The organism is Blautia faecicola, assembly GCF_004123145.1.
GTDB classification, from domain to species: domain Bacteria; phylum Bacillota; class Clostridia; order Lachnospirales; family Lachnospiraceae; genus Oliverpabstia; species Oliverpabstia faecicola.
The window spans coordinates 2,615,858-2,846,543 of sequence record NZ_SDKC01000001.1 but is presented as its reverse complement, the minus strand read 5'-3'; the positions used below and the strand labels follow the sequence as shown (position 1 = coordinate 2,846,543).

Below are 230,686 nucleotides of genomic sequence, written 5' to 3'. Positions count from 1 at the left end.
CCGATACAGGCAGAGTTTCCTCCATCAAAAGCTCGCTGTATAACAGCAGGTTTGCAATCGGCGTTTTCGTCTGGTGGGAGATGTCCGCAATCAAGGTCTTAATTCTGTCCTTCTCCTGTGCTACATTTCGAGAGGAAGTTTCTGCGGCGGAAAGATAGTGCGCAAACTTCGTTTCCAATGCAGACAGCCGGCGTTCATTAAAATTGGTTTCAGAAAAGGAGCCGGTCATGGCAGCGTCCAGCATCCTTTCGATTTCTTCCATCGTTTTTCTGACCTTTCTCCGATTCCATAATACAACAGCTGCCGCCGCCAGAAAACATAGCAGTATGATCACAATGCCGGTTTTATTCATCTTTTGTCACCCAGCTATAACCGATTCCATAGACGGTTTTAATGTATTTCTGTGCACCAAGCTTATCCCTCAGACGCTTGATCGTAACAGACAAAGCATTTTCATCCACATATTCCGCGCCATCTGTCCAGATCCGGTCGACAAGGTCTCCACGGGTCATGGTTCGACCACGATTTTCAACAAGCAGACGCAGTAATTTTTGTTCTGTTTTACTCAATTCCACTTTTGAATCTCCCACATAAAAGGTCATAGCCTCAAAGTCAAAGTGAAACGGATCCATATGGATTGGCGCATTTTTATGGTTTGACGCTTGCTTTCGCAGTTGGGTATTCACCCTTGCCCGCAAAACCGAAAGAGAAAAGGGTTTGGTAATGTAATCATCAGCGCCCCGCTCCAGTCCGTCTACGATGTCCAGATCGGTGTCATTGGCAGTCAGCAGAATAACAGGAATACCGGGCATGTTTTCCTTGACCTCCCGGAGCAGCTCAAGCCCACTGCCATCCGGCAGATTGATATCCAGCAGGATCAGGGATACACCGCCGCAAAGCAGCTGCTCCTTCGCCGTTTTTAGGTCTTGGCAGGAAATGATTTTCCGATCATCTACTTTCAGTGCTTTGCATAAGCCTTGATTCAAACCGATATCATCTTCAACAATCAGTAATGGTTCCATATATCTCACTCCCTCGTTATTCAAATGCCACCATTATTTCCTTGGGCAATTTTTCGTTCTCACAGTTCAAAAGATAGGCTATTGCTCTGTTTGCAAATTTGTGTGTTTTCACTGTATCTCAATCAGCAAGCCGGATGATCTCTGCTGTCCCGTTTTTTACTTTCTTAATTGTATCATGCTAATGTAAAGAAATCTATATTATCTGAAAAGTTATCCTGTTTTTTGAAAAATCAGGCATATCATAGTAGAAAGAGTCAAACACCTGCCAATCACGGCGGGTATGGGGATTTATGGACGTGAAAGCTGTTGCATCTGGGAAATAAAAAGATTAACAAGATGCTGAAGGAATTGAAAGTACATAATCGATTTATCGAGCCATCCGTTCAAAGTAGAACGAAATCAGGAGTTGTTTGAATTAAGATGCAGTATTGAGAAAGAAGGGGTATTAGTTCCGCTTATGATGAGAAAGAATCCGCATGGTGATGGATATGAAACAAGAATTGCAAAAGCAAATAATATGAGACTTCTGCTCATCTTTATACAATCTTAATTTCAAAACAAACTTACTTACGCCCATTTAATACAAATAAAGATAGAATAAAGGCAATATAAAAAAGAAATTAAGATTATGGGGATATAGTTATGCAACAGAAAAACAGGTCAAGACATCGGCATATGACATCATTTCAAGTGATTAGTTTAGGGTTTTTATCCGTGATTCTCTTAGGCAGTCTGCTTTTGATGCTGCCAATTGCTACAAAAAGCGGCCAGTGTACCTCCTTTTTGGATGCTTTGTTTACCGCAACTTCTGCGGTTTGTGTGACGGGACTGATTATTAAGGATACGGCAACCTACTGGTCTTTATTTGGCCAAGGAGTTATTTTACTGCTGATTCAAATCGGGGGTATGGGAATTATTACGATTGCTATTGCGATTGCTGTTGTTTCCGGGCGTAAAATCGGGTTGATGCAGCGAAGTACCATGCAGGAGGCAATTTCGGCTCCAACGGTGGGTGGTATTGTGCGGAGAACGCAATTTATTATTCGGACTACTATTCTAATCGAAATCATTGGTGCGGCTCTTTTAGCCCCTGTTTTTTGCAGGGATTTTGGTTTTTGGAAAGGAATATGGTATTCGCTGTTCCATTCTATTTCTGCTTTTTGCAATGCAGGATTTGATCTGATCGGTATAAGAACACCTTTTTCCTCGTTAACATCCTATTCTGTACAGCCGATTGTAAATCTTGTGATTATGGTGCTGATTGTTGCAGGAGGTATTGGATTCCTTACCTGGGAGGATATAAAGAATCATAAATGGCATTTCAAAAAATACCGAATGCAAAGCAAGGTAATTTTTACGGTAACAGGATTATTGATATTCTTACCGGCTCTTTACTTTTTTTATTTTGAGTTTTCAAATGTGCCACTAAAGGAAAGAGTATGGGTTTCCTTGTTTCAATCCGTTACGCCGAGAACTGCAGGATTTAATACGGCAGATTTGACTTTATTCAGTGAAGTTGGGCAAATGCTTATCATTATGCTGATGCTCATCGGTGGCTCGCCCGGTTCCACTGCAGGTGGTATGAAAACGACGACTCTTGCAGTTCTCGTTTCATCGGCATTATCTGTATTTAGAAAAAAGGAACACACTCATTTTTTTGGCAGACAAATTCCGGATGGCACTATCAGAAATGCAGCTACGATTTTTTTGATGTATATCGTTTTATTCCTTGTCGGAGGAATGGTAATTAGCAGCACAGAAGATATTCCACTTATGACCGCTTTGTTTGAGACGGCGTCGGCAATCGGAACAGTAGGGTTATCGCTGGGAATAACTCCTGATCTGGGGTTTGTTTCCCATATAATCTTGATTTGCCTGATGTTTTTTGGCAGAGTGGGAGGATTGACCTTGATTTTTGCCACCGTTTCTGAAAAAAAGGCTAACGGTTCAAAATATCCTCAGGAAAAAATTACAGTAGGTTAAGGAGAATAAAAAAATGAAATCAATATTACTTATCGGTCTGGGAAGATTCGGACGGCATATCGCTATAAAATTAGATGAATTGCATCATCAGGTGATGGCGGTAGATAAAGAAGATACTCGAGTTGATGCTGTACTTCCCTTTGTAACCAACGCTCAGATTGGGGATGCGACGAATGAGGATTTTTTGAGTTCGCTTGGTGTTGGGAATTTTGATGTTTGCATTGTGGCTATCGGAGATAACTTTCAGAATTCATTGGAAGTAACGTCCCTTTTGAAGGAACTCGGTGCAAGAATGGTGGTGTCTCGTGCCGCTCGTGATGTTCATGCAAAATTTCTTTTACGAAACGGCGCAGATGAAATTGTTTATCCCGAAAGGCAGCTTGCCGATTGGGTTGCGATCCGTTATAGCGCTGATCATATTTTCGATTACATAGAACTAGATGAAGGACATGCAATCTTTGAAATATCTATACCGGGAGAATGGATAGGAAAAACAATCGGTCAGTTGGATATACGAAAAAAATATAACATCAATATTATGGCACTGAAAACAAATGATATTATGAATCTGAAAATAAGTTCCGATACGCAGTTGTTAAAGGGCAGTACCATGCTTGTTCTTGGGGAGACGAAACATATTCAAAAATGTTTTCATATTTAATTTTTGAAAGAAGTTGGTGATATGAAAGACTTTGCTTTACTTATAGTGGTGTTGGTAGCATTTAGTTATGGTTATTTTCTTATGGGAAAACTGGATAAATTTCTCGAGGAAAACCAATCCCAAAAACTTATTTCAGGTTCTAAGCTCAGGATTGGATTTGAAACACCTGTAATTATAGATTCTATTGCAGATCTATTAGAACAATTTTCAAGCGAATACCCAAACTATGAGCTGAATCTGTTCTACGGTTCTGTAAGTGAAATAATAAATGGGCTAGGAAATAATAAACTTGATTTTGGCTTTATCATAGAAAGCTCCAACGATATTCTGAAAGATGAGTATTGTTCCTTATCCCTTCAAATAAAGCAAAGTGTCATTAATCCAGACTCTGTAGACATTACGGTACATCCCATCAACACGATTGAGAAACCAGCGAGAGTGATATGGCAAAATGACATTGATTGTATGAAGAGTCTATTTGTCGAAAAATTGCGTGATTTTTCGGAGCATTTTCCGCTTTCGGCTACACGCCCGAATGGAAAAAGAGAAGAAAAGGTGTTATAATCTTTATGCAATTTTAATGTCAGTGCTAAAATACTTTTCTGAAATTTACTTATTATTCGTAACTGTTCAGTACCTTCACAGTGGGTTCTGAATAGTTACTATTATTTTATATAATGTTTTTGTACAAGGAGATGACCGTATGGGTGAAAGCAGACACAATCCGGATCAGTTATTAAAGGGAATTCAAGCGGATGAAGAAAACCGTAATAAAGGACTTTTGAAAATCTTTTTCGGATACGCAGCTGGTGTGGGTAAAACCTACGCCATGTTAGAAGCGGCGCATATGGAAAAACAGCAGGGAATTGACGTGGTAGCCGGTTATATAGAACCTCATGCATGCCCCAAGACAGCAGCTCTTTTGAATGGCTTAGAAGTTCTTCCTACAAGAGAAGTTCTCTATAATGGTATGATACGGAACGAATTCGACATTGACATGGCGCTGAAAAGAAAACCACAGATTATTCTTGTGGATGAACTTGCGCATACGAATGCCGAAGGATGCCGTCATGCAAAACGGTATCAGGACATTAAAGAACTTTTGAATGCAGGGATTGATGTCTATACGACTGTCAATGTCCAGCATATTGAAAGCCTTTGTGATACAGTTGCATCCATTACGGAAATTGTTGTACGGGAACGCATCCCGGATTCTATTTTTGATAATGCAGATCAGGTTGAATTAATAGATATTGAACCACAGGATTTGATCAACCGTTTGAATACAGGAAATGTATACAGACAGACACAGGCAAAACAGGAGGTAGAAAATTTTTTCACAATAGAAAATTTGACAGCTCTTCGGGAGATTGCACTGCGGCGATGTGCGGACCGGGTGAATATCCTCACAGAAAATGCCCGCATTAAAAACCATGGAGATTATCATACAGACGAACATATTCTTGTTTGTCTATCTTCTTCTCCATCCAATGCGAAAATTATCCGTACCGCCGCAAGAATGGCTTCTGCTTTCAAAGGAAAGTTTACGGCTCTGTTTGTAGAAACACCTGATTTTTCGGTGATGAGCGAGGAAAATATAAAACGCCTTCGTTCAAATGTTCGTCTTGCTGAGCAACTTGGGGCAAAAATTGAAACAGTTTATGGAGAAGATATTCCGTTTCAGATTGCGGAATTTGCCCGTTTGTCCGGTGTGTCAAAGATTGTGATCGGGCGAAGTTCTGCTACAAAACGGCATTTGCTCAGCAAACCGACACTGACAGAAAAACTGATTGATTATGCCCCTAACCTGGATGTGCATATTATTCCGGATACGGTTTCTAATGCTGCAGTGTATCAGTTAAGAGGGGGCAGGAAAAAGAACCATATCGTCTTCTCTGCCACTGATACATTAAAATCTACTGCGATTCTGATTTTATCCAGTTTAGTCGGAATGATTTTCCAGAATCTTGGATTTGGCGAAGCAAATATCATTACTGTTTTTGTTTTAGGCGTTCTTGTCACCGCTGTCATCACGAAACATCAGGTATACAGCCTAATTTCCTCGATTGTAAGTGTTTTGATTTTTAATTTCCTGTTTACGGAACCTCAATTTACCTTGCAGGCGTATGATCAGGGTTATCCTGTTACCTTTATTATCATGTTTTTGGCGGCATTTTTAACCGGTTCTCTTGCTATACGGATTAAAAACCAGGCAAAACAGGCGGCACAATCTGCTTACCGTACCAAAGTGTTATTTGACACAAACCAGCTATTGCAACAGGCAAAAGATAAAAATGAAATTGTATCTGCAACTTCAAATCAGCTCATTAAACTCTTGGGAAAAGATATCGTTTTTTATTTAGCTGATGGAGAAGTGTTGGATACGCCGCATATTTTTTCTGTAACTGAGGAAAATTTGGAATCGTGTATTTCCGAAAATGAAAAGGCCGTTGCCGGCTGGGTATTGAAAAACAATAAACGTGCCGGAGCTACAACAGGAACGCTTTCCAATGCAAAATGCCTGTACCTTGCTGTTCGCAGCAGTATGGTATATGGAGTTGTTGGAATCGTGATGGGGGAAATACCTCTTGATCCATTTGAAAACAGTATTCTACTGTCCATTCTCGGAGAATGTGCCCTGGCTTTGGAAAATGAGAAAAATGCCCGTGAGAAACAGGAGGCGGCTATCCTTGCAAAAAATGAACAGTTGCGAGCGAACCTGTTGCGTGCTATTTCACATGATTTGAGGACACCGCTGACATCCATTTCCGGTAATGCCAGTAACCTTTTGTCCAATGGCGATTCCTTTGATAATGATACAAAAAAGCAGCTATATACGGATATTTATGATGATTCCATGTGGCTGATTAACCTTGTAGAAAACCTGCTGGCTGTAACCCGGATTGAAGAAGGACGGTTGAATCTCCATATAACGGAAGATTTGATGGAGGACGTGATCACAGAAGCGTTACATCATATTAACCGAAAGAGTGAAGAACATCATATTTCCGTTGAAAGCAAAGAAGAATTTCTTCTTGCAAAAATGGATGCAAAGCTTATTGTTCAGGTAATCATCAATATTGTTGATAATGCTATCAAATATACACCTAAAAACTCTCATATTGTTATTCGGACAGAAAAGAGGGGAAAACAAGCAATCGTATCTATATCGGATGACGGAAACGGAATTGCTGACGAAATAAAGCCACGGATATTCGACATGTTCTACAGCGGTGCAAATCAAATTGCAGACAGCCGCCGAAGTTTAGGACTTGGATTATCTTTGTGCAAGTCCATTATTAACGCCCACGGCGGAGAACTTACTGTTTCAGATAATCTGCCGCACGGAACAGTATTTACATTTACATTACCGGCAGGGGAGGTCAAAGTATATGAGTAAGTTACTAATATTAGTTGTAGAAGATGACACATCTGTCAGAAATTTAATTACAACAACCTTAAAAGCGCACGAATACCGATATCTGACGGCGCCCGATGGTCAATCGGCAATTTTAGAAGCATCTTCACACAATCCTGACATTGTTTTACTTGATTTAGGACTTCCTGATATGGATGGCGTTGAGATTATTAAAAAAATCCGTACTTGGTCAAACATGCCAATTATCGTAATCAGTGCTCGCAGTGAAGATACCGATAAAATTGATGCGTTGGATGCTGGTGCAGATGATTATTTAACAAAGCCATTTTCTGTTGAAGAACTGCTTGCCAGACTACGAGTCACGCAAAGAAGATTATTGATGATGCAAAAAGTATCCCCTGCCGAAGCGGTTGTTTTTGTAAACGGAAAACTTCGTGTAGATTATGCTGCAGGTTGTGCTTATTTGAATGAAGAAGAGTTGCATTTAACACCTATTGAATATAAGTTGCTTTGCCTGTTGACAAGAAATATAGGAAAAGTTCTGACCCATACTTTCCTTACGCAAAGCATTTGGGGAAGTAGTTGGGATAATGATATTGCCTCCCTTCGTGTGTTTATGGCAACACTTCGTAAAAAAATCGAGAAAGAACCGAACTCTCCACAATATATCCAAACACACATTGGTGTTGGGTATCGGATGCTGAAAGTTGATTGAACTTCACAACACCATAGTTAAAGTTGGAATATAAGTTATAAACTGACATTTGTACTCAAATGCAATCAGACATTAAAGGTAGAGAATGCGAAAGCAGACTACAGAGCAAATCAGAAAGGGAAAAAGATGTCATAAATGGAGCAGAATAAGGCAAAGTGATTGAATGAAAATGTAACTGAAAAAATGTGTTCATCAGATGGTAACGTGGTTGGGGAAAGATGTTCCCAAGCCGATGCCGACACATGTGGAAACAGTCTGCTTATTATCACGTAAATAAGCGATTTTACAGGCTTTTACGAATGAAGTTCAGTCTATTTGCCACCGTAATTTTTAAAATTATCACTGAATAAATATTGGGAGTGAACACGCTGAACAATCAGCGGATTCACTCCCAATATTTGTTAGGGCAAGGCCCTGTTTTACATTGTGGAGTTTTTCGTTAATCCGAAAAACGGAACTTTGGAAAACAAATAAACCACCTGCTGTGCGGATGGTTGAAGTTGCTTCATCTTACAGTATAAAACCTCCTTTGTTAAATAATGTTAGGTTCGCCAACCGCATTATTTAACAAAGGAGGTATCCATATGGATAGTAATAGTTTATCACATACGAAATGGAATTGTAAGTATCATATCGTTTTTGCACCAAAATACAGAAGAAAAGTAGCATATGGAAAGATTAAGCAAGATATTGCAAATATATTAAGTATGCTATGCAAAAGAAAAGGTGTAAAAATTGTAGAAGCAGAAATATGCCCAGATCACGTGCATATGTTGGTTGAAATTCCACAAAGCATAAGCGTATCGTATTTTGTCGGATATCTAAAAGGTAAGAGTACATTAATGATATTCGAACGCCATGCAAATTTGAAGTACAAATACGGAAATAGACATTTCTGGTGCAGGCAGTGCTTGCTATTCTTGATTAGTTAAAGGTTTTTAACTTTTCTGATTTTAAAATAATACCGATCAATAATATCCTGCAATGTAATGGATTTCATTTTTTCATCTACCATATTTTGAATTTCATGATAGAAGTCCCCAATAGCGAATTGAATGTTGATACCGATTCCACAATCCGGATTGGTATCTGTGTCCAGGTGAAGTAGCGGCTTATCGCCCTCTACGGCTCGGTAGATGTCATACATAGTGATTTTATCTGCCGATTTTGCAAGAGCGGCATTCGCATGACCTTGTGTGTTGACAACAATGCCTGCATTTTTCAGGGTTGCCATAAGCTGTCTGACATAAGCCGGGTTTGTCTTGATGCTTTCTGCAATTTTTGTGCTTGAGAGTTGTTCGTCATCTCCAAGAGCAATAAATATAAGAATATGAATGGTGTCACTAAGCTTTGTGGAATATTTCATTTGTCACCTCGAATTTTCTTCTTGCAATTTTTAAAATTACATGATAATATGATTTTAATGTTTGATGTAAATTTAATTTTAACAAGTAAAAAAATAAAAGTCAAGCGAAATAAAAAAGTGTGGAATCTGATATAAAAAGGAGATAAAGTGGTGTATGCAAAAGGAGGGGGTTGGTGAGATGACACCCAGTATTATTAAACTTCCTTTTTGGAAAATGGCATACAAAAATGAAAAGGTGTTTTATGCCTGTCTGAATCAGATGAAATCCTCAGCTCCAGAGCATATAAAAGACAAAGGCATTTATATAGCAGGAGATTTGGCAGAAACTCTACGGGATTTAAAAGAAAATATAGCAGGAAAGGAAATGTGATGAAGATGAATGTATATCAAGAGATAAGTCAAATCATCAAAGAAGCAGATGGTATTTTGATTGGAGCCAGTAATGGTTTGTCTATCGCAGAGGGATATAATATTTTTGCAGATGACGCATGGTTTCAGGAAAATATGGGAGATTTCAGAGAAAAATACGGACTGCGTTGTGTTTTACACGGATTTTCAGTGCCAATGAAGGTAGAAGAAAAGTGGGCATTTGTAAGCAGACTTGTTAAGGCAAAAGCTATGCAGGATGAGCCGAGTGAGATTATGAAAAACATCTATGCACTAGTAAAAGATAAAGAATATTTCGTAGTAACTTCCAATGCGGAGGATCATTTTGTGCCGGCAGGTTTTGAGGCAGACCGTGTTTTTGAAATGGAAGGGAAATTAACCCAGATGCGGTGCAAGAACAGATGTCATGACGAGGTCTATCCTGATCAAAAAGCAGTTCTCGCCATGACAGAAGAGGAAGTAAACGGAAGAGTACCCAAAGAGTTACTGCCGAAATGTCCAAAATGCGGTGGAGATATGGAAGTAAATTGGGGTGAGATATCCTCGTTTACAGCAACGAAAAATTGGAAGGAAAAGGCTGCCCGCTATCAAGAATTTATTCAGAATTTACATGGAAAGAAGCTGGTAATTCTGGAATTTGGCATTGGTTGGAGAAATCAGATGATTAAAGCTCCTTTGATGCAGCTTGCAGCAGTAGAACCGCAGGCAAGATATATCACATTTAACAAGGGCGAAATTTACATTCCAGAGGAAATCAAAGAAAAATCCATCGGTGTGGATGGTAATCTTACGGTAGCGTTAAAGGAAATCAGAAAGGAAATCTAAGGAAAATGACAAGAGAAGAAAAAGCAGTATATTACAAACATAATGGATTTAATTGCTGTCAGTCGGTTATCAAGGCAATGATCGATTCATCAGATTCTGATAAGGAAATACTGACGAATGCTGCATCCGGATTTGCGGTAGGTATGGGAGGTATGGAAGCAACTTGTGGTGCATTGATTGGAGCAACCATGATGGCGGGAATTGTAAAGCCAGGGAGGAAAAGTGCGATAACGGCACGGGAGATATTAAACAAATTTCAGGAATATTCAGGAGCAACTATATGTAAAGACCTAAAGGGAAAGGATACAGGTGTTGTACTCTGTGAATGTGATGATTGCATTCGCAATGCAATACGGGCTTTTAACGAGGTGTTGCCGATGGAATCAGAAAGGGAAGGATAGACTAAGTAAGGTGGTTAAAGATATTACAGTTGTGAGATAGGAGAATGAAAAAAATGAGCTGTTATGAAAATTTGGTAATGAAAACACAAATGAACTATTCCAGACACTATAGTACCTATGCATCCGGCGGTACTGCTGTAGTGTTGAGCAAACAAAAACCACTTCCTTATGGGGAACAGATTCAGGAATTTGTTCGCAGAGTGCAGGAGGCAGAGTGTATCATAGTAGGCGGAGCATCCGGTTTATCAGCGGCTGGAGGTGGTGACTTTTATTATAGTGATACCCCTTCTTTTCGTGAGCATTTTGGAAAATTTGCAGATAAGTATGGATTCAAGGGTGCTTTTAGCGGCATGATGCATCGGTTTTCTACAAGAAATGAACACTGGGGATATGTGGCAACCTTTTTAAATACTACACAAAATGCCCCTATCAGAGAGCCATATCTGGATTTGGATAGAATCTTGCAGGGAAAGGATTTTCATATCTTAACGACTAATCAGGATACACAGTTTGTAAAGATTTATCCGGAAGAAAAGGTCAGTGAGATTCAGGGAGATCATCGTTTCTTCCAGTGTTCCCAGTGTTGTCAGGATGAAACATGGGATGCCGTACAACCTGTGGCAGATATGATTGCGGCTATGGGAGCGGGGACAATGGTGCCGGATGAACTGATTCCTCGCTGCCCTCATTGTGGTGCGGAAATGTTTCCGTGGGTAAGAGGATATGGGAATTTTCTGCAAGGGAAAAAATACGAAGAAGAATATGAGAAAATCTCAAAATACATTCAAAAGAACAAAGATAGAAAAATCCTTTTGATAGAACTTGGAGTAGGGCGCATGACACCGATGTTTATACAGGAACCGTTTTGGGAACTGACAAACAGCTTGAAAGATGCATATTATATTTCCGTAAATTCAGAATATCAGTTTTTGCCGGAATTCATTGAAGATAAGGGGATTGCTATTTTGGGAGATATAGGAACAGTGTTAAAAGATTTGCTGAAAGCAAAAGAGGAAAGTGCATTTGTATAGGATACTTGTTCTTGATATTCCACTTGATGGAGAAACATTAGAATATTGATTGATACAAAACTGCACTCAGGGATATTGTGGGTGCAGTTTTGCATTAAAATTATTGATTACGATACAGTTTCTGATATCAGGATGATTTTGCAAAAGCAATAAGAGTGTCAGTCAGATCTTAATGATCTTGAACTATGTGATGTGATTGAAACTATTGCAGAAGTGATACAAGAGAACTTTTGGGATGAGTTTTCCAAAATTATCACAAAATGTTTCCTGCCTATTTCTCCAGTCATATAATGTTTTGCAAATCGTTTTGCATGGATGTTCGCTGATAATAGGTATTTATGATATCCTGTAAAGTAATCGTATTCATTTTTTCTTCAGCATTTTTTTGGATTTCATTATAGAATCCCTGCAAAGACAACTGAATATTCATGCCAACGCCGCAATCAGGGTTGGTATGAGTATCTAAATGAAGCAATGGTTTATCACCTTCAACTGCTTTATAAATATCCAGCAATGTAATCTGATCTGCTGGTTTTGAAAGAGAAGGACGGGCATGTCCGGCTACACTGGTCATAAGTCCGGCTTTTTTTAGTTTTAACATAAGCTGGCGTACAAATCCGGGATTTGTATGGACACTTTCTGCAATTGAGGCACTGGAGAGAGATTTTTCCTTGTTGATGGCAATCAGAACCATCACATGAACAGTATCGCTTAATTTCGTTGAGTATTTCATGATAAGAAACTCCTTGTAGTATGATATAATGATTTTGGTTTCACGTTTTTGAGGCGAAAATATTTCTGGTTTGTCAAAAACATCCCAAGTTCTCAACAGCTCTTTTTAATGTGTTGAGAAACTGTACATATTTTTTATTTTGATGATTGTAAATAATATAATTACAACTATAATGAAATTTAAAGGAAAAGTCAACATAGTAATAAAACTTACGGAGGATTGTATAATATGCTGATTGTGGACAAATTAAAAGGAAATTTATATACCAGAATCAAAAAACATATGACTAAAAAAATGTATCACCTTTATTATCGTGAAAACAGGGAAGCTTCACAGTCTAAAGAAGAATATGAAGCAAATTTATTAAGAGCATACCGACATTTAGACGCATGCAGATTCAAAAATAAGGGATGGCCATGTCCAACATGCCCAAGTTGCTGTTTTTGTGGAAAAGATTATGAAACTATGACTGAGGTAATGGATTTTGCCCGGGAATGGATGAAAGAGAATCCGGACAAAGCCAGATTTATGAAACCACCCAAATTCTTGCATAAACATTGATTATTATATGATGCGATAAAATGTTCGCAAAGGAGAAGTTATGGAATACAAAAATCAAACAGAAAATCGTGCATTTCAGGAAATGTTGCAGGCAGCAGTAAAACGGCTGCAAAATCGTTCCGGAGAGGATCTTGCTGCAAAAAGTGGGGCTGCTTTTCATAGCAGCCGAAATGTGCTTGAAGTACTGAGTTTTAATGAAACGATTGAAATTCAACTCCCTGAGTTTCGTATTAACTCAAACATGGACGAATGGCATTATCTGACATTGCTGCATTATCTGGATATGGCCGATGGAACAGAAGGTTCACAGAAGCTCATTACTTTTGGTAATCTGAAAGATGGATTGATTCGAGGAACCAGGTTTGACCGGACTGCAGAGCAGAAACTGGAAAAGCTTTTGCAGGATAAAGATCCTGAGAAAATTCAGAAAGCATGTAAAAACCTAGGTGCAGAATTCACAGAGACAAAGGCGGATCTGTGTGCTGTTTTTCCAGTTCTGCCAAGATATCCGGTAACTTTAAAGATATGGTTTGCAGATGAAGAATTTCCTGCATCTGGCAAAATATTTCTTCAGGATCATGCCGATCATTATCTGAGTGTAGAAGATGCGGTAACAGTTGGAGAAATTTTGCTGCAAAAATTATCGGAAGTCTTTTCTTCTCTCTGATCATGAATCAGAAAACTTTCCAGCCCGGCTTTGATAAATTTGTCGATTACTGTCTGAATCTGTTTCCAGTCATTACAGTGATTGCGGAGCATCAGTCTGTTGATGGAAAGGCAGCCATTCATTTGAAAATAAAAAACCGATTCTGCCTGTTCAAAGGTCAGGAGGCTGTGTGACATAAGCCAGGTCACATAGCCTTCTTTTGTATTTTCTGCTATTTTTTCCAGAAGAATAGGGGCAATTGCATCATCCAGAAACAGTGCTCTGTATTGTGATTCCATCTGTATTTTCTGACAGAACGGATAGGAACAGCTTTTTTGATTTAGACAAAATAAATGATCTACCGTTGTTAACATATCCTGAGTCATATCATTAAAAATATCTGATAATACATCATAGATATCGTAGTAATGAAGATAAAAAGTGCCACGGTTGATTTCAGCATTTTTGCAGACCTCTGTAACTGTAATTTTCGTAAAACTTTTCTGATTTAACAACTCTAAGAACGTATCTTTTATGGTTTGCCTGGTATAGCGGGTACGGCGATCTTGTTTTCTCGTTTTTTCTGACATTATATACTCCTGTATTAGAGCGTGTCTGAAAAATCATTTCCGCAATCTGCAAGCCCCACTTTGCGGTATATTTTACCCTCATTCGGTTGCCGTAGCCCGCTACGCCGCCCTCATTCGGATAAAATCTCCCACAAACTGGGACTCGCAGCTCACGAAAAGCCTTTTTCAAACACGCTCTAGTTAGTATCATATGATTTCTCAACAATTTTTCTGATGTGTTGAGTAACCATACAAATCTCACAGACTGATTATTGTAATTCATATAGTAACAACTATAATGAGGTTTAAAGAAAAAGTCAACAGATTGTTCAGAAATTTAGGAGGAAAAATATGGGACATGTAATTGCAGTATCAGGAAAAGGTGGCGTAGGAAAAACAACTCTTTGTGGATTGTTGATCCAGTATTTATGTGAAAGCGGAAAACGTCCGGTCCTGGCGGTGGATGCAGATGCAAATGCAAATTTGAACGAAGTGCTTGGTGTTGAACCGGAGATTACACTCGGAGAACTGAGAGAAGAGATTGAACGTGCAGGAGTTGATCCACGATATCAGATTCCGGCAGGAATGACAAAACAGGCATATCTGGAAATGCGTCTTTCTGATGCGATTGCAGAAGAAGACGATTATGATTTGATGGTAATGGGACGAACCCAGGGACAGGGCTGCTATTGTTTTGTAAATGGTCTTGTGCAGACCCAGGTTCAGAAACTGCAAAGCCATTATCCATATATTGTGGTTGATAACGAAGCAGGTATGGAACATATCAGCAGAGGAATCCTGCCAATGATGGAAGTTGCCATTCTTGTAAGTGACTGTTCCAGAAGAGGTGTTCAGGCAGCCGGACGTATTGCAAAGCTGATGAAGGAGTTAAACTTTAAACCACAGAAAACTGGGTTAATCGTGAATCGTGTTCCGGATGGAAAACTGGATGCCGGAACTCTGGAAGAAATCCGAAATCAGGGACTGGAACTGTTAGGGGTTGTACCACATGATGACCAGGTATATCAGTATGACTGTGATGGAAAGCCGATCATACGGCTTCCGAAAGATTCTCCTGTAAGAAGTGCACTGGGAGAAATTGTAAAGAAGTTGGGATTGTGAGTTGGAGGATTGAAAGTATGAAGATTGAGTAAACAGAAATATTGTCTGATTTGGTATAACCAATTGCAAAGAAAGGAAAATCTTCATGAGAAATCATTGGACAGAAATAGAAAAATATTTAGAAGACCAGAAGATAGCGCAGGAACTAATTGGAGAACTGAGAGATTTTCACATGCGTTATGAGGTAGAGGATCAGGTAAAGGAACGGGTAGAAAAACCGAATATCCTATTTTATGGGAAAAAGATTCTGGAAATGTCAATGGCAGCGCTTCTTCAGGGAGATAACCTGTTACTTTCCGGTGCGAAAGCTACAGGAAAAAATGTGCTATGTGAGACACTGGCATGGATATTCGGAAGACCGGAATACGACATTTCTTTTCATGTAAATACAGACAGTGCCGATCTGATTGGAACGGATACCTTTATAAATAATGAGGTTCGCCTTCGGAAAGGCCCCATCTACCAATGCGCGGAATTGGGAGGATTTGGAATCCTGGATGAAATCAATATGGCAAAAAATGATGCCGTTTCTGTACTGCATGCCACATTGGATCATCGGCGCAGAATTGATATTCCAGGATATAACAGGATTTTACTTCATCCGGCAACACGATTTATCGGTACGATGAATTATGGTTACGCAGGTACCAGAGAGTTAAATGAAGCATTGGTTTCAAGGTTTATGGTAATTGATATGCCTGAAATGGATGAGGATAGTGTCCTTTTTGTATTAAGACAACATTTTCCAGAGGGAAAAAAAAGTGCACTGAAGGCTTTTGCAGGATTGTTTCTGGATTTGCAGATCAAAGCTTATCATGGAGAAATCTCAACAAAATCTCTCGACCTGAGAGGATTGGTTTCTGCTGTAAAGGCAACAAGAAGCGGACTTTCTCCAATTGAGGCAATCCAGATGGGGATCATAAATAAAAGTTTTGATGTATTTGAAAAAGAGATCGTAGAAGATGTGGTTTCTACCAGAATCCCATCTTCCTGGACCGGAAAAGACATATGGGGGTAAACTTGTATGGAGGATGTCAGATGGCCGGCGGAACAACTGGAAGAACATCGTCTGGAGATCAGCAATCGTATCAGAAATCTTTTTTGGACAGTCAGTGGTGATTATGATATAGAATTTGAACCGGACACAGAAAAATATGTGTATTCAAAACAAACGGTTTTATATGAGGCAGTGAAGCAGGGTGCCTTTGCACGATATTTTGATCAGAAGAAACTTGGCATGTATTTGATGAAAAAATTACATTTTTCTGCTGGAGAAGATGTGCTTTTGCCTCTTGCTGGATTATGCATGGATGCTGCAGTGAATCGTTTTATTATTCGAGAACGTTTGGGAACAAAGGAAATCAGAGAACAGGCGTTCAGAGAATTGGAAAAGGCCGAGGAAGAGCAGGTATCAGACAAAGCTGGAACAGACCTGATTCACAGGATTAGGCTTCTGTATATAAAGCATGCTCTGGAGGACACAGACGATGAGGGAATGGATCCACAGGCAGAGATTGCATTGTACAAGATTTTTTCTCTGAAGGATGCGGAAAATACGGAAGATGTCATAAACGTGATAGATGAGATTTATAATCATGTTCTGGATCCCTCTTTTGAAAAAAGGAATGGGAATCTGGAGAAAATTCTAAATTTACCGGATATGGCATTGGCCAATGACGCGTGGCAGGAATGCATGACGGATGAACAGATGGAAGACATCATTCAAAAATATCTTTCTAATCTCAAAAAAAAGATGATGAGTCTGGATATCAGAAACAAAAAGAAAAAAAGATTTTATTTCTCTCCGGAAAATGAAGAAGTTCCGGAAAGCTCGGAGAATATAAATCCACAGGCAGTGCGACGGATACGGGAATATGTGGAATTGAATTACGGGAAATCGTATCTAAGTGAATCGGAGCAGGCCAGAATCAACAGGAAATTTTGTACAGGAATCCACAAAAACTGTATCCTGTATCTTACAGATGGAATTTTACAGAACCCTGTCATAAAAAATAATCAATACCGTTTTGCTCAGCTGCAGTTTGAAAAAAATAAAGCCTATTATGGAAATAATCACTGGATCATCAAAAGAAATATTTCTGTGTTGGCAGAGTCACTGAAACGGGCATTTATAATCCGAAAGGATGATTTTGTCAGCAGATCTGATGCAGGGCAGCTTGTTCCAGAACGGTTATGGAAAATTGGAAGAACAGACGATGACAAGCTATTTAATAGAAAAAAGAGATCAGAAGATTCTGAATTTGTAATAGACGTCCTGATTGATTCCAGTGGTTCCCAGGCTGGCAGACAGGCTCAGGTAGCGGCGCAGGGATATATTATCAGTGAAGCATTAAGTCAGGCAGGAATTCCTCATCGGGTGACAGGATACTGTGCCTTCTGGGGATATACAGTACTTCAGAGATTTCGGGATTATGAAGATCCAAGGGAAACAAATGAAAGAATCTTTCAATTTCGGGCGTATGCCAATAACAGAGATGGGCTTGCACTGAAAACAGTCTCTTCCTCTCTCATGGAGCGACCGGAAAAAAATAAGATTTTAATCGTATTAAGTGATGGAAAACCCTGTGATATGAGCATACAACGACCAGGAACCCGCCAGCCCAGGATCTATGACGGAGAAGGAGCTGTGAAAGATACTGCTTATGAGGTGCGGCGGGTCAGAAATCAGGGAATTTTCGTAATTGGTATTTTTGTAGGGAATGAAGAAGAACTCTCCGTGGAAAAGAGAATCTATGGAAAAGATTTTGCCTATATTCGTAATATCAGCAATTTTTCCCGTATGGTAGGAACTTTTTTGCGAAGACAAATTGATATGGAATGAAAAGGGAGGAATCACTATGGGTAAAATTGAATTTGCCAATTGCCAGGATGTAAGAAATCAGAAAAAGATACAGGAATTAGATTGTCCACGCTGTCATGAACCGGAAGGCATTGAAGCCTTTGTGAAAGACGGGATACTCGCAGAGGACGGAGTATGTGATAACTGCGGATATATTCTTCCGGAAGGAACAGAACTGGAGGAAGTGGAGTAAGAAGCATTTAAGGAGATATTTGATGTAATGGCAAAATAGACATTATATTAATTTAATTATTTTTCGAAAACAGTTTGAAGTATGGTCATATGTAATGCTTATTATTTAGAAAAAGAAAAGGAGTAAATATAGAGATGAAAATAGCAGTTTGCGGAAAAGGTGGATATAGGATAAAAGAAAAGCATATTACACAGCTGTAATTTGCAAAATTACATCATCTTGACGCAAGAAAAAAGCAGTGATATAATCCCGTCTTTGACAGTTAAAAAAATAAAAACTGCTGTAAGTCCAACGTTTATCGGATTTACAGCAGTTTGGATGCGATTTTTAAAATATAGTAATGTTTTCATTACAGATAAAAAATTGAAAAACACTGTAAAATTAAGGGATTCCAATACTTATCGAAGAATAGATAAGTGCTTATAAAGAGAATACTATTTTATTCACGAAAGGTTAATTATTATAGACATTACTATAATTTAAAACAAATTATTTGACAAAGAAAAAGTAGAGTTTATGCGGGTTTAACGGACTTTTTGATAGATGCAACTGTCAAACTCCCGGGAGTGAACAGTAACAATTGCCGGAAAGATTCCGGATGTAATGGCTTTTGTTGTGTTGACAGTGTATTTGAGATGACGTATACTGAGTTCAGTGATCGTTCTGTGGAAACTTGCGAAGCCTGCAGGCGCGGGGGGAGGGGCTGAGAGTCTCTTCCTCTTTTTGTTTTATGAAATGCTAGAGCGTGTCTGAAAAATCATTTCCGCAATCTGCAAGCCCCACTTTGCGGTATATTTTACCCTCATTCGGTTGCCGTAGCCCGCTACGCCGCCCTCATTCGGATAAAAGCTCCCACAAACTGGGACTCGCAGCTCACGAAAAGCCTTTTTCAGACACGCTCTAGGCAGATTCCGAAGAATTCGTTTCTTTCAGCAAACAGTTTTTCAGGATCAGTGACGGAAAGAGAATAGAATAAAAGACAGGAAAGAGAGGGAAAAGCATGAAAATTTACTATCAGCATCCACAGACCTGGTTTGGCGATTGTATGCCTTTTGGAAAGGGTGATACTTTTTACCTTTTTCATCAGAGAGATACCAGAGTGCCGTGCCCTTTTGGAGAGCCGTTTGGCTGGGATCTGGCAACCACAAAGGATTTTGTGACTTATGAGGATTGCGGTGTGGCGATTCCGAGAGGAACGGATGAAGAGCAGGATCAGTTTATCTTTGCCGGAAGTATCTGCGAAGACAGAGAAGGAAAATATCATGCATTCTACACCGGTTACAACAGAGATTATCCAAAACAGGGAAAACCATCTCAGGTACTGATGCATGCGGTCAGTGAGGATCTGAAACACTGGACAAAGACGCAGGATGCAGTGACCTTTGTTCCGCAGCCGGGATATGATCCGGATGACTGGAGAGATCCGTTTGTACTGTGGGATGACGAATCTGAAAAATATATTCTGATCCTGGGGGCACGTCTGGAAGGAGACAAGCATAAAACAACAGGAAGAACCGTTTATTTTACATCAGATGATCTTGCAGACTGGGAGTTTCAGGGGGATTTCTGGGCACCGGATCTGTTTACCATGCATGAGATGCCGGATCTTTTCAAGATGGGAGACTGGTGGTATCTGATCACAACAGAATATTCCCATGCATCCACACAGGTATACCGTATGGCAAAAAGTCTGAAAGGACCGTGGATCGCACCGGATGACGATGCTTTTGACGGAAGAGCTTATTATGCAGGAAGAACCTTCATGCTGAACAATCAGAGGATTCTGTTCGGATGGGTTCCGACACGTGCCAACGAGACAGACAGTGCAAATCTCTGGTACAGACCGGAGGCAGATAAAGAAGATTTTATCTGGGCAGGAACCTTTGTAGCACATGAACTGTACCAGAGAGAAGACGGCACATTAGGCTGCCGGATCCCGGATACGGTATGGAATGCATTTAAGGATGAGAAAAAGCTGGATGATGTAAAACTGGAAAAAGAATCAGGAAGAGCATTACAGCATGTAGTAACGAAGACCGGTGACTGCTATCGATACGAAGCAGATGTCACATTTGCTGAAGGTACCCGTGGATTTTCAATCGGAGTACGGGCTCAGGAAGCGGATGATGAATTCTATTCCTTTACATTTGAATGCCCGAAGGATCGTGTGACCTTCGAGAAATCTCCGAACTGGCCATGGCCACAGATGAATAACATGGGACTGGAACGTCTGATTCGTCTGGTTCCTGGAAAGAAATATCATGTACAGATTATCGTGGATGATACGATTGCTACACTGTATGTGGACGGAGTTGCCTTGAATACCCGCATGTATACAAATCCTGGGGAGGGAATCTGCCTGGGAGTTACAGATGGAAGTGCGGTATTTGAGAATCAGAGTATTGCATATCTGTAAAAGGGAATCGGGCCGCCGTACTGTTTTTGGTGCGGCGGCCCTGATTTTATCTCGTTCTTTTCAGAACACTTCGCGGGATATCACCTGCCGGACAGTTACAATATTTTAAAAGAGAAACGATGTACTGGTGATTCGAGGGTAAGTATAATTCACAAAATGGGGTCTGAAAAAACAGGCTCCATTTTGCAATTGTTTACTGGTGAAAAGAAAAAAGTATGTTATAATAAAAAGAATACTGTAAAAAAAGAAATGCAATAAGGAGATGGAAATCCATGAAAGTATCTTTGTGCAAAACCATAAGACCTTATGAGTGGAAAAACCTGCCGAAAGATCTTCTGGCGGGGCTTGTGATCATGGCGGTGTCGATCCCGATATCGATGGGATACGCGCAGATCGCGGGGCTTCCGGCGGTGTACGGACTGTATGGCTCGGTATTTCCAATCTTACTGTTTGCGCTGTTTTCCACTTCACCGCAGTTTATCTTCGGGGTGGATGCGGCTCCGGCGGCACTGGTGGGATCGGCACTGGTAAGTCTGGGGATTGAGGGCGGATCGCGGGAAGCGCTTGCGGCGGTTCCGGTGCTGACCTTTTTTGTGGCAGTCTGGCTGCTGGTCTTCTATCTGTGCCGGGCAGGAAAACTGGTGAATTATATCTCGGCTCCGGTGATGGGCGGATTTATCAGTGGTATCTGTACCACGATCATTCTGATGCAGGTGCCGAAATTATTTGGCGGCAAAGCAGGCGTCGGCGAACTTCCGGAACTGCTGGAACATATCTGGGAGAGCCGGACGGTCTTTCATCTGCCATCGCTGCTTCTGGGCGTCGGTGCACTGGTGATCCTTCTGGTATCCAAAAAGATCATTCCCAAATTTCCGATGGCAGTGCTTCTGATGGCGCTGGGAGCAATTGGCACGGTGGTATTTCAGCTGGAAGATCTGGGGATTCAGACACTCGCGGCAGTGAAACCGGGACTTCCGGCATGGAGTATTCCGGATTTTGGATCGGTTCCGTTAAAAGAAGCTGTGACGGTCAGCCTTTCGGTAGCAGTTGTCATCATGGCAGAAACATTACTCGCGGAGAACAGCTTTGCACAGAAAAACCGTTACCGGATCAATGACAATCAGGAGATTCTTGCATTTGCCATGGGAAATCTTATCGCATCGTTTACCGGATGCTGCCCGATCAACGGATCGGTGTCAAGAACGGCGATGGGGGAGCAGTATCAGGCGAAAACTCAGCTGACCGGTATCGTGGCTGGGCTGTCGATGATCGTACTGTTGCTTTGCGGAACCGGATTTATCGGGTATCTTCCGATTCCGGTGCTGACAGCGATCGTGATTTCAGCGTTATTGGGAGCGACAGAATTTGATCTGGCGGTGCGGCTGTGGAAGGTGAGCCGCACGGAATATCTGATCTTTGCTGGAGCATTTTTCGGTGTACTGATGCTTGGGACTATCAACGGAGTATTGATTGGAATCATCCTTTCTTTTTCAGAGATGATTATCCGGACATCCAAGCCTTCCAGAGGCTTTCTTGGGATTCAGCCGGGACACCGGCATTTCCGGGATCTGAAAGAAAGCGATCAGATCCATGCGATTGAAGGGGTGTTGATCTACCGGTTCAGCAGCAATCTGTTTTTTGCCAATATTCAGGTATTGCAAAGTGACATTGAGGATAATCTGCGGGAAGATACCAAAGCAGTGATTTTGGATGCCAGTGGAATCGGAAGTATGGATATTACAGCGGCAGATCGGTTAAAACTTTTATATGAGTCACTGAAAGAAAAAAATATACGTTTTTATATCACAGAACATATTGCAGGATTGAATGAACAGATGCGTCAGCTGGGACTTGGATGTTTGATTCAGGAAGGCTGTGTGCGAAGAACGACACATATTGCTTTGAAAGATATGGGTATTACCCGTCCGTATCCCTTAGAGGGCGGTGTGGATAACGAACAGCGCAGTGCGTCCAGAAAACGTGCCGACAACAGGGTGCAGGAATTTGTCTGGGCGTTTGGAAGTCAGGCAGAAGAGGAGATCGAACGACAGATCAGGTGTCAGATTGAACAGTTGAAGAAAACCGGTGATGTGGAATATCTGCTTCACGGCCGATGGTCTCATATGGAGGATCTTGATCAGGATGAGTGGCTGGAACATCTGGAAGAGCATCTCAAAGAAATTGTCAATATTTCCGGAAAAGATGAAAAAACCCTGGCAATTCGACTGGAAAAACACCGTCAGGAAGTGCATGACCGTATTGCCAGAGAACATCCGGAACTTGCGGAGCGTTTCCGGGAGAGGCGTCATCTGTTGGATGAACATCTGAAGGAAAAGAGACCGGAAGTTTATGAACTTGTAATTCAGTTGCGCAAAAAGATCAGCGATGAGCAGAGAGAAAAAGAGGAACAACAGTTACATTAGAGGGTAGTAAATGATGACAGAGCAAAAGAAAACTAGAACAGAGCAAAAGAAAACCATGACGATGGAGCAGGTGGAAGAGGAGATGGAAGAGTATCGCAGGATTTTTGACGTGGTGCGGCTCATCGAAGAAGAAACGATCCAAATGATGGAAGCGGGCAGGGAGGAAGAAATTGATCCTGAGAAAGTGGCCTGCTATTCATTCTGGAAGAAGAACAGGCAATGTAAGAACTGTATATCTGCAAGAGTACTCAGGGAAAAGAACCAGGGGACCAAACTGGAGTTCGCGGGAGAAGATATTTATCAGGTAACTGCCTGCTATATGGAAATAGATGGAAAAGCATATGTAATGGAACTGGTGAAAAAACTGAACGAAGAATTCCTTCTGGACGCAGAGGGATGTGAAAAACTGGTTCGAAAACTGGACGGATATAACCAGGATCTTTACAGTGATGCTCTGACAGGCTCTTACAATCGAAGATATTATGAGGAACGACTGAAAGAAAAAGAAACTTCTGCCGGTGTGGCAGTTATAGATCTGGATGATTTTAAACTTTGGAATGATACATATGGACATGGAGCAGGAGATGTGGTACTACAGACAGTGGTGAAAGCAATCCGTCAGTCCATACGGAAAACAGACAGTCTGGTACGCTATGGAGGGGATGAATTTCTTCTGGTTATGCCGGATGTTTCCGAAGAAGTTTTTCTGAAAAAACTGGAATATATTCAGAAGCAGATCAGGGATGCGGATATTCCCGGATTTTCCAGAATGCGTCTTTCCGTCAGTATCGGAGGTGTGACAGTACGGCAGGAAGTTATGGAAGAGGCAGTACGAAAAGCAGACCGGCTGATGTACCAGGCGAAAATTCAGAAAAATATGGTGGTGACTGAAAGAAAATCAATTGATGCGGATGGAACGATTCATCTGGAAGAAGAGACAAAGCGGGCAAAGCAGCTGATCCTGATCGTAGATGATTCTGAGATGAACCGTGAGATCCTTGCGTCGATTCTGGAAGAAGATTATCAGATCATTGAAGCAGAAAACGGAGAAGACTGTCTGCGGCTTTTGCAAAAGTATGGAACTGAGATATCGTTGATTCTTCTGGATATTGTAATGCCTGGAATGAATGGATTTCAGGTTTTGCATGATATGAACAAAAATCACTGGATCGAAGATGTTCCGGTTATCATGATTTCCAGTGAAGACTCCGAAAAGAGTATACGACGGGCTTACGAAATGGGAGTATCGGATTATATCAGCCGGCCATTCGATGCAAAGGTTGTTTATCAGAGAGTATTCAATACGATCAAACTGTATGCAAAACAAAGAAGACTGATCACACTGGTAACGGATCAGGTTTATGAGAAGGAGAAAAACAACCGGATCATGGTAAGCATTCTGAGCCAGATCGTAGAGTTCCGAAATGGAGAAAGCGGACTGCATGTGGAACATATCAACAAGCTGACCGGTATGCTTCTGGAACGGCTGGTGCAGAAAACGGACAAATACCATCTGACCTGGGAGGATCAGTATCTGATCACGGTAGCCTCCGCCCTTCATGATATCGGAAAGATCGGAATCAATGAAGAAATTCTGAACAAACCGGGAAGACTGACGCCGGAGGAATTTGAACTGATGAAGATGCATACGATGATAGGGGCGTCCATGCTGGAACGGCTGGAGATCTATAAAGAAGAACGTCTGGTACAGATCGCGTATGAGATCTGCCGCTGGCATCACGAGCGGTACGACGGAGGCGGCTACCCGGACGGTCTGAAAGGGGAAGAAATTCCGATTGCAGCGCAGGTGGTTTCAATCGTGGATGTATACGATGCCCTGACCAGCAAAAGAGTTTACAAAGAGGCATATTCGCATGAAAAGGCGATGCAGATGATCCTGACAGGGGAATGTGGTGCATTTCAGCCGCTGTTACTCGAATGTCTCTGCGACATTCAGGAGGAGGTGCAGCGGGTGACAGAGGCGAAAAGTGAAAAAGATGGAAAAATATCGGGATTTGAACTGACCAGTCTGGAAGAGACACTGAAAAACAGTCATCTGATCGGCGGATTAAAATCAGAAAAGAATCACTGACAGGGTAGAAAAACCGATCATTATGTGATAAGATAAATGCAACGTGTTAAAGTGAAAAAGTGCTAAAGGAGGAGTAACGTTATGTATATTACATGTCTGGATGTAGAAGGGGTACTGGTTCCTGAAATCTGGGTGGCATTTGCCGAGGAAAGTGGGATCCCGGAGTTGAAGAAAACGACCAGAGACGAGCCGGATTATGATAAACTGATGAAATGGAGACTGGGAGTGCTGAAAGAACACGGACTGGGACTCAAAGAGATCCAGGAGACGATCGAAAAGATCCAGCCGCTTCCGGGAGCAAAAGAATTTTTAGATGAACTGAGAAGCTTCAGCCAGGTGATCCTGATCAGCGATACCTTTGCAGAATTTGCCAGCCCGCTGATGGAAAAACTGGGACGCCCGACGTTGTTCTGCAATAGTCTGGAAGTCGCTGAAAACGGAGAGATCATCGGATATAAGATGCGTGTGGAACAGACAAAACTGACCACCGTAAAAGCGTTACAGTCCATCGGATATGATACGATCGCCAGCGGAGATTCCTATAATGACCTGGGGATGATCCAGGCGAGCAAGGCGGGATTCCTGTTCCGAAGCACCGATAAGATCAAAGCAGATTACCCGCAGATCTTGGCATATGAGACGTATGACGAACTGCTTGGCGCGATCCGGAAAGCAATGGCGGACTAAAAATGCTTTTGATAAAAGAAAGCATGGAAATCATAGAAGAGAAGTATGGTTCTGTGCAAAAAAACATATTGACATAGTATGTAATTAATAATATGATAGCAATATCCGGTTCAGTTGCAGAAGAGACTGAAAAAACGAGACAACAGACAGCTGAGCAGGATATCCTTATGACCGGGAGTATGACTGCCCGGTTATAATTTTATGCAATCATAAAGATTCCGAGAGTACATTATCAGAACAGGGAGAATGATATGTTAAATCAGTTTTCAAGAACACAGCTGCTGCTGGGTGAAGAAGCGATGGAAAAGCTGAAGAATTCAAGGGTGGCTGTTTTTGGTATCGGCGGTGTCGGCGGATATGTCTGTGAGGCACTGGTGCGAAGCGGTGTCGGAGCTTTTGATCTGATCGATGACGACAAGGTATGTCTGACCAACCTGAACCGGCAGATCATCGCTACGAGAAAAACCGTAGGAAAATATAAAGTAGATGTGATGAAAGAAAGGATGCTGGAGATTAATCCGAACGTGGATGTGCGTATCCATAAATGTTTCTTTCTTCCGGAAAATGCGGATGAATTCCCGTTTGAGGAATACGATTATGTCGTGGATGCGGTAGATACCGTGACCGCAAAAATCGAGCTGGTTATGAAATGTAAGGAAAAGAATGTGCCGATCATGAGCAGCATGGGCGCCGGCAATAAATTGGATGCCAGCCAGTTCAAAGTAGCCGACATTTACAAGACAAAGGTATGCCCTCTGGCGAAAGTAATGCGTCGGGAGCTGAAAAAGAGAAGGGTAAGAAAATTAAAGGTGGTATATTCCGAAGAACTGCCGAAGCGTCCGATCGAGGATATGTCCATCAGCTGCAGAACACACTGTATCTGCCCGCCGGGAGCCGCACACAAGTGTACGGAGCGAAGAGATATTCCCGGCAGTGTGGCTTACGTGCCGTCAGTAGCCGGACTGATCATTGCCGGAGAGGTTGTAAAAGATCTGACCACTGTAAAGAAAACGAAATAGATTAAGAAAGGAAACGAAACAGCATATGGAAGAAATGATTACAAGAGAACAGATGGAAAAACTGAAAAAGCTGCAGGATTATCTGAGAAGTCTGGAATCTGTTGCAGTAGCTTTCTCCAGTGGTGTGGACTCCACATTTTTATTAAAAGTGGCAAAAGATACACTGGGAGATAAGGTGATGGCGGTGACTGCCCAGTCCTGTTCTTTCCCGAAGAGAGAGTTAAAAGAAGCGATTGCGTTCTGTGAAAAAGAAGAAATCAAACATGTGATCTGCGAATCCGAAGAACTGAGCATCGAAGGATTTGCCCAGAACCCGAAGAACCGCTGCTATCTGTGTAAAAAAGAACTGTTTGAAAAAATTCAGAAGATCGCAGACGACAATGGCATGAAAGCCATCGTGGAAGGCTCCAACCTGGATGACAATGGAGATTACCGTCCGGGACTGCAGGCGGTAGCGGAACTTGGAATCAAAAGCCCGTTACGCCACTGTGATCTGAGCAAAGCGGATATCCGTGCGCTGTCTCATTATCTGCACCTGCCGACCTGGGAGAAACAGTCCTTTGCCTGTCTGTCTTCCCGTTTTGTATACGGAGAGACCATCACTGAAGAAAAACTCGGTATGGTAGATAAAGCGGAGCAGCTGCTTCTGAACATGGGATTTCATCAGGTACGCGTCCGTATCCATGGCATGATGGCACGTATCGAGATCGAGCCTTCCGAGTTTGGAAAACTGATGGAAGACGAAAATAGAGAGAAAATTGCGAAATCACTGAAAGAATACGGATTTACTTATGTAACGCTGGATCTGATGGGCTATCGTACCGGAAGTATGAACGAGACATTATAAGTATATAGTATGCGTATTAATATGATACCAGGGTCAAAAGGTCTGAAATCTGACGCAAGCTTGCTTGCAGGAAGATTTCTGAACTTGGGACCCGCCAAAAACATGAGTAAGTAGCCATTTTTCGAAGAAAAATGAGAAAGACAGAAAGAACCCCGACAACGGAGAAATTTTCCGATGCCGGGGTTCTTTTTATTATTTATTGTTCAAACCAATCAGACACTGGCTTTCCGGTAGACCGTGTACGAGATCACAGCAGTGATTGCCTCACAGATCCAGAACGCATGCCAGACTCCGGTCGGTCCAACGATGCGGCTCAGAAGAAATGCCAGAGGAAGGATCAGGATCGTATAACGGCAGAGCGAAATCATCAGAGACGGTACGCCTTTTCCCAGACCTTCGAGTGCCCCGCAGGAAGTGATGGATACCGAAGATACGATAAATCCCAGACTGATGATACGAAGTGCCGTGCTTCCGGCTGCAATCGTCTGCGGGGTGGTGGTAAAGAGTCCAAGTAAAGTACCCGGGATGATCATGCAGAGCAAAGTTCCCGCAAGCATGATTCCGGCAGACAGATACAGTGTGTAGGAGTAAAGTTTGTGTACCCGTTTCTGCTCGCCGGCACCGTAATTGTATCCGATCAGCGGACGCATTCCCTGGATGATTCCGTTTGCCGGAAGATACAGGAAGGTCTGCAATTTATAATACACGCCGAGGATCATCACATACATCTGTCCGTATGCAGCGAGGATCGCGTTCAGGGAAGAAATCAGCAAGGAAGACAGTGCCATATTCAGTGTAGCCGGAATTCCGACGGCGTAGATTTTCTTTAAAAGTGCCCGGTCGAATTTCAGGTTTTTCAGAGAAATTTTTACCGGCAGCGGACGGATCCATGCGAAAAACAGATACGCTACAAGAGTAAGCAGCTGTCCAAGACCGGTAGCCCACGCAGCACCCCGGATACCCATCCGCGGAACAGGTCCGAGTCCGAAGATCATGATCGGATCCAGGATAATGTTCAGGATACAGCCGCTCATCATACAGAACATCGTGGTCTTCATCCGTCCTACAGACTGGAAAATCTTTTCATAAGCAATTCCCAGAGAAATAATAATGGAGAAACCAAATGTGATCCGGGAGTAGGTAATTCCCATGGAGAGCACTTCCTGATCTTTTGTAAACATGGAAAGAAACGTTGGCATAATGGCAATCGTCCCGATGGTCAAAAGCACGCCGTGGAGAAACGAACGGGCAACGCCGAGTGTAGCACTAGTATCCGCTTTTTCCTGTTTCTGCGCGCCCAGAAAATAAGCAATTGTCGCATTGATACCGATGCCGAAGCCGACACCCACGGCAGTGATCAGATTCTGAACCGGGAAGACCAGAGAGAGCGCGGTCATCGCATTTTCATTGATCTTTGCCACGAAATAACTGTCGATAATGTTGTACAGAGAGTTCACCATCATCGAGAGCACCATGGGAAGCGCCATGGATAAAAGCAATGGCAGGATCGGTTTTTCTTTCATGTAAGTTTGTTCCATAAAATATATCCTCCTTGAATTTGAAATCTTGATACCGGATGGTTCCGACCTTTTGCCCCTGGTATCATAAAAAAAGCCACATAACCGTAACTGCCGAAGCAGAAAGGTTATGTGGCGAAAAATAGATGCAGCCTGAAACCAGGATACATCCAGAAAAATCCACATGGGTTTTGGATGTCGTTTAGGACAGTCGTATTCTATGGGAAAATGAAGGATTTGTCAATGGATTTAAAAAAATTTATAAAATCTTTCAGAAAAAGGTAGGCAGATGCAGAGAAACCAGATATAGTTATTATTTATCAGAGAAACAAAATATCAGAGAACATAAAGGAGAAACAATGGAACATTTGGCGTGGTATGAACTGCTGTTGTTATTCTTTGCGGCGTCCTTTCTTGGCTGGGTGCTGGAGACCGCAACGGCAGATATCAAACAGAAAAAATTCGTAAACCGTGGTCTGGTGACCGGACCGTTCTGCGTGATGTATGGTATCACTACGGTACTTCTGACCGTGGGACTCGGAGAACTGCGCGGTATTTGGCTGTTTTTATTTTCCGCAATCTACGCGACTGTGGTGGAATGGATCGGCGGTCATCTGATCGAGCGGTTATTTCACCAGCGATGGTGGGACTATTCCGGCAGAAAATGGAATCTGGACGGCTATATCTGCCTGAGCGCTTCGGCGTTCTGGGGCGTGCTGGGATTCGTGATGGTGACCTGGGGAAATGACCTGCTGTTTCGGTTGATGGCACTGTTGCCGTTATTGCTGGTAAAAATTTTGCTTCTGGTACTGGCTGGTGTCCTGGTGGTAGATATTCTGGCTTCGTATATTCTGCTTCGCGGCTACGGAAAAAATATCCGCCAGTGGGAAGAGGCAGATAACCGGATCCGCAAAGTCACGTTACGATTGCAAAACTGGATCGGAACGGTCATTGCACGACGAATCCGAAAGGCATACCCGAAAGCAGTGGAGACAAAAATCGAAGAGAAAGAGGAAGCGAAAGCAGCCTCCACGGTATTTGCCGCCGGATGCAGTTTTTATAAAATTGTTCTGTTATTTTTCTGCGGCGCCTTTCTGGGAGATCTGACAGAAACCGTTTTCTGTCGGATCACTGCCGGTGTCTGGATGAGCCGCAGCAGTGTGGTCTGGGGACCGTTCAGTATCGTGTGGGGACTGGCGATCGCGCTGGTGACAGCACTTTTATATCGCTATAAAGATCGCTCCAATACGTTCCTTTTCGGGATGGGAACCTTTCTGGGCGGCGCTTACGAATACCTGTGCAGTGTCTTTACGGAACTGGTATTCGGTAAAGTATTCTGGGATTACAGCGATATCCCGTTCAACCTCGGCGGCAGGATCAATCTGTTGTACTGCTTTTTCTGGGGATTTGCAGCGGTCGTCTGGTTCAAACTGCTGTATCCACGCCTGTCCGACTGGATTGAAAAGCTCCCGATGAAACCGGGAAAAATCATAACCTGGGTACTGATCGTCTTCATGTGCTGCAACATCGTGATGTCCTGCATGGCACTGATCCGCTACGATGCTAGAGGAAAAGGCACAGCCCCGGAAAATACACTGGAAGAGTGGCTCGACGAACACTACGACGATGCCCGGATGCAGCGGATCTATCCGAACGCGATCACTGCATCCTGATGTGCCCGGCATCTGTGCAGTTTGAATAAAAAAGACAGAAAAAAATCATGACAATCGCCTATAAAAGAAAACAACTTCTCATGCTAAGATAATAACAGTGTGATTTTCGAAATCATGTAGGAGAATAAAAGAGGAGAAAAGCAGCCGGGAAGCGTGCTGCAAAAGAAAAAGGAATGATAACAACATACATAAAAAACACAAACTGGTACCGCGTACTGCTGATGTTTGCCGGTAATGTATTTCTGTCGATGGGAGTGGCAATCTTCAAACTCTCGAGCCTCGGAAATGATCCCTTTAACGGAATGGTCATGGGACTATCCGACTGCCTGGGAATGGCATATGCAAACTTTCTGGTGATCATCAACCTTCTGATCTTCGTTGTGGAAATTATCTTCGGCCGCCATCTGATCGGCTGGGGAACCATTGTAAATGCCTTTATCAACGGTTACATGGCAACCTTCTTCTACAACACTTTCAGCGCCGCTATCCCCGCCAGCCAGATGTGGCAGAGAGTCTTGTGTGTTCTGATCGGTGTCGTAGTATGCAGCTTCGGTCTCTCCATGTATCAAGGCTCCGACGTAGGCGTAGCCCCCTACGACGCCCTGTCCCTGATCATGAACAAACGCCTGCACATCCCCTACTTCTGGTGCCGGATGTCCAACGATGTCGTCTGTGCCCTGATCTGCTTCTTCAGCGGCGGAATCGTCGGCCTCGGAACTATAGTCTGCGCCTTCGGCCTCGGCCCGGTCATCCACTTCTTCGATGACTACTTCACAAACAAAATATTACAAAAACCAATCTTCGCCCAAAGATAAACCAAACTAAAAGCCGGAAAGTTCTGAACACAAAAATGTGCAGAACCTTCCGGCTTACTTTATATCAAAATAAAAACCAAAAAACTCAAGAATTTTCCCCTTTAAGCGCCTGCGTAATCCCCTTCACCGAAGAAGCATACTTCATCGGCGCCATCCCCGTAGCCTTCTTAAACTGCTTTGAAAAATAAGGCAGTGAACTATAAGATAAAAACCCCGCGATCTCCGTCAGATTCTTCCGGCCATCCCGGATCATATCCTTCGCCCGCTGGATCTTCATCCGATTAAAAAACTCCATCGGTCCACAGCCTTTTTCCTTCTGAAACAACTTCTGGATCGAAGAACGGCTCAGCGAAAAATGCTCGCAGAGTTCATCCAGCGAAAGCTGCTCACAGATCCGAAACTCCATAAACTCCGTGATCTCCTGTAACCGCTTCTCCCGCGTCCCCGAAAGTTCCACCGGACTTACAAACGTCCCCGTGATCCGACGACGCGGAGAAACATCCGGCTTTGCCTCATTTTGAAGCACCGTGACAAGAAACAACTCCAGATACAGCAAAACCATCTGCTGCGAACCAATCGGTGCATCCGTGCGAAGTTCCACCTGCTCCACCGAAGGAACATTCATCGGTGTGGATAACACTTTCCGGGCGGCGTCGAGAATGTGGGAAACCAACGTCCGTTCCTCCATATTTAATGTCATCTTTTTTTTACGAAATTCATCCATTGCCGGAGAATGGCTGACAAAAGAGACAGCAACAAGATTCGGTGAAGAATTTCCGACTGAGCGGATCGCATGAAACTCATTTGGTTCATGAAAAATAATATCTCCGGCGTGAAGCGTAAACTGATGTTCTCCGCCCTGAACGATCACACTGCCTTTATCAACATACATAAATTCCCAGAAATCATGGGATTCCCCACGGAATACAAAATCCCGCATATATTCAAAATAATGAATCGTGATGATCGAATCAATCACAATCTCGCGTTTCAGCTTTGTTTCAATATAAGTCATAAGTGAACACATACCTCCGAATACCCCTATTTTACCAGAGAACCGGATAATCCACAACAAAAGGAACAGTCTGATTTCGTGCAAAATAATCGCTTTACTATGATAAAACACTAAAAAACATACGCAATCAGACAATAAGAGTACACAATAAGATAACTCAAAAACAAAAAAACTGGTTATAATGAATAAAACAAAAAACAACTGTCTGAGTGACAAAGACGGACAGTTGACAAACGAAAAGAAATAAAGAGGCAAACACCTATGATGAAAATTGAAAAAGGAAATACGAAAGTCTGTCTCTGTCAGGAAACCTTGGCGGTGACTGTAGAAAAGGGTCAGACCCGTTGGGAATGGACCGAAGGCTTTCAGCCGGAACTGATCTGCAAAGAAGGAAGCTTTCATTTTCTGGATGCAAAAAACATCACCCATGAAGCCTATACGATGGGCGTGGGAACCGGAATTCGGAGCTGCTTCGAAGGATTTGAAAAAGACGGCGTGACTTACCCGTATGCTTTTGAGACACTGATCTGGATCGAAGATACGACCGAACAGGTATACTTTGAATGGGTTCCGTTAAAAGAGGAAGGACTTCAGGTAGAAAAAGTACTCTGGCCGGGTCAGATGGCTTTCGAAGAAAAGAAAGACAGCTGGTATACACTGCTGACACATCAGCAGGGCATCCTGATCCCGAATGACTGGGAGACACCGTTATCCGCGATTCCATTTGCCGGATTTTTCGAGACTGCCGGCGGATACATGCCATGGTTCGGACAGGTGAAAGACAGACAGGGGTACATCGCAATCTGCACCACACCGTGGAACGCAGGATACTATGCCGAGCATCCGGCAGGCGGTCCGTACACTCATGTCGGTGTATACTTTGAACCGAGTCTTGGAAAGATGGATTATCGCAGAGTGATGCGATATACCTTCTTAGATGACTGTGATTACAATGATCTGTGTAAAGAATACCGGTCTTATGTAAATGAGCAGGGAAGATTAAGAACCCTGGAAGAAAAGGCGGCAAGAAACCCTTCCGTCAACGATCTGATAGGATGTGCTTTCGCTCACAAGGGAATCAAAACCCAGGTGCAGCACAATTCCGATTTCTTCGATCCGGCAAATCCGGAAAAGAACAATCATCTGACACCTTTTGCACAGCGTACAAAAGAGATCAGAGAACTCCATGAGCAGGGAGTGGAAAAACTGTACCTTCATCTGGATGGATGGGCACAGCCGGGATACGACAATCAGCACCCGGATTACCTGCCGGCATGTAAAGAGGCCGGTGGCTGGGAAGATATGAAAGAACTGGCAGACACCATGCACGAATGTGGTTACATGTTCGGAATCCATGATCAGTACAGAGATTTCTATAAAGCTGCTCCAAGTTTTGATGAAAATTATGCCTGCAGATTACCGGATGGAAGCATTCCGGAGCACCAGAGATGGGCGGGGGGTCCACAGTCGTATCTGTGTGCAACACAGGCACCGTATTATGTGAAGCGCAATTTTACCGAGATCAAAAAACACGGAATCCGGTTGGATGGTGCTTATCTGGATGTATTCACCTGTAACGAAGGAGATGAATGTGACAATCCGGAACATCGCATGACACGTAGAGAATGTTATGAATTCAGAGGAAGATGCTTTGAGTATCTGCTCTCCCAGGGTATCCTGCCAAGTTCCGAAGAGGTAAGCGACTGGGCAGTCCCGAGTCTGGTTTTCTGTCATTACGCACCGTATGATTTTATGATGAAGAAACCGGGAACACCGAAAGAAGGAGTTCCGGTACCGTTATACAATCTGGTATATCATGACTGTGTGATTCAGCCATGGATGATGGATAAAGTAAGCGACGAGGAAGATTACATGCTGTACGCCCTGTTAAACGGCGGTGCACCGTATCTGATCCGTGATGCGGCTTATCCGAATATCGACGGAGCTTTTGACGATAACGTAGCATTGAGTCGAAAAGAAGAAATCGAACGCAGCAAGGCAGTGGCAGAATTACATAAACAGGTGGCAAAATGCGAGATGCTGCATCATGAGATGGTAAATGGAGATTATATGGTACAGGAGACAACGTTCTCCGACGGAACCGGTGTACTGGTGGATTTCAGAAAACAAACGTACCAGATCTTCCATAAATAAAACGATTCAATACGAAAAGACAACGAGAGGGAGCCAAAGCGGGCATATGTACAGGGAGACTGTGCATACCCGCTTTTCCCGTATCAGGCTGAGAAAATTATGGCATTTTCAAAAAAAGATGTTATAATGATGCAGAATAAATAGTTAAAACAAATACGTATGTAAGTGAGTAACCCTTTTGGCTCGTTACGGCGTAAGTACGGAACAGTTACTCATTTTCATAATAGAGTAACCCGACAACGAATATTCCAACAAAGGTAAAAAGGAGAGAAAAGTCATGAAAAATATGAAAAAAATTGCAGCACTGGGTATGTCTGCTGTCATGGTAGCAGGTATGATGGCCGGATGCGGAAGCAGCAGTGATTCTTCCGGCAGCGACAGCAAGGGAAGTTCCAAATCCGGTGACAAAGTAGAACTGACACTGGGTATCTGGGATGAAAATCAGAGAGATGCCATGCAGAAAATGATCGATGCATATGAAGCAGAAAATGATAACGTATCCATCAGCATCCAGCTGACACCATACAAAGGTGGAGAATACTGGACAAAACTGGAAGCATCTGCAGGCGGCGGAACAGCTCCTGACGTATTCTGGCTGAATGTTCTGCATCTGGATTCTTACGTGGAAGGTGGTATCCTGGATGATCTGTCTGATGCAATCGCATCTTCCGACATCAAAGATAACTTCGCTGAGACTCTGGTAAACAACTATGTTCGTGACGGTAAAAACTACGCAGTACCGAAAGACTTCGATACCAACGCTCTGTGGTACAACAAAGACCTGTTCGATCAGGCTGGTGTGGAATATCCGACCGATGATATGACATACGATGATCTGGTTGCTCTGGCAACTGAACTGAAAGACAAACTGCCGGATGGTGTATATCCGTTCGCCTGCCCGGTTGACTTCCAGACATGGTATTATCAGACTGTATACGCAAACGGCGGCTGGATCCTGAACGATGACGCTACCGAAACAGGATACGGTGATGCAAAAACACAGGAAGGTATCCAGTGCTGGATCGACATGATCGATGCCGGTCTGTCACCAAGTGCCTCTACTCTGTCTGAGACAGGTTCCGATGCCATGTTCGAAGGCGAGCAGATCGCTATGACACTGGCTGGTTCTTACATGGTTCCGGAATACGCTTCCAACGATACCATCAAAGACAAAATCGACTGTGTAGAAGTTCCTACCTTCAATGGTGTAGAAGACAACTGTATCAACGGTCTGGGATTCGCAGTATATGAAGGATCCAAACAGAAAGAAGAAGCTGAGAAATTTGCAATCTGGATGGGAAGCTCTGAAGCTCAGAAAATCCAGGGCGAAACTGGTGTAGTAATCTCCGCAAGAGAAGATGCACAGCAGTATTTTGCAAAAGCAAATGAGCAGTACAACCTGGCAGCATATACAAACCACTCCGCTGAAGCTTATCCACTGCCGGTATGCGGCAAAGCAGCAGAACTGTATGATATGGAATCTACCTGGTTAACAAAAGCTTATACGGGCGAAATGTCACTGGCAGATGCCTGCTCCGGCCTGAAAGAAGAAGCAGACGCTCTGTTAGCAAAGTAATAAAGTAGGTGAAAGAATGGCTGACGTGAAAGCAAAAGTAAAGACGCCGAAGAAAAAAGCGTCGAAAAGAGAGAAAAAAGACTGGATTGCCGCATATATCCTGATTGCACCCGTTACCCTGGGTCTGCTGGTGTTTTATATCTGGCCGTTTATCCAGAATGTCTGGTTCAGTTTTAATGATGTAAACAAATTTAATATGTCTACTTTTGTAGGTCTTGCGAACTACAAAGAAATGATCGGTGACAAAGAAGTATGGAGAACCTTCGGCAATACCCTGAAATACGTTATCGTAACCGTACCGGTAGGGCTGGCGTTATCCACTTTCCTTGCGGCTTTACTGAATGCAAAGATCAAAGGAAAATCCATTTACCGTACCCTGTATTTCCTTCCTTCGGTTACCATGTCTGCAGCTGTGGCCATGGTCTGGAAATGGATCTACAATGAACAGATGGGTATCCTGAACAGCGCTATCAAAGCCATGGGAGGAACCGGTCATAACTGGCTGACTGATTCCAAGACAGCATTGTTTATGATTATGATCGTAGGTCTCTGGATGACGGTTGGTTATAACATGATTATCTTACTGGCAGGTATGCAGGGAATCAACAGTGTGTATTACGAAGCAGCCGCTATCGACGGTGCAAGCGAAATTACTCAGTTTTTCAAAATCACGGTACCGATGCTGACACCGACAGTCTTCTTCGTTATGATTACATCCATCATCAGTGGTTTCCAGGTTTTTGATACTGTTTACATGATGATCGGCAAAGCAAGTCCGGCATTCGAGGCAACACAGACCGTTGTGGCACTGTTTTACCGGACAGCGTTCGACTATGGTTATAAAGGATATGCAGCAGCTATTTCTATTCTGATCTTCGCAGCGATTATGATCGTGACCGTGATCCAGATGATCGGACAGAAGAAATGGGTGAACTACGACTAAGGAGGAGTGAGAACATGAAAGGTAAATTTAAGCTAAATCACCTGATCGTCCATCTGATCCTCCTGGTCGGAGTGATCGTGGTTGTATTTCCATTTGCATGGATGATCCTGACATCATTTAAAACATCCGGTGAGGCGATGAAGATTCCGCCGACAATTTTCCCGGAAAAATTCGTTACAACGGCATATCATACCATTGTAAGTTCTGCAATTCCGTTTGCAACTGTTTATATGAATACGATCATTACCACCGTGGTTACCACACTGGTACAGATTGTATTCTGCTCCATGGCAGGTTATGCGTTCGGACGTATCGAGTTCCCGTTCAAGAATGCAATCTTTATTCTGGTGTTATCTGTACTGATGGTACCTGGACAGATCTTCCTTCTGCCACAGTATCAGATCGTTCAGAAACTGGGACTGCTGGATACGATCCCGGCACTGTTTCTGCCAAACCTGTTCAGCGCGTTCGGTACTTTCCTACTGAGACAGTTCTTCATGTCTCTGCCGAAAGAACTGGAAGAAGCAGCCATTGTGGACGGATGCGGACGTTTCCGTATCTTCGCACAGATCATGCTGCCGCTGATCAAACCGGGTATCGTGGCAATGTCCATCTTTACCATCAAGTTTGCATGGAATGACTTTATGTGGCCTCTGATTGTCAACACTTCTATGAATAAGATGACACTGGGACCTGCACTGTCTACCTTACAGGGACAGTACACCACAGAGTATCCGATGCAGATGGCCGGTGCGGTTCTCGCCGTACTGCCGCTGGTAGTGATGTTCTTCATCTTCCAGAAACAGTTCATCGAAGGTGTTGCACAGTCCGGTATCAAAGGCTGATGTTCAACCTATTGACAATGTAGGAAAACGCATGCTACTATAATCCACAGAATTGTGGAGTTTCAAATAAGACAAAAAGATTTCGGGACTTTCAGTTCCCGGAATCTTTTTTCGCTTTATAGAAAAGTATGAAAAACAGGGAGAGAAAAACAATGGAAATGACCATACAGGAAGTAAAACAGCTGGACAAAGACAGTTACCAGATCATCGATATCCGTGATGAAAATGAGATCGCTCACGGAGCCATTCCGGGAGCCGTTGCGATGAAGGCAGAAGAGATTGCGGAGAGTCCGTTGCTCGATAAGAACAAGAAACTGGTGATCTGCTGCAGCAGAGGAAAATACAGTCAGGAAGTGGTACCGGGACTGATCGAAAAAGGATTTGACGCAGTCAGCTTAAAGGGCGGTTATATTGCATGGCTGATGGATCTGATGCGGGAAGACCAGGAGAAAGATATCAGTGCCGATGTGGAAAAAAGTATTCGTAAAAAGTTCAGAAAATCGATCTGGTGTAAATTCACAAAAGCTATTAATCAGTACGAACTGGTCAAAGAGGGAGACTGTGTCGCTGTCTGTATCTCCGGTGGAAAAGATTCCATGCTGATGGCAAAGCTGTTCCAGGAATTAAAACTGCATAATAAATTTTCTTTTGATGTGAAATTCCTGGTGATGGATCCGGGATACAGCCCGGAAAACCGCAAAGTCATTGAGGAAAATGCAAGAAAACTGAATGTGCCGATCACGATCTACGAGTCCGATATTTTCGAGGCAGTCTTCCATGTGGATCAGTCTCCGTGTTATCTGTGTGCGAGAATGAGAAGAGGTCATCTCTATCACTATGCACAGGAACTTGGCTGTAACAAGATTGCTCTCGGTCATCATTATGACGATGTCATCGAGACGATCCTGATGGGTATGCTGTACGGGGCACAGGTACAGACCATGATGCCGAAGCTGCACAGCACCAATTTCGGCGGGATGGAACTGATCCGTCCGATGTATCTGATCCGGGAGGACAGCATCAAGGCATGGAGAGACTATAATGACCTGCATTTTATCCAGTGTGCATGTAAATTTACAGATACCTGCACCACCTGTAACAACGAAGAGACCAAGTCAAAACGTATGGAAATCAAACAGCTGATCCAGACATTGAAAAAGACCAATCCGTTTATCGAGAGCAATATTTTCAAGAGCGTGGAAAATGTCAATCTGGATACGGTTGTTGGCTATAAACAGTATGGAGAACGTCATTATTTCCTGGAAAATTATGAAAAGATGGGCGAGTTGAAGAAAGAGCAATTGGCGAAGAAAGAGGCAGCGCAGAAAGAAGCGGAAGCTGCGGAGGCAGAAAAGAACGGAGAGAACGTGCCAGAACAGAAAGCCGTAGAAGAATAATCAAAATTGCTCCACTGGACCAATTGTTGATATGCAATGCAAAAAAATTTGTAACAGTAGGACAGACAGAATCTGAGGTGAGCATATGGCAGCAACACTGGAAAAGATCTATGAGGTAGCGCTTCATCATTATCATATGACACTGGTCGCAGGTCGGGGAGGACTCTCGAACCTGGTGGACTGGGTGCATGTGGTGGAAGAAGTGGATTATGTGCATTTCTTAAAAGGACGGGAACTGATCGTGACGACCGGCAATCGACTTTTCCTATTTCCTGCCGGCAAATATTGTATTTGGCTCCGGTAAAGTAAAGAAAGTTGGGGAACTGACGAAACCGTATGGCAAGAAAGCACTGATCGTCACCGGACGAAGCAGTGCAAAGAAATCCGGTATCTACGATAAAGTGAAAAACAGCCTGGAGGCAGCAGGACTTACGACGGTACTGTACGATAAAGTCAGCCAGAATCCGCTGACAACGACTGCCGAAGAAAGTCCTGGCTTCCGTTGCCTTCGATGCACTGTGCCATAACATTGAGGCGTATACATCGAGAATCGCACAGCCGTTTACCGATGCGCTGAGCTTATATGCGATCGATCTGATTGCCAACAACCTGGTCGATGTCTATAACGGAACCGCAGGCAAGGACGGATGGGAGAAGATCACGCTGGCGAGCACCATCGGCGGTATGGTGATCAACACCGCAGGCGTTACCCTGGCACACGGCATGGAACATCCGGCGAGTGGTCTGAAAAACATCGTTCACGGACAGGGACTTGCCGCACTGACTCCGGTAATCATCGAGGCATCCTACAAAGGAAACCGTGAAAAATTCAGCAAGATCGCAAGAATCATGGGCGGCATGACCGCAGAAGACTGCGCAACCAAGATCCGTACCCTGTTAAAAAAACTGGATCTGAATTATACACTGTCTGACCTTGGCATCAAAGAAGAAGACATCCCCTGGATGGCAGAAAACTGCATGAAAGTATCTGCCGCCGGCGTCGTAAATAACCCGGTTGTATTCTCGAAAGAAGAGATCGCGGAGATTTACAGGAAAGCGCTGTAGAAAATATAGGTTCTCTGAAAAAAGATAAAAAGAAAGATACAGAAAAATTCTTAAAAAAGAGATTTTCTGTATCTTTCTTTTTAAGTTACGCGAGCAACGAGTCAAAATCCGTGCTGGCATAGAGGTTGTATTACTGTGTCACGTAAGTTTTCAGCAGCTCAAACGTATTCCGCACCCCATCCATATGAGAGCGTTCATAATTATGAGACGCATAGACACCCGGACCGATCAGGCCGTGACGGATGTCGTAGCCGGCGCGAAGGGTTGCTTCCACATCGGATCCGTAATGCGGATAGATGTCGATGGCATAATCAAGTCCCTGTTCTTTTGCAATCGTGGAAAGAGCCGTTACCAGGTCATAATTGTAAGGTCCGCCGGAATCTTTGGCGCAGATGGATACCATCCGCTCGGTACAGCCAAGGTCGGCACCGACACAGCCCATATCAACGGAAATCATTTCTTCGGTGTCTTCTGCTACGAAACTTCCACCGTGTCCGACTTCTTCGTAGACGGTAAATAATAAAGAGACTTTTCGGTTCAGTTTCAGTCCGTCTTCTTTGACAGCATGTGCCAGTCCGAGCAGGATCGCTGCGGAGAGTTTGTCGTCCAGGAAACGGCTCTTGATGTAGCCGCTTTCGGTGACTACCGTGCGCGGATCCATGGCGATGATATCACCGGTCTGGATGCCGAGCGCGAGCGTGCCTTCTCTGGAATCCACATTCTCATCCAGCAGAATCTCCATATGCTTCTCGATCTGCTCCACTTTCTGATCTGCAACATGGGCGGATGGTTCTGTGTTCAGGACAACGCCGGTATACACTTTGCCGTCGCGGGTGTGGATCGTACAGTTTTCCCCGTCTGCGGTGGACCACTGATGTCCGCCAAGGGTTGTCGGGCGAAGACGTCCGTTCTCTTTGATGGAGCGCACCATAGCGCCCAGCGTATCTACATGGGCAGCCAGCACGAGCGGAGATCCGGATCCTCCCAGTGTGACAAAAACATTTCCCTTTCTGGAACGCTCCGGAGTAAAGCCAAGAGCGGTCAGTTCGGATAACAGATAATCTGTCGCTTTCTTTGTAAAGCCGGAAGGGCTTGGAATCGCAGTCAGTGCATACAGCTGTTCTTTGATAAAATCCATATGAGAACTCATGTGATGTTCCTCCTGATTAAAAAAATATGAAATACGTTTTTCATTGTAAACACCGGAAGAAAAAAGGTCAACCAGAAAAAATAAAGATAGAAAGAAGAAACGGTAACATAAAGAGAAACAAACCGGCATAAAATAGCAGTTATAGAATTGAAACGATTCAAAAAACGGATAAAAAAGGGATTCCCTCTAATGGGGACATTTATCAATAAGTGTCCGCTGTACACATACATGTGTGCGAAAAATAAAAACAAATTGCGGGATTTTTCTTGACATTACCACGTTAAAGTGAGTATAATATCACATATTGTCGACAATTTACAATCGACAGGAGAGATGAAAAAGAGAGGAAAGGTGTAGAAAATGACAAAATACACAGTTCGAAGAGTCTGTATGGCATTTGTTACGCTGTTGCTTGTTGCCTGTATTACGTTCTTTCTGATGAATGCGATTCCGGGTAATCCGTGGTTATCAGAAAAAACGCCATCTGAGGCAACCATCCAGGCACTGAATGCAAAATACGGACTGGATCAGCCAAAGTATATTCAGCTTGGCAAATACCTGAAAAACCTTGCACAGGGAGATTTCGGTACTTCTATTAAGATGCAGAAGAACCGTCCGGTCATCGAGATCATCAAAGAGATGTTCCCGGTTTCCGCAAAAGTCGGAAGTCTTGCTCTGTTATGGGCAGTAATCGTGGGCGTTCCGCTGGGATGTCTTGCAGCGTTCAAGAGAGGAACCTGGGTGGACAGCTTCCTGCGTGTGCTGTGTACCATCGGTATCTCCATGCCGGGATTCGTAGTGGCAACCCTGCTGTTACATACCCTCTGCGGCGGTATCGAAGGAGTAAAAGTATTTCCGGCACTGTTTGACGGAACACCGGCAAGTTATGTACTGCCGTGTGCGGCACTTGGATTCTATCCGATGTGTTATCTGTCCAGACAGACCAGAACGGCCATGCTCGACGCCATCAATCAGGAATATATCAAGACAGCAAGAGCAAAAGGTCTGAAAAACAGCAAGATCATCTTCAAACATGCGCTTCGTAACGCGCTGATCCCGGTTATCACTTACCTGGGACCGCAGATCGCGTTCACCCTGTGTGGTGGTCTTGTCGTAGAGACTGTATTTTCTATCCCGGGACTGGGACGTTACTTTGTACAGGCGATTCAGAACCGTGATTATCCGCTGATCATGGGAACCACCATTTTCCTGGCAGCATTTATTATTATCATGAACCTGGTGGTTGACCTGTGTTACAAACTGGTAGATCCGCGAATTAATCTGGTGAAGGGAGGAAATTAAGGTTATGTCCGATAAGAAAAGATTTAACAAACCGGGCTCACTTCAGCCAAATATCGAGGATATTCTGCAGTGGAACGATCTGCCGGCAGATGCATTTGATCCGGCAACATCAGAGGAAAAAGAAAACTTTATTCAGGACCGCAGAAGCGTATCTTACTGGAAGGATGCATGGAGACGTCTTCGTAAAAACACGGTTGCGATGGTGGCACTGGTGATCATCATCCTGCTTTCTGTTTTTGCTTTCGTGGGACCGTCTGTCGTTCCTTATACTTACAAACAGCAGATCCGTGGTTCTGAATCTTTACATCCATGGCACTACAGCCTGGAAGATCAGGACAAGATCAACGCCTACATGGAAGAACATAACGGTGCGGGAAACCTGACACCGGACGAAGCGGTAGAACAGGCACGCCAGGAAGCAGAAGCCAAAGGCGAGACTTTAAGCCGTGTAGATGAAGCAAAGATCCGTGCGAAAGCAAATGTATCTCAGCAGTCTGCTGACGAAGAGGCAGTGACAGAAGAGGAAGCTGCCAAAGCACTGGGAATCAAACACAGCATGTTCGGATACTCCAACAAAGAGCTGGAACGCAAAGCAGCAGGGGAAAATGTATTCCCGCATGTATTCGGTACAGACGATCAGGGGCGTGATATCATGGTCCGTGTTATGGTCGGTGCACGGGTATCCATCATTGTAGGTATCTGTGCAGCAATCCTGGTACTGATCATCGGTGCGCTGTACGGTTCCATATCCGGTTACTGTGGTGGTATGGTGGACAACGTGATGCAGCGAATCGTAGAGATTATCTACTCCATCCCGGAGATGCTGATCATCCTGCTGTTATCCGCAACCTTAAAACCGGCACTGGAACAGTTCCAGAACTCCGGAGACGGAGTGTTCCAGAAACTGGTAACACTCCTTGGACCGAACCTGATCTCCATGTTCATCGCTTTCGGTCTTCTGTACTGGGTAACCATGAGCCGTATCATCCGTGGACAGATCCTGCAGTTAAAACAGCAGGAATATGTAACCGCTGCGAGAGCACTGGGTGCAAAGGGCGGACGTATCATCAGTAAGCATCTGCTTCCGAACTGTATCGGACAGATTGTTACCACAACATTCCTGCAGATTCCGTCAGCAATCTTCCTGGAATCTTTCTTATCCTTCCTGGGTGTCGGTGTATCTGCACCGCTGACCAGTCTGGGATCCATGTGTTCCGAAGCACTGAGCGGACTGAAAACCTATCCGTACCGACTGTTCATCCCGGCAGTGATCCTGAGTGTTATGATCCTGTCCCTGAATCTGTTTGGTGACGGTCTTCGTGATGCATTAGATCCGAAGCTGAAAAAATAAGAAAGGGAGAGACACAATGGAACAGAATAAAAAAGCTGACAAGCTGTTGGAAGTCAGAGATCTCCAGGTCTCTTTCTTCACTCCGGCAGGAGAAGTAAAAGCAGTAAACGGCATCAGTTACGATGTGAATTATAATGAAGTTATGGGCGTTGTAGGAGAGTCCGGATCCGGAAAGAGTGTGGAAGCATATTCGATCATCGGCCTGCTGCAGAATCCCGGAAAGGTTATCGGTGGTTCTATTACTTTTGAAGGTCAGGATGTGCTGGCCAAGACTCCGGCAGAGATGGTAAACTTCCGTGGAAATGAAGTAGCCATGATCTTCCAGAATCCGATGACCTGTCTGAATCCGGTATATACCATCGGAAATCAGCTGATGGAAGCGCTGAAAGCCCATGATAAAAATATCAGTAAAGAAGAAGCACAGAAACGTGCCATGGAGATGCTCGAAGAAGTTGGTATCAACAACGTAGAGAAACGTATGAAACAGTATCCTCATGAGCTCTCCGGTGGTATGCGCCAGCGTGTTATGATCGCTATGGGACTGATCTGCCATCCAAAACTTCTGATCGCCGATGAACCGACGACAGCGTTGGACGTAACCATCCAGGCACAGATTCTGGAACTGATGAAGAAACTTCAGAAGACCAACCAGATGGGAATCATCTTTATCACCCATAACCTGGGTGTTGTGGCAGAAATCTGCGATAAAGTATCGGTTATGTATGCAGGTAAGATGGTAGAGCAGGGACCGGTAGATGATATCTTCTACGCACCGGGTCACCCATATACCAGAGGACTGCTTCGCTCCATGCCACGTGTGGATGCGGAAAGCTACGAACGTCTGATCCCAATCGAAGGAACACCGGTTGATATGCTGAATCCGCCGGAGGGATGTCCGTTTGCACCGCGTTGTGAAAGCGCCATGAAGATCTGTCTGCAGAAGATGCCGCCGTATGTGGAACTTGGGGATAATCATCGTGCCGCATGCTGGCTGTGTGTACAGGAACAGATGAAAGCACAGAAAGCAGCAGAGAAAAATAATGAAAAAACGGAGGCAGGCAGCCATGAGTGAGAAAAATGATACCCTCGTTCAGGTTGAACACCTGAAAAAATATTTCCCGATCAAAGGTGTGAAGGGACCGGGTGTACAGGCTGTGGAAGATATCTCCATTGAGATTAAAAGAGGAGAAACCCTTGGTCTGGTAGGAGAGTCCGGTTGTGGTAAGACGACTTTCGGACGCACGGTATTACAGCTGTATAATCCGACTTCCGGAAAGATCATCTATGACGGCAAAACTATTTTTGAAGGAAAAGACCCGTGGCAGAGAGACGAAAACGGTATTCTGCGCCAGGTGAAAGTTCCGAAAGCAAAACAGGTTAATATGCTTCCTTACCGCCGGAAGATGCAGATCATCTTCCAGGATCCGTCCGCCAGCCTGGATCCACGTATGACCGTTGGCGAGATCATCGGTGAGGCGCTGGATATTCACAAATTATATAAGAGTAAACAGGACAGAACCGACCGGATCAAGGAACTGCTTGGTCATGTAGGACTGAACACCGAACATGCAAACCGGTATCCGCATGAGTTCTCCGGTGGACAGCAGCAGCGTGTCGGTATCGCCCGTGCGCTGGCAGTCAATCCGGAATTCATCGTCTGTGACGAACCGATCTCCGCACTGGATGTTTCTATCCAGTCACAGGTAGTCAACATGCTCGAAGACATGCAGCATGAGATGGGACTGACCTACCTGTTCATCGCACATGATCTGTCCGTTGTAAGACATATTTCCCACCGTATCGGTGTGATGTATCTGGGAACTATGGTGGAACTTGCGGAAAGTTATGAACTGAACCGCCATCCACTGCATCCATATACTAAGACGCTGCTCTCCGCAGTTCCGGTTCCGGATCCGCAGGTGAGCAGAAGCAGACAGCGAATCGTGCTCGAAGGAGACATTCCGTCTCCGATGAATCCGCCAAGCGGATGCCGGTTCCATACCCGTTGCCCGTATGCGACCGAAAAATGTAAACAGGTCGTACCGACCTTTAAGGAGTACGAAAAAGGTCACTGGGTAGCATGTCATCTGCTGGAAGAGTAGATGAAAAATAACCGGATAATGCAGGAAATCTGATAGTGGATGCTCCTGTTTATCAATAAAAGGAAAAGGAGAGAGGATAATATGAAGAAAAAAGTTTTATCCATCCTGTTAGCTGCAACATTTACCGTATCTATGTTTGCAGGTTGCGGAAACAGCAACACTACAGCAAAAGACGACAACGCAGCTAAAACAGAAGACACTGCTGATGACGCAGCAGAGGAAGAAACCAAAGGTGACGCCGCAACAGAGGACACAGCAAGCGACGGTGACTTCAACATTACTGTAAACCTGGCTTCTGAACCTATGACTATGGACCCGGCGCTGAACAGTTCTGTAGACGGTGGTATTATGGCCCTGCATCTGTTTGAAGGTCTGATGAAATGGGAAGACAGCGGAGAAGCTGCCAATGGTTCTGACGGAACAGCTGACAGCGGAAAACTGGTTCCAGGACAGGCTGAAAGCTATGAAAAGACAGAGAATGATGACGGAACCGTAACTTATACTTTCAAATTGCGTGACGGCATCAAATGGTCTGACGGAAAAGATGTAACAGCAGGTGATTTCGAGTACTCCTGGAAACGTCTGGTAAATCCGGAAACAGCAGCAGACTACAACTACATGCTGGATGGCGTGGTAAATGCCACTGAGATCATGGCAGGTGAAAAAGATCCTGATGAACTGGCTGCTAAAGCATTAGACGACAAAACATTTGAAGTAACTCTGGTAAACGACCTGAACTACTTTGAAGAACTGTGTGCATTCCCGGCTATGATGCCTGTACGTGAAGATATGATCGAAAAAGCAGGTGACCAGTGGACATTTGACACAGCAACTTATATCTCCAATGGTGCATACAAACTGAAAGAGTGGACACATAACTCGCAGATCGTAGTAGAGAAAAATGAAAACTACTATGATGTAGAAAACCTTGGACCGGAAACCATCACCTTCAAACTGATGGATGACCAGAACGCTATGCTGTCCGGTTTCAACTCCGGTGAACTTGATTTCATCGAAGATGTACCGCAGGCAGAGATCGCTAACCTGATCGCTTCCGGAGATATGAAGATCGTAGACTATATCGGAACTTACTATGTATGCTTCCAGACACAGAAAGCACCTTTCGACGATCCGAGAGTTCGTAAAGCATTCTCTCTGGCAATCGACCGTACTTACATCGTAAATCAGGTAACACAGTCCGGACAGGTAGAGGCCGGCGGATTTGTTCCGTCTGGTGTATATGATGCAGATGGTGCAGATGGCGACGATTTCCGTACAGTAGGCGGAGATTACTATAAACCGACCGATGCGGATTATGAAGCAAACTGTGACGAAGCAAGACAGCTTCTGGCAGATGCAGGATATCCGAACGGTGAAGGATTCCCGGTTGTAGAATACCTGTACAACACCAGTGATGCTCACAAAGCTGTAGCAGAAGCTCTGCAGTTCATGTGGGAAGAAGAACTGGGCGTAAAAGTAACCTTGAACAACCAGGAGTGGGCAGCATTCCTGCAGACACGTAAAGACGGAGACTACTCCATCGCACGTAACGGCTGGATCGCAGACTACAACGACCCGATCTCCTTCCTGGATATGTGGATGACAGGTGGCGGAAACAACGATGCACAGTATGCAAACGATGATTACGACGCTCTGATCAAACAGGCAAAGACAACAACAGATAACGCAGAACGAATGGATCTGCTGCACCAGGCAGAAGACAAACTGATCGGTGAAGACAGCGTACTGGCTCCACTGTACTTCTATACACAGAAATATATGCTGGCTGACGGCATTGAAGGTATGTACTACTGCCCACTGGGATATTTCTTCTTCGGATATACCCATCAGGCATAAATAAATGCAATGCAACGATACAGCCCGGATAAGCAGTCCGGGCTGTATTTTTCTAAAAGAAAAAGGGAAAATGCAGGGAGAAAAAAGATGAAAGCCTATGAACGCTTACTGAAATATGTTACAGTATGGACAACTAGCGATGAAGACAGCACAACGGTTCCAACTACAAAAAGACAGCTCGACCTGGGGAATCTTCTGGTAGAAGAGATGAAAGAGATGGGACTTTCGGATGTGTCGATGGATGAATATGGATATGTTTACGGATATCTTCCGGCCACGGAGGGAATGGAAGATGTGGCACCGCTTGGTCTGATCGCGCATCTGGATACCGCACCGGACTTTAACGGGCAGAATGTGAAACCACAGATCATTCAGGATTATAACGGAGAAGATGTGGTGCTCGGAACTTCCGGCAGAGTTCTGGCAGTAAAAGATTTTCCGAGACTGAAAGGGTATAAGGGAAGAACGCTGATCACAACCGACGGAACTTCTCTTCTGGGGGCCGATGACAAGGCCGGGATTGCAGAGATCCTGACAGCGGCAGAAGACCTGATGCGGGAAAAGACACCACACGGAAAAATCTGCATCGCATTTACCCCGGATGAAGAGGTGGGTGGCGGTGCACAGTATCTGAGAATCAAAGAATTCGGCGCAACGTACGGATATACGTTAGACGGAAGCCATGAAGGTGAGATCCAGTTTGAAAACTTTAACGCGGCAGGCGCGGAGGTCACTGTTCATGGTGTCAATGTGCATCCGGGGAGTGCAAAAGATATCATGAAAAATGCACAGACCATCGCGATGGAAATCCACGGACTGCTTCCAAAAGATGCGTGCCCGGAGAAGACGGAAGGGTATGAAGGATTCTATCACATGACCGAATTCAACGGCAATGTGGAACAGGCAGTGATGCGTTACATCATCCGTGATTTTGATCCGGTCACATTTGTGGAAAAACAGGAGAAACTCCGTCAGGCGGTTGCACAGATTAACGAAACCTACGGCGAGGGAACCGCGGAAGTAAAGATTGAAGAATCTTACCGCAACATGCGTGAGAAGATCGAGCCGTGCATGCAGCTGATCGATTACGCAAAAGAGGCGTGCAAAGAAACAGGCGTGGAACCGGATATCGCCCCGATCCGCGGAGGCACAGATGGTGCACGGTTAAGCTTTGTCGGTCTTCCATGTCCGAACCTGGGTACCGGCGGAGACGGCTTCCATGGTCCGTTTGAACACATTACGGTGGAAGGCATGGATCTGTCCGTGGAAATCATCAAAAACATTATTAAGAAAATGTGATGCCGAATGGTTTGGCGGATTGCGGGAGTACGAAGTACGGAGCAACCTGGTGTTGTTAAACAGAAAAGAAGTAACTGTTCAGTAGCCACTGTAACTGTGAAGGTACTGAACAGTTACGAAAAGAAATATTTTACAGTGCCCGGAAATTCAGATAAAATATTTCGTGGTAAGATAATAAAGTAAGACAGGAAAATACATGAGCGAATTATTATACCAAACATTAAGAGAAAGCGTAGTGAATGCGATTCGGACCAAGATCATGAATCATCAGCTCCGTCCGGGAGAACGAATTGTGGAACTGGAACTGGCGCAGGAATTTCAGACCAGCCGTGGACCGATCCGGGAAGCGCTTCGCCAGCTGGAGAACGAAGGGATTGTAGAGTATACCAGAAATGTGGGATGTTCCGTGCGGACATTTTCTTTCTGGGATTCCTATGAAGTATATCTGCTGCGTACGAACTATGAAGCTGTCAGTGTACGGCTCCTGAACGGAAAAGTACCGGAAGAGACGATACAGAAGATGGAAGAGATTCTGGAAAGCATGCGGAAAATTCCGGCGGAAGAGTTCGAGAGTGTTTTTGAATATGACAACCGTTTTCATGAACAACTCGTACTGATGTCGAAACTTCCAAGACTTGCCAAAGCATGGAAAGAGCTGTATTATGGAAATCTGCTGGCAGGATATGAGCTGGTAAGAGAAAAAGAACAGATCCTGGCACGCCAGTATGACAACCATATAGCGATTCTGAATGCCTGCAAGGAAGGTGATCCGGAGAAAATCTGCCGGGAAGTGAAAAAACACTACTGGAAGACGATTTTCCGTATGATGCAGGAACAGAAGATCGAAGATCCGAACCTGGAACAGGCATGGATGATGGCAATCTAAAGAAGGAGAAACAGCATGGAAGAATTATATCAGGCAATTGAAGAAAAGATCAAAGCTTCCGGATATCCAAGAGAAATTTCCGGGGAGCGTGTCTACGATGATATCTGTGATCAGATCGAAGGAAAAGAAAACGGAACGTATCTGGTACTTTCCAAATTTGAGGAAGATGTGATATTTGAGTATCATATCACTGTTTCTGATGATAACTTTAATCTGGGTATTCTGACGATGAAGACACCGGAAGGAGTTTTTGAGACAGATTTTGATCGCTGAGCGTATTGTCGTGAATGGGGAATACTTGTTACATATACGGATGAAAATCCCCTGAATCCAGAGATGTGATTCAGGGGATTTTTTCATATGGAGGGGGAAAGATGCAAAAATATGTGCAGAAAAAGAGAATCTTTTCGGCATGTCTGTTTCTGATATTCGTTCTGATGATTCTGGTAATCGGAAAAGGAACAGTGATGACTGGCAGAGGGGAAACTCAGCAAATCCAGAATCTGAGCGATGGATGGTATTATCTGAAAGACGGGGAAAGAACAGAAGTGACTCTTCCGACAACACTTCAGGCAGATCCGGGAACAGTACTGGAATTATATAACGATACAGTGACGGATGAGAACAGAGATATGGTTCTTCTTACCTGGGGAGCACCATATCGCCTGCAGATCCGGATGGATGGGAAAACAATTTATCAGTATCGCGAATACGGATTTAAAAGAAACCTGCAGATGGAAAGAAAACTGGAATGCCGTGTGACATTGCCGGCATTACGCAAAAGCAGTCAGCTGTGTTTTCTGTATACTGTGCCGGAAAGTGGAGTGTGTAAACTGACGCCGGTATATATGGGAAGCAGCGAAGCTATTTTCAGATTTCAGATCATGAATGCGGCTCCGGTGTTTGTGATTGTTCTGGGCATGCTGGTACTGGGCATTTTCGCAATCGGAATCTATGCGTATCTTCGCGTAAGGAAAATGACAGACAGACGGTTTGCAAGTGTGGGATTGTTTCTGCTCCTATGTGGCATCTGGTGCGTGACAGATTCTTCGCTGATGCAGTATCTGAGTCATTATTCACCGGCGGTCAATGAGATATCTTTTTATACATTTATGCTGATGAGCGTTCCGGTTATCCGGTTTGTCCGGGAGACAGAAGGAATGCAGAAGTATACAAGCATATCGGTTCTGATTGCTCTGTTTTATCTGAATGTGATTCTGCAAAGTATCTGCACCTACTGGTTCCATGTCCAGCTTATCAACATGCTGATGATCACTCATCTGCTTCTTGGGGGCGGATGCATCCTGCTGAGTGTTCTTTTATACCGGGAATACAAGGCAGTGAAAAACAGACAGATATATTCGATCCTCATAGCATTCGGTATTCTGGCCTTTGTCGGCGTGGGAACCCTGGTGTTATACTGGTTTTTCGGAATTACCGGATACGATCTGATTTTCGAAGCGGGAATTGTCATTTTTATATCGCTTCTTTTGTGGGGTCTTGGCAGGGCTATGGTGGAAAATCTGCGTTTTAGGACGGAAGCAGAGGTATATAAAAAACTGGCGCAGGAAGATCAGATGACCGGTATGAAAAACCGGTATGCCTATGAAAAAATTTTAGAGGATCTTGAAGAGGGCATCTGCAACTGGAAAAATGCAGTGATGATATTTATGGATATGAATCATCTGAAACAGATAAATGACATTTATGGACATGGAGCCGGAGATGAACTTCTGATTGGAGCAGCACAGAGTATCCAGAAAGCGTATGGAAGTCTCGGATATTGTTTTCGGATAGGAGGAGACGAGTTTTGTGCGATTCTTCCGGAAATAAAAATATCCGAGGAAGAGCTTTCCTGCAGACTGGATGCCGCGGTAGAAGAATATAATCGTTCCAATGACCAGAAACTGTCAGTAGCCCGTGGATTCAGCTGGTTACAGGACAGTCGCGGGATGAGAAAGAGTATCAGTGACTGGAAGTTCGAGGCGGATCAGAATATGTACAGCAATAAGGGCTGGTACAAAAGAGAAGAAGCACAGGAGGAAGATGTCCACTATGAGATATAATATGGATTTTTTAGTGGCAGCACTGATCTTTCTGATTGTCTTATGGCATCATTTTATGAAACAACGGCAGTATGCCGGTAACAAGACAGAAAAAACATTTCAGATTTTTATGTTGCTTGGAATCGGAGATATTATACTGGATATGGTCAGTACAGTTGTTATTGACAACAGTCGTCCGGAATTCTCCAGGATACTTTATGTGATTTTAGTACTGTTTTATTTGTGCCAGCTGCTGATTCCACCGGTTCTTTATCTGTACTCACTGGCTCTGGCAGGATGGTCAGTGGAAGAAAAATTACCAGGGGTACGTTGTCTGCTGCTTTTGCCAACCGTGGTGCTTACGGTGCTGATCATGGGTAACTTTCAGACAGGTCTTTTGTTTTCAGTCTCAGCGAACGGAGCATATATCAGAGGGCCGCTGTATCTTATGATGTATATGCAGGCTGTCTGGTATGGACTGGTGATCGGTGGGGAAAGCATCCGGAATTATCAGAAACTTGGGAAACGAAAATTTGGTGTGATCTGGGAAATTCTTTTTATTATGGTCAGCTGTGTGCTGTTGCAGGGATTTTATCAGGAAGTTCTGCTGACCGGATTTGCTATAGCACTTTGTCTGATGGTCCTGCTGCTTGCCTTTCAGAACCCGTATGTGTATACCGATAATCTGACAGGACTTTTGGATATGCAATGTTTTCAGGAGTGGACAGAAGAACAGTGCAGACGCAAACGGGAGATTTATGTGGCAGTTGTTGATCTTAGGCAGCTGAAACAGCTGAATACCATTTACGGGGTTCCATGGGCAGATTGTTTTCTGAAAAAGATAGCAGGGCAGGTATGGGAGTTTACAGAAAGTCCCTATGTTTACAGAATCAGTGGGAAAAGGATACTGATCGGAATGTACTCTTTTGAAGAATACGAAGCGGTACTGCAGAAGCTGCTGCGGTATTTTTCTCATCCGATTGCCATGGAAGGGGAAGAAATTCTGTTTTCAGCAGCAATCTGCGGAATACCATACGGGAATCAGCTTGGCAGTGAAAATCTCCTGAATTATGTAGAATATCTGACGGCATTAGTTCCGAGAACTCAGGAAACATTGCTGGTCCGGGGGGATGAATACGTGAAGCACGGATTTCTCCGGCAAAAAACAATTGAAGCATATCTTTACAGAGCGATAGAAGAAGATCTGTTTGAAGTATATTATCAGCCGGTTTATTCGATCAGGGAAAAGAGGTTTGTTACGGCAGAAGCACTCAGCCGGCTGCATCACCCCGGCCTCGGACCGATATCTCCGGAAATATTTATCCGAATTGCTGAGCAGAATGGACAAATCAATGAGATTGGCCTGCTGCAGTTCCGAAAAGTGTGCCAGATGGTTCAAAAATGTCCGGAAATCATGCAGCAGCTGAAAAATATCAAGTACAATCTTTCACCGGCCCAGCTTCTGAAGAAAGGATATGTCGGACAATTGCTGGGAATTATCCGGGAACATGGATTGGAGCCGTCGTTTTTCCAGTTTGAGATCACAGAGACTGTTGCGACAGAATACAAAGAAGAGGTGTATGAGGCGGTGGAAGTCTTTGTAAAAGATGGTATAGGCCTGTGCATGGATGACTTTGGCTCCGGATATGCCAACCTGAATGCTGTACTGAAACTGCCGTTCCAGTGTATCAAGATGGATCGCTCCATGTTAAACGGTATTCGTCAGCATAAGGTAGCAGGAGAGTTTTATCGCAACATTGTAACGATTCTCCGGCAACAGGGATATACGATCGTGGCAGAAGGAGTAGAAGAGCAGGAAGAGGTGGAACTTATGGAAGCGTGGGGCGTGGATATGATTCAGGGATATTATTTTTCCAGACCGCTCCCGGTGGAGGAATTTCTGAAAAAGATCCGGGAAGCCGGATAAATAAAAAAGAGGAAGCTCATATCGGAGACTTCCTCTTTTTTGCAGAGTTTTATAAATGTTGCTTATTTCATGATCTTACGGAACAGATCTTTCAGATCTTCCACACTTGCGTCTTTCGGGTTACCCGGTGCGCAGGCATCTGCGTGAGCGGATTCTGCAAGGAACTGCAGGTCTTCTTCTTTGACAGCTTCGAGAACAGACGGGATTCCGACATCAGCGGACAGTTTCTTGACAGCATCGATGGCTGCTTTTCTGTACTCTTCCTGTGTCATATCGTCGACACCTTTCACACCCATAGCACGTGCAATCTCACGATATTTTTCACCGGTGCATTCCTGGTTGTATTCCATAACGATCGGCAGCATCATTGCGCAGGCAACACCGTGCGGGGTATCATAAACAGCACCCAGGGTATGAGCCATGGAATGAGCGATTCCCAGACCTACGTTGGAGAATCCCATACCTGCGATATACTGACCAAGAGCCATTCCCTCACGGCCTTCTTTTGTATTTTCCACAGCACCGCGAAGAGATCTGGAGATGATCTCGATGGCTTTCAGGTGGAACATATCTGTCATTTCCCATGCAGCCTTTGTGGTGTAACCTTCGATGGCATGGGTCAGAGCATCCATACCGGTGGAAGCGGTCAGTCCTTTTGGCATGGAAGCCATCATCTCCGGATCGACAATTGCGATGATCGGCATGTCGTGTGGGTCAACGCATACGAATTTACGTTTTCTTTCCACATCGGTAACGACATAGTTGATGGTTACTTCCGCAGCAGTTCCGGCTGTGGTAGGTACAGCGATGATCGGTACGCAAGGTTTCTTAGTCGGAGCCACACCTTCGAGGCTTCTGACATCTTCAAATTCCGGGTTTGCGATGATGATACCGATGGCTTTGGAAGTATCCATGGAAGAACCTCCGCCGATAGCGATCAGATAATCAGCACCGGAATCCTTGAAGGACTGTACGCCGTGCTGTACATTTTCGATGGTTGGATTCGGTTTGATGTCGCTGTAAAGTTCATAGTCCAGACCGTTTTCTTTTAACAGGTCTGTTACTTTGGAAGTTACATTGAATTTTACCAGATCCGGGTCGGAGCATACGAACGCTTTTTTAAATCCATGTGCCTTTGCTTCATTTACGATTTCCTGAATAGCACCTGCTCCGTGATAAGAAGTCTGATTTAACATGATACGATTTGCCATAATACAAACACTCCTTTTCTCTTAGGGAATCACCGCTTTCCGGCTGTTCCGTTCTTTTGTGATTATATTAACAATGTTTTTCCGAAAAAGAAAGTTACAGAATTCGGCAAATGTAACATTTTGATGGAAAAATTTTTTTTTATTCCGTCAGAACGCCGAAAGAAGCAAAAAGATCCGCCAGTTTGGCTGGCATGGCTTCCACCATCAGGCGTGCCAGGTCTTCCGGGGAGACTGCCATGCCGGAGAGTACCCATTCGATGGTCATGGAGATCGATCCGTGGCAGTACATCTCAAGGAGAAACCGGATATCATCGGATGCCGGAGCGCCGGTCTTTAACTGGATCAGATCCTGATAAAAGCGGAAGATCAGCTGAAAATCGTGTTCCCGCAGTGAGTTCTGCCGGTCATAACGGAAGGCGGCACGGAAAAATTCTTTTTCTTCTGCGATATAGGAAAATTTTAACTGTAAACCTTCCTGCACCGTTTTTCCCTGTCCCATGTATTCAAAGGATTTGATCAGTAGTTTATCAAAGTACCAGTTGATCAGATCAAATTTGTCCATGAAGTTCCGGTAAAAGGTCTGCCTGGTCAGACCGCAGTTCTCTGTGATCTGGCGGACGGTGATTGCGTCTACCGGAGTGTGGCACATACATTCCTTCATGGATTCCGCCAGACGGTATTTTGTTTTCTCTCCCCGGGTGAGGGAAGAGGTTTCAGTTGTCAGGGGCATAATAAGTACCTGCTTTCTTTAAAGATTTCCGTACTCTCTATCATACCACAGAAAAAAGAAAACAGAAGAGGAAAATAGAATTGCGAAAGCAGGGGGAATGAGATAAAATGACTGTATGACAACGAGGGGGATGAATTATGACAGAGACATACGTTTTGAAGCAGATGGTCAGCCTGGCACACACACCGTTTCAGATTGTGAACCGGGATGGAAGTGTGGAACTGGGAGTAGGGATGAGAAATGTGGAACGGCTGTTTTACGAAAAAAATCACCAGATGATAGCGGTCGCCAGAGAGAGAGCAAGAGAATATCCGGTGATCTTTGCGGAAAAACGGCTGTTATTTGCCGTATTTCCGGAAGATCCTGTGACGGGTCAGATCCTGCTTGCGGGACCGGTGGTGTCCAGAGCTTTGTCGAGGGAGCAGCTGATCGAAGTGCGCCGGGAATGGAACATGGGAAAAACAGATTATCAGCCACCTGTAACGAGCATCAAAAAAATGGTTTCGATGATGCTTCTGCTGCACTGGCAGAGCACCGGTGTTACGATGAGCGTGGATGAATTCTGGAAAAAAAACAGGAAAAATTATCAGTCCGGGCAGGAGTTTGAACGGCGCTTATCGAGAGAGCTGTTCCAGTATCAGGAAAATGTAGGACTTCACAACCCTTATGAACAGGAACTGCGTGAGATGAACAGCATTACCAACGGAGACATGGAAGCATTGAGCCGGAGTATGTCCGAAACCTATGAGGGAGAGATCGGAATTCTGGCGAAAGATCCGCTGCGTTCAGCGAAAAATGTGGCAATCGGAAATATTACGCTGGCATCCAGAGCGGCGATCCGCGGAGGAATGAGTACAGAAAAATCGTTTTCCCTGGCAGACAGCTTCAGCCAGCAGGTGGAAGAAATCGAAAATCTTCCGGAGGTGGAGGCTTTTAAGCGGGAAATCAAGTTTACCTATGCACGCATGGTGAAAGAAGAGAAAAATAATGAGATCGTGGAGGGGGAAAATCAGGTGAATCCGCTGATCGCACAGGTCAAAGACTATGTATTTCATCATCTGCACGGGGCGATACAGGTACAGGATATTGCACAGGCGCTGCAGGTGAATCCGGATTATCTCTCGCATCTATTCAGCACCAGTGAGAATATCACGATGATTGAATATATCCGGCAGGAAAAGGTGCGAAGAGGAGAGAACCTGTTAAAATACTCCGATTACCGGGTGCAGGATATCGCGTTTTACCTCGGTTTCAGCTCCCAGAGCCATTTTGCCAGAATCTTTCAGAAGACCACAGGCATGAATCCGAATGAGTACCGGAAGACCTTTGGAAATAAGAAAAAGTGGAAAACAAAAGCATCTGAGAGTACATAGAAGAACCAGGAGGAGAAAAAGTGATTGCATTATTGCTGATGCAGCAGATTGCTGTATTATTTCTGATTATGGGACTGGGATTCCTGATCGTAAAGCTGGGGATTGTGGAGACAGAGGACAGCCGGGTGCTTTCGATGGTGACGATTTATCTGGTGCTGCCCTGCGTGACGATTCATGCTTTTCAGATCGAATATTCCACAAAGATAAGAAATGGATTTCTGCTTGCAGTCGTCGCGGCGATCCTGATCCATGTAATATTGTTTATAGTCTGCGGGATTCTGAGAAAGCTGCTAAACATGGATGAGGTGGAGACGGCTTCGCTGATCTATTCAAATGCGGGCAATCTGATCCTGCCACTGGTGACGTCGATCCTGGGAGAAGAATGGGTGATCTATGCCAGCGGCTTTCTGTGTGTACAGACGATCATCGTGTGGACGCACGGACAGTCCCTGATGCAGGGACAGCGCCAGGTGAACTGGAAAAAGATCGTGCAGAACATCAATCTGATCGCGATCCTTGTGGGACTGGTGTTTTTCCTGTGTAACATCCATCTGCCGAAGATTCTCGATTCTATGACTTCCTCCCTTGCTGGCATGATCGGTCCGATCAGTATGGTGATGATCGGCATGCTTTTAGCGGGTGTGGACTGGAAACAGGTCTTTGGAAAACGGAGAATCTATGGGATTGTATTTTTGAAAATGATCGTGGTGCCGGGGATCATTACCCTGTGCCTGAAACTGGCGGCACCGCTGATCCCGATGGAGAATGCAAAAACGATCCTGTTGATCAGCCTGCTGGCAGTCATTGCCCCGACAGCGGTAACGATCACACAGATGGCACAGCTTTACAAGAGGGATGCGGCATATGCAAGTTCGATCAATGTATTTACCACGTTGGTGTGCATCGTGACGATGCCGCTGATGGTGATGTTGTATATGATGTAAAGCGTATTTGCATAAAATCAGACGGAGAGAGAAACTATGCGGATTAACAGAGAAGATATGCTGGAACTGACCCGGCGTATGACAGTAAAACGATCTTCCATGACCCGGATCGCGGGAGCTTATATGGACCGTGACGGATATGTGGACGGAACTTTTAACACGAATTTCCTGAAACTGTCCCCGGCAGACAAAGAGAAAAATCTGGCACTGGCGAAAGCCGTTCCGTTTTCGGAAACCAACGTCAATCTGAAGCGTTATCCGTTCCCGAAAGAACAGATGGCAGCCGGAACTATGTGGCAGCTGCTCAACGGGATCAAAAAGAGCGGATTGAAAAATGACGCCCTGATGGATATCTTTTATGAAATTGTCGGGGAACAGTACCGTTCCTACGGAGATTACGCCGTATATATGTTCCACGACCGCTACGATATCCCGGTGAAAGCGGCGGATCATGAGCGGGTAGGAGAATCGGAAGAAGTCTACGAATATCTGATCTGCATCTTCGCTCCGGTTAGCGGCGACTACGAACCGGGACAGCCGGAGTGTGGATTCCTCTACCCGGCATTCTGCGACAGAAGCAGCGACTGGAATTATGTGGATATTTACCAGAGAAATGCGGAGCGGCCGCACAATGAGCTGCGGAAGATTCTCGGGGTATAGAATAAAAGAAAAATAAAGTGAGTTACAATAAAGATAAGGTGACAACCAAGCCGGCATGACGGATCTGTGCGTCGGCTTGGTTTGAAAGGAGAAAAAAATGGCAATTGTATTCCACAAAGAGAGCAGATGTTTTCATCTGTATAACAACGAAGTAAGTTATATCATTCGTATCATGGAAAATGAGCAGTTAGAGCAGTTATATTATGGAAAGAAAATTCACGACCGGGAGGATTTTACGTATCTTCATGAGGAGTGCATGCGCTCCCAGATGTCCGTCTGTGTTCCGGAACCGGGCATCCTTTCCATGCAGTATACAAAACAGGAATTCCCGACTTACGGAACCGGTGATTACAGAAGCCCGGCATTGACGATCGTACAGGAGAACGGAAGCCGGATCGTGAACTTTACCTATGCATCCCATGAAATTTATAACGGAAAGAAAGACATTCTTCCGCTGCCAGCTACTTATGTGGAAAATGAAGATGAGGCACAGACCCTCGAAATCACTCTTCACGATGCAGTGATGGATACCGACCTGATCCTTTCTTATACGATTTATGAAGATTATCCGGTAATTACAAGAAATGCAAAGATCAGCCATAAAGGAAGCGAGAAGATCGTTCTGGATAAGATCATGAGTGCCAGTGTAGAATATAATGATATGGATTATGAGATGGTACATCTGTCCGGCGGCTGGGCAAGAGAACGTTATGTGAAAACCAGAAGACTGGAGATGGGTATCCAGAGCATCCAGAGCCTGAACGGTACCTGCAGCGGTGCAGAACAGAACCCGTTCCTTGCACTGAAACGTCCACACACAACAGAAAATCAGGGAGAAGTATATGGCTTCAGCCTGGTATACAGCGGCAACCATCTGGGACAGGTAGAGGTTTCGACTTTTGATATGACCCGTGTGATGATGGGAATCAATCCGGAAGGCTTCAGCTGGGAACTGACACAGGGCGAATCCTTCCAGACCCCGGAAGTGGTTATGGTTTACAGTGATCAGGGATTGAACAAGATGAGCCAGGCTTACCACAGAATCTACCGGAAACGTCTGATGCACGGGACCTGGAGAGATCAGGTACGCCCGATCCTGTTAAACAACTGGGAAGCAACCTATTTTGACTTCAATGAAGAAAAAATCCTGAATATTGCGAAAAAAGCAAAAGAAGCAGGTGTGGAACTCTTTGTTCTGGATGACGGCTGGTTCGGTGCAAGAGATGATGATTATCGTGGACTGGGTGACTGGTATGTCAATCTGAAAAAACTGCCCTCCGGCATCAGTGGTCTTTCCAGAAAAGTAGAAGAACTGGGACTGAAATTCGGTCTGTGGGTAGAACTGGAGATGGTCAACAAAGACAGTGATCTTTACCGTGCACATCCGGACTGGATCATCAGTGCGCCGGAGCGTTTTGAGTCTCATGCAAGACATCAGTTTGTTCTGGATTTCTCGAAAAAAGAAGTGGTTGACTACATCTACGAGATGGTTGCAAAAGTGATCCGTGAATCTTCGATTTCCTATATGAAATGGGATATGAATCGTTATATGACGGAGCCTTACAGCAAAGGAACCGAACCGTCCCAGCAGGGTAAAGTGATGCACAAATATATTTTAGGTGTATATGATCTGTACACCAGGCTGACCACAGAATTCCCGGAGATCCTGTTTGAGTCCTGTGCAAGCGGCGGAGCAAGATTTGATCCTGCCATGCTGTATTTTGCACCACAGACATGGACCAGTGACGATACCGATGCCAGTGAGAGAACCAAGATCCAGTACGGTACTTCTTATGTATATCCGATCGTCAGCATGGGATCTCATGTATCTGCGGTACCGAACCATCAGTTATACCGTACGACACCGATCGAGACAAGAGCGAATGTTGCTTACTTTGGAACTTTCGGTTATGAATTGGATCTGAATCTGCTCAGTGATGCGGAGATGGCAAGTGTTAAAAAACAAATTGCATTTATGAAAGAATACCGGGAACTGATCCAGGTAGACGGCGATTTCTACCGTCTGTTGAATCCGTTTGAAGGAAATGAGACGGCATGGATGGTTGTTTCTCAGGATAAGGCACAGGCAGTGGCGGCACTGTACCAGAGACTGAACAAAGTCAATGCGTCCTGGCTGCGCCTGAAACTGGAAGGTCTGGATCCGGATGCAAAATATCAGGTAAGCTGTGATCTGACCCCGTCCTCTTCTTTCGACACAGAACTGGTAAAACGCTACGGTTACGATACAGTAGGAAATCAGGTAAAAACATATGAAGCATACGGGGATGAACTGATGCGTGCAGGTATCCCGGTTGACCGACAGGATCTGAACAAGAAGGGCGGAGATTTCGCATCCTTACTGTATACAATTAAGAAAGTGGATTGATAAAAAATTTTTTAAACAGCACGTTAGAGCGTGTCTGAAAAATCATTTCCGCAATCTGCAAGCCCCACTTTGCGGTATATTTTACCCTCATTCGGTTGCCGTAGCCCGCTACGCCGCCCTTATTCGGATAAAATCTCCCACAAACTGGGACTCGCAGCTCACGAAAAGCCTTTTTCAGACACGCTCTAGTGTCAGCCTGAAAACTTACCGAATGAAAAAGGAGAGATAGGATTATGCAAAAACAATACAGATTAGGAATTCCTTCGTTTATTACTGTAGAGACAGAAGATGGCAGCTGGATCGGGGAGAAGGATGCACAGAAAACAGAAAAAGACGATGTTGTTGTAACATATGAAACCACACCGGAAGCAGAAGAAGTCTGGCTGACCGCAGATCAGACAAAGGTAAAGACGATCAAGCTTCGTTGGAATACACCGGTAGATAAAAAATCACGGATCCTCGGCGGCTCCTGGGAGAGAACGTACGGGGATGTGGACTGGAAAGGTGTCAGCGGCAGCCGTTTTATGCCGTGGTATTTTCTGGCAGCGGTCGGAGAAACTGTGACAGGATATGGGGTCAAGGTAAGACCTTCCGCCATGTGTTTCTGGCAGGCAGATACCCGTGGAATTACACTGGTGATGGATGTGCGCTGTGGCGGTACCGGTGTGCAGCTTTCCGGTAGAAAACTTCGGGCTGCTCAGATCGTAGCGATGCAAACTGAAGGAATGGGGACTTTCGAAAGTGCCAGAGAGTTTTGCAAAGTCATGTGCACCGATCCGATCTTACCGGACTATCCGGTTTATGGAAGTAATAACTGGTATTATGCTTATGGAGACAGTTCAGAAGAAGAGATCCTGCAGGATACCGACTATATCGTGGAACTGACCAAAGGTGTGGACAATCCGCCGTATATGGTGATCGATGACTGCTGGCAGGAACATCACCGCCTGAATGAGTACAATGGTGGTCCATGGAAAAAGGGAAATAAAAAATTCCCTGATATGAGTGCACTGGCAAAAAAACTGGAAGAAAAAGGCGTACGCCCTGGCATCTGGGTTCGATTCTTATTGAATGAAGAAGAGACGATTCCCAAGGAATGGAGATTATCCCATAACGATTGTCTGGATCCTTCCCATCCGGGAGTCCTTTCCTATATTCAGGAGGATGTGGAAAGGATCTGTAACTGGGGTTATACACTGATAAAACATGATTTTACCACTTTTGATATCTTCGGAAGGTGGGGCGTGGAGATGAACCCGTTCCCGACAGAGGACGGATGGCAATTTTACGATACTTCAAAGACCAGTGCGGAGATTGTAACCGGACTGTACCAGGCAATTTATGAGGCTGCGAAAAAGCACCATACTCTGATCATGGGCTGTAATACCATCGGCCATCTGGGGGCAGGTCTGATGCAGCTGCAGCGAACCGGAGACGATACCAGCGGTATCACCTGGGAGAGAACAAAGAAAATGGGAGTCAACACTCTGGCATTCTGTCTGCCACAGCATGGAACATTTTTTGATGTGGATGCGGACTGCGTAGGTATTACGGGTTCCATCCCGTGGAGCCTGAACCGTCAGTGGGCGGATGTTGTTGCAGAGTCCGGAACCTCTCTGTTTGTCTCAGCAAAACCAGGAGTGCTGACAGCAGAAGAAAACGAAGAACTGCACCAGATTATGTTAAAAGCATCCCGGCAGGATCATCACAAAATCCCGTTAGACTGGGAAGAAACCGACTGCCCGGAAGTGTGGGGAGACGAAGAGGAAGAAGTAGAATACAACTGGTACGAAGAAGCCGGACCGGTAGCAAAAGGAAATGACCAACTGTATCATGCGTATATTCCGCTGTCATAAAATAAATGAGGTGATTGCAAGAGGCGAAAAGTTTTTCAAAGGCTTTTCGCTTTTTGCTTGTCGTAAAAAAGATTATTTCAGTGAAAGTAAAAAATATAGTATTGTATAAAAAGAAAAAGAGAGCCTGGATGAAATATTAGAATTCGCAAAGAATATTACTGTTTTGCCTGACAGAAAAATATGATACTATATGATAATAAGTAAGAATGTCAGAGAAAGGTGCAGAAATGGGAAGTTATCTGTACAGAACAGAAGTATATCTGCGTGAGTCGTCCAAGGAGATTTGGAAAATCCATGGTGGCAAATATGCTTGCAGGAGAACGGGTACAGATTAATACGGGAACATTTTCCAATGATATGACGAATTTCCAGGGGAAAGATGATGTAGTAACGTTACTGATTCACCTGGGATATCTGAGTTATCACTGGCCGGATAAGACGGTTACGATTCCGAATAAAGAGGCTATCGGACAGGCGGTGGATTCCAATGGGGTCACCTGGTATCTGACCTATCTGATCAAGGACAGGAAATTGTATACCGGCTATATGATCTCGCAGTTTATTGACTTTTCGTCACAATTTGCAACCGAGTCAACAATCGGGGTTGTAGATGCAACGAAATTGAATGTCCGTCAGGGGGCAGGAACAGGGTATGCGGTCATCGATACGCTGGAACAGAATCAGAATCAAAATGTCCATATCGTAGACTATGTGACGAGTGCCGTTGGTCAGAGCTGGGATGTGATTGCCTATGAAAAGGACGGGGAATACCGGATCGGATGTGTTTTAGGAGCTTATATCTACAGTACATGGATGCAGCCATCCATAGAACCGATGCAGACGGAAGTGTTGGATAAGCATGTCTTTTATGTGACGGGAAACCCGGCAAAGGTAAAGAAGCTGACGCAGACGCTATGGATCTCCGGAAAAGCCGGGGACAGTTATATGGGCAATGTATGGGGATGCGGTTATCCGACGGAACGGAAAGACGGCCGCGTGTTCGGACTGGAAGTGGCGTTTGTCGGGGCAGACGGCAGCAGGGAGGCTTATACGAGTGAATTTAAGGCAGATACGACAACCTGGCAGTTCCTGAATGATATCTTTATCCCGAAAAAAGCGTATGAGAAGATCGAAGTCAGCTGTGTCTACAGTTACGAAACCAATGTGGCAGCTTTTGACGGTCTTGCCCTGTACCGGTAGGACTTTGCAGAAAGCTATCTGTACGATGACAAGGGAAACATCGTCAGTGTGCAGGAAAATGCAAAGACAAAAAACAAATTTGATTATGACGGGAACAATAACCTGATCAAGATGACCGACCCGAAAGGCTATTCCTTCCAGTATACCTATGATACCAGACATAACGTAACGAAAGCGGTATCCACGGAGAGGATGACTTATCAGTTCAGCTATGACAGTTATGGAAATGCGAAAGAGAGTAAAATCGTAGATGCGGATATAGAAGAAGAATATATCCGTTCCACGGCGGATTATACCGCAGACGGTGCATACCTGCAGCGCATCACGGATGCACTGGGCAACCGGACAAAGTATGCATATGAGGAGGAGACCGGACTGCTCGCAGAAGTAACGGATCCCAGTGGCAACGCAACAAGTTATGCTTACGATGCGGCAGACCAGCTGACCGGTGTGACAGACGGTACCGGTCAGATCCAATATAGCTACGAAAATGATGAACTCAGACAGATCCAGATCAATGACCCGGAAAGCGGAACGGTATACCGGTTCGAAAATGACGGGTTTGGAAATGCAAAAGCAACCTATGTCGGGGACAGCTGTCTGGTATCACAGACCTACGAGGAAAAAAACGGGAACCTGCTGGCGGAAACGTATGGAAACGGCTATGTCTACCAGTATACATACGATGATATGGACCGGGTGACCGGGATCCGTCTGACAGACCCGTCCGGGGAGGAATACCGGCTGTATGAGTATGCGTATGACCGGGAAGGAAACCTTGCGGTGGTACGGGATATCCGGGAAGACCTGGGAGAAGAAACCATCGAGACCCGATATTTTTATGACCTGTCAGGAAGACTTGTCTATTACCGGAACGACCGGGACGAGGACTATCGGTTTACCTATGACCTGAATGACAACGTGGAGAAAGTGGATCAGGGAAACCGATACCGTGCAACGGCACTGGAATACGGGTACGACCGGGACAACCGTGCGATCGGTGTGACGAGCGGGGAGTGTACGGAAGCAGTATTTTATGATGGCTTAGGCAGGGTTGTCTCAAAGGCACTGGGAAAGATCTTTGAACAGAGGATCCAGTATGGTTACCGGGAAGGGGCAGACGGCAGCCAGTCCGACCAGTTGGAACGGTTTTCCTGGCAAGGTTTGCAGAACAATTACGAGATCCATTACCAGTATGATGCGAATGGGAACATTACGCAGACCACAGACGGAAAAGGAAAGATCCAGTACACCTACGATACCCGTAACCAGCTGATCCGGGAAGACCGGGAGGCAGACAGGCAGACGATCACCTATGCGTATGACAAAAATGGCAACCTGTTACAGAAAAACCGATACGAATACCAGCCGGAAGCCGCTATGGAGACCTTAGCGTCCGCCACCCCGTCAGAAACAAAGATCTACCGTTATGAAGGAAACTGGAAGGACCAGCTGACATCGTATAACGGGGAAACTATTGCGTATGACGCCATGGGGAATCCGACCGTATACCGTGGGATGGAGATGGGTTGGAAGAACAGCAGTGAACTGACGGAGATCGTAAAAGACCAGACAACGATCCGGTACCGCTACGACAAAGAAGGGATGCGTAACCGGAAGTACCTGTCGGATGGGACAACGGTCCTGTACCAGGTACAGGACGGACAGATCATCGGGGAACAGCACCTGCGGGAAGACCAGGAGAAACCGCTGTATGAGATGACCTTCAGCTATGATGCGGATGGAACCCTGTTTTCGATGAACTGTGACGGAAAAGATTACTACTACATCCTGAACCCGACGGGAGATGTGATCGCACTGGTAGACACCGGGTGGAACACTGTGGTAAGCTATGCATATGACAGCTGGGGAAAGGTAACCGCAATCGAAGGCAACCAGGATCTGGGAAAGAAAAACCCGCTGCGCTACCGTGGATATTACTGGGATGAAGAGACAGGGCTGTATTATCTGGCAAGCAGATATTACGACCCGGAGGTTGGACGGTTTATTAATGCGGATGATATCAATGTACCAGGTATGAACTTAACCGTATCAAGTAATAAAAATCTGTATGCCTACTGTGATAACAATCCGATTACCAGAACTGATTTGAGTGGAGAATTTTGGCACTTAGCAATAGGGGCTGTAGTGGGAGCAGCATCTCAATATGCGGCTAATGTTGTCTTGAAGTTAGGCGAGGGCAATTCATTAAAAGAAGCGCTGTTGGTAAAAAAGGAAGAAATTCCAGGTTTAATGGGGGCAGCCTTTTCAGGATTATTAACAGCAACTGGAATTTCAGCGGGCGGATTGACAGTAGCGAATGCAGCAATTAACACAGTAACATATTTAGCAGAATGTGAAGTTACAGGGACAAAAGTAAATAAAAAAACATTGGCTATTAATGTGGCAATTGGTGCGGTAGGAGATATAAAGGGAGATGGCGGAATTAATGGAAAAAAACTAAGTGGGATTTGGAAAGAATCAAACCGACAATTAAAAAGGTTAAAGTCCGCTAAGAAAATAATGCGATATACAGCCAAAAAGACTACTGTGAGAAAAACAGTTGTTAAAAAAGTTGGAGAAACATTTTGGTCTTCGTTTAAAACTAATATCGGTTATCCTAAATTTGGAAAATGGATAAAGAAAAAATGGAAGACAGTAAAGAAGATATGGAAAAAATACAGATAATATATGTTTACATCTCCTTTCTCTTCTTTTTTTATTGGTTTGTGTAAGCGGAATAGCCATATTGGAAGGAAAAAGTTGAATGAGAATATATAAGAAAAATACATTGATTTATAAAATACGTGTATGGATGATTTTATATTTGGGAGTAATTCAGACATTGAACTATGTTATTCTAGGGATAGTGATGAAGGACGAGAAAGCGGCATTTAGAACGATATGTGTGATGGGATGCTTATCATGTGGTTTATTTGTACATCTAGTAATAAATGATTTTCAAAGAGATTCGAGCGGTAATGGATTACTTACGGAAATTATAACTTATATAGGATCTATTTTAGCGGTAGGAGAATTTTTATCTGAGTTTTGGTTTGTGACAGCAGGGGGAATAGAAACTATAATTGTGTTACTTGGAATAGTAGCAGTTTTGCAGAGACAAAAAAATATTAACGATGGGAAAAGAAAACCCAATAGAAAGAAATGATTCGAAGAGATTATGAAAAAAAGTTTGTGAAATAAGATCTTTGATCAAAAAATAAGACTACAGGTAGGAAAATATGCATCTGCAAAAATCCTATGTGTAGTCTTGTTTGTTATAAAAGAATGAAATCCAGAACTTTATTTCGCCTTCAGTCCGGTCAGCTCCTCGAAGATCGGTAATTCGTAACTGGGGATATAAATTCCATAAATCTCTCCACGGTATGATAGTTCCATAATATGATAAGACTTACAGTGAATAGAACCGATATTATCGCTGGTCAGTTTATACTGTTTATAAATACCCTTGTTAAAAGGTTCGTCCTTGTTCCAATCCATAACTGTAACGGGTTTTCTGATTGTCTGAATTACCTGGATGGATGACAAGGGGAAAGCATATTTTCCATCCAGATCGACAAGATACAGATTCTCGCTGTCTGTGAAGATATGGAAGGACATGTTGGTGAGAGGAACTCCCTTCTGTGCCATTTTTATTGTTTCATTTTCTTCTTTATAACAGAAAGAAAGCACATCAACCTCCCGCGCATTGTCCGGGACGGAAAGTTCTGCCAATATTTCCTTCTCAATCGCGTCAGAGTCAGAAAGTGTGCGTTTCGTCTCTGTATCTTCCAAAACCTGTCGCTCTTTTCGTTTTCCCAAAATGAAAAGCAGAACCCCAATGATCACACAGACAGCGAAAAGCCAATACAGCCAGGGAGCATTGTGATAGCTTTCTGCCGGGGAAACATCAGCCCGCAGGAGACCGCCAATGATTATTAGGGCGATCAGTTCACAAGCGTACATAACGACACGGAGCGGAAGGGGAAGCTGGGATTTCTTTACGATTTTTTGCGTTTTTCCGGACACGGAATCTAAGGCATCTGTTAATATAGCAGATGGTTTTGCAACCAGAAATTCATTACCGTTGAGCAGTTCATTGCCCTCATCGGAAGAAAGGTTAATTCCTAAAAAAGGTTTCATAATCAATAATCTCCTGAGATTTTTTAGAAGGTGTTTCTCTGATTTCCATTGTAACATGTTTCAGATAAAAGGCAAAGAATATATTCGCTCCGTATTACAGATTCATTCGTTGACTGACAGATATGATATTCTATATAATGTAATTATACATACTGAAAAGTAACCTGCGGGGTGTCAGAGGACTTATTTTACGAGGGATAAAAATGTGGAACGAAGAGATGATCATAAAGTTATTTTTTCAAAAACATAAAAAAGAAAGACTTCTATGGGAATTATCAACGAACAAAAGAGAAGAAGCATTGAAGTCTTTACATGATTTAAAATATGTAAAAAGAGAAATAATGCATTCGATACCATACTATACAGAAAAATACTTGGAGAAGGAACTTAAAAAATTTGGGAATTTTACAAATGTATATTACATGGGATTGTCGTATACCGGAATGTTACCTCTGAAAAAAGCAATCGAGAGATCACGGGGAGAAGATGAGGGATGCATTATTTATTGCGGAGAGGGAATTGGATATTGTCATACGGATCATGAAGAAGGTGCTCCGCTGGCATATCTGTTAAAAGTGAAAAATTACAGGGATATCGAGAAAAATTATGAGTAGCAGAAAGAATGTAATTCTTCCAGAAAATGGTTAGGCGGATAGAGTATGCGAGAAAAGGATGATGAGAGAATGTGTGTGGAATATGATATATATAAAGGTTTTACGGTGATTGATGATTTTCCATTTATTGCGATACGGCACCCATGGAATGTCCATGATGCAATTATCATTCATGAGATGGATGATATAAACTTCAGACGAGATAGGATACCCAAACATTCCATAGAAGAATATGTAGAGTTTATAAATGAACGAAAAATAACACGTGCACAGATAGAAATGAAAGATTTGAGCTTCCTGAAAAGGTGTCCTTCCTTAAACTGTTTGGATATAAGTTTACGCGAAGATGCAACGGAAGATTTTGATTATTCACCGTTATACGAGTTACCGGAAATACAGGGACTTTCCTGCCAAAATACTGCAGATGATTTTTCAGACTATCCGCTGGATTACCCATTGGTGGAAATCGATTATTCAAAGGTTCACGGGCTGGTTGATTTAATTGTGGAGTGGAACAGAAAGGCGTTGAATATTGACAAAATTGATACATTGCGAAGTCTTTATATTAGAGGATATAAGAGCAAAACGAAAAATCTGCAAACATTATTTTCAAGTAAGCATTTGCAGCAGCTGACTATGGTTGGCGGGAATGCGACTTCTCTTGATGGGATTGGGCAAAGTGAAAAATTGCAATGCTTATATCTATACTATGGAAAATATCTGAAAGATATCAGTGTTTTGGAAAAAGTAAAGAAAACATTGCAACTGTTATGTATCGAACACTGTCCAAATATTCAAGATTATTCCGTACTCGAAAAAATGGAGAACCTTCAGACTTTGATAATTTACGGGAATAATAAAATCTCCGATATTCAGTTTATCCGAAAGATAAAAAGCCTGAAGCGGTTCTGGTTTAGCGTGAATATTCTGGATGGAGATCTAAGCCCGTGTCTGGAGTTAGGAGAAGCTACGAGCGTGGTTAATCGAAGAAACTATAACCTGAAAGATAGCGAATTACCGAAGAACTATAAAGGTCCGTTTGGAACGGAGGGGATAGAAAAATGGATGTTGCATGAGTAGAGTTTTTTGGGGAATGTTCCATTGGCAGAGAATGAGGGATTACATGGTTTTTAGACTGCTGTCTTTGGAAAAATAACAGAATACTAAGAATAAGACTACAGAAAGGATGGGATGCATTTGCAAACTCCTCTCTGTAGTCTTGTTTGTTATAAGAAAGAATGGTATTCAGTATCTCTTCCAGTCAGTTCTTCGAAAGACAGTAATTCATAACAGAATATGTAGATTTCAGGAGGCTTATCAGGATGTGCCAGTTTCAGATATCAAGGATTTAAAGCCATAAAGATAATGGAGAGGAAGCGGAACAAATATTGTTTGACGAATCCGCCTTTTCAGAGTATGATAACCATAAGCATTTTATTTCTATTTCTTTACGGCATACAGCCGTATCTAATTCATTCAACCGCGTTCGCGGACTTAGAAATTTCCAATGCAAAATTAAATAAGAAAAGGGCAGAGGAGGATTCTGGGAAAGCGAAAGGCAGATCCTTCTCTTGCAAGCAGGAGGATTAGTATGAATGGTAATGTAGCAAAAGATTACAAAGATCGCTTATTCCGTATGATCTTTAATGACCGGGAAAAATTGCTGGAGCTTTATAATGCGATGAATGGATCGGACTATAAAGATGCCAGTGAACTACAGGTGGTGACACTGGAGAATGCGATCTATTTATCAATGAAAAATGATGTGGCTTATGTGCTGCATGATGAACTGTTTTTATATGAGCAACAGTCTACAAAAAATGCAAATATGCCGTTGCGCTGTCTGTTTTATGCAAGTGACACGTATTCGGTATTGGTGAAGGACAAGAATATTTATGGTACGAAGATGCTTCCGCTTCCAGCGCCTACGTTTGTGGTGTTTTATAATGGAAAGCAGAAGATGGATGAGGAAGGCGAGCTGAGACTTTCGGATGCATTTGTGAAGAAACAGGAGAATCCGAATCTGGAAGTGATTGTAAAAGTAAAAAATATCAATATGGGAAACAGCCAGGAACTTTTTGAAAAATGCAGACCGATGCGGGATTATATGATCTTTGTGGATAAAGTAAGAAGGTATTCACAGGAGCAGACCTTAGAAGATGCCGTGGAGCAGACGATTCGGGAGTGCATGGAAGAAGACGTGATGGCTGATTTTCTGAAGAGGAACAGGGCGGAGGTTGTAAAAATGTGTCTTTATGAATATGACGAAGAAAAACAAAGAGAATTCGACAGGGAGGAAGGCAGAGAAGAAGAGCGCCAGAATACCCTGAGAGAAAAAGCACGGGCGGATGAAGAAAAAGCACGGGCGGATGAAGAAAAACTTCGGGCAGATGAAGCCTTTCGGAAAATTGCTATGTTGGAAAAACAACTGGCAGAGTTAAAAGAGTAAAAGAAAAAATATGGTAAGTGACTGTGTTCGGTATTACAGATTCATTCGTTGACTGACAGATATGCTATTCTATATAATGTAATTATACATACTGAAAAATGAACCTGCGGGGTGTCAGAGGACTTATTTTACGAGGGATAAAAATGTGGAACGAAGGGATGATCATAAATTTATTTTTTCAAAAACATAAAAAAGAAAGACTTCTATGGGAATTATCAACGAACAAAAGAGAAGAAGCATTGAAGTCTTTACATGATTTAAAATATGTAAAAAAAGAAATAATGCATCCGATACCATACTATACAGAAAAATACTTGGAGAAGGAACTTAAAAAATTTGGGAATTTTACAAATGTATATTACATGGGATTGTCGTATACCGGAATGTTACCCCTGAAAAAAGCAATCGAGAGATCACGGGAAGAAGATGAGGGATGCATTATTTATTGCGGAGAGGGAATTGGATACTGTCATACGGATCATGAAGAAGGTGCTCCGCTGGCATATCTGTTAAAAGTGAAAAATTACAGGGAGATCGAGAAAAACTATGATTGCACATTTGGAACTGAGGGGATAGAAGAATGGATGCTGCATGAGTAGAGAGTTTTGGGGAATGTTTCATTGGCAGGGAACAGGTTATTACATGGAGTTTAGACTGCTGTCTTTGGAAAACAACAAATATTAAGAATAAGACTACAGAAAGGATGAGATGCATTTGCAAAACTCTTCTCTGTAGTCTTAAAAGTATCACAAAAATGAATGCAACGAGTAAAATGGGAAACTTTTAGGAGAAATGGAGAAAGTGTAATGGAAATAAAAAGTCTGTTGATTAAAGATACAACGAAAGAAGAAAGAATCCGTATTGTGCAGGAAGGGCTGAATCAGTGCGGCGGAGCATGTGATTTCTGTAATGGTTGCGACAACCTGGGTGGCGGATCCGTGGATACTTTTTATGAACCGTATATTAACGGAGAAAAAGAATTGCGTGAGATTAACGAAGAGTACAGAAAAAATATGGGACTTGTGAGATAGGTGGTGAGTATATGAGACCGCCGGAGATAGAACATTCTACGGAAGAAGAGCGAAGACAATATATAAAAAATACCTTCCGATGCATTGCGGATTGTGATATGTGTGGATTGTGTACGGTATTTCACGGAAAAGATCCGGAACTTGCCTATGCGGATTATATCAGTGGGAAGCGGGATTATCTGGAAGTATCGAAGGATTACAGATAAATGTAAGGTTTCCTGGTTTTCTATGGTATATAGAAGAAAACAGGTGTATAATGCAGGGCAGAGACCGTGAGAAACGCGGGTGCACCTTGGAAATTCATAAGAAAATATCGGGTGCAAAAAGAAAGGACGAGGAAAGATGGACATGACGAGAATAGAAAAAGTAATCGAAGGCATGCGCCAGATGAATCTGGAACAGTTTCTTGTGACGGATCCGATGGCTGTGTATTATCTGACGGGACAGTATTATGCATGTGGAGAACGTATGATGGTTCTCCGACTGGATGTGGAAAAAGAGCCGGTACTGGTGATCGGAAAGCTGTTTCCGCAGGATGAAGAAAAACTGGGAATCAAAGTCGTATACTTTGATGATACCGATGACTGTGTGGAAGTTCTGGCTTCCCATATGAGAAAAGGCGGAACTATCGGTATCGACAAAACGTGGCCGGCGCGGTTCCTGCTTCGCCTGATGGAACTGCAGGTGGGAGATGCTTATGTCAATGCATCCACAATTATCGACCATATCCGCCAGATCAAAACAGCAGAAGAACAGGAAAAGATGCGCGTGGCCTCCCGTTGCAACGACACCAGTATCGAAGAACTGATTCCACTGGTAAGCAAAGGAATGACAGAAGCGGAACTGGGAGAAGAACTCCTGAAAATCTATCTGAAAAACGGTGCCCAGGGACATTCCTTCGAGCCGATCATCGCATACGGCGCCCATGCAGCAGATCCGCATCATGAAACCGACGATTCAAAGGGAAGTTATGGCGATGCCGTCGTTCTGGATGTGGGATGCCTGGTCAACGGATACTGTGCCGATATGACAAGAACCGTCTTTATCGGAAAAGCCAGCGAAGAGGCAAAGAAAATCTATGAGATCGTCAAAGAAGCCAACCGCCGCGGTATCGAAGCAGCAAAACCGGGCGCAAGATTCTGCGACGTAGACCGTGCAGCCAGAGACTACATCGAAGAACAGGGCTACGGTCAGTACTTCACCCACCGTACCGGACACAACATCGGACTGGAAGTCCACGAGTTTGGCGATGTCTCCTTCACCAACGAAGAAGTCCTGAAACCAGGCATGTGCTTCTCCGTAGAACCGGGCATCTATGTCCCAGGCGGCGTCGGCGTAAGAATCGAAGACCTGGTCCTGATCACCGAAGACGGCTGCGAAGTCCTGAACCACTTCACAAAAGATCTGATCGAAGTCGAAGCATAAGAGAAAATAAAAAAGAAATAGCACCCAAAATGCTATTTCTTTTTTATTTTCTCTTAATTTTATTGTTGACATATCTCGTATAATTGCATACAATTATACCAAGATACAGAAATACAAGCATGCAATTAAAAAATAAAGCGAAAAAGCACAGAATCAATCTGGAGGCAACTATGGAATATCAGGAACAATCCCTCGGAGGACAGATCTTCAACCGGATCCGGAACGACATTCTCTCCGGCAACTATGCACCCGGCGAAGAACTGAAAGAAGCGACCCTGGGAAAACAGCTGGGTGTCAGCCGGACACCGGTGCGGGAGGCCCTGCGGCAGCTGGATCTGGAAGGTCTGGTGGAGATTGCACCGAACCGAGGTGCCAAAGTAATCGGCATCTCCCGGAAAGATGTGGAAGACATCTATCATATGCGGGCAAGACTGGAAGGTCTGGCGGCACGAAAAGCTGCGGAAAATATCAAAGAAGAAGAACTGGCAGAACTGGAAGAAGTGATCCTTCTGTCCGAATTTCATGTAAAGAAGCCGGAGAGCAAACAGATGGTCCGGCTGGATGGAAGATTTCATGAGATCATGTACCGGGCATCGGGAAGCCGGATGCTCGAACACGTGCTGACGGATTTTCTCCATTATGTAAAAATGGCGCGATCCCATTCCGTAAAGACAGAACACCGCGCGCAGGAATCCGTGAAAGAACATAAACGGATCCTGGAAGCAATAAGACAACGAGACGGAGATCTTGCAGAACAGCTGGCAAACGAACATATTCAACATGTAATCGAAAACCTGGATCTACACTGAAAGATATCAATAAGATCTGTAAAAGAGAAAAACCAGGAACCGCAAACGGTTTGAAAGATAGAAAAGCAGAATAAGATAAGAGAATAAACAGGAGGAGACAAATAATGAGTAAAATTCAGATGACAACACCACTGGTAGAGATGGACGGAGACGAGATGACAAGAATTCTGTGGAAGATGATCAAAGATGATCTGCTGCTTCCTTACATCGACCTGAAAACCGAATACTACGATCTGGGTCTGGAACACAGAAACGAAACCGATGATCAGGTAACCATCGATGCAGCCATGGCAACCAAGAAATACGGTGTTGCAGTCAAATGTGCAACCATTACTCCAAACGCCGCACGTATGACTGAGTATGATCTGAAAGAAATGTGGAAAAGTCCGAACGGAACCATCCGTGCGATCCTTGACGGAACCGTTTTCCGTGCTCCGATCGTTGTGAAAGGTATCGAGCCATGCGTAAAAAACTGGAAAAAACCAATCACCATCGCAAGACATGCATACGGTGACGTGTATAAAAACACCGAGATGAAAGTTCCGGGACCTGGAAAAGTAGAACTGGTTTACACCGCAGAAGACGGAACTCAGACAAAAGAACTGGTCTTTGATTTCAAAGGACCTGGCGTGGCACAGGGCATGCACAACCTGGACAACTCCATTGAGAGCTTTGCAAGAAGCTGCTTTAACTATGCACTGGATACGAAACAGGATCTGTGGTTTGCAACCAAAGATACTATTTCCAAAAAATACGACCATACCTTCAAAGACATTTTCCAGGAAATCTTTGATGCGGATTACAAAGAAAAATTCGAAGAGGCAGGAATCACTTATTTCTATACACTGATTGATGATGCCGTAGCCCGTGTGATGAAATCAGAGGGCGGTTACATCTGGGCATGTAAAAACTATGACGGCGATGTGATGAGCGATATGGTATCCTCTGCTTTCGGTTCTCTGGCAATGATGACCTCAGTACTGGTATCCCCGGACGGCTACTACGAATACGAAGCTGCACACGGAACCGTACAGCGTCACTACTACAAACACCTGAAAGGGGAAGAGACCTCCACAAACTCCGTGGCAACCATCTTTGCATGGAGCGGTGCCCTGAGAAAACGTGGAGAACTGGATGGCAACAAAGAACTGATGGATTTTGCAGATCGTCTGGAAGAAGCGACCATTCGCACCATCGAAGAAGGAAAGATGACAAAAGACCTGGCTCTGATCACAACCATGGAAAATCCGACCGTATTAAACAGTGAAGGATTTATCAAAGCAATCGCTGAGAATCTGTAAGAGCAGGAAAAATAGAGAGAAACAAGGAGGAATTCCCATGGGAGCAGAAGAATTTCTGAACATAGAAGAAGAACATAAACGAGAGTTTAGCGAACTGTTACAGTATTGTCTGGCATCCGGCCGGATCGACCAGAACCTGTATCAGGAATATGATGTAAAAAGAGGACTGCGTGATTCCAGCGGAAAAGGTGTACTGACCGGTCTGACAGAGATCTCGGACGTTGTCGGTTATACGTATGAAGACGGAAGAAAGATCCCGGCAGACGGACAGTTATTTTTCCAGGGATATAACGTAGCGGATATGGTGGCGAGCCTGGAGAAAAGAAAAAAAGGCTTTGAGGAAGTCATCTATACCCTGCTGTTCGGACGTATCCCGAACGCAAGACAGTCTGCGATGTTTAACGATCTGCTGTCGGATATGATGAATCTGAACAACCGTTTTATCCGTGATGTTGTCATGAAAGCATCCAATGAAAATATCATGAATGCCATGCAGCGATGCGTGCTGACTCTGTACACCTACGATGATAATCCGGATAACACCAGCGTGGAAAATGCCCTGCGCCAGTCCATGCAGCTGATCGCAAAAATGCCGCTGATCGCTGTATATTCGTATCATTCTTACCGGCATTTCCGTCAGGATGAAAATCTGCTGATCAAAAACCCGAAGAAAGAGTACAGCTTTTCTGAGAACATCCTGTATATGCTCCGCGAAGACGGTCAGTTTACCGAACTGGAAGCGAAGGTTCTCGATATCGCGCTGGTACTTCATGCAGAGCATGGTGGTGGTAACAACTCGACGTTCACGAACCATGTGGTAACCTCTTCCGGAACAGATACCTATTCCGCAGTTGCAGCCTCCATCGGTTCCCTGAAAGGACCGAAACACGGTGGTGCAAACCTGAAAGTACAGGATATGTTTGAAAATATCATGGAAAACTGTCCGGACTGGGAAAATGAATCTTCCCTGAGAGATTATCTGAATGACATTCTGGATAAAAAAGTCTTCGACCATGCAGGTCTGATCTACGGTATGGGACATGCGGTTTATACACTGAGCGATCCGCGTGAAGTAATCCTGAAACGATATGCAAAATTCCTGGCAGAAGAAAAAGGAAAGACCAGAGAATTTGCCCTGTATGAGAAAGTGGAAGCGATTGCAGGCGAGCTGATCATGCACAAGAGAAAACTGTTCAAACCGGTATGTGCAAATGTCGATTTCTACAGTGGATTCGTTTACACGATGCTTGGCATCCCGAGAGAGCTGTTCACCCCGATCTTTGCGATCTCCCGTATGGCAGGATGGTCCGCACACCGTCTGGAAGAGCTGGTCAACGCCGGTAAGATCATCCGTCCGGCATACCGTTATGTGGGACACCACAGACCGTATCTGGAAGTGGAAGACCGTGAGGAACAGAACCCGTTCACAGAGGAATACCAGAGAAAATATAAGATTAAGAGCATTAAAAATGCATAAATAAAAGCAAAAATCCGTCTGACAGAAAAAATCTGTCGGGCGGATTTTGGTATATACGCGGGTAATGAGGCAAAGTCCGGGCTTGCACAAGACCTTGACGACTGCCGCAATAGTGAACGGGGAGGGCAACGAGCCAGAAGGGTGGTGAATCAGATCAGTCCGTAATGAGCCATTGCTTTCATCAGTCCGTCATTTTCCACAGTATCTGTGACATACTCCGTATACGGATCGAGCACAGGGTCGTGATGTCCCAGAGCCACGGTGTGTTTACCATAAGTAAACATGGCAAGGTCATTACTGCTGTCACCGAAGACATAAGCATCATCCAGCTCCAGTCCGAAGTGTTTTAGGATAAAATCGATGGCGGTTCCCTTGGAATATCCTTTCGGTACAACTTCATAGACACCGCCCAGGCGGTCGATCAGATCCATATCTTTTGCCAGAGCAGGGAGCAGGGTGTCGATATCGGTCTGCTCGTCGGTGTAGATGACAAATTTGTCAAAGTCGCAAAGTCCGCTTTCGATATAGTGCTCTCTGGTCAGTCCCAGTGTGGCGAGATACCGGCAGGTTCCCTCCAGTTTTGCAAACCGGGTAATGTGGGAGGAGCGGTAGCAGTCCTCTTTTCCCTCAAGAAGAAGCCCTGCATTTGACGCCCTTACCTGACGGATGATCTCCGCCTGACGCTCCTTTGGGATCTGCGTGGAGGTGAGCACCTCATCGTTGTATACAATATAGCTTCCGCAGCCACACAGATACCCGCTGAACGGCAGCTGACAGATCATCGGCGGCAGACAGCAGATGGTTCGTCCGGTGTTGATAAATAAAAGATGTCCGAGATCATGGGCTTTTTGCAGAGCCGCAGAGGCAGATTCCGGGATTTTACCGGTAATCTCACTTAAAATTGTTCCGTCAATATCAAAAAATAATGCTTTCTTATTTGTACTCATGTTGATTCTCCATATCACCTGTGTTTTCATAAAATTGCAGTTTATTATACAGCCGGAGAATCGGAAATGTAAATATAAAATAAGAAGAAAAATGGATTCGGGGGATTTCAGAGGGGGCAAAGTATGTTAAAATAGAACTATTCAGCGGGAAAACAGTAACCCGCAGAAAAGGATAAAAAGAAAGCTGTTTCGGAGTGTGTAAAATGCAAAGATGCGGAACAGTTATAAACAGAAAATTTTCAGGAGGAAAAAAAATGACCAAAAAACAGAGAACCCTGGAGATTATAGAGCGGTTGAAGAAAGAATACCCCGATGCGGCGTGCACCCTGGATTATGACCAGGCGTGGAAACTGCTGGTGAGCGTGCGGCTGGCGGCGCAGTGTACTGATGCCAGAGTGAATGTGGTCGTGGAGGGGCTGTTTGAAAAATACCCAAGTGTGGAGGCTCTTGCCGAGGCAGATGTGGAAGATATCGAGGCAATCGTGCGCCCCTGTGGTCTGGGAAAGAGCAAGGCGCGGGATATCAGTGCATGCATGAAGATGCTGCGGGATGAGTACGGCGGAAAAGTACCGGACGATTTCAAGGCATTGTTAAAATTACCGGGTGTGGGAAGAAAAAGTGCTAATCTCATCATGGGAGATGTCTTTGGCAAACCGGCGATCGTGACCGATACCCACTGTATCCGGCTGACTAACCGGATGGGACTGGTAGATGGCATCAAAGACCCGAAGAAAGTGGAGATGGCGCTGTGGGAGCTGGTTCCGCCGGAAGAGGGAAGTGATTTCTGTCACCGGCTGGTAATGCATGGACGGGAAGTCTGTACGGCGAGAACCAAACCGTACTGTGACCGGTGCTGCGTGAACGACATCTGTAAAAAGGTGGGCGTAGAGTAGGAGGATGGAACGATGAAAATCGGGATCATATCGGACACACATGGAAAATTGCATCTGCCGGTTCTGGATCTGATCGCGGCCTGCGATGTGGTGCTGCATGCCGGAGATGTGGATAAGAGTCGGACCCTGGATCAGCTCTGGATGCATCTGAAACCGAATGCCCCTTTCTATCTGGTACGTGGAAATAACGACCGGGAGTGGGCAGAACGTATCGCAAAAACACAGCGGTTTTGTCAGGCGGGTGTTTCCTTTTTCATGGTGCACGACAGAAAAGATGTTTCCTGGGATCTGAATGGCGTACAGGTAGTTGTCTTCGGGCACAGTCACAAGTTTACGGTGGAAGAAATCGACGGAAGACTCTGGCTGAATCCGGGAAGCTGCGGCAGACCGCGGTTCGGCGCACCTTTGACGATGGCGGTGCTTACGATCGAAGACGGAGTGGAAAACCAGGAGTGGATGGTGGAAAAAATCACGATTTCCAGTCAGAATGTGGAAAACAGGAGTATAGTATGGAAAAAAATACAACCAAAACAGAAGTAAGAGAGAAAATACAGGAACTTTTAAAAACATTGAAGGCAGAGCAGGAGAAAAAGCCGCTGCGTCTGGTGGAACAGCTGGGGTATCTGATGTATGTCCGCCTGTTTATCGAATCACAGAAGAGAGCCAGCCTGCAGGAGAGCTTTCCGTTTGCCGGATTTCCAATGGAATGGACACCGGGGGACGAAGAAGTGGAGGATGGTCAGCGGATCTGGCAGCTGCAGTATCAGGTGCAGTATTGTTCTTCGATGGTGGAGCCGGGACATTTTATGGAAACTGCGAAGCTGGAAGAGAACGGTCTGTGGATGAGAGAATTATGTAAACTCATTGACTGGACCGCAGATCACTGTGACTGGGAAGAAGGGATGCCGCATCTGTTCGGTGTGATGCTTGAGGAGATGCTTCGCCAGATGTATGCCTGGGGAACGACCGGACTGTTTCTGATGCCGGAGAATCTCACGGAAGCACTGATCCGGCTGGCAGATGGCCGCAAGATCGAAAAAGTCTGGAATCCGGCGACGAGAACCGGTGGTTTCCTTGCGGCAGCACACCGGCAGTATCCACAGTGGCAGTTATACGGATGTGAGGAAGAGAAAAATCAGTGGCAGATTGCCCGGATGCTGCAGTTTTATCATGGCGGCGGCATGGAGGGAATCCGTCGGGATGATCCGCTGGAAACCGACCGCATCGATAAAACCGGGGAGCGCACGCCGGAAGGAGAAGTGCCTACGTATGAGGAATATGATCTGATTGTGACGAATCCACCGGTTGGAGAACTGCCGATCGAAGACCAGGAACGCTACTGGATCAGTACCAGAAAAGCACAGCTGCAGTACATGCAGATGCTGATGAACCATGTGAAAAAGCAGGGTATGGTGATCGCAGTGGTCAATGAGGGAACCCTGTTTATGTATGATGCAGAGCAGAAGGTTCGCCAGTATCTGTTAAATGACTACCAGATTCAGGGGGTGATTTCCCTGCCGGCGGGAGCATTTTTACCGTATACGGGAAGCAAGGCTTCGGTTCTGATTTTTACAAGAGAAGAAGAGATCGACAGAGAGCAGCCGGTATGGTTTTATGAGATCCAGAACCTCGGATACAGCCTGGACCGCCGGCAGGAGCGTACAGGTGTGGATGATATTCCGGCGATGCTGGCATCCTGGGAGAATCGGAAAGAACTGGCAGATCAGTGGAAGCATCAGTTAGAGGAAGCCGCTGCGCAGAACCAGTGGGAAAATCCGGTTCCGGCACACTGGGAAGAAAAATCCTGCTGGTTCGCAAGTCTGGATACGATCGCAAAAAATGACAATAACCTGTCAGCAGGAAGATACAAACCATGGAAAGAGCAGGAGACGGTTGTGACAGAGTCCCCGGCGCAGCTTTTGAAAGAACTGGCAGATCTGGAAACCGATACGATGAAGAAAGTACAGGAACTGATGGAGATGGCGAGGGACTATGAGTAAGAAGAAAAATATGTACAAACTGGAATCTCTCGCCCGGCTGATCTCCGGAAGAACACCAGAGCGGGAGCAGAAGGAATATTATGCAGAGACCGGAACGCCATGGGTCAAGATTGAGAATCTGGATCAGGGCTATATCCGGGAGGCATCGGAATACCTGTCGGAACAGGGAAAAGAAAAGGTCAATCTGGTACCGGAAAACAGTGTCTTATTTTCCATTGTCGGCACGGTCGGAAAAGTGGGAATTGCCGGTCGGGAACTTGCTACGAACCAGCAGATCGTATCTCTGATCTTTGACGAGACCCGGGTGCTGCCACTGTACGGATATTATGCACTCCGGTATCATGCGGAAGAAATCCGCAAACTGTCGAATCAGACCACGATGGCGCTGATCAGCAGGAAAACACTGGGACAGTATCGAATCTATGTGCCGGACAGTCTGGAAAAACAGCAGGAGATTGTGGATAACCTGCAGCGATTTGAAGAGATCAAGTTGAAAAAAGAAGAGATGCGAAGCCGGATGGAACGGTATGAGCAGGTATTGTTTCAGAGAATCTTTGCCTCTCAGCTGCGATATGGAGAAAAGGCGAAACTTCGAAACTATCTGAAAGAACCGGTGGGAACCGGCGTTCCGAAAAATGAAGAGCCAAACGGAGAATTTCCATGTGTGCGCCTGGAGGATTTCCGGAAGACCTATCTCACCGGACTTCACGCAGGAGAAAAAGTAGAGGAAAATGCAGGTGCGGACTGGGCGATTGATGACAAATACCGCGTCTGCCCGGGAGATGTCCTTCTTAGAAACGGAAAACTGATTCTGGTGGATCAGGCGGAAGATCCGCTGTATCTGGATCGCAGTGTACTTCGTATCGTGCCGGATCAGGGACAGATCCTGCCGGAAGTCTTATATGCATATCTGAACCAGCCGTGTATGGACGAAGTACTCTACGGAGCCAGAAAAGAAGGAGACAGCCGGAGACGTCCGATCCGTGCCGGTGAGGTGGAAAAACTGATCCTGCCGCATCTGTCCATGAAAAAACAGGAAGACTACAGCCGATGCCTGAAGAAGATCCGCGAAATCGAGAGAAATCTGGATCGGGAAATTGCACTGGCAGAGGCAGCATTTTCCGGTATGGGATGGCTGCTTTTGCGGAAAGAACCTGAGGAAGAGGCGAAGGCGGAAACTGTTTCGGGAGTGGAGACGGAAGAAGCTCAAAAGAAAGATCTGGAAACCATGAAAGTTCCGGAACAGGAAGCAGGTGAAGCGGATCAGGCAGAAGCCGGGGGGCAGGAAGAAACGCCGGAAGTGGTTCCGGGAAACGCCGGACAGCGGACGAAAAGAAAACGGATGGAACTGTCCAAAGAACAGAAAAGGACAGCTCATCTGGTTCTAGGTGTATTGTGTTGCTGGGCACCGCGGGATGAGCGAACCGGTGCATACTGTAAGCGGCGCCAGGAGATTTTCCGGATCGCACAGCCGTATTTTCAGCCGGCGGCGGTTTCCTTTGCTGATAAAAAGGGACAACGGGAATATCTGCTGGAGAAGGATTTTCTGACCTATCGAAACGAGGAACTGAGTAAACGGTACGATACGCCGATTTATCTTTTACAGGAACTTTTACAGGAAGGCGAAAACGGCAATCCGCAGGATGCTCATCTGGCATTCCAGGGTGAGGAAGGGATCGCGACGGATGAACTGTGGAGTACGGCGCAGATCCGGCAGATGGCAGTGCATGGCTGGGAGATGCTGATGGAGTATTCCGGGCTGGGCGCATGCGGATGGCTGGAGCGCGGAGAAAATTGAAAAAGGAGGCAGAGTATATGAAACCGGAGATTCTCATGGTCGGACTGGATCTGGATGGAACGGTATTTAATAACAACAAAGAGATTACAGCACATACCAGAAACGTTCTGGAAGAGGCAATCCGTCAGGGATGCGTTGTGCTTCCTGCCACCGGAAGACCGGAAATCGGACTTCCGAAAGCTTTTTTGGAGATCCCCGGTGTGGAATATGCGCTGACTTCTAATGGTGCCCGTATTATCCGGATCCCTTCCGGGGAGACGGTGTATGAAGAACTGATTCCCTGGGATGTCACGTTACAGGTGATCGAAGTGATGAAACAGTGGGCGGGAGAATCATGCAACTGGGAAACATATTTTGACGGAAAGATTTATGTAGAGGAAGAGACGTATCATTTTGTGCGACACGAATCGATGAGTCCCGCAATGGAACAGTATATCCGAAGCACCCGGACACGCCAGAAACATCTGACAGAGAAAATCCGGGAGGAAAAGATCGGGATGGAAAAACTGCATCTGATCTTTGCCGATACAAAAGAGCGGGATCGCAGAGAAAAGGAATTGCAGCAGATGTTTCCGAATCTGAGTATCTGCCATGCGACACCGTTTAACATGGAGATCATTTCCGGCAAGGCCGGAAAAGGAAACGGTCTGGTGGCACTGGGAAAGATCCTCGGCATCAAAAGGAAAGAGATCATGGCATGCGGCGACGCGCCAAATGACTGGAACATGCTCGAGATGGCGGGACTTCCGGTGGTGATGGCGAATGCGGATGAGGAGACGAAGAAAAAGGCAGCATTTATCACGAAGTCGAATGAGGAAGACGGCGTTGCGTATGCGATCGAGCGATTTGTGTTAAAAAATGAATGACGTATTTGCCTGAATGTCGGAAAACAGATGGGATTCGATACAGGTATGGCAACAGGGAGAAAAAGGAAAAGCGAAGAAAATGAGAAGAAACCGCGCAGACGGAAAAGGAAAGGAGTTTATGCATGACTTTGAAACAACAACTTGGAAAGCTGAAATGGAAGAATTTTCTCTTCCTCACGGTTGCCGGTATGGTGAATGCCTTCGGAGTCACGATGTTTATAGCCCCGGTAGATCTTTATGACAGCGGAATCTCCGGAACATCGATCCTGTTGTCACAGCTGACACCGGAATGGCTGTCACTGTCCCTCTTTTTGCTGGTATTGAACATTCCGCTGTTTTTATACGGACTTCGGAAACAGGGTATCGTATTTACCATCTATGCGATCTACACGGTGGCGGTCTATTCGTTCGGAGCATGGCTGATCACGGATGTACTGCCGGTGGATGTAAGCATCGTATCGCCGCTTGCCGGATCGGATCTGCTTCTCTGCGCTATTTTTGGCGGGCTGATCTCCGGTATCGGAAGTGGTATGGCGATTCGGTTTGGAGGAGCGATGGACGGCATCGAAGTTCTCGCCGTCATCTTTGCAAAACGGCTGGGAATTACGGTTGGTACGTTTGTGATGGCGTATAACCTGGTGCTGTATATCATCTGCGGATTTGTGATCCACAGCTGGATCTTGCCGCTGTACTCGATCGTAACCTACGGGGCGGCACTGAAGACGGTGGACTTTATTGTGGAAGGTCTGGATCGATCTAAAGCGGCTACCATCGTAACGGTTCACCCGGATGAGGTCTGCGCGGCACTCTCCGAAGCCTTTGAGTGCGGCATGACGATCACCGAGGCGAAAGGATATTATTCCGATTCCCCGAAGACGGTGGTGTACATCGTGGTAAACCGTTTTCAGGTAGGAAAAATGAAAGAACTGGTCCGTGAAAATGACCGCTCCGCCTATATATCGATCGCAGAGATCGCGGATGTGTACGGGGCAAATACGGATAAAGCCTGAAACGACAAAAATATAATTAAGAAGAAAGTGAGTAACTATTCAGTAGGAAATATTCCGCGAGGTGTTTTGGCATGAACATGCCAAAATCCCGAGACATACAAGTCAAAATGTCATCACCGAAGGTGATTTTAAATACATTTTGGCTCGTAACTGTGAAGGTACTGAACAGTTACAAAAGTGAAAAAGATATGGATGGAAACATTCTTTTATGGATACAGGATCACCTTCGCTGGGAGGGCATGAACTGGTTCTGGAAAGGGATCACTTCCCTGGGAAACGGCGGATGGTTCTGGATCGCATTATGTATCCTGATGGTTGTATTTGCAAAAACGCTCGGAGAAAAATATCCGATAAAAAATGGCAACTGCTCCTGGGCGGTGATTGGAAAAGCCGGATGGTATGGTCTGTTGTCGATGGGAGTCGGCGCGCTGATCACCAATGTGTGTCTGAAAAATCTGGTAGCACGCACACGGCCGTATGAAGTGGTGGAAAGACTGGTGCCGCTGATCAGCAAACCGACGGATTATTCTTTCCCGTCGGGACACACCTGTGCATCCTTTGCCTGCACGCTGGTGCTGTACCGGATCTTACCGAAAAAATACGGTGTACCGGCAGTGCTCCTGGCGGCGCTGATCGCATTTTCCCGCCTGTATGTGGGCGTGCATTATCCGACCGATGTGCTGGGAGGTCTGGCCGTCGGAATCTTTTCTTCCTGTCTGGTTTTGTGGATCGGAAAGAAGAGGACGAAGAAATAAGAAAATCTTAAAAGAAACGTAATTGTCTGCCCGTGTGGTGTTCTTTATAATAAGAGAGAAAAGAACGCCATCCGGGCAGAAAGAGGTTTAGAGGGGAATGGGAAAGAAAATATTGAAATTGTTACTGTATCTGATGGCAGTGGTCGGAGTGCTCATCTGGCTGGACAGTACAGAAGGACTGACAGAAGAAGGGGCATTGATCATTTTTGGCATTGCATTATTGGCGTATTTTGTGATGAAACTGATCGGCTTTTTGGCAAAGAGACGCAGAATAAGAAGAGAAAGAGCGCGGAAAGCCAGAAGAAAACGTGAGTTGCGGGAAGTAAACAATCACAGAGTAAAACAGGGAACGGGTCGAAAAGCGGAAAATAATCGATCAGGAAAATGGAAAAGCAATGTAGAAACATATGTGCCGGATGTGGAACAATGGAAAGAAAATGTTTCGGTAAGTGGGTGGCAGAGAGAGAGAAGTCAGATAACATCCGTTGCTGCGACAGCGGCATCACAGGAAAACTACCGGAAACAGCAAAAAATACATAATCAAAGCGGTCATAAATTTCATATGACACGGAAAAAAATAGTCTGGACCGTCGGTTTGCTGGCCACATTCTGCATCGTTGTGCTGGCAGGGAAAACCTGGATCCGGCAGCACGAGCAGATTCCGGAGAGCCTTCTTAACATGGAAGAAAAATATCCGGAGGCTACAGATTTTGTAAAAAATTATCCGAAGCGAAGACACTATCAGACGATAGATATTTCATCCGAAGTGGAAACTGCCAGAGAAAACAGTGAGATACCGTATTTTTTGCAGTGGGATGAACGCTGGGGGTATGAAACCTACGGCAGCGATTTCCTTGCCGTCACCGGCTGCGGTCCAACCTGCCTGTCCATGATCACCTGTGGTCTGACCGGCTCCGAAACATGGAATCCCCTGACCGTAGCTCAGTTTTCAGAAAAAGAAGGCTATTACGTTCCGGGTGAAGGAACCTCCTGGTCGCTGATGACCGAAGGTGCCAACAACCTGGGCCTCACAGCAGAAAACATCCCGGTAACACAAGAAAACATCCTTGCCGCCCTGCGGTCCGGCATCCCCCTGATCTGTTCCATGTATCCGGGTGATTTTACCTACACAGGTCACTTTATCGTTCTGACCGGTATCGATGAAAACGGTGCAATTACCGTCAACGACCCAAACAGCCCCGCCAACACCAAAAAACACTGGTCCATGAGCGAAATATTACCACAGATCCGTCAAAGCTGGGGATACCGTACCTGAACATACGGTATCCCTTTTTTGTATATAAAGATATGAGTGTCAAAAGGTCTTCTGCCACTCATTTGATACTACGGATTGCTCCGCAGCTTAGCTGTTCCCGCAATCCTCTCAATATTCGCAATTCGCTGATTTACTACGCAAATCGCTACTTTCACATATCAAGCGTGTCCTAAGTTCAAAAGCCTTATTGTGCAAGCACAAACGAGTATAATCTGAAAAACAGACACCCAACCGGTGCCGCCTCTTTCGCGTCCGTCTGGAAAAAAATTAAAAATTATTAGCACTCCCTATTGACGAGTGCTAAAACATGTGTTATATTGCAACTAGAACAAAGAAAACAATGTGTTCCAAAAGGAGGGGCGCTTATGAATATCAGCAAATTTACGCAAAAATCATTGCAGGCTGTTCAAAACCTGGAAAAGACCGCATATGACTTCGGCAACCAGGAGATCGAGCAGGAGCATTTACTGTATAATCTGCTTCATCAGGAAGACAGTCTGATCTTAAAGATGATCGAAAAGATGGAGATTAACAAAGAACATTTTCTGAATAACGTGGAAAATGCCCTGAACGCCAGAGTCAAAGTCTCCGGCGGACAGCAATATATCGGACAATACCTGAATAAGGTACTGGTAAGCGGTGAGGACGAAGCCAAAGCCATGGGAGACGAATATGTTTCCGTGGAACATCTGTTTCTGGCAATGCTCCGTTATCCGAGTCCAAGCATGAAAAAACTGTTCCAGGAATATGGAATTACAAGAGAACGCTTCTTACAGGCATTGAGCACCGTAAGAGGAAACCAGAGAGTTACCTCCGATAACCCGGAAGCAACCTACGATACCCTGGCAAAATACGGTCAGGATCTGGTAGAGCGTGCGAGAAATCAGAAACTGGATCCGGTCATCGGTCGTGACAACGAGATTCGAAACGTGATCCGTATTCTTTCGAGAAAAACAAAAAACAACCCGGTACTGATCGGTGAACCCGGTGTAGGTAAAACGGCAGCTGTAGAAGGACTGGCACAGCGAATCGTCCGCGGCGATGTACCGGAAGGACTGAAAGATAAAACGATCTTCGCCCTGGATATGGGTGCACTGGTAGCCGGTGCAAAATATCGTGGTGAATTCGAGGAACGTCTGAAAGCCGTTCTGGAAGAAGTCAGAAAGAGCGAAGGAAAGATCATTCTGTTTATCGATGAACTGCATCTGATCGTCGGAGCCGGAAAAACCGACGGTGCGATGGATGCCGGCAACATGTTAAAACCGATGCTTGCCCGTGGAGAACTGCACTGTATCGGTGCTACCACACTGGATGAGTACCGTCAGTATATCGAAAAAGATGCCGCTCTGGAACGTCGTTTCCAGCCGGTACTGGTGGATGAACCGTCCGTGGAAGATACCATTTCCATCCTTCGTGGACTGAAAGAACGGTATGAGGTATATCATGGAGTAAAAATTACGGATGGTGCCCTGGTGGCAGCGGCAACACTTTCGAACCGTTATATCTCCGACCGTTTCCTGCCGGATAAAGCCATCGACCTGGTGGATGAAGCCTGCGCACTGATCAAGACCGAGCTGGATTCTCTTCCGGCAGAACTGGATGAACAGCAGCGTAAAATCATGCAGATGGAGATTGAGGAAGCGGCGCTGAAAAAAGAGACCGACAAACTCAGTCAGGAACGTCTGGCAGATCTGCAAAAAGAACTGGCAGAATACAAAGATGCATTTTCCGTACAGAAAGCACAGTGGGAAAATGAGAAACATTCTGTAGAGAAACTTTCCACACTGCGTGAACAGATCGAAGATCTGAACCGCCAGATCCAGGTGGCACAGCAGCAGTACGATCTGAACAAGGCTGCGGAATTACAGTACGGCGAAATGCCGAAACTGCAAAAACAGCTGGAGATCGAGGAAGAGAAAGTGAAAAATGAGGATCTCTCCCTGGTACATGAGAGTGTTACCGATGAAGAGATTGCAAGAATCATTTCCAGATGGACCGGTATTCCGGTGGCAAAACTGACGGAAGGAGAAAAGACAAAGATCCTGGGGCTGGAAGATGTCCTTCACAAACGTGTGATCGGACAGGACGAAGCGGTAACGAAAGTGACCGATGCGATCATCCGTTCCAAAGCAGGTATCAAAGATCCTACGAAGCCGATCGGATCCTTCCTGTTCCTTGGACCTACCGGTGTCGGTAAGACCGAGCTTGCAAAAACACTGGCGCAGACACTGTTTGATGATGAAAACAACATGGTGCGAATCGATATGAGTGAGTATATGGAGAAATACTCCGTATCCCGTCTGATCGGAGCGCCTCCGGGATATGTAGGCTACGAGGAAGGTGGTCAGCTGACCGAGGCAGTCAGAAGAAAACCGTACTCGGTAGTTCTGTTCGATGAGATTGAGAAAGCGCATCCGGATGTATTTAACGTACTGTTACAGGTACTGGATGATGGCCGGATCACCGATTCTCAGGGTCGTACCGTAGACTTCAAGAATACGATCCTGATCATGACATCTAACATCGGTTCGTCCTATCTGCTGGATGGTATCGAAGAGGATGGCAGCATCAAACCGGAAGCGGCTGAGATGGTACAGAATGACCTGCGTGGACATTTCCGTCCGGAGTTTTTGAACCGTCTGGATGAAATCATTATGTTTAAACCATTGACCAAAGACAACATCGGTGGTATCGTAGACCTGTTAATGGCAGAGCTGAACAACCGTCTGGCAGATCAGGAAATCCATATCCGTCTGACTGATGCGGCGAAGAGTTACGTCATCGAGGGCGGTTATGATCCGGTATACGGTGCGCGTCCGCTGAAACGTTATCTGCAGAAATATGTGGAAACACTGGCTGCAAAGATGATCCTCGGTGGAAAAGTCGGTCAGGATGATACGATCGTCCTGGATGTGACGGATGGTGAGTTGACAGCTTCTGTACAGTCTGTATAAAGGAGTTTTGAGATGATACCGAAAGATCCGGTGATGCTACTCAGTTATGTAAATACGCAGCTGAGAGATTTTTATTCCAGTCTGGATGCTCTTTGTGAGGATAAGGGCATCGAGAAGGAAGAACTGGTGGAGAAGATGAAATCCATTGAGTATGTGTATGAGGTGGATCGGAACCAGTTTGTATAAAAGGGAGAGGCATTCCTGCGAGAAGTGGGGGTGCTTCTTTTTTTGTGGTCGTTTGACGGATGCCGCCGCTCGGGGAAAGCCAGGAACAGCAGACGTGGGCAGGGGCGTTTTGAGCTAGCCGCCCACAAAGTGTCTGTTGTCCCTGGCTTTCCCCGAGCAGCGGCTGAGATTGGAAACGGAAATGAGATAAGAGAGATGAAATAAGAGAGAGGAAGATGGTTGGAAGGGAAATTGAGGAGAAAATGTTGAAGAATGGTTGCGTAGCAGTGTGGAGAAGTGGTAGGATTACGGGTAGAAATGTTTTTTGGAAAGAAGCGTGATGCATTGAAGAGAAAGGTCTGGATTCGGAGGGTGAGTGCCTGGGGGATGGGGATTACCATTTTTCTGACGATTTTATTTACGTTTGTCTGTGTCAAAGGGGCACAGGAGTTTCGGGAGTTGAGAGAGGCTACGGATCAGTATATTGTCTGTGAGAAGGCAGCGAAGCAGTTGCAGGATGGTTCCGATTATCTGACCGAGCAGGTGCGGCTGTATGCGATGACAGGGGATACACAGTACCGGGAAGCGTATTTTCAGGAGGCGGATGGAACGAAGAGACGGGAAACCGCTCTGGAGAAACTCCGGCAGTATTTTGACGGAACAGATACCTTTGAGACGCTGCAGACGGCGCAGAATTATTCCAGTGAGCTTATGGAGCGGGAATATTACTCGATGAAACTGATCGCGCTGGCGAATGGAGAAGAAGAGACACAGTTAGAAGAAGAATTGCAGGAAACAACGATTTCCGATGAAGATCTTGCGCTTACTGCACAGGAGCAGATAAAAACAGCGCAGAATCTGGTCTGCGATACCGAGTATCAGAGAATGAAAACAGAAATCCAGGATCACGTATCGGATTGTATGGCGAGCCTGACCACGAAAACACAAAATCGACAGGGACGGGCAACCAGCATTTTTTCAGATATTTATCTGAAACTGGAGATCGGAATCGTGATCGTGATCGCACTGCTTCTTTTAGACAGTATCGTGATGCGCTGGCTGGTTGTGAAACCGCTGATTCGTTATAATGAGAGTATTCTGCGTGGCGAGATTTTCCCTGTAGTTGGAGCAGAAGAATTACAGAACCTGGCTATTACGTACAATCAGGTTTATGAGGAAAATCAGGAGACACAGTGGCTGATCCGTCACCAGGCGGAGCATGATGCGATGACAGACCTTTTAAACAAAGGATCTTTTGAAAAAATTCTGGCAATTTATGAAAAAGGCGATGCACCATTTGCGATGATTCTGGTGGATGTGGATATCTTCAAATCCGTCAACGATACCTATGGACATGCAACCGGTGATGCGATACTGAAAAAAGTATCGAGTCTTTTAAAGAGTGCATTCCGTAGCGTAGACTATGTATGCAGAATCGGTGGCGATGAATTCGCCATTGTGCTGGTCGAGATGACCAGTGATCTGAAATATACGATTCAGGAAAAAATTACCGCAGTGAATCAGGAACTCTCGGAACCGACAGACGGACTTCCGGCAGTGTCGTTAAGCGTGGGCGTTGCATTTTCCGACCGGGAAAACCCGGGCGAAAGCATTTTCAAAGATGCCGATAAAGCACTGTATCAGATCAAAGAACATGGAAAACACGGATGTGGTTTCTATGGAGAAAAAGAAACAGAAGAATAAGCATAAGAATATCCGGAGAGACATGGAAAGGTTCCGTGTTCTCTTCCGGATATTTTTACTTTGAAGAAAATTGATGCTATGTAAAAAATTCTTCCTGTTTTCTTCAGAAATTCTTTTGTTTTCCTTTCACTAATATCAAAAGTATTCGGGTATCCTAAAGACAGTGAAAATACAGAAAAAGGAGGATATCAGAATGAGAGCGGTATACAGACAGTGGATGCAACAGGATGTGAAAAGGTCGGCAGCGGAGAGCTATTCGCCGCTTTCCCTGATCTTTCTGTTCTTTTTCTTTTCTTTTATCGGATGGTGCTGGGAAGTGGGATATCATCTGGTGATCGATCACCGTTTTATCAACCGTGGCATGCTGTTCGGACCGTGGCTTCCGATCTATGGCGTGGGCGGTGTGATGATCCTGCTGGTACTGCGGCATTTTTTTGAGCGGCCGGGGAAATTATTTTTTATGATCATGCTGGTGTGCGGAACGATCGAATACCTGACCGGCTGGGCGCTGGAGACGATCTGGCATACCCGCTGGTGGGATTACCGGGAATATACCTTTCAGATTCAGGGAAGAGTCAGTCTGATCGGACTTCTGATCTTCGGAACCGGCGGACTTACCATCGTGTACTGGATCGCACCGAGATTTAATCAGTGGCTTGGAAAAAAAGAGGGCAGAAACGAGGAAATTATTGCATTTCTTTTGCTCGCGCTTTTTCTGATCGATGTCTGCTATTCGATTCTGCATCCGAACCAGGGAGCAGGAATTACAGCTCCGGCGGGGGCAGTGCTGGCGATGCGGCCGTAGCTTTCCCGGGATGCATTTTGATGAGATTTTGATACTATTATCTATCAATCCATGAATAAAAGGAATAAGTCATTCCTAACGGAGTATTGACAGGAAAGTAACAAAGTGTTAATATAGTTCTTGTATAAATTCCATAGTAACATATCAAGTGCATCTGCAAACAAAGTTTGCCGGTGAGAGAGGGAATTCAGGTGAGAATCCTGTGCGATCCGGTCACTGTAATCAGGGAGGAGAGCCCGGTAGGATCCATTGTACCGCAAGGTATGAGAAGGAGGGCCGACTGTTGATCTGTAAGTCAGGAAACCTGCTTGTATGTCGTAAGGTTAAAGCTTCCGAGTAAAGTTTTACATCCTGTTTGAAAAAAAGAGATGTCAACTTTCTGTCGGGGAAAAGACATCTTTTTTACGCGGACAACGAGCCAAAGTCCACGTTTACGTGAGAACTTGGTGACTGCCGTGATAGCAGAAGGAACTTGTGAAGCAAGTTTCTTCTGCTTGCAAAAAATGCGAACTTATGGAATGGTCGAAACAGGAGCGTAGTGTTTCGAGACCTTGACTATTTGAATTTATGCACGATTAAACGACAGGGATGAACGGAACTCTGGTTCTGTGGATCTACTGTATCATTTACCTCCGCAACCAAGTGATATAGATTCCTCTTGGATCTTGTGCAGGAGCAGAGCAGTTTCATCCGGTTGGCCTTGAGAAGGGAAGCCCGCAAGGGCTTCTTTTTTTACGTGAGCAAAATTCGCGAAGCATATTTTATCTCGTTGCACGTTCAACATACTTGCATGTAGAAATAACTTTTTGCAATTGAAAGCACCGGAACTTCATGGTACACTGAGGGAGAAAAGTAACTGGAAAAAACAGCTACAGAAAAATATAAATGGAGGCGTAATATGGAGGGTTTTACAACGAAAAAACAGCCGTTTACAACGGTATGGAAGATGCATACTGCGGGCGATGTGCAGTGGTATCCGGCGCAGGTTCCGGGAACTGTCTATACGGATCTGTTGAGAAACGGACAGATGGAAGATCCGTTCTGGAAGGACAATGAATACAAGGCTCTGGATCTGATGGAAAAAGATTACGAGTACGAGACCGTATTCGAGGGAGTCGAAGCACAGGCAGGCGAAAAACAGTGGCTTCGTTTTGAAGGACTGGACACGATCTGCGATGTTTACCTGAACGAAGAAAAGATCGGCAACACCTATAACATGCACAGAACCTGGGAGTTTGATGTGACAGGAAAGGTGAAAGCAGGAGAAAATATCCTGCGTGTGTATTTCCATTCTCCGCTGGAATATATTAAAGAAGCTTACGAAAAACAGCCGACACACGGAAGTGAAGATGCGATGGATGGCTTTGTGCATATCCGCAAAGCACACTGTATGTTCGGATGGGACTGGGGTGCGCATCTGCCGGATGCAGGAATCTTCCGCCCGGTGTATCTGCTGACGATGACCGAAGGCAGAATCGACAGTGTATATATCCGTCAGGAACACAAAGAGGGGAAAGTAACCCTGCATTTTGATGTGAGCAGAAACCCGAAAGAGGATCTCAGAAAAGAGATCCGGGTGGGAAAAGAGGCAGATGGCTATACCTATGAAGTAACTGTGACAGCACCGGATGGTACAAAGATCACTGCAAAAGATACCCCGGAGGATCTGGTGATCGAACAGCCGAAGCTCTGGTGGCCAAACGGTGTGGGCGAACAGCCATTATATGAAGTGAACGTAACGCTGGCAAAAGACGGACAGCCGGTGGACAGCTGGACAAGAAAAATCGGTCTTCGCACGATGACGATGGATATTCATCCGGACGAGTGGGGTGAGAGCTTTGCCCATCAGGTCAACGGAAAAGACATCTTTGCGATGGGCGCCGATTATATCCCGGAAGATCATCTTCTGGGTCGTGTGACACCGGAAACTACAAGAAAACTGCTCGAACAGTGTAAGGCAGCCAACTTTAACGCAGTCCGTGTGTGGGGCGGCGGTTACTATCCGGAAGACTGGTTCTATGATCTGTGTGACGAACTGGGACTGATGGTATGGCAGGACTTTATGTTTGCGTGTGCGGTTTATGATCTGACACCGGACTTTGAGGCAAATATCCGGGAAGAATTTATTGATAATGTAAAAAGATTACGTCATCACGCATCCCTGGGACTGTGGTGTGGTAATAATGAGATGGAACTATTTGTAAAACAGGGAGAGTGGGTAACAAAACCGAGCGAGGTGCGCGATTATCTCTTCATGTACGAGCGCGTGATTCCGGAGATTCTGAAGAAATACGATCCGGAAACGTTTTACTGGCCGGCAAGCCCGTCTTCAGGCGGCTGCTTCGATGATCCGTCCGATCCGAACCGTGGAGATGTGCATTACTGGGAGGTATGGCATGGCAACAAGCCGTTCTCGGATTACCGGAATTACTATTTCCGCTATGCAAGTGAATTTGGTTTCCAGTCCTTCCCGTCTTTTGAGACGATCAAAACTTTTACCGATGATCCGGCAGACTGGAACATTTTCTCTTATGTCATGGAAAAACACCAGAGAAATGCAGGCGCAAACGGAAAAATCCTGAATTATCTGCAGCAGACCTTCCGCTATCCGACCGAATTTACCACGTTATTGTATGCTTCCCAGATGTTACAGGCGGAAGCAATCAAGTACGGGGTAGAACATTTCAGAAGAAACCGCGGCAGATGTATGGGTGCAATCTACTGGCAGTTAAATGACTGCTGGCCGGTAGCTTCCTGGGCATCCGTAGATTATGAGGGAAGATGGAAAGCCCTGCATTATTATGCAAAACGGTTCTTTGCACCGGTGATGGTATCCTGTGAGGAACAAAACTGGATGACTGCGGAAGCAAATATGAACCGTGAGCATTTTGAATATGAAAAATCCATCCGCCTGAATGTGACGAATGAGACACTCGAAGAAAAGAAAATCCTGGTAAAATGGGCACTTCGAAACGCGGACGCATCCGCAGTGAAGGCAGAGGAGCGGGAAGTAACCGTACCGGCACTTTCGAGTGTATGGCTGGATAAAGAAGAATATCCGGATGTGGATGTGTTCAGTCAGTATGTAAGCTACGAGGCATGGGACGGCGATACCTGTATTTCCGAGGGCAGTGCGATCTTCTCCTATCCGAAGTATTTCCGTTATCTGGATCCACAGCTGTCTTACCGGATCGAGGGAGATGAGATCGTAGTCAGCGCGAAAGCATATGCGAAAGGCGTGGAGATCCTGAATGCGTCCGAAGATCTGATCCTGTCCGACAACTATTTTGACATGAATGCCGGAGAAAAGAGAGTGAAGATCCTAGGCAAAGCATCCAGAAAAGTGGAAGATCCGGCAGACTGGGAGAACCAGGTAAAAGAGCAGCTGGCAGGCGGTCTGAACCTGCGAAGCGTTTACGATATTCGATAAAAGATGTTGGGGCAAAAAGCATTTTGCCCCTTTGATACCGGATTGCGAATGCTTTGGCGGATCCCAAGTTCATAAATCTTCGTGCAAGCAAGCTTGCGTCAGATTCCCGAACTTTTGATCCTGGTATCAACAAAAAACTTGACAAAAGAAAAAAAGCCTACTATAGTAATGTCAGCCTTATTTGTTTTGAAAACAGGTAACAGAAAAAGGTAGTGACAAAGAGGAGTAGATACCGTACCCCGCAAAGAGAGGGAACTTCGTGGCTGAGAGAGGTCCCCGGCAGACGATATCGAAGGTAGCTTTGGAACCGGAAGACTGAACGTTTTTCAGGCAGAAAATCAGTAAGCTTTCACGGCTGATCCCCGTTATCGGATAATGAGATGTATGGAGATTTTGTATTTCCATATAAGCAAGGTGGTAACGCGAGACATTCGCCCTTCACACAGATGAGAGTCTGAGTGGAGGGCGTTTCTAATCTTCAAAAAAGACAAAGGAGACGACCATGAGCAAAGAACTGGCAAAGACTTACGATCCGAAAGGACTCGAAGACCGCTTATACCAGAAATGGCTGGACAGCGGCTATTTTCATGCAAAAGTAAACAAAGCAAAGAAACCATTTACCATTGTTATGCCGCCGCCAAACGTAACCGGACAGCTGCATATGGGTCATGCACTGGATGAGACCATGCAGGATATCCTGATTCGTTTCAAGAGAATGCAGGGCTACGAAGCACTGTGGCAGCCGGGAACCGACCATGCAGCGATCGCTACAGAGGTTAAGGTTATCAACAAATTAAAAGAGCAGGGCATCGACAAAAACGAGATCGGAAGAGAAGAATTCTTAAAACATGCCTGGGCATGGAAAGAAGAGTACGGCGGAAAGATCATCAACCAGCTGAAAAAACTGGGTGCTTCCGCTGACTGGGAGAGAGAACGTTTCACCATGGACGAAGGATGCTCCAAGGCAGTACAGGAAGTATTTATCCGCCTGTATAACAAAGGATATATCTACAAAGGATCCCGTATCATCAATTGGTGTCCGGTATGCCAGACTTCTATCTCTGACGCAGAGGTAGAGCATGAGGATCAGGACGGATTCTTCTGGCACATCAACTACCCGGTAGTCGGTGAAGAAGGAAAATTCGTAGAGATCGCAACAACCCGTCCGGAGACGCTGCTCGGCGATACCGCAGTAGCAGTAAACCCGGAAGATGACAGATACAAAGATCTGGTAGGAAAGATGCTGAAACTGCCTCTGACCGACCGTGAGATCCCGGTGATCGCAGATGCGTATGTAGACAAAGAGTTCGGAACCGGATGTGTAAAGATCACACCGGCACATGACCCGAACGACTTTGAAGTAGGAAAACGTCATAACCTGGAAGAAATCAATATCCTGAACGATGATGCAACCATCAACGATCTGGGTGGAAAATACGCAGGCATGGATCGCTACGAAGCAAGAAAAGCAATGGTAAAAGATCTGGAAGATCTGGGACTGCTGGTAAAAGTAGTACCGCACAACCACAGCGTAGGAACCCATGACCGTTGCGGCACAACCGTAGAGCCGATGATCAAACCGCAGTGGTTTGTAAAGATGGACGAGATGGCAAAAGCAGCGATCGACACCCTGAAAGACGGCGATTTACAGTTTGTTCCGGAACGTTTCGACAAGACTTACCTGCACTGGCTGGAAAACATCCGTGACTGGTGTATCTCCCGACAGTTATGGTGGGGACACAGAATCCCGGCTTACTACTGTGACGACTGCGGCGAGACCGTAGTGGCAAAAGAGATGCCGAAGATCTGCCCGAAATGTGGAAAGAATCATTTCCATCAGGATGAAGACACCCTGGATACCTGGTTCTCCTCCGCACTGTGGCCATTCTCCACACTGGGCTGGCCGGACAACACCGAAGAAATGGAATACTTCTATCCGACCGACGTACTGGTAACCGGATACGATATCATTTTCTTCTGGGTAATCCGTATGGTATTCTCCGCTCTGGAACAGACCGGAAAAGCACCGTTCCATCATGTACTGATCCACGGTCTGGTAAGAGATTCTCAGGGAAGAAAGATGAGTAAATCCCTGGGTAACGGTATCGATCCGCTGGAAGTCATCGACAAATACGGCGCTGACGCCCTGCGTCTTACTCTGATGACCGGTAATGCACCTGGTAACGATATGCGTTTCTACTGGGAGCGTGTGGAATCCAGCAGAAACTTCGCAAACAAAGTATGGAACGCTTCCCGTTTCATCATGATGAACCTGGAAAAAGCAGAAGTTCCGGCTTCCATGGATCTGTCCGAACTGACAGCAGCAGACAAATGGATCCTGTGTAAGTTCAACGATGTGGCAAAAGATGTGACCGATAACATGGAAAAATTCGAACTGGGTATTGCCGTACAGAAAGTATACGACTTTATCTGGGAAGAATTCTGCGACTGGTACATCGAGATGGTAAAACCGCGTCTGTACAATGACGAGGATACCACAAAAGCAGCAGCATTGTGGACACTGAAAACGGTTCTCGGCGGCGCACTGAAACTGCTGCATCCGTACATGCCGTTTATCACAGAGGAAATCTACTGCACTTTGGATCCGGAAGAAGAATCCATCATGATCGCTTCCTGGCCGGAATGGAAAACCGAGTGGGATTTCAAACAGGATGAAAAAGATGTCGAGATGATCAAAGAGGCAGTCAGAAGCATCCGTGGCGTGCGTACCGAGATGAACGTACCACCGAGCAAGAAAGCTACCGTATATGTAGTGGCAGAAGATGCATCTGTAAGAGAAACCTTTGAAAAAGGTAAAGTCTTCTTTGCAACACTGGCATCTGCAAGCGAAGTTCTGGTACAGACCGACAAGAGCGGTATCGCAGAGGACGCAGTATCCGCAGTGATCCCGCAGGCAGTGATCTACATCCCGTTTGCGGAACTGGTAGATATTGAAAAAGAGATCCAGCGTCTGGAAAAAGAAGAAGGACGTCTGGAAAAAGAATTAGCCCGTGTCAACGGCATGCTGAGCAACGAACGTTTCATCAGCAAAGCGCCACAGGCTAAGATCGATGAGGAAAAAGGGAAACTGGAAAAATACACACAGATGATGGAACAGGTAAAAGAAAGACTGGCACAGCTGCGGTAAGGTATGCGAGCAACGAGTCAAAGTCCATGCAATCACATGAGACACTGACGATTGCCGTGATATCGGTTCGGAACATGTAGCGCGTGTTTCGAACCGATTTTAGGGGCGTATCTGAATACGATGAGATTTCAGGTACGCTTCTGTATTTACGCAGCAGATAGGAGCAGAAAGAAAACATGAAAAAAATCAATCTGAAAAAACCTACCCGCAATCAGGTGATTCGGATCTGTAACTTGTTGTCAGTACCCCTGCAGTTTCTGGGGTGCTGTGTACTGTATCTGGTAATCGAGGCGCTTTCCCGTCATTCCCTCTGGGAAGCCTGGCAGTATATGACCGGAAGTCCTCTGATCTTTTTATACAATGCATTTTTAATTTTTACCACAAGCCTTGTGGTATATCTGTTTAAACATAGAATCCTTGCCAGAACTATCGTGGGATGTTTCTGGTTTCTCCTGGGATGTGTGAACGGATTTTTGCTGTTAAACCGTGTAACACCATTTACCGGACCGGATCTGAAACTGATCAGTGATGCTCTTCGGATCCTGAACAAGTATCTGTCACCGGGGCTGGTAGTGGCAGTACTGATCGGACTTGGGATCCTGGTGTTATTCTTCATCTGGATGTTCCGGAAAGGATGGAAGTTTCAGGGAAAGATCCGTTACTGGCTGAATATCCCGTTAATTCTTCTTGGTGTGGCAGCTTTTGTACTGACCAGTAAGCTGGCGATCGATAACCGGCTGTTATCGACGTACTTTGGAAATATCGCTTATGCGTACCAGGATTACGGATATCCGTACTGTCTGGCAGTTACGATCTTTGATACCGGTATCAGTGAGCCGAACGGATATTCCAAGGCACTGATGGAAGATATCGTGGACAGCGAAGGAGAGATCAAGAAGACCAAGGAAAAGAACACGGATGTCAATATCCTGTTTTTACAGCTGGAGACATTCATTGATCCGACAGAAGTAAATTTCCTTTCGTTTTCAGAAGATCCGATTCCGAATTTCAGAAAACTGAGCCAGGAATACTCGTCCGGGTATTATAAAGTGCCAGCAGTAGGCGCGGGTACCGCCAATACAGAGTTCGAGTCGATCACAGGTATGAGCCTGCATTACTTCGGGGCCGGAGAGTATCCATATAAGACGATCCTGAAAGAGACGACCTGTGAGAGTGCAGCGTATGATCTGAAAAAACTGGGATACAGCACCCATGCGATTCATAACAATGAGGCAAACTTCTACGGAAGAAGAACTGTATTTTCCAGACTGGGATTTGATACATTCACGTCAGAAGAATACATGCCGGATATCAGCGATACGACACCGATGGGCTGGGTAAAAGACCACATTCTGACCGATGAGATCTTTAAAGCTATGGAATCCACAGAAGGGCCGGACTATGTGTACACGATTTCTGTGCAGGGACATGGAGATTATCCGACGGAACCGATGCTTTCGGATCCGGAGATCAAGGTGACCGGCGCGGAGTCTGAAGAGAAAAACAATGCATGGGAATATTATGTAAATCAGCTTCACGAGATGGATCAGTTTGTAAAAGAACTGACGGACCGTCTGTCAGAGTTTGATGAACGCGTGGTTCTGGTAATGTACGGAGATCATCTTCCTACGATGAATCTGAAAGTGGAAGATATGAAAAACCGCTATCTTTTCCAGACAAAATACGTTATGTGGAGTAACTTCGACATGAAAAAGAAAGATAAGAACATTGCCGCTTATCAGATGGCAGCAGAGGTGTTCAACCGTCTTGGCATCCACGAAGGAACGGTCTTCAACTATCATCAGACCAGAAAAGGAACCAGAAATTATCAGCTGGATCTGCAGGCACTGCAGTACGATATCCTGTACGGAAAACAGTATGTCTACGGCGGAGAAAATCCATTTGCGGCAACACAGATGCAGCTGGGTATCTATCCGGCGACACTGGAACGGCTGGAGTCCATCGGAAACGGCAGTTACTATGTCTACGGAACCAATTTTACGGCGTCGAGCAGGCTGGAGATCAACAAAGAACTGCAGGAGACGCAGTACATCAGTCCGACGCAGCTTCTGGTGCAGAATGTAGAACTGGCGGACGGCGACCAGGTATCGGTTGCGACACAGAGTAACAGTTCCACGAAAAAGGTACTGTCACGGACGGATTATCTGACCTATAACGAAGATAATGGCGAGCTGATGTCGCAGGAAAGTTATCAGGCGAAAAAGTCGGCAAAAGCGATGATTGAGCGGCTGAAAGAACAGCACGAGAAAGCACAGGCGGATGAGCAGGCAGATGACGGACAGACACAGGAAGAGACGACAACGGAGGAAACAACCCCGGAACTGTCTCTGACTCCGGCACCGGCATCCACCCCGGAATCCTGAGAAAAGTCTAAAGTTGCGACATAATTTACTTGATTATTACCACCACTATTATATAATGGAAAGTACCGGGAAACCGGACAAATACATTAGATAAAGTGGTGGTAATTTTGAATTATAGAAAAATCGTAGATTATATTGAAGAGATACCGAAGTTTACATCGAAAAACCCTCTGGATCACACAAAAGCCTTGCTGAAACGCCTGGGCGATCCGCAGAATCAGATGCAGGTGATCCATGTGGCGGGAACGAACGGCAAGGGAAGCGTCTGCGCGTACCTGGACTCCATGCTCCGGGCAGGAGGCTACAAAGTTGGTTTATTTACTTCGCCGCATCTGGTAAAGATCAACGAACGTTTTAAGATCAACGGAGAGATGATCTCCGACGAACAGTTTGTGAAGGCTTTTGAAGAAGTACAGACGATTATCCGACAGGCACAGGAAGACGGACTGGATCACCCGAGCTATTTTGAGACACTGTTTCTGATGGGTATGGTGGTCTTTAAAGAAGCAGATGTGGATTATGTGGTTCTGGAGACGGGACTTGGCGGAAGACTGGATGCGACGAACACGGTAGACCGTCCGCTGGCATGCATTATCACATCGATCAGCCTGGATCACGTGGAATATCTGGGAGATACTATCAGAAAAATTGCCGGAGAGAAGGCGGGAATCATCAAACCGCAGGTTCCGGTGATCTATGACGGACACCAGCCGGAAGCCTCCGAAGTGATCGAAAAACGGGCAAAAGAACTGGGTTCCCCGGCATTTGCACTGACCGAGGATATGTATGAGATGCAGAGAAATACAAGAGAAGGCATTGATTTTTCCTTCCATTGTAAGTATTATAATACTGTTCAACTGTCGATTCCGTATATCGCACCGTACCAGATGATGAACGCTTCTCTGGCATTTTTCACGATGGAACAGCTGCGGGATGTGCATAAGATTCCGGTGGAAAAACTGATCGAGGGACTGAAAAATACCCATTGGGAAGGCCGGATGGAGACGATCTTACCGGATGTTATCGTAGACGGTGCACACAATGCAGACGGCGTGGCACGGTTTGTGGAGACGGCATGCCATTTTGGAAAAGAGCATCCGATCACGCTGTTATTTTCCGCAGTGGCTGACAAAGAGTATGAAAAAATGATCCGCACGGTCAGCGAAAAGATCCGCCCGCGGGCAGTCGTAGCCACGGAAGTGGGTGGCAGCAGAGTCGTACCTGCGACCGAACTTGCACAGTTTTTCAAAGAAGACGGATGTGAACAGGTGATTGCTGAGGCAAATGTAGGAGAGGCATTTGAAAAAGCATTATCTTTAAAAGGTGATGGAATGTTATTTTGCGTTGGATCTCTGTATCTGGTAGGTGAGATCAAAGAGTACCTGCAGAAGAATCCAAAAGCATAGGAGAGAAAAGAATGATTAATTACGAAGAGGAATTGAAAAAATTCAAACCGTGTCTTGATGTGGACGAGATCGAGAGTGCGGTGTATACACGGGATCTGACCGATATCGTGGATATCCTGCAGGAGATGTTGAAAACAGAGAAAAAAGACCGGAAAGAATAAGGGGTAAAACATGAATTGTATGAATTGCGGAGCTCCGCTTGGAAAGTCGGATTACTGTCCGAGCTGTGGTTTTCATGTGGAAGTACAGAAGAAAATCTGGCAGCTGTCCAATACCTATTACAATCTGGGGCTGGACAAGGCGCAGATCCGGGATCTGTCCGGAGCCATTGATCTGTTAAAGCGCAGCCTGAAGTTTAACAAGTTAAATGTTCAGGCGAGAAACCTGCTGGGACTGGTGTATTTTGAGACCGGCGAGGCGGTAGCGGCGCTGAGTGAATGGATCATCAGTAAAAATATCATGCCGGAAAACAACATCGCTTCCGAGTATATCGAACGGCTGCAGCAGAACGCCAACAAACTGGATGTGATCAACCAGACCATCAAAAAGTACAATGACAGTCTGAAGTGCTGCCGCAAGGGCAGTGAGGATGTGGCGGTGATCCAGCTGAAAAAGATTCTGAACCAGAATCCGAAGCTGATCAAGGGCTATCATCTGCTGGCACTGATCTATCTGAAAAAAGAAGAGTACGAAAAAGCCAGAAGGATCTTGAAGAAAGCGGCGAAGATTGACAAGACAAACTCTACCACCCTGCGTTTCCTGCGGGAAGTAGACGAGCAGACCGGAACGGTTACCAGTCTCGAGCCGAGACGGTGGGCATTTGGTCTGCGGGAAAAAGAAGACAGAACGCCGAGAAATCAGTCCGTCGCTTACCGGACAGAAAACGATGTGGTGATCCAGCCGCCGACCTTCCGGGAGAGTTCCATGGCAGCAACTTTGCTGAACCTGGGATTTGGTTTTCTGGTAGGAGCCTGCCTGGTATGGTTTTTGATGGTACCGGCAAATACGCAGCGCATCAACAAAGCGGCGAATGAAAAAGTAGTAAGTTACAGCAATACGATGGCAACACAGTCTGCCGAGATGAATAAGATGCAGGAACAGATCGACCAGTCGGAAGAAACGGTAGCATCTGCCCAGCAGCAGATCGAGGATGCCCAGAATCAGACGACCAGTTATGAGAATCTGATCAAGGCGTATGCAGCTTTCCAGAGCGGAAATTATACTTCCGCGGCGAATGTTTTACAGAATGTCCAGGCAGATCTTTTGTCTGTGGATGCGAAAGAAATCTATGATTCGATCTATAAGAACATCCAGACGACGATGAAGAACAATCTGAAAACACAGGGCGAGCAGGCATTTTACGCGAAAGATTATGAGACTGCGATCACCGATCTGAGTCAGGCAATGGAGATGGATGATTCGGACTATGAAGTGCTGAATCTGCTGGCGCATTCCTACCGACTGAATGAACAGTATGATCAGGCGGTAGAGATCTTCCAGAAGATCGTGGATCGGTTTCCGGGTACGAAACGTGCGACCACTGCACAGAAATATATTGACAACGGTGGCAAAGGATTTGACACGGTTGGTCAGAAGAGCAGTTCCGGTACAACCAGTACACAGACGCAGAGTCAGACGACGGCTTCACAGGATACTGCACAGAGCGGAGATACCACCGGTACACAGGATACAGGCGGAACCGAAGCCGGTCAGACCGGTAACGGAGACAATGCCGAAGGAACTTCCGGGGAAGACGGACAATAAGAGAAACCTCAGAGCAGGGGAAATACAAAAGAACTTGTATTTCCCCTGCTTTTTGTATATGGGGAATACAGGTCAGAAGGAAAAAGAAGGGGAGGATATCTATGGAACAATTTCAGGTGAAGGGGCGGACGTTAGTGATCCGGATGCCAAAAGAGCTGGATCATCATACCACAGGGCAGATTCCGCAAAAAGCAGACCGAATGATCGGGGAGAGGAATATTCAGCGGATTGAGTTTGACTTCCGGGATACCGGATTTATGGACAGTTCCGGGATCGGTGTGATCATGGGGCGGTATCAGAAACTGCGGCTGCTCGGGGGGAGTGTTGCTGCGACGCATGTCAGTGACCGGATCTGGCGGATCCTGCATCTGGCGGGAGTGACGAAGGTGCTGGAAGTAGAAAAGGAACGAAACTGGAAGGAAAACAAATAAGGGGGGAGAAAAGATGGAACAGAAGAATGAGATGATGCTTACGTTTGACAGCAGATCGAGCAATGAATCATTTGCCAGGGTGGCGGTAGCGGCATTTACCACGCAGTTAAATCCCACGCTGGAAGAGGTGGCGGATATCAAGACCGCCGTGTCGGAGGCAATCACTAATGCGATTATCCACGGATATGACAATCAGGTGCGAAAGATCCGGATCCGCTGTCAGGTCAGTGAACGGACACTGTATGTGCAGGTGGAGGATGACGGCAAAGGAATCGCGGATGTGAAAAAAGCGATGGAACCCATGTACACCACACGGCCGGATCTGGACCGCTCCGGGATGGGATTTGCATTCATGGAAGCGTTTATGGATCAGGTGGAAGTGGAGTCGAAAGTGGGCGTGGGAACCATCGTCCGCATGAAAAAGAAGATCGGACAGACGCAGCAGCCATTTGCATAAAAGGAGGTCCTATGGAGCGTACCCTCGGGTTGATACAGAGAGCACACGATGGGGATAAAGAGGCGCGGGACATACTGGTGGAAGAGAATGTGGGGCTGGTCTGGAGTATCGTCCGGCGGTTTCAGCACAGAGGCGTGGAGCCGGAGGATCTGTTCCAGATCGGAACGATCGGGCTGATTAAGGCAGTGGATAAGTTTGACTGCAGCTATGAAGTCTGCTTTTCGACATATGCTGTTCCGATGATTACCGGAGAGATCAAACGATATCTGCGGGATGACGGGATCCTGAAAGTGAGCCGTTCGTTAAAAGAAACGGCTGCGAAAGCGTACCGGATCCGGGAACAGCAGGAGAAACAAACGGGCAGGGAACCGACCACGCAGGAAATCGCCCGGGAACTCGGGATCTCGCCGGAGGAACTGATGGAGGCGATGGATTCCTATGTGCAGGTGGAATCGCTGCAGCAGACAATCTATCAGGGGGAGGGAAACACGATCCTTCTGATGGATAAGCTGGAAGAAAAAGAAAATCAGAGTGAGCGGGTGCTGAACCGCCTGTTTCTGGAAGAAATCCTGGGAAAACTGGAAGGCGAAGAGAGGGAACTGATCTATCAGCGGTATTTTCAGGAAAAGACACAGAGTGTGATCGCAAAAGAGATGGGTATTTCCCAGGTGCAGGTATCGCGGATGGAAAAGCGGATCCTGAAAAAGATGCAGGAGGAAGTATAGAGCACACATTTTGGCACATACTACTTGCAAAAGAAAGGAAGTGGTATGATGGCAGGGAAAAAATGGTGGATCTGGCTGCTTGCAGTTCTGGTGGCAGCCGGAGTGCTGGCGGTGCTTTTGATGCAGCAGGGCACGCCGCAGACGCAAAAAGGAGGAACCCTGGTACAACGGCTGGAGGCGATGTGCCATGGGTGATGTACTGTATATCCAGACAGAGAAAAACCGGAAGATCACGGATCCTCATGTGCGTCTTGGCGATATCGCGGATCTTACGAGCAACAATCCGGAGGTTCTGCAGCGATGCAAAGTACTTCGGGTTCTGACACTGGAGCCGGAAAAATATGGCAGATATACGGTTTCAGCAATGGAACTGATCTGGCTGATCCAGAAGAAAGAAGAGAAGGTGGAAGTGGATCATGTCGGCGAACCGCAGTTCATCCTGACGTACGAGGATCCGGCAGGGAAAAATATAGTGATGAGCTGGCTGAAAACGGCGTTTGTATGCCTGATCACATTCTTTGGAACGATGTTTTCTATCATGACTTTCAATATGGATGTGGATATCCCGACTCTTTTTGAGCGGATCAGTGGACAGTTCACCTCGAATCCCGCCGGGCTGACGATTCTGGAAGCGACATATTCGGTGGGGATCGGGATCGGTGTTGTCTTTTTCTTTAATCATTTTGGCAAGTGGAAGATCACGGAGGATCCGACACCGATGGAAGTGGAGATGCGCGAATACGAGGATCAGGTGGATCTGACGATTCTCGAGATGGAGCGTCGAAAGGAGGAAAATTCCGGATGAGAGAAGCCTTGCTTGGCGTGGTGGGACTTTGTATGGGGATGACAATCGCAAGCGGTGTGGTAGCTTTTATCATCAGCCTCGGGATCGTACCGCGGTTTGCCGGGATTACGAGAAGCGCCACGCGGGTGCGGCTGTATGAGGACTGTTCCATGGTCGGTGCGGTGCTTGGCAATCTGCTCTTTCTCTACCAGGAAGCACTGCCGCTTGGGAATGCCGGACTTGCCGTCTACGGAAGTTTCTCCGGGATTTTTCTGGGAAGCTGGGTGGTAGCGCTCGGAGAGGTTGTGAACATCTATGCGATTCTTGTCCGCCGGATCGGTCTGGTCAAAGGAATCGGTCTGGTGATCCTCAGCATGGCGCTTGGAAAAGTAGCCGGTTCTCTTTGGTTTTTCTTTTGCTGAGCAGAGTTCAGGATACGGAAAATGAGAAAAACAGGCATAAAACCGGAGAAACCGGAAGATACTGATCAGGTAGAGAAGAAAAACAGTGTAACTGTTCAGTACCTTCACAGTTACGAGCCAAAATGCATTTAAAATCACCTTTGGTGATGGCATTTTGGCTTGCATGTCTCGGGATTTTGGCAAAAAACATGCCAAAACGCCTCGCGGGATACTGCCTACTGAATAGTTACAAAACAGTTACAAAAAACAGAAAGAAAACAGGTGGAATCACCTGTGTATGAGGATGAAACGATGCAGGAAGACAAAGAAAAACAGCAGCTATATGAAGATTACGTCAAACAGGTGACACCGACGCACAGTCTGCCCGCAAATATGGCAAAAGCCTTTCTTGTGGGAGGTCTGATCTGTGTGCTGGGGCAGGCAGTTACCGAATGGGCACTGGCGGCGGGGATGGATGAGAAGACGGCGGGAACGTGGTGTTCCATTGCGTTGATTTTTCTGAGTGCCCTGACCACGGGGATGAACCTCTATCCACGGCTGGCAAAGTGGGGCGGGGCGGGAACCCTGGTGCCGATCACGGGATTTGCCAATTCGGTAGCAGCACCGGCGGTGGAATACCAGAAGGAAGGACAGGTATTCGGAATCGGAAGCAAAATATTTACCATAGCGGGACCGGTAATCCTTTACGGGGTGCTGACCTCATGGGTGCTGGGACTGATCCAGTATGTGGCAGAAAGGTGGTAGCAGATGGAGATCGGAAAACAGAGCATCCGGCTGGAAGAGCCAGTCTATGTGGAAAGCTGGGCATCGGTGGTTGGAAAGAAAGAAGGAGAAGGTCCGCTGGCAGTTTTTTTTGACGAGATCGAGACGGATGATCAGCTGGGACAGAATACCTGGGAGGAAGCAGAGAGCATGCTGCAGCAGAAGGCGGCAAGGCTGGCGGTCAAAAAGGCAGGATGCACCCCGGAGGATATCCGGATCATCTTTGCCGGGGATCTGCTGGCGCAGTCCATTGCCTCCTCGTTTGGAATCGGAGAACTGGATCGGCCGCTGTACGGACTGTTCGGTGCGTGCTCCACGATGGGAGAGGCGCTGAGTCTCGGAGCCATCACATTGTCGGCCGGTCACGGCGAGCGGGTGCTGGCGGTGACATCCAGCCATTTTGCCACGGCGGAGAAGGAATTCCGTTTTCCGCTCGGCTACGGAAGCCAGAGACCGCTGTCGGCTTCCTGGACGGTTACGGGAAGCGGAGCCTGCGTGCTGAACCGGAAGAAGGGAAAAGTAAAGATCACAGGACTTACCACAGGAAAAGTGGTGGACTACGGATTGAAAGACTCCCAGAATATGGGTGCATGTATGGCACCGGCAGCGTGCAGTACGATTGCACAGAATCTGAAAGATTTTGGAAGAGAACCGGAGGCGTACGATCAGATCATCACAGGAGATCTCGGCTATGTCGGGCAGCAGATCCTGTTGGATCTTCTCGAAAAAGAAGGCTATCAGGCGGTGAAAAATCACAAAGACTGTGGGATCCTGATGTACGACCAGGAGACACAGGATACCCATGCGGGCGGAAGCGGGTGCGGCTGCAGTGCGTCGGTACTTGCCGGCTACATTCTGCCGAAGATCGCCTGCGGAGACTGGAAACGGGTGCTTTTTGTACCGACAGGTGCGCTGATGTCAAAAGTAAGCTTCTATGAGGGAAACAGTGTACCGGGAATCGCCCAGGGTGTCGTCCTGGAATGGGCAGACGGGGAGGTGGAAGAGTCATGATCATGCATTATATCAATGCCTTCTGGGTGGGAGGGCTGATCTGTGCGCTGGTGCAGATCCTTCTGGATAAGACCAAACTGATGCCGGGAAGAGTGATGGTTCTTCTGGTATGTGCGGGAAGCGTGTTAAGTGCCCTGCATCTGTACAAACCACTGGTCGATTACGCCCATGCGGGCGCAAGTGTACCGCTGATCGGATTCGGGCATCTGCTGTTTCAGGGGGTAAAAGAAGAGATTGAACAGGCGGGGATCCTCGGCGTATTTACCGGAGGGTTTAAGGCAAGTGCGGGAGGAATCAGTGCAGCATTGATCTTCGGCTATCTGGCGAGCCTGTTTTTCCATCCACAGATGAAAAAATAAGGAAGAAAGAGGTTTCCGGCTCTTGCCATGGACGGAAGAGATATAGTATAATAATATAGTTTATGTGTAATTGCCAGCGGGATCCGTCAAAAGATCCCGCAACAGAGAATGAAAAGGTGAATAATTTGAGAGAAGAGATAATCAAAAGACTGGAACAGACAGTGGAAAGTGATCAGTTTTTGCGGGAGGAACCGATGAAGAAACATATCACATTCCGTGTGGGCGGACCGGCAGCCTGTTTTCTGACGCCATCCACAAAAGAGCAGATCAGAGAAATCTTACATATCTGTCAGGAAGAGAAGACGCCTTACTTTATCCTTGGAAACGGCAGCAATCTGCTGGTGAGCGATCAGGGATTTGACGGGGTTGTGTTGCAGGTCTATAAAAATATGAATCAGGTGACCGTAGAGGGAGAACATCTGCGGGTACAGGCAGGCGCGCTGTTATCTGCCACCGCCAGAAAGGCACTGGAAGCCGGACTTACCGGTATGGAATTCGCAGCGGGAATTCCGGGAACCATGGGAGGCGCTGCGGTCATGAACGCGGGCGCTTACGGCGGAGAGATGAAAGACATTCTGGAATCTGTCACCGTACTGACGCCGGAGGGAGAGCAGAAGGAACTGAAAAACGAGGAGCTGCAGCTGGGATACCGGACCAGTGTGGTAAAAGAAAAAGGCTACATTGTTCTGGAAGCGGTTCTGAGCCTGAAAAAAGGTGATCCGGAAGCAATCAAAAGCCGTATGGATGAACTGAAGGAACAGCGCGTGACCAAACAGCCGTTAGAGTACCCGAGTGCCGGAAGTACCTTTAAGAGACCGGAAGGATATTTTGCAGGAAAACTGATCCAGGATGCAGGTCTTCGCGGTTATCAGGTAGGCGGCGCACAGGTGTCCGAAAAACACTGCGGATTTGTGATCAATAAAGAAAATGCGACCGCGAAGGATGTGGTGGATCTGATCCATGATGTGCAGCGGATCGTATATGAGAAATTTCAGGTGCAGCTGGAGACAGAGGTAAAATTCCTCGGGGAATTTTAAAAGCGAAAGAGGCAGAGTATGAGATTTGTAATTGTTACGGGAATGTCCGGTGCGGGAAAAAGTACCGCACTGAAAATACTGGAAGACGCAGGATATTTCTGCGTGGATAACCTTCCGATTCCGCTTCTGGAAAAATTTGCCCAGTTTATCGTGGAGGGCAATTCCGGAAGCATCCAGAAGGTAGCACTCGGCGTGGATGTGCGAAGCGGCGGTGACATGGAAGGGGTGGAGAAAGCCCTCGAGGAGATCCGCCTGACAGGACTCGAGTATGAGATCCTGTATCTGGATGCGGAAGATGAAGTGCTGGTAAAGCGTTACAAAGAGACCAGAAGAACCCATCCGCTGGCGGGAAGCGGCAGGGTGGAAAACGGTATCCGCGAGGAGCGCAGACGGTTAAAATATCTGAAAGAGCATGCGGACTACATTCTGGACAGCAGCCAGCTTCTGACGAGGGAACTGAAAGCGGAACTGGACAAGATCTTTGTGAAAAATATGGGATTTAAAAATCTGATGATCACCGTCCTCTCTTTCGGCTTCAAATACGGAATTCCGTCAGACTCGGATCTGGTTTTCGATGTGAGATTTTTGCCGAACCCCTATTATATCGATGAGCTGCGTCCGTTAAGCGGAAATGATAAACCGGTCAGCGATTATGTGATGAACTGCGAGGCATCCAGGATCTTTCTGGATAAACTGGCGGATATGGTTTCGTTCCTAATCCCGAACTATATTCAGGAAGGAAAAAATCAGCTGGTCGTAAGCATCGGATGTACCGGTGGAAAACACCGTTCCGTGACACTGGCAAATGCGTTGTATCAGCGTCTGGAACAGTCCGAAGAATACGGAGTACGGATCGAGCACAGAGACATCGGCAAAGATGCCATCCGGAAGAAAATGAACGAAGTGAGGTAAGAGAGCATGTCCTTTTCCAGCAAGGTGAAAGAGGAATTGTCCAGACAGATATCTACAGCGCGCCACTGCCAGATCGCGGAGATCGCGGCCATCTTAAGCGTCTGTGGACAGGTCAGTATCTCAGCCAACGATCACTTTCGTGTGATCGTACATACAGAAAATGTGTCTGTAGCAAGAAAATACTTTACATTAATAGAAAAAACATTTAATATAGAAGCTGTAATTCACGTTCGGAAGAATGTCTACCTGAAAAAATCCAATGTTTATCGGGTAGAAGTATCTTCCCATGAGGATACGGTTCGAATCCTTCAGGCTACCAAGTTCATGTCGCCGGAGCAGGAGATCGCCGATGACCTTTCCGTTATGAGTCGTCTGGTGATCCAGAAAGAGTGCTGTAAGCGGGCATTCCTGCGTGGGACATTTCTGGCAGCGGGTTCTATCAGCGATCCGGAAAAAGGCTATCATCTGGAAATTGTCTGTTCCACACAGGAGCGTGCAGAACAGATACAGTCCATCATGAGAGAATTTGAACTGGATGCGAGAATCGTTGCGAGAAAGAAAAGTCAGGTGGTCTACCTGAAAGAGGGATCCCAGATTGTGGAATTTCTGGGCCTGGTGGAAGCAGGGATCTCACTGATGGATCTGGAAAATATCCGGATTCGGAAGGAAATCAGCAATAATATTAACCGTAAAGTGAACTGCGAGACTGCCAATATCGGCAAGACGGTTTCGGCAGCAGTAAAACAGATAGAAGATATCAGGTATATTGAAACACATGTGGGCTTCTCACAACTCACGGAGGAGTTGGAGGAGACCGCAGTTTGTCGTCTGCGTTATCCGGAGGCTACTCTGAAAGAACTGGGGGAGATGATGAGTCCGCCGGTGGGGAAATCAGGAGTGAATCACAGACTTCGGAAACTGGGAAGAATCGCTGACGAGCTGCGGGAAAATAAGGAGGATTACAATGATTAAGAAACCAATTACAATTCAGATTTCCAATGGATTGGAAGCAAGACCGGTAGCAATGCTTGTGCAGGTTGCCAGCCAGTATGAAAGCAGAATTCAGGTGGAAAGCGGAGATAAACATGTCAATGCCAAAAGTATCATGGGTATGATGACTCTGGGGCTGAATGTAGGCGAGAGCGTTACCATCTGTGCAGAAGGTACAGACGAAGAAGCTGCGATCGAAGGAATTGAAAAATATCTGACAAGTAAGTAATAGATAGGTAATTGAAAAACGAACAGTTACAAAAGACAAGGGCGTCCGGAAAGGATGCCCTTGTCTTTTGGTGCAATGAATGCGATATTTAGAATAATTCTTTTACCCGGAACCAGTAACTGTAAAAATCTTCAAATCCCAGGGAAAGATAAAGCCGCTTGGCAGGTGTGTTTCCTTCCACGACCTGCAGGTAGGCACCCGTCATTCCCAGCTCTTTTCCACGGTTTAACAGCGCCGTACAGACGGAACGGGCATATTTTCGACCACGGTAATGCGGATGCACATGGATCGCATAGATCCCCATATAGGAACGATCCAGAATCCCGAGTCCGATGGCGACAATCTGCCCGTCTTCGTTGGTGATGGAAGCGGCAAGGGTGTCTTTCGGGATCGCATGATACATGGATGGCACGATCTGGCGGTGGATGGCACTGGTCGTACTCTTTAAGGCAAACAGCGACTGGATCCACCGGTCATTGATCGTCCGCTCGATCCGGACATCCACCGGCGGTGTGGTGATCTGCCAGGGCGTAAGATCCAGTGTCATAACTTCCGTGACATGCTGCACCACATACCGGCGGTCAATCAGCCGTTTTTCAAAATCATCGGAAAGCAACGGCGTGATCTTAAAAATAGAAGGCGTTCCCCAGCGGTGGTAAGCGTCTTCACAAAAATCAATTTTTTCCTCGATCGGTATCGAGGATGGTCCGATCTGTTCCACACAGTTGGTTCTGTGTGTGTAAAAATAAGAAAAACGCAGAAGCCATCCGTCATAGAGCTGAATCTGATGAGAGGGCCACGCGTTCAAAGAAAGATCTTCGATCGTCTTGATGGTGGGTTTCATAAGTAAATACCTCCGTATAGCTTCATTATAATAAAGAAGAAAAACGCAGGCAACCAGAAAATAAGAAAAAACTTACATTTTTTAAAACGGCTTGCAGAAGGGGTCAAAAAAGGATATAATAAGGGGCATGATATGGATACTGCCCTAACAGGCGGTATTTGCAGAAAGGTATCTGGAGAGATGCCGGGAGCAGATTCAACAGATAGGAAAACATATGAGGAGAGTAGATCATGTCGAAAGTTTTAAAAACGATTGTTAATGTGATCCTGTTTTGCGCCATTGTGGTTGCAGCGGGGCTTCTGATTCCGCCGTTCGCAGGTGTGACAACAGTGATGGTGGATGATGTCGATATGCAGACCAACCTGTCACAGGGATCCGTGGCTTATGCAGTGGAGAAAGACAGCAGTGAATTGAAACAGGGAGATAAAGTTCTGGTAAGCCAGGATGGCGGACAATATGTATATGTGGTGGACAGCATCGATGGCAGCAGTGTGGTACTGGATGACCAGCTGAGCACAGACGGGGGAACCACACAGCAGGAACTGGGAAGTACCGTGCAGAAAGTCATGCTCGTGGTACCGGTGATCGGTTATGTATCTATGGCACTCCGGAACACCGAGGGCCTGATCATCGTAGGACTTGTCGTTGTATTTGTCATCATTCTGTTTATTCTCGCAGAAGTCTGGAAGAAAGACGATGATGAGGACGAAGAGGAAGACGAGGATGACGAAGAAGACGAATCGGAAGAAGAGCAGGAAGAAGAACCTGCAGTGATGTCCAGACGGGAACGGAAAAAAGCCAGAAAAGCAGAAAAGAAAAAACAGAAACAGGAAGAGAAAGCTGCGGTAGCCGAGGCGAAGGCAAGAGCAAAACAAGAAAGACAGGAAGCAAAACTTGCAAAGAAAAATAAAAACGCTGATGTGGAAGATACCGAAGAGACACCGGAAGAGATTCCGGCAGAAGCAGCTGATCTGACACAGGAGATTGTTCTTCCGGAGGACCTGACACAGGAAGCGCAGGATATGGGAAGTACACAGGAAGTTGTATTACCGGCAGAGGAACATCAGCCGGAAGAAGAAAGTACAGAGAATGAAGATCCGAACAAATCCCTGTTAGAGGAAACCGCAAGTCTGTTTGCGGCAGATATCGCAAGCATGATGAGCGAGAACCAGACGGAAGAGACGGAACCGGAAGCAGCAGAGCAGGAAGAAGAAACCGAAGAACCGGAGAAAGTGGATCAGACACAGCCGGTAGTGCTCGAAGAAGCATCCGAGGAGGAACAGGAGCCGGAAGAGAAGAAACTGGCGATGCCGGTATACACGAAAGAAGAGCTGCTTGCGAAAGCAGAAGCAGACGGGGATCAGCCGGAAGTCATCGAAGATGAAGTCAGCGGAGTTACTCTGGTAGATTACTCGGATGTCCTGTAAAAAAAGAAAAATAAAATTTTTTGAAAAAATTTGAAAAAACCCCTTGCAATTGCGAGGGGTTTCGTTTATAATAACCCATGTTGTGACATTGATAGCGATGAAGCGTGAGGTTGCTGCAGAGATTGCAGGTTTTCCGTGGAGCGAATGTCAAGTTAAGAAACTGGCGACAAGTCACTGTATACATGTTGAATACGTCCACCAGAAGTGTGGAAAACCGCGTGGAAGTCCTGAGGACACACACGGGAAAGTGTACAGTCACCGCTTGTCGTACTCGTAAAGTGCGAAAAGGAGGCGACTTTTTTTATGGCAAGTCAAGTAATGAGAATTATTCTGAAAGCTTACGATCATCAGCTGGTTGATGCATCTGCAAGCAAAATCATCGAAACTGTAAAAAAGAACGGATCAGTAGTGAGTGGACCGGTACCACTTCCGACTAAGAAAGAGGTAGTAACAATCTTACGTGCGGTACACAAATACAAAGATTCCAGAGAACAGTTTGAGCAGAGAACTCATAAAAGACTGATCGATATCATCGGACCGACACAGAAAACTGTGGATGCTCTGGCAAGACTGGAGATGCCGGCTGGTGTTAGCATCGATATCAAGATGAAAAACAAATAATTTCATCGAAAGAATTATCCGGAAAAGTTAGATATAGAAGCAACACATTCTTAGGAATCAACATCCCTTATGGGTCATAGTGTTCCACTTATATCGGCTGTTTCTAGGATGAACACCCGGGTTGGTGTTCCGCTGTAGTTTAAACAGGAGGTAAAAAGAATGAAGAAAGCAATCTTAGCTACAAAAGTTGGAATGACTCAGATTTTCAACGAAGATGGAGTTTTAACTCCAGTGACTGTATTGCAGGCAGGACCTTGCGTAGTAACTCAGGTTAAAACTGTTGAGAATGATGGTTACAGTGCAGTACAGGTTGGTTTTGTTGACAAGAGAGAAAAACTGGTGAACAAACCAATGAAAGGACAGTTTGACAAAGCAGGCGTTTCTTACAAGAGATTCGTTCGCGAATTCCGTTTAGAAGATGCTGAAAGCTATGAAGTGGCTCAGGAAATCAAAGCTGACATCTTTGCAGCAGGAGAAAAAGTAGATGCTACTGCAATCTCCAAAGGTAAAGGATTCCAGGGCGCAATCAAGAGACACGGTCAGTCCAGAGGACCTATGGCTCATGGTTCCAAATACCATCGTCATGCTGGTTCCAACGGTGCTTGTTCCGATCCGAGCCGTGTATTCAAAGGTAAAAAGATGGCTGGACACATGGGTAACAAAAAAGTTACAGTACAGAATCTGGAAATCGTAAGAGTAGATGCTGAAAACAATCTGCTTCTGGTAAAAGGTGCTGTACCAGGTCCTAAAAAATCTTTAGTAACAATCAAAGCAACCGTTAAAAGTGCTAAATAATTTTAACGGATGATCGGTGGACCCGATGCCGCGAGGCATGATTCTTGAAAAGGAGGAACACACAGATGTCAAACGTATCTGTTTATAATATGGAAGGCAATGAAGTTGGCACACTGGAACTGAACGACGCTGTGTTCGGTGTAGAAGTAAATGAACATCTTGTTCATATGGCAGTTGTGCGCCAGCTGGCAAATAAACGTCAGGGAACTCAGAAAGCAAAAACCCGCTCTGAAGTAAGCGGAGGCGGAAGAAAACCTTGGAGACAGAAAGGAACTGGTCATGCAAGACAGGGTTCAACAAGAGCTCCACAGTGGACAGGCGGCGGAGTTGTATTCGCACCGGTACCAAGAGATTACTCTTTCAAGATGAACAAGAAAGAAAGAAGAATCGCTCTGAAATCTGCTCTGACAACAAGAGTACAGGAAAACAAACTGGTAGTCCTGGACGAACTGAAATTAGACGCTATTAAAACAAAGGATATGCAGAATGTACTGAACAACCTGAAAGTTGAAAAAGCTATGGTTGTTACCGATAACGAAAACGTAATCGTATCTGCAAGAAACATTCCGAACGTGATCACAGCATCTGTTGGAACAATGAATGTATTCGATATCCTGAAATACAACACAGTTGTTCTGGATAAAGCAGCTGTTGCAAAAGTTGAGGAGGTATATGCATAATGGCTAACATTCAATATTATGATGTAATCCTTAAACCGGTTGTAACTGAAAAAAGTATGAACGCTATGAGCGAGAAAAAATACACTTTCCTGGTTCATCCGGAAGCAAACAAATCTATGATCAAAGAAGCTGTTGAAAAAATGTTCGAAGGAACAGAAGTTAAAACTGTAAACACCATGAACCTTGATGGTAAGAAAAAACGTCGTGGTTACACAGTTGGAAAAACAGCTAAAACTAAAAAAGCAATCGTTACTCTGACAGAGAACAGCAAAGACATCGAGATCTTCGAAGGTCTGTAAGATTGCAAAGCGGACAAAGTCAATAAGACTTGAGCGAACATCCGATCGCTCTTACTATCGCTGAATGAAAGGAGATAAATACAATGGGAATTAAAAAGTTTAGCCCATATACACCGTCCAGAAGAAATATGACAAGCCTGGATTTTGCTGAAATCACAAAATCCACACCGGAGAAATCTCTGGTAGTATCTCTGAAAAAGAATTCCGGACGTAACAATCAGGGTAAAATTACAGTTAGACATCGCGGAGGCGGAAGCAGAAGAAAATACAGAATCATCGACTTCAAGAGAAGAAAAGATGATATCCCTGCAACTGTAGTTGCTATCGAATACGATCCGAACAGAACAGCAAATATCGCACTGATCTGCTACGCAGACGGTGAAAAAGCATACATCCTGGCACCAGAAGGACTGAAAGTCGGCGCTAAAGTTATGAACGGAACTAACGCAGAAGTTAGACCTGGTAACTGCATGCCGCTGTCAGAGATCCCGGTTGGTACTATGGTACACAATGTAGAACTTCATCCTGGAAAGGGCGGACAGCTGGTTCGTTCTGCTGGTAATGGAGCTCAGCTGATGGCAAAAGAAGGAAAATACGCAACCTTAAGACTGCCTTCAGGCGAAATGAGAATGGTTCCGATCAACTGCCGTGCATCTATCGGTGTTGTAGGAAACGGAGAGCACAACCTGGTAAACATCGGTAAAGCCGGAAGAAAACGTCACATGGGTATCCGCCCGACTGTACGTGGTTCCGTTATGAACCCGAATGACCATCCGCATGGTGGTGGTGAAGGAAAGACCGGTATCGGCCGTCCTGGTCCATGTACTCCATGGGGTAAACCTGCTCTGGGCCTGAAGACCAGAAAGAAAAACAAACAGTCCAATAAGTATATCGTAAGAAGAAGAGACGGTAAAACATTAGCGAAATAAGGAGGTTACGTAAATGGCTCGTTCATTGAAAAAAGGACCTTTTGCAGATCAGAGCTTACTTAAAAAAGTTGATGCTATGAATGCAGCAGGAGATAAATCAGTTATTAAAACCTGGTCACGTCGTTCCACAATCTTCCCATCTTTCGTAGGACACACAATCGCTGTCCATGATGGAAGAAAACATGTGCCAGTATATGTTACAGAAGATATGGTTGGACATAAACTGGGTGAGTTCGTTGCTACAAGAACTTACAGAGGACATGGAAAAGACGAGAAAAAATCAGGTGTTCGTAAATAAAGCGGTATAGCCCAATCTTGAAAGGAGGATTTTAGTCATGGCAAAAGGACATAGAAGCCAGATTAAAAGAGCAAGAAATGCTAATAAAGATACCAGACCATCTGCTAAGTTATCCTACGCAAGAATGTCCGTACAGAAAGCTTGTTATGTACTGGATGTAATTCGTGGAAAAGATGTGCAGACAGCACTGGGAATTCTGACATACAACCCACGTTACGCTTCAAGCGTAATCAAAAAATTACTGGAGTCTGCAATCGCAAATGCTGAGAACAACAACGGCATGAGCCTTGAAAATCTGTACGTTGCAGAGTGCTACGCAAACAAAGCACCTACAATGAAGAGAATCAGACCGAGAGCACAGGGTAGAGCATACAGAATTGAGAAAAGAACAAGTCATATCTCTATCGTGTTAGATGAAAGATAATAAGGAGGGTAATCATGGGACAGAAAGTTAACCCACACGGCCTTAGAGTCGGTGTTATCAAAGACTGGGATTCCAAATGGTATGCAGAAAAAGACTTTGCTGACAACCTGGTGGAAGACTATAACATCAGAACATTCCTGAAAAAGAAACTGTACAGTGCAGGTGTTGCTAAAATCGAAATCGAAAGAGCTTCCGAGCGTGTAAAAGTTATCATTTATACAGCTAAACCGGGCGTTGTAATCGGTAAAGGTGGTTCTGAAATCGAGAAAGTGAAAAAAGAACTGCAGAAATATACAACAAAGAAACTGATCGTTGACATCAAAGAAGTTAAGAGACCAGACAGAGATGCTCAGCTGGTAGCAGAAAACATCGCACTGCAGCTGGAAAACCGTATTTCCTTCCGTCGTGCTATGAAATCTACAATGCAGAGAACAATGAAAGCCGGAGCAAAAGGAATCAAAACATCCGTATCCGGACGTCTTGGTGGAGCAGATATGGCTCGTACAGAGTTCTACAGCGAAGGTACTATTCCGCTTCAGACACTGAGAGCAGATATTGACTATGGCTTCGCAGAAGCTGATACAACCTACGGAAAAGTTGGTGTAAAAGCTTGGGTTTATAATGGCGAAGTTCTTCCAACCAAAGGAACTAAGGAAGGGAGCGATAAATAATTATGTTAATGCCTAAGAGAGTTAAACGTCGTAAACAATTCCGCGGATCCATGAGAGGAAAAGCATTAAGAGGAAATAAAATCAACTACGGTGAGTTCGGTCTTGTAGCAATGGATCCATGCTGGATCAAGTCTAACCAGATCGAGGCAGCCCGTGTTGCCATGACTCGTTATATCAAACGTGGTGGTAAAGTTTGGATCAAAATTTTCCCAGACAAACCAGTAACAGCAAAACCAGCAGAAACACGTATGGGTTCCGGTAAAGGTGCTCTGGAATACTGGGTAGCAGTTGTTAAGCCAGGCCGTGTAATGTTCGAGATCGCAGGTGTACCTGAAGAAACAGCTCGTGAAGCATTACGTCTTGCAATGCATAAGTTACCATGTAAATGTAAAATCGTTTCTCGTGCAGACTTAGAAGGCGGTGATAACAGTGAAAATTAAAAATTATGTAGAAGATTTAAAAGCGAAATCAGCTACAGAATTACAGGAAGAATTAGTAGCTGCTAAGAAGGAACTCTTTAACCTGAGATTCCAGAATGCAACCAATCAGCTGGACAATACAAGCAGAATCAAAGAGGTTCGTAGAAATATTGCCAGAATTCAGACCGTAATCGCTGAAAAGGCGAACGTACAGTAATCTAAGAAGGAGGCACTAAATCGTGGAAAGAAATCTTAGAAAAACACGTATTGGTAAAGTAGTAAGCAACAAGATGGACAAAACAATCGTAGTTGCTATCGAAGACCATGTAAAACATCCTCTTTACAAAAAAATCGTAAAGAGAACATATAAACTGAAAGCACATGATGAACAGAATCAGTGCAGCATCGGTGATACCGTGAAAGTTATGGAAACCAGACCGCTGTCCAAAGACAAAAGATGGAGACTGGTTGAAATCGTTGAGAAAGTAAAATAATCGTTATCAGTTAATTCGTATAGGAGGAATACCAGCATGATTCAGCAGGAAAGTAGACTTAGAGTTGCTGATAACACAGGTGCAAAAGAGATTCTGTGTATCCGTGTTATGGGCGGTTCTACTAGAAGATATGCCAATATCGGTGATGTTATCGTTGCTTCCGTCAAAGATGCAACACCAGGCGGCGTTGTTAAAAAAGGCGATGTAGTTAAGGCTGTTGTTGTACGTACTGTAAAAGGTGTTCGTCGTAAAGATGGTTCTTACATCAAATTTGATGAGAATGCAGCAGTCATCATCAAAGATGACAAAACACCAAGGGGAACTCGTATCTTTGGACCAGTAGCAAGAGAGCTTCGTGAGAAACAGTTTATGAAAATTGTATCCCTGGCTCCAGAAGTATTATAAGGAGGTAACCTGATGGCAAGTTTAAAAATTAAAAAAGGTGACACCGTTAAGGTAATCGCCGGTAAAGATAAAGACAAAGAAGGAAAAGTTCTGTCTGTAAAAGACGGTAAAGTCATCGTTGAAGGTGTCAACATGATCACAAAACATGCAAAACCTTCTATGGCTAACCAGCAGGGTGGAATCATCAACAAAGAAGCTCCGATCGACGCATCCAACGTAATGCTGATCCACAACGGAAAAGCAGTTCGTGTAGGCTTCAAAGTTGAAGATGGCAAAAAAGTTCGTGTTGCAAAAGGCAGCAACGAAGTAATCGACTAATTGAGAGAGGAGGCAATTGAAAGTGAGCAGACTGAAAGATACTTACAAAAATGAGATCGTAGATGCTATGACCAAGAAATTTGGTTATAAAAATATCATGGAAGTGCCAAAACTCGATAAGATCGTAATCAACATGGGTGTTGGCGAAGCCAAAGAAAATGCTAAAATCCTGGAAGCAGCTGTAAAAGATCTGGAAACAATCTCCGGACAGAAAGCAGTTCTGACAAGAGCAAAAAATTCCGTAGCTAACTTCAAAATCCGTGAAGGTATGCCAATCGGTTGTAAAGTAACCCTGAGAGGGGAAAAAATGTATGAGTTCGCTGATCGTCTGATCAACCTGGCTCTGCCTCGTGTACGTGACTTCCGTGGAGTTAATCCAAACGCATTTGACGGAAGAGGAAACTATGCACTGGGTATTAAAGAACAGTTGATTTTCCCAGAAATCGAGTATGATAAAGTTGATAAAGTAAGAGGTATGGACATCATCTTCGTTACAACAGCTAAGACTGATGAAGAAGCTCGTGAATTATTGACATTATTCAACATGCCGTTTTCAAAGTAAGAATAGGAGGGAAAATTCATGGCTAAGACAGCAATGAAAATCAAACAGCAGCGTAAACAGAAATTCTCTACAAGAGAATACAATCGTTGCAGAATCTGTGGTCGTCCACATGCTTACTTAAGAAAATACGGAATCTGCAGAATTTGCTTCCGTGAATTAGCATACAAAGGACAGATCCCGGGTGTTAAGAAAGCAAGCTGGTAAGAGTTGAAAACGGATCGAAAGATCCGAAGAAAGCCCGCATCACTTGGCAAAGCCGCAAGGCTGCGCTAAAGTGAGAGGGTATACACATACAAAACAAGAACATGAAAAGTCTAAATAATTAGGAGGAAACTATCATGACAATGAGCGATCCGATTGCAGATATGCTTACAAGAATCCGTAACGCAAACACAGCAAAACATGACACTGTAGACGTTCCGGCATCCAAAATCAAAGTTGCTATCGCAGACATTCTGGTTAAAGAAGGTTATGTAGCAAAATATGACATCGTAGAAGATGGAAACTTCAAAAACATCCGTATCACTCTGAAATACGGTGCTGACAAAAACGAAAAGATCATCACTGGTCTGAAAAGAATTTCCAAACCAGGTCTTCGTATTTACGCTGGTAAAGACGAACTGCCAAGAGTACTGGGCGGACTGGGAATCGCAATTCTGTCTACAAACCAGGGTGTTATTACTGATAAAGAAGCTAGAAAGCTGCAGGTTGGTGGCGAAGTTCTGGCATTCGTTTGGTAAGATTTGATCACTTCGCGCAAGCAAGAGATATAGAAACTGAAAACAGAGGGGACTAAGCGTCCTCTCCGAAAATCTAAGTTAATAGGAGGAAAATGGTATGTCACGTATTGGAAGACTGCCTGTAGTTGTTCCGGCTGGAGTAACAGTTGAAGTTAAAGAGAACAATTACGTTGTTGTAAAAGGTTCTAAAGGAACTCTGGAAAGAAATCTGCCTGTAGAAATGGACATCAAAGTAGAAGATGGCCAGGTAGTAGTAACAAGACCAAACGACTTAAAGAAAATGAAAGCTCTGCACGGTCTGACCAGAACACTGATCCACAACATGGTTGTTGGTGTCAGCGAAGGATATCAGAAAGTTCTGGAAGTAAACGGTGTAGGTTACAGAGCTCAGAAACAGGGTAAGAAATTAGTTCTTTCCTTAGGATATTCTCACCCAGTTGAAATGGAAGATCCGGAAGGATTGGAAACAACTGTAGATGGCAACAAGATCACCGTAAAAGGTATCAGCAAAGAAAAAGTTGGCCAGTACGCAGCTGAAATCAGAGAAAAGAGAAGACCGGAACCTTACAAAGGTAAAGGTATCAAGTATGCTGATGAAGTTATCAGACGTAAAGTTGGTAAAACTGGTAAGAAATAAATAAGGAGAGTGCAAAAATGATTAATAAAGTATCAAGAGCGAGTGTTCGTACTAAAAAGCATAGAAGAATGCGTCATCATATCGTTGGTACAGCTCAGAGACCTCGTCTGGCTGTATTCAGAAGTAACAACCATATGTATGCACAGATCATTGATGATACCGTTGGAAAAACATTAGTATCCGCTTCTACTCTTCAGAAAGACGTAAAAGCAGAACTGGAACAGACCAACACAGTAGCAGCAGCAGCTTACCTGGGAACTGTTATCGGTAAGAAAGCAGTTGAAGCAGGAATCGAAGAAGTTGTATTCGACAGAGGCGGTTTCGTATACCATGGTAAAATTAAAGCATTAGCAGATGCAGCTAGAGAAGCTGGCCTGAAATTCTAGGAAAGAGAGGAGCGAAATACATGAGACATACAATCATTGATGCTAGTCAGTTAGAATTAGAAGAAAAAGTAGTCTCAATCAAACGTGTAACAAAAGTTGTTAAAGGTGGACGTACCATGCGTTTTACAGCTTTAGTAGTTGTTGGAGACGGCAACGGACATGTTGGTGCAGGACTTGGAAAAGCAGCTGAAATTCCGGAAGCTATCCGCAAAGGAAAAGAAGATGCTATCAAAAAATTAGTAACCGTAGCAAGAGATGAAAACAACAGTATCACACATGACTACATTGGTAAATTCGGCAGCGCTGAACTTCTGATGAAGAGAGCTCCGGAAGGTACTGGTGTAATCGCTGGTGGTCCGGCTCGTGCGGTTATCGAGTTAGCAGGTATCAAAAACATCCGTACAAAATGTATGGGTTCCAGAAATAAACAGAACGTCGTACTTGCTACCATCGCAGGTTTAAGTCAGTTAAAGACTCCGGAAGAAGTAGCTAGACTTCGCGGTAAATCCGTAGAAGAGATCTTTGCTTAAGGAGGACTGGAAAATGTTAAAAATTACTTTAGTAAAATCTACAATCGGTGCAGTTCCAAAACACAAAAAAACAATCGAAGCTCTGGGACTGACCAAAATGCATAAAACTGTTGAACTGCCGGACAACGCAGCAACAAGAGGTATGATCAAACAGGTTCAGCATTTAGTAAAAGTTGAAGAAGCGTAATTAGAATAGAAGGAGGTGCCACAATGGATTTATCTAATTTAAGACCTGCAGAAGGTTCCAGACAGAGTGATGACTTCCGTAGAGGCCGTGGACACGGTTCAGGAAATGGTAAAACAGCTGGTAAAGGACATAAAGGACAGAAAGCTCGTTCCGGAGCTCCAAGACCAGGTTTCGAAGGTGGTCAGATGCCTTTATACAGAAGACTTCCTAAGAGAGGTTTCAAGAACAGAAATACCAAAGAAATCGTTGGTATCAATGTAGAAGCTCTGAACAGATTTGAAGATGGAGCAGAAGTTACTATCGCAGCCCTGGTTGAGAGCGGACTGGTTTCCAATCCGAAGGATGGCGTTAAGATCCTGGGTAACGGAGAACTGACAAAAAAACTGACTGTAAAAGTTACTGCAGTAAGCGAAGGCGCAAAAGCAAAAATTGAAGCAGCAGGTGGAACAGTAGCATAAGAGGTGAGCTTATATGTTAAAGACTCTTCAGAATGCATTTAAAGTGAAAGACGTCAGACATAGAATCTTTTATGTGTTAATGATGCTGGTAGTCATCCGAATTGGCTCCCAGCTCCCTGTTCCGGGAGTCGACGGAAGTTATTTCAAAACCTGGTTTGAGAGTCAGACAGGCGATGCATTTAACTTCCTCGACGCATTTACAGGCGGTTCATTTTCACAGATGTCTATCTTTGCACTTAGCATTACACCTTACATCACATCATCCATTATCATCCAGCTTCTCACAATTGCAATTCCAAAATTGGAAGAAATGCAGAGAGACGGAGAAGATGGAAGAAAGAAACTTGGCGCAATTACCCGTTATGTAACCATCGGATTATCTCTGTTTGAATCTATTGCCATGGCAATCGGATTTGGTAACAGGGGATTGATTCCGGATAACAATTTTGTTAAAATAGTTGTAGTAGTTGTTGCATTAACAGCAGGTTCTGCTTTCTTAATGTGGGTTGGTGAACAGATTAACGAAAAAGGTGTTGGAAATGGTATTTCCATCGTACTTTTGATCAACATCGTATCACGTATCCCAAGTGATATGACGACACTGTACGAAAGCTTCATGAAAGGAAAAATTATCGCAAAAGCACTCCTCTCCGGCGTTATTATCGCTGCGATCATTATAGGTGTGGTTATTCTGGTAATTATCCTGAACGGAGCTGAGAGAAGAATTCCTGTTCAGTATTCCAAAAAGATGCAGGGCAGAAAAATGATGGGCGGACAGTCCAGCCATATTCCTTTAAAAGTAAATACGGCCGGCGTAATCCCGGTAATCTTTGCATCCTCTATTATGTCTTTTCCGAGTGTGATTGCTTCTTTCCTGGGCAAAACCGGTGGAACAGGTATCGGTGGAAAGATTCTGGCAGGTATGAACAGTAATAACTGGTTTGACCTGGATCATCCATGGTATTCGATTGGCCTGGTGGCTTATATCATCATGGTAATCTTTTTCGCTTACTTCTATACTTCAATTACTTTCAACCCGTTGGAAGTAGCTGATAACATGAAAAAGCAGGGTGGTTTCATCCCGGGCATCCGTCCTGGAAAACCAACCGTAGATTATCTGACAAAGATGTTAAACTATATCATCTTTATTGGTGCAGCAGGGCTTACTATTGTAGCGGTTATCCCGTTCTTCTTTAATGGTGTATTCGGTGCGAATGTGTCCTTCGGCGGAACTTCTATCATCATTATCGTAGGAGTTGTCCTGGAGACACTGAAACAGATTGAATCCATGATGCTGGTAAGAAACTACAAAGGTTTTTTAGATAACTAAAAGGTTGTGGCGTTTTACGCCACAGCCTTAAAGTGCTATTATAGTAATTATTTTAATTACTGAACAAAAAAGAAGGAGAGGGTACAAAATGAAATTAATTATGTTGGGTGCACCTGGTGCAGGTAAAGGCACACAGGCGAAAAAAATCGCGGAGAAATATCAGATTCCGCACATCTCCACAGGAGATATCTTCCGGGCAAATATCAAAAACGGTACAGAGCTTGGAAACAAAGCAAAAAGCTATATGGATCAGGGACATCTGGTTCCTGACGAGTTGACCTGTGATCTGGTCGTTGACCGAATTAATCAGGCAGACTGTAAAAACGGTTATGTATTGGATGGTTTTCCAAGAACCATTCCACAGGCGGAAGCTTTAAAAGCTGCGCTTGATAAAATGGGTGAAACTATTGATTATGCAATTGACGTGGAAGTTCCGGATGAGAACATCGTAAACCGTATGGGCGGACGCCGTGCGTGCCCGGGATGCGGATGCACCTACCACATCAAACACAATCCTCCGAAAGTGGAAGATATCTGTGATGTATGCGGCGCAAAACTGGTGCTGCGTGACGATGACAAACCGGAAACCGTTACCAAACGTCTGAGTGTGTATCATGAACAAACCAAGCCTTTGATCGACTTCTACAAAAAAGAAGGCGTATTGAGAGAAGTCGACGGAACACAGGATCTGAATGATGTGTTCCAGGCTATCACTGAAATCTTAGGAGCGTAAAACATGTCAGTATCAATAAAGACTGCCAGGGAAATTGAATTAATGAGGGAATCCTGCCATCTGCTGGAGAAAGTTCATGACGAACTTGCAAAAGCGATCAGACCGGGGATTTCAACCTGGGAAATCGATCATTTGGGTGAAGAAATGATCCGAAGCTTCGGATGCACCCCAAATTTCCTTCATTATAATGGATATCCTGCATCTATCTGTGTATCGGTAAATGATGAAGTTGTACATGGAATCCCGAGCAAGAAGAGAATTCTTCACGAAGGAGACATTGTCAGCCTGGATGCCGGACTCATCTACAAAGGTTATCATTCGGATGCTGCCCGTACTCATGCGGTAGGGGAGATCAGCCCGGAAGCTCAGAAACTGATTGATGTAACCCGTCAGAGTTTCTTTGAGGGAATTAAAATGGCAAAAGCAGGAAATCATCTGTATGATATTTCCGCTGCGATCGGCAATTATGCAGAGAGTTTTGGATACGGCGTAGTCAGAGATCTGGTTGGCCACGGAATCGGAACCAGCCTGCATGAAGATCCGCAGATCCCGAACTTTGCACAGAAACGGAGAGGAATCCGTCTGGTGCCGGGTATGACACTTGCTATTGAGCCTATGATCACCATGGGCAGACCGGAAGTTTGCTGGCTGGATGACGACTGGACGGTTGTGACAGAAGATGAATCACTGGCCGCTCACTATGAGAACACGATTCTCATCACTGAGGGCGAACCTGAAATCCTGACACTCACGAAATAGAGGTGCCTGGATGGAAGGATATGGTGTTGGCATGATGGCCAGATCCCTTGCCGGTCATGATAAGGGAAAGGTCTATATGATTCTGGATGTGAAAGAGCCTTTTGTATATCTGGTGGACGGAAAGCTCCGGACACTGGATCATCCGAAAAAGAAAAGGATCAAACATGTTCAGATTGATCGGCATATTCCGGAATGGATCGAAAACGTGATCCGGGAAGGAAGAGATCTTCAGGATTCGGATGTCATCCGTGGAAGAAGAGAATACGGCGAAAAGTAAAACAGGAGGGAAAGCAATGTCTAAGGCAGATGTTATTGAAGTAGAAGGCACTGTCCTTGAAAAATTGCCGAATGCAATGTTCAAGGTTGAGCTGGAAAATAAACATGTGGTATTGGCACATATCAGTGGTAAGCTGAGAATGAATTTTATTCGTATCTTACCGGGAGATAAGGTTACTATGGAACTTTCTCCGTATGATTTGTCTAAGGGTAGAATTATCTGGAGAGATAAATAAAGAATAGTTATCCCGAAGGGGACGCACCAGCCGGATACTTTCCTCCGTAAGCAACGTGGGCAGGGTAACTTTGAGCTAGCCACCAACTACGACTAAGACTCTCGCGAGAGCGCTCGAGCCTAAGTCTGCGTAGGTGTCGGATCTCAAAGCTTACCCTAGGCGCCCACAAAGTGTTGCTGACGGAGGAAAGTATCCGGCTGGTGCTGGTTTTGGGATAACGGGGAGAACGGCTGAAAAAGCAGAAAAAAATTGAAAAAATGGCTTGCTTTTTTGGAAAGAGAATGCTATACTGTAAAACGAACTTTTGTGAATGCGTTCTTTTTTTGTGCGCAAAAAACAGGGTTCTTCCACCATGAGCAGGCGCGGGAATGCGTCTTAGCTAAGAAGGAGAAAGGAGGATTCACATGAAAGTAAGATCATCTGTTAAACCGATCTGCGAAAAATGCAAGATCATCAAAAGAAAAGGTAGTATCAGAGTAATCTGCGAGAATCCAAAACACAAACAGAGACAGGGCTAATCCGTCAATTAGATCTGACTGTTTGGAAGCGAGAGCTTCAAAATTAAGTGCGGCTGCAGTAGGACACATCTGGATGTGTTGTACTGTTTAGATATTATAATGAGAGTGCTCCGGAGTGGTGTACCGGAGAGCCTCCGGCGGATGAACGCCGTAGAGAGCGTTGCATCCCTTATAATATTGCTTAATACCGGCTAAGCCGGAAAGGTCATGGAGACATGGCTGGATGCTTCACATACCGGCATCCCAATTAGGAAAATATTAATATGACCGGATGAGACACACATTTCAGACATATGGTGACATATGGGCTGTCTGGACTGGTCAAGTAGAAGATGGAGGAAAATTACATGGCACGTATTGCTGGTGTAGACTTACCAAGAGAAAAACGTATTGAAATCGGATTAACTTATATCTACGGAATCGGTAGAACAAGCGCTACCCGTATCCTGGAAGCAGCTAACGTAGATCCGAACACCCGTGTTAGAGATATCACGGACGAAGAAGTAAAAAGAATCAGTGCTGTAATCGATGAGACTCAGACTGTAGAAGGTGATCTGAGAAGAGAGATCGCTATGAACATCAAACGTCTGCAGGAGATCGGATGCTACAGAGGTATCCGTCATAGAAAGAGCCTGCCTGTTCGTGGTCAGAAAACAAAGACCAACGCAAGAACAAGAAAAGGTCCTAAGAGAACTGTAGCAAACAAGAAGAAATAATTCGTGGCAACCAGTAACATAGAATAGAAGAAAGTGTAGGTTAGTTTTTAAAATGGCTAAAGTGACAAAGAAAACGACAAAACGTCGTGTAAAGAAAAACGTTGAACGCGGACAGGCACACATCCAGTCATCTTTCAATAACACAATCGTTACTCTGACAGATGCTGAAGGAAATGCTTTATCATGGGCAAGTGCCGGTGGTCTGGGATTTAGAGGTTCAAGAAAATCTACTCCTTATGCAGCTCAGGTAGCAGCAGAAACAGCTACAAAAGCAGCGTTAATTCATGGTCTGAAAACTGTTGATGTATTCGTAAAAGGACCGGGATCAGGAAGAGAAGCAGCAATCCGTGCTCTTTCCGCATGCGGACTTGATGTAGTAAGTATCAAAGACGTAACTCCGGTACCACACAATGGTTGCCGTCCACCAAAACGTAGAAGAGTCTAATTAGGAGGTCAGTAGATTATGGCAGTAAATAGAGTACCAGTTCTGAAAAGATGTAGATCCCTGGGTCTGGATCCTATCTATTTAGGAATTGACAAAAAATCCACAAGACAGTTAAAAAGAGCAAACCGTAAAACATCTGAATATGGTCTGCAGCTGAGAGAAAAACAGAAAGCAAAATTCATCTATGGTGTTCTGGAAAAACCTTTCCGTAACTACTACAAGAAAGCTGACCAGATGCCTGGTATGACAGGTAGCAACCTGATGGCTATGCTGGAAATGAGACTGGACAACGTAATCTTCCGTCTGGGATTCGCAAGAACCAGAAGAGAAGCTCGTCAGATCGTTGACCACAAACATGTACTGGTAAACGGCAAACAGGTAAACATTCCGTCTTACCTGGTAAAAGCCGGAGATCAGATCGAAATCAAAGAAGCTAAAAAATCTTCTCAGAGATATAAAGACATTCTGGAAGTAACCGGCGGAAGACTGGTTCCGGAATGGCTGGATGTTGATCAGGAAGCATTAAAAGGAACTGTTAAAGAAGTTCCTGCAAGAGATGCAATTGACGTACCTGTAAACGAAATGCTTATCGTCGAGTTGTATTCTAAATAATTGTGAGTTATGGCTCACCGTTTACGCGTGGGCCATTTCCCATATGTTACCCTCAGTGAAAATCATTATCCCAATAAGGAGGGCCTGGTATGTTTGATTTTAACAAACCAAAAATTGAGATTACAGAAATTTCCGATGATAAAAAATATGGCCGCTTTGTAGTAGAACCGTTAGAGCGTGGCTATGGTATTACTCTGGGTAACTCCCTGAGAAGAATCATGCTGTCCTCTTTGCCGGGTGCTGCAGTCAGCCAGGTAAAAATCGAAGGCGTTCTGCACGAGTTCAGTTCCATCCCGGGTGTAAAAGAGGATGTAACCGAAATTATCATGAATCTGAAGAGTCTTGCGATCAAGAACACAAGCGAAAGCAATGATCCGAAGATCGCATACATCGAGTTCGAAGGCGAAGGCGTGGTAAGAGCATCTGATATCCAGGTTGACCAGGATATCGAGATCATGAATCCGAACCAGGTAATCGCTACCTTAAACGGTGGACCAGACAGCAAACTGTATATGGAACTGACCATTACAAAAGGTCGTGGTTACGTCAGTGCAGACAAAGGGAAAACAGATGATATGCCGATCGGCGTATTAGCTGTAGATGCAATCTATACACCGGTAGAGCGTGTAAACCTGACAGTTCAGAACACTCGTGTCGGTCAGATCACTGACTATGATAAACTGACTCTGGATGTTTATACAAAAGGAACTCTGGATCCGGATGAAGCAGTCAGCCTGGCTGCAAAAGTATTGAGCGAGCATCTGAAACTGTTCATCGACCTCTCTGAAAATGCTAAGACTGCAGAAGTCATGATTGAAAAAGAGGACAATGAAAAAGAGAAAGTTCTGGAAATGAACATCGACGAGCTGGAGCTGTCCGTTCGTTCCTACAACTGTCTGAAGAGAGCCGGTATCAATACCGTTGAAGAACTTTGCAACAGAACTTCTGAAGATATGATGAAAGTCCGTAACCTGGGACGGAAATCTCTGGAAGAAGTACTTGCAAAATTAAAGGAGCTGGGATTACAGTTAAATCCTGGTGAAGAATAAGAAGCAGCTCGTTTGCTGCAACTGCCGGTAACTGGCCGGTAGGGTAAAGGAATATTTGTAGAAGATCAAGCAGTCCGTCAGTAAGACCAAAGAAGCATGACCGGCTGTTCCACAAATGGAGGAAAATAAAATGGCAGGATATAGAAAACTGAGCAGAACATCTGCACAGAGAAAAGCGTTAATCAGAAACCAGGTAACAAATCTGTTATATCATGGTAAAATCGTTACTACAGAAGCAAAAGCAAAAGAAATCCGCAAAGTTGCTGAAGGGCTGATCGCTCTGGCTGTAAAAGAAAAAGACAACTTTGAAACAGTAACTGTTACAGCTAAAGTTGCTCGTAAAGATGCTGATGGCAAGAGAGTAAAAGAAGTTGTAGACGGAAAGAAAGTAACTGTTTACGATGAAGTACAGAAAGAGATCAAGAAAGACGCTCCTTCCAGACTGCATGCAAGACGTCAGATGATGAAAGTATTCTATCCGGTAAAAGCTGTTCCGACAGAAGCTGCTGGAAGAAAGAAAAACACAAAAGACGTTGACATGGCAGACAAAATGTTCAACGAAATCGCACCAAAATATGCTGACCGTAACGGTGGTTACACAAGAATCATCAAAATCGGACCGCGTAAAGGTGACGCAGCTATGGAAGTAGTTCTGGAGCTGGTATAATTTCAGAATTGTTCAAACGATAATATAAGACGCCGATCTGTGGAAACACAGGTCGGCGTTTTTGGCATCTTTTTACATAGAAAATGCAACAAATTACTATATAAAATTATCAGGATAACAGGTATGATAGAGATATCAAAGATTCTGAAAATGCATCCCAAACAGCTGAGATTTAGCAAAAATATATAATATCAGCGAAGGAATGGATGAATATCAGAAGAGATGTCGGAAAAGAAGAAAGGATGGATAACAAAATGAATAAACCAATCGCACTGACCCCTCCGATGGGCTGGAATTCCTGGAACACCTTTACCTGGGATATCAATGAAAAAATGATCTGTGAGATGGCAGACCGCATGGTAGAAGACGGATATCTGGAAGCCGGATACGAATATCTGGTCATTGATGACTGCTGGAGCCTGAAACAGCGTGATGCTGACGGCAATCTGGTTCCGGATCCGGAGAAATTCCCGCATGGAATGAAATGGGTCAGTGATTACGTACACGAAAAAGGACTCAAATTCGGTATGTATTCCTGTGCCGGAACCCATACCTGCGCCGGCTATCCGGGAAGCTTTGAACACGAATTCCAGGATGCGAAAAAGTTCGCAGAGTGGGGCGTGGATTATCTGAAATACGACTACTGCTTCAAACCGCGCCAGATTCCGGGTGAAATCCTGTACAAACGCATGAGCCTTGCCCTAAAGAACTGTGGTAGGGAGATCCTGTTTGCAGCATGTAACTGGGGAACCGACGGAGTCTATGACTGGATCCGTTCCTCCGGAGCGCATACCTACCGTTCTACCGGAGATATCCAGGATAACTGGGAATCCATCACAAACCTGGCAATCTCTCAGATGGGAAAAGAGCCGTATACCGGTAATTTCTGCCACAATGATATGGACATGCTTGTCGTAGGAATGCACGGCGCCAGCAATGACGGATTTATCGGAAGCAAGATCGGCGGCTGTACGGATCAGGAATACCTGACACATTTTGCACTGTGGGCAATTATGGGATCTCCGCTGATCATGGGCTGTGATCTGCGAAAAGCATCCGAGGAGACGAAGAAAACCCTGTTAAACAAAGATCTGATCGCCATCAATCAGGACTTGGAGTCACGCGGTGCGTATGTGATCAAACCACTTCCGGATGTCTATAACGAAAACGAGGCATTTACTCTGGTAAAACCGCTGGCAGATGGAGATCTTGCAATCGGTATCTTTAATTTCAGCGATACACAGAGAGAACTTTCTCTGGAATTCTGGGATATGGGTATCCCATATGCTGCCGGGGTATCCCTGGCTCTGCATGACTGCATCACAGGAGAAGAACTGGGCGAATTTACTGAACGATTTGCACCGGTTGTTCCATCCCATGGATGTGTGGTAGTGCGTGCGCATCTCGTAGAAAAATAAAAACAAAGATAAAAAGAAAGCTGTGGAAAAATCAATGGATTGCAGAAAATGCGGTGCACATCTGACTTCCGATGAGAAAGCCATCTACATGAAACTGGTGTCACGAACCGCTTCGAGTTTCCTGTGCATGGACTGTCTGGCGGAAGCGCTGCACTGTGAGCGAAAAGCGATTGAAGAACGTATCCGATATTATCGGGAATCCGGCAACTGCGTATTGTTCCGATAAACAGAACCCTTCTTTACCGGGAAAATATAATTCCGGTGAAGAGGGGTTTTTGTAGTCGTTGACAGCCATTCAACAGCTGTTTTATAATGCAGACAGAAAAGATCGAAAAGGAGACGGGGCATGGAACGGACGAAGATCGAGCAGTTATTTGGAAGTTATGCTTTCTGGGAGTATTTGTCAGAAGAAGAAAAGAAGATGCTTCAGGAGCAGATTCGATGGAGTACATACGGAGAAGGGCAGATGGTTACGGATACCGGAAGGGACTGTCTGGGTATTTTCCTGGTATGCAGCGGGATCCTGCGTGCAAATCTGGTTTCGGAAGACGGGAAGGAAGCTACCGTGTGCCGGATCCATCCGGGCGAACTCTGCGTGATCTCGGCATCCTGTCTGCTTCCGGCACTGCCGTTTGATATTCAGATCGACGCGGAGGCGGACAGTGAAGTCTACCTGCTTCCCACCGGTGTGCTCCGGCAGATCATGGAAAAGAATCTGTATCTGGAAAACTTTATCTATAAAAAGATCAACGAGAGTTTTTCCGATATTATCGCCGCGATCCAGAAAATCCTGTTTGCCAGCCTGGAACAGCGTCTGGCAGGATTTTTATTGGATGAGTCAGGAGGAAGCGAAGACGGAAAAATCTACATGACGCAGGAGCAGATCGCAAAAGCCATCGGAAGTGCCAGAGAAGCGGTCAGCAGAACACTGAAAGTGCTGGTAAAAGAAGGATGCGTGGAACTGTTCCGGGGCGGCGTAGCAGTCCTCGATCGGAAGCAGTTATACAGGAAGTTGTAGCATGATTCATAAAAAGAAAAAGGGATAGCAATGGAAATACGAAAAACGCTTCATTGCTATCCTTTTTGGATTATTAAGAGAAGAAATTATTTCTCCAGCAGTTTCAGAATATTTTCTTTGCTGTCCACGCCGACGCTGGTAGCTGTCAGTTCGCCGTTTTTAAATACCAGAACGGTAGGAATGCTCATCACGCGGTATTTTCTTGCCAGATCCGGGTTTTCGTCGACGTTGACTTTGCCGACTTTGATCTTTCCCTCATTTTCCGAAGCAATCTCTTCGATCACCGGGGCAAGCATACGGCACGGCATGCACCAGGTAGCCCAGAAATCAACCAGCACCGGCACATCGGAGCCGAGCACTTCTGTTTCAAAATTTTCTGTTGTAAATGTATATTCCATAGTATGACCTCCTGTATTTTTATGATGATAGGATACCACATCTGCCCGGAAAGATTCCGTGATTAAGTCACAGAAAATAAAAAAGAGAAAATATGACGGTATTTTCGTAAATTTTCTGTAAAATTTTAGGAATCAAACTGATTACAAAAGACAAAAGGCGTGGTATAATGAGCCCAAACGGGCAGATAGGGAAATATCTGTGAGAGAAGAGACAGGTTTATCGTGGGGAAACTGTAAGAAAGAATGAAGAGATGAGGTGTACTATGAAAGGAAGAATGCTGTTTATCTTCAATCCGAGATCAGGAAAAGGGCAGATTCGCAATAAACTGATGGATATCATCGACGTCTTTGTCAAGGGCGGCTATGAAGTAGTGGTTCATCCGACCCAGGGAGCGAAGGATGCGGAAAAGATGGCAAAGATCATGGCAGAAGAGGTTGATCTGATCGTGTGCAGCGGTGGAGACGGAACGCTGGACGAAGTGGTAACCGGTCTGATGGAAATCGGTGCGTCGGTACCGCTTGGGTATATCCCGGCGGGAAGTACGAATGACTTTGCAAACAGTCTGGAGATTTCCCGGGATATGGTGAAAGCAGCGCAGGACATCGTTGACGGTCATCTGTTTTCCGTGGATGTCGGAAGTTTCAATGAAGATAATTTTATCTATGTGGCAGCATTCGGTATGTTTACCGATGTCTCCTATGAGACCAGCCAGGATCTGAAAAATATTCTGGGACATCTTGCTTATGTGATGGAAGGGGCAAAGAGAATCTTCGATGTCAAGACCTACCATCTGTGTGTGGAAGCCAACGGGGAAGTACACGAAGGCGATTATATCTATGGAATGATCACAAATTCCCATTCCGTAGGCGGTTTCCGCAATCTGGTTGGAAACGATGTCGAGATGGATGACGGACTTTTCGAGGTCACCCTGATCAAAAAACCGAAGAATCCTCTGGAATTAAATGAGATCATCGCCGCGCTGATCAATGCGTACGATGACACCGATATGATCGATGCATTCAAAGCGGACAGCCTGTATATCCACGGAGATGAAGCGATTTCCTGGACGCTGGACGGTGAATTTGGCGGTGAGCATAAAGAGGTAAACATAAAAAACAGAAAGCAGGCGCTTGATATTTTCATCAACTCTTGAATTTCAGAAGTTGATGGGTTATAATATACAAGAAATAAAAACGTGAACGTAGGAGGTTTGATTATGTTAGTATCAGCTACAGAAATGTTAAAAAAAGCAAAAGCAGGTCACTATGCAGTAGGACAGTTCAACATCAACAACCTTGAGTGGACAAAAGCTATTCTGCAGACTGCACAGGAATGCAACTCCCCGGTAATCCTTGGTGTATCCGAAGGTGCTGGAAAATATATGACAGGTTACAAAACTGTTGTAGGAATGGTTAACGGAATGCTGGAAGAGCTGAACATCACTGTTCCGGTTGCTCTGCATCTGGATCACGGCAGCTATGAAGGATGCCTGAAATGCGTAGAAGCAGGATTCTCTTCTATCATGTTCGATGGTTCTCATTACCCAATCGAAGAGAACGTTGCAAAAACAACTGAACTGGTTAAAATCGTAAAAGAACACGGAATGTCTCTGGAAGCAGAAGTTGGTTCCATCGGTGGTGAAGAAGACGGCGTTATCGGCGCTGGCGAGTGTGCAGATCCGAAGGAATGCAAAATGATCGCAGATCTGGGTGTTGATTTCCTGGCAGCAGGTATCGGTAACATCCACGGAAAATATCCGGCAAACTGGAAAGGTCTGAGCTTCGAAACTCTGGCAGCTGTTCAGGAACTGACAGGAGAACTGCCTCTGGTACTGCACGGTGGTACAGGTATCCCGGCTGATCAGATCAAAAAAGCAATCGATCTGGGCGTATCCAAAATCAATGTAAATACAGAGTGCCAGCTGGCATTTGCAGATGCTACACGTAAATACATCGAAGCTGGAAAAGACCTGGAAGGTAAAGGCTTTGACCCAAGAAAACTTCTGGCTCCGGGAGCAGAAGCAATCAAAGCTACTGTAAAAGAAAAAATGGAACTGTTCGGTTCTGTAAACAAAGCTTGAGAAATCTAATCAAAACTGGTCGGTCAGACCAACTTTGATATACATGGTAACAAGTAGGCAGTCTGCTTATCAAAAAAGTGGACTGCCTTTTTTGAAGCTAGAGCGAGTCTGAAAAATCATTTCCACAATCTGCAAGCCCCACTTTGCGGTATATTTTACCCTCATTCGGTTGCCGTAGCCCGCTACGCCGCCCTCATTCGGATAAAATCTCCCACAAACTGGGACTCGCAGCTCACGAAAAGCCTTTTTCAGACACGCTCTAGCAGTCGATAGGCCATGGCGGAGAACATGGCAGCGGAAAACATGGAGATGGAAATCGGGGTAAGACGGAAAGGATAGGAAAAATGAGTGAGTATGTAAACGTGGTTGAGATTTTCGGAGAAAATGTATTTAACGATGCGGTCATGCAGGCCCGCCTGCCTAAAAAAGTATACAAAGAACTGAAACAGACGATGGAAGAGGGAAAAGAACTGACGCTGGAGATCGCTGATGTGGTTGCTCATGAGATGAAAGAATGGGCGATTGAAAAAGGCGCTACCCATTACAGTCACTGGTTCCAGCCTCTGACGGGTGTAACCGCAGAAAAGCACGATGCATTTATCACAGCACCGAAACCGGATGGAAAGGTACTGATGAGCTTTTCCGGAAAAGAACTGATCAAGGGTGAACCGGATGCGTCTTCTTTCCCGTCCGGCGGTCTGCGTGCGACCTTTGAGGCGAGAGGATATACAGCGTGGGATTGTACTTCCCCGGCGTTCGTGCGTCAGGATGCAGCAGGTGCAACACTCTGTATCCCAACGGCATTCTGCTCCTATACAGGAGAAGCACTGGATCAGAAGACTCCGCTGCTTCGCTCCATGGAAGCCATCAACAAAGAAGCCCTGCGTCTGATCCGATTGTTTGGCAATACCACTTCCAAAAAAGTGACCCCATCTGTTGGTGCGGAACAGGAGTATTTCCTGGTGGATGCGGCAAAATTTATGAAGAGAAAAGACCTGATTTATACCGGAAGGACCCTGTTCGGCGCGATGCCTCCAAAAGGTCAGGAGCTGGACGATCATTACTTCGGAACCATCCGTCAGAAGATTGCCGGCTACATGAAAGATGTCAACGAAGAGTTGTGGAAACTGGGTGTATCCTCAAAGACCCAGCACAATGAAGTTGCACCGGCACAGCACGAACTTGCTCCAATCTACGCACCGGCAAACATTGCCGTAGACCACAACCAGATCATCATGCAGACTCTGAAGCGTGTGGCAAGAAAACATGGTCTCAAATGTATCCTGCATGAAAAACCATTTGCAGGTGTCAACGGTTCCGGAAAACATGACAACTGGTCCCTGGTTACCGATGATGGTATCAATCTGTTAGAGCCGGGAAAAACACCGCATGAGAACGTACAGTTCCTTCTGGTACTGAGCTGTATCCTGAAAGCCGTAGACCGTCATGCAGATCTGCTTCGTGAATCCGCATCCGATGTCGGTAACGATCACCGTCTGGGCGCAAACGAGGCACCGCCGGCCATCATCTCCATCTATCTGGGCGAACAGCTCGAAGATGTGGTAGAACAGCTGGTAAGCACCGGTACTGCAGATCACAGCTTAAAAGGCGGCCGTCTGATGACCGGTGTGCGTACCCTGCCGGATCTGGCAAAAGATGCTACCGACAGAAATCGCACCTCACCATTTGCTTTCACCGGAAACAAATTTGAGTTCCGTATGGTAGGTTCCCAGGATTCTGTGGCAGCACCGAATATCGTTTTGAATACCATCGTGGCAGAAGCTTTTCAGGAAGCCTGCAAGATTCTGGAAAATGCGGAAGATTTCGATGTGGCAGTTCATGATCTGATCAAGACAAACTGCGCAGAACATCAGAGAATCATCTTCAACGGAAACGGATACTCCGATGCATGGGTAGAAGAAGCAAAACGCCGTGGTCTGCCAAACATCCGCTCCATGGTAGATGCCATCCCGGCACTGACTACAGAGAAATCCATCGCTATGTTCGAGCACTTCCATGTATTTACAAAGACAGAACTGGAGTCCCGTACCGAAGTCAAATACGAGACTTACGCGAAAGAAATCAACGTGGAAGCAAGAGCGATGATCGATATCGCAGCAAAACAGATCATCCCGGCAGTGATCAAATATGCGAAACACCTGGCTGACGCCATCATCTCCATCCAGACCATCCCGGGTATGGACGTGAGCGTGGAGACCGAACTTCTGAAAGAAACCACAAAACTTCTGAGAGAAAGCCAGACAGCTCTCAAGACCCTCCAGGAAAAAACAGAAGCCGCATCCCTGATCGAAAACAACGAGCGCCAGGCCAGATACTACCACGACGAAGTAAACGCCGCCATGGAAGCCCTGCGCAAACCAATCGACCAGCTGGAAATGATCGTAGACAAAGAAATGTGGCCAATGCCATCCTACGGCGACCTGATGTTCGAAGTCTAAACACAAAATCAAACCAATCACATAAAAACAGGCGGATGATCTGTCAACAGATCATCCGCCTGTTTTGGGGTAAAAAAGGAGGGTGCCAGCTACCTCCTTCCAAAGGTACCTGGCACAATTATGAAAAAGTGTTATCAAAAGTAATTCGCTTGTATCTTGCTTTTGATTTGATATAATACATTATATGCACCAGAAATGAAAAAATCATGATGCAAAAGTGAATGTATTTTAAAAGAAAAATGAACAAATTGTGAATAAAGGAGAAACAACAACGATGGATGTAAGAACATATCTGGAACAGCAGCAAATTCATCCGCAACTGATCCACGCCGTAGAAGAATTCAGAAATCAGTACCCGGTGGAAGAGAAAGTAAAATACCGGGTGACAGAACCCATGATGCCATTTTACGGAACCGAGATTCTGGAGATGGGAATCGCTGCCCTGTTGCAGAAAGAAAACCTCCTGCTCTCCGGTTCCAAGGCGACAGGAAAAAACATCCTGGCAGAGAACCTTGCCTGGATCTTCGGAAGACCTTCCTATAATATTTCTTTCCATGTCAATACCGGAAGCGGCGATCTGATCGGAACCGATACCTTTGAAGACAATCAGGTGAAACTGCGAAAAGGAAGCATCTACCAGTGCGCGGAGTACGGTGGATTTGGTATACTGGATGAGATTAATATGGCAAAGAACGATGCAGTCTCAGTGCTGCATGCGACACTGGACTATCGAAGAAGTATCGATGTGCCGGGATATGACAAGATTGATCTGCATCCTGCTACACGTTTTATCGGAACGATGAACTACGGCTATGCAGGAACCAAGGAACTGAACGAGGCGCTGGTATCCCGATTCCTGGTGATCCAGATGCCGGATCAGAACGAGGAAACGCTGGAAAAAATATTTACTACTTCTTTCCCGGATGGAAAACCGGAAGCTATCGAACAGTTTATCGGACTCTTCCTGGATCTGCAAAAGAAGGCGGAGAACGGAGAAATCTCCACAAAAGCCCTGGATCTTCGCGGCATCCTTGCTTCCCTGCGAGCCATAAAACAGGGGCTGCATCCGTCCCTCGCTGTGCGGATGGGCGTGATCAACAAGTGTTTTGACGGATTTGAAAAAGAGATTGTAGAAGATGTGGTCATGACGAGAATCCCGGAAGAGTGGACCGCAGCGCAGGTGTTTTAGATGAACAGAGAAGAACTCGAAGAGAGACAGTTAGAGATCGCAAACCGGATGAAAAACATCATCTGGACCGTCTGCGGGGATTATACGCTGGAGGCGAAGCCGGATGTGGATGGCTTTTTGAAATCAAAATATATCGCACTGTACGATGGGATCAAACAGGGAGCCTTTGCAAAATATTTTGAGAAAGAAATTCTCAGCATGTATCTGGTAAAAAAAGTCTATCTGGGTGCGCGTGAGGATGCGCTGGTGGCGATCGCACAGCTGTGTATCGAAAAAGCAGTGGGAAACCGGATCGCCCGGGAGCGGAAAGGCGTGGCATCGATCCAGAAAAAGGCGTATGCATACGTGCTGGATCATGAGATGGATACGCTGGTAAGATCGGAGTTCGGACGGCTGCAACTGGCGATGATGCGGCAGGTACTGACCGGGGACAGGCGGTGTGAGGAAAAGATCCGAAAACAGCTGGATCGGATCGAACCGCTGGAGGAAGCTGTGGATACGATGGAAGTCATCCGCACGATCGATGCCTGTTATAACGCCTGGGTGGATCCAGGATTTGAACAGATGCACGGGAATCTGGAACAGGTGCTTGCAGTGACGGTGGAAGAACTGATGGAGTACAACTGGCGGGATTTTCTTACGGAAGAGATGTATGAAGAAAATTTTGAAGCCTATCTGGAACAGATGAGCAAGCAGATGACGGCAACCGGGCAGAATCACGCAGAAGAGAAAGAAGAAAAGGAAGACAGTTCGAAAAAAAGAAAGATCGTCCGGGTATCCGAGGAAGATCTGAAAAAGGTATACACGTATATTGAACTGAATTTCGGGAAAACCTATCTGTCACCACTGGAAGAAAAAAAGATCAATTTTCAGCTGTGCCGCGGAATCCATGCCGACTGTGGACTGTATTTTACGGATGGAATCCTGGCAAATCCGGTAAAGCGGAATTATCAGCTGGAATACGCGAAAAAGCAGCAGGGAAAAAACAAATACGCCTATTATGACAATCACCGCGCCGTCAAACAGAACATCGCGATCCTCTCCGGGATCCTGAAAAAAGCGATGGCGATGCGGCAGGAAGAGACGACGATTCTTTCCGACCGGGGACGGATCTGTCCGGAAAGACTCTGGAAGATCGGCAGAAGCCGGGATGCGAAACTGTTTTCCCAGATCTGTCCGGCAGACGGAAGCACCTTTGTGGTGGATGTTTTGATCGATGCCAGCGGTTCCCAGAGGGTGCGGCAGGAACAGGTGGCACTGCAGGCATATATCATCATGCAGGCTTTGAGCAGCGTGCATATCCCACACCGTGTGATGAGCTTTTGTACCTTCTGGGATCATACGATCCTGCAGCGCTACCGGGAGTACGATGAAGATGCTTCGGCAAATGAAAAGATATTCAACTTTACGACTTCCTCAAATAACCGGGACGGACTGGCGATCCGGGCGGCTTCCCTTGGGCTTCTCGAACGGGAAGAGGAGCGGAAAATTATGATCATCCTGAGTGACGGACGCCCCTATGATGTGATCCTGAACCGTCCGAACGCGAGAAATCCGCAGCCCTACCACGGAGATTATGCGGTGCGCGATACCGGAACGGAAGTACGGCGTCTCAGAAACCTCGGGGTGTCGGTTCTCGGGGTATTTGCAGGGGAGGAGAAGGATCTGGAAGCGGAGAAAAAGATCTTCGGAAGAGATTTTGCCTATATTCGTGATATTTCCCGATTTTCCCGCATCGTAGGTAGCTATTTGAACAAACAATTAGAAGAAAATTGTTAATATTTCTCATTGAATCCGACAGGGGATTTTGTTATAGTAAAATAGTATGACTCTAAGCTGTTAGAGTTTTAGTAGCAGTTTGGAGACTGAATATGAATCCTCTTCGTTCGGAGGATGAGACAAGGGAGAAAAGAAAAATGGATAAGAAGAACGAAAGCTTTAAGCCTTATATCAGTGCGGACAAAGTTCTTCCGGAATTTACCGTGACATCGATTCTGATGGGTATTATTCTGGCAGTGGTATTCGGCGCAGCAAACGCATACCTGGGATTAAAAGTCGGTATGACTGTATCTGCTTCCATTCCGGCAGCAGTTATTTCTCTGGGTGTGATTCGTGTGATCATGAAAAAGAACTCTATTCTGGAGAGCAACATGGTCCAGACCATCGGTTCCGCCGGTGAGTCATTAGCGGCAGGTGCAATCTTCACCATGCCGGCTTTATTCCTGTGGGCAGAGGAAGGAAAAATTGATATGCCCGGTTACCTGGAGATTACCCTGATCGCCCTGTTTGGTGGTATCCTGGGTGTTCTGTTTATGATCCCGCTGAGAAAAGCACTGATCGTAGAAGAACATGGTACCCTGCCGTATCCGGAAGGTATGGCATGTGCAGAGGTTCTGCTGGCAGGTGAAGAGGGCGGTTCTAACGCTTCTACTGTATTTGCAGGTATGGGACTTGGTGCTGCATTTAAATTTATCGTAGACGGACTGAAAATTGTTCCGTCCGATATTGCAACTCCGAATATCAAAGGATATGCAGGCCAGATCGGTGTGGAGATCTATCCGGCACTGATCGGTGTTGGTTACATCTGTGGACCATCCATTTCCTCCTATATGTTTGCCGGCGGTATCATTGCATGGTTGGTTCTGATCCCGGCAGTTGTCTTCTTCGGCGGAAGTATCGATTTTGCCACACTGGGTAACACCGGTCTGGCAGGTCAGACCATCGCAGAAGTTTATGCAGCAAACGGAGCAAGTGCTATCTGGTCTAACGTTATCAAATACGTGGGTGCCGGCGCGATCGCTACCGGTGGTGTGATCAGCCTTCTGAAATCTCTGCCGCTGATCATAAAAACATTTGCCGGAGCAATGAAGAGTCTGAAAAATACATCCGGCGGAACGAATGTCCGTACTGACCGTGACCTGAAGATGCCGGTTGTTCTCGGAATCATTCTGATCGTGATCATCCTGATCTGGCTGGTACCGTCTGTACCGGTAAGCCTTCTGGGTGCATTCCTGATCGCAATCTTCGGTTTCTTCTTCGCAACCGTATCTTCCAGAATGGTTGGTCTGATCGGAAGTTCCAACAACCCGGTTTCCGGTATGGCGATCGCTACTCTGCTGATCTCCACTTTCGTACTGAAAGCTACCGGTAACACCGGTATGGCAGGTATGACCGGTGCTATCGCAATCGGTTCTATCATCTGTGTCATCGCAGCGATCGCAGGTGATACTTCTCAGGACTTAAAGACCGGATTTATCGTAGGTGCGACTCCTGCAAAACAGCAGGTAGGTGAGCTGATCGGTGTTGTTGCTTCCGGTTTTGCAATTGCAGGCGTTATGTCTCTGTTAAACAAAGCATGGGGCTTTGGTTCCGCAGAGATCCCTGCACCACAGGCTACTCTGATGAAAATGATCGTGGAAGGTATCATGGATGCAAAACTTCCGTGGGTACTGGTATTCATGGGTGTATTCCTGGCTCTGGCTCTGGAAGTACTTCGTGTACCGGTTATGCCGTTTGCTATCGGTCTGTATCTGCCGATCTACCTGTCCTGCGGTATTATGGTAGGTGGTGTGGTTCGTCTGTTCCTGGATAAGAAGAAAGAAGCAGAAGCAAAGAAGAAAGAAATGATCAGCAACGGTACGCTGTACTGTGCCGGTATGATCGCCGGCGAAGGTCTGGTTGGTATCCTGATGGCAGTTCTTGCTATCATTAAAGTGGGTGACAACAGTATCGCTGCTATTATCGGTGGTCTGTTTAATCTGTCCGGTGCTGCAGGAAACATCGTCGGACTGATCGTGCTGGCTCTGATGATCCTGAGTCTGCTGAAATTCTCTGTATGGAGTAAGACAAAAAGTAAATAATGAGAGATAAAAGAAATTATCTGGATTTTGTTCCTGTAAAGAATCCGGAGCTTCCCTGGCAGGCGGATGAGGAAGGCATCGTCACGGTGGACGTTACCCACCGCGGCATCGCCGCAAAAGTGGCGCAGGTTGCTTTCAACCGCCCGAAGGTAAGTCATATTCACATGGATGTATTCGGAAGTTTTATCTGGAAAGAAATTGACGGAGAGCAGAACATCTATGAGATCGGACAGAAGGTGAAAGAATATTTCGGCAAAGAGGCAGAACCTCTTTATGAACGGCTGACAACGTTCTTCCGCATTCTGGCAGAGAACAAATATATCACTTATAAAAAATAACTGAAATTGGTTCACTGAATCCTTACTATGCAAAATAATGAAAATCTGTATTTCGGGCAGAATAACCGGGAGGACAGAGTTTTCAGACAGCGGGCATAGTGTGGTTCAATGGACCAATTTTGGTTTTCAGGATACTTTTTTGAGGTAAAGAAAAGGCGTGGTGAAGAAATGAAGAGTATGATCAAACAAAAACCATGGATCAGAGATTATCTTCTGATTTTTATCGGTACGGCACTGATGTCGATCGCACTGAAGTCCGCATTTGATACGAATGGGATCGTAGACGGTGGTTTCAGCGGCATCGCAATTATTGTAAAATCGGTGACGGAACCGCTGATTCCGGGTGGTATTCCGCTGGGAGTGACCAACCTGTTGCTGAATATCCCCATATTTTTCCTTGGTATCAAAATTATGGGCTTTGGCTTTATGGCAAAAACCATCTGGGGAACTGTCAGTCTGTCCTTCTGGCTGACCGTGATCCCGGTGATCCCGCTGGTGGAAGGCGATATGGTGCTGGCAGTGCTGATCGGTGGTGTGATCCAGGGAACCGGCATCGGTCTGGTCTTTTTAGGACGCGGAACCACCGGTGGAACCGACCTGGTGGCATCGCTGATCCAGCGGTATGTAAAACATATTTCCATTGCGCGGATCATGCAGGTGATCGACGGAATGATCGTGGTGATCGGAGCCTTTGTCTTCGGACCGACCAAAGCGATGTATGCCATTGTGGCGATCTATATCGTGGGAAAAGTAACGGACGGTCTGCAGGAAGGTCTGAATTATGCAAAAGCAGTCTATATTATCACGGATCATCAGGAAGAAGTATCGCGAAGGATCCTTGAGGATCTGGACCGCGGAGTGACCGGTGTGCATGCACAGGGGATGTATGCAGGGACAGAACGTCTGATGCTCTTTTCCGTCGTTGGAAAGAAACAGATCGTACAGCTGAAAGAGGCAGTTGCAGAGGTAGACCCGAGAGCATTCATGATCGTTACGGATGCGAGAGAGGTTCTTGGAGAGGGATTTCAGGAATATAAAGTGTGAACAAAATGTGAAAATCTGCTCTGATTGTTACTTTTTCATGTTTTTCTCTTTATTTTTTGTGCATTTTATATTAGAATATGATTTAAGAGACTTTGCTTATCAGGGGTGGATAGCAGATTCTAAATAAACTATGTACTGAAAGAGGGTATGATTATGATTTCAAATCAGATACTGCAAAACACACTGGATGGTTTGAAAAATATTTCCAGAAGTGATTTCTGTGTTGCCGATACAGAGGGGAAAATCTTGGCGTTCACCGCACAGAATCCGGAAATAAGCAGCAGTGATATTTTAGGATTTGCCGCATCTCCTGCGGACAGTCAGGTAGTACAGGGAAACCAGTTTTTCAAAGTATACGATGAAAACCGGTTGGAGTATGTACTGGTTGTCAGCGGAGGCAGTGAAGATATTTATATGATTGGTCAGATGGCAGCATTTCAGATTCAGAATCTGCTGGTGGCCTATAAAGAGCGTTTTGATAAAGACAACTTTATCAAGAATCTGTTACTGGATAACCTGCTTCTGGTGGATATCTATAACAGAGCCAAAAAGCTGCACATTGAAGTGGAGGCAAAGCGCGTGGTGTTTATCCTGGAAACCGCTCAGGGAAAAGACTACACGGCTCTTGAAAATGTGAAAAATATTTTCCAGGGAAAAAAGGGTGACTTTATCACCGCTGTCGATGAGAAGAGTATTATCGTGGTGAAGGAAGTGAATCCGGGCGACGGCTATGCAGAGATGCAGAAGATCGCAGAGGCGATTCTTCAGGCGGTACGCGAGAAGGATGAACTGGTGCATATCGCATACGGAACCATTGTAAAAGAACTTAAGGAAGTCTCCCGTTCTTATAAAGAAGCAAGGATGGCACTGGATGTCGGAAAAATCTTCTTTGACGAAAAAGAGGTCATTGCCTACAGCTCACTGGGAATCGGCCGGCTGATCTATCAGCTTCCTATTCCGCTGTGCAAGATGTTTATCAAGGAGATCTTCGAGAATAAATCGCCGGATGATTTCGACGAGGAGACCATCACAACCATCAACAAGTTCTTTGAGAACAGCCTGAATGTATCAGAGACATCCCGTCAGCTGTACATTCACAGAAACACACTGGTATATCGGCTGGATAAGCTCCAGAAGAGCACCGGTCTTGATCTGAGAGTATTCGAAGATGCGATCACTTTCAAGATTGCTCTTATGGTCGTACGATATATGAAGTATATGGAAACCTTAGACTATTGATGAGATGAATAGAAACAGGAGGAGTATATGATTACGTTGGAAAATGTAAGCAAATCTTACGCCAAAGGTCAGCCGGCCTTAAACGACGTATCACTGCACATTGATAAAGGGGAATTTGTATTTATAGTAGGAAACAGCGGATCCGGGAAATCCACGCTGATCAAATTACTGTTAAAGGAACTGGAACCGACTTCCGGAACGATCATTGTCAATGATCAGGATCTTGGCAAGATGAAACGCAGAAAGGTTCCGAAATACCGTCGTGGGGTAGGCGTTGTATTTCAGGATTTCCGGCTGTTGAAAGACAGAAACGTATATGAGAATGTGGCATTCGCACAGCGCGTGATCGAGCGGCCGAACCGTGTGATCAAAAAGCGTGTGCCGGAGATTCTCACACTGGTAGGACTGGCAGAAAAGTACAAATCATTTCCGAGAGAGTTATCCGGTGGGGAACAGCAGCGTGTGGCACTGGCCCGTGCACTGGTAAACCGTCCGAATATTCTTCTGGCAGATGAGCCTACCGGTAATCTGGATCCGAAGAATTCACTGGAGATTATGAAACTGCTCGAAGAGATCAACGAGAGAGGAACTACCGTTCTGGTAGTAACCCATAACAGAGAAATCGTCAATTCATTCAGAAAGCGCGTAATTACCATGAGAAAAGGTGTAATTGTCAGCGACGAAGAGGAAGGTGGATATCTTGAGGATTAGTACAATCGGCTACAGTGCCAAACAGGGAATCAAAAATATATGGAGAAATATCATGTTCTCCGCGGCTTCCATAGCTACCATGACAGCATGTATCTTCTTATTTGGTCTGTTCTTTTCACTGCTGATCAACTTCCGGTATATCGTAAAGAATGCAGAGGAGGGGGTGGCAGTTACCGTACTTTTTGATGATGGGGTGGATCAGGCGACGATCAACAGCATCGGGGAACAGATCAAGTCCTATAAAGGCGTAACGAAAGTAGAGTATGTGTCGGCGGAAGAAGCCTGGGACGAATGGTCCAAACAGTATTTTGGTAATACAGAACTGGCATCTGAGATGGCAGAAGGGTTCAAGAACGATAACCCGCTGGCAAACTCATCCAGTTATTCTGTCTATGTGGACAAGATCGAGCATCAGGATGCCCTGGTAAAATATATCGAGGGACTTGATGGTGTCCGGGAAGTCAACCAGTTAAAGGGAGCGACACAGACCTTATCTTCCTTTAATACCTTACTGACTTACATATCCGTGGCGATCATCCTGATCCTGCTTTGTGTGGCGGTCTTCCTGATCAGCAACACGGTAGCAATCGGTATTTCGATCCGTAAAGAGGAGATCGGAATCATGAAACTGATCGGTGCGACGAACTTCTTTGTAAGAGCACCGTTTCTGATCGAAGGTATGATCATCGGTCTGATCGGAGCGATCATTCCGCTGGTATTACTTTTTGTCATGTACAAGAAAGTGATCGAATATGTTCTTACCAAGTTCAGTATGTTGAGCAGTGTGGTACAGTTTATGAGTGTCACACAGGTATTTGAAGTACTGACACCGGTGGCGCTGATCCTTGGTATGGGTATCGGACTGTTCGGTAGTGTGATCACGATCCGTAAACATCTGAGAGTCTGATGAAAAGGGAACAGTAAGGAAACAGAGATTTATAAAAGAAAGATACAAAGGGGGATGCAGCGGGAAAGCGGCAGCCCCTTTTCTACACTTATCTATGCCCGGAAAAAGAGCAAACGGAAAATACGGGGTATCATAGGAACAGACGGGAGACAACAGAAATGACAGAAAAAATGAAAACCTGGATCAGGGGATTTGTGGGAGGCGTAGCAGCCTGCGTGGTTGTGGGCGGTGCCGGATATTTTATCTGCTTTGGTTCCCTTCCGTTGATCGGGGATCAGGCACTGAGCATGAGTGATCTGGCGAAAGCGTCCAAGATCGCAAAGCTAGTGGACACATATTATCTGGACTACAAGGATGAGGATGAAAAAAGTCAGTATACGATGGAGGATGGCATGTACAGCGGAATCGTGGCAAGCCTGCAGGATCCATATTCCGGATATTATTCAGAAGAGGACTATAAACAACTGCAGGAATCCACACAGGGAGTGTATACCGGCGTGGGACTTACGATGTCCAAGGATCCGGACAGCGGTGTGGTGAGTATTGTAGATCTGGCAGAAGGCGGTCCGGCCGAGCAGGCGGGGATCCAGAAAGGTGATATCCTGACTGCGGTGGACGGAGAGGATATTACAGGAAAAGAACTGTCGGAGATCTCAAAAATCATCCGGGAAGATAACAAAAAACAGATAGTTTTAACAATCGAACGTGACGGCACAGCGACGGATATCACGGTATCACTGGAAAAAGTGGAGGTCACGGTGGTAAAGAGCCGGATGCTCGACGATTCTCTGGGATATATTCAGATCACAGAATTTACCGACGGTACTTCGGAACAGTTTAAGAAGGCTTACAGTGAACTGAACGAACAGGGAATGAAGGGGTTGCTGGTCGATCTGCGGGAAAATCCGGGCGGACTTCTGACAGCGGTATGTGATACGCTGGAACAGATTCTTCCGAAAGGTATGATCGTGTATACCGAAGATAAGAGCGGACATCGGACGGAGCATACCTGTAAAGGAAAAACACCGATCGATATTCCGCTGGTGGTTCTGGTCAATGAAAACAGTGCCAGTGCAGCAGAGATCTTTTCCGGGGCTGTCAAAGATCATGAGGTTGGAACCCTGGTGGGAACCACGACGTTCGGAAAAGGAATCGTACAGCAGACCTTTGCCCTGGGAGATGGCAGCGCGGTCAAACTGACCACTTCGAAATATTACACACCGAACGGAGTAAACATCCAGGGAACCGGTATCACTCCGGATGTGGAGGTTGGCTGGCCGGAGGATGCGGAAGAATTTACCAGTCCGTCGCAGTTTAACGAACTTTCCCAGGAAGAATGGGAGAGTAAGGATGCACAGATGAAAAAAGCAAAAGAGGTTCTTGCCGAGAAGGTTGCACAGGGAGAGCAGTAATGGTAAAATGAGAAAAAGTGCCGAAGGAGGACAGCTTATGGAAAACTATGTAATTACGACAGACAATACTGCTGATCTGCCTTATTCTTATTACAAAGAACATCAGGTAGAATATATGTATCTGACTTACCAGCTGGAAGGTGTCACATACAACAAAGAAAATGAACTGGATGTGAAAGAGTTTTACAACCGGATGCGGGCGGGTTCCATGCCGATGACATCTCAGGTCAACAGTGAGGAAGCGAAAGATGTACTTCGTCCGATTCTGGAAGCGGGAAATAATGTGCTGCATCTGGCATTTTCTTCCGGACTGAGCGGAAGCTATAACAGTGTGCGGCTGGCAGCAGAAGAACTGAAAGAGGAATATCCGGACAGAAAGATCATCGTAGTGGATTCGCTGTGTGCATCTCTCGGGGAAGGTCTGTTTGTCTACAAGGCAGTACAGATGAAAGAAGAGGGAACGTCCATGGAGGAAGTGGCTGCATGGCTGGAAGAACACAAACAGAACTTCTGCCATGTATTTACCGTAGATGATCTGTTCCATCTGTACAGAGGTGGCAGAGTATCAAAAGCCGCAGCTATCGTGGGAACAATGATCAATCTGAAACCGCTGCTTCACGTGGATGACGAGGGACATCTGATTCCATTAAGTAAGGTACGGGGAAGAAAGAAATCTCTGGCGACGCTGGTCTCCATGATGGAAGAGCGCATCGGAAGCTGGAAAGATAAAAATGATATTATCTTTATCAGTCATGGTGACTGTGAGGAGGATGCACAGTATGTGGCAAAACTGGTCAGAGAAAAGTTCGGATATGAAAGTTTTCTGATCAATACGATCGGGGCTACGATCGGAACCCATTCCGGACCGGGAACAGTAGCGCTGTTCTTTATGGGAGAATATCGGTAGGAAAAAGGTTACAAAAGCAAAATATAAAAAGCAGGAAAAGAATGTGAGATAAATCTACATTTTTTTCTTGCTTTTTTTCATATAATATGATACTGTCAGATTACAAGGAATGGAAACGTTACCGATAACGTTTCCGAAAGTACTGGAAATCTAAAGGAGGATAAAAAATGAGAGCAAGTGGTATCTTACTTCCTGTAACATCCCTGCCGTCTCCGTATGGTATCGGCTGTTTTTCAAAGGAAGCTTATGAGTTTGTGGACCAGCTGGAAAAAGGCGGTGAAAAGTACTGGCAGATTCTGCCGTTGGGACCGACCGGATATGGAGATTCCCCGTATCAGTCCTTTTCCACCTATGCGGGTAATCCGTATTTTATTGATCTGGAAACACTGATCGAGGAAGGACTGCTGACAAAAGAAGAATGTGACAGTGTGGATTTTGGAAGTAATCCGGCATATGTGGATTACGAAAAAATTTATATGGGCAGATTTGAACTTCTGGAGAAAGCGTTCCACAGATTTGTACCGGATCAGGCATATGAAACCTTTGTGGAAAAAAATAAAAAATGGCTGGAAGATTACAGTCTGTATATGGCGATCAAAAACAGCCTGGGCGGAATTGCCTGGAGCGAGTGGGAGGCACCACTGAAGACAAGACAGGAAGCTGCCCTGGAAGAAAAACGAGTGGAATTAAAAGAACAGATGGATTTTATCTGTTTTCAGCAGTATGAATTTGCAAAACAGTGGGAGAAACTGAAACAGTATGCCAATGAAAAAGATATCCAGATCATCGGTGATATTCCGATCTACGTTGCATTTGACAGTGCAGATGCATGGGCGAATCCGGAACTGTTCCAGTTTGACGAGAACAGTACACCGCTGGCAGTGGCAGGATGCCCGCCGGATGCTTTTGCAGCTACCGGACAGCTCTGGGGCAATCCGCTGTATCGCTGGGATTACCACGCACAGACAGGATATGTCTGGTGGATCAGCCGTCTGAGACATTGCTTTACACTGTATGATGTGGTTCGTGTGGATCATTTCCGCGGATTTGATGAGTATTATGCGATCCCGTACGGAGATAAGACAGCAGAAAACGGTGTCTGGAAAAAGGGTCCGGGAATTGATCTGTTCCATACAGTGAAAAAAGAACTGGGCGATGCAAATATCATTGCAGAAGACCTGGGATATCTGACGGAAAGTGTTATGAAACTGGTGGAAGATACAGGATATCCGGGAATGAAAGTATTACAGTTTGCATTTGATTCAAGAGAGGAAAGTAACTATCTGCCACATAATTATCCGCATAACTGTGTGGTTTACACCGGAACTCACGATAATAATACGGTTCGTGGATGGCTGGACGATATGTGTGAGGAAGACAACGCACTGGCAGAAGATTACATGAACAATGCGGATACACCGAAAGATGAACGTCCGTGGGAGTTCATCCGTCTGGCACTCGGTTCCGTGGCTGACCTTGCGGTAATTCCGCTGCAGGATTATCTGTGTCTGGGAACAGAGGCAAGAATCAATCTTCCGTCCACTCTTGGCAACAACTGGAAGTGGCGTCTGGTGCCGGGGCAGGTAACGGACGAGGTGCTTGAAAAGATGTGTCATCTGAACAAGCTGTTCGGAAGATTGTAAAAGAGAGAGGAAGTGGTCTTGTGGCAGGCATGACAATCAAAGATATCGCAAAAAAATGCCATGTTGGCGTCAGTACCGTGTCCAGGGCTATGAATAATCATCCGGATATCAATCCGGAAACCAAGGAAAAAATATTAAAAGCCATTGAGGAAGCCAACTATGTGCCGAATAACAGTGCCAGAAATCTGAAACGAAATGATGCAAAGGCTATCGCGGTGCTTGTCAAAGGTATCGGCAATACCTTTTTCAGTGAACTGGTAGGAATTCTGGAACGGGAGTGCGAAAAGAAGGGTTACAGCTGTATCCTGCAATATGTGGACGAACAGGAAGATGAGTGGGATGTGGCGATCCGTGTGGGAAAAGAAAAAAGACTGCGGGGGCTGGTGTTTCTGGGAGGAAGTTTTTCTCAGAGTCAGGAAAAGATCAGTCAGATGGAGATTCCCTGCGTACTCAGTACCATCTGTACGGTGGGGATGCCGGGTGCATCCCTGGCTTCCGTATCGGTGGATGATTTTAAGGAAAGCTATAAGATGACGGAGTATCTGATCGGGCTGGGGCATAAAAAGATTGCTTTTATTACAGCCCCGAAAAATGATGTCAGTATCGGAAAGCTGCGTCTGATGGGATACCGGACAGCACTGGAGCAGTATCAGATCCCTTACCGGGAAGAACTGGTGTGTTACATGGATGAAAAAAGGGACACATACTCTTATCAGTCCGGTTACCGGCTGATGCAGGAGCTTTTGAAAAGAGAAACATTTACTGCCGTCTATGCGACGGCAGATACACTGGCGATCGGAGCCTGCAGGGCATTGAAGGAGGCGGGAATATCTGTTCCCGAGGAGTGTTCTGTGGCGGGATTTGACGGTATGGATGCCGGAAGATTTTATATTCCGAGTCTTACAACGATCCGTCAGCCGGTGGAAGAGATCGGGAAGGCCACGGCAGGACTTTTATTTGATCTGATCAAAGGAAAAGAAAAGCCACGGCAGCTGATCTATGAAGGGGAGTTAATACAAAGGGAGTCAACTGCCCGATGTAAACAGTAAATTGAGGAGATTATTTAGAGGAGAAAATTATTATGGAAAAAAGATTGCAGGAAGTACTGGAAAAAAGATTTCATAAGACACTGGATACATGTACAAAAGAAGAACTGTTTCATGCACTGATGGAGATCACGAAAGAAGCGACCGGTAACCTGAAGAGAAACGAGGGATCGAAGAAACTGTATTATATCTCCGCAGAATTCCTGATCGGTAAATTGTTATCTAACAATCTGATCAACCTGGGTCTGTATGAGGAGACAGAAAAAGTCCTGAAATCTCATGGATATGAACTGTGTGAGATTGAGGAACTGGAAATGGAGCCTTCTCTTGGAAATGGCGGACTGGGACGTCTGGCTGCCTGCTTCCTGGATTCTATTGCTACGCTTGGTCTTCCGGGAGACGGTATCGGACTGAATTATCATTTTGGTCTGTTTCAGCAGAAATTCACCAATCATAAACAGCAGGAATTGAAAAATCCGTGGATCACAAAAGAAAGCTGGTTAAACAGACAGTCTTTTACCTGTAAAGTACCATTTAAAGATTTCACAATGGACGGTGTTCTGTACGATATCGATGTGCCGGGATATGATTCCGGATGTAACCGCCTGCATCTGTTCGATGTGGATACGATTGATGAAAGTATCGTACCGGAAAACAGTATCAATTTTAATAAGAAAAAAGTACAGGAAAATCTGACGCTCTTTCTGTATCCGGACGATTCTGATGATGCCGGACGCAAACTCCGTATTTATCAGCAGTACTTTATGGTAAGCTGCGGGGCACAGCTGATTTTAAAAGAGATGGAGGATGCAGGATATGATCTGCATGAATTAAATAATCATGCAGTGATCCAGATCAATGATACCCATCCTTCCATGGTGATTCCGGAACTGATCCGTCTGCTGACCGAAGAAAAAGGATTTACTATGGATGAGGCAGTGGAAGTGGTAAGTAAGACCTGTGCATATACCAATCATACCATTCTTGCGGAAGCACTGGAAAAATGGCCGATGGAATACCTGGAAGAAGTGGTTCCGAATCTTGTTCCGATCATCAAAGAACTGGATGAAAGAGTGCGAAAAACAGTAAAAGATGAGTCCACTTACATCATCGATGCGCAGGACAGAGTGCATATGGCACATATGGATATCCACTACGGATTCTCTGTCAACGGTGTGGCAGCGCTTCACACAGAGATCCTGAAGAATTCAGAACTGAAAAACTTCTATGATCTGTATCCGGAACGCTTTAATAACAAGACGAACGGAATTACCTTCCGCCGCTGGCTGATGCACTGCAATCCGACTCTGACCAGATACATTGAGTCTCTGATCGGAAACGGCTTCAAGAAAGATGCCACAGAACTGGAAAAACTGCTGGTTTTCGAAAATGATGAAGAAGTGCTGAACAAACTGGAAGAAATCAAGATGGAAAAGAAACTGGAATTCAAAGAATACATGGAAAAAACCCAGGGACTGACTATTGATGAACATTCCATCATTGATGTACAGGTAAAACGTCTTCATGAGTATAAACGTCAGCAGATGAATGCACTTTATGCAATCTACAAATATCTGGACATCAAAGCGGGCAACAAACCGTCCACACCGATCACAATGATCTTTGGAGCAAAGGCAGCACCGGCGTATGTGATTGCAAAAGATATTATTCATCTGATCCTGTGTCTGCAGGAACTGATTGAGAAAGATCCGGAGGTAAGACCGTATTTCCGTGTACTGATGATTGAAAACTATAATGTTTCCAAAGCAGCAAAGGTTATTCCGGCAGCCAATATTTCCGAACAGATTTCGCTGGCATCCAAAGAAGCATCCGGAACCGGTAATATGAAGTTCATGTTAAATGGTGCGCTGACGCTGGGAACCGAAGATGGAGCAAATGTGGAGATACGGGATCTGGTTGGTGAAGAGAATATTTATATTTTCGGAAGAAAACCACAGGATGTCATCGATCTGTATGAGGCAGGTACTTACAGTTCCAAAGAAATCTATGAAGAGGATGCGCTTATCCACAAACTGGTAGATTTTATCACAGGAGAAGAACTGCTTGCGATCGGTGATGAAGAAAGTCTGACCCGTCTGCACAGAGAACTGATCGGAAAAGACTGGTTTATGACACTGCTGGATACAAAAGAATATATCACAACAAAAGAAAAGGTCTATGCAGATTATGAAGATCGTAAGACCTGGAACAAAAAAGCACTGATCAACATTGCAAAGGCGGGATTCTTCTCCTCTGACAGAACGATCGCGCAGTACAATGAAGATATCTGGAAATTAAAATAATCTGTTTTTATCATCATAAAAGAATAAAATCCGTCCATACTATAGTACAGAATACATCTATGGTATGGAGGGATTTTTTATGCTTGGAATATGGATTGCAGTTCTTTCAGGAGCTTTGATGAGTATCCAGGGCGTGTGGAATACGCAGGTGACCAAACAGTCCAGTCTGTGGGTATCGACGGGCTGGGTGCAGCTGACGGCACTTCTGGTCTGTGTGACAGCCTGGTTTTTTACCGGGAGAGATCCGGTCGGGGCACTGTGGCAGGTAGAGAACAAATATACCCTGCTCGGCGGAATCCTGGGGGCATTTATCACCGTGACCGTGATCCAGAGTATGGGAAAACTGGGTCCGGCACAGGCAACGATGCTGATCGTGATCGCCCAGCTGGTGGTTTCCTATCTGATCGAACTGTTCGGAATCTTCGGCGTGGAAAAACAGCCGTTTGACTGGAAAAAGCTGGCAGGTACGGCGATCGTTGTCGGCGGGATTATCCTTTTTAAATGGGAGTGATTTTGGGAGAAGATCGTAATAATTATTTCAGGTTTATGGTCTTGTAATTCAGAGAAAAATTGGGTAAAATGAATTGTGTATGCATGGAGGGAGCCCTAGAGCGTGTCTGAAAAATCATTTCCGCAATCTGCAAGCCCCACTTTGCGGTATATTTTACCCTCATTCGGTTGCCGTAGCCCGCTACGCCGCCCTCATTCGGATAAAATCTCCCACAAACTGAGACTCGCAGCTCACGAAAAGCCTTTTTCAGACACGCTCTAGAGCGGAAGCGATAAGGAGCGTGCAGATGAAACAGAAAAAGAAAATTCTATGGATGCTTTTACCGGTGCTGGTATTTGGCGGGTGCGGTTCGCAAGGCAGTGTGCTGAAACGCACGCAGGAGGAAAGCAGTTTGCTGGAAACTCAGGAGAAAGAACCGGAAACGGCAGACGGCGCAGAGACCAAAGACGGGCAGGAAGAAAATCCGGAACAAACAGAGGAATCTTTGCCGGAATGGATCTACGTGGATGTCTGTGGAGCGGTGGAAAACCCCGGAGTTTATCGGATCGAAGCCGGAAGCCGGGTATTTCAGGTGTTAGAGCAGGCGGGCGGCTGTACCGAGGATGCCTCGCTGGAGACGGTGAATCAGGCAGATCTGTTATCGGACGGTCAGAAGATCCGGATCTATACCAGAGAGGAAACGGAGCAGATGGGAGATGATCTGCGGGACGAATCGCAGGGGATGGAGACGGACAGTCAGACCGCTTCAGACGGTCGGGTGGATATCAACCGGGCGGGAAAAGAAGAGCTGATGACGCTGACCGGAATCGGAGAGACCAGAGCACAGGCAATTCTTGCATATCGCGAATCCCACGGGAAATTTTCCAGTGTGGAGGAGCTGATGCAGGTGGACGGCATTAAAGAAAAAACATATGAAAAGCTGAAAAATCAGATCAGGATCAATTGAGGAGTAAAGAATGGCGAAGAAAGTATTGGTTGTAGACGATGAAAAATTAATCGTGAAAGGAATCCGGTTCAGTCTGGAGCAGGACGGCATGGAAGTGGATTGTGCCTATGACGGGGAGGAAGCCCTGGAATGTGCAAAGAATAAAGAATATGATATGATTCTGCTGGATCTGATGCTGCCGAAGATGAACGGACTTGAGGTATGTCAGCAGATCCGGGAATTTTCAGATGTCCCGATCATCATGCTGACGGCGAAGGGTGAGGATATGGATAAGATCCTTGGTCTGGAGTACGGAGCGGATGACTATATTACCAAGCCTTTTAATATTCTGGAAGTGAAAGCCAGAATCAAAGCCATCATGCGCCGTGCCGGAAAGACAGCGGCTCAGGAGACGAAAGCCAAGGTGGTAGAAGTCGGAGAACTTCGACTGGACTGCGAAAGCCGCCGGGTATTTATCGGCAGCAGAGAGATCAATCTGACTGCAAAAGAATTCGATGTACTCGAACTTCTGGTATTTAATCCAAATAAAGTATACAGCCGTGAAAATCTGTTGAATATCGTATGGGGTTATGAGTATCCCGGAGATGTGCGGACGGTGGATGTGCATATCCGCCGGCTGCGTGAGAAGATCGAGAGCAATCCGAGCGAACCAAAATATGTACATACCAAATGGGGCGTAGGATATTATTTTCAGGCGTAAGATCCGGAATGCAGGTCAAACACAGCCGGTGTATCAGGCGTGTTAGCCTGCATTTTCTTTTTAATGAATGGCAGTGAGGAACAGATATGAAAGTGAATTGGAAAGTCAGATTTAAGTTTGTCAAAAGTCTGCGGTTCCGGATCCTGGTGATTCTGATCATTATCGGTATCGTGCCGAGTATCATCGTGGAAAAGGGAATCGTAAACAGTTACGAGGATCGGGCAGTCTCGAACCGGCAGCTGAATGTAAAGAACCAGTGTGATATTCTGGTCAATCAGCTGGCAAAAGAGAATTATCTGGAAGATCCGTCTTCGGAGGGGATCAACAGCGAGCTGACGATGCTCACAAACGTGTACAGCGGACGGATCCTGATCGTCAATCAGGATTTTCAGGTGATCAAGGACACCTATGATCTGGATAAAGGAAAATACATGATCTCAAAGGAAGTGGTCAAGTGTTTCCAGAAGATGAAAGAGAGCAGTCATTATGACCGGAAAAACAGCTACATCGAGCTGACGATGCCGATTCCGGGAACGGACGGGGAGACGACACAGGGTGTGCTGCTGATCAGCATTTCCACGGAAGAGATCGTATCCAGCATTGATATTCTGGAACAGAAAGGTCTGACGATCCTTGTGATCATCGGTGCGCTGGTGCTGGTGTTCGGCTATCTTCTGGCGGGGATTCTGATGAAACCGTTTGCAAAGGTAACAAGAGCGATCGAAGATATCACGGACGGATTCCAAGATGAGAAAATTTCGGTTCCGGATTATACGGAGACGGAACTGATCACGGATGCATTTAACAAGATGCTGGGGCGTGTGCAGTCGTTAGACACCTCCCGTCAGGAATTTGTATCGAATGTGTCCCATGAGCTGAAAACACCGCTGACTTCGATGAAGGTACTGGCGGATTCGCTGGTAGGACAGGAAAATGTACCGGTGGAACTGTATCAGGAATTCATGCAGGATATCGCAGCGGAGATTGACCGGGAGAGCAAGATCATCACGGATCTTTTGACACTCGTAAAGCTGAATAAGAAAGCTTCGAACATGAACATCGAACAGGTCAACATCAATGAGCTGCTGGATCTGATCTTAAAACGGCTGCGGCCGATCGCGGCGAAGAGAAATATCGAACTGATCCTGGAAGGCTTCCGGCCGGTGGATGCGGAGATCGATGAGACAAAATTGTCCCTTGCCATCAGCAATCTGGTGGAAAATGCGATCAAATACAATAAGGACGAAGGCTGGGTGCGTGTATCGTTGAACGCGGATCACAAGTATTTTTATGTGACGGTAACCGATTCCGGCCGTGGTATTCCGGAGGAATCCATCGACCATATCTTCGAGCGATTCTATCGGGTAGACAAATCGCACTCCACCGAGATCGAGGGAACCGGTCTGGGGCTGGCGATTACCAGAAGTGCCATCATGATGCATCACGGAGCGATCCGGGTGAAGAGCCAGGTGGGTGAAGGAACGACATTTTCCGTGCGGATCCCGCTGACATTTATCGACTGATCAAGGACGGTGAGAATATGAGAAAAAGAAGAATCACAGCACTGGTGATGGCACTGGTGCTTGGCGTTGCCGCCTTTTCCGGCTGCGGAAAAAAGGATGCGGACAGCAAATACAAAGTATATTATGTCAACGAAGATCAGGGAGAGATCCTTGCCGAAAGTTTTCTGCCGTCCGAAGAGAAGACATCGACGATGGTAGATGAGATGACGGATAAATTAAATAAGAAAAATGCAGAAGGACATACCCTTCTTCCGAATGGCGTGCAGATCCGGGAATGTGTGAACGATGACGGAATGCTTCTGGTGGACTTTACACCGGAATACCGGGAGCTGAATCCGGTGGATGAGGTGCTTTTGCGGGCATCGATCGTAAAAGATTATGTACAGATTCCGGATATTTATCTCGTTACGATCACTGTCGTAGGAGAGCCGATCGTCGATTCGCAGGGAAAGGAGATCGGAGCCATGAGTCTGGATAATTTTCTGGAAAATACCGGAAAAGAGATCATGGCGTATCAGTATAAAGAGCTGAACCTTTATTTTACCAACGAGGAAGGGAATCAGCTGGTGCCGGAGACCCGACAGGTTTACTATAACGGCAACACACCGATCGAAAAAGTCATCGTGGAGCAGTTGCTTCGCGGACCGGGAGAGAGCGGACATTATGCCACACTGCCGTCCGATACAAGAATCGTCGGCGTGTCGGTGGCGGACGGGATCGCCTATGTGAATCTGGGCGAGCAGTTTGTCGATGAGGCGCTGCCTGTGGATGCACAGATTCCGGTATATTCGATCGTCAATTCGCTGATCGCAGCTGGAAATGTCAGTCAGGTGCAGATTTCGATCAACGGCGATACTTCACTGGTATTTAAGGACGAAGTAGATATGAATCAGTTATTCCAGGTGAATCATGAACTGGAGAAAGGAGGAGAGGACTGAAAAGCAAACGTCCTCTCTGCCTGCTGTTTGCAGGGCTGATCCTGTGTATTCTGGTGACGGACTGGTGCGGAGGTTCCTGGCTTTGGAAATCTCCCGCCGGGAAGGAATCCTGGCAGTGGGCAGAACAAGAGCAGAGCATACAGGCGGAAGGCGTGGTGTACCGCATCGAAAAAGACACCCGCACAATGATTTATCTGAAAAAAACAATTCTGATCCGTTCCGGATCATCAAAAAAATATCCCATTCGAAATATCAAATGTACAGGAAAAAAAGAAGCACTGAACAGTCTGAGAGAAGGCATGCGTGTCCGGCTGGAAGGAACCCTTGCGCTTCCGGAACTTCCGCGCAATCCCGGACAGTTTAACCGGAGAGTCTATGAAAGCGGGAAAAAGATCGATTTTTATCTGGAAAATCCGGCAATTGTATGGAGCAAAGAAGGATCCTCCGGGAGCACCGGGATGCTGCGAGCGTGGCGGGAAGAAATAAAGAAACGGTGCAAACGGCTCTATCCCGACACGGAGGCGGGGATCCTTGAGGCGATGCTGTTCGGGGAAAAGAGTGAACTTACCGGGGAGGTCAAGGGATTTTATCAGGCAGCAGGGATCAGCCATGTGCTTGCCATATCCGGTCTGCATATCAGTCTTCTTGCACTGGCAGCTGCCGGGATCCTCCGACGGCTGGGACTTCCGATGCCGGTATGGGTGTTGCTATCTGTGGGGGTGCTGTGTGGGTACGGCATACTGATCGGACAGCCGACCACAGCGGTTCGGGCACTTCTGATGTTTTGTGTGCTTCAGGGCGGGCGGCTGCTGGGCCGTTCCTACGATCTCTTATCCGCGCTGGCATTTGCCGGGATCCTGATGCTTCTGGATAACCCGGATCTGGTCGCTGATGGCGGATGCAAGCTGTCCTTTTGCGCTGTGATCGGCGTGGGATGGTATGTCAGCGAGAAACAAAAAATCTTTCGGGGACTTGGGAAGAAAGAGAAAGGAAAGAAGAAAGAAAAAAAGAGCGGTGTCAGAGCAATACCGGAACATATACGCACCGGCTGGTATCTGTGGATGTTTACGCTGCCGGTGATGCTGGATACCTTTTATCAGGTGTCAGTGGCGGGCATTCTGTGGAATCTGGTGGTGATCCCGCTGCTTCCGATCGTGATTGCCTCCGGGGGAATGGGAGTGCTTCTGGCAGGCTGGAATGTACTTTTGGGGAGTGTGGCGGGAAGTCCGGCTTACGGGCTCTTAAAAGTATATCAGTGGATCGGGCAGATCTCTGAGAAACTGCCGGTTGGGATGTGGACGCCGGGGCAGCCGCCCAAAATAGTGATCGCTGTGTATTATCTGGTGATGATCATGGTGGTTTTGGTGGAAAAACAGATGATAAAGAGTGAAAACCGGTGGAAAAAGGGGAAGATCTGTCTGGCATTGGAACTGTGCAGTATGGTGCTGTTGCTTTCAATGATGGCACATCCCTGGCAGCAGAGGGAACAGATCACGTTTCTCGATGTCGGGCAGGGAGATGCCAGTCTGTTACAGAGTGGTGGACAGGCACTTTTGCTTGACGGGGGAAGCACCAGCCAGAAAAAGGTGGGAACGTATGTGATCCTGCCATACCTGAAACAGCAGGGCATTTCCTGTCTGGAAGCGGTGGTGCTCACACATACGGATCAGGATCACATCAATGGTGTCATGGAAGTGCTTGAAGAAGGGAAAAAGGGCTGGTTGACGGTGAAACATCTTCTGTATCCCTGCTGGATGGAAGAGACGGAACAGGGGAGAGAACTGCAAAAACTGGCGAAAGAAGCAGGAGCATCCTGCCAGGGGATCCGGGCAGGCGATCAGTTAGAACTGGGAAATGCAGAAGCTGCGGTAATCTATCCGGGAGACGAAGAAACGGTTACGGAGCCAAATGCGGGATCCCTGGTACTTTGCTGGGAATGGGCAGGAGTCCGGACTCTCTTTACCGGGGATCTGCCGGAGGAGAAAGAGCGGGAACTGCTGCAAAAACTGCCCGCCTGTGAGATCCTGCAGGTGGGACATCACGGCTCTGCCACATCCACCTGTCAGGAGTTTCTGGATCGGGTACAACCTTCCCTGGCGGTAATCTCCTGCGCGCTGACAAACCGGTATGGGCATCCGGCACCAGATACGGTAGGACGGCTGGAAAAAAACGGATGCGAGATCCGCTATACGATGAAAGGCGGTGCGGTCACGGTAAGGCAGAGGGGGAAGGAGATCCGGGTGGAAGAATATGTGACTGGCGGACAGTGAGGAGTTGATTTGTGCTCAACGGCAGTGTTCTTGACGATGCCGGTTGCCGAACCGGGAAAAAAACAGTATAATAAATCCATATGAGAAAAACTGGGTGAAAGGTTAAAAGATTCGATGAAAAGTGTATTGGAAGATATCAAAAATCAGGAATATAAGCAGGCATATCTCTTTTTCGGGGAGGAAGGATATCTGAAAAAGCAGTATCGCGACAAGCTGATCCAGGCGTGGAACCCGGACGGGGATACGATGAACTATTCCCGGTTTGAGGGAAAAGGGATTGATGTGAAAGAAGTGATCTCACTGGGAGAGACGATGCCGTTTTTTGCCGAGCGGCGGATCATCCTGATGGAAAATACCGGATTTTTCAAGAATCAGTGCCCGGAACTGACAGAATACCTGAACAGTCTGCCGGACTATCTGTATCTTCTGTTTGTGGAAGAAGAGGTGGATAAGCGAAGCAAAATGTTCAAAACGGTCAAACAGATCGGCCGGGTGGTGGATTTCTCGGTGCAGGATGAGAAAACACTGATGCGCTGGGTGCTTGGAATCCTGAAACGCGAGGGAAAACAGATCACCCAGAGGGATATGGAACGTTTTCTGTCGAAAACCGGTACGGATATGAGCAACATCGAGAAAGAACTGGAAAAGCTGTTATGCTATACGATGGATCGGTCGGTGATCACCGGGGAAGATATCGATGCGGTGTGTACGACACAGATCAACAACCGAATCTTTGCGATGGTGCAGGCAGTGGCGGAGCAGAACCAGAAGAAAGCACTGGATCTGTATTACGATCTGCTTGCCCTGAAGGAGCCGCCGATGCGGATCCTCTTTCTCCTGGCGCGGCAGTTCAATCTGCTGTTACAGGTGAAAGAGCTGCAGCGTCTCGGCTGCGATCAGAAAACCATCGCATCAAGAACGGGACTGCAAAGCTTTGTGGTCCGCAATTATACCGGCTGTACCGGCAGATATACGACCGCGCAGCTTCGTCAGGCGGTGGAAGACTTTACACAGACAGAGGAAGATGTGAAGACCGGAAGGCTGAGCGATGTGCTGAGTGTGGAACTTCTGATCGTGAAATATGCACGGAAGAATCCGGTGTGATGGATAAAGAAAAATCCCGGGAACTGTTTGAAAGGGACAGGTTCCGGGATTTTTGCATACCTGCAGAAGTTGCCACGGCAGCTTCTAAGGAATACAGAGTAACAAAAAAGAACAGTCACTGACGGGATGACTGTTCTTTTTAAAATTCTTTATTTATTCTATCAGTTAGAATTAAGCAATAGAGTTCACTGCTTTGGATACGCGGGAAACTTTTCTTGCTGCGTTGTTTTTGTGGTATACACCTTTAGAACAAGCGCTTTCGATGGTAGCGGTAGCTACTTTCAGAGCTGCCTGAGCTGCTGCCAGATCTTTTGCTGCAACTGCTGCCTCTACTTTTTTGATAGATGTTTTAACTTCAGAACGGATTGCTTTATTTCTTTCAGCTTTTGTTCTGTTTACGATAACTCTTTTTTTAGCGGATTTAATGTTTGCCATTTTCCATAACCTCCAATAAATTATTCAATCATTTATCATATTCATCAGCCCAGACACGGACAGGCTAATCTCAAAATACCCATACAGTTTATGCCATTTACCGGGGTTTGTCAATGGTTTTTCAGAAAAAAAGGTGTAAAAATACAAGGATTTTCAGGGATAATCTGCAGGAAAACGGGAAATCTAAAAGGAGAAAAGGACGCAGATGGGAAAACAGCGTGCAGAAAGGAAGGGTGACGGCTATGTCTGGGAGTTTTGGGATACGAACGGATCTTGCAGTGGAGAGTAAGGAGAAGTATGAGAAGGACAATGTGGAGATTAAGGGTGTGGCGATTCATGAGGAATATGAGGAGTCTCTGGACCTGAATACGACGGTGGTGCGGATTCAGACGGAACAGGGAGCGCGGGCGATGGAAAAGCCAAGAGGAACGTATATTACGATGGAAGCTCCGAATCTGATCGTGCCGGATGAGGATTATCACCGCGAGATTTCCGTGGCACTTGCTCATCATCTGCGGGAACTGCTCCATCTGGAGAAAGAAAAATCCATTCTGGTGGTGGGGCTTGGCAACCGGGAGATCACACCGGACGCGCTCGGTCCGCGGGTGATCCAGAACTTAAAGATCACCAGACATATTGTGAAAGAGTACGGAAAAGCAGGGATGGGAAAGGAGAGGGTGCATCAGATCAGCAGCCTGGTTCCGGGCGTTATGGCGCAGACCGGGATGGAGACGATGGAGATCATCCGGGGCGTGATCCGGGAGACCGATCCGGACGCAGTGATCGCGATCGATGCGCTGGCGGCGCGCAGTGTGCGGCGATTAAACTGCACGATCCAGGTGACGGATACGGGGATCAATCCGGGATCCGGTGTCTGCAACCACCGGTGCGGGCTGAATGAGGAATCCCTGGGAATCCCGGTGATCGGAATCGGTGTGCCAACCGTAGTAGACGGAGCGACGATCGTGCACGATGCGATTGCTCACCTTCTGGAAAATCTGGAAGAGTCGGAGATGGAAGAATTTTTACAGGAACTGATCACACCGCGGCTGCACAGCATGTTTGTCACACCGAAGGATGTGGATGAGACGGTCAAGCGGCTCAGTTATACGATCTCGGAGGGCATCAATATCGCGATGGAAGCATAAGAGACGGGGAAACTCATATAATACAAGTATGTACTCCTGTGCAATCAGGTGCAAAAGTAAGAGTTGGAAAACTGCGGGAGGACAGAAAGTCAGACAGGAGGACAGGCCGTGAGGAAGCGCCTGTCCTTCTTGCATGTACGCGAACAAGGAGTCAGAAATATAAAAGAGGGAAAGATGAGAAGATCAGAACAGATTATAAAGGCAGTAGTATGGGGATTATGCGTCTGTCTGGGCGGGTATCTTGCGGCGCGGGGATATCTGTACCTGAGGCAGTCACCGGGAGAGCGTGCGCAGCAGATCCTCGGGGATGTCTGTATGGAGACGGAACGGGAAGCGTATCTGTGGTACATGCCGGGGATTTTTTATGAAGAGGGAAATACGACGCCGATGATAACAAAACTGTGGACGAAGATTGAAAACTGGTATCCGCTCGGCGCTTATCTGAAAGAACAGCAGGAGGAAGAATCCCATCCGGTGATCGAAGACGAGAGTACCTGTTATGAGATGATCCATGCCAACGGCAATACGATCGCTGACCGGCTGCTGGGAGAAAATCAGAGTGAGGCGGTAACACAGGAAAATGAAACGGCGAAGGGAAAGACGGAGAATGATCCGGGTACACAGCAGGAGAAAAAGAGCGGAACCGACGGGAACACAGAAACCCGGCAACAGGAGCAGAGCGGAGAGACAGACGGGCAAAAAGAGGAGACGGCGCAGGCAGAAGGTGAAACGACTGCAGGGCAGGAAAGTGACTCAGAGAATGCAGCTACAACCACCACGCCGCTTCCGGCATGGACGACAGCCGTGGAGGCAACGCCGAAGATGGATCTGTCCCTGGATCGTCTCAGTGATTTTCAGTATTTACTCAATAATTTCTTTGTGGTGGATCCGAACACCACCGTGGACGGTTCACAGATCAATGCCGGTACATTTTTAGGGGATTCCCTGGCACTGGAAGAGGACAGCAGTGTCCCGCAGATCCTCATTTACCATACCCACTCGCAGGAAGGATTTGCCGATTCCACTGAGGGGGATGAGGCAACGAGTGTGATCGGTGTGGGTGACTATCTTACGAGTATCCTGCAGGATGTCTACGGGTATCAGGTGATCCACCGAAAAGATGCCTTTGATCTGATGGAAGGACAGCTGGACCGGAGCAAGGCGTATAATTATGCCCTGCCGGTGATCGAACAGGTGCTTGCGGAAAATCCGACGATCCAGGTGGTCATCGACCTTCACAGAGACGGGGTGCCGGAGGGGAAACATCTGGTGACGGAGATCAACGGGAAACCGACGGCGCAGATCATGTATTTTAACGGACTGAGCAGAACCGTAAAAAACGGCAATCTGGATACCCTGCCAAACCCCTATATCGAGGATAATCTTTCTTTTTCCTTTCAGCTGTCCTATCAGGCGGCGCGGTATTATCCGCAGCTGACACGGTGCATTTATCTGAAAGGCTACCGATATAATCTTCATGTACGGCCGCGTTCGATCCTGCTGGAAGTGGGCGCGCAGACGAATACGGTGGAAGAGGCGATGAACGCGATGGAACCCTTCAGTGTGATTCTGGATAAAGTATTGAAGGGAGAGTAAAAACTATGTTATAATAAAAGGCAATGTAAAAAATTAAACAGTAACAATCACCTGAATATAAAAAGAAATCGGAGGTACAAAAGTGGCAGATTTTGATCAAAGTAAAATTCGTAATTTCTGTATTATCGCCCATATTGATCACGGAAAATCTACCCTGGCAGACCGGATCATCGAGATGACCGGTCTTCTGACAGAAAGAGAGATGCAGTCCCAGGTACTGGATAATATGGATCTGGAACGTGAGAGAGGAATTACCATCAAGGCACAGACCGTGCGAACCGTATATAAGGCAAAAGACGGGGAGGAATACATTTTCAACCTGATCGACACCCCCGGACATGTCGACTTTAACTATGAGGTTTCCAGAAGCCTTGCAGCGTGTGACGGCGCGATCCTTGTTGTGGATGCCGCACAGGGAATCGAAGCGCAGACCCTGGCAAATGTTTATCTGGCGCTCGATCATGACCTGGATGTTGTGCCGGTCATCAATAAGATCGACCTGCCAAGCGCAGAGCCGGAGCGTGTCATCAATGAGATCGAGGATGTGATCGGTATCGAGGCACAGGATGCCCCGCAGATTTCCGCAAAAACCGGATTGAACGTGGAAGAAGTTCTTGAACAGATCGTAGAAAAAGTTCCGGCACCGACCGGAGATCCGAATGCACCGTTACAGGCATTGATTTTCGATTCCGTGTACGATTCCTATAAAGGTGTTATCGTATTTTGCAGGATCAAAGAAGGAAAGATCAGCAAGGGAACGTCTGTCCGCATGATGGCGACCGGTGCGGTGGAAGATGTTGTGGAAGTCGGCTATTTCGGAGCCGGACAGTTTATTCCGTGTGAGGAGTTATCCGCCGGTATGGTAGGTTATTTCACCGCAAGTATTAAAAATGTCAAAGATACCCGTGTCGGTGATACCGTGACTGACAACAACAGACCGTGCAGTGAACCGCTGCCAGGTTATAAGAAAGTAAATCCGATGGTATACTGCGGTGTTTATCCGGCAGACGGAGCAAAATACGGGGATCTTCGTGATGCGCTGGAAAAATTGCAGTTAAATGATGCGTCTTTGCAGTATGAACCGGAGACATCGATCGCTCTTGGATTTGGTTTCCGCTGCGGATTCCTCGGACTGCTGCATCTGGAGATCATCCAGGAGCGTCTGGAGAGAGAATACAACCTGGATCTGGTAACAACCGCACCGGGTGTTATCTATAAAGTGCATAAGACAAACGGTGAAGTGATGGATCTGACGAATCCGTCCAATCTTCCGGATCCGTCCACGATCGAATATATGGAAGAGCCGATGGTAAAAGCCGAGATCATGGTGACAACAGAATTTATCGGACCGATTATGGATCTTTGCCAGGAGCGCCGAGGACAGTACCAGGGAATGGAATACATGGAGACTACCCGTGCCCTGCTGACCTATCATATGCCGTTGAACGAGATCATCTATGACTTCTTCGATGCACTGAAATCCCGTTCCAGAGGATATGCGTCCTTTGACTATGAGATGATCGGCTACGAGAGAAGCGAACTGGTGAAACTGGATATTCTGGTAAATAAAGAAGAAGTGGATGCCCTTTCCTTTATCGTATTTGAGGGATCCGCGTATGAGCGCGGAAGAAAGATGTGCGAGAAACTGAAAGAAGAGATCCCGAGACAGCTGTTTGAGATCCCAATCCAGGCAGCAGTAGGCGGAAAGATCATTGCCAGAGAGACCGTCCGTGCGATGAGAAAAGACGTTCTGGCAAAATGTTACGGTGGTGATATTTCCCGTAAGAAGAAACTTCTGGAAAAACAGAAGGAAGGAAAGAAACGAATGCGTCAGGTGGGAAATGTAGAGATTCCACAGAAAGCATTTATGAGTGTACTGAAGCTGGATGAGGATTAGGAGTTATGAAACCTGCAGTAAGTATTATCGTTCCGGTCTATAATGGAGAAAAGACACTGGAGCGGTGTGTGGACAGTGTATTGAAACAGGAATATGAAGATTTTGAACTGTTTCTGGTCAATGACGGCAGTACCGATAAAACAAGGGAAATCTGTGACCGGTATGCCGCTTCGGATGAGCGGGTGCTGGTGATCCACAAGGAAAATTCCGGAGTTTCGGAGAGCAGAAATATGGCGATCGCCCAGGCACACGGGGAATATCTGCAATTTCTCGACTGCGACGACTGGATCACGCCGGATGCGACCAAACTTCTGGTGCGGGCGGCGAGGGAAGAACAGGCAGATCTTGTGATCGCTGACTTTTATCGGGTGATCGGGGAGCGTCTGTCTCATAAAGGCGACATCGGAATCGACGGCGTGATGGATCAGGAAGCCTTTGTGGGCTGTATGATGGAGAAACCGGCGGATTTTTATTACGGTGTGCTCTGGAACAAGCTGTACCGGCGGGATATTATCCAGGAGCATCAGTTACAGATGAATCCGGAGATCAACTGGTGTGAGGATTTTATGTTTAATCTGGAATATATCCGTCATGCCAGAAGGTTCTATGCGCTGCACACGCCGATCTACTATTATGTGAAGACCAAAGGTTCTCTGGCGAGCCAGGGCATCAACCTGTCGAAGACGATCAAGATGAAGCTGACCGTATTTGCCTACTATAATGATTTTTATAAAAATGTTCTGGACGAAGAGGAATATGAGAAAAATCGCTTACAGGTCTATCGTTTTCTCATCGATGCGGCGGGGGATGGCATGGTAGCGCCGACGATCCTGCCCGGTTCACAGAAACTTGGGGAAGAACGAAGCAGCCTGTATCTGGAAGCCGTGGAGGGAGAGGGCGTTCTGATGGATGAATACCGGAGCCGGAAGCTTCTGGACCGGTATCTGGAGCCGGTGGCAAGCCAGTTTGATCTTACCTTTCCGGAGATACGGTTACTGTTGTATCTGAGTCATCTGAAACAGCCGGTCAGCAGAAGAGAGCTGAGCGATTATACGAATATGAGCAGGAGAAGTCTGGCGCTGTATCTGCAAAAACTGGCGGCACGGGGATATATCCGCATCCAGGAGAGCAGAGAAAAAAAGGCACAGGATCGCAGACTCACCTTCTGGATGCTGCCGGAAGCAGCGCAGGTGGAAGAAGCGCTTGCCAACGTACAGCGGGAGTATGACGAGACACGCTATCAGAATTTCAGCGAGGACGAACTGTTGCAGTATGCGTATCTGACAGAAAAAATCAAAAAGAATATGCAGAAGGTACTGCAATAACATGATACCAGGGTCAAAAGGTCGGAAATCTGACGCAAGCTTGCTTGCAGGAAGATTTCTGAACTTTTGACCCGCCAAAAAACATGAGTAAGTAGCCATTTTTCGAAGAAAAATGAGCGGATTGCGAATGTTTTTGTGGATTGTGAGAGTACGAAGTACAGAACAATCCGGTATCAAAGGGGGCAAAATATCTTTTGCCCCCAATATCATAACATGTGAGAAAATAATTGCCGGCAGAAGGAACGTTTCTGTCGGCAGTTTGGCGTTTTTAGAGGAGTATGAGCGATGAAAAAAGCACTGGAATTATATCTGCACATTCCGTTTTGTATCCGAAAATGTGAATATTGCGATTTTTTATCCGGACCTGCCGATGAGAGGAACAGGAGAACGTATCTGGATGCCCTGTTGCGGGAACTTGCGGCGGTGGGACCACAGGCGGAAGACTATGAGGTGACCTCCGTGTATATCGGTGGAGGTACGCCTTCGCTTCTTCCGGGAGAATGGATGGAGAAACTGATGGCGGGCGTCCGGGAAGGCTACTGTCTGGCGAAAGATGCGGAGATTTCGATGGAAGCCAATCCGGGAACGTTGACGAAAGAAAATCTTGCAGGCTATCGGAGGGCGGGGATCAACCGCCTGAGCCTGGGATGCCAGTCCACGGATGATGCGGAACTGAAACTACTGGGGCGGATCCATACCTGGGCGCAGTTTCAGGAGAGTTTCCGGATGGCGAGAGAGGCGGGATTTATCAATCTGAATGTGGATCTGATGTCTGGTCTGCCGGGTCAGCATCTGGCTTCCTGGGAGGAAAGTCTGGAAACCATTGCCCGGATGGAACCGGAGCATATTTCCGCGTACAGCCTGATCATCGAGGAGGGAACTCCGTTTGCTGAGAAAACACTCGAACTTCCCGATGAGGAGGAAGAACGGCAAATGTATGAGCGGACCGGGGAGATTTTACAGTCTTATGGATATCAGCAGTATGAAATTTCCAACTATGCAAAGCCGGGAAAAGAGTGTCAGCACAACCTGGGATACTGGACCAGAAGAGAATATCTGGGATTCGGTGTGGGAAGCGCGTCGCTCTTTCAGAACCAGCGGTTTACCAATCTGAGAGACCGGAGCGCGTACGCAGCCTTTGACGGAAAGGTGGAATCGATCCGGCGCGACCTGGAAACACTGACAGTGCGGGAGCAGATGGAAGAGACGATGATTCTTGGACTGCGGCTGATCCGCGGTGTATCGAGAAGTGAGTTTCAGAAAAACTTCGGAGTGTCTGTGGGAGAAATCTACGGACCGATGCTGGAAAAATACAGCAGGATGGGACTTTTGCAGATCAAAGGTGACCGGATCGCACTGACCCGGGCAGGAATCAGCGTCAGCAATCCGATCATGGCGGATTTTCTGCTGGATGAGTAAGAGTGTGAGACCAGAGTTAAAAGGTCGGGACAATTCGGTATCGAAAGTATCAAAATAAAAAACGGCGGATTGACAGCAGAGTGAAAATAGAGTAGAATCAAAAAAAAAGAACGTTTGTTCTGATATACACGAAAATAGAAGGAGAAAATGTAATGGCAGTGCGTAAGACTGGAAAACAATATATAAAGATTCGTGGAGCCAATGAAAATAACCTGAAAAATCTGGATGTGGATATTCCGAGAGATGAGTTTGTCGTTCTGACCGGGCTGTCCGGTTCGGGAAAGAGTTCCCTGGCTTTTGATACCATCTATGCGGAAGGGCAGCGGCGGTATATGGAAAGCCTCTCTTCCTATGCCCGCCAGTTCCTGGGACAGATGGAAAAGCCGAATGTGGAGAGCATTGAAGGACTGTCACCGGCGATCTCCATCGATCAGAAGTCCACGAACAGAAACCCGCGTTCTACCGTGGGAACCGTGACGGAGATTTACGATTATTTCCGTCTGTTGTATGCGAGAATCGGTATTCCGCACTGTCCGAAATGTGGAAAGGTCATCGCAAAACAGTCGGTGGACCAGATGGTGGATCAGATCATGGAACTGCCGGAGCGCACCAGGATCCAGCTTCTGGCACCGGTGGTGCGCGGAAGAAAAGGACGTCATGAAAAGGTGCTGGATCAGGCAAAACGAAGCGGTTATGTGCGTGTGCAGATCGATGGAAACATGTACGAACTGTCCGAGGAGATCAAACTGGATAAAAATATCAAACATACGATCGCGATCGTGGTAGACCGTCTGGCAGTAAAACCGGGGATTGAAAAGCGTCTGACCGATTCCATCGAGAGCGTGCTGGCTCTGGCGGACGGACTGCTGGTGGTGGATACGATGGATGGAAATTATCTGAATTTCAGCCAGAGTTTTTCCTGCCCGGACTGCGGAATCAGTATCGATGAGATCGAGCCGAGAAGTTTTTCTTTCAACAACCCGTTCGGTGCCTGCCCGGAGTGTCTGGGACTTGGCTATAAGATGGAATTTGATGAACGGCTGATGATTCCGGATCCGTCATTATCCATCGAGGAAGGGGCAATCGCAGTGCTCGGCTGGCAGTCCTGTGCTACGAAAGGAAGCTTTACCAGAGCCATTCTGGATGCCCTGTGCAAAGAATATCATTTTGATCTGTCGACACCGTTTCAGGACTATCCGAAGGAGATCCACGATATCCTGATCCACGGAACGAACGGTCATGAAGTAAAAGTATATTACAAAGGTCAGCGCGGAGAGGGCGTCTACGATGTTGCCTTTGAAGGGCTGATCAAAAATGTGGAGCGCAGATACCGGGAGACCGGTTCGGAAAGCAGCAAACAGGAATATGAGACCTTTATGCAGATCACACCGTGCCGTGCCTGCAAGGGACAGCGTCTGAAACCGGAAGCACTGGCGGTGACGGTCGGAGAGAAAAACATTTCTCAGATCACGGAAATGTCCATTGAGAATCTGAACCGGTTTATGAGAGAACTGGAACTTTCCAAAACACAGAAACTGATCGGCGAACAGGTGTTAAAAGAGATCCGTGCCCGTCTGGGCTTTCTGGTGGATGTGGGACTGGACTATCTGACACTGGCGCGTGCAACGGGAACCCTTTCCGGCGGAGAGGCACAGCGAATTCGTCTTGCCACACAGATCGGTTCCGGACTGGTGGGCGTTGCCTATATCCTGGATGAGCCGAGCATCGGACTGCACCAGAGAGATAATGACAAGCTGTTAAAGACCTTATGTCATCTGCGGGATCTCGGAAACACGCTGATCGTGGTGGAACATGATGAGGATACGATGCGGGCAGCGGACTGTATCGTGGATATCGGACCGGGAGCCGGGGAACACGGTGGACAACTGGTGGGAATCGGTACGGCGGAAGAGCTGATGAAGAATGAAAATTCCATCACAGGTGCTTATCTGAGCGGTAAGATCAAGATTCCGGTGCCGGCCGAGCGCAAAAAGCCGACCGGATGGCTGACGGTAAAAGGAGCAAAACAGAACAATCTGAAAAACATCGATGTGAAGTTTCCGCTGGGTGTCTTTACCTGTGTGACCGGTGTGTCCGGTTCGGGAAAAAGCTCGCTGGTCAACGAGATCCTGTATAAGAGCCTGGCAAAGAAGCTGAACCGTGCGCGGACGATTCCGGGAGAACACAAAGAGATTCTCGGCATGGAACAGCTGGATAAAGTCATTAATATCGACCAGTCACCGATCGGAAGAACGCCGCGGTCGAATCCGGCTACCTATACCGGTGTCTTTGACCAGATCCGTGACCTGTTTGCGGCAACTGCGGATGCGAAAGCCAGAGGCTATAAAAAGGGAAGATTCAGCTTTAATGTAAAAGGCGGACGGTGTGAGGCGTGCAGCGGTGATGGTATCATCAAGATCGAGATGCACTTTTTACCGGATGTTTATGTTCCGTGTGAAGTCTGCCAAGGAAAACGCTATAACCGGGAAACACTGGAAGTGAAATATAAAGGAAAAAGCATCTATGATGTGCTCGATATGACGGTGGAAGAAGCGGTGAAGTTCTTTGAAAATGTTCCGTCCATCCGAAGAAAAATCGAGACACTTTACGATGTGGGACTTTCCTACATCCGTCTGGGACAGCCTTCCACGACGCTCTCCGGCGGGGAAGCGCAGCGTGTGAAACTGGCTACGGAGTTGTCGAGAAGAAGCACAGGAAAGACGATCTACATTCTGGATGAACCGACGACCGGTCTGCATTTTGCGGATGTACACAAGCTGATCGAGATCTTACAGCGCCTGTCGGAAGGCGGAAACACGGTGGTTGTCATCGAACACAATCTGGATGTGATCAAAACCGCAGATTATATTATCGATATCGGACCGGAGGGCGGCGACCGGGGCGGTACGGTGATCGCGAAGGGAACACCGGAAGAAATCGCAAAAAGCCCGATCTCGTATACCGGAAAGTATGTCGAAAAATACCTCTAAAAAAAACTTTTCATTTCATCTGGAATTGATTATAATAAACTGAAAGCCTGTCACAGGATGAAGAAGTACAGAAGCTTCACCGGAAAAAGGACAGGCAGTGAACAGGAAAGGGGATTATTATGGCATCAGCAGATATCGGAATCGATCTGGGTACTTCCAGTATTCTGGTCTATACAAAAGGAAAAGGAATCGTGTTAAAAGAGCCTTCCGTAGTAGCGTATGATAAAGATGCAGACAAGGTGAAAGCCATCGGGGAGGAAGCCCGTCAGATGATCGGAAGAACACCGGGCAACATTATGGCGATCCGTCCGCTGCGGCAGGGAGTAATCTCGGATTATACGATTACAGAAAAGATGCTGAAGCATTTTATACAGAAAGCCATGGGGAGAAAGGCCTTTCGCAAGCCGCGCATCAGTATCTGCGTGCCAAGCGGCGTGACAGAAGTAGAGCGCAAGGCGGTGGAAGAAGCCACATATCAGGCGGGAGCGAGAGAGGTTTACATCATTGAAGAACCGATTGCAGCAGCCATCGGTGCGGGTATCGATATCACGAAGCCATTCGGCAACATGGTTGTCGATATCGGAGGAGGAACCACGGATATCGCGGTGATCTCTCTCGGTGGCGTGGTCGTTTCCTCCTCAATCAAAGTGGCGGGAAACGATTTTGACGAAGCGATCATCCGTCATGTACGGAAAGCACATAACCTGTTTATCGGAGAACAGACCGCAGAAGCGGTGAAGATGAAGATCGGAACGGTATGCAAACGGCCGCAGGCAGAGACGATGGAAGTGAAGGGAAGAAATGTGATCACAGGTCTTCCAAAAACGGTCACCGTTACTTCAGAAGAAGTACGGGAGGCACTGCAGGAATGTACGACGAAGATCGTCGAGGCAGTCCACAGTGTACTTGAGAAGACACCGCCGGAACTGGCAGCGGATATTGTAGACCGGGGAATCGTTCTGACGGGAGGAGGCTCTCTTCTGGATGGATTTGAAGAAGTCATCAGCCAGAGAACAGGAATCAACACCATGACAGCGGAGAACCCGGCATGCGTCGTAGCAGAAGGCACCGGACGGTATGCTGAAGTGATGGAAGAGTTAGGAAAATAAAGCATGTCACAGGATACAGTCGAAGGATATGTCGATCATATCATATTTCGAAACGAAGATAACGGATACACAGTGCTGAATCTGATCGTGAAGGGATCAGAACTGACCTGTGTGGGAACATTTGAATATGTGGGCGAGGGAGAACTTCTGGAACTGCACGGCTCTTATGTGGAACATGCCACATACGGGCAGCAGTTTAAGATGGAGTCCTATGAGACGAAACTTCCGGAAGATTCGATCGCCATGGAACGGTATCTCGGCTCCGGCGCCATCAAAGGCGTGGGAGCCGCTTTGGCTGCAAGGATCGTCCGGAAGTTCAAGGATGATACCCTGCGGATCATCGATGAGGAACCAGAGCGGCTTGCAGAGGTAAAGGGAATCAGTGAGAAGAAAGCCAGAGAGATCGCGGAGCAGGTAGCAGAAAAATCGGAGATGCGAAGTGCGATGATGTTCTTGCAGCAATATGGAATCTCGGTCAATCTGGGAGTGAAAATCTATGGAAAATACGGTTCCCGTGTCTATACGGTATTAAAAGAAAATCCGTATCAGCTGGCGGAAGATATCCAGGGGATCGGTTTTCGGATCGCAGATGAGATCGCCGGAAGAATTGGAATCCATACAGACTCCGATTACCGGATCCGGAGCGGTCTGTTTTATACCCTGACACTGGCAGCACAGGACGGGCATGTCTATCTGCCGGAGCGGGTGCTGCTTGCAAAAGCATCGGAACTTCTCGGTGTGGAGCCGCAGCACATGGAAAAACATGTCATGGATCTGGCAATCGAGCGTAAAGTGGTAGTAAAAGAGATTCCGGTGGAAGGTGCATTTGACGAAAACGGGGAGCCGGTGATGGAAAAAATCATCTACGGAAGCCAGTATTATTACCTGGAACTGGATACGGCGCGCCGTCTGTGCGAGCTGAATATTCAGTCGGAAGAGAAGGAAGAAACGATCCGCAAACGCCTGGCAAATATCGAAAAAAGAAATGAGCTGGAGCTGGATGAACTGCAACGGGAAGCGGTGGTGGAGGCGGTAAAAAACGGTCTTCTGATCATCACCGGAGGTCCCGGTACCGGAAAAACCACGACGATCAATGCGATTATTCAATACTTTGAACTGGAAGGCATGGATATTTTCCTTGCGGCACCTACAGGAAGAGCGGCAAAACGAATGACGGAGGCGACCGGCTATCAGGCTTCCACGATCCACCGGCTGCTTGAGCTGTCCGGGATGATGGATGACTCGTCCGCAGCGGTACATTTTGAACGGAACGAGGACAATCCGCTGGAGGCGGATGTGATCATTATCGATGAGATGTCGATGGTGGATATTTCGCTGATGCATGCCCTGCTTCGTGCCGTACAGGTGGGAACACGACTGATCCTGGTAGGGGATGTCAACCAGCTGCCGAGTGTGGGACCGGGAAGAGTCTTAAAAGATGTGATCGATTCCCAGTGCTTTCGGGTGGTGAAACTGAATAAGATCTTCCGGCAGGCGACAGAAAGTGATATTGTCATGAATGCCCATAAGATCAACCGGGGAGAACCGGTAAAGATTGATAACAAAAGCAAAGATTTCTTCTTTTTGAAGCGGTACGATGCCGATGTGATCGTGGCTGGTATCGTTTATCTGGTGCAGAAGAAACTGCCGCCGTATGTGAAGGCAAAACCACTGGATATCCAGGTACTCACACCGATGCGGAAAGGTCTGCTCGGTGTGGAACGGTTAAATGAAGTGTTACAGAAATATCTGAATCCGCCGGATGCGAAGAAGAAAGAAAAAGAAACCGGAAAAGGACTGTTTCGCGAGGGCGATAAAGTCATGCAGATCCGGAATAATTATCAGCTGGAGTGGGAGATCCGCGGCAAATACGGGATCGCTGTGGAAAAAGGAGTCGGTGTTTTCAACGGCGATATGGGTATCGTAGAAGAAATCAATACGTTTGCGGAGACTCTGACGGTTGTTTTCGAGGAAAACCGGTATGTGGAATACTCCTTTAAACAACTGGATGAACTGGAACTTGCTTATGCAGTCACGATACATAAATCACAGGGAAGCGAATACCCGGCGGTGATCCTGCCTCTTCTCGGAGGACCGAGGATGCTGATGAGCCGGAATCTTCTGTATACAGCTGTCACCAGAGCACGTACCTGCGTGACGATCCTTGGAAGTGAAGTGACGTTTGAAGAGATGATCCGAAACAAACAGGAAAAGGAACGGTATACCAGCCTGTGCCAGCGGATCGAGGAAATGAATGAACAGTAAGAAAATATTGGACTGGCTGTATCCGAGGCGGTGCGCATTCTGCGATGAGGTGCTGGACGGCACAGAAAAGTATCTGTGTCACAGCTGCCAGCGCAGCATGCCGAAACCGATCGGAGAGCCGAACTGTAAAAAATGCGGGAAACCGTTGCTTCACACAGAACAGGAATACTGTTACGACTGCAGCAGACAGGAGCCTGCATTTACCAGGGCGAAGGGGCTGTTTCTCTATGAAGACCCCTTAAAAGAGTCCCTGATGGGGTTAAAATTCAGAGAGCGGAAAGAATACGGTGTCTTTCTTGGGAGACTGATGGTGCTGTACGGAGCAGAATTTATCCGACAGGTGCATCCACAGGTGATCTTTCCGGTTCCTATTCACAGAAAAAAGAAAAGCGTGCGGGGCTATAACCAGGCAGAAGTTCTTGCACGGGAAATCAGCAGAGGGTTTTCCATACCCCTTCGTACCGATCTGGTACTGCGAAAAAAATCCACAAAAGCACAGAAAGAATTGAGCAGAAAAGAGCGAAAAAAGAACATGGAGCAGGCATTTGTCGTGAAAAAAGAGGCAGGTGTGTACCGGGATGTTCTTCTTGTCGATGACATTTACACCACGGGAAGCACGGCGAATGCGATCGCCGGAAAACTGCGGGCTGTCGGGGTGAAAAATGTCTATGTTCTGACGATTTGTATCGGCAAAGGAATTTAAAAAGTCCCTTTTAATGAAAGGAAAGATATGGTAGAATAAACTATGTATGAGTTTGTCAGAAAACAAGGGCAGAGAAGTAGTTGAAACGGTCAGGTGAGAGTATGCTGAATGAAAAAAGGATTCGTCTGATGACGAAACTAGCGAGGTACGAAAGCGGAGAAGGAAAAGAAGAACTGCGGATTGCCCGGTATTATCGCAGTGATTATATCGGTCTGGCAATGTTTCGCAATTTTTTCCTGGCAAGCCTTGCTTATCTGGTGATTCTGCTGTTGGCGGGTGCCTATTTTGCAGAATTTCTTGCAGAGAGCCTGCATACGCTGAATATCGCGTGGATCGGTATCCTGATTGTCGTCGAATATCTGGTGACGATCGGTGTGTATTCGGCGGTCACCTATACGATACATTCGATCCGGTATGGACGGGCAAAAAAGGGAGTTGCCGCCTATGAGCGAAAACTCGGGGAACTGGAAGCACTGTACGAAGAGGAAGAAAGATAAACGGGAGGACAGCAGGATGGAAAATGCTTTGCTGGAATTGAAAGAAAAAATGAAACTGGTCTATGCCGGTTATGGCAGTTATCTGGTGGTGCTGTTTAAGTTCCTTCTGGCATTGGTTGTATTCGAAGAAATCAACGGGATCCTTCCGTATGTGGAGGTACTGGATCAGCTGTTTGTGGTGCTGCTTGCAGCACTGATCTGTTCGATCATGCCATGGAATCTGATGGTATTTTGCGGGATGGGACTGATCGTCGGACAGTGTTACGGTGTTGGCATAGAGGTGGCAGGATTTGCGCTGGCTCTGATGGTGATCATGGTCATTTTATATCTGCGTTTTACACCGCAGGATGCACTGGTGATGCTTCTGACACCGGTGGCATTTGCGTTCGGTGTCCCGTGTCTGATCCCGATTGGTTATGGACTGACGAAAGCGCCGTCATCTGCGATCAGCGCAAGTTTTGGCGTGATCCTGTATTACTTTATGGAACTGGTTTCCGGGAATGCTTCGGCGATGATCGGAGCGGACAAGGAAGGGAAGATACAGAATCTGAAATTTCTTGCAGACGGGCTGATGCAGAATCAGGAGATGATGATTACCATCATCGCGTTTGTCACGGTTCTGGTGATTGTTCATGTGGTGCGGAGACTGGAAGTGGAATATGCATGGAATATTGCCATCCTCGTAGGAGGTATGGTATACATGCTTGTTATGGCTGCCGGAGGGATTTTCCTTGAAGCACCGATTCCGGCGATACCGCTGGTGGCAGGAACGATTGTCAGTGTGATCGTCGGAGAAATTCTGGAGTTCTTCCTCTTTCATGTGGATTATAAGAGGACAGAACGGCTGCAGTTCGAAGATGATGAATATTATTATTATGTAAAAGCAGTACCTAAAATAACAGGTGCGAAAAAGAGCAGGGAATACAAAATGGAAGAAACGCCGGTGTATCCCGATGTTATAAGAGAACAGGAAGGGGAGTGAATCAGTGGGAAATGTGATGGAATTTATCAAATACCATCTGCGAATGACAAAATTTTCGCTGCCGTCTTCCATCAGAGTCATAGATATCGTACAGATTCTGCTGATTGCGATCTTTGTATATTATCTGATGGTATGGATCAAGAATACCAGGGCGTATACCTTGTTAAAAGGTGTCATGTTTGTCAGTATTTTTCTAATTATTGCAGCAATTCTGCGGATGGATACGATCCTGTGGATCTGTCAGCAGCTGAGTGTGGTTGCAATCACCGGTGTGCTGATCATCTTTCAGCCGGAACTTCGCCGTGCGCTGGAACAGCTGGGAGAAAAAAAGATGTTTTCCAATCTGATTTCGTTTGACAATGGAAAACAGGTGGATGAGCGTATCACAGACCGGACGATCGGGGAACTGATCCATGCAGCATATGCGATGGGAGAAGTAAAGACGGGTGCGCTGATCGTTGTGGAACAGAACATTATTCTGCAGGAGTATGAAAAGACGGGAATTGCAATGGATTCTCTGATCAGCAGTCAGCTGCTGATCAATATCTTTGAACATAATACACCGCTTCATGATGGCGCTGTTATCGTAAGAAATAACAGGATCGTATCAGCAACCTGTTATCTGCCGCTGTCAGACAATCTGGAACTGAACAAGAGCCTGGGAACCCGTCACCGTGCCGGTGTGGGAATCAGCGAAGTCAGTGATGCACTGACGATCATCGTTTCGGAGGAGACCGGAAAAGTTTCTTATACTTACGGTGGCAAGATTGTGATCGGTGTGACACCGGGTGCACTCAGAGAGCGGCTGAACAGTATGAAGACACGCAAAGACCACAAAGAGACGACGGGTCTTGCAAGAATATGGAAAGGACGGGCAAAGCATGAAGAAAAAACTGGCGAATAATCTCAGCCTGAAGGTCATTTCCGTATTGATTGCCTGTGTGATCTGGATTCTTGTTTCCGGGACGGTTGATCCGGTACGCACCAATGTACGGTATTCCGGTGTAAAAGTAGAAGTGAAAAATGACGGATATATCCTGGATGCGGGAAAATCGTATCAGATTGCAGACGAATACCAGACCGTAACGGTGTATGTGACCGGGAAAAAATCGGTGGTGGAAGGAAGAACGGATATTGCCGTGGAAGCAGATCTGACACAGATCGTCAACATGGACACGAATCCGGCATATGTACCGGTTACGCTGAAGTCTGTCAGCGGAATTTCGGAAGAAGATGTGACCATCATTCCGAAGACGATCCCGGTAACGATTGAAGATACTGCGACGAAGGAATTTCTGGTAACCGGTATGTCCACAGGAACACCGGGAAGCGGTTATGTGGTAGGCGAATGTACAACAGATCCGGAAAAGATTCAGATTCAGGGACCGGAATCTGTGGTAAATAAGATTAAGAGTGTGGTGGCTACTGTGTCGGCGGACGGTATGACGATGGATGCCACGAAGAAAGCAAAGATCACCCTGATCGATCAGAATGGGGAACCGATGTCGGAGGAATACCTGCAATTTTTCAATATCAGCGATGACCATTATGTGAATGTGCTGATGAAGCTGTGGCGGGTACAGGATGATGTAAAGATCAAGGCAAATTACAGCGGAACACCGGCAAAGGGATATCAGGTGGATAAGATCACCACAACGCCGGAGACGATTTCCATCGCCGGAAGTGAAGCGGCGTTAAAGAAACTGGAGGATAATGGAAATACGCTGGAGATCCCTGGCGAGCTGATCAATGTAGACGGTATCAATTCGGATCTGGAGGCAAATGTAAAACTCAGTGCACTGATTTCGGAAGAAGATGAACTGAAGATTCCGGAAGAAGTGGGACAGTCTGTGGCTGTAAAAGTCAGCATTCTGCCATACGGAAGCAGGGAATATAATCTGAAAACAGATGCGATCCAGATACAGGGGCTGGCTTCTGACCTGAGGGCAAGTTATAACAAAGATGAGATCTCGATCCGTGTCAAAGGAACGGAAGCGAATCTGGATGCCCTGAAAACAGGAGATATCAAAGCCGTGATCGACCTGACAGGAAAAACAGCCGGAGAATATACGATTCCGGTTACGATTACGCTGCCGGATGGCTATGAACAGGTAGAAGAAGTGCAGGCTACCGTACAGCTGAACCAGGCAGATAAAACAAGCGAGTAGAGGAATTAGAAATGGTTAGTAAAAAAGTTACAATAAAGAATCCTACCGGACTGCATCTGCGTCCTGCAGGAGAATTATGCAAGACAGCAATCCAGTTCAAATCGAAGGTCACCTTTGCTTTTGACGGCGGTACTTCTAATGCAAAGAGTGTGCTGAGCGTACTTGGTGCCTGCGTGAAAAGCGGGGATGAGATCGAACTGATCTGCGAGGGTGAGGACGAAGAAGAAGCACTGAAAAAAATGGTGGAAGCCATAGAAGCAGGACTGGGCGAATAGAAATGAAGATTGAAGAAAAAGCAAAATGTCCGTATGAGAAAAAATGCGGTGGCTGCAAATATCAGGGAATTCCGTATGAAAAGCAGCTGAAGGAGAAAGAAAAGAAAGTACGGAAACTGTTAAAAGATTTTGGAAAACCGGAACCGATCATGGGAATGGACGATCCATATTATTACCGGAACAAGGTACATGCGACATATAAGCATATGCGTACCGGCGATATTGCCGTCGGACGATACGAAGAAGGAAGCCACCGTCTGGTGCCGATTGATGTCTGTCAGATTGAGAATCAGAAAGCGGACGAGGTGATCCAGACGATCCGGAAACTGGCAAAGTCCTTTAAGATCAAGATTTACAATGAGGACAGCGGCTATGGTCTGCTGCGTCACGTTCTGATCCGCACCGGAAGAAAGACCGGCGAGATGCTTGTGGTTCTGGTAACTGCATCCCCGGTATTTCCTTCGAAAAATAATTTCGTCAAAGCATTGCGAAAAGAGCACCCGGAGGTTACTTCTGTGTTCTTAAATATCAACGATAAAAAGACCAGCATGATTCTTGGAGAACGGAACATTGTGCTGTATGGAAAAGGCTATATTCAGGATGAACTCTGCGGATATATCTTCCGTATCTCCCCACATTCGTTCTATCAGATCAATCCGGTACAGACCGAACGCCTGTATAAAAAAGCGATTCGTCTGGCAGATCTGAAAGGAAAAGAACGGGTACTGGATGCCTACTGTGGAATCGGAACCATCGGTATGATCGCTTCCAAGCATGCGAAAGAGGTCATCGGTGTGGAACTGAACCGTGAAGCGGTAAAAGATGCGATCGGCAACGCAAAAGGAAACGGTGTGAAAAATATCCGTTTCTACCAGGCAGACGCCGGCGAATTCATGGTAGCGATGGCAGAACGCGGAGAGAGCATGGACGTCGTCTTCATGGATCCCCCGAGAGCCGGAAGCGCCGAGGCATTCTTACAGTCCGTAGCCAGACTGGCTCCGAAAAAAATTGTCTACATCTCTTGCAACCCGGAGACAATGGCAAGGGATCTGAAATATCTGACTAAGAAAAAATACGAAGTATCCAAAATCTGCCCGGTCGATATGTTCCCGTTCACGGAGCATGTGGAATGTATCGTGTCGATGGTGAGAAAAGAGAAATAAATAATAGCAGGCAAGTGCATTTCCGAGCTTTTCAGGTATGGGCAACATTCCGGAAAAGCTCGGATCTTTTATATGAAAACATATCTTACGGATGTGAAATCAGAAAGAGTATGAAATAAATGATAAGGAGGCGCAGCATGGGAGATATGTTATCAAAAACATCACATAAAAAGAAAGATCCAGCTATTGATCAGGAATTTTTAAAGAATACTTCATGGTTGACCTGGTTTTTTATAATCGGCTGTTGCGCTGCTTTGTACTGTTTGATTTGAAAATCGGTGAACTTAAGCATCAGGATATCGGTCAGATGCAGATGTATGTTTATTACTATGACCGCAAGGTAAAGCTGTCTGACGAGAACCCAACAATAGGTATTGTGCTGTGCAGAGATAAGAATAATGCTGTTGTAGAAATGACTTTACCGGAAGATAATACACAGATTTTTGCAAGCAAGTACGAGACAATTTTACCGAGCAAAGAAGCTCTGCAAAAACTGCTGGAAGAACAGATGTTAGATGAAGAGTAGAGGTATAATCATGAAAAATCATATAGAAATCACAAATTTCAACGACCCGAACCTGGATCTGTATGCGCGATTATCGGAAGTGCAGCTGCTGCGGTATGCGGAGCCGAAGCCGGGGATTTTTGTTGCGGAGAGTCCGAAGGTGATCGGTCGGGCGCTGCAGGCGGGGTATGAGCCGATCTCTTTTCTGGTGGCGCATCAGGATATGGATCGGGAAGCGGTGGAGATTCTGGAGCGGTGGGACGAAGTCCCGGTCTATACGGCGGAGGATGCGGTGTTACGGAAACTTACCGGTTTTGCCATGACGAGAGGGATGCTTTGTGCAATGAGAAGGAGAGAGCTTCCTTCGGTGGAAGAGGTCTGCCGGGGAGCAAGGCGGATTACGATTCTGGAAAATGTTGTGAATCCGACGAATGTGGGAGCTATCTTTCGCTCGGCGGCGGCACTTCACATGGATGCCGTACTTCTGACCGGAGGGTGCAGCGATCCGCTCTATCGCCGGGCGGCGAGAGTCAGTATGGGAACGGTATTTCAGATTCCGTGGACGTATTTTGATAAAAAGACGGTGTGGCCGGCACAGGGGATAGAGCAGTTACGAGAAATCGGTTTTAAAACCGTGGCGATGGCACTTCGGAATGATTCCGTGGAGATCGATGATCCCGGATTGAAAAGCCAAGAAAAACTGGCGATCATTCTCGGAACGGAAGGAGAGGGACTTCTGGCAGAGACGATGGAAGCGTGTGATTATACTGTGAAGATCCCGATGAGCCACGGCGTGGATTCTCTGAATGTGGCAGCGGCGAGTGCGGTTGCGTTCTGGGAACTTGGAAGATAAAATAGAGTAGTAAGGTATGAAAAAAATATGTTATAATATACAAGGATTCTGAAAACAAAATAATAAGGTATTCTTGGAAATTTCGGTTCAAGATCCGTGACAATCTGGAAAAAGTCTGCGAAGCATTGTTGTAAAACGGGTAACTGTGAAGGTACGGAACAGTTACTAAAACAGGAGGAAAAAAGGGTGGAGAAACAGGAATTGCATATTGATTTTGAAGCGGCAAAGGCGGCTTTTGAAACGTATCTGGATGAATATGACAGGACGGATGACAAGATTCATCTGAAAATCGTACATACCTACTGTGTGGTAGAATGTGCGGAAAAGATCGCAACCCGGATGCATCTGGGACAGGAAGATGTTCAGTTGGCGAAGATCATCGGGCTGCTGCACGATATCGGACGGTTTGAGCAGATCAGGCGATTCCACAGTTTTGAGCCGGGAACCATGGATCATGCGGTGTATGGCGCAGAGCTGCTTTTCGGACCGGAGAAAATGATACGACGGTTTGTAAAAGAAGATACGTTTGACAAACTGATCGAGACAGCAATCGCAAAACACAGCGATTTTCGTCTGGAAGGGATTAGCGATGCGCACACGCTGCTGCATGCACGGCTGATCCGGGATGCAGACAAGCTGGATAACTGCCGGGTAAAACTGGAAGAGACGATGGAGACGCTGCTGGATATGGATGAAGCGACCGTGGGAGCAAGTCCGATTTCTGAAAAAGTGTGGGCGTCCTGTCTGGCGGGAGAATCCGTGCTTTCTGCGAACCGCGTATCGGGGATGGATTACTGGGTGTCCTACTTGGCACTGTATTTTGATATCAATTTCCCGGAAACCTGGCAGATCATCCGGGAGAATCATTATATCGACCGGATTGCAGCCAGAGTACCGTACAGCCGGGAAGATACAAAAGAAAAGGTCGCTCATCTGGTGGCAGCTCTGCATCAGCGGATGAAAGGCTAGGATTTTTCCTGTGTTATCCATGAATCTGTCGGTAACGGGACGGAGAGAGGCCGAACTGCCTTTTAAAGGCTTTACTCAGATGAAATTCATCGCAGAATCCGTAGTTGATAGCGGCTTCACGCAACTTGGTGTCTGGCTGGGCTAGGAGAAACTGGCGGACCATCTCAAGCCGGGTTTCCATCTGAAACGCAGGGAAGGTTTTTCCACAGTTTTTATGAAAGCGGTTGTTCAGGGTACGCTCACAGATATAATATCGGGAGGCGATTTCCGAAGCGGAAAAAAAGGTCTGCGGTGTAGAATGAATCAGTCGGATGATCTCTTCAATCATAGGATCGGAGGGTTTCCGGCTGTTTTTTTGTGCTTCTAACTGGGAAAGTTCACACAGAAGAAGCGAAAAAAGTAAAGAAAGCCGGTTTTCCCGTTCTATGGACTGGCTCCATAAGACAGAGATCATATCCTGGATATACTGCCGGACGCGGGGAGCCTGCTGACAGTGCAGCAGACTGGAATAGGAGAACAGCTCGTTTTCCGTTCCGGGCAGGTCATCCGTTGTGGTGTGAGACGGGTTATACTGTTCTTCCGCGCGGGTGGGAAGTACATGGATATACATATGACGGTTTCCTGGATTACACATCTTCAGTCCATAATGATGACGTCCGGCAGCAAGAATCAGAAGATCGTCGCTGTGCAGCTGATAGATCACGCCATCTTCCCGGATTTCCCAGGTTCCATCTAAAATATATAAAAAATCGTGTTCTTTTAAAATACGGTCCGGGTGCAGCATCCCGTGGACGGATGTAACATAGTTGCCACTTGCGACCGTATGCAGTTTCATTTTCTCAAGAAGTACCATCGTAAGACCTTTCCAGTTTATACATGCCGGTTTCCATATGATCAATGTATAAATCAGCAAAATTATATTAGGATAGAACCAGAAAAACGTGAGGTTCAAGTCCTACCGTAAGTATAATCGCAAACAGGAGGTATTGCAAATGGATAAAAAAATGTATTCACATCCGCTGTCACTGCGCAGCATGCAGATCAATGACAGTTTCTGGAAGCGGGAGATGGAACTGGTAAGGAAAGAAGTGATTCCGTATCAGTGGGAAGCGTTGAACGATCGGGTCGAGGGGGCGGCTCCGAGTTTTGCCATGCGGAATTTTAAGGTGGCGGCAAAAAAGAATCAGGAGAGAAGAGAACGGGGAGATGCATTTAAGGAACCGGAATATACCTTCCGCGGTTTTGAGACACTGCCGGAAGATCCGGAGCATCTGGAAGATAAATTTTATGGATTTGTCTTTCAGGACAGTGATTTTTCCAAATGGATCGAGGCGGTGGGTTATTCTCTGACCCAGCATCCGGATCCGGAACTGGAAAGGATCGCAGACGGTGCGATCGATATCGTGTGTGCGGCACAGCAGGACGACGGATATCTGGATACTTACTATATTATTAATGGAAAGAATCATATTTTTACCAATCTGAAAGATCATCATGAACTGTACTGTATGGGACATCTGATCGAGGGTGCGGTGGCTTATTATGAGGCGACGGGAAAAGACAAGCTGTTGAAGGCAGCGGCGCGGTTTGCGGATTATGCGGCGGCGCATTTTGGCGCGGAGGAAGGAAAATGCAAGGGCTATCCGGGACATGAGATTGCGGAGATGGCGCTGGTTCGCCTGTATGATGTGACCGGAGAGGCGAGATATCTGGAACTGAGCAAATTCTTTATCGATGAGCGTGGAAAACGTCCGTATTATTTTGATAAAGAGCACCCGGAAGAGGTGAAACGTGGTCATGAGGATGATCTGAGATATGCATATAATCAGGCACATATGCCGGTGAGGGAACAGGACGAAGCGGTTGGTCATTCGGTGCGCGCGGTGTATCTGTATTCCGGTATGGCAGATATCGCAAGGATGACCGGGGACGAATCGTTGTATGCAGCGTGTGAGAAATTGTGGGACAGCATCACAAAAGAGAAAATGTATATCACCGGTGGAATCGGCGGTACACATATCGGCGAAGCATTTTCCTTTCCCTATGATCTGCCGAATGATACGGCGTATGCGGAGACCTGTGCTTCGATCGGTCTGGTATTTTTTGCAAGAAGGATGCTGGAGATCTGCCCGGATGCAAAATATGCGGATGTGATGGAACTGGCGCTGTATAATGGGATTTTAAGCGGCATGGCACTGGACGGAAAGAGTTTCTTCTATGTAAATCCGCTGGAGGTACTGCCGGAAGCGTGTCATAAGGATGAGAGAAAATTCCATGTCAAACCGGTACGGCAGAAATGGTTTGGCTGTGCATGCTGCCCGCCGAATCTGGCGAGACTGATCAGTTCGATCGGGGCGTATGCGTTTACGGAGAAAGAGGATACGCTGTTTGTACATCTGTATATGGGAAGTACATTGAAGAAAATGGTTGGCGAGCGCGAGGTACAGGTGCGTGTGGATTCGCAGATGCCGTGGGACGGGGAGGTTGCGGTCACGGTAGAGGCGAAGGGAACGGAGTTTGTACTTGCGATGCGGATTCCGGGATGGTGTGAAGGGGCATATACCCTGGAAGGCGCCGAGCAGGACGAGGTATCAGTGAAAGACGGGTATCTGTATGTGAAGAAGGCATGGGGAGAAAGTGATACGGTGAAGCTTCATTTTGCGATGCCGGTACGGCTGGTAGAGGCGGACGAAAGGGTTCGTGAGGATGCCGGCAGGGTGGCAGTGATGCGCGGACCGGTTGTGTATTGTCTGGAAGCGGTGGATAATGGGGAGAATCTGCATCTTCTGGAGGTGGAGCCGGAGGCTGAGGCACGGGTTTCGGATGGGGAGATCTGTAGAAATCAGGTGAAGGTTGTGCTGATGGAGGGATATAGAGTTGTGGATACGGCGAAGAAAGAGGGGGAATTGTATCATGTGTATAAGAAGAAGGAGAGAAAGCCTGTGGAGTTGAGGTTTGTGCCTTATTATACGTGGGCTAACAGGGGGGAGAATGAGATGGAGGTTTGGGTTAGAGTTTAGAAAAGTGTGAGGCGTTTCTGAGTTTGGTGGTAACTGATAAGTTTGAAAAGAATAATAGTACTTTTTACACACATATTTAAAATATGTATTTGTGAAGTGAAAAAAGTGAAAAGAGAGTCATTCATTAGAAAACGTGGGAGCGATTATGCAAATAAAATAGGTATTCGATGGAGGGAGAATTAGCGGGAAAGAAGGGTTGACTTATTTGGGGACTTTGTTATACTTACTGATGACAGAGTTTTCCAGTGCCTCAAGGTGGCGGTTGCTGCTGCGGGGATAATAGGGAATCAGGTGGGAGTCCTGAACGATCCGGTCACTGTGAACAGGGAGTGTTGTCATGGGATGCCATTGCATGGAGAGATCATGTGAGAAGGTTTGACAAGGCGATGATCTGTGAGTCAGAAAACCTGCTGGGAAAGTTGGTGATGAGCTTCCGAAGAAAGCAGAACTCCAAAAGATCGAAAAGCATTATTATGTTGTTTCAGTCTGAAGACAGGGATTGTGTGTCTGTAGTTGTATCTGACTTTTGAGAAGGATATGGCTACTTTTTTATGTTCAGGAAACTTGTATGCTGACGGGTTTACGGTCACTTCTCGTTTGACCGCCACAGATGATACATTTATAAAGAAAGGAAATGTGAGATGAAAGGAACAGGAAAGAGAGTACTTTCGGTATCTCTGTCTGTAATGATGGCACTGGGTATGCCGTCGGGCACATTTGCTGCTGCTCCGGATACGGAAGTGGCCGGGCAGGTGAGCGAAGCGGAAGTTCCGGTGACAACAGAGCCGGAAGCGACTGTGGAAGTTACACAGCAGGTGACAGAGACTTCGGAGACAACGAAAGAACCTGTAAAAGAGGAAGCAACACAGGAAGAAAAGGAAACGGAAAGTAAACAGGAAAAAGCAGAAGCAGCAACGGAAACAAAGGACAGTGCAGCGGATGCAGAAACTGTAAAAGAGTTACCGGATCTGAAAGTGACAAAGACAGAGCTGATTGAAACCAAAGACGAATACCTGGTTACGGTTTATACAGACAGCGATGTGTATGATCAGTTATATGTAGGAAAGAAAGAAGATACCGAGAAAAAAACGGTCGTAGAAGGAAAGAAGAGTCCGAACGGACAGTACACCTTCCAGTTTGTCGTCAGCGAGGAGAAGCTTGGCAGCAAATTACAGATCGTACCGGGCATGAAAGCATCCGGTGAGTGGTACACAAAAGAAGATGTCTTCTGCCAGGTACCGGAGAAATCTCAGACAGCATCTGCAAAGACAGAGACAAAAGAGCAGACGCAGGCAGAGGATCAGAAAGAAGAGAAATCTGTAGTTACCACAGCAGACAACAGCAGTACAGCAGAGAATGTAATCAAAGCAGTATATGCGACGGATGAAGCTAACGGAGACAAAGCAGGAACGGATTATTCCATGTTCAAAATTGCAAAATCTTCAGCAACCCTGAACGGGGATCAGATCGATGTGGAAATCTATGTAAGTCCGGCGAGCAGTGGAAGGTTTACATACGATGCACTGTATATCGGAAGATGGGATGACGAGACCAAGGAACCGCTGGTAATGGGCGAAGTGGATACTGAGCTGAATCTGGAGAAATTCGCGTTTAGCGTACCGGCAGAGAAAAATGGTCAGGAAGTCATCTTTGTACCGAGAAACGGAAGAACACAGAAGTTCAGTTCCAGTAAAATTGCACTGAAACTGCCGACACTGGGAAGCACTGATACAGATCCGGAACCGACCACGGCACCATCCGTACCGGACGGAAGCAAAGTGGAAAACAGTATCACAGCAGAAAAAGCAGACGGATCTGCATTTACGATGTTCAATGTGGAAAAATCCACCGCAACAGTGAATGGAGAAAACATTAATATTGAACTGTACCTGAAAGCGAATGCATCCGGAAAGTTCTCATACACCGGTATTTACCTGGGAAGTAAAGAAGATGAAGAGAAAACACCGGTCATTGAGGGAACGATCAACGAGGATAACAATCAGGTATACAAATTCAGCATTCCGCTGAGCAAAGCAGGAACAAAATTACAGTTTGTACCGATCAAAGCAAACGGAACATTCTACAGCAGAGCAGACCTGTATCTGACGATTCCGGAGTTCAAAGGTAACGGGGAAAACCCGGAGCCGACCACGGAACCGACCGAAACACCGGATCCGGATGTGACACCGTCAGATACCTCCAAAGCACAGGTGATCAAAGCGGACGGAACAGAATTCAAGATGTTCCAGATCTCAACCTTTGAGGCAAAGGTGAATGGAGATAAGATCGATCTGACCGTGGAGACCACAAACACATCGTTTGACAAGCTGTATCTTGGTAAAAACAGTGATGAAAATAAGACACCGGTGATCAACGGAACACAGGACAACGGGGTATGGAGATTCAGCTTCAGCGTGGATAAGAGCCTGACAGGAAAAGCCATTTCGGTTGTTCTCGGAAAACCGGACGGTAACTGGTACAGCAATCAGCAGTTGTATCTGGTTGTGCCGGAAGTAAAGGGAAGCGAAGATGTTGAACTGCCGGAGGCAGGTGTAACCATAGAACAGGGCGGTACTGCGGCAACATTAAACGGATTTAAGGTAGTAAGTTCTTCTGCGAAACTCTCCGGCGATCAGGTGACCGTTACATTTACCGTAGACGGAACGATCTATGACAGAATTTATCTTGGAAAGAAAGATGACCAGACCACATTTACCTTCCAGGTATCTGCAGATCAGCAGGGAATCTACGTTCCGATTACGCCGGGACGTACCAACGGAAGCTGGCTGACCAGCGGAAGAAATCTGTTTATCAAGATTCCGAACGTAGGGAAAACCTTTGATGCGGCAAGCTATCCGAACGGAATATATGATGTTTATGGCAATGCCCATACGCAGAATGGTGTATTTAACATTGAAGATGACAGTACGATCACGGTAAAGGGAGACGAGATCACAGTTACCATTTACTCTGGTTCTACTTCTTACGATAAACTGTATATCGGTGAAGTCGGAGACAGTGATGATGTCAAAGATGCCAATGCAGTAGAAGGAAAACTTCTCGGAGAATCGGATCCGAGCCGTCCGGAATACCGGGTATATACCTTCACCCTGAAAAAATCCCAGCTGGGAACCAAAGTTCCGTTTGTATTACATAACGCAAAAGGAACAGCAAAATGGCTGACAAAACAGGATTATCTGGAGATCCCGCAGTTTATGACAAAGATCGGGGATGTACCGGAAGATATCATTTACCGGAAAGCCAATCTCACGACCGATGCAAAAGATTTTATCATCAACGCAGACAAGAGTTACTACATGGTTACCAGTGGAGCACTTGGTCGTGTGGTGATGGCTACGGACAGCGATATCTATGACAGAATGTATTTTGGAACCAGAGACGAAATCAACAAAGCAATCAAGAGCGGAGACGGCGGAAATTATCTGTCTCTGTGGAAACTGACCAATGGTGCGTATGGATATATTTGGGATGGATTCACCACAGATATTACCGGAAAGACATTTTCTTATGTACTCTACAGCACGAAAACCGGAAAATGGTCCGAGGGAACGTATCAGATGACCATTCCGGCTCCGGATACCATGACGACAGCCTGCACAGATGCGGGAACAGGAAAAAGTCAGGTAGAGAGCGCGGATGATCCGTATGCAGATGCAAAAGCTCCGGATGTGGATGCAACGCCATCCCAGGAACCTACACAGGAACCATCCAATGCTCCGGCAGACGGTATCTACAACACTACCGCAGAGACCGGTGCAGCCATGTTCAAAGTGGTTGGTGTCAAACTGACCGTGAAAAATGGTAAAATGACAGCATTAATCACATTAAGTGGTGAAGGCTATGATTACCTGTATATGGGAACCGCAGCCGATGCGGCAACCGATACCGGCAACTGGATCAAATACAACGGAACAACTACCTATACACTGGACGGCGAGACTAAAACCGGAAGAACGTATGAGATTCCGGTATCCGCACTGGATACCGCGCTCACGATGGCGTCTCATTCCGAACGTCAGCAGAAGTGGTATGACAGAACTGTTACGATCAGCTCCAAAAATCTGGAGAAGATCGGAGATGTTCCGGCTGAGGGAACACCGGCAGATGGTATCTACAGCACAAGTGCTGTAACCGGCGCAGCCATGTTCAAAGTAGTGGGAACAAAACTGACCGTGAAAAACGGCAAGATGACAGCACTGATCACACTGAGCGGTGTTGGCTATGATTACCTGTATATGGGAAGCGCAGCCGATGCGGCAACCGATACCGGAAACTGGATCAAATACAATGGAACGACAACCTACACACTGGACGGCGGGACCAAGACCGGAAGAACATACGAGATCCCGGTATCCGCACTCGATCAGCCGATTACCGTAGCGTCCCATTCCGAAAGCCATGACAAATGGTACGACAGAACCATCACATTCAGTTCCAAAGATCTGACAAAGATCGGTGATGTTTCTGATAACAACAATGGAAACAACGGAAATAACGGAAACAACAATAACGGTACGACCGGAGGAAACAACAACAGCGGAAATGGTAACACAACCGGAAATACCACAACAAAAACGGACACCAAGCCGGATAGCGAATCCAAATACGAATCCGACACCAGTGGTTCCACCAAAGCAGTCAACAGCAAGACGAAACTGAAAGACGGTGTATACAAACCGGACAAATTCAGCTGGTCCGGCGGTACCGGAAAGGTCAATATCACCTGTGACAAGGTAACGATCAAAAACGGACAGGCACTGGCTACGATCGTATTCAGCAGTTCCGCTTATCAGTATGTAAAAGCAAACGGAAACAAATATCTGCCGACACATACCGGCGGAAAATCCATTTTTGTCATTCCGGTAGAACTGAACAAAAACAATACGATCATCGGTATGACAACCAAGATGAGCGCCGCACATGAAATCACTTACAGTATTCTGGTTTATCTGGCAGCAGCTGACGGAGACGGCAGCGGTTCTGCAAGCGGAGACGGCGGTCTGAACTTTGGAACCAACAAGAAACTGGATGAAAAAGCACCGGACATCATTGGTCTGGAGTACAAATCCGAAACCAAACTGGATTATGCGAAGTATTTTAAAATCTATCATTATGACAAAGATGTAACACTTCTGGAAATTGATATGACAAAAGATACGGACAACGATCCGGATAAGGTAAAAGAAGACACGGAAGACAGCGATACGAAGAAGTCCGATACAAAGAAAACTTCTACAAAGACAGACAGTAAGAAGGCTTCCAAGACCAGCACGAAGAAAACAACAAAAACAGACAGCAAAACCACAGACAGCGAGAGCGTAACCTACAGCGATGAGGGTGAAGTGATCGGAAAGACACAGGAAGAGCGTACCGCAGATCTGTATCGGGCAAATGTTGTCAAATATCTGATCGTTCCGGAAGATTCTGATGTGGAACTGCCGGTTGGTATCGAGAAAGAAATGATCGTTGTCAATCTGCCGGTCAAACATGCGTATGTGGATTCTGAGGAAAGTCTGAATACCATGGATGAGCTGAAACTTCTGAAAAAGATCGCAGCAGTGGGATTTGATCAGGACGAAACAGATATTGATGCAGTCAACGAAGCGCTGGAAGAGGAAGACATGATCTATGTAGGATCCGGAGAAGATCTGAAATTCCGGGAACTGGTGAAAAATAAAGTTGATCTTGCCATTGTATCCTCTGAGATCCTTCCGGGAAGCAAGACAGAAAAAGCAGCGAAAGAAGAGGAAGAGAAAGACAGCAAGACAACGAAGACTGCGGATACTTCCACAGACAAGACGGACAGTAAGACAAAGACAGCGGACAGCAAGACAACAACTGCTGACACCGATACAGAAGAAACCACGGTACTGGATTCTCTGGCAGATAACTTTGCAACGCTGGAAGTACCGCTGATCGTCGACCGTTCGGGAGATGAAAAGACAGAGCTTGCAAAAGCAGAATGGCTGAAAGTATACGGTGCAGTATTCGGATGCAGCAAGAAAACCGATAAATTATACAACAAAGTGGTAAAAGCTGCGGAGAGTAAGAAAAAATAACTTTCAGTAAACAGTCACAACGAAAAAACGTGAATTAACGAATTACCGGAAGCGGTCAGAACTCCAGAAGGAAACGTGACTGTTTTCCGGTAATCGTACATAAACGAGGAAAAAAGATGAGAAAAAAAATATACACAGCATGCAGCCATATGACAGCCATTTTCCTTGCGGCAGCCCTGATGCTGACAGGATGCGGAACAGGAGCCGGCGAGAGCAGTTCCGCAGATTCTAAGGAAACACAGACAACGGAAGCAGCAGATACCAAAACGGAAGAACAGCAGGAAACCGATACCACAGACGCAGAAGAAGCGGATACGGCGGAGGATACAGAGAGTACAGCCGACAGCGAAACGTCATATCTGACAGACGCACCGGATGCCCCGGAAGTTTCCGGTCTGACCTGCCAGGGAAAACTGAAATTGGACTATGCGGAGTGTTACGATGTCTACTATTACGATGACGACTATCAGCTGATCGATGTACACGACAGTGCACAGTATCTGCTGGTACCGGAAGGAGCCGAAGCACCGGAAGGTCTGGATGAGAGTATCATCGTACTGCAAAAACCTCTGGACAGAATCTATCTGGCAGCAAGTTCCACGATGGCACTGTTCCGTGCCCTGGACGCTATCGACAATATCAAGATGAGCGGAATCGATGCGTCCGGCTGGTACATTGAGGAAGCAAAACAGGCAATGGAAGACGGCAAGATCCAGTTTGCCGGAAAATACAGCGAACCGGATTATGAGATGCTGATCGACCAGGACTGTGATATCGCCATCGAGTCCACCATGATCCTGCATACACCGAAGGTTCAGGAAATGATCGAAGACCTGGACATCCCGGTATTTATCGACCGTTCCAGTTATGAGACACATCCGCTCGGAAGAACAGAATGGATCAAACTTTACGGTGCGATGATGGATAAAGAAGAGGAAGCCTACAGCTTCTTTGACGAGCAGGCAAAAGTTATCGAAGATCTGAAAGATTTTGAAAATACGGAAAAAACCGTAGCCTTCTTCTTTGTAAGTACCGATGGTTCCATCGTAGTCAGAAGAACGAAAGATTATATCCCGAGTATGATCGAGATCGCCGGCGGCCGGTATGTGTTCCAGGATCTGACAAATGAAGAGAGCAACAGTGCTTCGGTATCGATGAGCATGGAAGAATTCTATGCGACAGCAGCGGATGCCGATTATCTGGTATACAACGCCACCATCGACAGTCCGATCCAGTCCGTGGACGAACTGATCGCAAAGAACGACCTGTTTTCTGACTTTAAGGCAGTGCAGGACGGCAATGTATGGTGCGTTGGAAAATACATGTACCAGGCAACCGATATCGTCGGTCAGCTGATCACCGATTTCCATCTGATGCTGACAGGCGGGGATGAGAAGGATATGACCTTCCTCACAAAAGTAAATTAGTATGAAACAGTTACAATGGAGAAAATAATGGGAAAAAGACAGGAAGCTCCGAAGGGAGCGAACGATTTTCATTATGAAAATTTTCTGCGCAGAAGCAGATACACCACCGTATTTCTGGTGCTGGTGGCTGCCTTCTGTGTGATTACAGTTCTGAATATTAATACGGGAAATGTAGATATTTCCATTTCAAAGATTCTGCGGATCATCTTCCTTCGGGAAGGAGAAAAGATGGAGTACAATATCATCTGGAAGATCCGTCTGCCGCGTATCCTGATGGCGGCGATTCTTGGAGGAGCCCTTTCTCTTTCCGGATTTTTATTACAGACGTTTTTTGAAAACCCGATTGCCGGTCCGTTCGTGCTGGGTATTTCTTCCGGCGCGAAGATGGTGGTTGCTCTTGCGATGATCTATTTCCTTGGAAAATTCCAGGTGGTATCTTCGTATACGCTGATCATCGCGGCATTTATTGGTGCCTTGATCGCGACCGGATTCATCCTTCTGGTATCGCGGAGAATCCACCATATGGCAACACTTCTGGTAGCGGGTATCATGATCGGATATATCTGTTCGGCAGTGACAGACTTTGTGGTAACCTTTGCGGAGGACTCGGACATCGTCAATCTGCATGGATGGAGTCAGGGAAGCTTTTCCGGCATGAACTGGAGCAATGTAAAAGTGGCTGTGATCGTCATCGGAATCACCATTCTGATCACGTTTCTGATGTCAAAGCCGATCGGTGCGTATCAGCTGGGAGAAGCGTATGCACAGAGTATGGGTGTGAACATCAAATTTTTCCGGATCATGCTGATTCTGACGTCGAGTGTGCTGTCCGCCTGTGTGACCGCATTCGCGGGACCGATCTCTTTCGTCGGAATCGCGGTACCGTATCTGGTAAAACGCAGTCTCGGAACTTCAAGACCACTGGTCGTGATACCTGCCACCTTCCTCGGCGGCGGTGTCTTCTGTATGATGTGTGATCTGATCGCGCGTATGGCATTTGCACCGCTGGAACTGAATATCAGTACCGTGACTTCTATATTTGGTGCGCCGGTGGTTATTTTCATGATGCTGCACCGGAAGAAAGGAAACTGACATGGGAGAATATTATTTTCATCTGGATCAGCTGACGGTGGGATACAACGGAAAGCCTCTGATCAATCAGATTCAGGTAGGTATCCATAAAGGAGAGATTGTCACACTGATTGGACCGAACGGATCCGGAAAATCAACAATTTTAAAGAGTATCACCCGACAGCTGAAGATACTAGGCGGTAAGGTTTTGTATGAAGAAAATGATCTGCACAAGCTTTCTTACAAAGAACTTTCCACCAGGATGGCGGTAGTCCTGACAGAACGCATGCGGCCGGAGCTGATGACCTGTCATGATATTGTGGCAACCGGTCGCTATCCTTATACGGGTCGCCTGGGCATCTTAAGCCGGGAAGACGAGAATAAAGTGGATGAGGCCATGCGGATCGTCCATGCGGAAGAACTGGGAAGCCGGGATTTTAATGCCATCAGTGACGGGCAGCGCCAGAGAGTCCTTCTGGCAAGAGCTATCTGCCAGGAACCGGAGATCATCGTGCTGGATGAGCCTACCTCTTTTCTGGATATCCGTCATAAGCTGGAACTGTTATCCATTCTCCGCTCTATGGCAAAAGAAAAGGGCATAACCGTGATCATGTCTCTCCATGAGATCGATCTGGCCCAGAAGATTGCAGATCAGATCCTTTGCGTAAAAGGAGATCATGTCTGCTATTACGGAACTCCGGAACAGATCTTTGAAGAACAGACCATCCGGGAATTATACGGAATCGAAAACGGATTCTATGATCCAAGATTTGGCAGCATTGAGCTTCCAAAGGTTGAGGGGGAGCCGGAGGTCTTCGTGATCGCCGGATGCGGAAGGGGAATACCCATCTACAGAAAATTACAAAAGGATAATATCCCCTTTGCAACAGGCATCCTGTACACCAACGATGTGGATTATCAGTTAGCCCGCCTTCTGGCCACTGAGGTGATCACAGAGGAACCTTTTTACCGAATCACCCGGGAGCATCTGCAGAAAGCACTGCAGGTTATGGGAAAATGCAAAAAAGTGATCTGTGCCGATGTGCCTATCGGAGAATGCAACAAAGGACTGGAGGAACTGATCCGAGCCGCAAAAAAGAAATCGTAACGTTGAAGAAAATTAACAGTTACTGGTGTTCAGAATAACAACAGTCAGGTACAAAAGCCTCAGATCATAGGAGAGAAATTCTACAAATCAGATAAACATGCAGACTGCTGCGGAAGCTCCACACACACAAGCTCTTCCGGAAGAAGCCATGGAGGAACATCCGGAAAGTTCTGATGGATGGAAACAATCGACAGCCAATATGAAAAAGGAAAAAGACGAATCATACATTTTTAGTAGATTCGTCTTTTTTTGCCTGAAGTTGCTATGATTGTTCTAAAGTACATACATCTGGATAAACATTTGGCGTGTATGATAAGACAGGCATTTACCAATGGATCATTGGGAAAGCTGTAAGAGAAAAAAGTAGCAGAGAAATGCACAGAGCGTTTGACAGTAATGTCGGGAAAGGGTAAAATAAAATGATGTGCGGTTAAAAGAATAGTACTTCACAAACATGGAAGAAATGGAGAAAAAAATTATGGCATATTATCTCGTAGATTATGAAAATGTAAAAGCTGACGGAATGTACGGGGTGGATCAGCTTGGTAAGAAGGATTGTGTTTGTATTTTCTACAGTGAGAACGCATCCACACTTACCTTCGGTCTTCACGAAAAACTGAATCAGACAAAAGGAAAAATCGTATTGCAAAAAGTTGAAGTCGGTGTGAAAAATGCACTGGATTTTCAATTGTCCACATATCTGGGATATCTGATCAGTGAAAATGAAGGTAAAAACGAGACATATTATATTGTGTCTGAGGATAAAGGGCTTGCGATCCTGACAGGTTACTGGGCAGAACGTGGAGAAAATGTGAAGACTGCGTCAGATATTGCAGCAGCAAAGGAAGATCTGGAAGAAGAAAAATCTTCAAAAACAGAAAAAAAAGAAAAGAAAGAAAAACCAGAAAAAATGGAAAAAGCGGAAAAGGAATCCGGTGAAGAGAGAGAAAAACCTGATCAGCAGAAGAAATTCCATGGAAAAAAACAGCAGAAGAAGGGAAATGCACATCCGGGGCAGACAACAAGACTGCAGGTACACACAAGAAAACAGGAAACAAAATCACAGAATCCGGCGCAGCAGAAACCGGATGTGGAAAACACAGAGATTCCGGTGGCAGAAAAGGTGCTGACAGAAGAAAAACAGGAACAGCAGGTAAAAGAAGTTGCAGTCCGTCAGGAGAATAACGGTGCAGAAATCAGAAAACCGGAACATCGCAAATACAGAAAATACCGCAATTACCGGAAGTATCCGCAGAAAAACAGAAAAACACAGGAATCTTCCAAGGTAATCCGTCCAATCCTCTCAGCAGGAGAATAAAAAAAGAAAAGGATAAGTCATATGATAGCGATAATTGAAAAAGTATATCAGTTTTTATGGGGTGACTGGATCGTGCTTCCGCTTCCGGGAGGAAGTTCTTTTCGGCTTTCCCTGCTCGTACTGATACTGATTCCGGCAGGAATCTGGTTTACGATCCGGACGAGATTTCTTCCCATCCGTCTGTTTCCGGACATGCTGCATACATTGTTTGAAAAAAAGGGAAAGGCGGAAGGGGAGAGCCATAACAGTACATTGTCGGCATTACAGACACTGATCGTCTCTACCGCTACACGTGTCGGTATGGGAAACCTAGTCGGTGTGGTTGCGGCAATTTCCGCCGGAGGAGCGGGTGCGGTTTTCTGGATGTGGGTGACGGCACTCATCGGCTCGTCCACGGCCTTTGTGGAAGCAACTCTTGCACAGATCTATAAAGAAAAAGACCCGGTATATGGTGGCTACCGTGGTGGACCGGCCTATTATATGCACAGATTTATACAGGAAAGGCGGGGAGGAAAAAAGAAACGTTATGTGGGAATATCCGTTCTCTTTGCAATCTCAGGACTGATCTGTTGGTGTGGAATCAGTCAGGTTATCAGCAATTCCGTGACTTCTGCATTCCACAATGCCTTTCACATTCCGCCAATCTATACCACAGTGGTTCTGGTAGCACTTGCGGCAGTGATCATTTTTCGAAAAACTGCAACGGTAAAAGTGCTTGATGTGCTGGTACCGGTTATGGCAGGATGTTATTTTCTGATTACTGTGATTTTGATCTGTATGAATTTTTCTGCTCTTCCGGGAGTGTTTTCCAGAATCTTTGAGGAAGCGTTTGGTATTCGTCAGGCAGTGGCAGGAGGACTTGGTACGGTGGTGATGAATGGTGTGAAACGTGGTTTGTTTTCCAACGAAGCCGGTTCCGGCTCAGCTCCCTGTGCGGCAGCGGCAGCAGAAAGCGATCAACCGGTAAAACTTGGGCTGACCCAGGCACTGGGAGTTTTTATTGATACGATCGTGATCTGCAGCTGTACGGCGATGATCATGCTTCTGACGCCGGAAAGCCTGACCGAAGGGGCGGTAGGAATGGAACTTTTACAGGCAGCAATGGGCTACCATCTGGGACAGTTTGGTGTGATTTTCATTGCAGCGACACTCTGGCTGTTCAGTTTCTCCACTTTTCTCGGTATTTTATATTATGCAAGATCAAATATATCATATCTGTTTGGAGATGGAATGCTGCCGCAGAATCTCTATAAAGTACTTGCATTGGTGATGATGTTTATCGGCGGACTGGCAGCATACACAGTGGTGTGGGATCTTGGAGACGTCGGCGTGGGTCTGATGACCGTGTTTAATATTATTATGCTTTATCCGATGTCCGGAATCGCCATGAAGGCACTGAAATCTTATGAAACAGAGAAGAAAAACAGAAAAAAAGGATAAAAAACACAAGATATGGAAATTGTTCCTGAATAAATACAATATCTGCCAAAGATTGTACAAAATTGCATACATGCCTATATTTCATGGATTTGGGATTATTTTCTATTTGTTTTTTGAAAAAAGTGATGTTATACTACACCTGACAAAAAGATAACAATCTAAATACACACAAACACAGGAGGATATGCAATGGCTAAGTTTGAACAGTGGGAAGGCTTCCAGGGTAAAAACTGGGTTAATTCCGTAGATGTACGTGACTTTATTCAGTGCAACTACACACCATATGACGGAGATGAAACTTTCCTGGAGGGACCTACAGAGGCAACAGATAAACTGTGGGGAAAACTGCAGGAGCTGCAGAAAGAAGAACGTGCAAAAGGCGGCGTTCTGGATATGGAAACAGAAGTAGTTTCCGGTATCACAGCATATGGCCCGGGATATATCGATGAAAGCATGAAAGATCTGGAAGCAGTCGTTGGTCTGCAGACAGACAAACCGCTGAAGAGAGCATTCATGCCTTACGGTGGAATCAAGATGGCTGAGAAAGCTTGCACAACACACGGATATACACCGAGTGAGAAACTGCATGAAATCTTCACAAAATATCATAAAACACATAACCAGGGTGTATTCGATATCTATACTGACGAGATGAAAGTTGCCCGTCACAATAAAATCATCACCGGTCTGCCGGATACTTACGGTCGTGGACGTATCGTAGGCGATTACCGTCGTGTAGCTCTGTACGGTATCGATTTCCTGCTGGAGAAAAAACACTACGATATGAAACGCTACGAAAGACATGGAATGAAAGGAACTGATTTCCGTCTTCGTGAAGAACTTGCAGATCAGATGAAAGCTCTGAACGAAATGAAAGAAATGGCTGCATCTTACGGATTTGATATTTCCGTACCGGCGAAAAACGCAAAAGAAGCAGCACAGTGGCTGTACTTCGGATATCTGGCAGCAATCAAGACTCAGAACGGAGCAGCAATGAGTGTTGGCCGTGTATCCACATTCCTGGATATCTATATCGAGAGAGACCTGAAAGCAGGTGTTCTGACAGAGAAAGAAGCACAGGAATTGATTGACCATATGGTTATGAAATTCAGAATGGTAAAATTCGCAAGAATTACTTCCTATACAGAACTGTTCTCCGGTGACCCGGTATGGGCTACTCTGGAAGTTGGTGGTATGGGACAGGACGGACGTTCCATGGTAACAAAGAACGATTACCGTTTCCTGCATACTCTGGAAAACATGGGACCGTCTCCGGAACCGAACCTGACTGTTCTTTATTCTTCCAGACTGCCGGAATCTTTCAAAGATTACGCAGCAAGAATTTCTGTAACAACAAGTTCTATCCAGTACGAAAACGACGATGTTATGCGTCCGGTATGGGGCGATGACTACAGCATCTGCTGCTGTGTATCCGCTACTCAGACCGGTAAAGAGATCCAGTTCTTCGGTGCACGTGCGAACCTGGCAAAATGCTTACTGTACGCAATCAACGGTGGTATCGATGAGAAGACAAAAGTTCAGGTTGGACCTGCTTACAGACCAATCACAGCAGAATACATGGATTATGATGAAGTAATGGAACATTACGACACCATGATGGACTGGCTGGCAAAACTGTATGTAGATACTCTGAACATGATTCACTACATGCATGACAAATATTATTACGAAGCAGCAGAGATGGCTCTGATCGATACGGATGTAAGACGTACTTTCGCAACCGGTATCGCAGGTTTCTCTCACGTAGTAGATTCCCTGAGTGCGATCAAATACGCAAAAGTAAAAGCAATCCGTGACGAAGACGGTGTGGTAGTTGATTTTGAGACAGAGGGCGATTTCCCGAGATACGGTAACGATGATGACCGTGCAGACGATATCGCAATCTGGCTGCTGAAAACATTCATGCACAAACTGAACAAATGCCATACTTACAGAGATTCCGAGCCGACAACTTCTATCCTGACAATCACATCCAACGTAGTATACGGTAAAGCTACCGGTACTCTGCCGGATGGAAGAAAATTGGGTGAGCCTCTGGCACCAGGAGCTAACCCATCTTACGGCGCAGAGAAGAGCGGCCTGCTGGCTTCCCTGAACTCTGTAGCAAAACTGCCATACGAACTGGCACTGGATGGTATCTCCAATACACAGACCATCAGCCCGAGCGCACTGGGTCATGACGATGACGAAAGAGTCAACAACCTGGTACACATCCTGGATGGTTACTTCGATCAGGGTGCACATCACCTGAACGTAAACGTATTCGGTACAGAAAAACTGATCGACGCTATGGAACATCCGGAGAAACCGGAATACGCAAACTTCACAATCCGTGTATCCGGATATGCTGTTAAGTTCATCGACCTGACTCGTGAACAGCAGCTGGATGTTATCGCAAGAACCTGCCACAAAACAATGTAATTTGTCTGACGGATTCAGGTGAATAAACAGTAATATAAAGTAAAATCGTTTGGCGGTGCAGTGAAAAACTGTATCGCCAAATGTTTTCTATGGTAAAATATAAAAGAAAAAATGGAGGAGCTTATGTCAGAAGAAAAGAAAGAACTGACAGGATATATTCATTCACTGGAAAGTTTCGGTTCCGTAGACGGACCGGGAGTACGATATGTGATCTTTGTGTCCGGATGTGCGATGCGCTGCCAGTTTTGCCATAACCCGGATACCTGGGATATGAAAGTTGGAACGCCTTACACCGCAGATGAACTGCTGAAAAAAGCAGTCCGCTACAAAGGATACTGGGGAAAAGAAGGCGGAATCACCGTCTCCGGCGGCGAACCGATGCTGCAGATCGATTTTCTGACAGAACTTTTCAGGAAAGCCAAAGCCCAGGGCATCCACACCACACTGGATACCAGCGGCAATCCATTTACCAGAGAGGGCGAGCGCTTTGAGAAGATCAAAAAACTTCTGGAAGTGACCGATCTTGTGATGCTGGATATCAAACACATCGATGACGAACAGCATAAGATTCTCACTGGTCAGACGAACCAGAACATTCTGGATATGGCAAGATACCTCGATGAGATCGGAAAACCGATGTGGATCCGCCACGTGTTAGTGCCGGAGCGAAGCGACAAAGACGAATATCTGACCCGTCTGGATGCATTTATCCGGTCTCTTCACAATGTACAGAAAGTAGAAGTACTGCCGTATCACACACTGGGTGCATACAAATGGAAAGAACTCGGTTATGAGTATCCGCTGGAAGGCATCGATCCGCCAACTCAGGAGAGAATCAAAAATGCAAATCAGCTGCTGCATACAGGAGCGCGGGTTTAAAGTGTTTACAGGGCACGTTGTAATAGAAAATGTCATGGAAAAGCAAACCTTTTTTCATGGCATTTTTTTCTTTACCCGTTCTGTATTTTCATGTATACTATTTATGATAGGTGAATTATGTCCAATATTGTAAACATCAAGAATAAAGAGGTGATTGGAATACATGATTAAAATAAAAGAATACGTGATGGCAGAAAGCCTGGAGCAGGCGTATGAATTGAATCAGAAGAAGCGAAACTGTATTATTGGAGGTATGTTGTGGCTGAAGATGGGAAATCGGATGGTTCCGACAGCCATCGATCTGTCCAATCTGGGACTGAATACCATCGAGGAAAATGAAGAAGAGTTTTCCATTGGCTGTATGACAACTCTGCGACAGCTGGAGCAGCACGAGGGACTGAATAGCTACACAAACGGTGCAGTCAGTGAGAGCGTAAGAAGTATAGTCGGTGTACAGTTCCGAAATCTGGCAACCGTTGGCGGAAGTGTTTTCGGAAGATTTGGTTTCTCAGATGTACTGACCTGTTTTCTGGCACTGGATACCTGGGTGGAACTGTACAAAGGCGGCTGCATTCCCCTTGCCGAATTTGCCAGGCAAAAACCGAATCGGGATATTCTGGTGCGCCTGATTGTGAAAAAACATGAGGATAAAAGTGTCTATCTGTCTCACAGAAATTCAAAAACAGATTTTCCGGTACTGACCTGTGGTATTTCGTTACGGGAGGGACAGATCTATACGGCAGTCGGTGCCCGTCCGTCGAGAGCAGTCTGTCTGTGTGTGTCCGAGGCTGACTGGAAGAAAAAGGGCAGTGAAGCACTGGCCGGAGAACTGGCTGCGCAGTTCCCGACAGAAGGAAATATGCGTGCGGGAAAAGAATTCCGAAGCCATCTGGCAGAAGTTCTGATCGGCAGAGGGCTCAAACAGATCGAAAAGATGCAGGAGGTATAACGGTATGAAGATCCAGATGACGTTAAATGGTAAAAAAATCACAGAAGAGATTCAGCCGGGGATGCTCCTGCTGGATTTTGTGCGTGCCCATGGGTGTAAAAGTGTGAAAAGAGGATGTGAGACGGCAAACTGCGGGTTGTGTACCGTATTTGTAGATGATAAACCGGTACTTTCCTGTTCCACTCTGGTGGCGAGAGTATCTGGCCATAAAGTAGATACTCTGGAAGGACTGCAGGAGGAAGCGGCGGAGTTCGGTGCATTTATCGCCAATCAGGGAGCAGAACAGTGCGGTTTCTGTAATCCGGGCATGATCATGAACGCACTGGCACTGTTTCGTGAGAATACGGATCCATCCGAGGAAGAAATCAAAGAATATCTGGCAGGAAATCTATGCCGTTGTTCCGGATACGAAGGACAGCTCCGGGGAATCCAGCAGTTTCTTGCTTATAAAAAAGAGAAAGAAGGTGCAGTATGCAGGTAGTAGGACAACCGGTGATGAAAAAAGATGCAATGGCGCTGGTAACAGGAAAACCGGTCTTTACACAGGATGTGGCTCCGGCTGACTGTCTGGTGGTAAAAGTACTTCGAAGCCCGCATGCCAACGCAAATATTCTGTCAATAAAAACAGATGCAGCAAAGAAGGTTCCGGGAATCGAAGCTGTGTATACTTGGGAAGATGTACCAACCCAGCGTTTTACCATGGCCGGACAGACCTATCCGGAGCCAAGTCCCTATGACCGTCAGATCCTGGATCAGCATGTACGCTATGTGGGGGATCCGGTGGCCATCGTAGCGGGAGAGAATGAGGAGTGCGTAGACAAAGCACTGAAAATCATTAAAGTGCAGTACGAAGTTCTACCGGCCATTCTGGATTTTCACAAAGCAAAAGATAATGAGATTCTGGTTCACCCGGAAGAAAACTGGAAAGCATTATGTCCGGTGGGAGCAGATAATAAGCGCAATCTGGTGGCAACAGGAACCAGCGGTTACGGGGATGTGGAAGCCGTTTTCAAAGACTGTGAAGTGATGGTGGAAGAGACCTATCATGTAAAAGCAGATCAGCAGGCGATGATGGAGACTTTCCGTACCTGCTGCTTTATGGATGCTTATGGCAGACTGAATGTGGTGAGTTCCACACAGATCGTCTTTCATGTACGAAGGATCCTGTCCAATGCCCTGGGAATACCAAAATCAAAGATCCGTGTCAGCAAACCGAGAATCGGTGGTGGATTCGGGGCAAAACAGTCGGTGGTAGCGGAAGTTTTCCCGGCTTTTGTCACCTGGAAGACCGGAAAACCGTCGATGATCATTTACAGCAGACAGGAATCCCAGACGGCATCCTCCCCGCGTCATGAGATGGAAGTGACGGTACGGCTGGGAGCAATGAAAAACGGAAAGATCCGCGCGATCGATGTCTATACCCTGTCCAATTCCGGTGCATATGGCGAGCACGGTCCGACAACGGTTGGTCTGTCCGGACATAAATCGATTCCGTTATATGAGGGATCGCTGGAGGCTCATCGTTTTTCCTATGACGTAGTTTACAGTAATGTGATGTCTGCAGGTGCATACCGTGGATACGGAGCAACTCAGGGGCAGTTTGCGGTAGAATCCGCTGTCAATCAGCTGGCGGCAAAGATCGGCATAGATCCTCTGAAGGTTCGTGAGATGAACATGGTACGTGAAGGGGTGCAGATGCATTCTTATTACGATGAGGTAAGTAATAGCTGTGCCCTGGATCGTTGTCTGGAACGTGCGGCAAAGATGATCGGCTGGGAAGACAAATATCCGGCAAGAGATATGGGAAACGGTAAAGTGCGAAGCGTGGGAATGGCCATGTCCATGCAGGGTTCCGGTATCTCCGGTGTGGATGTGGGGTCTGCGGATATCAAACTGAACGAAGACGGTATCTACACCCTTGCGATAGGTGCGGCAGATATGGGAACCGGCTGTGATACGATTCTGGCACAGATGGTAGCAGAATGTATGATGTGCCCGATTGAAAATGTGATCGTCAGCGGTGCGGATACGGATACATCTCCGTATGATTCCGGATCTTATGCATCCAGTACCACGTATATTACCGGACGTGCGGTAGAAAAGGCCTGCAGAAAATTACAGGAACGGATCGTGCAGGAAGCTGCAAAGATCCTGAACTGTGAAAGTGAGGAACTGGAATTCGCCGGAGACAGTGTAAAACGTCTGGCTACTGGTGAGGAAGTTTCTCTTACCCAGATCGGTACCAGTTCCATGTGCGGAAGTATCAATGCTCTAGAAGCTGTGGAAGACAGCAGCTCACCGGTGTCCCCGCCTCCGTTTATGGCTGGTATGGTAGAGATTGAACTGGATAAAGAGACTGGTCATGTAGAGGTTCTTGATTATGTGGCAGTTGTGGACTGTGGTACGGTCATCAATCCGAATCTGGCACGGGTTCAGGTGGAAGGAGGCATTGTACAGGGAATCGGTATGGCACTGTATGAGAATATTCAGTACAGCCCGAAAGGACAGCTGAGAAATAATTCCTTCATGCAGTATAAAGTTCCGACCCGTCTGGATATGGGAAAACTGCGTGTGGAGTTTGAGAGCAGTTACGAACCGACAGGACCGTTCGGGGCCAAATCCATCGGTGAGATCGTTATTAATACGCCATCACCGGCACTGGCGCATGCAATCTATAATGCAACCGGTCTGTGGTTCCGGGAACTGCCGATCACAAGCGAAAAAATTGCGATGGGACTCTTGAAAAAATGAGAATTCGAATGATTTATATGGCGGCTGGAAACAGCCGCCGTTTTGGCAGTAATAAACTTTTTTACCTGATTGATGGAAAACCGATGTATCTGCATGTGCTTGAACGATTGTCTGCGGTATGTAAGAGGCACAGGAATTGGGAGATCGTGCTGGTCAGCCAGTATGAAGAACTTCTCGAACAGGGAAAGCAGCTGGCACATCGAACCGTATATTCTCCCGAGAGCAGGGACGGTGCGTCCTGGACGATCAAAAACGGGCTGAAGGCTGCAGGTGACGCAGACGCGTTTGTATTTTTTACCGCAGATCAGCCGTGGCTTTCTGAGGCAACCATTGAAGAATTTGTAAGCAAAATGGAGCAAAACCATGCGGATCTGGGAAGTGTCTGTCTGGGAGAGACACCCGGCAATCCGGTCTGGTTTTCACGGGAATATCTTCCGGAACTTCTGGCACTCTCCGGGGATCAGGGAGGACGGAGAGTCCTGAAAAAATATTCGGAGAGGATCTTCTGGTATCCGGTGGCAGATGCCAGGGAACTGGAAGATGTGGATTATAATTTACGTGAACAACGAGTCAAAAATATGATTGTACCGGACGGGTCATGCTGATATAATAAGGGGGACGCGAAAAGATAAAACATAAAAGGAGATATCCATGAAAAATGAATTGTTTTCCATTGGTCCGATCACAATCTACGGATATGGACTGATGATTGCCATTGGTGTGCTGGCGGCATACTTCAGTGCCACGTACCGGTCGAAAAAATATGCGCTGGATCCGGACAAAGTCTTCTATGTGACGGTCTGGGCGGTGATCGGTGGATTTGGAGGAGCAAAGCTTCTATATCTGATCACGCAGCTTCCGGCGATTCTTAAAGATCCTTCCCTTTTGAAAGATGCACGGAACGGTTTTGTGGTTTATGGAGGAATCATCGGAGGAATCCTTGCCGCATGGCTCTACTGTAAGGTGGCAAAACTAAAATTTATAAAATATTTCGATCTGGTTATGCCGTCGGTGGCACTGGCACAGGGATTTGGAAGAATCGGGTGTTTTCTGGCAGGATGTTGCTATGGAAAAGAGACGAACAGTGCATTTCATATTCTTTTCCACGATTCTGCTTATGCGCCGAACAACGTGCCGTTGATTCCGACGCAGCTGATCTCCAGCGGTCTGGATTTTCTGAACTGCATCTTCCTGATGTGGTTTGCAGGAAAGAAAAAGGGCGACGGACAGGTGGCAGGACTGTATCTGGTTTGTTACAGTGTGGGAAGATTTGTCCTGGAATTCTTCCGTGGGGATCTGGAAAGGGGAAATGTGGGAAGTCTGTCCACATCCCAGTTTATCGCTATTTTCACTGCGATTGCCGGCGTGGTACTGTTTTTCTGGTTTGGAAAGAAAAAGGCACAGGGACCGGAAAAGAATATACAGGAAGAAAAGGTTGTGTAACTATTCAGCAGCCACTACCCCACGAGGTGTCTTGGCATGAATATGCCAAAATCCTGAGACATACAAGCAAAAATGACATCACCGAAGGTGATTTTTAATGCAATTTTTCCTGTACCTGTGAAGATACTGAACAGTTACAAGGTTACACAAGAGGAATCGGATACCTTCCGCAAATCGCTGGGATTGGATTTGCGGAAGGTATTACTTCTGAAAAACGTTTTGTAAAACAGGAAACCGGAAGAAAGAGAACGACAGGTCAGAAAGGAGACAGTATGGAAGAATCTTATGAAAGTTTTGCCGGTGTATACGATCTGTTCATGGATAACATTGATTATCCGGCATGGTGTACGTATCTGACCGGTATTTTAAAAGAATATGGAATAGAAGACGGACTGATCGCGGAGCTTGGCTGCGGTACCGGAAGTATGACAGAACTTCTGGCAGCTGAGGGGTACGATATGATCGGCATCGACAATTCCCCGGATATGCTGGAGGTCGCCCAGGAAAAACGGGTGGAATCCGGTCTGGATATTTTATATCTGATGCAGGATATGCGGGAATTTGAACTGTATGGAACGGTCAGGGCTGTTGTAAGCATCTGTGACTGTATGAATTATATTCTGGAGGAAGAAGATCTTCTGGAGGTCTTCCGGCTGGTCAACAATTATCTGGATCCGGGCGGAATCTTTGTCTTTGATATGAATACTCCGTACAAATACCGGGAGGTCATCGGCAACACGACGATTGCAGAAAACCGGGAAGAGGGAAGTTTTATCTGGGAAAACTGTTTTGATGAGGAATCACAGGTCAATGAATATGCATTGACATTATTTATTAAAGAAGAGGACGATCTTTACCGGAAGCACGAAGAATTTCATTACCAGAAAGCATATGAGCCGGAGAGAGTGAAAGAATTACTGGAGGAAGCAGGACTGAAAGTGGAAGCAATCTACGATGCATTTACCAGAGAACCCGTACGGGAAGACAGCGAGAGAATCTATTTTATTGCGAGAGAGTGTACAAAATAAAGAAATTGCAGAAAGTATGAAAACTTCCTGGAAGCAAGCTTGCGTCAGATTTCTGAACTTTTGACCCTGGTATCATAATAATTATATGAAAGAAAAAGAAAGGAAACAGATATGAGTGATTATATTGTAAGAGCAACCGCAGCCGACGGACAGATCCGTGCCTTTGCGGCTAACACAAAAGATGTAGTGGAGACCGCAAGAAAGGATCATAATACCAGTCCTGTGGCAACCGCGGCTCTGGGACGTCTGCTGACCGGCGGTGCGATGATGGGAATCATGATGAAAGGGGACAAAGATGTCTTGACATTGCAGATCAAGTGTAGCGGACCGATCGGAGGTCTGACGGTGACTTCCGATTCCAAAGGAAGAGTAAAAGGTTATGTAAACCATCCGGAAGTCATGCTCCCGGCGAATGCACAGGGAAAACTGGATGTGGGCGGTGCGCTTGGTCTTGGTGTCTTAAGTGTAATTAAGGATCTGGGTCTGAAAGAGCCGTATGTGGGACAGACGGAATTAAAGACCGGTGAGATCGGAGATGATCTGACCTATTATTTTGCAAGCAGTGAGCAGGTGCCTTCCGCAGTAGGACTTGGCGTACTGATGGAGAAGGATAATACTGTCCGCCAGGCCGGTGGATTTATCGTGCAGCTGATGCCGAACGCAGAGGAAGAAGTGATTGAGGAACTGGAGAAAAATCTGGCACAGATCACTTCTGTTACCGAACTTCTGGATCAGGGTTATACACCGGAAATGCTGCTGGAAAAACTGCTTGGTGATATGGATCTGGAAATCAATGAGAAAGTGCCGACCAGTTTCTACTGTAACTGCGACAAAGTAAGGGTTGGAAAAGTATTGATCAGTCTGGGAGAAAAAGAACTGCAGGGCATGATCGATGACGGTGAGCCGATCGAACTGAGCTGCCATTTCTGTAACTCCAACTACAACTTCAGCGTAGATGAACTGAAAGAACTGCTCGAACTTGCCAGAAAATAGGCGGAAAGGAAAGCTATGAGACACGGATTTATCAAAACAGCAGCCGGCACACCGAAGATTCAGGTGGCAGACTGTGTATACAATGCAGGGGAGATTCTGAAACTGATCCGTCAGATGGAGACAGAGGGCGCAAAGATCATGGCATTTCCGGAACTTTGTATCACCGGATATACCTGCCAGGACCTGTTCTGGCAGACACTGCTTCTGGACAGTGCGAAGGAACAGCTGGTATGGCTGGCAGGGGAAACCAGCCAGGTGGATGCGCTGATCATCGTAGGACTTCCATGGGAATATAACGGAAAGCTGTACAATGTGGCAGCAGTCTTAAACCGGGGAAAAATCCTTGGTCTGGTGCCGAAGACGAATCTGCCAAACTATGCCGAGTATTATGAGGCAAGACATTTCACACCGGCAGACCCGGAGACGCATATGGTGACGATCGGGGAAGAAAACGTACCGTTCGGAACAAAATTACTGTTTTCCTGCCCGCAGATGCCGGGGATGAAGGTGGCTGTGGAGATCTGTGAGGATCTCTGGGTGCCAAATCCGCCGAGTGTGGGACACGCACTGGCAGGAGCCAATGTGATCGTCAATCTGTCTGCCGGGGATGAGATCACCGGAAAAGACACCTACCGCAGAGAACTGGTAAAAGGACAGTCCGCGCGGCTGATCTGCGGTTATATTTACGCAACAGCCGGAGAGGGCGAATCCTCCACAGACCTGGTATTTGGCGGACACAATCTGATCTGCGAGAACGGTTCGATCTTAAAAGAGGCGAAACGTTTTATCAATGAGACAATTTACGGCGATCTGGATATTCGCCGTCTGGTAACGGAACGAAGAAAAATGACCACCTATCCGGCAGCAGATACGACCGGATATCAGGAGATCGCGTTCGCACTGGAAAAAGAAGAGACAAAGCTGACCAGAACGTTCCCACGGAAACCGTTCGTGCCGTCAGGAAAAGAAGAGCGTGAAAAACGATGTGATGAGATCCTGACGATCCAGGCGATGGGACTGAAGAAACGTCTGGAACACACTCACAGCCAGAGTGCGGTCATCGGTATCTCCGGAGGACTCGATTCCACACTGGCACTGCTGGTAACAGCCAGAGCATTTGATTTCCTCGGCATGCCGAGAGAAAAGATCACCGCAGTTACGATGCCGTGTTTCGGAACCACAGACAGAACGTATCGGAATGCCTGCGACCTTACGGAAAAACTGGGGGCAACACTGCGGGAAGTAGATATCCGCGAAGCGGTAACAATCCATTTCCGGGATATCGGACATGATATGGAAAACCATGATGTGACATACGAAAATTGTCAGGCGAGAGAGCGTACCCAGGTCATTATGGATATCGCAAACCAGACCGGCGGTATGGTTATCGGAACGGGTGATCTGTCGGAACTGGCGCTTGGATGGGCAACCTACAATGGCGATCATATGTCCATGTATGCGGTCAACACATCGATCCCGAAGACACTGGTGCGCCATCTGGTACGCTACTATGCGGATACCTGTGAGGATGACCGGCTCTCCGAGATCCTGCTGGATATCCTGGATACACCGGTAAGCCCGGAACTGCTCCCGCCAAAAGACGGCAAGATCGCACAGAAAACAGAAGATCTGGTGGGACCGTATGAACTGCATGATTTCTTCCTGTATTATATGCTCCGTGCGGGATACGAACCGGATAAGATCTTCCGGATCGCTGTACAGACCTTTGAGGGCGTGTATGACCGGGAAGTGATCCTGAAGTGGTTAAAGAACTTCTACCGGAGATTCTTTATGCAGCAGTTCAAGCGCTCCTGTCTGCCGGACGGACCGAAAGTCGGTACGGTAGCTGTATCTCCGAGAGGCGATCTGCGGATGTCGAGCGATTCCTGTGTGCGTATCTGGATGGATCAGGTGGAAAAATTATCATAAATGGATAACTTTCGAAAACTCGCATGGTTCGCGTTTGGTTGGAAGAGAAAAGGAGAAGGCAGCAAATGACAGAGACAAAAGAGCAGATGACAGATCTGATGGCGACGATACAGTTGCCGGAAGAAGGTATCCGGCAGCTTCTCGATGCAAGAGAGCAGCTGGAAAAAGAAGGTCACTGGGATGTGATCGTACAGACCGCAGAACAGGTGATGACAGCAGACGGGGAACTTTCCGTTCTCACAAAAACACTGGCAGAGACAGAGGGAAGAGAAGAAACATTTGGTGTCAACCGTTATCTTCTCGACGCACTGATGCTGTTTTGCTGCTGGGAAGAAGTGAAAGTGCGGTATGAAAAACAGGGACTTCCGATGGATGTTTTCGATAAGAGTCTGGAAGATATGAAATGGAAAATGCTGGAGTGCTATGAGATTCATGGCGTGTACGGCAATTTTGTCGGTCACTGGTATGACGGATTCTTTAATCTGACCCGGTTTGGACTGGGAAGATTGCAGTTTGAACTGCGTCCGTTTGAGGGAAAAGAAGACTGTGAGGTGGATGGTGTACAGATTCATCCGGGAGATACCGTGATCAATATGCATATTCCATCCGCAGGGCCGATGAAACAGGAACTTCTCGATGATGCATTTGCACGGGCAGAAGTATTTTTCAAAGAACATTTTCCGAAGGATTACACCGTGTTTGGTGTGGAATCCTGGCTGATCGATCCGGATCTGGTACGGATCCTTCCGGAAGGAAATATGAAAGCGTATGCGGATCGGTTCCATCTGGTTGCAGCGGAAAAAAGCGAGACGATTTTCCCGGATGGCTGGAGGGTATTCGGCGCAGAGTGGAAGAAGAAACCGGAAGAACTTCCCCGGAAGACCGGGCTGCAGAGAGCGATTGCAGACTATCTGCAGCAGGGCGGCAAACTGGGAAGTGGTTATGGCATATTTGTCCGGAAAAAATAAACATTTGAAATTATTGCTGCAAAACAGAAGCTTTCGCGAGTGCGCTTTTGATGGCTTCTAAGAGCAGCATGGAAGTGTACTTGTTGTCATCTTCGTAGGTGATGTCTTCGAGGGACTGCTTTTCATAGATCTGGGAGGCAAGTTCCTCGAGGGCAGGTTCCATCAGCGGGTACATGGCGGCGGTGGATTCACTTAAGTTTATCAGCTCGATGGAATTGATATGGCTGCTGTCCACGGTTACCTGCACGTCAAAGGTGTTGTCGTTCAGCTCAATGGCGGTGGTGTAGACACCCGGCAAATACTGTCCGGTGAGGGCAGAAGTTGTCTGGACAGAGGATGCGGTTTCTTTGTCTTTCGATGGTCCGAACATGATCAGAAGAAGAACAATCATCAGGAGACCGAGTACGAGAAAGATAGCGGTATAGATCACTTCTTTCATATGTAGTACAACAATCCTGGTTTTGGAACTCATAGATACACACTCCTTTTCCGATGCTTTTTATTAGTGTATGAGAAACAGCCGGGTTTTATGAAATCCCAGGAGAAAGTGACGGCTTTCCGAAACGGAGAAATAAAAAGAAACAGGGGGAAAGGAAACATGGGAATGGATACATGTACGCTGTGTCCGAGGATGTGCGGTGTAAACCGGGCAGCCGGAGAAAAGGGTTACTGCGGAATGGATGCAACAATACGGGCGGCGAGGGCGGCACTCCATATGTGGGAGGAGCCCTGTATCTCCGGGACGCGGGGATCCGGTGCGGTATTTTTTTCCGGGTGCAGTCTCCGATGTATCTTCTGTCAGAACTTTGAGATCGCGGAGGGAAACTGTGCGAAAGAGATCTCAGGGGAACGCCTCAGCGAGATTTTTCTGGAATTGCAGGAACAGGGAGCGGCGAATATCAACCTGGTAACGGCGGCACATTACGTCCCGGCTGTGATCGAATCACTCAAAAAAGCGAAGGCGCAGGGAATGGATCTGCCGGTGATCTACAATTCCAGCGGATACGAACGGGTGGAAACGGTGCAGATGCTCGAAGAGGTTGTGGATGTCTGGCTTCCCGATTTTAAATATATGGATTCGAAGCTTGCTTTTGCATATTCCAGGGCAAAGGATTACCCGGAAGTTGCCCGGGCAGCAATCCGGGAGATGATGAAGGCTGCCGGAACCTGTGCATACGATGAGGACGGTTATATCCAAAAAGGTGTGATCGTCCGGCATCTGATCCTGCCGGGACATACGAAGAATTCAATTGCGGTACTCGATGAGTTGTATGGAACGTATGGAGACGATCTGACCATCAGCCTGATGAACCAGTACACACCGCTTCCGCAGGTACGGAACATTCCGGATCTGAACCGGCGGGTGACGAAACGGGAGTACGAGAAAGTGCTGGATCATGCGCTGGATCTGGGTATCACCCAGGGATTTTTTCAGGAAGGCGGGACGGCAAAAGAAAGTTTTATTCCACTTTTTGACTATGAAGGGTTATAATGCAATCAAACAGAACGGGAAACAGCATATTCCGTGTGAACCAATCAGAAAAATGTAAAACACAGTTACGACCCCTGCCGGTAAAAAGACAGGGGTCGTAACTGTCAGAGAGAAGAAGACAGACGAAAAGATGCTGAGCGCAGACAGAAGCAGGAACAAAAAAAGGAGGAAAAGATCCATGGCGCTGCAATTTGTACCCGGCAATTCGGGGGCTGGAAAATCCTTTCAGCTATATCAGAAAATCTTACAGGAAGCCGGGGAGCATCCGGAGAGAAATTATCTGGTGATCGTACCGGAACAGTTTACGATGCAAACACAGAAAGAACTGGTATCGTTGAGTCCACGGCACGGGATCATGAATGTGGATATCCTGAGTTTTGACCGCCTGGCACACCGGGTGTTTGCGGAAGTGGGCGGAGATCAGACACCGGTGCTGGAAGATGTGGGAAAGATTCTGGTGCTGGAGCGTGTGGTACAGGAACAGAAGAAAAAACTGGGAGTTCTTGGCAGCAGTCTGGAAAAACTGGGAACCGTCAGTGAGATGAAATCACTGTTATCCGAGCTGATGCAGTACGATATTCACCCGGAGGAACTGGACGAGATCGGCAATCTGGCAAAAGACAAACCGCTGCTGTATCACAAATTAAAGGATGTGCAGACCATTTATCAGGGATTTTCCGAGTTTTTGAGAAAACGATATATCACGGCGGAGGAAGTGCTGGATCTTCTGTGTGAGAAGATCGGAAGCTCCCGGCTGGTGAGAGACAGCTGGATCGTTCTGGACGGATTTACCGGATTTACCCCGATACAGAATAAGCTGCTGCGGGAACTGCTGAAGATGGCGCGGCAGATCTGGGTGACGGTGACACTGGATGAGAAGGTGTCTGTGGCACAGTTAAAACGTCCGCAGCATCTGTTTCGGATGAGTGGGGAGATGATGGAGTCTCTGACCCGGATGGCAGCGGAAGAACGGGTGGAAGTTCTGGATCCCTGGTGGGTGCATCCGGGAGAACACAGCCGTTTCCATGAGGCACCGGCACTCGAATTTCTGGAGCAGCATTTGTTTCGGTATGATAAACGGCAGTACCGGAAGGAACAGGAAGAGGTACAGATCTTTCAGGCAGGCAATCCGAAAGAAGAGATGGAGGAGATCGCCAGAAAGATCCGTCTGCTGGTGCGGACAAAAGGCTACCGATATGGAGATTTTGCGGTGATCACCGGAGATATGACAACGTACGGAAGCTATGCCAGACAGGTGATGGAGCAGTGCAGGATTCCCTGCTTTATCGATGAAAAACATTCGATCCTGATGAATCCGTTTGTGGAGTACATCCGGGCGGCGGTAAATCTTGTGGTGGAGCATTTTTCCTATGAGAGTATGTTTCGTTATCTTCGCTGTGGGATGTCCGGGATTCCGGTTTATCAGGTGGATCAACTGGAAAATTACTGTATTGCTGTGGGAATCCGCGGGGAAAAACAGTGGAAGGATCACTGGGTAAGACGGTACCGGGGGATGGAAGAAGGCAGTATCGAAGGAATCAACCAGATCCGGGAACAGGTCTGGGAAAAGATCGGTCCTTTCGCGGAATATATGAAAGAAAAAGAGCACACAGTAGAAGAACGGACGCGGATGCTCTATCACATGATCGTAAAGGACAGGATTCAGGAGCGGTTAGCGGAAAAAGAACAGGATTTTGCTGCGCAGGGCGATCAGGCGATGGTCAAGGAATACAGCCAGATTTACGGAATGATCATGGAACTGCTCGATAAAATGGTGCAGATGCTTGGCAGCGAGACGATCACGGCGAAGGAGTACGGACAGCTTCTCGATGTGGGATTTCAGGAGATGCGGGTGGGCATCATCCCGCCGACGGCAGATCAGGTGTTGCTTGGTGAGATGGAGCGTACCCGACTGAAAGACATTAAGGTACTGTTTTTTGCGGGGGTCAACGATGGAATTATCCCGAAACACGGGGGAAGAGCCGGTCTGCTGTCCGAGTCTGACCGGGAATTTCTCGACAGCCGTCAGGTAGCACTGGCGCCAACGGCGAGGGAATCCATGTATATCCAGCGCTTTTATCTGTATCTGAATCTGACGAAACCTTCCCGGTGTCTGTATCTTTCCTACGCCCAGTCCAACGCGCAGGGACAGGCACAGAGTCCGGCGTATCTGATCGCGATGATCCTTCGGATGTACCCGAAACTGGTGATCCAGGATAGTCCGAAAGACGAGATCAGCCAGATGCAGATGGCGCAGCAGGCGACGGAGATTCTTCTGGGAGGACTTCGAAAGGATGGGGAACAGGAGCAGAATGATGGCTGGAAAGAACTGTTTTCCTGGTATCTGCGGTCGGAAGAATGGCGGGAGCAGTGTCTTCGCTGGATTCGGGCGGCATACGAGGGAGCACCGGAGAGCAGCATCGGAAAAGCGGCGGCAGTGGCACTCTACGGGAAAGAACTGGACAACAGTGCGACGGAACTGGAACGGTTTGCAGCCTGTGCCTTTGCACATTTTCTGCAGTATGGTCTGAAAATCGAGGAACGACAGGAATACGAATTTCGTCAGGTGGATCTGGGCAATGTGATCCATCAGGCACTGGAACAGTTTTCACGAAATCTCAAAAAAAACCGGCTGACATGGCGCAGTCTGACGGATCAGGAACGGGATCAGCTGATTGATACGAGTGTGGAGGAAACCATTCACGACTATGGCAATACGATCCTGGAGAGCAGTGCAAGAAACCAGTATATGATCCTGCGTGTAAAACGGATCCTGCGGCGGACGGTCTGGGCACTGCAGCAACAGCTGAAAGCAGGAAAATATGAACCAAGCCGGTTTGAAATCTCTTTTTCTATGGAGGAAGATCTGAAAGCATCGAATTTTCAGTTATCGGAGGATGAGCGCCTGCGCCTGCGGGGACGGATTGACCGGGTGGACCGCTATGAGGAGGACGATACGATCTATGTGAAAGTCATTGATTATAAGTCCGGCAATACGGCTCTGGATCTTACTTCGGTGTATCACGGACTGCAATTGCAGCTTATCGTATATCTGAATGCAGCACTGGAACTGGAAGAAAAGAATCATCCGGGAAAACATGCAGAACCGGCGGGGATGTTTTATTATCATGTCAAAGATCCACTGGTGGATGGAAAACCTGGGGATGAGGAAGAGGAGATTGAACGGAAACTGCTGGAAAAATTAAAGGTGGACGGACTGGTCCGGGCAGAAGAAAAGATCTTAAAGGATCTGGATCGGGAACTGAAAGCAGGGAAAAAATCGCTGGTGATCCCGGCAGCCTACAATAAAAACGGCAGTCTTTCAAGTCGTTCCAAAACGGCAAGCAAAGAACAGTTCGAAGAACTCTGTGCCTATGTCAACGATAAGATCCGTGAAAATGGAACACGGATCCTTGGCGGGGAGATGGAGAAAAATCCATATAAATTGAAACAACGGACCGCCTGCGACTATTGCAGCTTTAAGGAAATCTGCGGATTTGATGAAAAGCAGGAGGGAAACAGTTTCCGGAGACTTCCAGTATTTTCCGATGAGGAACTGTGGAAGAAAATGAGAGAGAAAGGGGAGAAGGAAGATGGAGATGAAGTGGACGCCGGAACAGCAGAAGGTCATTGAACTGCGGGATAGAAATATCCTGGTCAGTGCTGCGGCAGGATCCGGTAAGACTGCTGTTTTGGTAGAACGAATCCTGGGGAAAATGACCAGAAAAGATTGTCCCATCGATATCGACCAGCTGCTGATCGTGACATTTACCCGGGCAGCAGCCGGAGAGATGCGGGAGAGACTGACGGAAGCGGTGGAAAATTATCTGGAACAGGATCCGGAAAATGAACACCTGCAAAGACAGCAGACGTTGATCCACAACGCGCAGATCACGACGATCGACGGATTCTGCTCGTATGTGATCCGAAACTATTTTCATACCATCGATCTGGATCCCGGATTCCGCACGGCAAATGAGGGCGAGATCAAACTGCTGAAACAGGATGTGGCAAAAGAGGTGCTTGAGAGCAATTATCAGGAACGGACGGGAAGTTTTGACCGCTTTGTGGAGAGTTTTGCCACCGGAAAAAGTGATGAAGTGCTGGCGGAACTGATCCTTCGCATGTATGAATTTGCCATGAGTAATCCCTGGCCGCTGGAATGGCTGGACAGCTGTACGAAGGCATATGAGATCCGAACCCGGGAAGAACTGGCATCCTGTGTCTGGATGCGGAAACTGTGGGAGGATGCCGGACATCTGATGAATCAGATCACGTATCTTCAGGAGCGGTGTAAAGAAGTGATCTGCAGTCCCGGTGGACCGCATATGTACGGGGAATCACTGGAACAGGATCTTTTGTTTCGAAGAGACCTGGAAGAGGCTTTCGCGGCACAGGATTTTGACGGGTGCAGAGTCCTGCTGGATGGCTGGAAACCGAAAGCACTGTCACGAAAGAAAGACGACAGTGTGCAGGAGGATAAGCGGGAGCTGGCGAAAAATCTACGGGATCAGGCAAAAGAGGCAGTGAAGAAACTGCGGGAGAATTATTTTTATGAGACGACAGAGGAAGTTCTGGAGGAACTGGAACTTTGCAGGGAACCGATGCAGGAGCTGATCCGGCTGACCCGGCAGTTTATCGAAGTATTTTCTGAGAAGAAGCGGCAGAAAAATATCGTGGATTTTACGGATATGGAACACTTTGCACTGGAGATTCTGGTGAAAAAAGAAGACGGAAAGATCCGTTATACACAGGCGGCAGATGAATTTTCCGACCGCTTTGAGGAAATCCTGATCGATGAATACCAGGACAGTAATCTGGTGCAGGAGACCTTATTGCAGAGCGTATCGCGGCTTCGTTTCGGACAGCACAATCTGTTTATGGTGGGCGATGTCAAGCAGAGTATCTACCGCTTCCGTCTTGCCAGACCGGAACTTTTCATGGAAAAATACGAAACCTACAGTCTGGAAGACAGTGTATGTCAGAGAATCGATCTTCACAAAAACTTCCGAAGCAGAGCCGGAGTGCTCAAAGGCGTCAATCAGATCTTTTACCGGATCATGGGAAAAGATCTGGGAGCGGTGGAATACGATGCAGATGCGGCCTTGTATCCGGGTGCTGTTTTTGAAGAAAAGCCGGAGGGAACACCGGAAGAACCGGCGTGCCAGGTACTTGTGGCGCAGACCGGCACAGACGGTATGGATGAGAAGATACAGGAACAGAGTGATCAGGAGCTGGAAGCGCGGATGATCGGAGAAAAGATCCGCAGCATGGTGGGAACGGAACTGGTATGGGATAAGAAAGAAAAGCAGTATCGTCCTGCACGTTATCAGGACTGTGTGATCCTGCTTCGGACGATCACCGGCTGGGCGGAGAACTTTGTCAATGTGTTGATGGATATGGGAATCCCCGCTTACGCCACTTCCAAAACTGGATATTTTTCCACGACGGAAGTGCAGACGATCCTGAACTATCTGCGGATCCTGGATAATCCGATGCAGGAGATTCCATTTACCGGTGTCCTGTTATCGCCGTTGGGCGGCTGTAGCGCGAGAGAACTGGCTCTGCTAAAAGCACGATACCCGGAAGAAAAGATCTATGGATGCGTCTGGAACTATCTGCAGGAGGGACAGGAAGCGGAATTGCGTGAAAAACTTGGCAATTTCTGGTCTGTCTATGAAAAACTCCGCGAGAAGGTCACTTACACACCGATCCACGAACTGATCGGAGAGATCCTGACAAAGACCGGGTACGGGTTATACGCAGGTGCGATGCCCGGCGGTGCACAACGGCGGGCAAATCTGCAGATGCTGGTGGAAAAAGCGATGGAATATGAGAGCACCAGTTATCGCGGGCTGTTTAATTTTATCCGGTATGTGGAACAATTGCAGAAATATCAGGTGGATTTTGGTGAGGTCAATATCCGTGGAGAACAGGAAGATACGGTGCGGATCATGAGTATCCACAAAAGTAAGGGACTGGAGTTTCCGATTGTCTTTGCGGCAGGCATGGGAAAACGGTTTAACATGTCCGATGCCAGCACCGGTCTGGTGATCCATCAGGATCTGGGAATCGGGATGCAGGCGGTAGACCCCAAGGAGCGGACACAGGCATCGTCACTGGTGCGGCAGGTGATCCAGAAACAGATTCGGCTGGAGAGTCTGGGTGAGGAACTGCGTGTATTATATGTGGCACTCACAAGAGCAAAAGAAAAACTGATCCTTACCGGAACCGTGAAAAAAATAGAGGATTATCAGGCAGTACAGGCGGAGGCGCGGGACTGGCAGGAAGAAAAACTTCCTTACGGCATGCGGGAAGGCGCGCGCTGCTACTGGGACTGGATCTTTCCTGCACTTGCAGGAGAGAACGGAGAGTTTCCGACAGAGGTGCTTGAGATGGAACATCTGATCACGGATCAGGTGACGGACAGGGAAGACCGGGTACGGCAGAGAGTCGTATATGAAACCTGGGATCCACAGGAGGTGTTTGATGCGAAGATCCGCAAAGATCTGGAAGAGAAATTTTCCTATGTGTATCCGTACGGATATTTACAGGAGATTCCGGCGAAGGTCAGCGTATCAGAACTGAAAAAACAGGGCAGAGAGGAGCTGGAGGAAGAGACTGTCTATCTGTATGAGGAGAAAGAACAGGAACCAATCATTCCCGATTTTATGAAGGAGAGCAGGGAGCAGCTGTTGCAGGGCACAGCAAGGGGAACCGCATATCACCGGATCCTAGAGTGCCTGGACTATGCAAAAGCAGATTCGCAGCAGGCGATCGAGCAGCAGATCGAAGAAATGTTGCAGGAGGAAAAGATCAGCAAAGAGACGGCCAAAGTGGTGCGTTCCAGTCAGATTAGCTGGTTTGTGCGTTCAGCTGTGGGAAAACGGATGAAAGAAGCTTCTGCCCTTGGCACACTGCACCGGGAACAGCAGTTTGTGATGAGTATTGATGCCAGTGAGAGAAATCCCGCGTGGAATCAGGGCGAGCAGATCCTGGTGCAGGGAATCATCGATGCTTTCTGGGAAGAGGCGGACGGCCTGGTGCTGGTGGATTATAAAACTGACCATGTAAAAGAGGGACAGGAACTGATCGACCGGTATCAGAGACAGATGCATTATTACAGTCAGGCGTTGGAGCGCGCGTATGGAAAAAAGGTAAAAGAGTGTTATTTATATTCATTTGCGCTTGGAAAAGCGGTTGCTGTGGAGGTGTAACCTCCGCGGCAGCCGCTTTTTGTAGATATTTAGAAGAAGTCTTAAGATATTTTAAAGATTCCCAGGAATTGTTGACATCTAATATTATACGGCGTATAGTAACAAATGTAAAACAGCATACGGTCCGGGAAACCGGGGGAAAGGTATGAGCGGAGTCTTTTCGTGAAAACAGATCGGGAAAGGGTTCGAACATACAGAAAAAAGAAAAAGGGGTGCGATATGGTATTTAATACAGGAGCGGCTCTTTTGGATGCCATTGTTCTTGCCGTTGTCTCGAGAGAGAAGGAAGGCACTTACGGATATAAGATCACACAGGATGTGCGGAAGGTTATCGACATTTCCGATTCCACTCTGTATCCGGTGCTTCGCAGGCTGCAGAAAGATCAGTGCCTGATGGTCTATGATCTGGAATGTGCGGGGCGCAACCGGAGATATTATAAAGTAACCGAGCAGGGACTGGCCCAATTGGGTTTATACAAAGAGGAGTGGAAGAGATATTCATCTAATATTTCCATGGTTTTTGAGGGAGGAATCAACAATGAATCGTGAGCAGTTTATTGCACAATTAGCGAGACTTCTGCAGGATCTGCCGCCGGCAGAACGGCAGGAAGCCATTCGCTATTATCAGGAATATTTTGACGATGCCGGGGAGGAAAACGAGGATGCCGTGATCCAGGAACTGGGAAGTCCGGGAAAAGTAGCAGCAAGCATCAAGGCAAACCTGCAGTATGGCGGATCGACATTCGGAGCGAATGATACCGATATGGAAAATACAGGGACAGAAAGTCAGACGAAGGACGCCGATGGCTGGCAGCAGAATGGGCAGACAATGAACAGATGGAATCAGAGTACACAGCAAGGCTGGCAGAATAGCAGTACGCAAAGCCCGTATGCGATGCAGGCGAGAAAACCGAAACGCGGTGTTGGCGGATGGGCACTGCTCATCATTATATTGGTCTTTGCATCTCCGGTGCTTCTCGGCGTTGGCGGTGGAGCACTTGGCATTTTTATCGGAATCCTGACAACCGTATTCGCCCTGTGGATCAGCTTTTTCGCCGTAGCGATTGGAATGATCGGAGGCGGGATCGCCGTTCTGATCAAAGGGATCCTTCATGCGATCAGTTCACCGGCAGCCGGACTGGTAAGCATGGGCGGAGGTCTGATCTGTATCGCACTGGGAATCTTATGCGCAGTATTTTTCCTGTGGTTTACCTTTCAGCTGTGTCCGCGTGTATTACGTACCACGCTGAATTTTATCTCAAGAATCGTACATAAAGGAAAGGAGGCAAGGGCAGAATGAAGCGTTTGAACAAAGGGTTACTTGTAACCAGCGGAATCTGCGGGGGACTCGGGCTTGCCCTTCTGATCTGCGGGATGCTTCTCGGAGGAATCCGGGGAGGAAATGATCTGGTGGATGCACTTTCCATCAACAGCGGGGATTTTCAGGAGATGAAAGATGAGGTTATGAGTGAAATCAGTGACCATACCAATTTTGATCCGGTTAACTGGTTTGTGGAATGGGTAACGGATATATTTTAAGCGTGGGTCCGAAAAAATAACAGAGAGTAAAAATTTATATGATAAAAGGAGAATCAGAATATGGAAAATAAGAGATTATATCGTTCCTCAACCAATTATATGATCTGTGGAGTCTGCGGCGGAATCGGAGAATATTTTAACATCGATCCGACGCTGGTGAGACTGGCATGGGTGATCTTTTCCTTTATGGGAGGATCCGGAATCCTTGCGTATATCATCGCATCGATCATCATTCCGAAATAAAGAACAATGTGAATAGAAAGAGAAAAAAAGGTCATACTTCAAGAGAAAAGGAGTGTGACTTTTTTTATGGGAAAAGAGAAAAAGATAAGCCGGGAGGATATCGCAAAGATGAGCCGGGAAGAGCGGATGAAATATGAGATCGCGCAGGAACTCGGACTTCTCGATCAGGTGCTTGAAGAAGGGTGGAAGACTCTGTCTGCAAAAGAGACAGGAAGAATCGGCGGGATCATGAACCGCAGACGAAAGCAGAAAGAAAAAGAAGGCGGGATCAGTCAGGAGAAAGAGCAGTAAATGCCTGATGCCAGAGATCAGCAAGGAGGGTATTACCCCGGGTGGTCAGATGAATCCCGTCGGTTGTGATCGCATCGACGCCTTCACAGCGGGCTGCCTGTCGGAGTATCGCGTCCGTCGGGACAAAATGAGCAGAATAAGAGAGTGCCAGATCGTGGATGATCTGGCTTTCTTTTTCGATATAAGAATGCCAGGCGGAGTATTCTGCCGGTTCATCAAAAAGAAACGGTTCCAGTAACAGGATGGTGGAAGTATGCCGGCATAAAAGATCCAGTACTTCCAGGTAAAGGGCAGAAAACTCCAGGGGGATCCTGGAGTGAGAAGTAAAAAGTTCCACGGGAATATCATTGACTCCGACAAGGAGGGTGATCGCATCCCAGTGACCGCCGAGTCCGTCACGACGGAGCATCTGTAACACCCGCTCAATGGTAAAGCCTTCGTGTCCCCGGTTTACAAACGTAGTGTCTGTATATTCCGGTCTGCGGGCAAGGAGAGAGACATAGCCGTATCCCAGATTGGCAGGATCAAAGAGATGATCCGCATCGGTGATGCTGTCGCCGAGAAAAAGATACTGCTTCATACGATCCCTCCTTTGATTATAATATTAGTTTGTGCTGTCTGCCAGCAGAGTATTCAGATTTAATTTTAAGATCCGGTCAAACTGTGTCAGCGAAGTGTAGCGATAGCCGTATGCCGCAGATTCAAACAGTACATAGAGATCGTCACCATCTACATAGATCTGCTCAAGTTTGGATGGAAAACGGATCTTCTGCAGCATGGTGCCTTCCTCAAGCAGCATCTGCAGAGAGTTCGGAAATACTTTCAGGGATCCCGGAAGTACCCCGTAAGAGTGAGAGGTGAGGATCCTGTTTTTATAAAATGCCACACCTTGTGCCCGCTCTGTGATCACGCGCATCCCGGATGGCAGGGCAAGCGGTGTCAGCGAATCCACACCCAGCTGACCGGTTGTAATTGTGGCATCGTCAACGGTACTGGTCTGTAAGGTTCCGTCCTCGGTAATATCGTATTCTTCCAGCACACTCGCGGAATTGGAAGTATAATAACCGATGTATAATGCATTATTATAATAGGTCAGAAATGAATTCCGAGTAATGGCGTACAGATCGTAAGACTGAGAATAGGAAATCGGCTGGTAATCATCCTGAAAACGGTAATTTTTCAACTGATCCAGTGTGATCGCAGTGACCTGCGGAATACCACGGGACATACAGGAGATCCAGATGTTGTTATGAATCGTATCGTATGCGATTCCGCCGACATGAGATTTATTTCGAAGAACAATTTCTTTTACAAATTCATGGGTCTTTTTATCGATGACGTAGATGACAGAGTTATGCGTGTTGGTATGACAGTAAGCAGTGACCAGAAGATAATCTTCGGTAACGGCGAGTCCCTGGGGAGTCATGGAAGTACAGATGGAGGAAGTGTTTTTCTCTCCGAAAACCTGTGTTTCTGTAGCGTTAAGTCCAGGGATAATATAGGTTCCATAATCAATTTCGGTAGCACGTCCGTATAAAGCTGCCCGTTTGACCTCCGGTGTCAGGGAAAGCAGATCCCGCCGGCTCTTGAAACTGTAGATTTCTTCCTGCACGGTGCCGGTGGCGGTTGTCTCCCGTTCCACCCACCGGGTATATGCGGAAAAAAGGAGGATATATGCGGTCACTCCGATTCCGACTACAAGAAAGAAAGCGAACACCCAGAGAATCCGGTGATGCTTTCTTGTGGATTTTTTTTCTTTTTTATGCCTGTCTTTCATAAGTTGTCTCCCGAGAAGTAATAGATATTATTAATCATATCCTATTTTGGGCGAAAATACAATTGATATATAACATTCCAGGGAGGTTTCAAGGAAAATCCGTGATTGATCCCGGAAATAAATTTCGGATAAAATGAGGAAGGGCCGGTACCCTCTCGGATACCGGCCAATATGAAAAAGGAAATCTAAAAATAACTGTTACCACTTAATGAGGGGGAGAATGTCACAACAGGCGATGTTGTGACATCCTTTAACAAAGTGTGGTTCGCTTTGTTGAGTATTATATTACATGGAAAATGTGATAAAAGTGTGTCTACGTCATGAAGACTTTATAAAATTTCAAAAAAAATCAGAAAGAAATTCTTTAGATTTTCAGACCACGGAACCGGTTGATGCAGGCATAGACCTCCTGGATACGCGGCATGGCAAGATTCGGGGCCAGTCTGCCGCCCTCGGAGAGAATCTCGAGTCCCCTGGTGGATAATTCTTTATCAAGCTGATCCATGATCTGGTGCAAGGTGTCTTTTCCGTTAAAAAGACGCCGCTCCACATAGCAGAGGAGAGCAGAAAGTGCCTGGATCTGTTCAGGATCAGCCAGTTGTTCCAGACAGCGAAGGTCAATGGCGTCATGGTTGACGGAGATACTGTCCATACCCAGTACTTTCATCTTCAGACGGCGATCCGGACGGAAAGCAGGATCCGGCTGGATCACACGGCGATAGTCTGCAACAGCACCGGAAGGGGCGGAAGGCTGAATCGAAGGGAAAGCTTCCGCTTCTTTTTTTGCAAATGCAGTGATATCCACCGGTTTGTAATGATCCATCTGTAAAATCGTATCTGCCACATGAAAATAAGATCCGGAACTTCCGGCAACCAGAATCGAGGAGATTCCCTGTGCATCGCTCAACCACTGTACACGTTCGATAAATGGCGTGATAGGTTCCTGATTGCGGTTGACTACCCGCTGCATCAGCTCATCGCGGATCATAAAGTTTGTAGCACTGGTATCTTCATCAATTAAGAGCAGATGACTTCCCGTCTCGAGCGCTTCGATGACATTGGCAGCCTGCGAAGTACTTCCGCTGGCATCCTCGGAATAAAAGGAATGGGTGTCTTTGTGGTTTGGCAGGTCGTTGATGAAGAAAGAAATATCCGTGTGCTTGATGCTTCGACCGTCCTCCGCACGGATTTTTACCGCATCGTCCCGGGTGATCACATATTCTCTGCCATCTCCAGCAATATGGTTATACACACCCAGTTCGAGAGCCTCAAGCAGTGTGGATTTGCCGTGATAGCCGCCGCCTACGATCAGCGTGATACCGCATGGGATCCCCATACCGGTCAGCGGACCGTGGTTTGGAAGATCCAGAGTGACTGCCATGGAATCCGGTGAGACGAATGGAATTCCGTTTTTCATCGGACGGGAAGACACGCCGGATTCCCGCGGAAGAACGGAGTCGTTTGCGACAAAGGCGGTGAGATTTCGTGCTGCGAGTTCTTTTCGGATAAAGGTCTGATCCTCGGCAAGCGCCCGTACCTGTTCCAGTTTCCGAGCATCCAGATTCCGGTAAAAAAGAGCGTCTTTCACGCAGACCGGAAGAAAATCAAACAGAATTTTGATCAGTTCTCCGGAGTTGATCGTACGTCCGTTGGCAGGAAAAC

215 protein-coding genes, 9 pseudogenes, 2 riboswitches and 1 other annotated feature (2 of these 227 cut by a window edge) are annotated in these 230,686 nt (G+C 46.2%); of the genes and pseudogenes, 199 read left to right on the top strand and 25 right to left on the bottom strand.

Annotation, left to right across the window (positions count from 1 at the left end; translation table 11 throughout):
- Together ETP43_RS12850 and ETP43_RS12845 are read right to left on the bottom strand one after the other, a co-directional pair.
- Positions 1-352: the beginning of a sensor histidine kinase gene (locus ETP43_RS12850; protein WP_129258490.1), read on the bottom strand. 548 nt of this gene lie to the left of the window's left edge; the window shows 352 of its 900 coding nt (coding positions 1-352); the start codon lies at positions 350-352; its stop codon lies beyond the left edge, outside the window.
- Entirely contained in the window at positions 345-1,022 is a 678-nt protein-coding gene (locus tag ETP43_RS12845) for a response regulator transcription factor (protein WP_129258488.1), read from the bottom strand. Before ETP43_RS12845 ends, ETP43_RS12850 begins: the two co-directional genes overlap by 8 nt.
- A gap of 642 nt (positions 1,023-1,664) precedes the next feature.
- On the opposite strand from ETP43_RS12845, the gene ETP43_RS12835 reads away from it, so the two are divergent.
- The 6 genes and pseudogenes from ETP43_RS12835 to tnpA all read left to right on the top strand — a co-directional run.
- Complete coding sequence (locus ETP43_RS12835) at positions 1,665-3,005, top strand: TrkH family potassium uptake protein (protein ID WP_129258485.1); 1,341 nt, start codon at positions 1,665-1,667, stop codon at positions 3,003-3,005.
- A 13-nt stretch (positions 3,006-3,018) separates the two neighbouring features.
- The gene (locus ETP43_RS12830; RefSeq protein ID WP_117525752.1) at positions 3,019-3,666 is read left to right on the top strand and encodes a potassium channel family protein; all 648 of its coding nucleotides are present in this window, start codon (positions 3,019-3,021) and stop codon (positions 3,664-3,666) included.
- 3 nt (positions 3,667-3,669) lie between these two features.
- Entirely contained in the window at positions 3,670-4,230 is a 561-nt protein-coding gene (locus tag ETP43_RS12825; RefSeq protein WP_243114281.1) for a LysR substrate-binding domain-containing protein, read from the top strand.
- 139 nt (positions 4,231-4,369) lie between these two features.
- On the top strand, positions 4,370-7,066 hold the full coding sequence (locus ETP43_RS12820; RefSeq protein WP_129258484.1) for a sensor histidine kinase: 2,697 nt from the start codon (positions 4,370-4,372) through the stop codon (positions 7,064-7,066).
- Entirely contained in the window at positions 7,059-7,760 is a 702-nt protein-coding gene (locus tag ETP43_RS12815; RefSeq protein WP_129258482.1) for a response regulator, read from the top strand. The genes ETP43_RS12820 and ETP43_RS12815 overlap by 8 nt, the downstream gene beginning before the upstream one ends.
- A gap of 584 nt (positions 7,761-8,344) precedes the next feature.
- A pseudogene (gene tnpA / locus ETP43_RS12810) lies at positions 8,345-8,665 on the top strand (IS200/IS605 family transposase); the annotation flags it as partial.
- Positions 8,666-8,688: 23 nt separating this feature from the next.
- On the opposite strand, the gene ETP43_RS12805 reads toward tnpA, so the two are convergent.
- Positions 8,689-9,126 carry an Rrf2 family transcriptional regulator gene (locus ETP43_RS12805; protein ID WP_129258480.1) on the bottom strand — a complete coding sequence of 146 codons (438 nt, stop codon included), beginning with the start codon at positions 9,124-9,126 and terminating at the stop codon, positions 8,689-8,691.
- 154 nt (positions 9,127-9,280) lie between these two features.
- Between ETP43_RS12805 and ETP43_RS12800 the strand changes: the two genes are divergently transcribed.
- The 4 genes from ETP43_RS12800 (at position 9,281) to ETP43_RS12785 (ending at position 11,770) form a co-directional block, all read left to right on the top strand.
- Positions 9,281-9,496, top strand: a complete 216-nt coding sequence (locus ETP43_RS12800; protein ID WP_243114280.1) for a hypothetical protein — start codon at positions 9,281-9,283, stop codon at positions 9,494-9,496.
- The gene (locus tag ETP43_RS12795) at positions 9,496-10,338 is read left to right on the top strand and encodes an SIR2 family NAD-dependent protein deacylase (protein ID WP_129258478.1); all 843 of its coding nucleotides are present in this window, start codon (positions 9,496-9,498) and stop codon (positions 10,336-10,338) included. The genes ETP43_RS12800 and ETP43_RS12795 overlap by 1 nt, the downstream gene beginning before the upstream one ends.
- Positions 10,339-10,343: 5 nt before the next feature.
- Positions 10,344-10,739, top strand: a complete 396-nt coding sequence (locus ETP43_RS12790) for a C-GCAxxG-C-C family protein (protein WP_129258476.1) — start codon at positions 10,344-10,346, stop codon at positions 10,737-10,739.
- Positions 10,740-10,816: 77 nt separating this feature from the next.
- Complete coding sequence (locus ETP43_RS12785) at positions 10,817-11,770, top strand: SIR2 family NAD-dependent protein deacylase (protein WP_243114279.1); 954 nt, start codon at positions 10,817-10,819, stop codon at positions 11,768-11,770.
- A gap of 283 nt (positions 11,771-12,053) precedes the next feature.
- On the opposite strand, the gene ETP43_RS12780 is transcribed toward ETP43_RS12785, so the two are convergent.
- Complete coding sequence (locus ETP43_RS12780) at positions 12,054-12,503, bottom strand: Rrf2 family transcriptional regulator (protein WP_129258474.1); 450 nt, start codon at positions 12,501-12,503, stop codon at positions 12,054-12,056.
- A 228-nt stretch (positions 12,504-12,731) separates the two neighbouring features.
- On the opposite strand from ETP43_RS12780, the gene ETP43_RS12775 reads away from it, so the two are divergent.
- Positions 12,732-13,064: a nitrous oxide-stimulated promoter family protein gene (locus ETP43_RS12775; protein WP_015542172.1), complete on the top strand. Its 333-nt coding sequence runs from the start codon at positions 12,732-12,734 to the stop codon at positions 13,062-13,064.
- 40 nt (positions 13,065-13,104) lie between these two features.
- Positions 13,105-13,731 (top strand): DUF3786 domain-containing protein, encoded by a 627-nt coding sequence (locus ETP43_RS12770; protein ID WP_118316230.1) that lies wholly within the window; start codon positions 13,105-13,107, stop codon positions 13,729-13,731.
- Here ETP43_RS12770 and ETP43_RS12765 read toward each other — a convergent pair.
- Positions 13,653-14,246, bottom strand: coding sequence for a TetR/AcrR family transcriptional regulator (locus ETP43_RS12765; protein WP_334295535.1), 594 nt, complete (start codon positions 14,244-14,246; stop codon positions 13,653-13,655). The genes ETP43_RS12770 and ETP43_RS12765 overlap by 79 nt on opposite strands.
- Positions 14,167-14,409: pseudogene (locus tag ETP43_RS18580) on the bottom strand (DUF6783 domain-containing protein); the annotation flags it as partial. The pseudogene ETP43_RS18580 and the gene ETP43_RS12765, both read right to left, overlap by 80 nt.
- Here ETP43_RS18580 and ETP43_RS18575 point away from each other — a divergent pair.
- From ETP43_RS18575 to ETP43_RS12745, 5 genes are all read left to right on the top strand, one after another.
- A complete protein-coding gene (locus tag ETP43_RS18575; protein WP_334295534.1) occupies positions 14,347-14,484 on the top strand; it encodes a DUF6783 domain-containing protein in 138 nt (45 codons plus the stop codon). The pseudogene ETP43_RS18580 and the gene ETP43_RS18575 sit on opposite strands and share 63 nt — an antisense overlap.
- 146 nt (positions 14,485-14,630) lie before the next feature.
- Complete coding sequence (locus ETP43_RS12760; RefSeq protein WP_129258472.1) at positions 14,631-15,401, top strand: ATP-binding protein; 771 nt, start codon at positions 14,631-14,633, stop codon at positions 15,399-15,401.
- 85 nt (positions 15,402-15,486) lie between these two features.
- Complete coding sequence (locus ETP43_RS12755; protein WP_129258469.1) at positions 15,487-16,419, top strand: AAA family ATPase; 933 nt, start codon at positions 15,487-15,489, stop codon at positions 16,417-16,419.
- 6 nt (positions 16,420-16,425) lie between these two features.
- Positions 16,426-18,243 carry a cobaltochelatase CobT-related protein gene (locus ETP43_RS12750; RefSeq protein ID WP_129258467.1) on the top strand — a complete coding sequence of 606 codons (1,818 nt, stop codon included), beginning with the start codon at positions 16,426-16,428 and terminating at the stop codon, positions 18,241-18,243.
- 16 nt (positions 18,244-18,259) lie between these two features.
- Entirely contained in the window at positions 18,260-18,454 is a 195-nt protein-coding gene (locus ETP43_RS12745; RefSeq protein ID WP_129258465.1) for a hypothetical protein, read from the top strand.
- A 728-nt stretch (positions 18,455-19,182) separates the two neighbouring features.
- On the opposite strand, the pseudogene ETP43_RS18570 reads toward ETP43_RS12745, so the two are convergent.
- A pseudogene (locus ETP43_RS18570) lies at positions 19,183-19,335 on the bottom strand (DUF6783 domain-containing protein); the annotation flags it as partial.
- Between ETP43_RS18570 and ETP43_RS18565 the strand changes: the two are divergent.
- The 7 genes and pseudogenes from ETP43_RS18565 to larE all read left to right on the top strand — a co-directional run.
- Positions 19,264-19,425, top strand: a pseudogene (locus ETP43_RS18565) (DUF6783 domain-containing protein); the annotation flags it as partial. The pseudogenes ETP43_RS18570 and ETP43_RS18565 overlap by 72 nt on opposite strands.
- Before the next feature lie 29 nt (positions 19,426-19,454).
- Entirely contained in the window at positions 19,455-20,870 is a 1,416-nt protein-coding gene (locus ETP43_RS12735; RefSeq protein WP_129258463.1) for a family 43 glycosylhydrolase, read from the top strand.
- A gap of 272 nt (positions 20,871-21,142) precedes the next feature.
- Complete coding sequence (locus ETP43_RS12730) at positions 21,143-23,293, top strand: SulP family inorganic anion transporter (protein WP_129258461.1); 2,151 nt, start codon at positions 21,143-21,145, stop codon at positions 23,291-23,293.
- A gap of 10 nt (positions 23,294-23,303) precedes the next feature.
- Complete coding sequence (locus ETP43_RS12725) at positions 23,304-25,385, top strand: diguanylate cyclase (RefSeq protein WP_243114278.1); 2,082 nt, start codon at positions 23,304-23,306, stop codon at positions 25,383-25,385.
- 81 nt (positions 25,386-25,466) lie between these two features.
- Positions 25,467-26,072, top strand: a complete 606-nt coding sequence (gene thrH / locus ETP43_RS12720) for a bifunctional phosphoserine phosphatase/homoserine phosphotransferase ThrH (RefSeq protein ID WP_129258459.1) — start codon at positions 25,467-25,469, stop codon at positions 26,070-26,072.
- 251 nt (positions 26,073-26,323) lie between these two features.
- Complete coding sequence (locus ETP43_RS12715; RefSeq protein ID WP_129258456.1) at positions 26,324-27,091, top strand: tRNA threonylcarbamoyladenosine dehydratase; 768 nt, start codon at positions 26,324-26,326, stop codon at positions 27,089-27,091.
- Between the two features lie 34 nt (positions 27,092-27,125).
- A complete protein-coding gene (larE, locus tag ETP43_RS12710) occupies positions 27,126-27,938 on the top strand; it encodes an ATP-dependent sacrificial sulfur transferase LarE (RefSeq protein WP_243114344.1) in 813 nt (270 codons plus the stop codon).
- A 212-nt stretch (positions 27,939-28,150) separates the two neighbouring features.
- Here larE and ETP43_RS12705 read toward each other — a convergent pair whose 3' ends face one another.
- A complete protein-coding gene (locus ETP43_RS12705; protein WP_129258454.1) occupies positions 28,151-29,476 on the bottom strand; it encodes an MATE family efflux transporter in 1,326 nt (441 codons plus the stop codon).
- A 338-nt stretch (positions 29,477-29,814) separates the two neighbouring features.
- On the opposite strand from ETP43_RS12705, the gene ETP43_RS12700 reads away from it, so the two are divergent.
- Both ETP43_RS12700 and ETP43_RS12695 read left to right on the top strand, forming a co-directional pair.
- Positions 29,815-31,128: a putative ABC transporter permease gene (locus ETP43_RS12700; protein ID WP_129258452.1), complete on the top strand. Its 1,314-nt coding sequence runs from the start codon at positions 29,815-29,817 to the stop codon at positions 31,126-31,128.
- Between the two features lie 173 nt (positions 31,129-31,301).
- Positions 31,302-31,943, top strand: coding sequence for a YczE/YyaS/YitT family protein (locus tag ETP43_RS12695; RefSeq protein ID WP_129258450.1), 642 nt, complete (start codon positions 31,302-31,304; stop codon positions 31,941-31,943).
- Positions 31,944-32,028: 85 nt separating this feature from the next.
- On the opposite strand, the gene ETP43_RS12690 is transcribed toward ETP43_RS12695, so the two are convergent.
- On the bottom strand, positions 32,029-32,958 hold the full coding sequence (locus tag ETP43_RS12690) for an AraC family transcriptional regulator (protein ID WP_129258448.1): 930 nt from the start codon (positions 32,956-32,958) through the stop codon (positions 32,029-32,031).
- A gap of 261 nt (positions 32,959-33,219) precedes the next feature.
- On the opposite strand from ETP43_RS12690, the gene ETP43_RS12685 reads away from it, so the two are divergent.
- The 8 genes from ETP43_RS12685 (at position 33,220) to ETP43_RS12655 (ending at position 40,938) form a co-directional block, all read left to right on the top strand.
- Positions 33,220-35,112, top strand: a complete 1,893-nt coding sequence (locus ETP43_RS12685) for a DUF5696 domain-containing protein (RefSeq protein WP_129258446.1) — start codon at positions 33,220-33,222, stop codon at positions 35,110-35,112.
- Positions 35,113-35,389: 277 nt separating this feature from the next.
- Positions 35,390-36,688 (top strand): ABC transporter substrate-binding protein, encoded by a 1,299-nt coding sequence (locus ETP43_RS12680; protein ID WP_129258444.1) that lies wholly within the window; start codon positions 35,390-35,392, stop codon positions 36,686-36,688.
- Positions 36,689-36,704: 16 nt separating this feature from the next.
- Positions 36,705-37,631 (top strand): carbohydrate ABC transporter permease, encoded by a 927-nt coding sequence (locus ETP43_RS12675; protein WP_022171935.1) that lies wholly within the window; start codon positions 36,705-36,707, stop codon positions 37,629-37,631.
- Between the two features lie 14 nt (positions 37,632-37,645).
- Complete coding sequence (locus ETP43_RS12670) at positions 37,646-38,476, top strand: carbohydrate ABC transporter permease (protein ID WP_118567803.1); 831 nt, start codon at positions 37,646-37,648, stop codon at positions 38,474-38,476.
- Positions 38,477-38,628: 152 nt separating this feature from the next.
- Positions 38,629-39,873 carry an ATP-binding protein gene (locus ETP43_RS12665; RefSeq protein WP_129258442.1) on the top strand — a complete coding sequence of 415 codons (1,245 nt, stop codon included), beginning with the start codon at positions 38,629-38,631 and terminating at the stop codon, positions 39,871-39,873.
- An 85-nt stretch (positions 39,874-39,958) separates the two neighbouring features.
- Complete coding sequence (locus tag ETP43_RS12660; protein WP_129258440.1) at positions 39,959-40,177, top strand: PucR family transcriptional regulator ligand-binding domain-containing protein; 219 nt, start codon at positions 39,959-39,961, stop codon at positions 40,175-40,177.
- On the top strand, positions 40,128-40,400 hold the full coding sequence (locus ETP43_RS18095; protein ID WP_330546574.1) for an iron-containing alcohol dehydrogenase: 273 nt from the start codon (positions 40,128-40,130) through the stop codon (positions 40,398-40,400). The genes ETP43_RS12660 and ETP43_RS18095 overlap by 50 nt, the downstream gene beginning before the upstream one ends.
- Positions 40,351-40,938 carry a dehydroquinate synthase/iron-containing alcohol dehydrogenase family protein gene (locus ETP43_RS12655; protein WP_330546573.1) on the top strand — a complete coding sequence of 196 codons (588 nt, stop codon included), beginning with the start codon at positions 40,351-40,353 and terminating at the stop codon, positions 40,936-40,938. The genes ETP43_RS18095 and ETP43_RS12655 overlap by 50 nt, the downstream gene beginning before the upstream one ends.
- A gap of 130 nt (positions 40,939-41,068) precedes the next feature.
- Here ETP43_RS12655 and ETP43_RS12650 read toward each other — a convergent pair whose 3' ends face one another.
- Positions 41,069-42,088 (bottom strand): M42 family metallopeptidase, encoded by a 1,020-nt coding sequence (locus ETP43_RS12650; RefSeq protein ID WP_129258438.1) that lies wholly within the window; start codon positions 42,086-42,088, stop codon positions 41,069-41,071.
- Between the two features lie 360 nt (positions 42,089-42,448).
- Here ETP43_RS12650 and ETP43_RS12645 point away from each other — a divergent pair, with 360 nt between their 5' ends.
- The 10 genes from ETP43_RS12645 to ETP43_RS12600 all read left to right on the top strand — a co-directional run bounded on the left by ETP43_RS12645 (position 42,449) and on the right by ETP43_RS12600 (position 54,857).
- Positions 42,449-43,390 (top strand): ABC transporter permease, encoded by a 942-nt coding sequence (locus ETP43_RS12645; RefSeq protein ID WP_129258436.1) that lies wholly within the window; start codon positions 42,449-42,451, stop codon positions 43,388-43,390.
- A gap of 4 nt (positions 43,391-43,394) precedes the next feature.
- Entirely contained in the window at positions 43,395-44,741 is a 1,347-nt protein-coding gene (locus ETP43_RS12640) for an ABC transporter permease (RefSeq protein WP_129258433.1), read from the top strand.
- A gap of 16 nt (positions 44,742-44,757) precedes the next feature.
- A complete protein-coding gene (locus ETP43_RS12635) occupies positions 44,758-45,813 on the top strand; it encodes an ABC transporter ATP-binding protein (RefSeq protein ID WP_129258431.1) in 1,056 nt (351 codons plus the stop codon).
- Positions 45,806-46,843 (top strand): ABC transporter ATP-binding protein, encoded by a 1,038-nt coding sequence (locus ETP43_RS12630; RefSeq protein WP_129258429.1) that lies wholly within the window; start codon positions 45,806-45,808, stop codon positions 46,841-46,843. Before ETP43_RS12635 ends, ETP43_RS12630 begins: the two co-directional genes overlap by 8 nt.
- Before the next feature lie 81 nt (positions 46,844-46,924).
- Positions 46,925-48,700: a peptide ABC transporter substrate-binding protein gene (locus ETP43_RS12625; RefSeq protein ID WP_129258427.1), complete on the top strand. Its 1,776-nt coding sequence runs from the start codon at positions 46,925-46,927 to the stop codon at positions 48,698-48,700.
- An 87-nt stretch (positions 48,701-48,787) separates the two neighbouring features.
- The gene (pepT, locus tag ETP43_RS12620; RefSeq protein ID WP_129258425.1) at positions 48,788-49,999 is read left to right on the top strand and encodes a peptidase T; all 1,212 of its coding nucleotides are present in this window, start codon (positions 48,788-48,790) and stop codon (positions 49,997-49,999) included.
- A gap of 196 nt (positions 50,000-50,195) precedes the next feature.
- Positions 50,196-50,885, top strand: a complete 690-nt coding sequence (locus ETP43_RS12615) for a GntR family transcriptional regulator (RefSeq protein ID WP_129258423.1) — start codon at positions 50,196-50,198, stop codon at positions 50,883-50,885.
- Between the two features lie 15 nt (positions 50,886-50,900).
- Positions 50,901-51,158 carry a hypothetical protein gene (locus tag ETP43_RS12610; protein ID WP_129258421.1) on the top strand — a complete coding sequence of 86 codons (258 nt, stop codon included), beginning with the start codon at positions 50,901-50,903 and terminating at the stop codon, positions 51,156-51,158.
- 101 nt (positions 51,159-51,259) lie between these two features.
- Positions 51,260-52,951 carry a sensor domain-containing diguanylate cyclase gene (locus ETP43_RS12605; protein ID WP_129258419.1) on the top strand — a complete coding sequence of 564 codons (1,692 nt, stop codon included), beginning with the start codon at positions 51,260-51,262 and terminating at the stop codon, positions 52,949-52,951.
- Entirely contained in the window at positions 52,941-54,857 is a 1,917-nt protein-coding gene (locus ETP43_RS12600) for a GGDEF domain-containing phosphodiesterase (protein ID WP_164979706.1), read from the top strand. Before ETP43_RS12605 ends, ETP43_RS12600 begins: the two co-directional genes overlap by 11 nt.
- Before the next feature lie 62 nt (positions 54,858-54,919).
- Here the strand turns inward: ETP43_RS12600 and fucO are convergent, their stop codons facing one another.
- Positions 54,920-56,068, bottom strand: coding sequence for a lactaldehyde reductase (gene fucO, locus ETP43_RS12595; RefSeq protein ID WP_129258415.1), 1,149 nt, complete (start codon positions 56,066-56,068; stop codon positions 54,920-54,922).
- Between the two features lie 139 nt (positions 56,069-56,207).
- On the bottom strand, positions 56,208-56,798 hold the full coding sequence (locus tag ETP43_RS12590) for a TetR/AcrR family transcriptional regulator (RefSeq protein ID WP_117524696.1): 591 nt from the start codon (positions 56,796-56,798) through the stop codon (positions 56,208-56,210).
- Between the two features lie 137 nt (positions 56,799-56,935).
- Between ETP43_RS12590 and ETP43_RS12585 the strand changes: the two genes are divergently transcribed.
- The 4 genes from ETP43_RS12585 (at position 56,936) to ETP43_RS12570 (ending at position 62,161) form a co-directional block, all read left to right on the top strand.
- Positions 56,936-58,171, top strand: coding sequence for an AraC family transcriptional regulator (locus ETP43_RS12585; RefSeq protein WP_129258413.1), 1,236 nt, complete (start codon positions 56,936-56,938; stop codon positions 58,169-58,171).
- A 20-nt stretch (positions 58,172-58,191) separates the two neighbouring features.
- Positions 58,192-59,115: an AEC family transporter gene (locus ETP43_RS12580; RefSeq protein WP_022400038.1), complete on the top strand. Its 924-nt coding sequence runs from the start codon at positions 58,192-58,194 to the stop codon at positions 59,113-59,115.
- 36 nt (positions 59,116-59,151) lie between these two features.
- On the top strand, positions 59,152-59,775 hold the full coding sequence (locus tag ETP43_RS12575) for a DUF4317 family protein (protein ID WP_117524690.1): 624 nt from the start codon (positions 59,152-59,154) through the stop codon (positions 59,773-59,775).
- Positions 59,776-59,872: 97 nt separating this feature from the next.
- Positions 59,873-62,161 (top strand): alpha-galactosidase, encoded by a 2,289-nt coding sequence (locus ETP43_RS12570; RefSeq protein ID WP_129258411.1) that lies wholly within the window; start codon positions 59,873-59,875, stop codon positions 62,159-62,161.
- On the opposite strand, the pseudogene ETP43_RS18560 reads toward ETP43_RS12570, so the two are convergent.
- Positions 62,145-62,279, bottom strand: a pseudogene (locus ETP43_RS18560) (DUF6783 domain-containing protein); the annotation flags it as partial. The gene ETP43_RS12570 and the pseudogene ETP43_RS18560 sit on opposite strands and share 17 nt — an antisense overlap.
- Here ETP43_RS18560 and ETP43_RS18555 point away from each other — a divergent pair.
- From ETP43_RS18555 to ETP43_RS12545, 5 genes are all read left to right on the top strand, one after another.
- Positions 62,217-62,390, top strand: coding sequence for a DUF6783 domain-containing protein (locus ETP43_RS18555; RefSeq protein ID WP_334295532.1), 174 nt, complete (start codon positions 62,217-62,219; stop codon positions 62,388-62,390). The pseudogene ETP43_RS18560 and the gene ETP43_RS18555 overlap by 63 nt on opposite strands.
- Before the next feature lie 4 nt (positions 62,391-62,394).
- Positions 62,395-64,017 (top strand): glycoside hydrolase family 36 protein, encoded by a 1,623-nt coding sequence (locus tag ETP43_RS12560; RefSeq protein WP_129258409.1) that lies wholly within the window; start codon positions 62,395-62,397, stop codon positions 64,015-64,017.
- Between the two features lie 219 nt (positions 64,018-64,236).
- Positions 64,237-65,217 (top strand): SH3 domain-containing protein, encoded by a 981-nt coding sequence (locus tag ETP43_RS17725; protein ID WP_243114277.1) that lies wholly within the window; start codon positions 64,237-64,239, stop codon positions 65,215-65,217.
- A 48-nt stretch (positions 65,218-65,265) separates the two neighbouring features.
- Entirely contained in the window at positions 65,266-67,905 is a 2,640-nt protein-coding gene (locus ETP43_RS12550; RefSeq protein ID WP_129258407.1) for an RHS repeat domain-containing protein, read from the top strand.
- 79 nt (positions 67,906-67,984) lie between these two features.
- Positions 67,985-68,386, top strand: a complete 402-nt coding sequence (locus ETP43_RS12545; protein WP_129258405.1) for a hypothetical protein — start codon at positions 67,985-67,987, stop codon at positions 68,384-68,386.
- 134 nt (positions 68,387-68,520) lie between these two features.
- Here the strand turns inward: ETP43_RS12545 and ETP43_RS12540 are convergent, their stop codons facing one another.
- On the bottom strand, positions 68,521-69,360 hold the full coding sequence (locus ETP43_RS12540; protein WP_129258403.1) for a hypothetical protein: 840 nt from the start codon (positions 69,358-69,360) through the stop codon (positions 68,521-68,523).
- Positions 69,361-69,563: 203 nt separating this feature from the next.
- Between ETP43_RS12540 and ETP43_RS12535 the strand changes: the two genes are divergently transcribed.
- From ETP43_RS12535 to ETP43_RS12490, 10 genes are all read left to right on the top strand, one after another.
- Positions 69,564-69,974: a hypothetical protein gene (locus ETP43_RS12535; RefSeq protein ID WP_129258401.1), complete on the top strand. Its 411-nt coding sequence runs from the start codon at positions 69,564-69,566 to the stop codon at positions 69,972-69,974.
- A gap of 45 nt (positions 69,975-70,019) precedes the next feature.
- Positions 70,020-71,054: a leucine-rich repeat domain-containing protein gene (locus ETP43_RS12530; protein ID WP_129258399.1), complete on the top strand. Its 1,035-nt coding sequence runs from the start codon at positions 70,020-70,022 to the stop codon at positions 71,052-71,054.
- A gap of 511 nt (positions 71,055-71,565) precedes the next feature.
- On the top strand, positions 71,566-72,423 hold the full coding sequence (locus ETP43_RS12525) for a hypothetical protein (protein WP_129258397.1): 858 nt from the start codon (positions 71,566-71,568) through the stop codon (positions 72,421-72,423).
- 143 nt (positions 72,424-72,566) lie between these two features.
- Positions 72,567-73,022: a hypothetical protein gene (locus tag ETP43_RS12520; RefSeq protein ID WP_129258395.1), complete on the top strand. Its 456-nt coding sequence runs from the start codon at positions 72,567-72,569 to the stop codon at positions 73,020-73,022.
- 207 nt (positions 73,023-73,229) lie between these two features.
- Positions 73,230-73,454 (top strand): hypothetical protein, encoded by a 225-nt coding sequence (locus ETP43_RS12515; RefSeq protein WP_022400029.1) that lies wholly within the window; start codon positions 73,230-73,232, stop codon positions 73,452-73,454.
- 11 nt (positions 73,455-73,465) lie between these two features.
- Entirely contained in the window at positions 73,466-73,660 is a 195-nt protein-coding gene (locus ETP43_RS12510; RefSeq protein WP_129258391.1) for a hypothetical protein, read from the top strand.
- Positions 73,661-73,796: 136 nt separating this feature from the next.
- On the top strand, positions 73,797-74,879 hold the full coding sequence (locus ETP43_RS12505; RefSeq protein ID WP_129258389.1) for a M24 family metallopeptidase: 1,083 nt from the start codon (positions 73,797-73,799) through the stop codon (positions 74,877-74,879).
- Between the two features lie 119 nt (positions 74,880-74,998).
- Positions 74,999-75,688 (top strand): GntR family transcriptional regulator, encoded by a 690-nt coding sequence (locus ETP43_RS12500; RefSeq protein WP_243114276.1) that lies wholly within the window; start codon positions 74,999-75,001, stop codon positions 75,686-75,688.
- 104 nt (positions 75,689-75,792) lie between these two features.
- A complete protein-coding gene (locus ETP43_RS12495) occupies positions 75,793-76,989 on the top strand; it encodes an NADP-dependent isocitrate dehydrogenase (RefSeq protein WP_022171963.1) in 1,197 nt (398 codons plus the stop codon).
- A 37-nt stretch (positions 76,990-77,026) separates the two neighbouring features.
- Positions 77,027-78,466 carry a citrate/2-methylcitrate synthase gene (locus ETP43_RS12490; protein ID WP_129258387.1) on the top strand — a complete coding sequence of 480 codons (1,440 nt, stop codon included), beginning with the start codon at positions 77,027-77,029 and terminating at the stop codon, positions 78,464-78,466.
- Positions 78,467-78,615: 149 nt separating this feature from the next.
- On the opposite strand, the gene ETP43_RS12485 is transcribed toward ETP43_RS12490, so the two are convergent.
- Entirely contained in the window at positions 78,616-79,413 is a 798-nt protein-coding gene (locus tag ETP43_RS12485) for an HAD-IIB family hydrolase (RefSeq protein WP_129258385.1), read from the bottom strand.
- Between the two features lie 254 nt (positions 79,414-79,667).
- Here ETP43_RS12485 and ETP43_RS12480 point away from each other — a divergent pair, with 254 nt between their 5' ends.
- From ETP43_RS12480 to ETP43_RS12340, 31 genes are all read left to right on the top strand, one after another.
- Positions 79,668-80,306: an endonuclease III domain-containing protein gene (locus ETP43_RS12480; RefSeq protein WP_129258383.1), complete on the top strand. Its 639-nt coding sequence runs from the start codon at positions 79,668-79,670 to the stop codon at positions 80,304-80,306.
- Positions 80,307-80,318: 12 nt separating this feature from the next.
- Positions 80,319-80,846 (top strand): metallophosphoesterase family protein, encoded by a 528-nt coding sequence (locus ETP43_RS12475; RefSeq protein WP_129258381.1) that lies wholly within the window; start codon positions 80,319-80,321, stop codon positions 80,844-80,846.
- Positions 80,816-82,306, top strand: coding sequence for an N-6 DNA methylase (locus ETP43_RS12470; protein ID WP_129258379.1), 1,491 nt, complete (start codon positions 80,816-80,818; stop codon positions 82,304-82,306). Before ETP43_RS12475 ends, ETP43_RS12470 begins: the two co-directional genes overlap by 31 nt.
- Positions 82,299-84,104 (top strand): restriction endonuclease subunit S, encoded by a 1,806-nt coding sequence (locus tag ETP43_RS12465; protein ID WP_129258377.1) that lies wholly within the window; start codon positions 82,299-82,301, stop codon positions 84,102-84,104. Before ETP43_RS12470 ends, ETP43_RS12465 begins: the two co-directional genes overlap by 8 nt.
- A 17-nt stretch (positions 84,105-84,121) precedes the next feature.
- Positions 84,122-84,970 carry a Cof-type HAD-IIB family hydrolase gene (locus tag ETP43_RS12460; RefSeq protein ID WP_164979704.1) on the top strand — a complete coding sequence of 283 codons (849 nt, stop codon included), beginning with the start codon at positions 84,122-84,124 and terminating at the stop codon, positions 84,968-84,970.
- A gap of 128 nt (positions 84,971-85,098) precedes the next feature.
- The gene (locus tag ETP43_RS12455; protein ID WP_279222201.1) at positions 85,099-85,980 is read left to right on the top strand and encodes a YitT family protein; all 882 of its coding nucleotides are present in this window, start codon (positions 85,099-85,101) and stop codon (positions 85,978-85,980) included.
- A gap of 188 nt (positions 85,981-86,168) precedes the next feature.
- Entirely contained in the window at positions 86,169-86,735 is a 567-nt protein-coding gene (locus ETP43_RS12450; RefSeq protein ID WP_129258371.1) for a phosphatase PAP2 family protein, read from the top strand.
- 97 nt (positions 86,736-86,832) lie between these two features.
- Positions 86,833-88,011 carry a C39 family peptidase gene (locus ETP43_RS17720; RefSeq protein WP_243114275.1) on the top strand — a complete coding sequence of 393 codons (1,179 nt, stop codon included), beginning with the start codon at positions 86,833-86,835 and terminating at the stop codon, positions 88,009-88,011.
- Positions 88,012-88,376: 365 nt separating this feature from the next.
- Positions 88,377-90,965: an ATP-dependent chaperone ClpB gene (gene clpB, locus ETP43_RS12440; RefSeq protein ID WP_118575357.1), complete on the top strand. Its 2,589-nt coding sequence runs from the start codon at positions 88,377-88,379 to the stop codon at positions 90,963-90,965.
- 12 nt (positions 90,966-90,977) lie between these two features.
- Positions 90,978-91,151, top strand: a complete 174-nt coding sequence (locus ETP43_RS12435; RefSeq protein WP_022400013.1) for a DUF4250 domain-containing protein — start codon at positions 90,978-90,980, stop codon at positions 91,149-91,151.
- 276 nt (positions 91,152-91,427) lie between these two features.
- On the top strand, positions 91,428-92,834 hold the full coding sequence (locus ETP43_RS12430; RefSeq protein ID WP_243114274.1) for a GGDEF domain-containing protein: 1,407 nt from the start codon (positions 91,428-91,430) through the stop codon (positions 92,832-92,834).
- Between the two features lie 193 nt (positions 92,835-93,027).
- Positions 93,028-93,639, top strand: coding sequence for a putative ABC transporter permease (locus ETP43_RS12425; protein WP_022400011.1), 612 nt, complete (start codon positions 93,028-93,030; stop codon positions 93,637-93,639).
- A gap of 129 nt (positions 93,640-93,768) precedes the next feature.
- A riboswitch (cobalamin riboswitch) is annotated at positions 93,769-93,964 on the top strand.
- A gap of 573 nt (positions 93,965-94,537) precedes the next feature.
- The gene (locus tag ETP43_RS12420) at positions 94,538-97,069 is read left to right on the top strand and encodes a beta-mannosidase (RefSeq protein ID WP_129258369.1); all 2,532 of its coding nucleotides are present in this window, start codon (positions 94,538-94,540) and stop codon (positions 97,067-97,069) included.
- A 203-nt stretch (positions 97,070-97,272) separates the two neighbouring features.
- Positions 97,273-97,511, top strand: a binding site (T-box leader).
- 60 nt (positions 97,512-97,571) lie between these two features.
- Entirely contained in the window at positions 97,572-100,217 is a 2,646-nt protein-coding gene (locus tag ETP43_RS12415) for a valine--tRNA ligase (protein WP_129258367.1), read from the top strand.
- Positions 100,218-100,393: 176 nt separating this feature from the next.
- Positions 100,394-102,601, top strand: a complete 2,208-nt coding sequence (locus ETP43_RS12410; protein WP_129258365.1) for an LTA synthase family protein — start codon at positions 100,394-100,396, stop codon at positions 102,599-102,601.
- A gap of 98 nt (positions 102,602-102,699) precedes the next feature.
- Entirely contained in the window at positions 102,700-104,007 is a 1,308-nt protein-coding gene (locus ETP43_RS12405; RefSeq protein WP_334295531.1) for a bifunctional folylpolyglutamate synthase/dihydrofolate synthase, read from the top strand.
- Between the two features lie 11 nt (positions 104,008-104,018).
- A complete protein-coding gene (locus ETP43_RS17125; RefSeq protein WP_022172050.1) occupies positions 104,019-104,168 on the top strand; it encodes a hypothetical protein in 150 nt (49 codons plus the stop codon).
- Positions 104,169-104,178: 10 nt separating this feature from the next.
- A complete protein-coding gene (locus ETP43_RS12400; protein WP_129258363.1) occupies positions 104,179-105,771 on the top strand; it encodes a tetratricopeptide repeat protein in 1,593 nt (530 codons plus the stop codon).
- Positions 105,772-105,872: 101 nt separating this feature from the next.
- On the top strand, positions 105,873-106,202 hold the full coding sequence (locus tag ETP43_RS12395; RefSeq protein WP_022400005.1) for an STAS domain-containing protein: 330 nt from the start codon (positions 105,873-105,875) through the stop codon (positions 106,200-106,202).
- 13 nt (positions 106,203-106,215) lie between these two features.
- Complete coding sequence (gene spoIIAB / locus ETP43_RS12390; RefSeq protein ID WP_022400004.1) at positions 106,216-106,659, top strand: anti-sigma F factor; 444 nt, start codon at positions 106,216-106,218, stop codon at positions 106,657-106,659.
- An 11-nt stretch (positions 106,660-106,670) separates the two neighbouring features.
- Positions 106,671-107,384: a SigF/SigG family RNA polymerase sporulation sigma factor gene (locus ETP43_RS12385; protein ID WP_129258361.1), complete on the top strand. Its 714-nt coding sequence runs from the start codon at positions 106,671-106,673 to the stop codon at positions 107,382-107,384.
- A 24-nt stretch (positions 107,385-107,408) separates the two neighbouring features.
- Complete coding sequence (locus ETP43_RS17120; protein WP_164979701.1) at positions 107,409-107,579, top strand: hypothetical protein; 171 nt, start codon at positions 107,409-107,411, stop codon at positions 107,577-107,579.
- The gene (locus ETP43_RS12380) at positions 107,572-108,189 is read left to right on the top strand and encodes a stage V sporulation protein AA (protein ID WP_022400001.1); all 618 of its coding nucleotides are present in this window, start codon (positions 107,572-107,574) and stop codon (positions 108,187-108,189) included. The genes ETP43_RS17120 and ETP43_RS12380 overlap by 8 nt, the downstream gene beginning before the upstream one ends.
- Positions 108,186-108,590 carry a stage V sporulation protein AB gene (locus tag ETP43_RS12375; protein WP_129258359.1) on the top strand — a complete coding sequence of 135 codons (405 nt, stop codon included), beginning with the start codon at positions 108,186-108,188 and terminating at the stop codon, positions 108,588-108,590. Before ETP43_RS12380 ends, ETP43_RS12375 begins: the two co-directional genes overlap by 4 nt.
- A gap of 291 nt (positions 108,591-108,881) precedes the next feature.
- Positions 108,882-109,334, top strand: coding sequence for a SpoVA/SpoVAEb family sporulation membrane protein (locus tag ETP43_RS12370; protein ID WP_022399999.1), 453 nt, complete (start codon positions 108,882-108,884; stop codon positions 109,332-109,334).
- Between the two features lie 3 nt (positions 109,335-109,337).
- Positions 109,338-110,363 carry a stage V sporulation protein AD gene (locus ETP43_RS12365; RefSeq protein ID WP_129258357.1) on the top strand — a complete coding sequence of 342 codons (1,026 nt, stop codon included), beginning with the start codon at positions 109,338-109,340 and terminating at the stop codon, positions 110,361-110,363.
- A gap of 2 nt (positions 110,364-110,365) precedes the next feature.
- Positions 110,366-110,722 (top strand): stage V sporulation protein AE, encoded by a 357-nt coding sequence (spoVAE, locus tag ETP43_RS12360; protein ID WP_129259602.1) that lies wholly within the window; start codon positions 110,366-110,368, stop codon positions 110,720-110,722.
- 125 nt (positions 110,723-110,847) lie between these two features.
- Positions 110,848-111,759 (top strand): UDP-N-acetylmuramate dehydrogenase, encoded by a 912-nt coding sequence (gene murB, locus ETP43_RS12355; protein ID WP_243114273.1) that lies wholly within the window; start codon positions 110,848-110,850, stop codon positions 111,757-111,759.
- Positions 111,760-111,777: 18 nt separating this feature from the next.
- Entirely contained in the window at positions 111,778-112,671 is an 894-nt protein-coding gene (rapZ, locus tag ETP43_RS12350; RefSeq protein ID WP_022399995.1) for an RNase adapter RapZ, read from the top strand.
- A gap of 6 nt (positions 112,672-112,677) precedes the next feature.
- Positions 112,678-113,643, top strand: coding sequence for a DNA-binding protein WhiA (whiA, locus tag ETP43_RS12345; protein ID WP_129258353.1), 966 nt, complete (start codon positions 112,678-112,680; stop codon positions 113,641-113,643).
- On the top strand, positions 113,636-113,890 hold the full coding sequence (locus ETP43_RS12340) for an HPr family phosphocarrier protein (protein WP_022172064.1): 255 nt from the start codon (positions 113,636-113,638) through the stop codon (positions 113,888-113,890). Before whiA ends, ETP43_RS12340 begins: the two co-directional genes overlap by 8 nt.
- An 88-nt stretch (positions 113,891-113,978) precedes the next feature.
- On the opposite strand, the gene ETP43_RS12335 is transcribed toward ETP43_RS12340, so the two are convergent.
- Entirely contained in the window at positions 113,979-114,734 is a 756-nt protein-coding gene (locus ETP43_RS12335) for a GNAT family N-acetyltransferase (RefSeq protein WP_022399993.1), read from the bottom strand.
- Between the two features lie 230 nt (positions 114,735-114,964).
- Between ETP43_RS12335 and ETP43_RS12330 the strand changes: the two genes are divergently transcribed.
- The 36 genes from ETP43_RS12330 to ETP43_RS12155 all read left to right on the top strand — a co-directional run bounded on the left by ETP43_RS12330 (position 114,965) and on the right by ETP43_RS12155 (position 135,791).
- On the top strand, positions 114,965-116,161 hold the full coding sequence (locus tag ETP43_RS12330) for a hypothetical protein (RefSeq protein WP_129258351.1): 1,197 nt from the start codon (positions 114,965-114,967) through the stop codon (positions 116,159-116,161).
- A 303-nt stretch (positions 116,162-116,464) separates the two neighbouring features.
- On the top strand, positions 116,465-116,782 hold the full coding sequence (gene rpsJ, locus ETP43_RS12325; RefSeq protein ID WP_022172067.1) for a 30S ribosomal protein S10: 318 nt from the start codon (positions 116,465-116,467) through the stop codon (positions 116,780-116,782).
- A gap of 159 nt (positions 116,783-116,941) precedes the next feature.
- The gene (gene rplC, locus ETP43_RS12320) at positions 116,942-117,577 is read left to right on the top strand and encodes a 50S ribosomal protein L3 (RefSeq protein ID WP_022172068.1); all 636 of its coding nucleotides are present in this window, start codon (positions 116,942-116,944) and stop codon (positions 117,575-117,577) included.
- Between the two features lie 65 nt (positions 117,578-117,642).
- Positions 117,643-118,257 carry a 50S ribosomal protein L4 gene (rplD, locus tag ETP43_RS12315; RefSeq protein ID WP_022399991.1) on the top strand — a complete coding sequence of 205 codons (615 nt, stop codon included), beginning with the start codon at positions 117,643-117,645 and terminating at the stop codon, positions 118,255-118,257.
- The gene (gene rplW, locus ETP43_RS12310; RefSeq protein ID WP_022399990.1) at positions 118,257-118,556 is read left to right on the top strand and encodes a 50S ribosomal protein L23; all 300 of its coding nucleotides are present in this window, start codon (positions 118,257-118,259) and stop codon (positions 118,554-118,556) included. The genes rplD and rplW overlap by 1 nt, the downstream gene beginning before the upstream one ends.
- Before the next feature lie 83 nt (positions 118,557-118,639).
- Positions 118,640-119,485: a 50S ribosomal protein L2 gene (rplB, locus tag ETP43_RS12305; RefSeq protein WP_022399989.1), complete on the top strand. Its 846-nt coding sequence runs from the start codon at positions 118,640-118,642 to the stop codon at positions 119,483-119,485.
- Between the two features lie 13 nt (positions 119,486-119,498).
- Positions 119,499-119,783 carry a 30S ribosomal protein S19 gene (gene rpsS / locus ETP43_RS12300; RefSeq protein ID WP_022010392.1) on the top strand — a complete coding sequence of 95 codons (285 nt, stop codon included), beginning with the start codon at positions 119,499-119,501 and terminating at the stop codon, positions 119,781-119,783.
- Between the two features lie 37 nt (positions 119,784-119,820).
- On the top strand, positions 119,821-120,207 hold the full coding sequence (rplV, locus tag ETP43_RS12295) for a 50S ribosomal protein L22 (RefSeq protein ID WP_022172072.1): 387 nt from the start codon (positions 119,821-119,823) through the stop codon (positions 120,205-120,207).
- 14 nt (positions 120,208-120,221) lie between these two features.
- A complete protein-coding gene (gene rpsC, locus ETP43_RS12290) occupies positions 120,222-120,878 on the top strand; it encodes a 30S ribosomal protein S3 (protein WP_022399988.1) in 657 nt (218 codons plus the stop codon).
- A 2-nt stretch (positions 120,879-120,880) separates the two neighbouring features.
- Complete coding sequence (gene rplP / locus ETP43_RS12285) at positions 120,881-121,318, top strand: 50S ribosomal protein L16 (protein WP_022172074.1); 438 nt, start codon at positions 120,881-120,883, stop codon at positions 121,316-121,318.
- Positions 121,308-121,514, top strand: coding sequence for a 50S ribosomal protein L29 (rpmC, locus tag ETP43_RS12280; protein WP_022172075.1), 207 nt, complete (start codon positions 121,308-121,310; stop codon positions 121,512-121,514). The genes rplP and rpmC overlap by 11 nt, the downstream gene beginning before the upstream one ends.
- A gap of 22 nt (positions 121,515-121,536) precedes the next feature.
- A complete protein-coding gene (rpsQ, locus tag ETP43_RS12275) occupies positions 121,537-121,791 on the top strand; it encodes a 30S ribosomal protein S17 (protein ID WP_022172076.1) in 255 nt (84 codons plus the stop codon).
- Between the two features lie 36 nt (positions 121,792-121,827).
- Positions 121,828-122,196, top strand: a complete 369-nt coding sequence (gene rplN / locus ETP43_RS12270) for a 50S ribosomal protein L14 (RefSeq protein ID WP_022008346.1) — start codon at positions 121,828-121,830, stop codon at positions 122,194-122,196.
- A gap of 12 nt (positions 122,197-122,208) precedes the next feature.
- Complete coding sequence (gene rplX, locus ETP43_RS12265) at positions 122,209-122,514, top strand: 50S ribosomal protein L24 (RefSeq protein ID WP_022399987.1); 306 nt, start codon at positions 122,209-122,211, stop codon at positions 122,512-122,514.
- Between the two features lie 22 nt (positions 122,515-122,536).
- The gene (gene rplE, locus ETP43_RS12260; RefSeq protein ID WP_022172078.1) at positions 122,537-123,076 is read left to right on the top strand and encodes a 50S ribosomal protein L5; all 540 of its coding nucleotides are present in this window, start codon (positions 122,537-122,539) and stop codon (positions 123,074-123,076) included.
- Between the two features lie 18 nt (positions 123,077-123,094).
- Positions 123,095-123,280, top strand: a complete 186-nt coding sequence (locus tag ETP43_RS12255; protein WP_022008349.1) for a type Z 30S ribosomal protein S14 — start codon at positions 123,095-123,097, stop codon at positions 123,278-123,280.
- Between the two features lie 134 nt (positions 123,281-123,414).
- A complete protein-coding gene (gene rpsH / locus ETP43_RS12250) occupies positions 123,415-123,816 on the top strand; it encodes a 30S ribosomal protein S8 (protein WP_129258349.1) in 402 nt (133 codons plus the stop codon).
- A gap of 97 nt (positions 123,817-123,913) precedes the next feature.
- Positions 123,914-124,453: a 50S ribosomal protein L6 gene (gene rplF / locus ETP43_RS12245; protein ID WP_022399985.1), complete on the top strand. Its 540-nt coding sequence runs from the start codon at positions 123,914-123,916 to the stop codon at positions 124,451-124,453.
- Positions 124,454-124,470: 17 nt separating this feature from the next.
- A complete protein-coding gene (gene rplR, locus ETP43_RS12240) occupies positions 124,471-124,839 on the top strand; it encodes a 50S ribosomal protein L18 (protein ID WP_022399984.1) in 369 nt (122 codons plus the stop codon).
- A 20-nt stretch (positions 124,840-124,859) separates the two neighbouring features.
- Positions 124,860-125,369: a 30S ribosomal protein S5 gene (gene rpsE / locus ETP43_RS12235; RefSeq protein WP_022399983.1), complete on the top strand. Its 510-nt coding sequence runs from the start codon at positions 124,860-124,862 to the stop codon at positions 125,367-125,369.
- Positions 125,370-125,382: 13 nt separating this feature from the next.
- Positions 125,383-125,556 carry a 50S ribosomal protein L30 gene (rpmD, locus tag ETP43_RS12230; RefSeq protein ID WP_022399982.1) on the top strand — a complete coding sequence of 58 codons (174 nt, stop codon included), beginning with the start codon at positions 125,383-125,385 and terminating at the stop codon, positions 125,554-125,556.
- A gap of 23 nt (positions 125,557-125,579) precedes the next feature.
- The gene (gene rplO / locus ETP43_RS12225; RefSeq protein ID WP_022172084.1) at positions 125,580-126,014 is read left to right on the top strand and encodes a 50S ribosomal protein L15; all 435 of its coding nucleotides are present in this window, start codon (positions 125,580-125,582) and stop codon (positions 126,012-126,014) included.
- 13 nt (positions 126,015-126,027) lie between these two features.
- The gene (gene secY / locus ETP43_RS12220) at positions 126,028-127,344 is read left to right on the top strand and encodes a preprotein translocase subunit SecY (protein ID WP_022399981.1); all 1,317 of its coding nucleotides are present in this window, start codon (positions 126,028-126,030) and stop codon (positions 127,342-127,344) included.
- An 88-nt stretch (positions 127,345-127,432) separates the two neighbouring features.
- Entirely contained in the window at positions 127,433-128,077 is a 645-nt protein-coding gene (locus tag ETP43_RS12215; RefSeq protein ID WP_129258347.1) for an adenylate kinase, read from the top strand.
- A 3-nt stretch (positions 128,078-128,080) separates the two neighbouring features.
- Positions 128,081-128,836, top strand: coding sequence for a type I methionyl aminopeptidase (gene map, locus ETP43_RS12210; RefSeq protein ID WP_022399979.1), 756 nt, complete (start codon positions 128,081-128,083; stop codon positions 128,834-128,836).
- Positions 128,837-128,846: 10 nt separating this feature from the next.
- Entirely contained in the window at positions 128,847-129,113 is a 267-nt protein-coding gene (locus ETP43_RS12205; protein WP_022399978.1) for a KOW domain-containing RNA-binding protein, read from the top strand.
- 16 nt (positions 129,114-129,129) lie between these two features.
- A complete protein-coding gene (gene infA / locus ETP43_RS12200) occupies positions 129,130-129,348 on the top strand; it encodes a translation initiation factor IF-1 (RefSeq protein ID WP_106491835.1) in 219 nt (72 codons plus the stop codon).
- A 404-nt stretch (positions 129,349-129,752) separates the two neighbouring features.
- Positions 129,753-129,866, top strand: a complete 114-nt coding sequence (gene rpmJ, locus ETP43_RS12195) for a 50S ribosomal protein L36 (protein ID WP_003497809.1) — start codon at positions 129,753-129,755, stop codon at positions 129,864-129,866.
- Between the two features lie 347 nt (positions 129,867-130,213).
- On the top strand, positions 130,214-130,582 hold the full coding sequence (gene rpsM, locus ETP43_RS12190) for a 30S ribosomal protein S13 (RefSeq protein ID WP_022399976.1): 369 nt from the start codon (positions 130,214-130,216) through the stop codon (positions 130,580-130,582).
- Between the two features lie 52 nt (positions 130,583-130,634).
- Positions 130,635-131,027, top strand: coding sequence for a 30S ribosomal protein S11 (rpsK, locus tag ETP43_RS12185; RefSeq protein ID WP_022172310.1), 393 nt, complete (start codon positions 130,635-130,637; stop codon positions 131,025-131,027).
- 18 nt (positions 131,028-131,045) lie between these two features.
- Complete coding sequence (gene rpsD, locus ETP43_RS12180) at positions 131,046-131,639, top strand: 30S ribosomal protein S4 (RefSeq protein ID WP_022399975.1); 594 nt, start codon at positions 131,046-131,048, stop codon at positions 131,637-131,639.
- Positions 131,640-131,728: 89 nt separating this feature from the next.
- Entirely contained in the window at positions 131,729-132,688 is a 960-nt protein-coding gene (locus ETP43_RS12175) for a DNA-directed RNA polymerase subunit alpha (RefSeq protein WP_022172312.1), read from the top strand.
- Between the two features lie 130 nt (positions 132,689-132,818).
- Positions 132,819-133,355: a bL17 family ribosomal protein gene (locus tag ETP43_RS12170; RefSeq protein WP_022172313.1), complete on the top strand. Its 537-nt coding sequence runs from the start codon at positions 132,819-132,821 to the stop codon at positions 133,353-133,355.
- A 206-nt stretch (positions 133,356-133,561) separates the two neighbouring features.
- Positions 133,562-134,773 carry a glycoside hydrolase family 27 protein gene (locus tag ETP43_RS12165; RefSeq protein WP_243114272.1) on the top strand — a complete coding sequence of 404 codons (1,212 nt, stop codon included), beginning with the start codon at positions 133,562-133,564 and terminating at the stop codon, positions 134,771-134,773.
- Between the two features lie 22 nt (positions 134,774-134,795).
- Positions 134,796-134,999, top strand: a complete 204-nt coding sequence (locus ETP43_RS12160; protein ID WP_243114271.1) for a hypothetical protein — start codon at positions 134,796-134,798, stop codon at positions 134,997-134,999.
- Positions 135,000-135,119: 120 nt separating this feature from the next.
- Positions 135,120-135,791, top strand: a complete 672-nt coding sequence (locus ETP43_RS12155) for a Crp/Fnr family transcriptional regulator (RefSeq protein ID WP_129258345.1) — start codon at positions 135,120-135,122, stop codon at positions 135,789-135,791.
- Between the two features lie 86 nt (positions 135,792-135,877).
- On the opposite strand, the gene trxA is transcribed toward ETP43_RS12155, so the two are convergent.
- Positions 135,878-136,189 carry a thioredoxin gene (gene trxA / locus ETP43_RS12150; RefSeq protein ID WP_129258343.1) on the bottom strand — a complete coding sequence of 104 codons (312 nt, stop codon included), beginning with the start codon at positions 136,187-136,189 and terminating at the stop codon, positions 135,878-135,880.
- 263 nt (positions 136,190-136,452) lie between these two features.
- Between trxA and ETP43_RS12145 the strand changes: the two genes are divergently transcribed.
- Together ETP43_RS12145 and fba are read left to right on the top strand one after the other, a co-directional pair.
- On the top strand, positions 136,453-137,343 hold the full coding sequence (locus ETP43_RS12145; RefSeq protein WP_022399970.1) for a diacylglycerol/lipid kinase family protein: 891 nt from the start codon (positions 136,453-136,455) through the stop codon (positions 137,341-137,343).
- A 63-nt stretch (positions 137,344-137,406) separates the two neighbouring features.
- A complete protein-coding gene (fba, locus tag ETP43_RS12140; protein ID WP_022399969.1) occupies positions 137,407-138,270 on the top strand; it encodes a class II fructose-1,6-bisphosphate aldolase in 864 nt (287 codons plus the stop codon).
- Positions 138,271-138,339: 69 nt separating this feature from the next.
- On the opposite strand, the pseudogene ETP43_RS18550 reads toward fba, so the two are convergent.
- Positions 138,340-138,462, bottom strand: a pseudogene (locus ETP43_RS18550) (DUF6783 domain-containing protein); the annotation flags it as partial.
- On the opposite strand from ETP43_RS18550, the gene ETP43_RS18545 reads away from it, so the two are divergent.
- From ETP43_RS18545 to ETP43_RS18795, 17 genes and pseudogenes are all read left to right on the top strand, one after another.
- The gene (locus ETP43_RS18545) at positions 138,421-138,543 is read left to right on the top strand and encodes a DUF6783 domain-containing protein (RefSeq protein WP_334295530.1); all 123 of its coding nucleotides are present in this window, start codon (positions 138,421-138,423) and stop codon (positions 138,541-138,543) included. The pseudogene ETP43_RS18550 and the gene ETP43_RS18545 sit on opposite strands and share 42 nt — an antisense overlap.
- 71 nt (positions 138,544-138,614) lie before the next feature.
- Entirely contained in the window at positions 138,615-140,729 is a 2,115-nt protein-coding gene (locus ETP43_RS12135) for a glutamine synthetase III family protein (RefSeq protein WP_129258341.1), read from the top strand.
- A gap of 274 nt (positions 140,730-141,003) precedes the next feature.
- Positions 141,004-141,918 (top strand): AAA family ATPase, encoded by a 915-nt coding sequence (locus tag ETP43_RS12130; RefSeq protein WP_022399967.1) that lies wholly within the window; start codon positions 141,004-141,006, stop codon positions 141,916-141,918.
- On the top strand, positions 141,919-143,697 hold the full coding sequence (locus ETP43_RS12125) for a cobaltochelatase CobT-related protein (RefSeq protein WP_129258339.1): 1,779 nt from the start codon (positions 141,919-141,921) through the stop codon (positions 143,695-143,697).
- Positions 143,698-143,834: 137 nt separating this feature from the next.
- Entirely contained in the window at positions 143,835-145,778 is a 1,944-nt protein-coding gene (locus ETP43_RS12120; protein WP_129258337.1) for an OPT family oligopeptide transporter, read from the top strand.
- Positions 145,778-146,116 (top strand): PqqD family protein, encoded by a 339-nt coding sequence (locus ETP43_RS12115; RefSeq protein WP_129258335.1) that lies wholly within the window; start codon positions 145,778-145,780, stop codon positions 146,114-146,116. Before ETP43_RS12120 ends, ETP43_RS12115 begins: the two co-directional genes overlap by 1 nt.
- Before the next feature lie 168 nt (positions 146,117-146,284).
- On the top strand, positions 146,285-147,160 hold the full coding sequence (locus ETP43_RS12110) for a YitT family protein (protein ID WP_129258333.1): 876 nt from the start codon (positions 146,285-146,287) through the stop codon (positions 147,158-147,160).
- A 153-nt stretch (positions 147,161-147,313) separates the two neighbouring features.
- The gene (locus ETP43_RS12105; protein WP_022399962.1) at positions 147,314-148,399 is read left to right on the top strand and encodes a PucR family transcriptional regulator; all 1,086 of its coding nucleotides are present in this window, start codon (positions 147,314-147,316) and stop codon (positions 148,397-148,399) included.
- A 27-nt stretch (positions 148,400-148,426) separates the two neighbouring features.
- Positions 148,427-149,110 (top strand): cell division ATP-binding protein FtsE, encoded by a 684-nt coding sequence (ftsE, locus tag ETP43_RS12100; protein WP_022399961.1) that lies wholly within the window; start codon positions 148,427-148,429, stop codon positions 149,108-149,110.
- Positions 149,100-150,017, top strand: coding sequence for a permease-like cell division protein FtsX (gene ftsX / locus ETP43_RS12095; RefSeq protein WP_106491847.1), 918 nt, complete (start codon positions 149,100-149,102; stop codon positions 150,015-150,017). The genes ftsE and ftsX overlap by 11 nt, the downstream gene beginning before the upstream one ends.
- A gap of 158 nt (positions 150,018-150,175) precedes the next feature.
- A complete protein-coding gene (locus ETP43_RS12090; RefSeq protein WP_243114270.1) occupies positions 150,176-151,429 on the top strand; it encodes a S41 family peptidase in 1,254 nt (417 codons plus the stop codon).
- A gap of 37 nt (positions 151,430-151,466) precedes the next feature.
- A complete protein-coding gene (locus ETP43_RS12085) occupies positions 151,467-152,336 on the top strand; it encodes a DegV family protein (RefSeq protein WP_129258331.1) in 870 nt (289 codons plus the stop codon).
- Between the two features lie 167 nt (positions 152,337-152,503).
- Positions 152,504-153,979, top strand: coding sequence for a 4-alpha-glucanotransferase (malQ, locus tag ETP43_RS12080; RefSeq protein ID WP_129258329.1), 1,476 nt, complete (start codon positions 152,504-152,506; stop codon positions 153,977-153,979).
- A gap of 20 nt (positions 153,980-153,999) precedes the next feature.
- Entirely contained in the window at positions 154,000-155,028 is a 1,029-nt protein-coding gene (locus tag ETP43_RS12075; RefSeq protein WP_129259599.1) for a LacI family DNA-binding transcriptional regulator, read from the top strand.
- Between the two features lie 32 nt (positions 155,029-155,060).
- The gene (locus ETP43_RS12070) at positions 155,061-157,328 is read left to right on the top strand and encodes a glycogen/starch/alpha-glucan phosphorylase (protein ID WP_129258327.1); all 2,268 of its coding nucleotides are present in this window, start codon (positions 155,061-155,063) and stop codon (positions 157,326-157,328) included.
- Positions 157,329-157,407: 79 nt separating this feature from the next.
- Positions 157,408-157,839: a DMT family transporter gene (locus ETP43_RS12065; protein WP_129258325.1), complete on the top strand. Its 432-nt coding sequence runs from the start codon at positions 157,408-157,410 to the stop codon at positions 157,837-157,839.
- Between the two features lie 79 nt (positions 157,840-157,918).
- A pseudogene (locus ETP43_RS18795) lies at positions 157,919-158,005 on the top strand (DUF6783 domain-containing protein); the annotation flags it as partial.
- Here the strand turns inward: ETP43_RS18795 and ETP43_RS18790 are convergent.
- Positions 157,982-158,068 (bottom strand): annotated as a pseudogene (locus ETP43_RS18790) (DUF6783 domain-containing protein); the annotation flags it as partial. The pseudogenes ETP43_RS18795 and ETP43_RS18790 overlap by 24 nt on opposite strands.
- A gap of 57 nt (positions 158,069-158,125) precedes the next feature.
- Here ETP43_RS18790 and ETP43_RS12060 point away from each other — a divergent pair.
- The 6 genes from ETP43_RS12060 (at position 158,126) to holA (ending at position 165,320) form a co-directional block, all read left to right on the top strand.
- Positions 158,126-158,785, top strand: coding sequence for a helix-hairpin-helix domain-containing protein (locus ETP43_RS12060; RefSeq protein WP_129258323.1), 660 nt, complete (start codon positions 158,126-158,128; stop codon positions 158,783-158,785).
- Between the two features lie 10 nt (positions 158,786-158,795).
- Positions 158,796-159,485 carry a response regulator transcription factor gene (locus tag ETP43_RS12055; RefSeq protein WP_022399952.1) on the top strand — a complete coding sequence of 230 codons (690 nt, stop codon included), beginning with the start codon at positions 158,796-158,798 and terminating at the stop codon, positions 159,483-159,485.
- 86 nt (positions 159,486-159,571) lie between these two features.
- On the top strand, positions 159,572-161,008 hold the full coding sequence (locus ETP43_RS12050) for a sensor histidine kinase (protein WP_129258321.1): 1,437 nt from the start codon (positions 159,572-159,574) through the stop codon (positions 161,006-161,008).
- A 17-nt stretch (positions 161,009-161,025) separates the two neighbouring features.
- Complete coding sequence (locus ETP43_RS12045; protein WP_129258319.1) at positions 161,026-161,946, top strand: GerMN domain-containing protein; 921 nt, start codon at positions 161,026-161,028, stop codon at positions 161,944-161,946.
- Positions 161,943-164,216, top strand: coding sequence for a DNA internalization-related competence protein ComEC/Rec2 (locus ETP43_RS12040; protein ID WP_129258317.1), 2,274 nt, complete (start codon positions 161,943-161,945; stop codon positions 164,214-164,216). The genes ETP43_RS12045 and ETP43_RS12040 overlap by 4 nt, the downstream gene beginning before the upstream one ends.
- Positions 164,217-164,330: 114 nt before the next feature.
- Complete coding sequence (holA, locus tag ETP43_RS12035) at positions 164,331-165,320, top strand: DNA polymerase III subunit delta (RefSeq protein ID WP_022399948.1); 990 nt, start codon at positions 164,331-164,333, stop codon at positions 165,318-165,320.
- Between the two features lie 171 nt (positions 165,321-165,491).
- On the opposite strand, the gene rpsT is transcribed toward holA, so the two are convergent.
- Positions 165,492-165,755 (bottom strand): 30S ribosomal protein S20, encoded by a 264-nt coding sequence (gene rpsT / locus ETP43_RS12030; protein WP_022172342.1) that lies wholly within the window; start codon positions 165,753-165,755, stop codon positions 165,492-165,494.
- A 242-nt stretch (positions 165,756-165,997) separates the two neighbouring features.
- On the opposite strand from rpsT, the gene gpr reads away from it, so the two are divergent.
- The 18 genes and pseudogenes from gpr to ETP43_RS11940 all read left to right on the top strand — a co-directional run bounded on the left by gpr (position 165,998) and on the right by ETP43_RS11940 (position 187,619).
- A complete protein-coding gene (gene gpr / locus ETP43_RS12025; RefSeq protein ID WP_129258315.1) occupies positions 165,998-166,903 on the top strand; it encodes a GPR endopeptidase in 906 nt (301 codons plus the stop codon).
- A 174-nt stretch (positions 166,904-167,077) separates the two neighbouring features.
- On the top strand, positions 167,078-168,499 hold the full coding sequence (locus ETP43_RS12020; protein ID WP_243114269.1) for a stage II sporulation protein P: 1,422 nt from the start codon (positions 167,078-167,080) through the stop codon (positions 168,497-168,499).
- An 82-nt stretch (positions 168,500-168,581) separates the two neighbouring features.
- A complete protein-coding gene (gene lepA / locus ETP43_RS12015; protein ID WP_022399945.1) occupies positions 168,582-170,396 on the top strand; it encodes a translation elongation factor 4 in 1,815 nt (604 codons plus the stop codon).
- A 5-nt stretch (positions 170,397-170,401) separates the two neighbouring features.
- Complete coding sequence (locus ETP43_RS12010) at positions 170,402-171,721, top strand: glycosyltransferase (RefSeq protein WP_022399944.1); 1,320 nt, start codon at positions 170,402-170,404, stop codon at positions 171,719-171,721.
- Between the two features lie 285 nt (positions 171,722-172,006).
- Positions 172,007-173,140: a radical SAM family heme chaperone HemW gene (gene hemW / locus ETP43_RS12005; RefSeq protein WP_129258313.1), complete on the top strand. Its 1,134-nt coding sequence runs from the start codon at positions 172,007-172,009 to the stop codon at positions 173,138-173,140.
- 152 nt (positions 173,141-173,292) lie between these two features.
- Positions 173,293-176,130 carry an excinuclease ABC subunit UvrA gene (gene uvrA / locus ETP43_RS12000; protein ID WP_129258310.1) on the top strand — a complete coding sequence of 946 codons (2,838 nt, stop codon included), beginning with the start codon at positions 173,293-173,295 and terminating at the stop codon, positions 176,128-176,130.
- A 119-nt stretch (positions 176,131-176,249) separates the two neighbouring features.
- Positions 176,250-177,239 (top strand): rod shape-determining protein, encoded by a 990-nt coding sequence (mreB, locus tag ETP43_RS11995; RefSeq protein WP_129258308.1) that lies wholly within the window; start codon positions 176,250-176,252, stop codon positions 177,237-177,239.
- A gap of 3 nt (positions 177,240-177,242) precedes the next feature.
- Positions 177,243-179,504 (top strand): SF1B family DNA helicase RecD2, encoded by a 2,262-nt coding sequence (recD2, locus tag ETP43_RS11990; RefSeq protein ID WP_129258306.1) that lies wholly within the window; start codon positions 177,243-177,245, stop codon positions 179,502-179,504.
- Positions 179,494-180,207, top strand: a complete 714-nt coding sequence (locus ETP43_RS11985; protein WP_022399119.1) for a ComF family protein — start codon at positions 179,494-179,496, stop codon at positions 180,205-180,207. The genes recD2 and ETP43_RS11985 overlap by 11 nt, the downstream gene beginning before the upstream one ends.
- A gap of 101 nt (positions 180,208-180,308) precedes the next feature.
- Positions 180,309-180,704, top strand: coding sequence for a hypothetical protein (locus ETP43_RS11980; protein WP_129258304.1), 396 nt, complete (start codon positions 180,309-180,311; stop codon positions 180,702-180,704).
- Positions 180,705-180,720: 16 nt separating this feature from the next.
- Positions 180,721-181,686, top strand: coding sequence for a hypothetical protein (locus ETP43_RS11975; protein WP_129258302.1), 966 nt, complete (start codon positions 180,721-180,723; stop codon positions 181,684-181,686).
- 4 nt (positions 181,687-181,690) lie between these two features.
- Positions 181,691-182,590 (top strand): diadenylate cyclase CdaA, encoded by a 900-nt coding sequence (gene cdaA / locus ETP43_RS11970; protein WP_330546528.1) that lies wholly within the window; start codon positions 181,691-181,693, stop codon positions 182,588-182,590.
- Entirely contained in the window at positions 182,568-183,854 is a 1,287-nt protein-coding gene (locus tag ETP43_RS11965) for a CdaR family protein (protein ID WP_129258300.1), read from the top strand. Before cdaA ends, ETP43_RS11965 begins: the two co-directional genes overlap by 23 nt.
- Before the next feature lie 11 nt (positions 183,855-183,865).
- On the top strand, positions 183,866-184,129 hold the full coding sequence (locus ETP43_RS11960) for an HPr family phosphocarrier protein (RefSeq protein WP_022399124.1): 264 nt from the start codon (positions 183,866-183,868) through the stop codon (positions 184,127-184,129).
- Positions 184,130-184,131: 2 nt separating this feature from the next.
- Positions 184,132-185,292 (top strand): 23S rRNA (uracil(1939)-C(5))-methyltransferase RlmD, encoded by a 1,161-nt coding sequence (gene rlmD, locus ETP43_RS11955; RefSeq protein WP_129258298.1) that lies wholly within the window; start codon positions 184,132-184,134, stop codon positions 185,290-185,292.
- 202 nt (positions 185,293-185,494) lie between these two features.
- Positions 185,495-185,818: pseudogene (locus ETP43_RS11950) on the top strand (PDDEXK nuclease domain-containing protein); the annotation flags it as partial.
- Positions 185,819-185,828: 10 nt separating this feature from the next.
- Positions 185,829-186,650, top strand: a complete 822-nt coding sequence (locus ETP43_RS11945; protein WP_129258296.1) for a TrmH family RNA methyltransferase — start codon at positions 185,829-185,831, stop codon at positions 186,648-186,650.
- Between the two features lie 186 nt (positions 186,651-186,836).
- Complete coding sequence (locus ETP43_RS11940) at positions 186,837-187,619, top strand: HD domain-containing protein (protein ID WP_129258294.1); 783 nt, start codon at positions 186,837-186,839, stop codon at positions 187,617-187,619.
- A gap of 13 nt (positions 187,620-187,632) precedes the next feature.
- On the opposite strand, the gene ETP43_RS11935 is transcribed toward ETP43_RS11940, so the two are convergent.
- Positions 187,633-188,472: a helix-turn-helix transcriptional regulator gene (locus ETP43_RS11935; protein ID WP_129258292.1), complete on the bottom strand. Its 840-nt coding sequence runs from the start codon at positions 188,470-188,472 to the stop codon at positions 187,633-187,635.
- 139 nt (positions 188,473-188,611) lie between these two features.
- On the opposite strand from ETP43_RS11935, the gene ETP43_RS11930 reads away from it, so the two are divergent.
- The 18 genes from ETP43_RS11930 (at position 188,612) to ETP43_RS11845 (ending at position 216,465) form a co-directional block, all read left to right on the top strand.
- Positions 188,612-190,639 carry a glycoside hydrolase family 127 protein gene (locus tag ETP43_RS11930; RefSeq protein ID WP_129258290.1) on the top strand — a complete coding sequence of 676 codons (2,028 nt, stop codon included), beginning with the start codon at positions 188,612-188,614 and terminating at the stop codon, positions 190,637-190,639.
- A 230-nt stretch (positions 190,640-190,869) separates the two neighbouring features.
- Positions 190,870-191,068, top strand: a riboswitch (cobalamin riboswitch).
- A 212-nt stretch (positions 191,069-191,280) separates the two neighbouring features.
- On the top strand, positions 191,281-196,719 hold the full coding sequence (locus ETP43_RS11925) for a hypothetical protein (protein ID WP_129258288.1): 5,439 nt from the start codon (positions 191,281-191,283) through the stop codon (positions 196,717-196,719).
- 116 nt (positions 196,720-196,835) lie between these two features.
- Positions 196,836-198,146 (top strand): ABC transporter substrate-binding protein, encoded by a 1,311-nt coding sequence (locus ETP43_RS11920; protein WP_129258286.1) that lies wholly within the window; start codon positions 196,836-196,838, stop codon positions 198,144-198,146.
- 27 nt (positions 198,147-198,173) lie between these two features.
- Positions 198,174-199,238, top strand: a complete 1,065-nt coding sequence (locus ETP43_RS11915) for a FecCD family ABC transporter permease (RefSeq protein ID WP_129258284.1) — start codon at positions 198,174-198,176, stop codon at positions 199,236-199,238.
- 1 nt (position 199,239) lies between these two features.
- Complete coding sequence (locus tag ETP43_RS11910) at positions 199,240-200,325, top strand: ABC transporter ATP-binding protein (RefSeq protein ID WP_129258282.1); 1,086 nt, start codon at positions 199,240-199,242, stop codon at positions 200,323-200,325.
- 478 nt (positions 200,326-200,803) lie between these two features.
- Positions 200,804-201,643 carry a PIN domain-containing protein gene (locus ETP43_RS17115; protein ID WP_164979697.1) on the top strand — a complete coding sequence of 280 codons (840 nt, stop codon included), beginning with the start codon at positions 200,804-200,806 and terminating at the stop codon, positions 201,641-201,643.
- A 21-nt stretch (positions 201,644-201,664) separates the two neighbouring features.
- Entirely contained in the window at positions 201,665-203,083 is a 1,419-nt protein-coding gene (locus ETP43_RS11900) for an alanine/glycine:cation symporter family protein (RefSeq protein ID WP_129258279.1), read from the top strand.
- 189 nt (positions 203,084-203,272) lie between these two features.
- Complete coding sequence (pflB, locus tag ETP43_RS11895; protein WP_129258277.1) at positions 203,273-205,525, top strand: formate C-acetyltransferase; 2,253 nt, start codon at positions 203,273-203,275, stop codon at positions 205,523-205,525.
- 123 nt (positions 205,526-205,648) lie between these two features.
- Entirely contained in the window at positions 205,649-206,404 is a 756-nt protein-coding gene (gene pflA, locus ETP43_RS11890) for a pyruvate formate-lyase-activating protein (RefSeq protein ID WP_129258275.1), read from the top strand.
- 163 nt (positions 206,405-206,567) lie between these two features.
- A complete protein-coding gene (locus ETP43_RS11885; RefSeq protein ID WP_129258273.1) occupies positions 206,568-207,353 on the top strand; it encodes an FAD binding domain-containing protein in 786 nt (261 codons plus the stop codon).
- A gap of 4 nt (positions 207,354-207,357) precedes the next feature.
- Complete coding sequence (locus ETP43_RS11880; protein ID WP_129258271.1) at positions 207,358-207,834, top strand: (2Fe-2S)-binding protein; 477 nt, start codon at positions 207,358-207,360, stop codon at positions 207,832-207,834.
- Positions 207,825-210,104, top strand: a complete 2,280-nt coding sequence (locus ETP43_RS11875; protein WP_129258268.1) for a xanthine dehydrogenase family protein molybdopterin-binding subunit — start codon at positions 207,825-207,827, stop codon at positions 210,102-210,104. Before ETP43_RS11880 ends, ETP43_RS11875 begins: the two co-directional genes overlap by 10 nt.
- Entirely contained in the window at positions 210,101-210,709 is a 609-nt protein-coding gene (locus ETP43_RS11870) for a nucleotidyltransferase family protein (RefSeq protein ID WP_129258266.1), read from the top strand. The genes ETP43_RS11875 and ETP43_RS11870 overlap by 4 nt, the downstream gene beginning before the upstream one ends.
- A 46-nt stretch (positions 210,710-210,755) precedes the next feature.
- Positions 210,756-211,547, top strand: a complete 792-nt coding sequence (locus tag ETP43_RS11865) for a prolipoprotein diacylglyceryl transferase (protein ID WP_129258264.1) — start codon at positions 210,756-210,758, stop codon at positions 211,545-211,547.
- 272 nt (positions 211,548-211,819) lie between these two features.
- Positions 211,820-212,575, top strand: a complete 756-nt coding sequence (locus ETP43_RS11860) for a class I SAM-dependent DNA methyltransferase (RefSeq protein WP_022399498.1) — start codon at positions 211,820-211,822, stop codon at positions 212,573-212,575.
- 111 nt (positions 212,576-212,686) lie between these two features.
- Entirely contained in the window at positions 212,687-213,568 is an 882-nt protein-coding gene (gene hslO / locus ETP43_RS11855) for an Hsp33 family molecular chaperone HslO (protein ID WP_129258262.1), read from the top strand.
- 15 nt (positions 213,569-213,583) lie between these two features.
- On the top strand, positions 213,584-215,497 hold the full coding sequence (locus tag ETP43_RS11850) for an NAD(+) synthase (protein WP_129258260.1): 1,914 nt from the start codon (positions 213,584-213,586) through the stop codon (positions 215,495-215,497).
- Positions 215,498-215,562: 65 nt separating this feature from the next.
- Complete coding sequence (locus ETP43_RS11845) at positions 215,563-216,465, top strand: acyltransferase domain-containing protein (protein ID WP_129258257.1); 903 nt, start codon at positions 215,563-215,565, stop codon at positions 216,463-216,465.
- 10 nt (positions 216,466-216,475) lie between these two features.
- Here the strand turns inward: ETP43_RS11845 and ETP43_RS11840 are convergent, their stop codons facing one another.
- Positions 216,476-216,937: a hypothetical protein gene (locus tag ETP43_RS11840; RefSeq protein ID WP_022399502.1), complete on the bottom strand. Its 462-nt coding sequence runs from the start codon at positions 216,935-216,937 to the stop codon at positions 216,476-216,478.
- 132 nt (positions 216,938-217,069) lie between these two features.
- Between ETP43_RS11840 and ETP43_RS11835 the strand changes: the two genes are divergently transcribed.
- The 8 genes from ETP43_RS11835 (at position 217,070) to ETP43_RS11800 (ending at position 227,247) form a co-directional block, all read left to right on the top strand.
- On the top strand, positions 217,070-217,957 hold the full coding sequence (locus tag ETP43_RS11835) for a radical SAM protein (protein ID WP_129259596.1): 888 nt from the start codon (positions 217,070-217,072) through the stop codon (positions 217,955-217,957).
- A 178-nt stretch (positions 217,958-218,135) separates the two neighbouring features.
- On the top strand, positions 218,136-221,591 hold the full coding sequence (addB, locus tag ETP43_RS11830) for a helicase-exonuclease AddAB subunit AddB (RefSeq protein ID WP_129258255.1): 3,456 nt from the start codon (positions 218,136-218,138) through the stop codon (positions 221,589-221,591).
- Entirely contained in the window at positions 221,551-225,174 is a 3,624-nt protein-coding gene (gene addA, locus ETP43_RS11825) for a helicase-exonuclease AddAB subunit AddA (RefSeq protein ID WP_129258253.1), read from the top strand. The genes addB and addA overlap by 41 nt, the downstream gene beginning before the upstream one ends.
- Before the next feature lie 219 nt (positions 225,175-225,393).
- Entirely contained in the window at positions 225,394-225,723 is a 330-nt protein-coding gene (locus ETP43_RS11820) for a PadR family transcriptional regulator (RefSeq protein ID WP_022399506.1), read from the top strand.
- Positions 225,713-226,474, top strand: a complete 762-nt coding sequence (locus tag ETP43_RS11815; RefSeq protein WP_129258251.1) for a DUF1700 domain-containing protein — start codon at positions 225,713-225,715, stop codon at positions 226,472-226,474. Before ETP43_RS11820 ends, ETP43_RS11815 begins: the two co-directional genes overlap by 11 nt.
- Positions 226,471-226,713: a hypothetical protein gene (locus ETP43_RS11810; RefSeq protein WP_022172279.1), complete on the top strand. Its 243-nt coding sequence runs from the start codon at positions 226,471-226,473 to the stop codon at positions 226,711-226,713. Before ETP43_RS11815 ends, ETP43_RS11810 begins: the two co-directional genes overlap by 4 nt.
- A 60-nt stretch (positions 226,714-226,773) precedes the next feature.
- On the top strand, positions 226,774-226,956 hold the full coding sequence (locus ETP43_RS11805; RefSeq protein WP_022172278.1) for a PspC domain-containing protein: 183 nt from the start codon (positions 226,774-226,776) through the stop codon (positions 226,954-226,956).
- 66 nt (positions 226,957-227,022) lie between these two features.
- The gene (locus tag ETP43_RS11800) at positions 227,023-227,247 is read left to right on the top strand and encodes a small, acid-soluble spore protein, alpha/beta type (protein WP_022399509.1); all 225 of its coding nucleotides are present in this window, start codon (positions 227,023-227,025) and stop codon (positions 227,245-227,247) included.
- Here the strand turns inward: ETP43_RS11800 and ETP43_RS11795 are convergent.
- The 3 genes from ETP43_RS11795 to ETP43_RS11785 form a co-directional block, all read right to left on the bottom strand.
- Positions 227,225-227,827 carry an SGNH/GDSL hydrolase family protein gene (locus ETP43_RS11795; protein WP_129258249.1) on the bottom strand — a complete coding sequence of 201 codons (603 nt, stop codon included), beginning with the start codon at positions 227,825-227,827 and terminating at the stop codon, positions 227,225-227,227. The two genes, ETP43_RS11800 and ETP43_RS11795, sit on opposite strands and share 23 nt — an antisense overlap.
- 24 nt (positions 227,828-227,851) lie before the next feature.
- Positions 227,852-229,024: a YncE family protein gene (locus ETP43_RS11790; protein ID WP_118567292.1), complete on the bottom strand. Its 1,173-nt coding sequence runs from the start codon at positions 229,022-229,024 to the stop codon at positions 227,852-227,854.
- Positions 229,025-229,388: 364 nt separating this feature from the next.
- Positions 229,389-230,686 carry the 3' portion of an ABC-ATPase domain-containing protein gene (locus tag ETP43_RS11785; RefSeq protein WP_129259595.1) on the bottom strand. 406 nt of this gene lie beyond the right edge of the window, so the window shows 1,298 of its 1,704 coding nt (coding positions 407-1,704); its start codon lies beyond the right edge, outside the window; the stop codon is at positions 229,389-229,391.

Bases quoted from the DNA above. Each gene is read 5' to 3' on its own strand.
- ETP43_RS12470 (WP_129258379.1), top strand. From the start codon at position 80,816: ATGGAAAAAAATACAACCAAAACAGAAGTAAGAGAGAAAATACAGGAA.
- fba (WP_022399969.1), top strand. From the start codon at position 137,407: ATGTTAGTATCAGCTACAGAAATGTTAAAAAAAGCAAAAGCAGGTCAC.
- ETP43_RS12070 (WP_129258327.1), top strand. From the start codon at position 155,061: ATGGAAAAAAGATTGCAGGAAGTACTGGAAAAAAGATTTCATAAGACA.
- ETP43_RS12435 (WP_022400013.1), top strand. From the start codon at position 90,978: ATGATACCGAAAGATCCGGTGATGCTACTCAGTTATGTAAATACGCAG.
- ETP43_RS12525 (WP_129258397.1), top strand. From the start codon at position 71,566: ATGAATGGTAATGTAGCAAAAGATTACAAAGATCGCTTATTCCGTATG.
- ETP43_RS12775 (WP_015542172.1), top strand. From the start codon at position 12,732: ATGCTGATTGTGGACAAATTAAAAGGAAATTTATATACCAGAATCAAA.
- ETP43_RS12650 (WP_129258438.1), bottom strand. From the start codon at position 42,088: ATGAGTTCTCATATGGATTTTATCAAAGAACAGCTGTATGCACTGACT.
- pepT (WP_129258425.1), top strand. From the start codon at position 48,788: ATGAAAGCCTATGAACGCTTACTGAAATATGTTACAGTATGGACAACT.
- thrH (WP_129258459.1), top strand. From the start codon at position 25,467: ATGTATATTACATGTCTGGATGTAGAAGGGGTACTGGTTCCTGAAATC.
- ETP43_RS11870 (WP_129258266.1), top strand. From the start codon at position 210,101: ATGAGAATTCGAATGATTTATATGGCGGCTGGAAACAGCCGCCGTTTT.
- ETP43_RS12625 (WP_129258427.1), top strand. From the start codon at position 46,925: ATGAAGAAAAAAGTTTTATCCATCCTGTTAGCTGCAACATTTACCGTA.
- ETP43_RS12175 (WP_022172312.1), top strand. From the start codon at position 131,729: ATGTTTGATTTTAACAAACCAAAAATTGAGATTACAGAAATTTCCGAT.
- ETP43_RS12750 (WP_129258467.1), top strand. From the start codon at position 16,426: ATGGAGGATGTCAGATGGCCGGCGGAACAACTGGAAGAACATCGTCTG.
- ETP43_RS12060 (WP_129258323.1), top strand. From the start codon at position 158,126: ATGAAACAGAAAAAGAAAATTCTATGGATGCTTTTACCGGTGCTGGTA.
- ETP43_RS12370 (WP_022399999.1), top strand. From the start codon at position 108,882: ATGCAGGAAGACAAAGAAAAACAGCAGCTATATGAAGATTACGTCAAA.
- ETP43_RS11885 (WP_129258273.1), top strand. From the start codon at position 206,568: ATGATTAAAATAAAAGAATACGTGATGGCAGAAAGCCTGGAGCAGGCG.
- ETP43_RS12420 (WP_129258369.1), top strand. From the start codon at position 94,538: ATGGAGGGTTTTACAACGAAAAAACAGCCGTTTACAACGGTATGGAAG.
- rpsK (WP_022172310.1), top strand. From the start codon at position 130,635: ATGGCTAAAGTGACAAAGAAAACGACAAAACGTCGTGTAAAGAAAAAC.
- ETP43_RS12495 (WP_022171963.1), top strand. From the start codon at position 75,793: ATGAGTAAAATTCAGATGACAACACCACTGGTAGAGATGGACGGAGAC.
- rplR (WP_022399984.1), top strand. From the start codon at position 124,471: ATGATTAATAAAGTATCAAGAGCGAGTGTTCGTACTAAAAAGCATAGA.
- ETP43_RS12215 (WP_129258347.1), top strand. From the start codon at position 127,433: ATGAAATTAATTATGTTGGGTGCACCTGGTGCAGGTAAAGGCACACAG.
- rpsD (WP_022399975.1), top strand. From the start codon at position 131,046: ATGGCAGTAAATAGAGTACCAGTTCTGAAAAGATGTAGATCCCTGGGT.
- ETP43_RS12500 (WP_243114276.1), top strand. From the start codon at position 74,999: ATGCAATTAAAAAATAAAGCGAAAAAGCACAGAATCAATCTGGAGGCA.
- ETP43_RS12690 (WP_129258448.1), bottom strand. From the start codon at position 32,958: ATGACTTATATTGAAACAAAGCTGAAACGCGAGATTGTGATTGATTCG.
- fucO (WP_129258415.1), bottom strand. From the start codon at position 56,068: ATGGCAAATCGTATCATGTTAAATCAGACTTCTTATCACGGAGCAGGT.
- ETP43_RS11930 (WP_129258290.1), top strand. From the start codon at position 188,612: ATGGATAAAAAAATGTATTCACATCCGCTGTCACTGCGCAGCATGCAG.
- holA (WP_022399948.1), top strand. From the start codon at position 164,331: ATGAAAAGTGTATTGGAAGATATCAAAAATCAGGAATATAAGCAGGCA.
- ETP43_RS12670 (WP_118567803.1), top strand. From the start codon at position 37,646: ATGAAAGGTAAATTTAAGCTAAATCACCTGATCGTCCATCTGATCCTC.
- ETP43_RS12600 (WP_164979706.1), top strand. From the start codon at position 52,941: ATGAGATATAATATGGATTTTTTAGTGGCAGCACTGATCTTTCTGATT.
- ETP43_RS12415 (WP_129258367.1), top strand. From the start codon at position 97,572: ATGAGCAAAGAACTGGCAAAGACTTACGATCCGAAAGGACTCGAAGAC.
- ETP43_RS12065 (WP_129258325.1), top strand. From the start codon at position 157,408: ATGCTTGGAATATGGATTGCAGTTCTTTCAGGAGCTTTGATGAGTATC.
- ETP43_RS12170 (WP_022172313.1), top strand. From the start codon at position 132,819: ATGGCAGGATATAGAAAACTGAGCAGAACATCTGCACAGAGAAAAGCG.
- ETP43_RS11820 (WP_022399506.1), top strand. From the start codon at position 225,394: ATGGTATTTAATACAGGAGCGGCTCTTTTGGATGCCATTGTTCTTGCC.
- ETP43_RS12475 (WP_129258381.1), top strand. From the start codon at position 80,319: ATGAAAATCGGGATCATATCGGACACACATGGAAAATTGCATCTGCCG.
- ETP43_RS12820 (WP_129258484.1), top strand. From the start codon at position 4,370: ATGGGTGAAAGCAGACACAATCCGGATCAGTTATTAAAGGGAATTCAA.
- ETP43_RS12505 (WP_129258389.1), top strand. From the start codon at position 73,797: ATGGACATGACGAGAATAGAAAAAGTAATCGAAGGCATGCGCCAGATG.
- rapZ (WP_022399995.1), top strand. From the start codon at position 111,778: ATGAGATTTGTAATTGTTACGGGAATGTCCGGTGCGGGAAAAAGTACC.
- ETP43_RS12685 (WP_129258446.1), top strand. From the start codon at position 33,220: ATGATGAAAATTGAAAAAGGAAATACGAAAGTCTGTCTCTGTCAGGAA.
- ETP43_RS11925 (WP_129258288.1), top strand. From the start codon at position 191,281: ATGAAAGGAACAGGAAAGAGAGTACTTTCGGTATCTCTGTCTGTAATG.
- ETP43_RS11800 (WP_022399509.1), top strand. From the start codon at position 227,023: ATGGGAAAAGAGAAAAAGATAAGCCGGGAGGATATCGCAAAGATGAGC.
- ETP43_RS12785 (WP_243114279.1), top strand. From the start codon at position 10,817: ATGAAAACACAAATGAACTATTCCAGACACTATAGTACCTATGCATCC.
- ETP43_RS12560 (WP_129258409.1), top strand. From the start codon at position 62,395: ATGCAAAAACAATACAGATTAGGAATTCCTTCGTTTATTACTGTAGAG.
- secY (WP_022399981.1), top strand. From the start codon at position 126,028: ATGTTAAAGACTCTTCAGAATGCATTTAAAGTGAAAGACGTCAGACAT.
- ETP43_RS12585 (WP_129258413.1), top strand. From the start codon at position 56,936: ATGACAGAGACATACGTTTTGAAGCAGATGGTCAGCCTGGCACACACA.
- rpmJ (WP_003497809.1), top strand. From the start codon at position 129,753: ATGAAAGTAAGATCATCTGTTAAACCGATCTGCGAAAAATGCAAGATC.
- ETP43_RS12145 (WP_022399970.1), top strand. From the start codon at position 136,453: ATGAAAGGAAGAATGCTGTTTATCTTCAATCCGAGATCAGGAAAAGGG.
- ETP43_RS12335 (WP_022399993.1), bottom strand. From the start codon at position 114,734: ATGAAACCCACCATCAAGACGATCGAAGATCTTTCTTTGAACGCGTGG.
- ETP43_RS12680 (WP_129258444.1), top strand. From the start codon at position 35,390: ATGAAAAATATGAAAAAAATTGCAGCACTGGGTATGTCTGCTGTCATG.
- spoIIAB (WP_022400004.1), top strand. From the start codon at position 106,216: ATGGAACAGAAGAATGAGATGATGCTTACGTTTGACAGCAGATCGAGC.
- ETP43_RS12515 (WP_022400029.1), top strand. From the start codon at position 73,230: ATGGAAATAAAAAGTCTGTTGATTAAAGATACAACGAAAGAAGAAAGA.
- ETP43_RS11860 (WP_022399498.1), top strand. From the start codon at position 211,820: ATGGAAGAATCTTATGAAAGTTTTGCCGGTGTATACGATCTGTTCATG.
- ETP43_RS11790 (WP_118567292.1), bottom strand. From the start codon at position 229,024: ATGAAAGACAGGCATAAAAAAGAAAAAAAATCCACAAGAAAGCATCAC.
- rplC (WP_022172068.1), top strand. From the start codon at position 116,942: ATGAAGAAAGCAATCTTAGCTACAAAAGTTGGAATGACTCAGATTTTC.
- ETP43_RS12540 (WP_129258403.1), bottom strand. From the start codon at position 69,360: ATGAAACCTTTTTTAGGAATTAACCTTTCTTCCGATGAGGGCAATGAA.
- ETP43_RS12115 (WP_129258335.1), top strand. From the start codon at position 145,778: ATGAGAGATAAAAGAAATTATCTGGATTTTGTTCCTGTAAAGAATCCG.
- ETP43_RS12395 (WP_022400005.1), top strand. From the start codon at position 105,873: ATGGAACAATTTCAGGTGAAGGGGCGGACGTTAGTGATCCGGATGCCA.
- ETP43_RS11840 (WP_022399502.1), bottom strand. From the start codon at position 216,937: ATGAGTTCCAAAACCAGGATTGTTGTACTACATATGAAAGAAGTGATC.
- rplW (WP_022399990.1), top strand. From the start codon at position 118,257: ATGGCTAACATTCAATATTATGATGTAATCCTTAAACCGGTTGTAACT.
- ETP43_RS11865 (WP_129258264.1), top strand. From the start codon at position 210,756: ATGAAAAATGAATTGTTTTCCATTGGTCCGATCACAATCTACGGATAT.
- ETP43_RS11815 (WP_129258251.1), top strand. From the start codon at position 225,713: ATGAATCGTGAGCAGTTTATTGCACAATTAGCGAGACTTCTGCAGGAT.
- ETP43_RS12630 (WP_129258429.1), top strand. From the start codon at position 45,806: ATGAGTGAGAAAAATGATACCCTCGTTCAGGTTGAACACCTGAAAAAA.
- rpsE (WP_022399983.1), top strand. From the start codon at position 124,860: ATGAGACATACAATCATTGATGCTAGTCAGTTAGAATTAGAAGAAAAA.
- ETP43_RS11810 (WP_022172279.1), top strand. From the start codon at position 226,471: ATGAAGCGTTTGAACAAAGGGTTACTTGTAACCAGCGGAATCTGCGGG.
- rpsJ (WP_022172067.1), top strand. From the start codon at position 116,465: ATGGCAAGTCAAGTAATGAGAATTATTCTGAAAGCTTACGATCATCAG.
- ETP43_RS12615 (WP_129258423.1), top strand. From the start codon at position 50,196: ATGAGCGAATTATTATACCAAACATTAAGAGAAAGCGTAGTGAATGCG.
- ETP43_RS12610 (WP_129258421.1), top strand. From the start codon at position 50,901: ATGGAAGAATTATATCAGGCAATTGAAGAAAAGATCAAAGCTTCCGGA.
- ETP43_RS12795 (WP_129258478.1), top strand. From the start codon at position 9,496: ATGAAGATGAATGTATATCAAGAGATAAGTCAAATCATCAAAGAAGCA.
- ETP43_RS12735 (WP_129258463.1), top strand. From the start codon at position 19,455: ATGAAAATTTACTATCAGCATCCACAGACCTGGTTTGGCGATTGTATG.
- ETP43_RS12730 (WP_129258461.1), top strand. From the start codon at position 21,143: ATGAAAGTATCTTTGTGCAAAACCATAAGACCTTATGAGTGGAAAAAC.
- ETP43_RS12530 (WP_129258399.1), top strand. From the start codon at position 70,020: ATGCGAGAAAAGGATGATGAGAGAATGTGTGTGGAATATGATATATAT.
- ETP43_RS12645 (WP_129258436.1), top strand. From the start codon at position 42,449: ATGACAAAATACACAGTTCGAAGAGTCTGTATGGCATTTGTTACGCTG.
- uvrA (WP_129258310.1), top strand. From the start codon at position 173,293: ATGGCAGTGCGTAAGACTGGAAAACAATATATAAAGATTCGTGGAGCC.
- ETP43_RS12090 (WP_243114270.1), top strand. From the start codon at position 150,176: ATGACAGAAAAAATGAAAACCTGGATCAGGGGATTTGTGGGAGGCGTA.
- ETP43_RS11935 (WP_129258292.1), bottom strand. From the start codon at position 188,472: ATGGTACTTCTTGAGAAAATGAAACTGCATACGGTCGCAAGTGGCAAC.
- larE (WP_243114344.1), top strand. From the start codon at position 27,126: ATGATTACAAGAGAACAGATGGAAAAACTGAAAAAGCTGCAGGATTAT.
- ETP43_RS12480 (WP_129258383.1), top strand. From the start codon at position 79,668: ATGACCAAAAAACAGAGAACCCTGGAGATTATAGAGCGGTTGAAGAAA.
- ETP43_RS12340 (WP_022172064.1), top strand. From the start codon at position 113,636: ATGATTAAGAAACCAATTACAATTCAGATTTCCAATGGATTGGAAGCA.
- ETP43_RS11975 (WP_129258302.1), top strand. From the start codon at position 180,721: ATGGAAAATGCTTTGCTGGAATTGAAAGAAAAAATGAAACTGGTCTAT.
- ETP43_RS12110 (WP_129258333.1), top strand. From the start codon at position 146,285: ATGAAGAGTATGATCAAACAAAAACCATGGATCAGAGATTATCTTCTG.
- rpsT (WP_022172342.1), bottom strand. From the start codon at position 165,755: ATGGCAAACATTAAATCCGCTAAAAAAAGAGTTATCGTAAACAGAACA.
- gpr (WP_129258315.1), top strand. From the start codon at position 165,998: ATGTCTGGGAGTTTTGGGATACGAACGGATCTTGCAGTGGAGAGTAAG.
- ETP43_RS12375 (WP_129258359.1), top strand. From the start codon at position 108,186: ATGAGAGAAGCCTTGCTTGGCGTGGTGGGACTTTGTATGGGGATGACA.
- trxA (WP_129258343.1), bottom strand. From the start codon at position 136,189: ATGGAATATACATTTACAACAGAAAATTTTGAAACAGAAGTGCTCGGC.
- ETP43_RS12575 (WP_117524690.1), top strand. From the start codon at position 59,152: ATGCGGATTAACAGAGAAGATATGCTGGAACTGACCCGGCGTATGACA.
- ETP43_RS11900 (WP_129258279.1), top strand. From the start codon at position 201,665: ATGATAGCGATAATTGAAAAAGTATATCAGTTTTTATGGGGTGACTGG.
- ETP43_RS12695 (WP_129258450.1), top strand. From the start codon at position 31,302: ATGATAACAACATACATAAAAAACACAAACTGGTACCGCGTACTGCTG.
- ETP43_RS12830 (WP_117525752.1), top strand. From the start codon at position 3,019: ATGAAATCAATATTACTTATCGGTCTGGGAAGATTCGGACGGCATATC.
- ETP43_RS12715 (WP_129258456.1), top strand. From the start codon at position 26,324: ATGTTAAATCAGTTTTCAAGAACACAGCTGCTGCTGGGTGAAGAAGCG.
- ETP43_RS12385 (WP_129258361.1), top strand. From the start codon at position 106,671: ATGGAGCGTACCCTCGGGTTGATACAGAGAGCACACGATGGGGATAAA.
- infA (WP_106491835.1), top strand. From the start codon at position 129,130: ATGTCTAAGGCAGATGTTATTGAAGTAGAAGGCACTGTCCTTGAAAAA.
- ETP43_RS12410 (WP_129258365.1), top strand. From the start codon at position 100,394: ATGAAAAAAATCAATCTGAAAAAACCTACCCGCAATCAGGTGATTCGG.
- pflA (WP_129258275.1), top strand. From the start codon at position 205,649: ATGTCAGAAGAAAAGAAAGAACTGACAGGATATATTCATTCACTGGAA.
- ETP43_RS12510 (WP_129258391.1), top strand. From the start codon at position 73,466: ATGAGACCGCCGGAGATAGAACATTCTACGGAAGAAGAGCGAAGACAA.
- rpsM (WP_022399976.1), top strand. From the start codon at position 130,214: ATGGCACGTATTGCTGGTGTAGACTTACCAAGAGAAAAACGTATTGAA.
- ETP43_RS12835 (WP_129258485.1), top strand. From the start codon at position 1,665: ATGCAACAGAAAAACAGGTCAAGACATCGGCATATGACATCATTTCAA.
- ETP43_RS12700 (WP_129258452.1), top strand. From the start codon at position 29,815: ATGGAACATTTGGCGTGGTATGAACTGCTGTTGTTATTCTTTGCGGCG.
- ETP43_RS12450 (WP_129258371.1), top strand. From the start codon at position 86,169: ATGGATGGAAACATTCTTTTATGGATACAGGATCACCTTCGCTGGGAG.
- ETP43_RS12800 (WP_243114280.1), top strand. From the start codon at position 9,281: ATGCAAAAGGAGGGGGTTGGTGAGATGACACCCAGTATTATTAAACTT.
- rplX (WP_022399987.1), top strand. From the start codon at position 122,209: ATGGCAAGTTTAAAAATTAAAAAAGGTGACACCGTTAAGGTAATCGCC.
- ETP43_RS12705 (WP_129258454.1), bottom strand. From the start codon at position 29,476: ATGGAACAAACTTACATGAAAGAAAAACCGATCCTGCCATTGCTTTTA.
- ETP43_RS12085 (WP_129258331.1), top strand. From the start codon at position 151,467: ATGGAAAACTATGTAATTACGACAGACAATACTGCTGATCTGCCTTAT.
- ETP43_RS12125 (WP_129258339.1), top strand. From the start codon at position 141,919: ATGAACAGAGAAGAACTCGAAGAGAGACAGTTAGAGATCGCAAACCGG.
- ftsE (WP_022399961.1), top strand. From the start codon at position 148,427: ATGATTACGTTGGAAAATGTAAGCAAATCTTACGCCAAAGGTCAGCCG.
- ETP43_RS12165 (WP_243114272.1), top strand. From the start codon at position 133,562: ATGAATATCAGAAGAGATGTCGGAAAAGAAGAAAGGATGGATAACAAA.
- pflB (WP_129258277.1), top strand. From the start codon at position 203,273: ATGGCTAAGTTTGAACAGTGGGAAGGCTTCCAGGGTAAAAACTGGGTT.
- ETP43_RS12805 (WP_129258480.1), bottom strand. From the start codon at position 9,126: ATGAAATATTCCACAAAGCTTAGTGACACCATTCATATTCTTATATTT.
- ETP43_RS12120 (WP_129258337.1), top strand. From the start codon at position 143,835: ATGGATAAGAAGAACGAAAGCTTTAAGCCTTATATCAGTGCGGACAAA.
- ETP43_RS11915 (WP_129258284.1), top strand. From the start codon at position 198,174: ATGGGAAAAAGACAGGAAGCTCCGAAGGGAGCGAACGATTTTCATTAT.
- ETP43_RS12520 (WP_129258395.1), top strand. From the start codon at position 72,567: ATGTGGAACGAAGGGATGATCATAAATTTATTTTTTCAAAAACATAAA.
- ETP43_RS12570 (WP_129258411.1), top strand. From the start codon at position 59,873: ATGGCAATTGTATTCCACAAAGAGAGCAGATGTTTTCATCTGTATAAC.
- ETP43_RS11910 (WP_129258282.1), top strand. From the start codon at position 199,240: ATGGGAGAATATTATTTTCATCTGGATCAGCTGACGGTGGGATACAAC.
- recD2 (WP_129258306.1), top strand. From the start codon at position 177,243: ATGTCACAGGATACAGTCGAAGGATATGTCGATCATATCATATTTCGA.
- ETP43_RS12205 (WP_022399978.1), top strand. From the start codon at position 128,847: ATGGAAGGATATGGTGTTGGCATGATGGCCAGATCCCTTGCCGGTCAT.
- ETP43_RS12760 (WP_129258472.1), top strand. From the start codon at position 14,631: ATGGGACATGTAATTGCAGTATCAGGAAAAGGTGGCGTAGGAAAAACA.
- ETP43_RS12640 (WP_129258433.1), top strand. From the start codon at position 43,395: ATGTCCGATAAGAAAAGATTTAACAAACCGGGCTCACTTCAGCCAAAT.
- map (WP_022399979.1), top strand. From the start codon at position 128,081: ATGTCAGTATCAATAAAGACTGCCAGGGAAATTGAATTAATGAGGGAA.
- rplD (WP_022399991.1), top strand. From the start codon at position 117,643: ATGTCAAACGTATCTGTTTATAATATGGAAGGCAATGAAGTTGGCACA.
- addA (WP_129258253.1), top strand. From the start codon at position 221,551: ATGGAGATGAAGTGGACGCCGGAACAGCAGAAGGTCATTGAACTGCGG.
- rplP (WP_022172074.1), top strand. From the start codon at position 120,881: ATGTTAATGCCTAAGAGAGTTAAACGTCGTAAACAATTCCGCGGATCC.
- hemW (WP_129258313.1), top strand. From the start codon at position 172,007: ATGAAAAAAGCACTGGAATTATATCTGCACATTCCGTTTTGTATCCGA.
- ETP43_RS12135 (WP_129258341.1), top strand. From the start codon at position 138,615: ATGAGTGAGTATGTAAACGTGGTTGAGATTTTCGGAGAAAATGTATTT.
- ETP43_RS12745 (WP_129258465.1), top strand. From the start codon at position 18,260: ATGGGTAAAATTGAATTTGCCAATTGCCAGGATGTAAGAAATCAGAAA.
- spoVAE (WP_129259602.1), top strand. From the start codon at position 110,366: ATGCATTATATCAATGCCTTCTGGGTGGGAGGGCTGATCTGTGCGCTG.
- ETP43_RS12675 (WP_022171935.1), top strand. From the start codon at position 36,705: ATGGCTGACGTGAAAGCAAAAGTAAAGACGCCGAAGAAAAAAGCGTCG.
- addB (WP_129258255.1), top strand. From the start codon at position 218,136: ATGGCGCTGCAATTTGTACCCGGCAATTCGGGGGCTGGAAAATCCTTT.
- ETP43_RS12605 (WP_129258419.1), top strand. From the start codon at position 51,260: ATGCAAAAATATGTGCAGAAAAAGAGAATCTTTTCGGCATGTCTGTTT.
- rplN (WP_022008346.1), top strand. From the start codon at position 121,828: ATGATTCAGCAGGAAAGTAGACTTAGAGTTGCTGATAACACAGGTGCA.
- rpsH (WP_129258349.1), top strand. From the start codon at position 123,415: ATGACAATGAGCGATCCGATTGCAGATATGCTTACAAGAATCCGTAAC.
- ETP43_RS12770 (WP_118316230.1), top strand. From the start codon at position 13,105: ATGGAATACAAAAATCAAACAGAAAATCGTGCATTTCAGGAAATGTTG.
- ETP43_RS12255 (WP_022008349.1), top strand. From the start codon at position 123,095: ATGGCTAAGACAGCAATGAAAATCAAACAGCAGCGTAAACAGAAATTC.
- ETP43_RS12635 (WP_129258431.1), top strand. From the start codon at position 44,758: ATGGAACAGAATAAAAAAGCTGACAAGCTGTTGGAAGTCAGAGATCTC.
- ETP43_RS12590 (WP_117524696.1), bottom strand. From the start codon at position 56,798: ATGCCCCTGACAACTGAAACCTCTTCCCTCACCCGGGGAGAGAAAACA.
- ETP43_RS11835 (WP_129259596.1), top strand. From the start codon at position 217,070: ATGGATACATGTACGCTGTGTCCGAGGATGTGCGGTGTAAACCGGGCA.
- ETP43_RS11805 (WP_022172278.1), top strand. From the start codon at position 226,774: ATGGAAAATAAGAGATTATATCGTTCCTCAACCAATTATATGATCTGT.
- rplO (WP_022172084.1), top strand. From the start codon at position 125,580: ATGGATTTATCTAATTTAAGACCTGCAGAAGGTTCCAGACAGAGTGAT.
- rpsS (WP_022010392.1), top strand. From the start codon at position 119,499: ATGGCTCGTTCATTGAAAAAAGGACCTTTTGCAGATCAGAGCTTACTT.
- ETP43_RS11985 (WP_022399119.1), top strand. From the start codon at position 179,494: ATGAACAGTAAGAAAATATTGGACTGGCTGTATCCGAGGCGGTGCGCA.
- malQ (WP_129258329.1), top strand. From the start codon at position 152,504: ATGAGAGCAAGTGGTATCTTACTTCCTGTAACATCCCTGCCGTCTCCG.
- ETP43_RS11920 (WP_129258286.1), top strand. From the start codon at position 196,836: ATGAGAAAAAAAATATACACAGCATGCAGCCATATGACAGCCATTTTC.
- ETP43_RS11965 (WP_129258300.1), top strand. From the start codon at position 182,568: ATGAAGAAAAAACTGGCGAATAATCTCAGCCTGAAGGTCATTTCCGTA.
- ETP43_RS12010 (WP_022399944.1), top strand. From the start codon at position 170,402: ATGAAACCTGCAGTAAGTATTATCGTTCCGGTCTATAATGGAGAAAAG.
- ETP43_RS12045 (WP_129258319.1), top strand. From the start codon at position 161,026: ATGAGAAAAAGAAGAATCACAGCACTGGTGATGGCACTGGTGCTTGGC.
- ETP43_RS12545 (WP_129258405.1), top strand. From the start codon at position 67,985: ATGAGAATATATAAGAAAAATACATTGATTTATAAAATACGTGTATGG.
- clpB (WP_118575357.1), top strand. From the start codon at position 88,377: ATGAATATCAGCAAATTTACGCAAAAATCATTGCAGGCTGTTCAAAAC.
- ETP43_RS17125 (WP_022172050.1), top strand. From the start codon at position 104,019: ATGATTAATTACGAAGAGGAATTGAAAAAATTCAAACCGTGTCTTGAT.
- rpmD (WP_022399982.1), top strand. From the start codon at position 125,383: ATGTTAAAAATTACTTTAGTAAAATCTACAATCGGTGCAGTTCCAAAA.
- ETP43_RS12465 (WP_129258377.1), top strand. From the start codon at position 82,299: ATGAGTAAGAAGAAAAATATGTACAAACTGGAATCTCTCGCCCGGCTG.
- ETP43_RS11795 (WP_129258249.1), bottom strand. From the start codon at position 227,827: ATGAAGCAGTATCTTTTTCTCGGCGACAGCATCACCGATGCGGATCAT.
- ETP43_RS12535 (WP_129258401.1), top strand. From the start codon at position 69,564: ATGTGGAACGAAGAGATGATCATAAAGTTATTTTTTCAAAAACATAAA.
- ETP43_RS12105 (WP_022399962.1), top strand. From the start codon at position 147,314: ATGATTTCAAATCAGATACTGCAAAACACACTGGATGGTTTGAAAAAT.
- ETP43_RS12845 (WP_129258488.1), bottom strand. From the start codon at position 1,022: ATGGAACCATTACTGATTGTTGAAGATGATATCGGTTTGAATCAAGGC.
- rplB (WP_022399989.1), top strand. From the start codon at position 118,640: ATGGGAATTAAAAAGTTTAGCCCATATACACCGTCCAGAAGAAATATG.
- ETP43_RS12815 (WP_129258482.1), top strand. From the start codon at position 7,059: ATGAGTAAGTTACTAATATTAGTTGTAGAAGATGACACATCTGTCAGA.
- ETP43_RS12490 (WP_129258387.1), top strand. From the start codon at position 77,027: ATGGGAGCAGAAGAATTTCTGAACATAGAAGAAGAACATAAACGAGAG.
- hslO (WP_129258262.1), top strand. From the start codon at position 212,687: ATGAGTGATTATATTGTAAGAGCAACCGCAGCCGACGGACAGATCCGT.
- rplF (WP_022399985.1), top strand. From the start codon at position 123,914: ATGTCACGTATTGGAAGACTGCCTGTAGTTGTTCCGGCTGGAGTAACA.
- ETP43_RS12050 (WP_129258321.1), top strand. From the start codon at position 159,572: ATGAAAGTGAATTGGAAAGTCAGATTTAAGTTTGTCAAAAGTCTGCGG.
- ETP43_RS12755 (WP_129258469.1), top strand. From the start codon at position 15,487: ATGAGAAATCATTGGACAGAAATAGAAAAATATTTAGAAGACCAGAAG.
- ETP43_RS11850 (WP_129258260.1), top strand. From the start codon at position 213,584: ATGAGACACGGATTTATCAAAACAGCAGCCGGCACACCGAAGATTCAG.
- ETP43_RS11980 (WP_129258304.1), top strand. From the start codon at position 180,309: ATGCTGAATGAAAAAAGGATTCGTCTGATGACGAAACTAGCGAGGTAC.
- ETP43_RS12460 (WP_164979704.1), top strand. From the start codon at position 84,122: ATGAAACCGGAGATTCTCATGGTCGGACTGGATCTGGATGGAACGGTA.
- whiA (WP_129258353.1), top strand. From the start codon at position 112,678: ATGTCCTTTTCCAGCAAGGTGAAAGAGGAATTGTCCAGACAGATATCT.
- ETP43_RS12330 (WP_129258351.1), top strand. From the start codon at position 114,965: ATGTCGAAAGTTTTAAAAACGATTGTTAATGTGATCCTGTTTTGCGCC.
- ETP43_RS11875 (WP_129258268.1), top strand. From the start codon at position 207,825: ATGCAGGTAGTAGGACAACCGGTGATGAAAAAAGATGCAATGGCGCTG.
- ETP43_RS11845 (WP_129258257.1), top strand. From the start codon at position 215,563: ATGACAGAGACAAAAGAGCAGATGACAGATCTGATGGCGACGATACAG.
- ETP43_RS11945 (WP_129258296.1), top strand. From the start codon at position 185,829: ATGAAAAATCATATAGAAATCACAAATTTCAACGACCCGAACCTGGAT.
- ETP43_RS12725 (WP_243114278.1), top strand. From the start codon at position 23,304: ATGATGACAGAGCAAAAGAAAACTAGAACAGAGCAAAAGAAAACCATG.
- ETP43_RS12665 (WP_129258442.1), top strand. From the start codon at position 38,629: ATGGAAATGACCATACAGGAAGTAAAACAGCTGGACAAAGACAGTTAC.
- ETP43_RS12130 (WP_022399967.1), top strand. From the start codon at position 141,004: ATGGATGTAAGAACATATCTGGAACAGCAGCAAATTCATCCGCAACTG.
- ETP43_RS11880 (WP_129258271.1), top strand. From the start codon at position 207,358: ATGAAGATCCAGATGACGTTAAATGGTAAAAAAATCACAGAAGAGATT.
- ETP43_RS12660 (WP_129258440.1), top strand. From the start codon at position 39,959: ATGGCAGCAACACTGGAAAAGATCTATGAGGTAGCGCTTCATCATTAT.
- ETP43_RS12020 (WP_243114269.1), top strand. From the start codon at position 167,078: ATGAGAAGATCAGAACAGATTATAAAGGCAGTAGTATGGGGATTATGC.
- ETP43_RS12055 (WP_022399952.1), top strand. From the start codon at position 158,796: ATGGCGAAGAAAGTATTGGTTGTAGACGATGAAAAATTAATCGTGAAA.
- ETP43_RS12400 (WP_129258363.1), top strand. From the start codon at position 104,179: ATGAATTGTATGAATTGCGGAGCTCCGCTTGGAAAGTCGGATTACTGT.
- ETP43_RS11960 (WP_022399124.1), top strand. From the start codon at position 183,866: ATGGTTAGTAAAAAAGTTACAATAAAGAATCCTACCGGACTGCATCTG.
- ETP43_RS17115 (WP_164979697.1), top strand. From the start codon at position 200,804: ATGGCATATTATCTCGTAGATTATGAAAATGTAAAAGCTGACGGAATG.
- mreB (WP_129258308.1), top strand. From the start codon at position 176,250: ATGGCATCAGCAGATATCGGAATCGATCTGGGTACTTCCAGTATTCTG.
- ETP43_RS12380 (WP_022400001.1), top strand. From the start codon at position 107,572: ATGGGTGATGTACTGTATATCCAGACAGAGAAAAACCGGAAGATCACG.
- ETP43_RS12780 (WP_129258474.1), bottom strand. From the start codon at position 12,503: ATGAAATACTCAACGAAATTAAGCGATACTGTTCATGTGATGGTTCTG.
- ETP43_RS12425 (WP_022400011.1), top strand. From the start codon at position 93,028: ATGAGAGCGGTATACAGACAGTGGATGCAACAGGATGTGAAAAGGTCG.
- ETP43_RS12155 (WP_129258345.1), top strand. From the start codon at position 135,120: ATGGAACGGACGAAGATCGAGCAGTTATTTGGAAGTTATGCTTTCTGG.
- ETP43_RS12485 (WP_129258385.1), bottom strand. From the start codon at position 79,413: ATGAGTACAAATAAGAAAGCATTATTTTTTGATATTGACGGAACAATT.
- rpsC (WP_022399988.1), top strand. From the start codon at position 120,222: ATGGGACAGAAAGTTAACCCACACGGCCTTAGAGTCGGTGTTATCAAA.
- rlmD (WP_129258298.1), top strand. From the start codon at position 184,132: ATGAAGATTGAAGAAAAAGCAAAATGTCCGTATGAGAAAAAATGCGGT.
- rplV (WP_022172072.1), top strand. From the start codon at position 119,821: ATGGCAAAAGGACATAGAAGCCAGATTAAAAGAGCAAGAAATGCTAAT.
- ETP43_RS12365 (WP_129258357.1), top strand. From the start codon at position 109,338: ATGGAGATCGGAAAACAGAGCATCCGGCTGGAAGAGCCAGTCTATGTG.
- ETP43_RS17720 (WP_243114275.1), top strand. From the start codon at position 86,833: ATGGGAAAGAAAATATTGAAATTGTTACTGTATCTGATGGCAGTGGTC.
- ETP43_RS12790 (WP_129258476.1), top strand. From the start codon at position 10,344: ATGACAAGAGAAGAAAAAGCAGTATATTACAAACATAATGGATTTAAT.